This window comes from Flavobacterium sp. N502536 (assembly GCF_025947345.1).
Classification (GTDB): domain Bacteria; phylum Bacteroidota; class Bacteroidia; order Flavobacteriales; family Flavobacteriaceae; genus Flavobacterium.
In genome coordinates, this window is record NZ_CP110011.1 from 2,076,170 (window position 1) to 2,306,855 (window position 230,686).

Sequence of the window (230,686 nt, forward strand, 5' to 3'; positions counted from 1 at the left end):
GGCTTTTGTCGAAAACTATCGAAAACTGGCGATGCTGCCCACTCCGACAAAAAAAATGACACCTATAAATGCTCTTTTTGAAGATTGTCTTCGGGTAATGAGTCCGATTTTAAAAGCGGAAAATGTCGAACTGATAAACGATATCAATAGCCCCAGATCGATTTTAATTGACAAAAGTCAGATGGAACAGGTGATTATTAATTTAATCACAAATAGTATTTATGCGCTGAAAGAAAAGAAGGAGAAGAAGATGTTTTTGTCGGCCCATACCGAAAACAATCGTTTTTTTATTACCATTTCGGATAACGGAAAAGGAATCGATACAGCCATCAGGGATAAAGTTTTTCTGCCGTTTTTTACCACCAGAAAAGATGGTGCCGGAATTGGACTAACGCTTTCCAAAAATATCATCGAAGCGCATGGAGGCTATCTGAGTTATCAAACCGATGAAGACCGAACCAGTTTTGTGATTTGTCTGATTTAGTTAAGATCAAAGAGTAAATAATAAGAAATATACGGTTCACACAATCAAATTATGATTGTCCTCTTTGGGCTTTAAGATGCAGAAGGAAGACGGGTGCAGAGCCGTTTGGGACTAAATTTTGCGTCCCTTGCGCTTTCTTTGCGTTCCTTGCGGTTAAAAAACTTTAAAGTTCGATTTTAGGTTGCCAGAAGTGTTTTTCAAAATCTATAATCTGATTGTCTATCACTTCGATGCCCTCGTTTTCGAGTAGCTGCTGCATTAAATTGGTTCCGTCAAAATGATGTTTACCGGTCAGAAGACCTTTTCGGTTAACCACACGATGTGCCGGAACATCATCTCTGTTATGGCAGGCGTTCATTGCCCAGCCGACCATTCGGGCAGAGCGGGCGGAGCCTAAAGCTTTGGCAATTGCACCATAAGAAGTTACTTTTCCGTGCGGAATTTGTCTGGCAATCTCATAAACTCTTTCAAAAAAATTATCTTCAGCCATAGATTGGTTTTTGCCACAGATTAAAAGGATTAAAGGGATTTTTTGTCCGCTTTATTAGTGCATCGGCATGAAAATTATAGTATTTTCATTAGGATAAAATTAATCATTTTGAAATTTTATAAGCGTAATAAAAAGAAATCTTTTTAATCAGTGCACTATATTTTTCTAACTAAAATAGTAATTCAAAATATTAAAAAGCGTCAGTAGCGCTATTAATCCTGTGATGCTTCCAATAATCGTATTCATATTTCGCATCAGATAATCTGTTTTCTTTTCGATTCTTCCAAAGAAACCGATGTAGCTGTACAAAGCAGCAAATGAGCCTAAAACAGATCCGAATACAAAGGTAAAAATAATGTTGTTTTCGAATACAAAAAGGTGGTAAGAAGCAAGTGTAATACTCACCACTACATAATACGGAATTGGAAAAAAGTTCAGTCCGGAAAGCAGCATTCCTAAAAAGAAACGACTTTTTTTACTGCTCTTTTTAATCTTCGATTTTTTGGCTTTGGGTTCTTTCGCGATAAACAAAAAGTAAATCGTTAAAACAGAGAAAATAGCAAATCCCACTTCGCGTAATAAGGTCACCACATCCGGACGATTGTCGATCACCTGCGCAAATAAAACGGCTATAGAAACCTGAAAAAAGATCACCAGTACAGCCCCGGCAACAAACCATAAGGCATTCTTTTTACCCTCTTTCAAATTTACTTTGGCTGCAGTCATGTTGATCAGACCTGGAGGAATAATCCCAATGAAAGCGGCAAGAAAACCTGAAAGTAATGGGGTGAGTAATGCCATTCAGTTGTTTAATGGGTTTGAAAAACGTTTTTAAAATTAAATTAGTCTTTAATTTTGAAACGAATATACGTAATTGCCTTGTTAATTTCTAAATATTGTTTCTCATAAAAAGTCTGGAATGCAGTAACCTCTTCCGGGCTTCCTTCGTTTTTATAGACATTGTGATTGGCGTATAAAACTTCATGACCTTCACCGTGAAGTAATCCCAGTGTGTAACCGTGCATGAATTCACTGTCGGTTTTTAAGTTTACAACACCGTCTTTTTTGAGGATTTTTTTATACAATTTCAAAAACTCCGAATTGGTCATACGGTGTTTTGTTCTTTTGTATTTGATTTGCGGATCCGGAAAAGTAATCCAGATTTCGTCTACCTCATGGTCTGCAAAAATATGATTGATCAGTTCGATTTGAGTTCGAACAAATGCAACATTGTGCAATCCGTTTTCTACAGCGGTTTTAGCACCTCTCCAAAAACGGGCCCCTTTAATATCAATTCCAATAAAATTTTTGTTTGGATATCTTTCTGCTAATCCAACAGAATATTCTCCTTTTCCACATCCTAATTCTAAAACTAATGGATTGTCATTTTTAAAGAAATCAGAATTCCATTTTCCTTTCAAAGGCATTAAATCACCTACAACTTCTTCTCTGGTTGGTTGAAAAACGTTTTGAAATGTTTCGTTTTCTCTGAATCTTTTTAGTTTATTTTTACTTCCCACTTTTACAAAAATTTTCAGCAAAATTAAGGAATATAAACGAATTGAATACAGGTCGTATGTTTTTAAATTTTTTGTTGCAAATTTTGAGAATTCTTCAAGTTTTAAATTTTTAGAAAGAATCCGTTTTTATCAGCGTTTTTGCGATAGCAAACCCGTATAATCAGCGTCTGATTTTGCGTGACCTTTGTACACGGATCAAGCCGATACACTATCGCGAAGACACAGATTGAGCACGGATTTTTTAAGTTTTAAAATATAAAAAATCTTTTTAATCCATTTATCTGTGGCAAAAGAATTAACCGTAATGGACTTCAGTAATAGCTTTTAATTTAGGGTCAAGGGTTTCATCGTGTTGGGACAAATCCAGTCCGATATGTTCGTTTTCTTCGGAAACACGCAACGGAATAATAAAATTGGTCACTTTGAAGAGGAAATAGGCTCCGAAAAAGGTGAAAATTGAAACTAAAACCAATGCCATCATATGATGTGCAAATACATTCCAGCCACCGTGTAGTAAACTTGCGTCTTCGCCATGAGCAAAAACAGCGGTCAAAATCATTCCCATAATTCCCCCTACACCGTGACAGGCAAAAACGTCAAGTGTATCATCGAATTTTTTCGAGAAACGGCAATTTACAACCGAATTAGAAACCAAAGCTGTTACAAATCCAAAAAACATACTCTCAGGAACCGATACAAATCCGGCAGCGGGTGTTATGGCCACCAAGCCTACAACAGCTCCAATACAGGCACCAAGAGCCGACACTTTTCTGCCGTTCATTCGGTCAAAGAAAACCCAGGTCAGCATGGCTGCTGCCGATGAGGTTGTCGTGGTTGCAAAAGCCATAGCGGCTGTTCCGTTGGCCGCAAGAGCCGAACCGGCGTTGAATCCGAACCACCCAAACCACAACATTCCGGTTCCTAATAATACAAACGGAATGTTGGTGGGGATATGCTGTTTGTTTTTTCTTTTACCCAGAACCAGAACACCAGCCAAAGCGGCAAATCCGGAGCTCATGTGTACTACTGTTCCTCCGGCGAAATCTTTTACGCCAAAATAACTTCCTAAAATACCTGTTGGATACCAAACGGAATGGCACAATGGCGCATAAATAAAAATGGTAAACAAACTGATAAAAAGTAAATACGATATAAAACGAACGCGCTCGGCAAAGGATCCGGTAATAATTGCCGGAGCGATAATCGCAAACTTCATTTGAAACAAAGCAAAAAGCATGAACGGAATTGTGCTGGCCAATTGTTTATGAGGTAAAACCCCCACATAATCCATAAAAGCAAAAGTAGTCGGGTTTCCAAAAAAACTATAAAAATGACCTCCCAGGTTAAGACCTACAGGATCGCCAAAGGCCAGACTAAAGGCAACCACAACCCACAAAAGCGTTACAACCCCCAAGCAGATAAAACTCTGCAGCATGGTCGAAATCACATTTTTCTTGCCCACCATTCCGCCATAAAAAAAGGATAATCCCGGAGTCATGATCAAAACCAGACAACAGGAGGTTAACATCCAGGCAACATCGGCAGGAACGATATGATCGGTTGTGCCAAATTCAGCTAATACATAACTATTTTCAGTTACAGTTGGCCAAAAGGCCCCCGTAATGCACACAATACTTATAATAATAAAGGAAATGATCCAGCGTTTTTCTATTTTCATTTTTCAAATACTTTATTTAGCCCTATTTTTTATAGGGTCAAAGTTATGAAAAAATGAATATTCTTCTTTTTAAGGCTTTAAAAATAAGGGTGTAGTTTTTATTTTAGTCAATTTTGTAAAATCGGATCCATTTTTTTGAGAGTATCTTATTTTGCACTTCCCAAAAACGGGTAAAATTGCCAATTGTATTATAATGAAATCACCACTACATTCTCTAAAGCGCTAGAAAAGTTAGGATTATAAAAAGAAAACCCAAAAATGTTTATTTTTTTTGAAGCTTTGTAATCAAAACGTCTTCAAGTGGAGCCTTAATTTTGATCGCAGCATTCACTTCATCATTAGGAACCGTCATCGATAAAACATAATGTTGTATTTTCCAGTCTTTCCCTACTTTAACCAAAACTCCCGATCCGCGGCAAATTTTCATTTGAGTGTTAAGCAACTCGTCAAACCAGGCAATTTTTCCGGTTTTGTCAAAAAAGATATGACGCTCTAAAGCGGTAAAATTCCAGGCAGTTCCTTTGTCAAAATAAGGTTTTGCCCAAACTTTAAAATCTTTTTTGTTCCAGTTTTCGGTAGCATCAGTGCCAATGAAAATCGCATCGTCGGCCATTAAATCAAAATAAGCATCAAATTTCACCTCACCGGCTGCTTTGTGCCAGGCATCGATAGTTTGGTTCACTTTGTCTTTTTCAGAAGTTTGTGCGTTTGCAAAAACAGTAACAAATAATAATAGTAAGATTGATTTTTTCATAAGAGGTTTGTTTTGGATTTAAAGTTAGCAAAAAATATAGTTTAATCTCGCAAAGACGCAGAGCCGCAACGTTTTTTATTTAAAGAGAAAACTTAAAAAGGATTAAACGCACCGTTTGTCATTTCGACGAAGGAGACCCGAGCGATAGCGAACAGGCGAAGCAAATCTTCGCAAGTAACTCCGCAACGTTTTTACTTTAAAACCTGCACGAAACATTATCTTTGCGAGCCCAATTCACCAGCCAAAACGTAAATTATCGTACATCACTTATATGGTATAAGATGATTTAGTATATTTGATAGCTTTAAAATCGATACATCATGAATCCAAAAATACTCATCACCTCATTAGTCCTCTCCTCAATTTTTTTAACCTCCTGTAAAAAGGAATTAGAGCCTCAGGAAAACACCCCAAATTCTGAATTGGTAAAACTGGGATTGGCAAAAGATACGACAAAAGTAAATTCAGTTGCACAGGCTCCTGCAGCTGCAGCTGCAAATCCAAATACAGTTTTGAGTGCCAATGGCGGAATGAATCCGGCACACGGGCAACCCGGGCATCGCTGTGACATTGCGGTTGGTGCGCCATTAAATTCGGCTCCGACACAAGGACAAACAACAACTGTACAGCCAGCACAAACGGTTCAGGTAAAACCGGGCCAACAAAATATAGTAACTACAACCACTACCACACCGGCAAAAGTGGCCAAAGGTATGAATCCGGCACACGGACAACCCGGACACCGCTGTGATATTCCGGTTGGAGCACCTTTAAACTCTCCTGCGGCTAAGCAACCGGCAGCTGCCAATACAGCTCAAAGTGGAACTACTTCGCAAACCTTTACCGTAACACCGCCTGCAACAGATAATACTGTTCCGGCTTTGTTGAGTACAGAACAAACCGCTGTGGCAGATGGAAAGAATCCGGCACACGGAAAACCGGGACACCGCTGCGATATTGCAGTAGGGGCACCGTTACCAAAATCATAAGAAAGCCGGGATTATCTAAATCATAATCTGGGCGTGCCACCAATATAAAAAGGGGCTGACTATTGCAATCGCTTAGTCGCCCCTTTTTATATTGCTGTCGGGCTTTCGCTGCTACTTCGGTAGCTTAGCTCTATCCCTCACGCGAAACAGTTTTCAGTCTCAGTTTTCACTCTAATTTTGTCATCCTGAACGTAGTCGAAGGGTGACAATATATAAAGATTCTTTTACTCAATTTCAAAAATCGCCTGAATTTCAACAGCCGAATTTATCGGTAACGAAGCCGCTCCAATGGTTGCTCTGGCGTGTTTTCCTTTTTCTCCAAAAACCAAAGCCGTCAGGTTTGAAGCCGAATTCATAAGGGCTGCATGTTGCGTATATTCCGGAGTTGTATTAAAATAACCTGTCAACTGTACGCATTGTTTTACTTTGTTCAAATCGCCACCGCAAGCCTCTTTCAAAACCGCAATTACATTTAGCATCGTTTGGTAGGTAGCTTCTTTTGCCTGATCATCAGTAACCGTTGCGCCAACTTTACCCGGATTCAAAATCTTACCGTCCTTCAACGCCACCTGATTAATGTATACTTTATGATCTGAAATCGTAAACGGAACATAATTTCCAACAGGTTTAGGAGCCTCAGGAAGTACAATGTTATTGTCTTTTAAAGTTTTGTTGATATCGTTTTTAGTTTCAACAGCAGTTGTTTTTACCACTTTACCACTTTCTGTATTTCTCAATCCCGAAGCTACTCTGGCCAACGCTTTCCCTTGTTCTTTAGCCAAATTCAATTCGCTTTGTGACGGACGTGTTCCAACAGATCCTGCCAATGAAGTAGCACCAAACGGGGTATTTCCTTGTGGAACCGTTTTGTCTAACGCAGCCGTTCCCATAATTCCGGTAGGCACGATCACCATTCCGTGAGACGCAAGAATATTCCAAAACGATAAAATAGCAGCTTCTTTTCCTGCTCCCGATCCTGCCGACATAAACACAGTGGCTGGTTTTCCTTCTAAAGCCCTTGAAGTCCAAAGCGGAATACTCTGACTGAAGAAGTGATTCATATCGGCGCTGATATTCGCAAAATGAACAGGGCTTCCAAAAGCGATTCCGTCATAATTTGCAAGTTCTTCGATAGTTGCAATTGGTAATTTCTCTACATCAGCATTCAATTTTTCTTTCGGATTGATCGAAGGAATACGTTTTAAAATTGCTTTTGTATTTGGGTATTCCTGAACTCCTTCGGCAATAGATTTGGCCATTTTATAAGTTCCGCCATTTTGAGAATAAATCAAAACCAGCACATTTGTTTCAGATGATTTTACTTGCGCATTTACGCCAAAGCCTATAAATACTGCGATTAATAATACGAGTAGTTGCTTTTTCATGAGGGTAATTTTTAATAATTTATAGTAAATAATCCCAGTTATGTGCTTGTTTCAAAGCTTCATTTTTGGGATTGCAAAATTACTTCTTACAATATCAAAAAGCGTTATTATTATCTTAATTAAGGTTTTTGGGTATAATTTATTTTAAATCCCATCCCGACGAATATATTTATAAAAAAAATCGAAACTATATATTTAGAGCTCCAGCGGGGCGATAAATTTATAGGAAATTAAAAAACACACATTAACAGAACCCCATCGGGGTGACATATCGAATAGTACTAAAAATTATATGTCGCTCCGCCGGAGCTGGATTATAATAGCGCATACTAAAATTAGCTATAGATCTATCACTCCGCTGGAGTCTTAGATTAAAAAAGATTAAAAAAATTTGCTCAATCTGCGAGAAAAAAACACACACATTTCTCTCACATAGCTATGTGTTATTTAGACAAATAAAATGCCTTTTCTGAGTCTATAAAATCTATGTTTCTATGTGTTTAAAAAATTAAAGACATAGAGAAAAAATCTGCTCAATCTGCTCAATCTGCGAGAAAAAAAGTAATCATTCTAATCTGTGAAATCTGTGGAAAAAAAAATTAACTTCGAGCAAACAAATCGCCTTACTTATGAAAAAAGCAATTCTGTACGGAGCAAGCGGGCTAGTTGGCTCTTATATTCTCGAAAATTTGTTGAACAACAATAACTACGAACAAATAATAATTGTAGTAAGGAAAGACTTAAACATCCAGCATCCAAAACTAAAAACAATCATAGCTGATTTTAACTCCCTATCAAAAGTGGTCAAGGACATTCAGGCCGATGATGTTTTTATCGCTCTCGGCACCACACAAAAGAAAACGCCTGATAAAAAGTTATACTATCAAATAGATCACGATTACCCGATTCTGGCAGCAGAACTGGCGAAAAAAAACGGAGCAAAAGCTGTTTTTCTGGTTTCGGCACTTGGTGCAAATGCAAAATCATCGATATTTTATACCAAATTAAAAGGAGAAACCGAACGGGGTATCATAAATCTGAATTTAGAACATACTTATATCTTTCGTCCTTCAATGATTTTAGGAGACCGAAAAGAAAGCCGACCGATGGAAAAAGTATTCATTGGAATATTCAAATTGATCAACCCATTGTTTGTGGGAAGCTTAAGTAAATACAAAGGAATAGAGGCCGAAGATATCGCCAAAGCAATGGTAAAAAGTACAGCGCAATTAGATCAGAAAGTAAAAATATTGCATTGGGCAGAAATGACGGCTTTGCTAAAATAAAAAATGGCCTTATCCGGATTAGAGATAAGGCCATTTTTATGGATGGGATATAAATTAATACGCTTTCATTTTTTCGAAAGTAGTCGTAAGAGATTTTTTTGCCTTCGCCAATGCACCACTAAAAGCTCTTTCGAGTGTATCGGCATGTTCTGTAACGGTTACTGGTTGTAATTTTGCAGTACGAACTTCAATCACACATTTTTTATCGTTTAGGCTAAATTTCTCTCCGTTTTCATCGCCGAAATGTACTTCGACGCGGGTTATTTTTTCCTCAAAACGCGCTAAACCTTTTTCTAATTCGCCAGAGAAATAAGCTTCTAATCTTTCGTGTCCTTCGATGTTCTTGTCGGTATTGATCTGAATTTTCATATGGGTTTATATTTAATGATTGTTTCTCAAAGCTATCTTTTTTTTAATAAAAACACAAGTAGGTTAATAAAACATTAAGAAATTAATTAGGCTTTTTTTGCGCCTAGTTTGCCATTCCAAGGAACGAGGAATCACACCCGAAACTCCGCAAAGTTTGTCCTTTCAGAAAATGAATAATCTCATCAACATTGTCAACTGGGCGAAGCCAAACAAAAACAAAAATCGTTAATAACACATTGTCAGACTGAGCGAAGTCGAAGTCCCCGCACAAACACCCTTCCCAAAGAAACTGAATTATGGTTAACTGATTTTTTTCAGCAATTCGATTGATCCCGAAACGATGGCAAAAACCATTCGACAGGTAAACTATGCGCTTCCTTTAAGTGTAATTTGGGAACACGAATCCTTATAATCCGAAAAAACAAACCTCCAAAATGGGTTTTACTGACTGAATCAATTAGCCGAAATTTTAAACCCTTATCTGGATGTTGAATAAACTTGAAAGAGGCTGTTCTAGATCTCAAAAAACAAAAAGAGGAAATCTATCTCATGGGAGTGAAACTTCCTATTTTTATTTTGTTTAGGAATTACTATAAAGTTTAATGGTTCATTTTAACTTTTAATTAGTGAGGTATAAAGAAAGTATTTTATTATAAATGTTCGCATTTGATTGTTTGTAAGATATTTATTTAGGTTTAAATGTATTTCTAGTCATATTCCTCCTGGCTTTCAAGCAACTCTTTTTCTCTTTCCATTTTAATCCGGAATTTTCTTAAATAATTATAAGTTACTTGAAACGCAACGTCCTTGATATCTTTTAAGGGTTTTATGATATTAAAATGGTCTTTGTTTGCAATTGTATGAACATGGTCGTCATGCTCATTAAAGCGAGCGCTATTGTTTCTAACAACCCAATCTTGCATCCCTACTACCCTAATAAAATCGATTTTATCTTCAACTCTTAAGTCGCTCCAATCTTTATTTAAGTTTTTTATAAATGAGCTATTCTTAGAAAGTTCAAAAACTTGAATGAGTTTCGAAATAAAGAGAAACTTTAAGGGGCGGTATAGTATTATTGAAAAGAGATTTCCTATAAATGAGCCGTGATGCGGTGTTGCATATGTGATTAGGCATTTTATTTTTCCAAGATGTTTATCTTTTTTTAATTTTTCGACTAGAAACTTTCGGGCTATAAGGCCACCCATACTGTGACAAACTATTATTATATTGTCATATTCTGAACAATTTTGAGTTATTACAGATTTTAAATGTTCAGATAGCATAGTAATATTTTTTCCATTAAAAATATTGACCATTATCATGATTTGTGATATTATAGGGATTGAGGTATATCTTTTGTAATATTCATCGTACTCTAAGGAAAATGAATCTTTCTCATTCCAAGCTTCGTTTAGATGTGTTGCGAAATTTAACCACGTATAACAATTGCCTCCTAGTCCATGTATGAAAAGGACAGCAGTATCTGAATCTTCAGTTCCAATAAATGTAGGAAGAGGATTTTTTTTGTTCTTTAAATTTAATACCATTAAAACTATATATTAATTTTGTTTTTAATATCTGTAAGTTTAATGTCAATATTCTCTATTGTCTTTTTTACTTCTTCCAAGGTTGTATTTTCAATTGTCTCACAATCAATTTGGCCTAGACTATTAAGAACTCTCTTTAGAATTTTTAATGGATTGTAGGTCTCAATAATATCTTTTAAATTACCTTCATTAAAAGATAAATTGTCTAATAGTTTTTCTTCTAATTTTTCTTTCCAGTTATTGTCTAACCGTCTAATTAAGTCTTCATTACTTTTGTCTGATTCTTGCTTCTTTAATTCAGTAAAAGATTCTTCTGTATAGGTTTGCTTAATGTTTTCATGCTCGATAACAAAGTCATCCCAAATAGTTTTTTGACAAAAAAAGCTACTACTTGAGGTTGGTTTTGCTAATATTCTAGCTCTTTGAACAGGAATTCCAATTCTTATGTAATCAAAATATATGTTTTGTAGCTTTGTAACATCTTCGGGGTTGTATATCCAGTTAACAGAATTGTTTTGTTTCGTTTTATATGATTTTAAATATCCATTTAAATCAACAAAATGACCTTCTCGTTTTTCTAATCTTGTATATACTTCTGGAGAACCGAGGTAGATTAAATAATCTTCCATACGAGAAAGTATGTTTAACCATTCTACTATTCTTAATTCGGTTTCAGCCATAATATTAGCAATTTCTAAGTTGCTTAAGCCATGTTTTACAGATAGTTCTTTACATCTAATATATTTCTCAATTGGATTGTAATCAACTTTGCTATCAACTCCCATTTGGTAGCTTGTTTCTAGTAACGTTATTTCCTTTTCATTATCTGCTAATTCATCAGGAAGAACGACTGCTTTAAAAAAATCTTTACTATTATCATCATTATAAATAATATTTAAGAGCATTGCTCTCCTATTGCCATCTATAATGACTCCATCTTTAGTGATAATTCCAATTTCTTGCTGGCCATTATCTCTTAAACTGTCTTTTGTTTTTTCATTTTTGCCAATTGCTGAATCATAAAGAAATTGTTCAATAATTAACTTGTCTTCGGGCTTTTCAGGATTTAATAATCTATTATTAGATGACTCAAAAGATTTGGTAGAGCTTCTAATTCTTCCGTTGTAGGGATTGTATATTAGTGCATTCAATTTAATTTCTTTAACGGGCAGTTTTAAAGTGTCTCCTTTGTAATTAATTGATTTAATCTCACCTGTTGTTCTAGAAGAATCAATTTCGGTTATTCTTTCAGCTTTAGTCATTTGGATTATAATTTATTAGCAGTTGTAGATATTTTGTTTATCGCGTATAATGCGAAAAGTTGTTTGGTTGGAACTGTTTTTTTTAGAAATACTGTGGCGTCAATTTGAATAAATTCAGGCTCATCAATTGCTATTTTTTCAATAATATTTCTTACTTCCTCAACAAGTCGAGTTGGTTCTAAAAGAATTCCACTAGACCTTTGATTTTCAAACATTACTTGAAGCTTTTTAGCATCTCCAATTTTTTCAGAGAATCCATTGTTAATTGTTTTTATAAAATTTTCTCCATCTTTAAATTTTGAAATAATAGATTCAATTTTTTTATAATAACCATCTTCAATATGTTGTATTGGAAATCCTTTTCCAGTTCCGTATTGGATAGATGTTCTCCATTTACCGTCTGTTTTGTTGTTTTTTTCAATATTGTAATTTGAAAGTGTGACAGTCAAATTTCCATCCTTAATGGGTTGCCACCTACATCTAGCATCCTTGTTTTTTATAGGAGGATTGTCAAATATCTTTTGCTTATAATTATTTAAGTTTATCACCCCCTCTAAATTTGGAATAGAATTGACGATTAATTCTTTTTTTTGTTTTATTCCTAACGAATTTAAAACGATTGCTGCAAATGCACTACTTACAGAAGCACAAACAGCATTTCCTACTAAACGCCATTTTGCGCCTTCAGAACCGATAAATTGATATGTTATAGGGAAGCCCATAATTATTGCGGCTTCTCTTACTGTGGGTAATCTATATTCTCCATCCCCCTTTCTATTTACCTCTGATTTATAAATTACGGATTCTCTTGAATTCGCTATTTTTGTAGCGGTAATTGTTCTACTTGGATTATTTTCATTTTCTGGGAATGACATTTTTCCCATGAAAGGATGGTTAGTTTTCCAATGTCTTGAAAATCTCCATTCTGATTCATAAACACCAGTGTCATAAAAATGATCTGTTATTTTGTTTTGTTCAATTTCAATAGGATAAAGAATATCGTTAATTAATTTATTGCTCTTTTTTTCAAATGGAGAAGGGAAATTTTTCTTGATTAAGCCTATTGATTTATAAAGGGGTAAGTTAAGTTCTGTGTCCTTTTTTTGATGTGTTGGTGTAGGGACAATTAATTTTTTCTTTTTTATAATTTCACCAGAAATAAGCCTTTTTCTTGATTGGATTGAGCCATAGTCTGCTGAATTTATAATAGTTGTATTGTCGTATAAGTCTATAGCGGTATTTAAAGGGCCAATTCTATGTTTTTTTGCCCAATCTTCAAGACCTAAATCTTTAAACGTATAAGATGTTTGTAGGTATCTTTTTGAGTTTACAACATTTTCCATAAACCAAGCTTTCAAAATAGAATTTGGTTTATGCTTTTTTACTGCAACAATTCTTAAAAATGTTTCGGTCAATGAAACCCCAAGTGACTTGTCAGCATTTCCTGATTTATTTGAACTTGAGAAACTTACACAAGGAGGACTTCCAATGATAACATCTGTGTCAGGAACAGCTTCAATTTCTTCAATTGAATTTTTAAAATCTAGTATATTTTTAACTTCACAATTTAAATTAAAATTATGATTATAGGTGTCGATTGCTGGTTTCCAGTGGTCATAACCATGCTTGATGTCAAACCCTTTTTGTCTGAAACCTTCAGAAAATCCTCCCGCGCCACAGAAAAAATCGACAACGGTTAATTTATTCTCCATAATTAAATAATTCTTGAATGTTTACTTCGAGTGCTTTTGCAAGTTTCCAATGATTAGCATTAAAGATTTCTCTTTATTTTAAATAACATTCGCCGCATTTGTAATATTAATAAAAATTTTCTTTCAAATTTACATCGTGTACAATTTATAACAAATATAGCTTATTAACTAATTAAATTTTATGGAAAACAATAATATATTAAAAAATTCTATTGGCAAGTGTATTAATAAATAAAAAGTTATAATAGCGTATTTATACGTGTTTTTAGGATGCGATGAAAAAAACTACTTCTCCCTCTTCCCCCATTTAATTTTCATTTTTCCTTCCTCGTCGAGTGCGATTAGATGCAGGACGATTCCGCGTTCGCGGACGGCATCGCGTTCGGCTTTGGTGGCGAGTTTGATGTCGTTTTTGGAGTTTCGGAGAGGGATGGTGAGAGCAAGATTGGTGCCTCGGCCAAAAGAATAAACGCCTTCGGCATCAAGGTTTAAAACACTCGAACTAATGGTGAAATTATTCACATCGACCTGCTCTCCGCGCAATTTAAGTGTACCGGATAAATCGCTAAACGTAATGTTCTTGACATCGCGGAACGGAAAAGCAAACTTGCCGATCTTCACAATAGGCTCAAAGTTTAACAAAGCACCCTGATTGACGTTGAAAGTCAGATTGCCGTGCATCGAATTCGTGATCAATTCGCCGTTGCCGTTGATGAACCCGGTTACATTGGCCTGGCTGCTTAGCTTCCCTTTGATATTAGCAGGGCTAAAAGACTGAATCCCGAAGTTGTTGAACGACTTTAAAAAACTGGCAATATCAACCCGATTTACGTTGGCGTTTGAGCTAAAAGCAAAGTTCTTCCCGCTTGGTTTTACTTCACTGTTAAAGGTGATACTTCCGCCCGAAGTTTGCAGTGAACCGTTTTTAATGACCAATCTCGAATCGATCATTTGTACCGTGGCAGTTGTATTGGTTGCGGTTAATTTGTTGTAATTGATTTTATCGGCTTTGATGTCGATGACCACCACACATCTGTCGATTACGGTTCGTAGATGGTTTGAAATAGTTGGCTTTTTGGTGGTTTTGGCCGTGGCTTTTACTTTTTGAGAAGTCGCTAAAACTCCCAGAAATTGTTTCAAATCAATATTCGGGCAATAGATCTTCCAGTTTACGATCATTTTCTCGGGAGCATCATAATAGAGGTTGAGGAAATTGTCAATTTTTCCTTCTACGAAAATCGTATTCTTATTGTGTTTGTAGGCAATTTGCTTGATCAGTAAAGCTTTCTCGGTAAAGTCAAGATGAATGTTGGTCTTAACGGCATGAACATTCTTTGGAATATAATGAAAGGAAGCGTCGTCGACATCTATTTTACCGATAAAACGAGGTTTGGTAATATACAAATCGACAATGTCAAACTGAAATTTTAAGTTGGCTTTGGCGTGGCCTGCCGTAAACTGAATCCATTTATCGTTGCTTATTTCGTTGAGCCTTTCGATATCAAAGTCAGAACTAACGTTTCCGGTAGCCAGTGGTTTTTCGAGATTATTGATAGACAATTGCGGAATGGTGAGCGGAATATTTTCGTATTCGCCCACAAAATTCGTTAAAATAATGGCTGAATTAGCATCGTTATAACCGGCTGTAGGTTTGAAATTATTGGTAAAAATCCCTTTGAAGTGGCAGTTTTTGATCAATCCGTCCGGAATGCTTAATTCGTTGTTTTTGATAATGGCCTGAACAACAATTCTGGGATCCCCCTCGGCATTAAAATCCCCCTTGATATCACAATTAACATCGATTGGTTTTTGTAAATTAAATCGGTTAAGCTTAGAACTGATGTTTGCCGATAATAAATTGGATGCATTTTGCCATAAAATAGTAGTCCCAATATTGATTCCGAAAAGTGCATTTCCTTTGGCAAGATTAAAAAAAGCGGTAATGTCAAAAGCGTCTGATCCAATTTTCAGGCCTTTGGTAACAACGTCAATTTTTTCATTTGAAGCAGAGTAGGAAACGGCAAAAGTACCTTTGAGTTCTTTTTGTTTTGCAAAACTTCCGTGTACGGTATTAAAGGCCAGGCTTTTAATTTGCGTGTCTAAAAAAACATCGGTTTGCCAGTTGTCCCCATCAAAATTTACTTTTGACTGTAAGCGGTCCAGATCAAAATCAAACAATTTATGCCCCAGTAGATTGTTTAACGTAAAGTGGACTCCGTTTAGTTCAATCTGGTCGATTGTAGTCTCGGTATCCGATTTGTTTTCAGGTGTTTTTTTCTTTTTCGGCTTAAAAATATTGGCATTCGAATAGCCGTTTTGTGCCTTATACACGTAGATTGCTGCGTCGTTGATGAGGATTTTGTGAATGTTGATTTCGTCATGTACCAAACTCCAAATGTTCAGGCGCACCTCAATTTCTTTAGCTTTTAATAAAGTATGCTGGTGCGTTGCCCATTGATTGTCTTTGACTTCAACCTCCTTTAGGGCCAAAGTAAAGTTAGGGAAACCGGTTAGAAATTTATAATGAAAATCGCCAATATGGAATTTCCCGTTGATGTTTTCATTGATTTTGGTGTTGATCCTGGCGATGATTTCGGTTTTGTTCCGATTAAAATATATAGACAATCCGCCACAAGCGATAAGCAGTAAAGCAATAAGTCCCAGAACGAAAAAGCAAAAACGCCTGGCATATTTTTTAAAATGAATCGATTGAAAAAAGTTTTTTATGTAGAGTAAAGTAGCTTTCATCTGGAAGAATTTTCAAGAACTTTAAAGATAACGTAAAAAACTGACGTTTCTCTAAAAAGATAAAATCCACAGCTGCGTAGGTTAAAACTTATGATTTTACGTTTTCGGATTAATATAATTAATGACAATACATTTATAATGAAAACTAATTTGGTTATGGTGTTTCATTTGCATTTAATTTTTAAATTTGTGGTCTAGTTTGAAACGAAACAATTCAGACGATAATTTTAAAAGATAAGAAATTATGGCATTAGCAATAACAGATGCTACTTTTGATGAAGTAGTTTTGAAATCAGACAAACCAGTAATGGTAGATTTTTGGGCAGCATGGTGTGGTCCTTGTAGAATGGTTGGTCCAATCATTGACCAATTAAGCGATGAATACGCAGGTAAAGTAGTTGTTGGTAAAGTAGATGTAGATGCTAACCAGGAATTTGCTGCAAAATATGGTGTGCGTAACATACCTACCGTTTTGGTTTTTCATAACGGTGAAGTAGTAGGAAAACAAGTTGGAGTAGCTCCAAAACAAACCTACGCAGATAGTTTAGACGCTTTGTTGTAATCGTAAAGATTATGATTTATATAAAAAAGGTTCGACGAAAGTCGGACCTTTTTTATGTTTAAAGGTTTTTGCCGCAGATTAAAAAAATCATTCTTACTGTGTAATCTGTGGCAAAAAGAATTTTAATTCGTGCCAATTCGTAAAATTGCTGGCAAACTTTTTTTATTTTTAACGAATCTTATATTTCTTTAAAAATGAAAATTCTCTATAGCTCTCTTTGTATTCTTGCATGTACTACAATTGGTTTTTCTCAATCGAAACAAAAAGAAATTTATCTTTTAGATAAAGGCGTTTCGAAAGAGTTAGCAACTTACCGAAAACAAGAAATTTCCAATGTAAAATATGCGCTCTCATTTGAAATTCCAGGTCAGAGAGAAAAGGAAATTAAATCCAATCTTGTTTTAGAATTGACCTTATTAGATCATCCTTATCGAAGTGTGTATTTGGATTTTAAAGAGAAATCAGAAAATATAAAAGCAATTGAGGTTAATGGTAAACCGGTTTCAATTGTTCATGAAAATGGGCATATTGTTATTCCTACAGAAGCTTTAAACTCAGGAAAAAATACAATTGGTATTTCTTTTATAGCTGGAAATCTATCTTTAAACCGAAATGATGATTTCTTGTATACCTTACTGGTTCCGGATCGGGCGAGTACCTTATTTCCGTGTTTTGACCAACCGGATATCAAAGCAACTTATAAGTTAAGTTTGACTGTTCCTAAAGACTGGTCGGTTTTGGCTGGTGCCGATGTGAAAGAGAAAACGGAGAAAGGAGACTTTACCGCTTATACCTTTGGAGAATCGGATAAAATGAGTACCTATTTGTTCTCTTTTGTAGCCGGAAAATTCAAAAGTGTGACGAAGAAACCAGGTAATCGGGAAATGACGATGCTGTATCGCGAAAACAATGCAGAAAAATTAAGAAGCAGCACCGATACGATCTTTAATTTGCACCAGCAATCGTTAGATTTTCTGGAAAAATATACCCGTTATAAATTTCCGTTTCAGAAGCTGGATTTTGCTTCAATTCCGGTTTTTCAGTATGGCGGAATGGAGCATGTAGGAGCTATTCAGTACAAAGAATCTACTTTGTTTTTGGATAATAGTGCTACAGACAGTGAGAAATTAGACCGTGCCAAATTGATTGCACACGAAACTTCACACATGTGGTTTGGTGATTTGGTGACCATGAAATGGTTTGATGATGTCTGGATGAAGGAAGTGTTTGCTAATTTTATGGCAGACAAAATTATGAATCCGATTTTCCCGAAAGTAAATCATAATCTACAATTTTTAACGGCTCATTATCCAAGTGCTTATGGCGAAGATCGTTCGCTGGGGACACATCCGATCAAGCAAAATTTAGCCAATCTAAAAAATGCGGGTTCATTATACGGAGCGATCATTTACAACAAAGCACCCATAATGATGCGTCAGTTAGAAGCTTCGATGGGGAAAGAAGCCTTTCAGAAAGGAATCGAAAAATACATTAAAAAATATGCCAACGACAACGCCGACTGGAACAATCTGGTCGAAATTCTCGACGCCGAAACACCGCTCGATATGCAAAAATGGAGCACGGTTTGGGTCAATAAATCGGGAAGGGCGATTTTTAAAGATCAAATCAAATACGATGCTCAAAACCGAATTGCGATTTTTGAAATTACACAACAGGCAGAAGATCAATCTGCAAATGTGTGGCCTCAGACTTTTGAAATTGGCCTGGTTTATCCTAATAGTGTAAAAGTGATCAATGCTACTATAAAAGATAAAAGTCTGTTGCTAAAAGAAGCCGTTGGACTTGAGAAACCATTGGCTGTTATTTACAACTATAATGGTTTTGGATACGGTGTTTTTCCGCTTGACGGGAATAATTTAGAGTCTGTTTTAACATTGAAAGATGAGGTGGCAAGGGCTTCAACTTATATTAACATTTACGAAAATACGTTAACGGGGAATATTGCTCCTGCAAAAGCTTTTGCTTGTTTTTTAAAAGGAATTCAGCAGGAACAAAACGAATTGGTTTTGAAAATTATCACCAATCAAACTAGTGCCGTTTTCTGGAAGTTTCTGACGGAAAAGCAGCAAAATATTGGACAAAAAGAACTTTCGGCTATTGTATATACGCGTTTGCAGGCCAGTTTGCCAAGCAATATCAAGAAGACTTTGTTTAATTTATTTAGTTCAGTTGCTTATTCGGCTACTGATAAGGAACAATTGTATAAAATTTGGAACAAAGAAACTGTGATTCCGGGCTTAAAACTAAATGAAGACGATTATACCAATATGGCTATGAATTTGGCTATATTTAAACATGAAAAAGCAGATGAAATTTTAAACAAAACCAGAACTACGATTGCGAATCCCGACAAGCAAAAGCGATTTGAATTCCTGCTTCCGTCTTTGTCAAAAGACGAATCGGTTCGTGATGCTTTTGTGCAGTCTTTAAAAGATGATGCGAACAGAGAAAAGGAATCCTGGGTTGCTGTAGGTTTAGCGAATATCAATCACCCGTTGCGTCAGGAAAGTGCTCAAAAGTACATTAGATTTTCGTTAGATTTGGTGGAAGAAATTCAGCGTACCGGAGATATCTTTTTCCCAAAAGACTGGCTGAATAACACGGTTGGGAAATATTCGTCGAAATATGCTTTTGATGAAGTGCAGCGATTCCTGAAAGAGAATCCGGAGTTTAGTCCCATTTTGAAAAGAAAATTATTGCAGGCAACCGATGGTTTGTATCGTGCGCAAAATATTAAAAAAGAAACCGAATGAAAATTGAATCGGAAATAGAGAAAGTCTCCAGTTTCCAGCATCTCGAAATGTTGGCGAATCAGGTGGTAGAAGGGTTTATCTCGGGAATGCACAAGAGTCCGTTTCATGGATTTTCGGCTGAATTTGCCGAGCATAAAGTCTACAATGCCGGAGAAAGCACCAAACACATCGATTGGAAATTATTTGCCAAAACAGATCGTTTGTACACGAAACGTTTTGAGGAAGAAACCAATTTGCGATGTCATTTAATTGTCGATAACTCATCGTCGATGCATTATCCGGAGCTCAGGCCAAATCAGCCTTTTTATGAGAAGAAGATTGGTTTTGCTGTTTTGGCGTCGGCTGTTTTAATGAATATCCTTAAGAAGCAGCGTGATGCTGTAGGGTTGAGTGTTTTCTCCGACAGCTACGAATATTATGCTCCCGAAAAAGGAAGTGATCGTCACCATCGAATGTTGCTCAATAAACTGGAAGAGTTGCTGCAGCAGCCAAAAGTCAAAAAAAGCACTGATACCATTACCTATCTGCATCAAATCGCTGAGAAGATTCACCGTCGCTCGATGATTATTTTATTTACCGATATGTTTCAGTCAGAAGACGATGAGAAGCTTTTTAACGCTTTACAGCATTTAAAACACAACAAACACAAAGTGGTTTTGTTTCATGTAGTGGATGATAGAACAGAGCTTAAATTTGACTTTGATAACACGCCGCGCAAGTTTATCGACTTAGAATCAGGCGAAGAGGTATCGCTTTTTGCGGATAATGTAAAAGCAGAATACGAAAAAAGGGCAGAGGAGTATTTCAAGAAACTGTCTTTAACCTGTGCTAAGAATCAAATTAAGTATGTTTCGGTGAATGTAGGGGATGATTTTGAAAAAATATTGACGACATATTTGGTTGAAAAACAAAACTTTGGCTAAAACTTTGAAAAAATATTTAATTTTTTTTCAAAAAACACTTGCAGAAACGAAATTCTGTACTATCTTTGCAACCGCAATAACGCAGAGGTTTGGTAGTTCAGTTGGTTAGAATACATGCCTGTCACGCATGGGGTCGCGGGTTCGAGTCCCGTCCAGACCGCAATATTGGGAAAAGCCTTTCTTAACGGAAAGGCTTTTTTGCCCAAATACGGTATCTAAGATTAGTTGTGTTGTTTTGCTACGACTTTGTAACTCGTAGCTGGTTTAGTAGTTAGACCAATGAAAAGCTTTCCACTTTTGTGGATGGCTTTTTTGATTTAGGACACTTTTGGTTTTTGTTTTTAAATGCAAAGAGCGCTAAGATTTAAGTAAAGTCCGCAAAGTTTTTTATAAGCTTTGCGGATTTTTTGGTTTTTGGTTTAGCCGCAAGGGGTGCTAAGGTTTGCGCGAAGTTCGCAAGGTTTTTTATGGGCTTTGCGGATTTTTTGGTTTTGCTTGTTTGGTTTAGCCGTAAAGTGCGCTAAGGTTTACGCGAAGTTTTTTAAGTTTTGCGGAGTTGGCGCTTTCCGTTTTGGGTTCTTTGAAGTCAAAAAGAAAGAAAGTTCTTCTTTTTTGATTTGACAGGCGAATTTTAAAATATTGGAATCTAATCAATTAAAAATTTCTTAAAATTTATTCGCAAAAAAAGCTTGTAGAATCAAAGATCTGTTGTATTTTTGCACTCGCAATAACGCAGTTGGTTTGGTAGTTCAGTTGGTTAGAATACATGCCTGTCACGCATGGGGTCGCGGGTTCGAGTCCCGTCCAGACCGCAATATTGGGAGAAGCCTTTCTTAATGGAAAGGCTTTTTTGTTTTAGAAAACTTTCTAGAATAAATTGTAAACTCCAAAGTTCCAAATTCCAATAAAACATATAGTCGTGTTGGAGTTTGGAATTTTTTATTTGGAATTTAAATTCTATTTCTTCTTATCTTTAATATCGCAAGAGACATCGTATCAAGCTTCAATGGAATATTCCGGTCAGAAATTAGATAAATATTACATCAAAAAAGTAGATGCCGATAAAAAGAGCATTTACTGCCACCACGATTTGATGGGCGAATTGTTTGTGCCTACACATAAACACGACAAAGCACAATTGTTGTATGCTGAAGGTGATGTGGTTTTTGTAACTACAGAAACGAAAACCTACTTTTTACCGGCAAGACATTTTATCTGGATTCCGAGCGGGGTGGAGCACAGTATTGAGCCAAAGTCGGAAAGTGTTACGATGCGTAATTTGTATTTTCCTGTCGAAAAAGACGAAGATGTTTTTTATAAGAGTGAAGGAATTTATCCGGTCAATAATTTATTGTTGCAAATGATGCTTTTTACCAATCGATGGAATGGGGATCTTAAGAAAGGAAGCCCGAATTTTGCCATTGCCAAAGCGATTAAAGCAATATTGCCTCAAATTTGTCTGACCAACTTACCTTTAGAATTACCGCAACCAAAAGATCCTCGCTTGGGTAAAATTCTGCGTTATATTGAAAATAATCTGGGGGAAACTATTCTATTTGCAGCTGTTGCGCATGAGTTTGGGTATAGTGAACGGTCTTTGTATCGCTTGTTTCAAAGAGATCTCAATATGTCCTTTATTCAATATTATACGATTCGAAGAATTCTAAAAGCTATAGAGCTTCTACTGGATCGAAAACTTTCAGTTAAAGAAGTCGCTCAGGAAGTAGGATATAGTAGTGTGCCAACATTTAGTAATACATTCTTTAAAATCCTCGGGCAACGCCCGTCCGATTACTTAAACGGAGAGGATATTTTAAAAAGCAGATAGATTATTTTTCTCTTGTAGATTAAGTATATAGGGGAATAAATCTGCTTAATCTGCTTAATCTGCGGGAGTTTTTTTTAAATAACTAAAAAGTAAATCTTATTCGTAACGGTTTGTTTGTCATTGTTTTAGTGTGGAGTTGTTGAAAAATAATATTTTAACATTTGTCTGAAATGAATATGTTATTGACTTTTTAGAATTATCAGTCACCAAAAAAATGCAGGAACTTTGCATCATAAATTATTTATGTATTCATGTTCCTTAAAAAACAGATTTCCGCACTACAGTGTTTCCTGAAAAATAGAGCTTATGTCTTATTTATGCTCGGATTCACCACACTACATGCGCAAGAAGTAAAATCGATTTCATTAAATGAGGCGATTAAAATTGCGAAAGAGAATAACCGAAACATTCTCAAATCTAAACTCGAAGTAACACTTTCTGAAGAAAACATCAAAGAAAATAAAGAGTTACGACTGCCGGAAATTGAGATGAACGGCGCTTATTCGAGAATAACCAATATTACCGAATTTAAAGGCGGCTTCTTAAAAGGCAAAGAAGTTACCAGGACCATCCCTGAGATTTACGAGGTTGGAACAACATTTAAAATGCCATTGTATGTTGGAAATAAAATCAATAATGCGATTAAAATTGCCAATCAGGAAAATCAAATCGCTCAAATCAAAAAGGAGAAGACCGAAAATGATATCGAGTTAGAAGTGATTGGGACCTATTTGGGAATTTATAAAATGATGGAGCTTCAGCAAATCATTGCTGAGAATATCAAAGAAGAGCAAAATCGGTTAAGAGAAGTTCAATCCCTGAAAAAACACGGAACGGTAACCAAAAATGAGGTATTGCGTGCAGAATTACAGCTTTCGGACCGAGAGTTGAATGCTTTGACGAATTCTAAAAACATCAAAATTGCGCTGCACGATTTAAAAACATTGCTTCAGTTGCCCGAACAAGAGGAAATAACAATCGACACAACGGCAAATATTGAAATGCAAGGCCTTGATCCTTATGAAGTGTATATGAATCATGCTTTGCAGAACGAAGAAATGCGAATCTCAAGTCAGGAAATAGCGATCAAAAAAACGGAGTTGAAATTGGCAAAAGGGAATTATTATCCAAGTATTAATTTCTTTGGGAACTATAGTTTCAATTATCCCAACTACAAATTTTTTCCTCCAAACCCGTATTTGTACACCTTAGGACAAGTGGGAGTTGAAGCCAGTTTTGATATTTCGGGTTTATATAAAAATAAAACTAAGGTTCAGATGGCGACGACCAGAATTCAATGGCAGGAAATGCAGTCTGAGATTGTGAAAGATAAAATTCAGGACGAGTTGTTCAGGAATCATACGCAATATAAGGAAATCGTTGAGAAGTTTAAAGTTGTCGATAAAGCCGAAGAATTGGCTAATGAAAATTACCGAATCGTAAAACTAAAATACCTGAATCAACTGGTTCTGATAACCGAAATGGTGGATGCAGACAATGCGTTGTTACAGGCAAAATACAACAAAATTTCAACCCGAATTGACGCTGTGATGAAACATTACGAACTGCTGCGTACCGCCGGGATGTTGCCGGGAGAGATTTAAGATCGAGGAGAAAATAGAAGTAAGAAGAAAGAAGCAAGAGAATAGAAAAAGATATAGAATTTATGGTAAAGATTAAAAATGAAACCAGAGCAAACCAATCGTTTCATATCATTATAACAATAATTGCCTGCCTGTTGGTGGTAAGCGGAGTCATTTTAGGAATTTGGTTTTATGTGTTCAGTCAAAATCATGAAGAAACCAATGATGCTCAGGTAGAGCAATACGTTACGCCAATTATGTCCCGAATTACAGGGTATGTTCAGGAGGTTCGTTTTGAGGAAAATCAGTTTGTACACAAGGGAGATACTTTGGTGGTGATTGATAACAGAGAGTACAAATCGAAACTGAATGTGGCTTTGGCTGATGTTCAAAGTGCGAAACAAAGCAGTGTAGTGGCCCAGAAAAATGTGGCGACAACAGCAAGTTCAACAGCAATTGGAGAATCGCAATTGGCGGTGGCGAAAACGAATCTTTGGAAAACAAAATTAGAGTACGACCGATACAAGGCTCTTGTGAAGGAGGAGGCAGCGACTTCTCAGCAATTAGAAAAAGTAAAAGCCGATTACGAGTCGGCGCAGGCACATTTTCAGGAAATGCGAGAGAGGATTCAGTCTTCCAATTTGAGTACTTCTCAGGCGCAGGCAAATGTTCCTACCATGCAAACGGTTGTCGAGTCTAAGCAAGCTGTTGCTGATAATGCGGCATTGTTTCTTTCGTACACCATAATCACGGCGCCTTATGACGGCTGGGTTGGAAAAAGAATTTTACAGCCGGGACAAATGGTTAAAGAAGGGCAATCATTGCTTTCGATTGTGAGTAAAGAGAAATGGATTACTGCAAATTTTAAAGAAACACAGTTACAATATTTAACCGTAGGTCAGGAAGTTCAAATTAAGGCTGATGCTCTAAAGGATAAAGAGTTTACGGGAATTGTTAAGTCATTGTCACCTGCCAGTGGTGCTCGATTTTCGTTATTGCCTCCAGATAATGCCACAGGAAACTTTGTGAAAATAGAACAGAGGATTCCGGTTCGAATTCAATTAAAAGAAGCCGACAAACAAGTCGATTTTTTAAGAGCCGGAATGAATATTACGGTTATTGCCGAACACCAATAAAATGGAAGATAAAAGTATTTTTAAGTCCTGGGTTCCTAATTGGGCGATCATTATTATCTTGTTTGTGTGCTTGCTGCATTCTATGATTTTATTGGGGGTTTACAGTTCAAACGTAACTTATGCTGCAAGTTTTCTGGATATCGAAGCCGAGGATTTGCAGTTTGCTATGTGTGTAACCTACGGAACTTTATTGGCGACGATCCTTATCGAGAGTAGGTTTTCGAATTATTTTCCAGCCAAAACCTACCTAATGATGTTGTATGTTTTGATTGCTGTAACGATAATTGCATCAGGATATGTGGCCAATTTTGCTGTTTTTATCATGTTAAGAGTTCTTGAAGGAATCTTAATGGCTTTGCCGGTAATGATTTTGAGGCAGTTGCTGGTAGAACGTTTTAATTCTAAAAACGCCATTGTCATTGGGTTTTCGTTTTACTACGGATCGCTTTTACTGGCGACGCCCTTTATTATGAACATCGCGGTTTGGTTCCTTGATCATTACGATTGGAAATATATGCTGTATGTTTCGGGAATGCTTCAAATTATTAATGTCTTTTTGATTCTGGTAACCTTTAACAGCCACCGAATCACTAAAAAGATCCCGTTGTATCAAATTGATTTTCTGAGTTTTGTTCTGGTTTTGACATCGATAATAACCGGAGCTTACTTTTTTGTGTATGCCGAAAGAAAATATTGGTTCGAATCGTCTCAATTGATTCTTTCCTTAATAATATGTCTCATTACGGGAGGTTTGTTTGTTTTCAGACAATTACTGGTAAAGCGACCAAGTTTTAATTTTGAAGTTTTCAGATATGCGAATCTGCGAATCGGGTTTCTGTTGTTTTTTCTGTTCTACATTGCCAGAGCGACTTTGAGTTTGTGTCATAGTGTAATGTTTACGATTTGGAATTGGGACCCGTCGCGTGTTGCGGGAGTGCAATATATAAACGGATTAGGAAATGTAATTGGGTTGATTTTAGCGGCTGTTTTTCTGATGCGATCTATGGCGACTAAATACATTTTTATGATAGGTTTTGCGCTTTTGGCGGTATATCATTTTTGGTTTACGTTTTTGTTTGTGTCCGATGTTTCACTGTCGGATATTTTGATTCCGTATATTTTGCAGGGGATCGCGGTTGGGGTTTTGTTTGTGCCATTAGTTTTGTTTACGGTTACGGCAGTTCCGGGAAAATTGATGACATCCTCCGGGATTATTGGAGTCTCAGGACGTTTTTGGGGAAGTACTATCGGGTTTTGTATCATGCAGAATGCTCAAGTGTTCCTGAATAAAAAACACTTCCTGAAACTAAGCCAATTTGTAACAGGCGAGAATCCCGAAGCACAGCAAACCATTGCTGCAACAACACAGAGTTTTATAGCAAAAGGATATTCGGTCGATAATGCCAATACATTGGCCTTGAAAAAGGTTTTTACTACCGTTGCCAAACAAGCTACCTTATTATCGGATATGGAAATTTATACTGTTGTGGGGTATGGTTTGGTGGTTTTGGTGGTTTTGATTGGCTTGAACCAACATTTAAGACACACAGCAAACCTGTTTAAAAAGAAAATTTGGATCAGTTAAGGAATTTGTTTGAAGATTTAATCTCGCAAAGACGCGAAGGTGCAAAGTTTTTACTTGCTATAAACGCTTAACGGGGCTGTTTGTCATTTCGAGCGAAGGGAGAAATCACACAAGAAGCTCCGTTCCAAGTGTCGTCAATCTTTGTTGAATTGCGAGTGTGTAAAAAGAAGGTTTGGATCTGCCAGAATGCTTTTAAAATAACCCCATAGTCAGGGAGTGATGATCCTGACTTTTTTTTCGATTGATGATGATGAAAGCCCGTGCTGATTACACGGGCTTTTTCTATACGAAAAAATAAAATAGAGATGGACTCATATATGCGTCTAAATGAAAATAAAATCTGCGGATTTTTGTGCTATTCTTAAAATTTAGAAATCATGACGACAGAAAACTTCTCAAAAGAAACCGAAACCAGATTAATGGATTTTTTTAATAATGCGATTGATCCTAAAGATATGGCAAAGAGTATTCGTCAAATAAATCATGTGCTTTCTTTGTGTGTAATGAGGGAATGTGAAATGGTTCAGTCTGAATTATCAAATATTGATGACAATTTTTACTGGCTGAACAAATTGGCAGAAGTTTTGGATCCTTATTTGGATGTGAGGTGAAGAAAGGTTTTTTCGTCTGGTTTGTCATTTCGAGGAACGAGAAATCACACAAGTAATTCGACAACAGTTTGTATTCTAAACCCGACAGGTTTTAAAAAACTGTCGGGTTTAATGGAAAACAAAAAAGCTTCTGATTTCTCAGAAGCTTTTTTTCGGTGCGGATAATAGGACTCGAACCTACACGCCTTGCGGCACCAGATCCTAAGTCTGGCATGTCTACCAATTTCACCATATCCGCGGCAATTGTGGGTGCAAAGATAGACATAACTTCGAATATTCAAAGAAAAAAAACGAAAAAATTGAAAAAAAATATTAATTCTCTTTTTTGTACTTTTGGATTTCTATAAAAATAATTTAAATGGAAAATATAAAGTCTTACGTTCAAGAACATAAGGATCGCTTTATCAACGAGTTGATCGAATTATTAAAGATTCCGTCGGTTAGTGCCGACACTGCATACTCGCAAGATGTTATCGATACTGCCGAAGCAGTAAAGGAAAGTTTATCAAAAGCAGGTTGCGATTTTGTCGAAATTTGCGACACTCCGGGTTACCCAATCATATATGGAGAGAAAATAATCGACCCAAATTTACCAACTGTTCTTGTTTACGGACATTATGATGTTCAGCCACCAGATCCGTTAGAGTTATGGACTTCGCCTCCATTCGAACCTGTAATTAAAACAACAGATATTCACCCGGAAGGAGCAATCTTCGCTCGTGGTGCTTGTGACGACAAAGGTCAGATGTACATGCACGTAAAAGCGTTGGAGTACATGGTTCAGAACAATGTTTTGCCATGTAACGTAAAATTCATGATCGAAGGAGAAGAAGAAGTAGGTTCGGCAAGTTTAGCGTGGTTCGTAGAACGCAATCAGGAAAAACTAAAAAACGATGTCATCTTAATTTCAGATACCGGAATGATTTCTAACCAACAGCCGTCGATTACGACAGGTTTAAGAGGTCTGAGTTATGTTGAGGTAGAAGTTACAGGTCCAAACCGCGATTTACATTCTGGTTTATACGGAGGAGCAGTGGCGAACCCAATAAATATTCTGGCAAAAATGATCGCTTCGCTTCATGACGAAGACAATCATATTACGATTCCGGGGTTCTACGATAAAGTACAGGAATTGTCTCTTGAAGAAAGAGCCGAAATGGCAAAAGCGCCTTTTAGCTTAGAAAAATATAAAAAAGCCTTAGACTTAAATGATGTTTATGGTGAAAAAGGATATGTAACTAACGAGCGTAATTCTATTCGTCCAACTTTAGATGTAAACGGAATCTGGGGAGGATATACCGGAGAGGGTGCAAAAACGGTTATTGCAAGTAAAGCATTTGCTAAAATTTCGATGCGTTTGGTACCTAATCAGGATTGGGAAGAGATCACAGAACTTTTTGCAAAACATTTCACAAGTATTGCTCCGGCAGGAGTTACAGTAAAAGTAACGCCACACCACGGAGGTCAGGGTTATGTAACGCCAATTGACAGTATTGGATATCAGGCGGCAAACAAAGCGTATACAGAAACTTTTGGAGTTCCGGCAATTCCGGTTCGTTCAGGAGGAAGTATTCCGATTGTAGCTTTGTTTGAAAAAGAATTAAAAAGTAAAACGATCTTAATGGGCTTCGGTTTAGACAGTGATGCAATTCACTCGCCAAACGAGCATTTTGGAATCTTCAATTACTTAAAAGGAATCGAAACTATTCCGTTGTTTTATAAGTATTTTGTAGAGCTTTCGAAGTAGTTTTCTAAAAAGAAAGATTTAAAATAAATAAGGAATCCGTTCAGAAATGAGCGGATTTTTTTATGGGCGTTTCCGCCGCGGCGGTCGGGCTTTCGGCTATATTCCCAATTAACAAAAACTACGGCTAAAAAGCCTTGTTTTTCTAAATCGGGAGATACCGCCTCTATCCCTAACGCTTAAGAGAGGTTCAAAGGGGCAGAGGTTCAAAGGTACAGAGGAACGGGAAAATTGAAATTTTTGTTGAATAGCCTACAGCTTCAGCTGTAGGTAGGTTTAAAGGAATTAGATAATTGGCTTTAGCCGAATAAATTCCAGATTTAAATTTTGAAAATCTCTGCATGAAATTAGGCTAAAGCCAATAAATGCCTTTATTTCTCCAGCCTCCAGCTGAAGCTGGAGACAATTCAGATATTGTTTCTCTTCACCTTTGCACCTCTGCGCCTTTGCCACTCTGAACCTCAAAAAAAGAAACCCTCAGAACCTTAGTGTCTTAGAGTCTCAGCACCTTTCAAAAAAAAATCTTGCATATTAAAAAAATAATTCTACATTTGTAGAGCAACATCTATAATTGTAGAATTAAAATAGTCAAATGAGACAGCTGGTAATCTTATTATTTTGTGGATTAGTTCTTTTAGGATGCAAAAGCAAACCGATCAATCAGATTGTGGATAAGAAACGGGAAGGTGTCTGGATTGACAATTACAAACAAGACAGCACGGTTTACAAATCGTTTGAGTATTACAAACACGGCGAACCCATAAAAAAGTGGAAATCGTATATAGACGGGAAAATCTATAAAACAGAGAAATATAAAAAGGGAATCTGCCTTGTAAAATATTATTACGAAAACGGAAAAGTACAATCGAAGGGAAAAACAAAGATCGAAGTCAATTCGATAGAAACACACTGGTTTTATTTTGGTGATTGGGAGTTTTATTCGGATAAAGGGAAATTAATCGAAGTTAAGAAATACGATAACGGTGAGTTGATTTCGGAACGAATAGTGGAGTAGGCCGGAGGGTGTAGAAGAAAGAATAAAGAGAATAGAAAGAGTAAAGATTATAGAATATAGAATTAGTGTAGCATACAGAAGAAATCATAAAAATCATTTTAATCTGTGGCAAAGAAAAACTCAGCAACTTAGAATCTTAGTAGCTCAGAACCTTAAAAAGAAAAAAAATGCAATTATCAAACTCAGAAGAACAATTAATGGAGCATCTCTGGAAGCTTGAAAAAGCTTTTATGAAAGATTTGCTTGAAGCGTATCCGGAGCCAAAACCGGCAACAACAACCGTTGCGACGCTTTTGAAACGAATGATCGATAAAAAATTCGTTGCTTACAATGAATTTGGGAATTCAAGAGAATATTACCCTTTGGTCAAAAAAACAGCCTATTTCTCTAAACATGTTAATGGGTTAATTAGTAGTTTTTTTAATAATTCGGCATCACAATTCGCTTCTTTTTTTACGACCGAAACGAATTTAAGTACGACCGAACTGGAAGAACTCAGAAAAATAATCGATTCAGAAATTCAAAAGAAGAAAAAATGATAAACTATCTTTTAAAATCAGGAATACTGCTTTTTGTTTTTTATGCAGTATACAAATTGCTGTTGGAAAACGAAAAAATGTTTCGTTTTAATCGCGCTTATTTGCTGGCGAGTTTGGTTTTTAGTTTTGTAATTCCGCTACAACTTATCTCGTTTGGATCGTTTGTGTCTGCTAAAATTGGGTTGGTTCAATTGAATGAAATAGTACTTCAGAAAAGCAGTGAGCAGCTCAATACCATTTCGGTAAATGACTTTTTGTTGGTTTTGATTGTTGCAGCTTACAGCGCCGTAGTTTTAGTGTTGACATTCAGGTTTGTTCTGGGGCTTAATTCGTTTTATAAAAGGATACAGCGCAGTGAAATTCGTTTTGAAAATGGACAAAAAATAGTGTTGCTTCAGGAGTCTGGTTTGCCATACTCTTTTTGGACATCTATTTTTATGAATAAAACAGAATTTGAAAATGGCAAAATTCCATCAGAATTAATAGCCCACGAGAAAGCACATTTGAAACAGAGGCATACTTTGGATATTCTTTTTGTTGAGGTGCTGCAGATTGTTTTCTGGTTCAATCCGTTGCTTCTTCTTTATAAAAAATCCATTAAACTCAATCATGAATTTTTGGCCGATGAAGCCGTAAATATGCAGTTTGGTGAAATTAGAAGTTATCAGCATTTATTGCTTGATTTTGCCTCCAATAAAAATACGGTTGCTCTGGCGAGTAATATCAATTATTTAATAACTAAAAAACGTTTACTTATGATGACTAAAAAAGAATCTCCGATTAAAATTGTATTGAAAGTATTTACAGTGGGTAGTCTTTATGCCTTGCTTTTGTTTGTTTTTAGTACTCAAGCAATTGCTCAAAAACCGCCCACTAAAGCAGCAATGAAAGACAAAGACCTTTATGTATTGGAAGAGGTCGAGAAATTGCCTGAATATCCTGGTGGCATGACAGCGTTTTATAAATTTATTGGGAAGAATTTCAAAATGCCGGCAGCAGTTGGGAAAAATAAAATTGAAGGAAAAACATACATGCAATTCACCATTGAAAAAGATGGAAGTTTATCCGATATTAAAACAATTAAAGACTCCGGTTATGGAATAGGGAATGAGGTTATCCGTGTCCTGAAACTTTCTCCAAAATGGACCGCTGCAACGCAACAGGGGAAATCGGTTAGAGTAATTTACAGTTTGCCAATTACGGTTCAGCCTGAGAAATAGGTTTTTTTTTAAGGTACAGAGGTGCAAAGGTGCAAAGGGGTTAAAGATTTCCTTTTAAATAGCCTCCAGCTTTAGCTGGAGGTTTAAAATGATAAGGTGAGTGGCTTTAGCCAAATCAGCTCAGGATTCAAATTTTGGTTTTCTGTACCTCGCATCTTTTCAAAAAAAATCCGCTTCCAGAACCTGGAAGCGGATTAAATAAAAAACTAAAAAAAAATTCTAAAAAACAACAACCCGGATCTTAGAACAAATCCGGATTATATCCAAAATAAGGCATTTTTTGCTCGTTAAAAATAACCCCATATTCTTCTAGCTCCTTTAAAATAGGCAGGTACACTTCTTTTTTTATCGGAAGCTGTACGCCTGGAGTTGTGATTTTTCCATTTAAAATTAACAGCGTCGCCATTGCAACCGGTAGTCCAACGGTTTTTGCCATTGCAGTATAGGTTTGGTCGTCTCCAATACAAACCATTTTGGAGTCAATTTGTTTTTTCTCTCCATTGAGTTCATAGCCAAACTTATGGTACATGACAATCATGTCTTTGTCATCCGGTTCCAGAGACCAGCTGTCGGTTAATATTTTTTCTAAGATCTGCGCAGGAGTGGCATTGGGCAGATTTATTTTCTTGTTGGGATTAAACAAATCCAGTTCCAGAAGCTTGTCCCACATAATATCGTCCTGATCAATTTTTAAGATCAGTCGGGTTTTGATTTCTACAGAATCGGTTGGGTGGTACGGTAAAAAGGAATTCACAAATTGACGGTAGCTCATGTTTTCAGAGTCTTCCATGATATAGCTGTCGTCTGTCATACCCAGTTGTACAAACATATTCCATGCCTTCGAGAAACCTACTCTTCTGATGGTTCCTCTGTACAGCGTTAGCACATTGTCTAAACCGTAAACCGATTTGTATTTAAGGGAATCGCGATTGGAATAAGCCTCAAATTTCCCGTAACCTTCTACTTCCAGAAATTCGGTACGGCGAAATAAAGCGCTGTACGGAATGTATTTATAAGTACCTTCCTGAATAAATTTTGCTGCGCCTCCTTGTCCCGCCAGAACGACATTTCGAGGAGCCCAGGTAAATTTGTAATTCCATAAATTATTATCGGATTCGGGAGCAACTAAGCCACCGCAAAAGGATTCAAAAAGCAGCATTTTGCCACCTTTGGCTCTGATTTCATCAATCACTTTCATGGCGCTCATGTGATCGATTCCGGGATCAAGACCAATCTCGTTCATGAAAACCAAATTGTTTTTTCGGGCTTCCTCGTCCAGTGCCTGCATGGCATCACTGATATAGGAAGCTGTAACCAGATGTTTTTTAAACTGTAGACAGTCTTTGGCGATTTCGATATGTAAATGGGCAGGCAGCATCGAGATTACGATAGACGCTTTTTCGATTGCTGCTTTTCTTTCTTCGGTATCAAAAATATTTAAAGCAATTGGAGTCGCATTAGGATGTTTTTGTGTCTTTTTTTCGGCTAAGGCCAAAGAAAGGTCGGCCACAACAAGATGTAGGTTTTCGCTTTCTGATTTTGCTAGTAAATAACGTATTAAGGACGATGCAGATCTACCGGCTCCAATGATTAAAATGCTTCTCATATTTTATATTTATAACACAAATATATTAAATTGTTAAATATATAACAATTTTAATTTCGGAAAAATGTTGGATATTTTTTTTTAATGCCAAAAAAAGGGGAATTCTTTTTTCTGAAAAATATTTTTCAAAAGTAAAATGCTTTTTAAGTACGATTGAAGTATTTTTGTGTGAGAATCGAAAGTATAGAAAATATGAAAAGAAGAATTGTTTTGGCAGGAACTTTTATGGGAATGTTAGCGATCATTTTGGGCGCTTTTGGTGCGCATTTACTGAAGAAATACTTATCAGTAGAAGAATTAAATACTTTTGAAGTAGGAGTTCGTTACCAAATGTATCATGCTTTATTTTTACTTTTTCTTTCGACCAGAAAAGATATTGCCGAAAAAACCGTTAAAGCAATCTATAATTTGGTGGTTGCCGGGGTACTTCTTTTTAGCGGATCTATCTATTTGTTAGCGACAAAAAGCATGACTGTTTTTGATTTTAAAATTATCGTATTCGCAACTCCTTTGGGTGGTTTTTTATTAATTATTGCCTGGGCGCTGTTATTTGTTACGATTTTGAGGAGAAAATCATAAAATACCGAATAAAAAAAATTATCTAAAAATTAATCTTTAATTTTGTCACATAAATAACATATGATCTTGATTATGTGAGTTTCTATTGCTTTTTACTTTAATGTAAAAATATTATAACAAATTCATTTATAGGGTTATAGAAAAATGAATTAGAGGCATTTATTTTTTTGTTTTATTCATTTCAGAAGGTTAAATTTTACTTAATTAATATAAATAAAAGTGAAATTTAAATTTTTTTAAAGGTTTAATAATAAATTATATAATTTTGCTTTCTCTTAAACATCACACACAACTAAAAATTTATGGACAGTCACACAGTTTTCACGCAATCGATTTCGCTGAAAGAATTAGGAATTGAAAATGCAAAAGTTCGCTATCAACTATCTGCAGATGAATTGCATGCGATCACTTTGCAATCAGGTCAAGGTGTTGAGAACTCCACGGGAGCATTAGCAATTAATACGGGCGAATTTACAGGACGTTCTCCTCAGGATCGTTACATCGTAAAAGATGGTATTACCGGAGATCAGGTTTGGTGGGGAAATGTAAACATTTCTTTTGAACCGGATGCTTTTGAAAGATTATACAACAAGGTAACGCAGTTTTTATCGAATAAAGAAGTTTTTGTTCGTGATTCTTACGTTTGCTCTGATGCTAATTATAGACTAAATGTTCGTGTTGTTACTGAAACAGCATGGTCGAATTTGTTTTGCTACAACATGTTTTTAAGACCAGAGGAGTCAGAATTAGCTAATTTTACTCCAGAATGGACTGTAGTTTGTGCTCCAAGTTTTATGGCAGATCCTGCTGTAGACGGAACGCGTCAGTCTAATTTTGCTATTTTAGATTTTACTAAAAAGATCGCACTTATTGGAGGAACAGGTTATACTGGAGAAATGAAAAAGGGAATTTTCTCTGCTTTAAACTTCATTCTTCCGGTTTTCAAAAATACATTACCAATGCACTGTAGTGCGAATGTTGGTGAAGCAGGAGATACTGCAATTTTCTTCGGATTATCAGGAACAGGAAAAACAACTTTATCAGCAGATCCGCAACGTAAGTTAATTGGAGACGATGAACACGGATGGACTGCAGAAAATACTGTTTTCAACTTTGAAGGTGGTTGCTATGCAAAAGTAATTAACCTTACAGAAGAAAACGAACCGGACATTTTTAGAGCAATCAAAAAAGGAGCGCTTTTAGAAAATGTGGTTTTCAAATCGGGAACAAACGAAGTAGATTATGATGATGTTTCCATCACTCAAAATACTCGTGTAAGTTACCCAATCACTCATATCGACAACATTCAGCCAGGTTCTATTGGACATAATCCTAAGAATATCTTTTTCTTAACTGCTGATTCTTTCGGAATTTTGCCTCCAATCTCAAAATTAACTCCGGGACAGGCTGCTTACTATTTTATCTCAGGATATACAGCTAAAGTTGCAGGAACTGAAGCAGGAGTTACAGAACCACAACCTAATTTCTCAGCTTGTTTTGGTGCACCATTTATGCCATTACATCCAACACGTTACGCAGAAATGCTAACTAAAAAAATGGAAGAAGCTGATGTAAAAGTTTGGTTGATCAATACAGGTTGGACAGGAGGTCCTTACGGAACAGGAAGCCGTATGAAATTAAAATACACACGTGCCATGATTACCGCTGCCTTAAACGGAGAATTGGATAACGTTGCGTTTAAAAATCATAAAGTATTTGGAATTGCACAACCTGAAACTTGTCCAAACGTTCCAAATGAAATCTTAGATCCGAGAAATACTTGGGAAGATCCTGAGTTGTACGATAAAAAAGCAGTTGAATTGGCTCAGAAATTTAAAGCTAATTTTGCCAAATTTGAAGAATTTGCCAATGCCGAAATTTTGGCTGGTGCACCGATCATAGAATAAGGAAGATTACTAATTCAAACTAAAAAAAGCTGTTCGTTATGAACAGCTTTTTTGTTTGGTATTCTTTCTCAGTCTCAGTCTCAGTCTCAGTCTTCAGTCTCAGTCTTCAGTCTCAGTCACAGTTTTCAGTCACAGTTTTCAGGCATAGTTAAGAAACTGCCAACTGCGCCTGCGACTGTAAACTGCGACTGCCAACTTATTTCCTGTCATCAATACGTTTCTGGATCAAATCCCAGGCGTAGTAGTGAAAAGTCATTCCGTTGCTCATGGCTACAAACAGCCCGTTTTTAAAAGCTCCGCCTAAATTTATGCTGGTCACATCGGCACCATCACATTCTATAGTTGATGTTGGGATTTCTGCTAATAGAGGATAGTTATTTGGGTTTCCATTTGCTCCTTCTCTCGGATAGACCATGAAAGTATTCGCTTGCTGGTTTGAAACCAGGATGTATCCGGTAGAATCTGTTTTTTTGTAAATCGCGATTCCTTCATTATCCGCTTTAAAACCTGTTTTTCCAAAAATGGTGAGTTCTTTGTTGTCTTTTAAAGCAGGATCGGCTTTGTATTTTCTGATTCCGAATTGTTCGTCACAATACAAAACAGTTCCTAATTCATTGTCAACCGCAATAGCTTCGATCTCTTTCTTTCCGCTGTAAGCGCCAAACTTTCGAACGACTTTTGCTGTAGCCGATTTTCCATTTCCGGAAAGTTCATATTGCCATAAGTAACTTCCTGAAGGTCCTGATTTTCTGCCTACGATAGCAAAAATTTTATCGTCGCTTTTTCGGGTATACAATGCAACTCCCATCGGATCGCGTAAAGCCTCGCCTTCAAAAACAGAAATTCCTCCGTTATCAATTGCTTTTAAATCGGGTAGACTAAAGATTCTTATTTTGTTTGATTCTCTTTCTGTAGTGACTGCAATATCAACTTTTTTCCCATCGATGCTTAAGCCATAAGCGATATCAACATTGTTCGGGCGTTTTAAAATTTCAGATTTTGCAATGATTTTTCCCTTTAAATCAAAAGCATACAAAGCACCGTCAGTATCCTTATCGGTTCCTACAATGATGCTTTTAGAAGCGTCGGTTGGATGAATCCAGATCGAAGGATCGTCCGTGTCGTGAGGTAAGGCTTCGGTAACAACGGTTGGTTTTACAGCATTTGCAGCAACGGGAGCCAGTTTATCCTCTTTACAGGCGATAAATAAAGTGCTTAAAAGCAAAAAGGCTAGTATCGTTTTATTTTTCATTAGATATTTATTTTAATAAAATTAGACAGAACCGTTAAGTTCTGTCCAATGTAAGGATTTTTAAATAACGTATTACAAGTCAAGCTTCAAACCAAAATTGTATCGGGCCTGATAGTACTCAACCTGTTTAGTATGCGCTTCAACACCCTGATAGTAGCGCAATGGCTGATTTGTTAAATTATTTGCTTCAGCAAAAAGGCGAAGTTTTGGGGTAATTTTGAAAGAAGCATTGGCATCCAGGAAAAATTGTTTGTCGTAGTAACTGTCTTTGTAAGATTCTGAACCCAACTCATCTAAATAATCAGAAGTGAAATTGGTCGATACTCTCGCAGAAAAACGTTTGTTTTCCCAGGATAAAGAACCGTTAAACATGTGCGGAGTGGTTCCCGGAAGACTGATGTTGTTTCTTTCGTTTCCATCTTCATCCGCAATTCCTTTTGCTTTAGATTTGGTATAAGTGTAATTCAGATAGATACCAAATCCTTTAAGAAATTTGCCAGGAAGGAAATCTAACTGACGTTGAAAAGCAACTTCAAAACCATAAACATCAACAGTTTCTCCGTTTCTGGATTGTAAAAATGACCAGTTTTCGCCCGTCGGAATTGGATTTACCTGATTTGGGAAATCAGCAGCAAATTTTGCAGCAGTGTATTGGTTGTCGCTGTAATTGTAAATAAAGTTTTCTAATTTTTTATAGAAAACACCTCCCGAAATTAATCCAACCGACTTGAAATAGTTTTCGGCCATAAAATCATAATTGTAGGAGTAAGTGGCGTCAAGATCCGGATTTCCGGCCATAATTTCTTTTTCGGCAGCAATGTTGTTTACGTAAGGAGCAAGTGCGTAATAGTTTGGTCTTGCCAAAGCAGTTGTAGCAGCCGCTCTTAAAACCAGATCTTTGGTCGCGTTGTATTGCAAAGAGAGGCTTGGTAATAAATTAGTATAAGAGTTGGTCGTGTTGATCTGACTCTCTAATTTTTCTTCATCCAGTACGCGGTTTCCGGTATAATCAATACGAGTGTTTTCTACACGAAAACCTAAAACCATAGATAACTTATCGTTAAAATCCTGATCCCATCTTACATAAGCCGCATAAATGTTTTCTTTGGCATTATAATTTACCGCCAGAAATTCTGCAGGATCTGCTTTTTTGTTAAATAATGTAGCATTGTTTAAATCTAAACTTCCTAAAAAGTTAGCCGAAGCAAAACTTCCCGGTACATATTTGCTTCCCGGATTAAAGTTTTGACCGTCGTAATTGCTATTTGAAATTTGCGACAATAAAGCCATATCGGTGTTGATAGGCGTATAAGCAAAGAAATTGTTGTTTCTCTCTTTTTCTTTCAATCGAAGCCTAACTCCTGTTCTCAATCTTCCTTTTTCAGACGGAATAATCGTAAAAGGAAAACGGATATTAATTTTTGCCCCAAATTCACTTTCGCTGGTTTCATCTGTATTTTCAGTAGCCGTTTGAAATTTGAATTTGTTTAGAGCCTCTCCGGTTGTGGTGAGTAATGGAAATCGAATGTCTGATAAATCCTGAGTCATATCCAAACCTTTCTGACGGTATTCGATATAACGCTCTTCCGGACGGTATTCTCTGGCTTTTGCATAATTGGCAGACCAGTCTAAATCAAGTTTAGAATTGATTAAATGTTCTCCGCGAATCGAATAATTCTGAACACGCTGATCTTCTAATCTTCTGTTTTTGTTGCGATCATTGTCTATTCCACCTTTTGTCTGACGTTTTACACGCCCTTTAAATGCTGTAATTTGCTGACCGTTATAAATGGGTTCGATATCATCGTAAGTGGTTCTGAAACGGTTTTCTCTATCTTCTCTCCAGTTGTAAATAGCGTTGGCAAAAATGGTGTTGTTTTCATCAAATTTATAATCCAATGCTACAGATCCGCTGCGGCGAATACGCTGTACATCGTACTTTCTAACTTCTGATGCCTGTAAATATTCATTCCCGAATTTATCTTTTACCCATTCGTTTTCAATATTATCAGATCCATAATCGACATTGTTATATGATCCGCTAAAAACAGCTCCTAATTTATTGTCGAAAAAACGATTTCCATAAACAAGTCCCGCAGTATAGGAAGCGTGTTCGCGAATTGGTAAATAACCTCCGGCCAGAGTTGCCGAGATTCGCTCTCCATTTGGCGTAGCTCTTGTAATTAGATTTACAGAACCTCCAATGGCATCTGCATCCATATCCGGAGTCAGGGTTTTGTTGACTTCAATTGTTGAGATCATATCTGATGGAATCAAATCCATTTGTACATTTCTGTTGTCTCCTTCTGCTGATGGGATTCGGTCTCCATTCAAAGTAACCGAGTTCAATGATGGAGCAAGACCACGGATGATGATGTTACGGGCTTCACCCTGATCGTTTTGCATGGTGATTCCCGGAACACGCTTTAAAGCATCTCCAACGTTAGCATCCGGAAAACGACCCATTTGATCAGATGAGATTACGTTTCCGATGTTTTTATTGTTTTTCTGCTGGTTTAGCGCTTTTGCCTGGCCTTTTAAAATGTCTCCGACCACTACTTCGTTCAATTCAGTTCCGGATGTTTTAAGTGCAAAATCAACTACGTTATTTTTACCCTGTTCCACCGTAATTTCTTTTGTAATGGCAGTGTATCCAATATATTTTACCTGTAGCTGATAGGTTCCTGCATTTATATTAAGCAATTCAAAACGACCATTGTAATCTGAAACGGTATATTTGTTTTCGCCTACAATCTGAATCATTGCTCCCGGTAAAGGAAGTTTATCGTCAGTATCCATCACTTTTCCTGAGATTATAGCCTTTTGGGCATAACCTGAAAAGGCTAAAAGCAGGAATGTTACCAGTAAATAAAATTTTTTCATTTGTGTTTTAGTTTGATTTGCTGCGAAACTAGAACGTAAATGTTATTAAAGGACTTCAAAAAAATTAACATAGTGTTATGATTCCCATTCAACATTAAAAATAGATTAATGTTAAAACAACATTTATTATTGAAATGTTTTTTACGAAGCCAACTTAGAACAAATGAACTATTTAACTTAGAATTTGAATTTTTGGCGCTAAATTTGCCCTATCATATGAGCCCGAAAGGCGAGTTGATAAAATAATCATCAATCAAAAATCATCAATCATGTTAAAACAATTTTTTATTCTCTGCTCGGGAGCCGATCGTGATCTGCTCGAGGGCTGTTCAAATGGCGAGCAAACCAAATACGTTGGTATTGGTGCCACCGTATTTTTTACTGCAGTTATGGCTTTTCTGGCCAGTGCTTATGCGCTTTTTACCGTTTTTGATTCTATTTATCCGGCTTTAATTTTTGGATTTGTTTGGAGTTTGCTCATTTTTAATCTGGATCGATTTATCGTTTCGACGATTAAAAAAAGAGATCGTTTTATGGATGAATTTATTCAGGCGACTCCTCGAATCATACTCGCAATTATTATTGCAATCGTAATTTCGAAACCTTTGGAGATTAAAATTTTCGAAAAAGAAATCAATACGGTTTTATTGAAGGAAAAAAACGAAATGGAATTGGCAAACAAAAAGCAGGTGGGCAATTATTTCAAATCGGATTTAGATAAGAATAAGGCTGAGATTGCAGCTTTGAAAAATGATGTTCTGAAAAAAGAAAAAGAGGTAAATGATTTGTATTCGACTTATATCACAGAAGCCGAAGGAACTTCAGGAACCAAAAAACTTGGTAAAGGACCGGTTTATAAAGAAAAACGAGAGAAACATGACGCAGCTCTAAAAGACTTAGCAGCATTAAAGAGCACTAATGAAGCCAAGATTGCCGAGAAAGAAAAAACGGGAAAACAATTGCAGGCCGATTTAGATAAAAAAGTTACGCAAACACAACCCATCATTGAAGGTTTTGACGGTTTAATGGCACGTATTAATGCTTTGAATAAATTGCCCTGGCTACCGTCTTTTTTTATAATGTTGCTGTTTTTAGCCATTGAAACTTCTCCGATTATAGCCAAATTATTAGCTCCTAAAGGCGAGTTTGATTTTAAACAGGAAGAAGCCGAAACGGCAATGAAAGCCACTTTGGAACAAAACAAATACCAGCGCGAATTATTGGTTAAAACAAGTGCAGAAATGCACGATAAAGTTTATGCCGATATTGCCGGAGACAGAGGACTCTATGATTTGCAACGCAAAAATGCAAAGGAATTACTTGAATTGCAATCGAATAGTTTTGTAGAGAAGCAGAAAGCAACATTGTGAGATGTGAAATGTTATTTGTAAAATGTAGCTTGTGAAAAGTGAAATGATCTTTAAAACGAGATCGATCAAATAAAAAAAGTCTTAAGTTCAATTAGAGCTTAAGACTTTTATATTTTTAGTGAGATGTTAAATGTTAGATGTAAGATGTAGTCTGTAAGAAGTCATTTCACCAATCACATTTTACATTTTACAAGCTACATATAGCTTAAAATCTCTTTTTTATAGGTATCATATTCTCCCTGCATAATTAAACCATTGTCAAGCAATTTTTTATAATTCTGCAGCTTGTCAAAAAGTTCCTCTTTGGTTAAGTCGCTCAATTTACGTTCTCCGGCAGGAGTTTGAGTCGGTTGTATAGGCTCAAAAGTTTCATAAGGAGTTGTTGCAGGTAAAATTTCGGCAAAACTGGTAACTTCTTCCGTTTCAACTTCTTCAACTTCTTCAAAATCATCTTCAACGATTGGTGCTGGTTCTGCTGCAGGAGCTTCTGTAACAACAGGGTTTTTCAACAAATCCAATTGTTCTTTAGCATAAGTATAAATTTTTCTTGCCTGAGTTTTCGGGATATAATCGATCGAAATGGCCAAATCCGTTTTGGTACCAAATGAAAATTCAGAACCTAAAATATTCTCTTTTACAAAAGTACTGGCAATATCATCCCAGGTATAATCTGTAAAATCCATTGAAAGACCTAAGTTTTTAGGTTTGCAAATAATGATACGTTTATTGGTTAAGATTATGCTATCCGGAAAAACAGTAATTGCTGGTTTTTTTTGAACCGCGATGTACCCGACTTCTTCGTTTTTCATCAATAAATCATTGAGTTTCGAAGTGATTTTTTCAATCGCTTTAGGGTCTTGTTCTTCGTTCAGAAATTTTTTAAATTGTTCTTTCATGATTGATAAGTTGCTAAGTTACACTGTAACTGAGTTGCTAAGTTTTTTGTCTTATGTTGCAAATGTAATGCCTAATTTTCTAATTCGATAATTTCATTCTGAATTTTCTTTGTCAAACTTTTGAAAACCAATTCATACGAGTGATCAATCAATTCTTTGACGAAAGAGGTCGGTAAATTTCCGTTGAGGGCAATCGTATTCCAGTGTACTTTGCTCATGTGAAATCCGGGTTTGATCTCGTCATACTCGGCTCTTAGTTCCTGAGCGCGTTCCGGGTCACATTTTAAATTAACCGAAGGCTCATTTTTTTCCCATTGCGATAAGGAGGATAATGCAAACATTTTTCCGCCAACTTTAAAAACCAAAGTGTCTTCATCAAAAGGAAAATGCTCGCTAACACCCTTTTTCGAAAGACAATATTCGTAGTACGTTTCCAGATTCATATTATTTTTTATTTACCGATTTCACCTAAATGTGTATACTTAAAACCTTTTTGATATTTTAACCCATAATCGAAGAAACGATCCATTGCAGCATGCGAGAATAGCATAATTCCGATAAGCTGAAGGGGTTCCGTTTTGAAATAACAACCCACTATATAAACTAAGATCGCGAGCCCTTTATGATGGAATACATTGTACAAAAAAGCACCAATTTTAGAATTAAATGCATAACCCGTCATCGAAAGGTCCGGAGCCAAAATGAAGACTAAAAACCACCACCATTGATAGTTTAAAAGGCTAAATAAATAGATTCCGAGAAGCAACATTCCTAATTCTTCAAGTTTAATTATTGTTTTCATGTTATTTTCTTTTCCATCATTTTTTCGGGATGCTGTAAGGCTGTAAAACCAAATTTTTCATATAAAAAATGAGCATCAGTAGTCGCCAATCTCCATATTTGAATGTTTTTTAGAACAGGTTCATTCATCATTGCTTCTATTAAAACAGACGAATATCCTTTACCACGCTGCTCTTCGGTAATAAAAACATCCATTACATATCCAAAAACGGCGTAGTCTGTAATAACCCTCGCAAAGCCGATTTGTTTGTCATTGAGGTAAATTCCAAAACAAACGGAAGCATCAATTGTGGTCTGAACTTCTTCAATAGTTCTTCCCGCAGCCCAGTAAATATCCTTCAGGAAATTTTGTATAAACGGAACATCAAGTTTAGTTTTATCGGTCGAAACGGTTATCATTTTAGAGTATTGGTTTTAGATTTTAGACTTTAGATGGTAAGATTTGAAATCAACAACCTGAAATCTCAAATAACAATGGTTTACTTGGACTTGCATCGTTTTCAAACGAAGCAATCTGAAGATTTAGTATATAGTCGCCATCTTTGATTTCATCCGAAACAAAAATCATTTCGGTAATCGTTGCGTTTAATCTCGCATCAGCGTTTAAATGAAGCGTATCTTTTACGTTCCAAAAAGCTTTGTGAGCCAGTAATTTTCCCTCGTCATGTTCTTTGTCCACACTTGGCAAGTCAATTAACAAATGCTGAATTTTGCTTTCACGAATGTAAATAGCGGCTTCTTCAGATAAATACGGTGGATTTGTATTCGAGTATTTCCTTGACTTTTTATCTTTTTGGTTGGGAAGTGTTCTGATAATTAGCGCTTCAATTGTTTTGGTGGGCGAAGACGAATCATTTGTCCCATTGAGCGAAGTCGAAATGTGATCTTTTGTAATCACCAGATCATCACCAATTTTTTCAGGTTCAACCGTAATGAGTTGAGCCAAAAAGAAAAACTGTTTTAAACACTCATTGATACTATAAAAGTCATTTGTGATATGTCCCAAACATTCCGAGTGCGTTCCATGCCCATGCGGATTGAAGAAAATATTATTAAAATTGGTAGATGATTTTCCTTCCGAAACTTTCCCGATCCAATCGCCAAAAACGACCGGTTCAATAACGGGTTTTTCGATGTACCAGGCAATCGGGTTTTCGTCTGTATTGGTTAACGGAATTGAAATATCAATGGGTTTTGATAGGTCGATTTGATATTTGTTGTCAATAAGTGCTAGCATAATGGAACACGGATTTTGCAGATATTCTAACGCGGATTTTTACGGATTTTTATCAGCGTTGCCTGCATCCGTTTTATCAGCGTTCGATTTTTATTCTTCCAAATTTAAGTAAAAGAGATCACTTGCAATTCCATCCGTTAAAAATTTTCCTTTTGCCGTTGGTTTTAGAATGTTGTTTTCGATAAAAAGTAAATCATCGTCCAGGAATTTCTGAGATTGTTTTTGGAGATAATCCAGATAATCTGAGCCAAATTCAGCTTCAATCCGATCTAAGGAAACGCCCCAAATGGTTCTTAAACCCGTCATAATATATTCGTTATAACGATCCGATTTAGACAGAATTTCAGTTTCTATTGGAAGTTCGTCATTCTGAATTGATTTGATGTAAAGGGAATTATTCGCCACATTCCAGCCTCTTTTTTCACCATCATAGCTGTGTGCCGAAGGGCCAATTCCGATGTATTTTTTACCAAGCCAGTAAGCCGAATTGTTTTTGGAGAAATAATTCTCCTTTCCGAAATTGGATAATTCGTAATGAATAAACCCATTTTTTTCAAGGGTATAAACCAGAATCATAAAATGATTGGAAGCTGCTTCGTCTTGTGGTTCTGCAATTTTACCGGTGTCGATCAGTTTTTTTAAAGCCGTTTTGGGTTCTACCGTCAGAGCATAACTCGAAATGTGCGGAATACCAAAGGACAGAGCTGTTTCAATATTCTTTTTCCACATTTCGTCAGTCAGACCGGGAATTCCGTAGATCAAATCGAGTGAAATATTGTCGAAATATCTGGTCGCTTCTTTTAAACAATTTATCGCCTCTGCCGCATTATGAGCGCGGTTCATCATTTTTAAATCCGCTTCATAGAACGACTGAATCCCAATGCTTAAACGGTTGATAGGGCTTTTTGATAATTCCAGGATACGTTCCGGAGACAAATCATCGGGATTTGCTTCGAGTGTTATTTCCGGATTTTCTGCTACCTTATAATTCTTGTAAACAGTATCGATTAAAAAGTTTATCTCGTCATTATTCAAAACCGAGGGAGTCCCACCGCCAAAATAAATAGTTTCAATCTGGTTGTCATTTTGAGCAGAGTCGAGAAGCTTAAACTCATCCTTTCGCATGACGATTTCTTTGGCTAATGCCAAAACCATCTCGTCTTTCTTTTTCATTGAAGTCGAAAAATGAAAGTCGCAATAGTGACAAGCCTGCTTGCAAAAAGGGATATGGATGTAAATACCGCTCATGATTTTAGTCTCAGTTTTCAGTCTCGGTTTTCAGTCTCAGTATTTTTTAGTTGTAAACTGTGACTGCGACTGAAAACTATTTTTTAATTCGTTCTTCATTTTGTTTCACAAAAGCATCCCAGCCCGAATAACTTTTACCGGCAACCACCTTTCCGGAATTGAAAAAGTGACAAACAGCAGCTGCTAAACCATCTGTTGAATCGAGGTTTTTAGGTAATTCTTTCAGGCCTAAAAGTTGTTGCAGCATTTTGGCGACTTGTTCTTTACTGGCGTTTCCGTTTCCGGTAATGGCCATTTTAATCTTTTTGGGTTCGTATTCCGTGATCGGAATGTCTCTCGAAAGTCCCGCTGCCATTGCGACACCCTGTGCACGACCTAGCTTTAACATCGACTGAACGTTTTTGCCAAAGAATGGAGCTTCAATCGCAATTTCGTCGGGATGGTGCGTTTCTATTAATTCGATCGTACGTTCAAATATGATTTTTAATTTTTGGTAATGATTGTCGTATTTGGAAAGTTGCAATTCGTTAAGCTGCAGAAATTCCATTTTTTTATTAATGACTTTAATTAATCCGAAACCCATAATTGTGGTTCCGGGGTCAATACCTAATATGATGCGTTCTTTTGTCAATTTTTTTGTTTCAGGTTTGCTGTTTCAAGTTCCAGGTTTTTGAAAATTAAGACAATTCATTTACTCATTTTCAAATTGCCACATTTTCAAATTGATTACTTTTGCAACATGATTTCAATTCCTCACAAAGCTAAGCAATTACTTGTTCTTCTAATCAAACTTTTGATTGTAGGTGGTGCATTTTACTTTATTTATAATCAGTTGGCGCACAATGATAAACTCGATTGGCAAAAATTTATCGTGCTGTTTCGTAAAAATCAGTCGGTAGTAGGAATTGGTTTTATCTTGCTTTTGAGTGTTTTGAATCGTTATTTTGAAATTCTGAAATGGCAGAATCTGGCAAAGGTAATTCATGAGATTTCTTTGGGAGAAGCGACTAAACAAGTGCTGGCAGCTTTAACAGCAGGAATTTTTACGCCAAACGGAGTAGGAGAGTATGCAGGAAAAGCGTTGTATTATTCGAAATCAGAGGCTAAAAAAGTAATTTTCTTAAACCTGATCTGCAACGGAATCCAGATGATTTTAACGGTGATTTTCGGGATTTTTGGGTTGTTGTATTTTAATGCCAAGCATGAGATCATTACAACTCAAACGGTGGCCGTTTTGTTTGGAATTTTTGTATTGCTTTTTGTTGTTTTGTTTTCGCTGAAGAAAATAAAAATTAAAGGATATTCGATTGAGAAATTAGTACATAAGATCAATGAAATTCCAAAACCAATTCACCGCAAAAATATTCTTTTAGGGGTTTTGCGTTATTTGGTTTTTTCGCATCAGTACTACTTTTTGTTTTTGGCTTTTGATGTCGATTTGCCGTATTTCACCTTAATTGCAACCATTGCTGTGGTTTACTTTTTGGCTTCGTCACTGCCTACTTTTCAATTTCTGGATTTTGCGGTAAAAGGAAGTGTTGCTATTTATTTCTTTGGAATTTTAGGTGTAAACGAATGGATTGTAGTTTTTATCAGCACTCTGATGTGGTTTCTTAACGTGGTTTTACCTGTTGTTATTGGGGCTTATTATGTGTTGAATTTTAAAACCAGAACCGCAGAATGATTTTGGGATTGTATGCCGTATTAGGCATTTACATGTTTGCTATTGGTTGGCTTGTTTATGGTTTTGCTAAAGTAAAAAAGTATCAAAGTACAGATTTAAAACCTCAAACGAGTTTTACCATTATAGTTCCGTTTCGGAATGAAGAGGAGAATTTACCTAAGCTTTTAGCGAGTTTTTCAAAACTGAATTACCCGAATGATTTGTTTGAAGTTATTTTGGTAGATGATAATTCTAAGGAGAAATTTCAAATTTCAAATTTCAAATTTCCCATTTCCCAAATTGACAATATTCGGGTTTCAAATTCTCCCAAAAAAGATGCTATTTCGACGGCCATGCAACAGGTAAAAACCCAATGGGTCATTACTACTGATGCCGATTGTCTGGTGCACCAGAACTGGTTGTTAACCTTCGATAATTACATTCAGCAAAATAAGGTTTCGATGCTGGCAGGAGCGGTGACTTATGTAGGTGGAAACTCCTTTTTACATCATTTTCAGCAACTGGATCTGACAAGTTTACAAGGAGCAACAATTGGAAGCTTTGGACTTCAAAAAGCCTTTATGTGCAACGGCGCTAATTTTGCCTACACTAAATCAGTATTCGAAAATTTAAACGGATTTGAGGGGAACAATAAAATTGCCAGTGGGGATGATGTTTTTCTATTGCAAAAAGCGGTTTCAAAATTTCCTGATGAAGTTCACTATTTAAAAGCAACAGAAGCAATTGTTACGACAAAACCAACGGAAGACTGGAAGACTTTATTTTATCAGAGAGTGCGTTGGGCGGCCAAAACAAGCTCGTATCAAAGTAGCTTTGGAAAGATTTTAGGGGTAATTGTTTTCTTGGGAAACCTGAGTTTTGTAACAGGTTTTTTTGGGGTACTCTTTTCAATCTGGCCCTATTATTTTTTCGTTTGCTTTGCCTTTTTTAAATTTACAATCGATTTTATTTTACTCCGTTGTACCAATCAATTTTTGACAAATGACCGTATAAAAAGTTTGTTTTTAAGCAGCTTGTTGTATCCTTTTTTTAGCTCTGCTGTGGCGTTGTACAGTTTGTTTGGCTCTTATGAATGGAAGGGGAGAAAGTTTACCAAATAAACTATTTTTTTTCCTTTGCCTTAAGAATAACTGGCAGGATAAACTGAGTTTTTACCGGAATTCCGCGTTTAAGTGCCGGATTTATTTTAGGAAAATCGACCAAACGGGCATGTAGAATACTATCGATTTTAATTGTATCGTAGGCAACGGAATCTTTGGGAAATTGTGGTTCGAATTTCATTGTTGCATTAGGAAAAACCGTCACTTTCACTTCGATAGTATCCAGTTCAGGATACAGTATAGAAAGGGTGTCAATGTCCAGTTTCTCTTGGATAAGCTGTGCCATTACTTCAAAAAAACATTGCTGACGTTGCTTTTTATCGGCGATTTTTTCGCAATTGGCTACAGATGGAAATTCATCAACCTCTTTCCAGTTAATTGACTTTAATTCTTTTTGAAGTAATTCTTTTTCAGACGGAACCTGCTTCTCAAAATATTGACAAGAATTGAAAAATAAAACAAGTACTAAAATGAAAGGCTGCTTCAAGATTTTGATGTTGGATTGAATGAACAAATTAGAATATAAAAATACGATTATTTTTTTTGGGAAGCTTTGAATTGCAAATAATCTTCATAGTTTTCTGAAAACCATTTTTCTTTGTTTTGTGCTGCAACTTCTTTTTGTTCAGGATATAAAGAAGCAAGCCGGTCAGAAAAAGCAGCTATCTGGACGGTGTAATTGTAGAACTCCGTTTTACTTAGTACAATATTTGGATTATTTTTGCGATTGAAATATTCGAAGAACAGCGCATCAAAATCTTTCATCGAAAAGTTGAGTACTTTTTTCTTATTACTTTTATAAATACTGTCCTGCAACAGCTGATCGTCAACTGATAGTTTTTTAGTTTGGGCACACAAATTGCAGTTGATGGCAAGGATCAGAAAACTACAGGAGATAAATTGCAAAAATTGACGCATTAATTTGTTCCTTTAGAAAGTTTGTACCTCAAATTTACAAAAAAAGATATGGATTTACTATTGTTATTATTTGGTTTTGTATGCATGATTGTTGGGATTTTTGGTAGTTTTTTACCTGTGTTACCCGGATTGTCATCTTGTTGGGTGGGGCTCTTATTGCTGTATTTAACAAAAGCTGTTGAAAATAATTATTGGGTTTTAGGAATTACACTAGTGTTTACCATTGCAATCACAATTCTCGATTATGTGATTCCGGCAAAAGGGACAAAGAAGTTTGGCGGGAGTTCGTATGGAGTCTGGGGAACGAACATTGGTTTAATCGTTGGTATTATTGCTCCTATTCCTTTCGGAGTGATTATCGGGCCTTTTATCGGGGCTCTTGTTGGAGAATTGATCTATGATTCGACCAATCATCAGCGCGCATTAAAAGCAGCGACAGGTTCTGTTTTGGGTTTTCTGGCCTCCAGTTTTGTGAATTTTTTATGCTGCATTATCTACCTGGGTATTTTTATTAGCATTGTTTGGCAAAATCGCCTATTACTGTTTTAAATCGGGTATTTATCCTTAAGCTTTTTCTTATTTTTTCATTTTTTATTAAAAAAACCAGTATTTTTTTCTAAGCAATTTTTATTTGTTTTGATTACGAATGGGTTATGTTTACTGGAACTTCGGGATTTTTAGGTTTAACAATTGTTAAAGCCACAATTCACTATTTAACTTATTTTTTGGAAATGTTAGAATATTTTATATTTTTATCCTGATAAACGATAAAAAGCCTCACTTTGTCGATTATTTTTAATGGATTTAAATAATTTTAAACAAGTTAAGTATGACTCCAAACCTACAAATCGAACTTAGACGTTTTATTTCTTCTAATGTTGTTTCAAAGTTAAACAAGTTTTATTTTGAAAATGATGCGCTTTTAATTAAGGGAATCGATGTTTCGATAGGTACAGTTTTAATGGGTTTGTACAACAGGGCCGAGGAGTCAGATTTTTACAAGGGTATAACTTCATTACTAAAGGACGATTCGACCTTTTACCAGGAAGTTGATTTTGCATCGGGTCGTATTTTATCCGTTGATGATTGTTACCGATTAGAAGGAAATGGTTTGCTGAAAGAAATTTTTACCAATAAAAAAGGCAGGATTTCTGAAATGATTTCTAACGAAGTCGGAATCAAAAGTGAGACAGCCAGAGAGATTCTTAACTTTTCAGCCTTATTAGTCGTCTCTTATCTTAAGAATAATATCCAAATAGTAGAGAGTTTAAAACTACTCTTAGAAGATCAAAAGAGAGATATTTTAAACAGTATTCCGCCCGGAATCAAAATTATCCTTGGATTTTCATGTTACGAATCGGTAGAAGAAAAAAACCAATCTATAGGAAGATCTATTTTTACATTATTCGGTCATAACTTTTTTAGCTTCTAAATAAAAAATCCCGTCTTACAAAAGTAAAACAGGATCTATATCTTCGCCAATTTGATTGGTTTCCTTAAACGTTTTTCAAGTTGATGATTTCCTGGTCAGTTAAAAAACGCCAGTTACCTCTTGGTAAATTCTTCTTGGTTAAACCTGCAAATGATACACGGTCTATACGCAACACATCATAATCAAAGTTCTCGAAAATAGCACGTACTACTTTTACATTCGAAGAACGTAATTTAAGACCTACTTCACTTTTCGCTTCTTTTTCAATATAACTGATTTCTTCAACAAAAACGCGGTGTCCGTCAAGAACCAAGCCTTTGCTTATTTTTTCTAAATCCTCAAATTTTAGGTTTTTATCTAAAGAAACCTGGTAGATTTTAGATGATTTCTGATTTGGTAAAGTAAATTTACGAATCATGTCAGTATCGTTCGTAAACAACAATAAACCAGTTGTATTTTTGTCCATTCTTCCAATCGGAGCAATTTTTGACGTTGTAGAACCACGAACTAATTCTAAAACATTACGGTATTCCTGACCTTCGTCAAGAGCAGTTGTAAAGTTTTTAGGTTTGTTTAATAAAATGTATTCTTTCTTTTCAGGAGTTAAAGTAACACCATCAAAATTTACAACATCATTTAATTTTACTAAATAACCCATTTCAGTTACCGGAACGCCATTTACTTTAACATTTCCGGACTGAATGTATATATCGGCATCACGACGTGAACAAACACCTGAATTAGAGATGTATTTGTTCAAACGAATTTCGTCTGCAGCTTTTTGTCTTTTTGGAGCCTGATTCTGTTTTTTAACTTTTTCCGCCTTTGCTTCTTCGGCAGCTTTCACAGCAGGGTTCACTTTTTTCGGCCCTTGAGCACGTTTCGCCATAGGAGGTTTTGGCTTGTTAGAGTTTGGCCTAGAGCTATTTGGTCTCGATCCGCCTCTTTTATTATTGCCTTCCTTATTGTTCATAAATTCTGTAATTTGTGCAAAGATAGTTTATTCTTGCTAAATAATCCTAAGTTCATTGTTCTTAGATTAATAGCTGTTGTTTTTTAGGGTTGCCGAAGGGTAACAATCGGCTTCTTTTAAGTATTTTGAGACAAGTTGTGTTTTGAAAAGTATCTATAGCACAAAGTAAAAAAAGAGCTGCGGAAACCTTTTAAAATCAGCCTTATCGGTGTACATATGGTCTTTTAGGACTTCAGCAGTAAATTTTTCCCATGCCATAAAACACTAGGATTAATAAGTACAATGCAAAAAACACCCGAAACGATCAAAAATTTAAGGACATTGTGAAGTAATAAAAATTGCTCTTTAGAATTTGATTTCCATAAATAAATCAGGAAAAAAAGCAATACGGCAAAACAGATATAAAAGTAAATGTCCATATAACCCACATCATAAATGTTGATTAGGATGTAAACCGGAACCACGGTTAGGAGCGTCAGGATGGTAATGATTTGTTTCGAAACTTTTTCATTGTAAAGGATCGGGATGGTTCTGTAATTGTTTGCCAAATCACCTTTCAGATTCTCTAAATCTTTTATCATTTCCCGAATCAGTAATAATAAAAACAGGAAAACGGCATGAGAGGAGATGACCATAAAATGACTCATATGGTCTTCGATTTCTTCAAATGAAATCTTGTTGTAGAAATACAAAAGAATGGCAAAAAACGGAACTACTGCCAAAAAAGCCGCAGTAAGATTGCCTACAATGGGGTACTTTTTTATTTTATGAGAATAAAACCAGATTAGGAAAATATAAACCGAAAAGAACAGGAAAGCACGCCCGGAAACAATAAGAGCCATTAAAGCGGCAATGAAATTGAGCGTGAAGTAAACCGATAGTTTTGTTTTTTGACTGACTAATCGGTCCAGCATTGATTTATTAGGTCTGTTGATTAGATCTTTTTGGCTGTCGTAAAAATTGTTAATGATATACCCCGAAGCAATAGTAATCGCAGAGGCAAAAACGATTAGAAACAAATTAAAATCCAGTAAAATGTCGAGCGCTCTTTTTTCAGGTGCCAGTATAAAAATGGCTGATAAGTATTGCGCCAAAACAATAATCGGAATGTTATAGCCTCTCACTACGGAGAACAAACTAACAATTTTCATGACTAAAAGTTTGTGCTGTCTGCTTAACATTTTTTGATTTTGGTTTCGGATTTTAATTCTAGACTTGTTTATAGGTTCTCGTTCTGCAAAACATAGAAGCGCTCCTTGTGAATTTGGAGCTTCAGGAGTCGAAAACGAAAAGTTTTGATCCGGTTGCAGAGCAGATAAAGACAGCAATCTCTTCAGTAACCAGTCCTGAAAACTTTACTTTTGTGGATTGAATAGTACTACTAAAGTTTTTTTCTAAAAGTACCAATAACGAGATTAAAGAGACTAAAAATAGAATAGTTCCTAAAAAAGTCACTTTGATAATCTTTAAAATACTATTCATACGTAATAACTTTTAAGGTTCTTTTAAAGACTATCCAAATAAGACCGGTTTTTAGAGGTTGGCTTTAAAACTGGTAAACTACCTCTAACTTATAATCTTTTAAAGATGCTTTGGCGCGTTCAAGATCCTCAGTAAAACCCAGAATATAACCACCTCCGCCTGAACCGCAAAGTTTTAAATAATAGTCATTTGTATCAATTCCGTTCTGCCAGATGCCATGAAATTGTTCCGGAATCATTGGCTTGAAGTTGTTTAAAACGACTTTTGATAGCTTTTTAGTATTGGTAAACAACGATTTCATGTCACCATGTAAAAAGTTTTCTACACAAGCATCGGTATATTTTACAAATTGGTTTTTAAGCATGGTACGGAAACCTTTGTCTTTCAGGCTTTCCATAAAAATGTTGACCATTGGAGCGGTTTCACCTACAATTCCTGAATCTAATAAAAATACAGCACCTTTTCCGTCAAAACTCTGAGTCGGAATTCCGGTTGCTTCAATGTTATCTTTAGAGTTGATTAAAATTGGAATGCTTAAATAACTGTTTAAAGGATCTAAACCAGAGCTTTTTCCGTGGAAGAAACTCTCCATTTGAGCAAATATGTTTTTTAACTGCAACAGTTTTTCACGAGTCAGATTCTCTAAAACGGTTATTTTATCAGTAGCGTATTTATCGTAAATAGCGGCAACAAGTGCACCACTGCTTCCAACTCCGTATCCTTGCGGAATACTGGAATCAAAATACATTCCGGTTTCAACATCATTTTTTAAAGTAGCCAAATCAAAAGCAACCAGGTCCGGTTGTTCGGTTTGTAACGTTTCAAGGTAAGATGCAAAACGCTTTAAACTTGCATTGGAAGCCATTGCTTCTGCCGAAGGATCTTCGGTTTTCTTTAAAGCTCCGTTGTAAAAATTATAAGGAATAGAAAGTCCTTTAGAGTCACGGATGATTCCGTATTCTCCAAAGAGTAATATTTTTGAGTAAAATAAGGGTCCTTTCATGTTTATTTTATGTCTTTTTTTATTTTATTTGGGTCTTGTCTGGTGTCGAAAAAAGCAATTATCTCAATTCTTTTATTGTTGAATTTATAGAATAATGTGGATTGTTTTGTAATCACACATTTATGTACTTTTTTATTGTGCTCAGATTTTGGGAATGCTTCAGGGTTAACTTGAAGAATTTTTACCGTTTGATATAGTTTAATTGCAAATTTTTTCCGGATTCTCTCTGACCATTTCACTTCTAAATATTCTAGAAGATTTTCAATAGCTGATTGAGCGAGGTCTGAAATTATAATTTGCCTCATTCTTTCAAATGTGTTTCTTCATCATCGTTTCAAAATCGGAAAATTCACCTTTTTCAATTTGTTCTTCTCCTAATTTAATAGTTGCTTTTTGAGCATCTGTCAAATCATCCCACCAATCTTTTTTCTTTTTGGTCAACAATTCGATGACCGCCTTAATGATTGAAGGATCATTTGTTTCTTGAAGCATATTGATTGCTTCGCGTTTTTCTAATTGAATGTCCATAATCAAAATTTTAATTAAAGGTACGCAAAATTATAATGCAATCGCGCCCGCTCCAATTTTGTCGCAAATGTACTGACCATTCTGACAAAATACAACTAATTCGTCCTGAATAAATTGTAGCACTTTGTCGGTAACATTTTCGGGATATAAAACGTGAACATTCGCTCCGGCATCAAGTGTAAAGCAAACCGGTATTTGTGTTTCGTTTCTGAACTTCCAGATGGCATTGATGATTTGCAGCGTGTTAGGTTTCATTAAAATGAAATAAGGCATTGATGTCATCATCATCGCGTGCAAAGTCAGTGCTTCGCTCTCAACAACTTTAATGAATTCATTTAAATTACCACTTTCAAAAATAGCAATTAACTGATCCAGATTTTCATGTGCCTGAGCAAAACGTCTTTCGGCGTAGGGATGGTCGTGCATCAAATCGTGTCCAACGGTACTCGAAACTTGTTTTTCGCCTTTATCAACCAGTAAAATAGTATCCTGATAGTTGTTGAAATTCTCATGTAAAGTATATGGGAATTCTACGCCAAACAAATCCGAACTTCCTTCAATGTTGGCCTGGTTTCCCCAAACGACTACGTTACCTTTTACACTTCGGCAGGCACTTCCAGATCCCAAACGGGCTAAAAAAGAAGCCTTTTGATAAAAGTATTCCTCGCTCATTTGAGGATTTAATACTTTTTCTAAACTCATAAAATTCATCGCCAAAGCAGCCATTCCTGATGCCGACGAAGCAATTCCGGAGCTGTGCGGAAATGTATTCTGAGTATCAATTGTGAAATGATAGTCTTTCAGGAAAGGTAAATAAATGTGGACTCGTTCTAAAAACTTTTGAATTTTAGGTTTAAAATCTTCTTTTGGTTTTCCTTCAAAAAGTAAATCAAAAGAAAATGAATCCTGATTTTCTTTCTTTGCGAATCCTAATTTCGTAATCGTTTTGCAATTGTTTAAAGTAAAACTCACCGATGGATTTGCCGGAATTTGATTGTCTTTTTTGCCCCAGTATTTTACTAATGCAATATTGCTGGGTGCGCTCCACTCAAAATTTCCGTTTTCGATGGATGAAGTATAGGTTTTAGGAATAAAATCAGTTGCTGTAAACATGAAATATAAAATTTTGGCAAAGATAGTTTTTTCGCCATAATAGATAATTTTTTATCCCTATAAGTTATGTAAGATATTAGAAGTTGACTTTGCTAAAATGAACTGATATAACTTTTATGGTTTGAATTTTCTTTTGACTATTTTTGGATTCAAAATTTGATAAAATGAACAAGATAGTCAAAATCGCAATTGCATTAGTTATTTGTTTAATGGTGGGGTATTCTGCAAGTGTGGTAACAAGGCCAAGTGTTGAAACGTGGTATCCGACTCTTATAAAGCCTGTTTTTAATCCGCCCAATTGGATATTTATGCCGGTTTGGACTCTGCTTTATATTTTAATGGCGGTGGCAGCCGGATTGGTTTGGGATAAAATAAAAGAACAAAAGGAGACAGTGAAAATTGCCTTAGGTTTCTTTTTGATTCAGTTAACCTTAAACGCGATCTGGTCGTATTTGTTTTTTGAATTGAAGAACCCGATGCTGGCCCTAATCGAAATTGTACTATTATGGCTGATGATTTATGAAACGTACTTAAAGTTTATAAAAATTAATAAAATTGCCGGATATTTATTGATTCCGTATATGGTATGGGTAGCGTTTGCCGGAGTTTTAAATGCCAGTATCTGGTGGTTGAATAAGTAGTTTTTTTGTTTCAGGTTTCAAGTTTTTTTGTTTCAAGTTAATTCTGTTATAAATCTTGAATAAACTTAATTCTTACTCTCCGTTTTTAGTTTTTTGAACATCTCATTTTTGGCATACATAAAATCCATGGTAGTGAGAATGTTGCTGTTTTCCAGAAGTTTTTTAGAGTTGGGATCAGCATCACAAAATTCAATAAATAGATTTTTCTCTTCCGGTTTTAGTTTTAAATTTTTGGTAAAAAAATCATCTGAAATTGATGTTGCGACCAGTTTTTTGAAATTAGTTTCGGGAGTTTTAGGTTTGACAGCTTTATCGTCATCTGATTGAAATAAACGAGCTAAACCTGTTCCAAGTCTAACAAAATTGATACCGTTTGGAATGGTTCCGTCGTAAACACCAGTATATTTTTGTAAAGAGTTTGCATCTTTGGTTAGTTTTGTAGCGTCTATATCTTGTTGAGAGATTTTTACCGGATCAAATTTGATAGTAGTAACAAGTACTTCCTTTAATTCTTCAGGTTTTACAATCATTTTTACGATGATGTTGTTTTGGTCTATGTTTTCGGGAGTTATTTTTAGTCTCGTGAAAAAATAATCTTTGGAAAAAAATAATAAGCTGTCCCGACTTTTGACTAAAATAGAAAACTCCCCCAAATTATTAGTACGTGTACTTGTTTTGGCTGTTTTGTTTATGACTTCAACTTTAGTAAGCGGATTGTTATTGGACATCACTTTTCCGTGAAGTAATTTTTCGGTTTGAGAGATAGATATTTGATAGGTAAAAAAAGAAATAGTGATAAGTAATTTTACTTTCATTTGTAGAAATTTATTAAGTCTTTTTTTAGTTTTTAGATTCTATTTTCAGTTTCTGGAATTCGATATTTTTGGTATATAAAAAATCCATTATGGTCAGTATATTTGGATCTTGTAAAAGTGTCTTAGATTGCGGATCAACATCGCAGAATTTAATAAAAATCTCTTTTTCTTCAGGTTTTAGCTTTAAATCGTTGGTAAAAAATCCGGGAGGACAGGAAGCAGCGACTAGTTTTTTAAAACGCTCGTCATTTTCAATCTTTTTCTTTTTCCTGGTTGGAAGAGCTATATTGTAGTTAAGTGCATTTTTGATTCTTCCGTCATTAATATTTAGGTAGCGTTGAATTAAGTCATTGGCCTGTTTGTCGTTTTTGACTTGGTTTGCAGCTTCTGTATTATAAGTGATTTTGGGAAGTTTGTTGTTTATGATAACGATGTTGTCTAATTCTTCGGTTATTGGGATCATGTCGATAATGATCATGTTACTTCCTATATCTTTGGAGGTAAGCTTGACTCTTTTGAACAAAAAATTTTTAGAGAAAAAGATAAGGCTGTCCTGGGCTTTTGCAAGTATGGAAAACTCTCCTAAATGATTTGTTGTTGTACTGGTTTGCGCAGTTTTATTGATTACTTCTATATTTTTAAGTAAGATTGTTTCGGATTGTACCTTTCCTTTAAGAAGTTTTTCGGTTTGAGAAATAGAAAGTTGATAAGTGAAAAAAGAAATTGTGGTAAGTAGTTTTACTTTCATCTAATGGTATTTAGCTGAAAGTAAAATTATTAGAATAGTCTTAACGAAAACTTAGTAAATCTGTAAATTCTTGTTAATTGATAAATCGCAGTTTTTAGTCTCGGATTAACTGTGACTGAAAACTGCGACTGTATTCTATATTAAATGGAGTTCGCCAAAATAAACCCGCTTGTCCAGGCATTTTGAAAATTAAAACCTCCCGTGATGGCATCAATATTGACAATTTCGCCTGCAAAATAAAGGTTTTTATGCAACTTGCTTTCCATGGTTTTGAAGTTGATTTCTTTTAAATCGATTCCGCCCGCAGTAACAAATTCTTCCTTAAAAGTACTTTTTCCATTGACTTGAAAGGTTGCTTTTGTAAGTTGAGAAACAAGCTGTTGTAATTGATTTTTAGACAAATCGGCCCATTTAGTTTCGGTGTCAATGCCCGAAGCCAGAACTAAACTTTCCCACAAACGATTCGGAAAGTCGAAAGGCGATTTTTTCGAAACGGCTTTCTTCGCATGCTCCTGTTTTAGTTCTTTTAGCTTTTTTTCAGCATCTTCTGCGTCAACATCATTTAACCAATTGACGAAAATAGTAAATTGATAATTTTTATCGAACAGGGTACGAGCTCCCCAGGCCGAAAGTTTCAGAATGGCCGGGCCGCTCATTCCCCAATGTGTGATTAACAAAGGTCCGGTCGATTCAAGTTTGGTATCCTTTACATTAACGGTAACTTGTGCTGCAACACCGGGTAATTCTTTTATTCGAGGATCTTTAATATTAAAAGTAAAAAGGGAAGGAACAGGACTTATAACTGCGTGTCCTTGATTTTGCAGCATTTCCCAGATTTTTGGATTGCTTCCGGTGGCCATTACTAATTTTTCGGCAGCAAAATTTTCACTTTGAGTATCAATTTTCCAGCAATCTTCCTTTTTAAAAATCGATTGTACACTTTGTCCTGTCAGTACTTTTATGCCTAGTTTTTCAGTAGCGTTTAAAAAACAATCTATAATGGTTTGTGAGGAATTGGAAACGGGAAACATTCTGCCATCTTCTTCGATTTTAAGTTCAACGCCATGTTTTTCGAACCATTCGATGGTATCTCCGGAACAGAATTGATGAAAAGGACCACGAAGCTCTTTTTCGCCACGCGGATAAAATTTGACCAGTTCATTTGGTTCAAAACAGGCGTGGGTTACATTGCATCTTCCACCTCCTGAAACGCGAACTTTAGAAAGTACTTCCTTTCCTCTTTCTAAAATGGCAATTTTCAGTTTGGGATTTTTCTCTGCAATATTAATCGCGGTAAAAAAACCTGCGGCGCCTCCGCCAACAATGATTATGTCGAAATTTTTGATCATATTATTTTGAGTTGCCACGAATTACACGAATTGGCACTAATTTTTTCTGCCACAGATTATAAGAATTAAAAGAATTTTAGAATCTGTGTAAATCCTTTAATCTGTGGCTAAAATTTTAAACTTATATTTTATCTGGATTGTCAGAAATAATTCCGTTTACGTTATAACTTTTTATTTTTTGTAGGTCTTCTTCTGAATTTACTGTCCAGGGCAAAACCAAGAATCCTTTTTCCTGAATCTCTTTTACATTCTTTGTATTCAATAATTGAAAATCAGGATGAATTGCTTTGGCTTTTATCGTTTCGGCAAAAGTTAAAGCGGTATTAAGATTTTCTTCTGTTAAGACTCCAATCGGAATTTTTGGATTTAAATTGGATATTTCCTGTAGCATATTCCAATCGAAACTGGAAACGATAAAATGATCGTAATTCCAGTTTTTTTCTGAGATATAGTGTTCAATTAACGCGACAACTTTACCGGGAGTTCCTAAACCTTTTAATTCGATATTGATCAGACACTTTTTGTCAACCAAATCAAAAACCTCGTTTAAAGTAGGGATTTGGTATTCCCCATTAATCAGAAACGATTTTAAACCAGCTAAAGAAAAAGTATTTACGAAACCTTTTCCGTTAGTTGTTCGGTCTATCGTTTCGTCGTGAATTACTATAATATGATCGTCAGCGCTCAAGTGAACGTCAAGTTCGATTCCGTCAGCATTTAGATCTAACGCCTTCTGAAAAGCTTGTAATGTATTTTCGGGTTCGTAAGCTTTTGCGCCTCTGTGTGCTATTTTTAGCATTTTGTTCATTTTATGAAGGATCAGAGGTGCAAAGGTACAAAGGTGCAAAGGAAAAATAACAGCCACAGATTAAAGGATTATAGCAGATTTTTAAAAATCATTCTAATCCTTTAATCTGTGGCTAAAAAACTCTGTGAATCTACGTGTTTCTCAGTGGAAAAATTGCTATTCTTTTTCCAATAAAACAATATCGAAATCACTATCAATAGTTACTTTTCCATCAATTACTTCGGTATTTTGATTGGAGTAGGTGTCTTTTAATTTTGTTCCGTTGGGGAAGATAGCACCAACTGGAAGTTCTTTTTTGCCTTTGGGTAAATCCAAGCCAATTACAACTTTATCGGTATAGGCATCTTTTGTGAAAGTTCTTGAAAAAACATAAGGTTGTGCGTTGATCTGCGAATGAATTCCGGCACCAACCGCAGGATGATTTCGTCGAAACTGACCTAATTTTTGCCAGTGCAATAGTGTTTTTTGTGTTTCGGGATTGTTTTGAATCTCGTCCCAATTCATATTCGAGCGCAGCGTTGCATCACCTTGTGTGCCTTCAATGACTAAAGGCCGCGCCGATTCATCACCATAATATACCTGTGACATTCCAGGTGAAAGCAATAATTTAGTTCCGCTCTCTATGCTTTTGGTTCGGTTGGGATCAAAAGGCTGACCATCGTCATGCGATGACATATAGTTTAAAACCGAATATCCTTTTAGTTCATTAGTAAAGTGATTGGAATATTTTGAAAACAAACCTTCATAGTCGTTTTGAGCGGCATTCCACTTGAATTCAAAATTAATCATGCTGTTGAAACCGTTTTGGAAATAATTTACTTTTCGATCTCCAAAATCATAGTCCAGTCCGCCGCTTATTCCGTATCCGTAAACTTCGGCAATCGTATAAAAGGGGTTTTGATCTAAGACTTCCAGAGGATGCTGTTTTTTCCAGACTTCGAAAGCATAGTCGCATTCTTTTTTAAAATCGGCCCAGACACTTTCTTCGGTATGTTTTACGGTATCGCCTCGATAACCGTCAATTCCGAATGCTGTAATATAATCGGTGAGCCATTTTATGATATAATATTTTGGACTTCTTGGATATCCTGTTCTTTTGAAGAATTCATCGAGTGAAGCGATTTCTTTTTCATAACGGCCTTCTTTCTTCCATTTTTCGATTAAAAGAAGGGGTAATTCGACATCTTGTGTACTTTCTGTTTTTACATCCGGAAGGTTGTCCACTAAGGTGCACATGGTTGTGTTTTCAAATGATTTGTAATCACAAACCACTCCTGTTCGCACCCAGTCTGAAGGCCAAACGGGATCTTCCGGAGTTACCGGACCTGTGTGGTTGATAACACCGTCCAGAATAATTCGGATGCCTTTTGCATGTGCTTTTTTGACTAAATTGGCCAAGTCTTCCTTAGTTCCGAAATTTGGATCCAGTGCCGTCCAGTCTTTTGCCCAATAACCATGAAAACCATAGCTAAGACCTGTTCCTTCGTCAACGCCACCATGTATTTGCTCGACAACGGGAGTTAGCCAGATCGCATTGATTCCTAATTGAGTAAAATAACCGGATTCGATTTTTTTGGTGATTCCAATAATATCGCCACCTTCAAAACCACGTAATTTTCCCGGAGTTTTGGTTCGATTGAAATTGAGGTCGTTAGAAGGATCTCCATTGTAAAAGCGATCGGTAAGTAAAAAATAAACATTGGCTCCTTCCCAAACGAAAGGTATTTTTGAAGTATCGTTATTCATTGTAACTGATTTTGAGCCAGAACAACTCATGATTAAGGATACTAAAGGTAAAAAAAGGAAAATGTATTTTTTCATTATTTAGGATTTTTTTAGACATGGATTATGTTGAAAAAAATAGCCACAGATTAAAAGAATAAAAATGATTTTTTTAAATCTGTAATAATCTTTTAATCTGTGGCAAAAAAATATTGCGAACTTTGCGGTTAAGTTTTATTCCAATTCTAAAACCAAAGCTGATTTTGATTCTAAAGTAATTTCAGAAGACAAATCGAATGTTTTTCCGGTGATGGCATCTTTACCTTTTTTAAAGTTTTTGAGGTTCTCTTTAAAACGGTTTGTTTTTACAATTTGCTCCTTCGCATTGTTATTGAAAACAACCATGACGGTTTTAGCGTCCGTATATCTGAAATAAACATAAGTGTTGTTTTCCGGAATGTAATGTGTCATCTTCCCGAAATGAACGGCTTCGTTTGATTTTCTCCAGTTGAATAATTTAGAGGTAAAATCAAAGTAAGCAGCCTGCTCAGCGGTTCTGCCTTCTTTGGTGAAAGCATTGTTTTTGTCGCCAGCCCAGCCACCCGGGAAATCTTGACGAATGTCGGCATCTCCTTTGCTTTTGTCACCGCCCATTCCAATTTCTGAACCGTAATACACTTGTGGAATTCCACGAATTGTAGCCAGTAAAGTCATTGTTAGCTTGTATTTTGCCAAATCATATTTAAAATTATGATTGATACGGTCTGTGTCGTGATTTTCCGCAAAAACTAAAATGTTATTGGTGTTTGGATACAAATAATCCATTGCAAAATTGTTGTAGAATTTAATCAATCCATTATCCCAGCTTGGTTCATTTTCGTTGAAAGCTGAACTAATCTGACTTTGAAGCGTAAAATCCATCACACTTGGTAAGTTGGAATTGTAATTTTCGATCGCTCCAATTTTACTGTCTTTTTGCCAATAGGCTAAATTCGCCTGATTGTGCATCCATATTTCTCCAACGATATTGAAATTAGGGTATTCGTTCGTCACAGCTTTTGCCCAATTGGCCATTGCAGTTTGATCAGAGTAATTGTAAGTGTCAACTCTGAATCCGTCAAGATTGGCATATTCAATCCACCAGATCGCATTTTGAGTCAGGTATTTGGCAACAAGAGGATTTCTTAAGTTCAAGTCGGGCATTGTAGGCACAAACCAGCCGTCAACACAAACTTCCTGATCTATCTTTGAAGCGTGAATATCGGTAATTACTTCACGTCTGTGGTGTGTTTGTGTAAAAGTTTCAAATTGATTGAACCATGTTTTGGTTGGAATATCTTTCATCATCCAATGGGTAATTCCCCAGTGATTGGTGACATAATCCATAACCAGTTTCATGTTTTTTTTATGCATTTCTGCAGACAGACGAACATAATCTTCATTCGTTCCGTAACGCGGATCTATTTTGTACACGTCAGATTGTGCATAAGTATGGTAGGAGTGCTGTTTGTCGTTGTCTTCACAAAGGGGCGTATTCCAAATAGTGGTTGCACCAAGAGACGAGATATAATCGAGGTTTTTAATGATTCCCTCGATGTCTCCGCCATGACGGCCACTTGGATCCTGACGGTTCCCTTTTTCGGTTAAAGCGGCATTGCTGTCGTTTTTCGGATTTCCGTTTGCAAAACGATCCGGCATGATGAGGTACATTACATCTGATGCATCGTAGCTTTTTCGGTCTGCCGAATTGGCTCTTCTTTCTTTAAGTGTATATTTTTGAGTAAAAGCGACTTTGTTTTTGGTTTTGAAGGAGAAAACCAATTCGGAAGCTTTTAGGTTTTGTGTATCGATGGTAACAAAAAGGTAGTTTGGATTTTCTGTTTTTTCAACGCTTTTAATCACCACATTATTTGAAACAGAAGCCTCGTATTGTGAAATGTCTTTTCCGTAGAACATAATCTGCAATTCCGGGTTTTTCATACCGGCATACCAAAATGGCGGTTCTGTTTTTTGGATTTGCGCTTTCGCGGAAGCGGAAAATAAGAAAACTATTAAGATTAGTTTATAGATAGCTGATGTTTTGTGGCTTGTCATAGTTATTATAATTATTCTCATTGTCAGTTCGAGTGATTTTTATTGTCGGTTCGAGCGGAGTCGAGAACCTTTTCGGCATCTCGACTCCGCTCGATGTGACAATTTGTTTGATGTGACAATTCGTTCGATGTGACAAAAAAGAGGTTAATTCTAAAAAAAAGACAAGTAATCTTGGGGTGAATTACTTGTCTTTGAAAAAATTACTTCGTTTCGATTATACTAATCGCATAACCTCCGCCAGGAGCAGATAACTGTGATAATTTTGATTTATTGGTTACAGCAATTTTTTTGATGGTGTAAGCTTGCGGATTGGTTTTGTAATGCGCGTCTTTTGCATCAGCATAAATTGTTGCGGTGTATTTTTTTCCTTTTTCAAGGAAACTGAAATCGATGTTTGATGTACGTGAAGTTTCTCCATTTACATTTCCAACGAACCAGTTGTTTGTTCCTTTTGCTTTACGGGCAACCGTGATAAAATCACCTGGCTCAGCTTCAATATATTTGCTTTCAGACCAGTCTACCGCTACATCTTTAATAAATTGGAAGGCATCCGGAAAACGGTTGTAGTTTTCAGGAGTATCAGCCGCCATTTGCAATGGGCTGTACATGGTAACGTATAATGCCAGTTGGTTTGCCAATGTACTGTTTACATGAGATTTGTTATCCGGATTCATTTTGCTGATATCCATTTCGAAGATTCCCGGAGTGTAATCCATTGGACCTCCAATCAAACGGGTGAAAGGTAAAACGGTTACGTGGTTTGGTTTAGAACCTCCAAAAGCCTGGTATTCTGTTCCTCTCGCTGCTTCATTTCCAATTAAGTTCGGGTAAGTTCTGCAAATTCCTGTTGGACGAACTGCTTCGTGAGCGTTCACCATAATCTTATAATCCGCTGCTTTTTCAATGGCATATTGATAGTGGTTTACAATCCACTGATCGTAATGGTTTTCACCACGAGGAAGGATGTCTCCAACGTATCCGCTTTTTACAGCATCGTAGCCATTGTCTTTCATGAATTGGTAGGCCTTGTCCATATGGCGCTCGTAGTTGCGAACAGAACCTGAAGTTTCATGGTGCATGATGATTTTCACTCCTTTTGATTTTGCATAGGCGTGCAAACCTTTTACGTCAAAATCCGGGTAAGGGGTTACAAAATCAAAAACATAATCTTTAGAGTGTCCAAACCAGTCTTCCCAGCCTTCGTTCCATCCTTCTACTAAAACGGCATCGAAACCATTTGCAGCAGCAAAATCAATGTATTTTTTTACGTTGGCATTATTTGCTCCGTGCGTTCCGTTTGGTTTGGCTTTTGAGAAATCAGAAACACCCAATTGTACGGTTGGAAAATCGTTGGTATAAGACCATGAGCTTTTTCCGGTAATCATTTCCCACCAAACACCAATGTATTTTACAGGTTTAATCCATGAAGTATCGTCAATTTTAGACGGATCATTTAAGTTTAAAGTCATTTTTGAAGCTAAGATTTCTCTCGCATCATCGCTCACCATAATAGTTCTCCATGGCGAGTGGCTTGGCGCCTGCATGTATCCTTTGTCTCCTTTTGCATCCGGTGTCAACCACGATTGGAAAATCATGTTTTTATCATCTAAATTCAGGTGCATGCAAGAATAGTTAATCAAAGCAGCTTCGTGTAAGTTGATGTAGATACCGTCGTTTGTTTTTAACATCAAAGAAGTCTGAACTCCTGTTGGAGAGAAAGATTTTTGTGAAACATTTGCCGTATACGCTTTTTCAGAAAGACCTCTGATTTCAGATAATTTCGATTTGGTGTAATCGTATTCCTGAGTGTCATAATCTCCCGGAATCCAGAATGCAGTGTGGTCGCCCGCCATTGCAAATTGGGTTCTTTCTTCTTTAATTACAAAATAGGTAAGGTTCTTTTGAGTCGGGAATTCATATCGGAATCCTAAACCGTCATCAAACAAACGGAAACGGATCACGATTTGTCTTTCTGTTCCTTTTTGATTTAAAGTAACAGCCAGTTCATTGTAATGGTTTCTGATGTTGTCAACTTCGCCCCAAACCGGTTTCCAGCTCTCATCAAAAGTGGTTGTTTTGGTATCGACAACCGTAAAATCATTCAATAAAGATTTTTTATCGTCTTTAAGCTCAAGGCCTAATTTACTGGTTTTTACAACCTCTTTATTTTTGTATTTTAAATTGTAAGTTGGAGTTCCGTCGTTTTGAAGCGAAAATTCCATTACGAACTTTCCTTCGGGTGATTTTAATTGTTGTGCTTTTGCTATCGAGCTAAAAGCAAACAGGATTAAACTTGCGAAAAATAAGTTTTTCATGTTTTTGAGTGTTTAAGTGTGTTGTGTTAATTGGTTTGAAACAATTTATCAGCAGTTACCGGATTTCCATTGACTACAATAGTCAAATCCTGATCGCCGTCTACCGTAAAAGTTGTTTCGTTATGATTTACAGCTACTTTTAAAATTTGATTTCTGAAATTAATTTTAAAAGAATAACCTTTCCATTCTTTTGGGATTTTTGGAGCAAAATGAAGCTGATCGTTTTTCACACGCATTCCGCCAAAACCTTCTACGATACTCATCCATGTTCCGGCCATTGAGGTAATGTGACAGCCTTCTTCCACTTCTTTGTTATAGTCATCAAGATCCAAACGGGAGGTTCTTAAGTAAAAAGTATAAGCCATATCCATTTTGTCTAAAACGGCCGCCTGAATCGAGTGTACGCATGGCGATAATGAACTTTCATGAACCGTAAAAGATTCGTAAAACTCAAAATTACGTTTTAATTCTTCTTTAGAAAAATGATCTTCAAAGAAATAGAAACATTGTAAAACGTCGGCTTGTTTGATATAAGGCGAACGTAAAACACGATCCCACGACCATTTTTGATTGATAGGACGCTGCGAGCGGTCTAAGTCTTTTACCGGAACTAAATCTTTGTCTAAGAAACCGTCCTGTTGCAGGTAAATGCCCAATTCTTCAGAAGTTGGGAAATACATATTACCGGCTACTTTTTTCCATTCCGCAATTTCAGCTGCCGAAAGCGTTACTTTTTCGATGATTCGTTTGTGGTCTGATGGATACTCAGCAGCGACTTTTTTAATTTGTTCTTCAGCATAATCAATACACCATTTTGCAATATAATTGGTATAGAAATTATTGTTGATATTGTTTTCGTATTCATTTGGCCCTGTAACGCCCAGAATAACGTATTGATTTTTTTCTTTAGAGAAAGAAGCTCTCTGATGCCAGAAACGCGCAATCCCGATCAGTACTTCTAAACCTTTTTCAGGAATATATGAGTAGTCTCCGGTGAAACGATGGTAGTTGTAAATCGCAAAGGCAATCGCTCCATTTCTGTGAATTTCTTCGTGAGTGATTTCCCATTCGTTGTGGCATTCTTCGCCATTCATGGTCACCATTGGGTACAAAGCAGCACCGTTTTTGAAACCTAAATTGTCTTTGGCGTTTTCAATTGCTTTATCCAGTTGATTGAAACGGTAAGTCAGTAAGTTACGGGCCACCTGCTGATCTTTAGTTGCCATGTAAAACGGAATGCAGTAAGCCTCAGTATCCCAGTAAGTAGATCCGCCGTATTTTTCTCCGGTGAAACCTTTAGGGCCAATGTTTAAACGGCTGTCTTTTCCTAAATAGGTTTGATTTAACTGGAAGATGTTAAAGCGAATTCCCTGTTGTGCTTTTACATCACCATCAATGGTAATGTCTGACATTTCCCAGATTTTACTCCAGGCCCCGATTTGATTTTGAAGTAAAGTATCATAACCCAGCGCTACAGCAGTTTTAATGCATTTTTCGGCTGCCGTTAACGTATTTTCGTGGTTTAAAGAAACGGTATAACCACCAATTTTTTGGATCGATGAGGTTTGACCTTTTGCGATTATGGTTCCGTAGGTAAACTGAATTTTATCGGCAGTTGAATCGATTGTTGAAGGCGAAATGTTTACGTTTTCTCCGTTTGCAAAAATCGTATTGTGCATAAAAGTGGTTACTTTAAAATGCGTTTTAAACGTTTGTGCAGTGACAAAAGCTTCATTTGCTCCCTTTTTAACTTCAAGAGGTTCCCAGAACTTCTCGTCCCAGTTGGCATCTTCATTGGTTACACCTGCATCAATATAAGGTTTGTAAACAATTTTAGCATCTTTGTTTAAAGGGGTGATTTCGTACTTGATAATTCCTGTTTCGTCCAGATCTAAAGAGAGAAAACGACGAATGTTTACGGCAATTTCAGTTCCGTTTTTTAAGGTCGCTTCAAAAGAACGATTGTACCAGCCTTCTTTCATATTCAATTCTCTGCGGAAATTTTTCACGGCAGTGCACTGGTTCAGGTCTAAGTTTTCTTCGTTGATCTGAATGTCAATTCCAATCCAGTTTGGAGCGTTTAGTACTTTGGCAAAATATTTAGGATATCCGTTTTTCCACCAGCCTACTTTTGTTTTGTCCGGATAATAAATTCCGGCGATGTAACTTCCCTGAAAAGTTTCACCTGAATAGGTTTCTTCAAAATTGGCACGTTGTCCCATAGCGCCGTTTCCGATGCTAAAAAGACTTTCTGACGATTTTACTCTTTCAGAATCAAAGCCTTCTTCGATGATGGACCAATTGTCTGGTTTAATGTAATCTTGATTCATTTTGTGATTGATTGATCTTATTTGCTAATTAATGATTCGATAAAAGGGGTATCTATTAAGGTGAAGTCCTCAAAGATATACTGTGCTTCGTGCAGGATTGTTTTTGAACCAATTCCGATACTGGTCATTTTTCCAATATTAGCGGCCTGAACTCCGGCAACTGAATCTTCAAAAACAATAGCATCTTCGGGGCTAATCTGCAGCAATTGCGCTGCTTTTAAGAAAACTTCGGGATCTGGTTTGGCGTTGGTAACGTCGTTTCCGTCAACAATAACATCGAAGTACGAAAGAATTCCGGTTTTTTCCAGAATTGGACGGGCGTTTTTACTGGCAGAACCCAGGGCAATTCCCTGATTTTTTTCTTTTAATAGTTGCAGAATTTTAAAAACTCCGGGAAGAATTTCACTTTCATTCATGTCAACCAAGTAAGATAAGTAATCTTCGTTTTTTTGAATGAGCCATTTGTCTTTGTCTTCCTGCGAAGCCTGAACATTTCCAAGCTCGAGAATTATGTCTAACGAACGCACGCGGCTTACTCCTTTCAGTAGTTCGTTGTGTTCGTGTGTAAAATTTATGTTTAGGGCCTTTGCAATTTTCTGCCAGGCTAAAAAGTGGTATTTAGCGGTATCAACGATCACTCCATCAAGATCGAAGATGAATGCTTTTTTATTATTCATGAATTTCAATTTTAGTTCTGCTATTTACTCTAAGGGTAAGTAATCCGGCAAATATCATAGATACTCCTCCGATAATTAAGGCGTATATGGGTTCGTTGTGAAAGAATTGTTTGATAACAAATCCTAAGATGGTGGCGGCTACAATTTGCGGTATCACAACAAAGAAGTTGAAAACTCCCATGTAATACCCCATTTTTGCTGCCGGTAAAGCTCCGGATAACATGGCATAAGGCATCGACAGTATACTTGCCCAGGCAATACCAACGCCTAACATTGGAAGGATCAGCATTTGTTTGTCGCCAATAAAATAAATAGAGATTAAACCAACACCTCCGGCACATAAAGCCAATAAATGTGTTGCTCTAACGCCTACTTTTTTGGCAATGACCGGCAATAAAAAAGCAACTGCAGCGGCAATTCCGTTGTAAACGGTAAACAAAACCGAAACCCAGTCGGCGGCATCATTGTATACTTTAGAAGTAGTGTCTGTTGTGCCAAAAATATGCTGTGTAACCGCTTGTGTAGTATAAATCCACATGGAGAATAAGGCAAACCAGGAGAAGAACTGAACCCAGGCCAGTTTTTTCATCGTGGCTGGCATGTTCAATAAATCGGTCATGATTATCGTAAAACCATTATGAACTTTAGAAGTTCGTAATTGGGAAGCGATCATGAATAAAACTCCCATGAAAACCAAACCGATAAAAAGAATGTAAAGTTCCTTCGCCAGACTGTTTTCGAAAATTAAAAAGGAAACCAATGCCCCAATTACGGTCAATAATACTCCTAAAAACAATTGTCGTTTGATGTTGCTTTCAGAGTCTGTTTCGGGATTGAGAATAAGATCTTCCTTGTCTTTTTTGCTTTGAACTTCGAAAGCATGTAGTTCTTCAGGTGTATATTCGGTTGTTTTAAAAACAGTCCATAAAACAGAAAGCAGGAAAACAATTCCACCAATATAAAAGGACCATTTAACAGAGTCCGGGATAATTCCTTCCGCGGCAGTATTACTTACGCCAAAAACATTGGTAAAAAGATAAGGCAAAACAGAACCTACCACTGCACCGGTTCCGATAAAGAAACTTTGCATGGCAAAACCTAAAGTACGTTGTTTTTCGGGTAAATTGTCGCCAACAAAAGCGCGAAAAGGTTCCATCGAAACATTAATCGAGGCATCCATGATCCATAAAGTACCTGCAGCTATCCATAAAGTTGGAGAGTTGGGCATGATGAATAGGGCAATAGAAGACAAGATAGCTCCAATTAAAAAATAGGGGCGGCGTCGGCCTAAACGAGTCCAGGTTCTATCGCTAAAATAACCAATTACGGGTTGGATGATTAATCCTGAAACCGGAGCTGCAATCCATAAAATTGGAATTTCGTCAATTTTAGCACCCAGAGTTTCAAAAATTCTTGAAGTATTTGCGTTTTGCAGTGCAAAACCAAACTGTATTCCCAAGAAACCGAAACTCATGTTCCAAATTTCCCAGAAACTTAATTTACGCTTTTCCATTATCGTAATTAAAAAATTAATTAGACGATAAGCGCTTTGCTTATCAAAACTTACTTATTATTTCGAAGTAAAAGTAAAAGCTTTGAGCAGGCGTAAAAGTATTAATTATTTTTTTAAATACGCTAACAAAAAAGTCATAAATGTTATTTAAGACTTTAGAAAATGTTGATTTTTAGGTTTTTAGTCAGTAGATTCTCGTTTTATAAGATGTGTTTCAATGACTTCTGTGGTGTAATTTTCGTTTTCTTCTTCGTCATCATCGTGTTCGGCTTCGAGTCTTTCGATCAGCATTTTAGCGGCTTTATTCCCCATTTTTTCACCGCTCTGGCTTACGGTTGTAATAGTCGGAGTGGAGTATTTGGAAATAATTCCGTCAGTAAAGGCAATTACGGCAAGATCTTCAGGAACTTTTAGTCCCATTTTACTGGCTGTTTTGATAATGGTTACGGCAAAAAGCTCATTTACAGCAAAAACGGCATCAAAGGCACGGTCGTGTAAAAGCTGGCTGATGGTGATTTCGCAAGTGTCTACATCTTCAATTTTGATGATTAAATCCTCATTAAAAGGCAATCCGTTGTCGAGGAGCGCTTTTTCGTAACCGTCGGTTCTGAGTTTTCCCACGCTTACATAATCTACGGTAGTGACCAGAGCGATCTTTCTGCGGCCATTGTCGATCAAACTTTGTACAGCTTCATAGGCAGCAGCTTTATCATCAATAATTACTTTATCGCACAGGATGTCATTGGTGACACGATCGAACATGACCACTGGCATTCCCTGATTGATGACTTCGGTAATGTGGTGAAAGTCACCTTTGTATTGCGTTTCTTTAGAGAGCGACATGATAAAACCATCGATACTTCCGTTGGCCAGCATCTCCATATTTAGTACTTCTTTATCGAAGGAATCATCAGACAAACAGATGACAACACTATAGCCATTTTCGTTAGCTACCTGTTCGATTCCATTGATCACGGTAGAGAAAAAATGATGTACAATTTCCGGAATGATAATACCAATACTTTTGGTTTTTCGATTTTTTAAACTAAGGGCAATATTGTTGGGCTTGTAGTTGTAAAACTTTGCAAATGCCTGCACTTTTGCACGGGTTTCTTCTCCTATTTCGAGACTGTCTCTGAGTGATTTTGAGACAGTTGAGATAGAGACGTCAAGTTCCTTTGCGATCTGCTTTAGGGTTATTTTACGTTTCATAGTTGTTATTTGAAAAAAATCTAATTGTTAATAAAGGTATCTTATATTTTTATAATCAACAATTTTTGACTTAAAAGATTACAAAAAATAGAAAGTTTTCAACACTACCACGTTTTCGTAAACCTATAAAAAAGGCAACTGGTTGAGCATGTTAATTAATTCCTAATTTTGAAATTCGAAGTAAAATTAAAAACTTAACTAACAATCAAAAACTCAAACTAATTTAAACAAAAAGTATGAAAACAATTTACAAAAAGTTGTTATTTTTATTCCTCTTGTTGCCGTTTACGGTGCTAGCTCAAAGCACTTTAACCGGAACAGTTGCCGACCTGGCAACGGGACAACCAATCCCGGGAGTAAATGTAAATGTACAGGGTGCTCCGGGTGGAACATCAACAGATTTTGACGGTAAATTTCAGTTATCTAACGTAAAAAATGGGGACAAAATTTTGGTTTCATTTATTGGATATAAAACGTCAACTGTGATTTATAATGGTCAAAAAACACTAAACGTTTCTCTGGAAGAAGATACGAACCAGCTTAAAGAAGTTGTGGTACAAGTAGGTTATGGTACTGTTAAGAAAAAGGATGCTACAGGTTCTGTATCCCAAATTGCAGCAAAAGACTTTAACAAAGGAATTAACGTTACTCCGGAGAGTTTAATTAGCGGTCGTATCTCAGGTGTGAATGTAACAGGAGGTGGAGCACCGGGAGCTAAAGCGGATATCAGAATTCGTGGAGGATCTTCTTTAAATGCTTCAAATGAGCCGTTAATTGTTTTAGACGGACTTCCGTTAAGCAATGCGGTACCAAGCGGTTCTACCAGTATTTTATCTACCATTGATCCTAATGATATTGAATCTTTTACAGTACTTAAAGATGCATCTGCTGCTGCAATCTACGGATCAAGAGCTGCAAATGGTGTAATCGTAATTACAACTAAAAAAGGAGCAAAAGGTGGTGTAAAAGTGAACTTCAGTTCTCAGGTTGGTATTAATACAGTAGCCAATACAGTTGATGTAATGAGTGCTGATCAATACAGAGAATTGGTAAAAACCAAAGGTACTCCTGCACAACAGGCTTTACTAGGGAATGCAAATACAAACTGGCAGGATGAAATTTTTCATACAGCCTTGACAACCAACAATAATATCTCTGTAAGCGGTTCTTTATTTGATAAATTACCGGTACGTTTATCTGTTGGTAATGTTGATAATCCTGGAATCTTAAGAAACACTTCTTTTGAAAGAACTACGACATCGATATCGTTAAATCCGGTATTGTTTGACAATCATTTAAAAATCGATATTAGCGGAAATTTAGCTTTCGGTAAAAATCAATTTCAGGATGAAGGTGGAGTTATCGGAAGCGCGATCGGATTTGATCCTACGCAACCGGTTTATAAGACAGGTTCTCGTTATGGAGGATACTTTGAATGGTTGGAGCCAAACGGAAATTTACCGTTGTTACCAGCAAGAAACCCTGTAGCAAGATTAAATCAGGACAACAGAAGAGCAACTTCAACCAGAAAATGGGGGAATGTTAGAGTAGATTATAAACTTCACTTCTTTGAAGATTTAAGAGTTGTTGCTGAAGCAGGTATCGATAGATTTGACAGCAGCGGATTTACCGAAGTAAGTACACAAAGTATTTTAGGATTTCAGCCAAAAGCATTTAGCGATCCGGGTTATGTAAATCTTGGAAACTATTCGAGATATACAGATGCGCTTCAAAATAAAAACTTAAATGCTTATTTTAATTACACTAAAGATTTAGGAAAAATTAAAATTGATGCAACTGCAGGTTATAACTACCAATTGTTTCAAAAAGAAAAATATTCATCTGGAGAAACAAGACAGCCAAATCCTAATGAGGACGTAGCTACAGATCCGGATGTAAACTTACAATCGTTCTTCGGACGTTTGAATTTAGGGTATGACAGCAGATATTTACTGACTTTAAATTACAGAAGAGACGGAACTTCCCGTTTTTCTAAAGACAACAGATGGGGGAATTTCGCAGGAGGTGCTTTTGCATGGAATGTTGCTGAAGAAGCTTTCTTAAAAGGGAATTCAACCGTTTCCAGTTTAAAATTAAGAGTGGGTTACGGAACAACAGGGCAACAGGATATCTCTGCTCAGTATGATTATTTACAAAGGGTAACTTTGGGAACAATTAACTCACAATACATTTTTGGTAATACCATCTATCCAACTGCAAGACCAGAAGGATATAACGAAAATATCAAATGGGAAGAATTGGCAGAATCTAACATCGGTATTGATTACGGATTCTTCAATGACAGAATTACAGGATCTATCAACTATTTTGATAAAAAATCATCTGATTTATTAGCAGATATCGCCGTTCCTGATGGTGCTAATATTAGAAATCAAGGTTTCTTTAATATTGGAAGTGTAAGAACAAAAGGGGTTGAATTTAGTATTGCCTCTGATATTATTAAAAACGATAATCTGACTTGGAATGTAGCTTTTAATACGACTTATATTGATCAGAATATTTCGGAATTAGGAATTACAGTTCCTGGTTTTCAGGGGTACTTAACGGGAGATAACATCGCCGGAGGAAACGGAAATAAAATCCTGATTAACTCAGTAGGTTATGCGCCAAATTCATTTTTTGTATACGAGCAATTATATGATGCAAATAAAAGACCAATTGCAGGGGCTTATGTAGACAGAAACGGAGACGGAAAAATTGATACGGCTGACCGTTACAGAGCTGGAAAAGCAGCGCCTGATTATACTTTTGGTTTGTTTTCTACCATAAACTACAAAAAGTTTGATTTTACAATGAACTGGAGAGCTAGTGTAGGCAATAAGATTTTTGATAACGTAAGTTCTAATTTAGGTTATTCTGACGCGGGATTAAGAAGACAAACAGATTTGTCTAACGTAAGTTCAGATTACTACAATACTGGTTTCACTTTTGAAGACAATGGTACATCACGTTACTTGTCTGACTATTTTGTGAAAGATGCTTCTTTTATCAAATTAGACAACGTTACACTTGGATATACTTTTGATAAAACGATCATTAAAGGTGCTTCTTTACGATTTACAGCTGGAGTTCAGAATGTTTTCATTCTAACAAAATACAATGGTTTAGATCCTGAGAAATTCAACGGAATTGATAATAACGTTTATCCAAGAGCAAGAACATTCTTGTTTGGTGTAAATGCGAATTTCTAATAGTAGACTGAAAATCAAAAATTTAAAAACAAACAAAATGAAAATATCATTTAAATATATATCTTATTTTTTCCTATTCGTTTTAGGATTAAGTATGACGCTTACTTCGTGTACGGACGACTTAAACGTGACGCCAAAGGATGATGATGAATTTTTATCAGAAACCTTTTTTAAAGATCCGGCATCGTACAAACAAGTTTTAGCTAAATTATACGCAGGTTTGTATGTTGGAGGTAATGATGGTGATGGTGATGCGGCTATACCTGGAAAGAGCCCTGATATCGCTGGACTTGGTGGTGACTTTAGCAGTTACTTAAGATTACTTTTTGTAACACAGGAATTTACCACAGATGAAGCCATTATTGCCTGGGCTGATGGTACTTTACCAACTTTGAATGCACAGACATGGTCTCCTGCAAATGAGTTTTTGGAAGGAACTTTCTCAAGAGCGTTTTACCACATCAGTGTTGCAAATGAGTTTTTAAGACAAACAACAGAAGAGAAATTAGCGTCAAGAAATGTTGATGCCAAGCTGAAAGCTGATATCGCTAACTTTAGAGCTGAGGCTCGTTTCTTAAGAGCTTTCTCTTATTACAACTTAATGGATTTGTTCGGGAATGTGCCAATTACAACAGAAAAAGACCCTGTTGGATTCTTTTACCCGGAACAAAAAACAAGAGCAGAAGTTTTTGCTTTTGTTGAATCTGAATTGAAGGATTTAGACAATAGCTTAGTAGCTTCAAAAGCAAATGAATATGGAAGAGTGGATAAAACGGCTGCTAAATTTTTATTGGCGCAGGTTTATTTGAACGCAAAAGTATACATTGGTGTAGACAAGAACAATGAAGCGGCAACATTGTGTAATGAAATTATTACAGGTTCAAATTATACTTTCGCAAATGTTCCGTACCGATACTTATTCTCTGCAGATAATAACAGAAATGGCGCTCAGTCTGAAGTTATTTTTCCAATTGTTAGTGATGGTAATGCCATTAGAGCAACTGGTGGAGGAATGAGTTTTATCATGCACGCTTCTATTGGAGGTAGCATGGATGCAGCATCCAGAGGAATGGATGGTGGATGGCAAGGGATTAGAACTCGTAAAGAGTTTGTAGCTCTTTTTCCTGATGCAACGGCAACAGGAGATAAAAGAGGTACATTCTATACGGACGGACAATCGTTAGACATTAACAATGTATCGACCTTTACGGATGGTTATGCAGTAACAAAATACATCAATAAAAATGCGGATGGTTCTGCAGCACAAAGAAACGATATTCCGGATATTGATTTCCCAATGTTCAGATTAACAGATGCTTATTTAATGTATGCTGAGGCTACTCTTAGAGGAGCTACCAGCGGTAATCTTAATACAGCTTTAGGATATGTAAACCAAATTAGAGGCAGAGCGGGTGCACCGGCAATTACACTTCCACAGTTAACACTTGATTTTATCTTAGATGAAAGAGGAAGAGAATTGTTTTGGGAATGTCACAGAAGAACCGATTTGATTCGTTTTGGTAAATTTAGCGGAGGATCTAAAATCTGGCAATGGAAAGGCGGAATTATGGCGGGAGCAGCAACTGCATCTTTCAGAGATTTAATGCCAATTCCTGCAAGAAATATCCAAGCAAATCCAACATTGAAACAAAATCCTGGGTATTAACTTTATAAAACATTAAAATGAAAAATATATATAAAATTTTAATCGCATTTATTGGTGTTTTAGCTGTTTCATGTAATGCCGATGATGTAGAGAACAGACAAATTGTTGATGCTGTTGCAACACCTGAAATTACGGCACCTGCAACAGGAAAAGCATTTGTTTTAGATGTGGATAAACCTTCACAGGAAGTGGCCAAATTTACATGGTCTAAAGCAACCTATTCTGCTCCTGTAGTAGTAAGTTATACGTTGTTGATTGATAAAAAAGGAGGTGATTTTTCGAAAGCAGTTACGCTTGAAAGAACCACAAATATAGCCGAGGTTTCCGTGCTTGCAAAAGATTTAAACCAGGCAGCGATTGATCTTGGAGCTCCAACAGAAGTAGCCTCTTTATTTGATGTAAAAATAGCTTCAAGTGTTTCAGGCGGAGTTCCACAGGTTTCTAAAACGATAATCACAATTAGTGTAACGCCTTATACCGGAAAAGTAGATTACAAATTTACAGAATGGTACTTAGTTGGTGATGCAACAGTTTCAGGATGGGATAATAATAAAGGAAACCAAATTTTATTCAGAAATCCAAAAAATCCTAACGAATATACTTTTACAGGATTCTTTAAAGCAGGTGCTTTTAAAACAATCAGTACTTTAGGCAGCTGGGCTCCAATGTATGGTGGTGCAGGTGATGTTTTAGTGTACAGAGGAAAAGAATCTGACGCTGATCCGGCTAGTTTTGTAATTGCAACTCAGGGGTATTACACCTTTAAAATCGATGTGCAAAAACTAACCTACAAACTAACTCCGTATGATGCGTCTGCTGCTAAAACTTATGGAACAGTTGGTATCATTGGCGACAGTACACCAGGAGGCTGGAATACATCGACAGCTATGAAAAAATCTACGTTCAACGATCATATCTGGACTTTGGGAGTAACGGCATTGAAAGATGGTGGACTTAAATTCAGAGCAGATGATAAATGGGACGTTTCATGGGGAGGAAATACTCCATTCTCAGGGGGAGGTTCCGGTGACAACATACCAGTAGCAAAATCTAAATATGTTATTTATTTTAATGACTTAGACGGAAGCTATTTAATGATTCCAAATCAGGAATAATTTTTTACTGAAATCAAAAGGGCTATCTGTTAGAAGATAGCCCTTTTTTTAGTCAGACTAACTAACCAACCAATCAACCACATTATGAAAAAAACTTTACTATGGATCACATTTCTGTGGTCTGTGGCTACTTTTGCCCAATCGCAAACCATAAGCCACTCCGTAAGTCCGTCAACTTTTGAAGAGACTACACCTATTACCATCACCATTAACGGTACAAGCGTTGATGAAGATAGCTGGGGAATTACCGACCATTCCCTGTATATGTGGGCTTGGGCTTTTGATACCAACGACACTTCTCAAAAAGGAACTCCGGATAATGGTTCCTGGGATGCCTCAAGCGAGGCAAGCAAGTTTACCTACAATTCGGGTACAGATACCTATACTAAAACCATTACGCCAACAGTTTATTACAATACCACAGGCATTGGAAGAATTGGTTTTTTGGTAAAAGCCAAAAACGGAACAGGTGATAAAAAATCGCAGGATATTTTAGTAGAAGTGGGCAGCTTTCAGGTCACTCTGACTTCACCAATAGAAAACAGTGCATCAATTATAGCATCGGGAGCTAATTTTGATATTGCAGCTACCAATACAAATGGAGCGGCAAGTTATTCCTTAAAGGCAAACGGAGCAGTTATCCATACCAATTCAAGTACAGCAAGCTATTCATATTCCCATGTTGGTTTGACCAGCAATCAGAGTTACGAATTGAGTATCACTCAGGCGGGGACTACGATTGTCAAAAAGTTTTCGGTTGTCATAAACCCAAATACCGTTTCGCAGGTTATGCCGGCGGGATTGGTCGATGGAATTAATTACAATTCGGCTGATGCTACAAAAGCGACTTTGGTCCTTGATGCTCCCTTAAAAGATTTTGTTTACGTTGCGGGAAGCTTCAATAACTGGCAGCCCACTTTGGCTTATACCATGAAAAAAGATCCTGCTTCGGGAAAATTCTGGCTGGAATTAACCGGATTGGTTTCGGGAGTTACTTACACCTATCAATATTGGGTGGTCGATACTACGCCGCTGGCTAACTCCCCGGCTTTAGTAAAAACGGCCGATCCGTATTCCACTTTAGTATTATCGCCTTACGATGATCCTTCTATTCCTGCAGCTTCTTATCCTAATATGCCCGTTTATCCGGCAGGGCAGCAATTTGAAGTGACCGTTTTGAAAACCGGACAAACGCCGTACAATTGGCAGGTAACCAATTTTGTAAAACCACAAAAAGAAAAATTAGTCGTTTATGAGGTTTTGGTTCGCGATTTTGATGCGGCCAGAAATTATCAAAGTTTAATAGACCGTATCGATTACTTTAAAAACCTTAAGATAAATGCGATCGAATTAATGCCCGTAATGGAGTTCGAAGGCAATGAAAGCTGGGGCTACAACAGCTCGTTTCATATGGCACTGGATAAATTTTACGGTACTTCAGACAAGTTGAAGGAATTTATTGATTTGTGTCACCAAAACGGAATTGCTGTGATCCTGGATGTCGCTTTAAACCATGCTTTCGGAAGAAATCCGATGGTGAGAATGTGGATGAACGATCCTGACGGAGACGGTTTTGGTTCGCCAACTGCCGAGAATCCTTATTTTAATACAGTTGCCAAACATGCCTACAACGTGGGGGAAGATTTTAACCATCAGGCCTTGAAAACACAAAATTATGTCGAGCGTGTGGTTAAACAATGGATCGAAGAATATAAAATTGACGGTTTCCGTTGGGATTTGACCAAAGGTTTTACACAAAATTGTACCGCTTCTGATGGAGCATGTACTGATGCGTACCAGCAAGACAGAGTAGATGTATTAAAGAAATATGCTGATTATTCGTGGAGTCTTGATCCTACACATTACACTATTTTTGAGCACCTGGGGTCTGATACCGAGGAGAAGGAATGGGCCAATTACAGAATTGCCGAAACACCGTCTAAAGGAGTAATGATGTGGGGAAAAATGACAGGGGCATACAATCAGTTGTCAATGGGGTATGCAAATGAAAGTAATATTTCGAGAATGGCCAGCAGCAACCACGGTTTTACAGCCAACCGATTAATGGGATATGCCGAAAGCCATGATGAAGAACGTTTGATGTATAAAAACATACAATACGGAAATTCTGGTGGAGGATACAATGTAAAAACACTGGATACAGCATTGTCCAGAATGTCGGCAATTGGAGCCGTTTCGCTATTGGTTCCGGGACCAAAAATGATTTGGCATTTTGGAGAATTAGGATGGGAGAACTCTATTTTTACCTGTAACGATAATTCAGTCAACACCGATTTCGATGGCGTTGCGGGCGATTGTAAATTAGATACAAAACCACAGCCGCAATGGGCAAACAATTGGTTGGGCAATTCAGGTCGAAATAAAATCTACAACGATTGGGCAAAGATGATTGCGCTAAAAACAAAAGAGCCTGTGTTTTTGGGAGATCCTGTAATTGCAAACGCTAATTCACTGTCTGTAAACATAAAAATTACCAATAGTGCTTTATCGTCAACCGAGTTAAAAGATGTTTTGATTGTTGCTAATTTTGATGTTACGGCCCAAAATGTTCCAACCGGTTTTCAATATGCCGGTGCCTGGTACAATTTAATGGACAACTCTACTATTACTGTTACCGATGTCAATGCGCCCTTAAATCTTCCGGCGGGAGAATTCAGAATTTATGGCAACAAACCCGCAAGTTTAGCCATAGCCGATTTCGAAAAAGAAAACTCGGTACGATTGTATCCAAATCCGGTTTCGAATTATTTTACCTTAAATGTGTCAACCTCAAAAGTTCAGATTTATGCAATTTCAGGGCAATTGGTGAAAAGTTTTACTACCAATGGAAATCCGGATTTTCAGTTTGGCGTAAGCGATCTGAAAACAGGTTTATACCTTGTAAAAGCGGTTGACCAGAAGGGATCAACTCAGGTAATGAAACTGATTAAGAAATAATTTTATCAATATAAACGAAGAACATACCTGACAAGTAAAAGATTTTGGTTTTGTTAGTGGTGCGAAAGGGCTGTCTGTTTTTAGGCAGCCCTTTCCTTTTTCACCCCTTATTTTCCTTTATTGTACTCTCCGATTACGGAGAAGTAGCCAAAAGTTCCCAGTCCTAAAACAATTAACGGGGTGAGGATAAAAAGAATGATGGTCCCAAAGACCAAGTCATCCTGTTTGTCCGAAAGCAGCTTGGGTAATCCAAATTCAAAAATGCAAAAATAGGCCGCTGCAATAGCAAGGATAATCCATAAAACACCTAAAATTTGTTTGATCGTATTCATAGTTATAATATTAAAGGTGATTCGTTTTGTTTTTATTATCGATGTAAATCATTCCAATGACAAAGCAGACAGAGGCAATGATAATAGGATACCAGAGTCCGTCAAGATAAAAATCCGGTTTACCGGCCTCCTTAGCGTGTGTGACAAAATAAGTTGAAATGGCAGGCAGTAAGCCCCCAAAAATTCCATTTCCTACGTGATAAGGCAGCGACATCGAAGTATATCTGATTTTAGTGGGAAACATTTCTACCAAAAAGGCTGCAATTGGGCCATACACCATTGTAACAAATAAAACCTGGATGAAAACGAGAAAAATTAAAGTCCATTTGTCATCAGAATTAATGGTAACCGTGGTGTTGATTTGAGCTTCTTTTTTGTTGGTAAAATGAGACTTCTTTTCCAGCGAGGTAGTACCGTCGCTATATTCTTTAGAAGTCGTGTAAATCGAGTCTTTACTTTTTGTTATTTCAATCGATTGCGTGGTTTTGGAAATGAGTTCGGTTTTGTGGCTCAGATCAGTAGTACTGTACATCGTTTTATAGATCGGTCTGTAAAATAAAATGGCAAGCAGCATTCCGCCCATCATAATATGTTTTCTTCCAATTTTATCGCTCAGCCATCCGAAAAATATAAAAAACGGAGTTCCAAGTAATAAGGCAATTCCCAATAACTCATCAACCTGAGAAGAGTCAACGTTCATTACCGTTTTCATAAAGCTCATCGCATAAAACTGTCCGGTATACCAAACGACTCCCTGTCCCATGGTAGCGCCAAACAAAGCGAGTAAAACAAACTTCAGATTGTATCGGTTTCCAAAACTTTCTTTCAACGGATTGGTGCTTGTTGTTCCTTCTTTTTTGGCTTTGGCAAACACAGGAGATTCGTCCATATTTTTACGAATCAAATACGAAATTCCTACCATTACAATAGAAACCCAAAACGGAACACGCCATCCCCACGAATCAAAATCTTCGGGCGAAAGAATGTTTTTTGTAGCTAATATTACCATTAATGAAATAAACAAACCAACGGTCGCTGTCGTTTGAATCCAGGAAGTCCAATATCCTTTTTGATTAGCAGGAGCGTGTTCTGCAACATAAGTAGCCGCTCCGCCATATTCTCCTCCAAGAGCGAGGCCTTGCAGTAAACGAAGGATTAAAACCAACAGAGGAGCCAGAAAGCCAATAGTATCATAATCCGGAATACAGCCTATTAAAAAAGTAGAACCACCCATTAATAACAAAGTAGCCATAAAAGTATATTTACGCCCAATGATGTCGCCAAGTCTTCCAAAAAACAAGGCCCCAAAAGGACGTACAACAAATCCGGCTGCAAAAGTGGCCAAAGTCGACAGAAATGCAGCAGTAGGATTGTCACCAGGAAAAAACTTGGTTGAAATTACGACTGCTAAACTTCCGAAAATATAGAAATCATACCATTCGATCATGGTTCCCATTGACGATGCCGAAATCACTTTCCAGATACCCCTTGTAGAAGTGTTGCTCATAAACAGACTTTAATAGAATTTGTGTACTTGATAAAGAATAAAACTTTAAATTATAGTTTTGCGAATATAGAAGATATTTTTTTATTTATTTAATACTTTTTTAACGAAAAATAAGCAGGAAGATAATTACGGTTTTTTAATCCTACTAATTGCGTTAAAATTAAAAAAGAAAGAAGCGTAAAATCTCTGAATCGGCTGTAAAATTGGGAGGTTTAGCAAAAGATAGTGTAACCGGGAAAAAAAATATTAGCAGCGATTGCAGCTGTTAAAAGCGACAGATTGTTAAAACAGTTTGTGCTTTGCAATAAGGTTCCAGAAAATTGGGGAGTGGGTACCGATCTAAATCAGCAAGAAAAGGATTAAAAACAGAAAACCCGAATATTGCTATTCGGGTTGTTGTGGTACCTCCAGGGATCGAACCAGGGACACATGGATTTTCAGTCCATTGCTCTACCATCTGAGCTAAGGTACCGTGCTGTGCACATTGCGGGTGCAAAGATAGAATCATTTTTCGTTTATCCAAAATATTTTTTTAAAAAAATCAATTCGTATCTTCGCAGGGCTAAAAAAACAAAAATGATTTTAACGGTTGACGTCGGAAATACCAGAATTAAAGCTGCTGTATTTGAGGGAGGTAGTGTTCTTGAAAATTTTATTTTTGAGAAAAATGAGCTTGAAAAAAAAATTAAAAAAATTTTAGAAAAATATCAAAAATGCTCTGATTTGGTTGTGGCATCGGTCGGAAATATCGAAAAACAATCTTTTTTGACTTTCGAAAAACAGTTAAACGTTCATTTTTTAACTCATGAGGATGTTTTTCCCTTCACCAATAAATATGCGACTCCAAAAACATTAGGAATAGACCGCATGGTTTTGGCTGCCGGGGCTACTTTAAAGTTTCCCGGACAAAACAGATTGGTCATTGATGCCGGAACCTGTATTACCTACGATTTTATCGACGAAAAGGATAATTATTTGGGAGGAGCGATTTCTCCGGGGCTGAGATTACGGTACGAATCTTTGCACAACTATACGGCCAGACTGCCTTTGCTCACTTTGGAGTCGCCGGATTCGATTATCGGAGATTCCACAAAGCAGGCGATTCATTCCGGAGTAGTCAATGGTTTCGTCTATGAGATTGATGGTTTTATCGATGAATATCGCGCAAACTTTTCAAATTTTATAATAATTTTAACGGGAGGTGATGCAGATTTTTTGGCTAAACGATTAAAAAATACCATATTTGCCAATTCAAATTTCCTTTTGGAGAGTTTGAACCAAACATTTCAATATAAAATCGACAATGATTAAAAAAATTATAGTAAGCGCTTGTTTGCTTATCTCGTTCGTTTCATTCGCTCAACAAGGTACTGCGTCGCCTTATTCCTTTTTCGGAATTGGTGATGTAAGATTTAAAGGAACTCTTGAAAACAGATCTATGTCCGGAGTTGCAGTGGAACAGGATAGTATTCACCTGAATATTGAAAATCCTGCAAGTTATGCGAGTTTAAAGTTTACAACTTTTACAGTTGGAGGATCTTTCGGTACGTCAAATTTGAAAACCAGTGAAAAATCTGAAAAAGCACAAAGAGCTACTTTTGATTATTTGGCATTGGGAATCCCGATGGGAAAATTTGGTGCGGCCTTCGGTTTAGTCCCGGTAACTTCTGTTGGATATAAAATTCAAAACGACCTTACGGGTACTGAAGGAGCAACAAGTAATCAGCTTGAAGGAAAAGGTGGTGTTAATAAAGTATTCCTTGGTTTAGGATATAAAATCAGAAAGAACTGGAATATTGGAGCTGATGCACAATACAATTTTGGAAAAATTACAACTACAAGTTTAGAACTGGTAACTGGTGTTCAAAATGCTACCAGAGAAACAAATGCTTCTGAGTTGTCTGGTATTAGTTTTAATATTGGTACCATGTATCAAACAAAGATTGATAAAAAACTAAGCTTGTTCACCAGTTTGAACTATACTTTTGGGAGTACTTTAAATTCAAGCAGCACAAGAGTCATTCAGGTAGATGGTGATCCGGATCCTGTTACCGTTCCTGCACATGAAGACAAGTTGAAACTGCCAAGTAAAATAACCTTTGGGGCAGGTATCGGAGAAGCCAGAAAATGGTTGGTAGGTACAACCGTTTCTTTTCAGGGTGACGGACAACTGGCAAATTATTACAACACCAGAGACAATGTGCGTTATGAGAAATATCAAAAATATGCAATTGGGGGGTACTATATTCCTAACTACGCATCTTTTACAAGCTATTTAAGCAGAATGACGTATAGAGCCGGATTGAAATACGAAAAAATTGGTTTGGTGGTAAACAATCAGGAAATCAATGATTTGGGTATGACTTTGGGAGCTGGAATTCCGCTTAATAACGGATCTTTTTCGAATGTTAACATTGGTGTTGAGTTCGGGAAAAGAGGAACAGTATCCTCAGGGTTGGTTCAGGAGAATTATATCAACTTTAGCGTGAGTTTCTCTTTTAATGACAAATGGTTCGTGAAAAGTAAATTCAATTAAGCATAAGCTCTGATATTTTTTTAAGCTCATTACAATTTACTACATTTGGCAAATGAATTTATCAAAGAGATATATAATAGCGGCTGTCACAGTTTTTACTGTGACACTGTTTTTTGGGTGCGAAAGTAATTTTAAAGAAGTTCAGAAAATTAACTTCTCAGAGTTCGTTCCCGGAAGTGATGCCGATAGCGTTGACATAAAATATACAGATTCCGGACGTATTACAGGAGTTTTGAAAAGTCGTAAAATGTTGGACTATTCCAATCTTGACTTTCCGTTTACCGAATTTCCAAAAGGAATCGATGTTACCTTATACGATAAAAATCAAAAACGTACCTTTATCAGATCTAATTATGCGGTTTCGTACAAGCCTACCGGTATAATTGATTTGCAGGGAAAAGTAAGAATCACTTCCGAAGAAGGGCAGATGCTGGAAACAGAACAGCTGTACTTCGATCAGACTAACGAGTGGTTTTATACCGAAAGAAAATTTAAACTTACCGATGCAAAAGGAGCCTCAAACGGGCAGGGGATCGATTTTAGTAAGGACTTTAAAGTGATTAATTCGCAACGTGTTAGCGGCGAAATAGAATCAAACGAATAAAAATACAAATTATGGGTTATTTAAAATATACACAATACGTTTACATCCTGTTTGCCATTTATTTTATCTATGATGGTTTTACAAAGTTAAACGAAGCAAACGATACTGCCGCTTTGAGTTTTATAATTGCAGGTATGGCAGTCTTTATGTTTTTCTTCAGAAGGAAATTTGTCAAGAAATTTGACGATCGCAATAAAAAACAGTAAAAAATGGAAATTGGTATTATAATACTATGTTTAATACTGTCAGCCTTTTTTTCAGGAATGGAAATAGCTTTTATTTCCTCGAATAAGATTTATCTTGAGATCGAAAAAAAACAAGATAATTTTGCTTCACAAATTCTAACGAAACTTACCGAAAATCCTTCAAAGTTTATCGCTGCAATGCTTATTGGTAACAATGTGGCTTTGGTTGTCTATGGATTTTACATGGGAGATTTGATTCTGAAGTTTATCATTACCGGAGGATTTCATTTTTCAAATTTGACGAGTCTGTTGGTTCAGACGGTTGCTTCGACTTTTATTGTTTTGATAACGGCAGAATTTTTTCCGAAAGTATTTTTTCAGATATATGCCAATTCCTTAATCAAGATTTTTGCCATTCCGGCCTATTTGTTTTACCGACTGTTTTATTATTTTTCTACTTTTTTCATCTGGATTTCAGACTTTGTGTTGCGAAAGTTTTTCAAAACAGAAGGAGATCAGATACAGTTGTATTTTAGTAAAATTGAACTGGGGAATTATATTGCAGAACAGATGAATTCTGTTGAAGATGATGCCGAAGTAGATTCGGAAATTCAGATTTTTCAAAATGCATTGGAATTTTCAGGGGTGAAAGCCCGTGATATCATGACACCGCGTACAGAAATTGTCGATATTGATTTGTTTGACAGTGTTGCAGATCTTAAAGCATTGTTTATAGAAACAGGGTATTCCAAAATCGTAGTCAGTCAAAACTCGCTGGATGATATCGTCGGTTATGTACACTCGTTTGATTTGTTTAAAAAGCCGAAAACTATAAAATCGGTTTTAATGACCGTTGAATTTGTTCCTGAAACCATTTTAATCAAAGATGCGCTGGATTTATTGATCAAAAAGCGAAAAAATGTAGCCGTTGTTTTGGATGAATATGGCGGAACTTCAGGGATTATCACCATAGAAGATATCGTCGAAGAGCTTTTTGGTGAGATCGAAGACGAGCACGATTTAGACGAGGAACTGATTGAACAGGAATTGGGGGAAGGTAAGTATTTGTTTTCGACAAGATTAGATGTAGAATATCTCAATGAAACCTATAAACTAACGATTCCTGAGGAGGATTCTTACGGAACTTTGGGTGGGTTTATTGTCAATTCGACCAAAGAAATCCCTCAAAAAGGAGAGGAAATCGTGATTGGGAACTATCATTTTGTGATCGAAGAAGCTACAAATAAGAAAATTGAATTGGTCAAATTGACAATAAAAGAGTGATTTTTTAAATTAATAAAAAAAATTGTGTAAAATAAAACGCTAGTTGTATTGTTATTAACTAGATAATTGTATTTTCGCAAACTGAATATAAAATTAACGATAATAAAAATGGCAGTTTTAGCAAAAATTAGACAGCGTTCCGCTTTATTGATAGGAGTTATTGCACTTGCATTATTTGCATTTATAATACAAGATCTATTCACAAGAGGAACATTTGGTCAAAGTTCAAAAGATGTGGGAAGCATCGATGGAAAAGATATTTCATTTGAAGACTTTAGAGTTAAAGTTAGTAATGTTGAAAAAAGTGGTCAAGGAATTACTTCCACTGAAGCTGCAAACAGAGTTTGGGACCAAGAGGTTTCAATCGCATTATTATCAGCACAGTTTGATAAATTAGGATTAAGAGTAGGTGAAAAACACTTACTTGAAGTTTTAAAAGCAGATCCGAATATTGGTAAAAACCCAATGTTTTTAAATGCAGCTGGTATTTTTGATGTAGCTAAATTTAAAGAATACTTTAAAACAAATCCTGAAGCAGCACAATTCATTTCTCAAAAAGAAAAAGATGCTGAACTAAATGCTAAATTCCAAATCTACAATACATTAGTAAAAGCAGGACTTTACACTACAGTTAGCGAAGGAAAATTAAAGTATGAAATGGAAGCAAACAAAGTGAACTTTGCTTACGCTGCTGCTTTATATTCTTCAATTAAAGATAGTGAAGTAAAAATTTCTGATTCAGAAATCGTAGACTATATGAAGAAAAACGAGAAGAAATTCAAAGCGGATGCGACTCGTGAAATTCAATACGTTTTAGTAGAAGATAAAGCTTCAAAAGAAGACGAAGCTGAAATTAAAGCTAAAATCACTGCGTTATTAAACGGAAGAGTAGAGTACAATGCTAAAACAGGTAAAAACGATACTTTGCCAGGTTTTAAAAATGCTACTAACATTGCTGAATTTGTAAACTCAAACTCTGATGTTCCTTACGATTCAACTTATGTACCTAAAAATGCTTTACCAGCAGTAGATGCTGATAAATTATTCAGCTTACCAGCTGGAGCAATTTACGGACCATATGTTTTCGGAAGATACTATGCTATTTCTAAATCTTTAGGATTTAAAGCAGGAGTAAATGCAAAAGCAAGCCATATCTTAATCGGATACGAAGGATCTCAAACTCCAAACGCAAAAGAAAAAAGAACAAAAGAAGAGGCTAAAGCTAAAGCAGAAGAAATTCTTGCTCAGGTTCAGGCAAACCCTGATAGTTTCATGATGTTGGCTTTCACAAGTTCAGATGATTCATCTGCACAACAAGGTGGAGACTTAGGATATTTTGGTCCAAACCAAATGGTGAAACCATTCAATGATTTTGTATTCAGTAACGGAATTGGTAAAGTTGGTTTAGTAGAAACTCCTTTCGGATTTCACATTATCAAAATTACAGACAAACAAGACGGAATTCGTTTAGCTACTATCGCTCAAAAAATTGAGCCATCTGAAGCTACTTCTGATAAAGTATTTACATTGGCAACTAAATTTGAAATGGATGCTGCCGATAAAGATTTCAATGCTACAGCAAAACAATTAGGATTAAAAGTTGCTGCTCCTGTAACAGCTAAAGCTATGGATGAAGCGTTTGGTCCGTTAGGAAACCAACGTAACATCATCAGATGGGCATTTGACAAAGAAACGAATACTGGAGATGTTAAGCGTTTTGAATTGGCTAATATCGGTCACGTAATTGCACAATACAAAAGCGAAAACAAATCAGGTTTAGTATCTGTAACATTGGCAAGACCTTATGTTGAGTCAATCTTGAAAAACAAGAAAAAAGCAGAACTTTTAAAAGCTAAAATGACAGGTTCATCACTAGAAGCAGTTGCTAAAAGTGCTGGTGTAGCTGTTCAGCAAGCGGCTAATGTTACTATGGACAATCCGGTATTACCTGGAGGAGTAGGACAAGAGCCAAAAGTAGTGGGTAATGCATTCGCATTAGCTGCAAACAAAATTTCAGCTCCAATTGAAGGTAACACAGGTGTATATGTAGTGAAAAACATCAGTACAGTTAAAGCTCCTGCAGCGGCTAACCATGCAGAGTATGTTGCTAAAGTGAAAGCACAAAGCGCATCTGATGCAAGCAGAATTTTACCAGCGTTGAAAAACAATGCTAAAATTGAAGACAATAGATTACAGTTTAACTACTAGGTTTTAGAAGTAGTTAAAGTTTTAAATATAAAAAACCGAAACGTTCTGATACAGAATGTTTCGGTTTTTTTTGTGGTTTATCGAAACGGCTCAGATCGTTTTGGCGGTGCGTTTTTAAGATTTTTGTACGGATTTTTGGTTAAAAATTTGTGACATTCAGAATATTATAGTTAATTTGTTGAAATTCTGTTTTAAATTAAGAGTTACAAAAGAACCATGAGCAAATACCGTAATAATCTAGCATTCAAATTTTATGTTTAAGCTGTTGAGAAGAAAGCCAAGAGTGTATTCTAAAATAGAGAATCATATTTTTGGAATAATAACAGAGCTTTTAAAATTGAGCAGCACCGAAATCAATGGTGATGAATTAGGAGGGAAGTATTACTTAAGTAACGAAGAACAGCATTTTAAAGTAACCATATTGGGCAACGACTATGTAATCAGGCTTACCAATACCCGGGATTCTGTTGCTGAAAAATACGATAAAGCTTTTGTGGAGGATGTTTTGAAAGCTGTAAAAGAAGAAAAACACCGCCGAATGGAAGAAGTCTATGATTCTATAACCAATAATATAGAAAAAATGGCAGAACGTTTGCACAACACACTCAGGGAATCTAATGAACTCGAGACTCAAAAGGTTCGAAGACTCGAAACGAACGATCTGGAAAGTAAAAAGGTAAACTAGCGTCTCGTTTCTGTTGTTTGAGACCGGTTGACGCTTAAGCCTTATTTTTGTAAAATCATTTCGTCATAACTCAGGATCGTTTCGTACCCTTTTGAAGCAAAATACGATCGCGGTTCTTCTTTTGATATCACCATCACAAAGTCACCGCCCCAGGCTCCAAGACTCTTTACAACACCATCGAAATCAGGAAAAGCAATCTCTTTAATGGTTTGCATTTCGAGAATATCGCTCAGGTGAATCTCATGTTTTTCGACGGCAAAAGCAAACTCTTTTACCGTTTTAGCATTCAGAATTGCAGCCGTAATTTTGTTGTTTTCGGTGATATTTTGCGCTAAGTTTTGATTTTTATTGTTGTAATAAGCTTGTATTGCTGCTTTACTATTTTGTTTTTTATTCAGATAAACAAAATGAATATTTTGGGTAAAATCCGGATGAAAAGAGACTGGTTTTACCGTGTTATTTTCAATTTGGTAAACGATTGGCGTGTCATTTTGCGCACAGGCAATGTCATAACCGCTGCCTCCGAAACTGTTTTTTAACAAAGTAAACGCATTAACTTTAGTCCATTGTGCCACATTGTTAAGCAAGGTTGACGAAGTACCTAATCCCCAGTTTTTAGGGAAGCTAAGATGGGTGCTGATGTTGTAACCGTTAGTATTTTCGAGAAAATCCGGATTTAAACGGTAGGCTTCGTGCAGAATTTGAATCAAGGTCGTTTTTACAGTTTCGGGTTCTGATGTAGGATTGTCGATAATTTCCGAAAATGTGAGCGTATCTTCAAACCAAAGCTGTCCGTCAAAATCATAACTTTTCCAATTGATTTCGCGGTTTGAACCATTTTCAACCACCAGATCCTGGCCAAATTTGGTTGGCAAGGCAAAAGCATCGGCGCCATCTAAAACAAGATATTCTCCGGAAATAAGCAACTTTCCGTTACTGTAAAAGGTTGTTTTCATTCTTCAATTATAAATTAAATTCCAACTTTCAAATTCCAAATTCCAAAATCCCAGGTTAATTGGAATTTGGAATTTGAAATTTGGAATTTTTACTTTGTTCTTAGGTTTTCAATAAATTCCACCACAGCACTGTGCGAAACGGCATTTTTCTTAAAATGAGATTTAATAAGATGACGTTCTTCTTCAGTCGCTTCAAATTGATTGATAATGTTATTCAGGTGCATTTTCATATGTCCTTCCTGAATTCCTGTAGTGGTAAGCGAACGTAAGGCAGCAAAGTTTTGGGCAAGACCAGCAACGGCTACAACCTCCATTAATTCTTTTGCAGAAGGCTTTTCGAGTATGTCAAAACATAGTTTTACCAGTGGGTGCAAAGAGGTTAATCCACCTACAGTTCCCAGAGCTAAAGGAATTTCAAGCCAGAAAGTAAAAATTCCGTCTTCGATTTTAGCGTGAGATAAACTTGAATATTGACCGTTTTTGGAAGCATAAGCATGGACTCCCGCTTCAACTGCTCTGAAGTCATTTCCGGTGGCAAGAATTACGGCGTCAATTCCGTTCATAATTCCTTTATTGTGTGTTACAGCCCTAAAAGGCTCTACTTCGGCAATCTGAACCGCTTGTACAAAACGCTCGGCAAACTCCTGCGGATTTGAGATGTGCTTTTCTGTTAAATCGGCAACAGGACAGGAAACTTCTGCCTTAACAATGCAATTTGGTACATAATTAGACAAAATGCTCATCACTACTTTTAAAGTTTCCTCTTCTGAAAACAAATCAGACTGGTGAAATTCGTCTTTTAAGGTAGTGGCAAACTGCTCCAGACATGAATTGATAAAATTGGCTCCCATGCTGTCTTTGGTTTCAAAAGTAGCATGAAGCTGAAAGTAATTTTCAAGAAGACTTCTTTTGTCTTTTAGTTTTATATCTAAAATTCCGCCACCGCGTTGCTGCATATTTTTGGTAATGCTTTGAGTGTCGGAAAATAATTTAGGTTTAATCTGGTTAAAAAACGATTCCAGTTTTTCAGCATCTCCGTTAAAGATAAAGTGTACCTGCCCGATTTTTTCTGTAGCGATTACAGTTGCTTTAAAGCCGCCTCTTGTCGACCAGTATTTGGCTGCTTTTGATGCCGCGGCAACGACTGAACTTTCCTCAATTGCCATCGGAATCGTTTTGTATTTTCCGTTGATCAGGAAGTTAGGCGCGACTCCAAGCGGGATGTAGAGATTGGTAATCGTATTTTCAATGAATTCATCGTGCAATTGTTGTAGCTTTTCGTCTGAATTCCAGTAATTTCTTATAATCGTCAGGGCCTCTTCAGGGCTTGAAAAATAGGTATTGGCAATCCAGTTTATTTTTTCTTTTTTGGATAATTTCGAAAATCCGGCAACAGCGTTGTTCATTCTCAGTATTTTAAAGGGTAAAGATGCCGCAAAGATACTATTTTAAGACTTTTGTTTGCAATGTATTTGAAAATTGAAAAATACGCAATCGTTATTTTTTTTAACATTTAACAATTATAATGGGTATTATGTTCATTTTTTTTACTAAAATTGGGCTCTTTTTTATATTTAAAATAATTCTAATGAATACAGGTAAAATTACTGTTATATTTTTATTTTTAGTTGCTACTGTTTTCGGTCAACAAAAAATTACTGTCGAGAATATTTATACGGGAGCATTTCGGGCAAAAGGAATGGATGAACTGCAATCGTTAAAAAATACAGAGCAATATACGGTCTTAAATGTAGATCAGGCTAGCAGAAGCATGCAGATCGATTTGTATGACTTTGCGACACTAAAAAAAGTGGACAATTTAATTGATACCAAAAACCACGCAGCACTTGCTGAAGGAATTGACAGTTATACTTTTGATGCCTCGGAAAAAAAGATTTTAATTGCGTGTAATACCAAACAAATCTTCCGCCACTCGTTTACAGCAGATTATTTTTTATATGATATCAATACAAAATCGTTAACGAAATTGTTCGATTTTCAGATTCAGGAGCCTACTTTTTCTCCCGACGGAACTAAAATCGCCTATGCAAAAGAGAATAACTTGTATGTATACGATCTGGCTTCTAAAAAAACAACAGCAGTTACAACCGATGGAAAGAAAAATGCCATCATCAATGGTATTACCGACTGGGTTTATGAAGAAGAGTTTTCATTTGTAAGAGCCTTCGACTGGAGCAAAGACAGTAAAAAACTAGCTTATATCCGTTTTGACGAAAGTGCTGTTCCGGAGTTTTCGATGTCCATCTTTCAAAAAGATTTGTATCCAACCATTGAAACGTTTAAATATCCTAAAGCAGGAGAAAAAAACTCAGTAGTATCTTTACATATCTATGATGCGGTGAGTAATACAGGTAAAAAAGTGGATTTAGGAAACTACAACGACTTTTATATTGCAAGATTACAATGGACAAATGACAACAATGTATTGTCGGCTCAGGTGTTAAACCGTCACCAGGATAATTTGGATTTGTTGTTTGTGGATGGAACTACTGCTGCGGCAAAAGTGGTTTTAAATGAAAAAGACAAAGCTTATGTCGATGTTACCGACAATTTAACCTTCTTAAAAGACAATAGCTTTATTTGGACAAGTGAAAAAGACGGGTTTAATCATATTTATGTATACGATAAAAACGGAAAACTTAAGAATCAGGTAACAAAAGGAAACTGGGAAGTAACTTCATACTACGGTTTCGACGAAAAAAATAAAACGGTTTTCTACCAATCTACAGAAAACGGTTCGATCAACAGAGATATTTACCGCATTGCTTTAGACGGAAAGAACAAAGTTCGTTTGTCTAAAAATACAGGAACCAGTTCGGCAACTTTCAGCCCTAACTTCCAGTTCTTTATCAATACGTTTTCAAGCAATCTACAGCCAACTACTTATACGTTAAACGAGGCGAAGACAGGAAAAGAAATTCAGGTTATCGAAAACAACAAGGAGCTTTCTACTAAATTAGCTGCTTATAACTTACCTGCAAAAGAATTTTTTGTTTTAAAAACAGCAAAAGGAAACGAACTTAATGCATGGATTTTAAAACCAAAAGACTTTGATCCTTCTAAAAAATATCCGGTTTTCATGTACCAGTATTCTGGTCCGGGTTCTCAACAGGTAAACAACGACTGGAACAATTCAGACGACTACTGGTTTGTATCTCTTACACAGCAAGGTTATATTGTAGCTTGTGTTGATGGTAGAGGAACAGGATTTAAAGGTGCTGATTTCAAAAAAGTAACTCAAAAAGAATTAGGGAAATACGAAGTAGAAGATCAGATTGATGCTGCAAAAGTAATCGGAGCTTATCCGTATGTGGATGCTGCAAGAATTGGAATCTTCGGCTGGAGCTATGGTGGATTTATGGCTTCAAACTGTATTTTTCAGGGGAATGATGTTTTCAAAATGGCAATCGCAGTGGCTCCGGTAACAAACTGGCGTTTTTATGACAGCGTTTACACCGAAAGATACATGCAGACTCCACAGGAAAATGCAAGCGGTTACGATCAGAACTCTCCAATCAATCACGTTGATAAATTAAAAGGGAAATTTTTATTGATTCACGGATCAGCGGATGACAACGTGCATGTACAAAATTCAATGCAGATGATGGAAGCTTTAATTCAGGCGAATAAACAATTCGATTCTCAAATTTATCCGGATAAAAATCACGGGATATATGGTGGAAAGACCAGAATTCAGCTGTATAACAAGATGACTAACTTTATCAAAGAAAACTTATAACATAAAACTAAACCTTAAATAAATAATAAAGAATATGGGAGAAACTCAAGTAAAAACAGCGCATCCAAAAGGACTATGGGTATTATTTGGAACGGAGATGTGGGAGCGGTTCAACTTTTATGGAATGCGAGCTTTATTAACTTTATTTCTTGTGAATTCATTATTGATGAAGGAAGAAGAGGCATCTTTAATTTATGGAGGTTTCCTCGGACTTTGTTATTTAACGCCAATGTTGGGAGGTTTTGTTGCCGATCGTTTTTTAGGTAACAGAAATTGTATTATGCTGGGCGGGTTGCTTATGGCGATTGGACAATTGTTGTTGTTTACCAGTGGTAGTGTTTTTGAAGCGAACTTAGGTTTGGCAAAAACAATTATGTATTCTGCTTTAGGAGTTATCGTATTTGGTAACGGATTCTTTAAGCCAAACATTTCCAGTATGGTGGGAAGTTTGTATCCTAAACAGGAAAAAACAAAACTAGATAGTGCTTTTACTATTTTCTATATGGGAATCAACATCGGAGCCTTTTTAGGTCAGTCTATTTGTCCGTTGTTAGGAGATGTAAAAGATGCAGGTGGAATTAGAGACATTCATGCTTTCAGATGGGGATTCATGGCGGCTTCTGCTGCAATGTTCATCGGAACCATTCTTTTCTACTTCCTGAAAAATAAATATGTGGTTTCTCCTGAAGGAAAGCCATTAGGAGGATTGCCTTCTAAAAATGATGCTTCTGATTTTGAAGAAGGAGAAGCACAAAAAGCAAATTTCTCCAATAAAGCGTTAACAATTGCCGGACTTGCATTTGTGGCTTTAGGATTCTTTTTTCATTATGTGGTAGGTCAGAATTTAATCTATACTTTGATTTACTCTAGTGGTCTATCATTAGCCGGATTAATTATTTCGGATACTTCTTTAACTAAAGTAGAAAGAGACAGGATTATCGTTATTTATATCGTTTCCTTTTTCATCATTTTCTTCTGGGCTGCTTTCGAACAAGCCGGTTCATCGTTAACTTTTATCGCCGACAATCAAACGGATAGAAATTTCTTTGGATGGCAAATGCCTCCGTCAATGGTTCAGATTTTTAACGGACTATTTGTAGTTTTACTTGCAGTACCTTTCAGTATTTTATGGGATACCTTAAGAGCTAAAGGGAAAGAGCCAATTTCACCGGTAAAATTAGCCGTTGGTTTAGTCGTGATCTCTGTTAGTTTCTTTATGATCGCTACTCAGGTTTCTTATATCGGAACTTCAGGTTTGTTATTAGTAAAATGGTTGATCTTATTGTATTTCCTAAATACATGTGCTGAATTGTGCTTGTCTCCAATCGGATTATCATTAGTTGGTAAATTATCACCAAAGCGTTTTGCTTCATTATTATACGGAGTATTCTTCTTGTCAAATGCTTCCGGATATGCTTTAGGAGGAACTTTAGGTTCAATCTTACCTGCAACAGGAGATAAATTTGCAAAAGCAAAAGAGCTTGGAATCGATCTTCAGGCAGTTTTAGACAACAAAATTACACCAACAGCTGAACAGTTGGCTTTATTAGAAAAGCATCAGATTAGTTCACATAACCACTTCTTTGCTGGATTTGAAATCCATAACTTATACGAATTCTTTATGGTATTCGTAGTACTTACAGGACTTGCTGCAATTATATTATTTGCGTTAACTCCATTCTTGAAAAAGATGATGCATGGCGTTCGATAAATAATAATAATCCTATATCAAAATTACCTACAGGTTTAGGCTTGTAGGTAATTTTAATTTTAAAGACTGTATACTTATGTGGAAAAAACACCCCAAAGCATTGCCTTATTTGTTCTTGTCTGAAATGTGGGAACGTTTCGGATATTATTTAATGATTGGAATCTTTACTTTGTATCTGAAAGATGTAAAAGCGGGTTTCTCCATGACCGAAAAAGAAGCTTCGGATCTTTACGGAACTTTTATCGCATTGGTTTTTTTAACTCCTTTTATCGGCGGACTAGTTGCTGATCGCTATTTAGGCTATAAAAAATCTATTGTTTTAGGTGGTATTTTAATGGGTATTGGTTACTTCCTGATGGGAGTTCATGATATAACAGTGCTTTATATTGCAATGACTTTGGTCATTGTAGGGAATGGCTTTTTTAAACCCAATATTTCTACCTTATTAGGAAGTTTTTATTCTAATGAAGAATACAAAGATAAAAAAGACGAAGGCTACAATATTTTCTATATGGGAATTAATGTTGGAGGTTTTATTTGTAATTTCTTTGGTGCTGTACTGCAAATTCTATTAGGTTGGCATTGGGCCTTTATGGCTGCGGGTGTAGGTATGTTTATTGGTGTTATTGTGTTTTTATTAGGTACAAAACATTATGTAGGCCACGATCAGAAAAAAGGAGTGCAGGAAGGCGATATGCCGTTTTACAAAATCATCCTGTTTATTTTATTACCATCGTTTATTTTTGGAGCCATTGGCTGGTTGATAAAAGGAGTAACGTCAGAAACGAATGTAGACAGTTATATTTTTGGTTCAGACAGTACAGATGCCTTTATATTTGCCTGTATTCCGATCATTTTCTTTTACGGATCGCTTTATTTTAAAGCAAAAGCAGAAGATAAACGACCAATAGGGGCCTTGTTGGCTATTTTTGGTGTTGTCATTTTATTTTGGGCGGTTTTTAAACTTAATGGCTCGGCACTTACCACTTGGGCAGATCGTTATACCGACAGAGAAGTTACCGGAACTACAGGGCAGCTTGTTGGAAAATTAAAACTAGCCAAAGAAGTCGAATACAAAAAAGAATCCTTAGAACTTTACGATGATCAGTTTCGTTTGCAAAAAGTAAACGGAGAAGTTCAGAAAGAAGTAAATTATCCACTATACTTTCGAAACGTTGCGCCTGAGAAACTTCCGGCAGAAGGCGGCAAAGTACATCTGTGGGCAACCAATTTAAGTCAATCGATAAACCCGGCCTGGGTTATTATATTAACCCCTTTGATCGTTGCTTTTTTCTCTTTTTTACGAGCAAGAAAAAAAGAACCTTCGACACCTACTAAAATTGCTTTTGGCTTATTAATTTCGGCCCTGTCAGTTTTAGTCATGATCGCTGCGGTTCAAATTGGTCATAATGGAGCCGAGAAAGTGAGTGTCTGGTGGCTGGTGGCCAATTACGGCATCATAACCATAGGAGAATTGTTTTTAAGCCCGATGGGATTATCAGTAGTCTCTAAACTAAGTCCGGTAAACATTACCTCTTTAATGATGGGAGGCTGGTTTTTATCCACCTCAATAGGGAATAAATTAAGCGGAGTTTTGGCAAGTATGTGGGACACCTACGACAATAAAGCTAACTTTTTTTGGGTTAATTTCGCCTTGTTAATGTTTGCAACAGTACTTATGTTTGGTTTGGTAAAACAGCTTAACAAAGTGATGAAAGAAAAAGGAATTAATTAATTATTTATAAATAAATGGAGCAGAAGATCACTTTAGAGGAGATTCAAAATTTTAAAGGCAATTACCCAAAACAACTGTGGTACTTGTTTTTTGTTGAAATGTGGGAGCGTTTTTGTTTTTATGGAATGCGAGGTGTTCTTGTTATTTTTATGGTAGATCAGCTTTTTTTGAAAGAAGATCATGCCAGTGAGCAATACGGAGCCATTCAGGCTTTTGTGTATGCCTTTACTTTTATAGGCGGAATTTTTGCAGATAAAGTGCTGGGATTCAAAAAATCATTGTTTTTTGGTGGAATCGTTATGATTCTCGGGAACCTTTTGATTGCTATTGCGCCTCATGATTTCTTTTATTACGGAATTGCCTTCTCGATTATCGGGACTGGTTTTTTTAAGCCGAATGTTTCTTCAATGGTAGGAGAATTGTACCATGAAGAAGATGGCCGTAGAGACGCGGGTTACGGAATGTTTTATGCCGGAATAAATGTGGGCGGACTTTTTGGTGGTGCTTTGTGTGTTTATTTAGGGAAGTTTTATTCTTGGCAATTGTGCTTTTTATCCGCTGCAATTGTAATGTTTTTAGGTTTGATCACCTTCTTATTTACTAAAAAACATTTAGGACCTATTGGTGATTCGCCGTTATTGAATTTAACACCGCAAAAGAGACGAATTCGCGAGATAGCCGTATATGCTGTCTCTATTTTGAGTTTGCCTTTTATTTTTATAATGGTTAAGAATACGAAGTATACGGATTATTTCATGTATACTATTGGTACAGTTGCCGTTTTGTATTTTGCTTATGAATTGTTTAAACTGGGAGATTCTAAACTGCAAAAGAAGCTTTTTGCTGCTTTTCTGTTTGTATTTTTCTACTTCCTGTTCAATTCTATTTACGAACAAAGTGGTGGATCATTATCGCTTTTTGCAAAAGACAATCTGAATAATAAATTGTTGTTTTTTACAATTGATCCCAATGTTGTGAACAACAGCTCGAATACTTTCTTTGTAGTCGTTTTAAGTCCGCTTATTGGTTTGTTATGGATATGGTTAGGGAAGCGCAAAATTGAACCGAATACTTTGATTAAATTCGGAATTGGGTTTTTATTCCTGGCTGCTTCTTTCTACATCTTCTATTTGACCAAATTCTTTGCTGATGCTAACGGAATTGCTTCATTAAATGTCTTTACGTTTGCGTATCTGATAACCACTATAGGAGAGCTTTGTCTGGGGCCAATCGGAATGTCGATTATTACCAAATTGTCTCCAAAAAGATTATTCGGAATGATGATGGGATTGTGGTTCCTTGCAAGTGCTTTTGGACAGTTGGCTGCGGGTAAACTGGGAGCCGAGATTTCCAGATCAAATACCGGAGACACCTTGATTTCTAAATTGCAATCGTATACAGAAGGTTACTATCAACTCGCTATTTATTCGCTTGTTGCGGGCTTGATATTATTGGCAATTTCGCCAATTATTAGAAAATTAATGCAAGAAGTAAAATAGACGACATTTTGCGATTCTTTTTTTGTTTAAATTTGTGAAAAATAAAAGGGATATGAAAAAAATATTTTTAATAACACTGTTTTTAACCGGGGCATTTGTAACACAAGCACAAGAGCTAAAATGGTATACAGATGTCAAAGAAGCTATCACAATAAGTAATAAGGAAAAAAAACCTTTGTTGATGTTTTTTACCGGAAGTGACTGGTGTGGATGGTGTATTCGTTTACAGAATGAGGTTTTAAAAACAGCTGAATTCAAAAAATGGGCAACCGAAAATGTGGTTTTAGTTGAACTTGATTATCCAAGAAGAACACCACAGACGCCGGAGCTTAAAAATCAGAATAATGAATTGCAGCAAGCATTCGGAATTCAGGGATTCCCTACTATTTATTTTACAAGCGCTGAATCCAAAGACGGCAAAGTCAATTTTAAAGGACTGGGTCAGACAGGATATGTGGCGGGAGGTCCGACTGCCTGGTTAACAGTTGCGGAAGGAATTGTACATCCGAAAAAGTCTTAAACTAAATACCCCGTTACAATTATAGTTCAGAAAACTCCTTGCCATTTGGTAAGGAGTTTTTTTGTTTAGTAGGAAAAAGGAATTACCGATTTTACACTTATTAAGCATTTGATATTTAATTTTAGTTAAAAAAGTATATAATGTATTTTTTGTATTAATAAAAATTGGAAAATTAAAATATTATGTTAATTTCGTTTCGATAATCTAACCAAAAACCAATTTAATATGACCAAAAAAATACTTATCCTACTATTTTTTTTCGGTTCAATTTTTATGCAGGCACAGAACTTAGTTTGGAAAACGAACATGACGGATGCAATTGCACTTAGTAATGAACAGAAAAAACCAATGCTAATTTTATTCACTGCCTCAGGTGTACCGGAAAATCTTCAAAACGAAATTTTCAAAACTCCCGATTTTGCGGTTTGGTCACGCGACAACGTTATTCTTGTAAAGCTTGATTTGTCTGACAGTACTGCCGATGAAAGTGATAAAGAGCAAAAACTCAAACTAAAAGCTGCTTTTGGAGTAGAGGACTTACCCGAAGTATGTTTCGCAAGCGCCTCGATCAGAAAAAATAAAACCACATTTAGCGCCTTAGGAAAAATTTCGTATAAACCGGGTGGTGCAAAAGCCTGGATTGCCGAATCAAATGCAATACTACATTCAAGCGAATGATAAAATTTAAATTAAGTTTCTTAGTTTAATTTGTAGATTCCCTTTTTGCTCTCGGGTGAGAAGGGATTTTTTTTTGAAACAGTTAGTACTGTTAATCAGTGATTTTGTCATTTAAAAGCGAATATTTTTTAGTTTTCTTAAAAATTTATGACTTTATTAATGAATTTGAATTTTTGTTATTTTTTTTATCGCTTTTGTTTAAATATATCTTGTTTGGTAAAGATATTATGTTAATTTCGTTGCATTAACCTACTTAAAAACCAATTTAATATGACCCGAAAACTACTTATCTTATTGTTCTTTTTAGGTGCGTTTGGTCTGCATTCACAAAACCTAATTTGGAAGACAGATATGAATGATGCCATCATGGCAAGTGACTCACAAAAACGGCCTTTGTTGATTTTTTTTACCACTGCGGGGGCTCCACAGAGAATGCAGAGTGAAGTTTTTGTTACGCCTGATTTTGCAGTATGGTCGCGTGATAATGTTATTTTAGTAAAACTGGATCTGTCTGATACTTCCGTGTCTGATCTTGTAAAAGAGCAAAATCTGAAACTAAAAAATGCTTTAGGCATTGCAGAACTCCCACAAGTATGTCTTTTGATGGCTTCCGTCAGAAAAGGCAAAACCACCTTTAACAATCTAGGTCTGGTTCCTTATAGACAGGGAGGTGCAAAAACGTGGATAGCAGATGCAAATCTAATTTTGAATCCATAAGCTTTTTTGCTTGCAGAAAGTAAAGGTTGTAAAAGTATTCCGCTCTTGTGAACAGGCCTGTTGGTCTTTTCAGGAGCTGTTAACCAACTTATTCAGTTAAAGAATAGAATCCCTTTTCGGCTGTAGCATGAAAAGGGATCTTTTTTTTAGTACAGCTGCCTTTCCAGATTTTCTGGATAACGTAAGTATTCGATCCGTCTGCGATTATAATTTTCGGATGTACCATTTCTAAAACGCGATCTAAGTTTATTTTCGGAGATTGGACCAATAGCAGTATGTCCGGTTGAATTTTACTTTCATAAACTCCGGAACTATCGATGACTAAGATTTTTTTGCCGTTAAAAAACAGCATGTTTTTCATCTTGTCGGTAGTGTTTAGTTTGCCGAAGTTTCCCACCAAATAAGAGTTCAGAAGGGTTACTTCTGACTTTTGAAGCAGTACAGTATCATTTGAATACACCTTGATAGCGCTGCCTTTTCTTTCCGAAATTAGAGAGCTTTTCTTGAGGTGGTAGACAATCATCTCTTGTTGGGTCTCTGTTTCTCTTTTGGTATAAAGTAAAGAAATTTGAAACGTGATAATAGAAATCAGTACAGCAAACGTCGTAGTATAATTGATTTTCCTACCCAAAATAGTGGCTGCAACAACGACAAAATAAGAAGAAATCAAAAGGTAGAAGTTAAAGCTAATATCGCGTACAACAAACCATTCAAGTGAAGCAATGTGATGAATCGTAAGGTTTAAAAGGAAAATACTTTTTTCGAATATCTCAATTAAAAATAAAGGAGGAGGGAGAAAAATGGCAAGAAAGAGGAGGATAATTCCGGCGATCATGATAAAAGACAAAATTGGAATTACAACAATATTGGTCACAAAAAACAAACCCGGAAACTGATGAAAGTAATACAAACAGAGCGGTAAGGTACCTATCTGAGCAGCAAAGGAAACGGTTAGCGCATTCCAGAGGAATTTTGAAATTTGGAGTTTTGGAGACCACATACTTTTTAACAAAGGCTGCAGCCAAAAAATAAAAAACAAGGCGAGATAACTGAGCTGAAAACCAACATCAAACAAAAAATACGGTTCGAAAAGCAGAATTAAAAGCAAAGAAACCATTAAAGTGTGGTAAACACTGCCCGCTCTTCTAAGATGGTTAGCCACAGCAAGAAAGGAAAACATAACAACCGAGCGCAATACCGACGGAGACAACCCCGAGAGTACCGCAAAAAGAGAAAGTGCCAGCAGGATCGAAACTAATTTTAATAAAGAACCTTTTCGGGTATTGGGAACCGGTTTTAGAATAAAATGGATAAACAGCATGATAAAACCAACATGCAGCCCGGAAACAGACAAAATGTGCGTGGCTCCTGAGAATTGATAATCCTGAATAAGATCGTTTGAAATTTCTTGCCGTTGCCCCAAAATAAGCGCAAGTGCCACATTCATTTCCGTTTGATTAAAACCAGCCTTTTTCAGATTGTTATAAATTCTGGAATGCAGGCGGCCCGAATAGTACCAAATGTCCTTTTGAAGTTTTTGGCTCACCGAAATTTCTGCTGTATGAAGATATACCTGAGCATAAGTCTGTTTGTCCGTAAGGTACTTTTTATAGTCAAACTGATTTGGGTTTTTATTTGAGTTATTGCGTTGTAAAATGGTTTTCGCTTTTAGGATTTGTCCAATAATAATGGGCTTTGTCGTGCTGTCCTTTTGAATGTTTACGAGAATTTTTCCAGAGAAATTCCTGTTGTTGATGGTTTTAACTAGGGCAGTATAGCGATCGTTGTAGGCATTGCTTTTTAGTTTTTCGCGTATGACAAAAGTAATAGTCTGAGGTGCGGTAAAAGCTTCCCTGTTGTGCGTATAATTGGATTTTTGCAGCCATTCGGTGTGGAATAAAAGTGTTGCAGCACCCATAAAAAATGAAACCCAATAAGTGCTTATCCCGAAGAGTATCGACAGCTTTTTATGTTTTATAATAGAAAAATAAACCAGTAAAAAAAGACTAAAACCAATGAGAAAGCCTGAGACCACCACCTGGAATGTTGGTACACCGTAATACGAAACCAAAATACCGCAAATAAACCAGAGGGTAATTTTAGTCAAAGGAAAATCTAATACTTTCATAAGTTAAAAGTATTAAATTATTTGTAAGAAAAAGAATGTGATTTTATTATTCGATTACCCTGTTGATTTGAGTAAATGAATTTTGATAATAAGCTTCCTTGGTTGATGAAATGATCACTCCTTTTGACGTGGAAGAATGAACAAATTTAATTTCGTCCGACTTTACTTCTACAATCAGTCCAACATGATTAATTTGTTTACTTCTGTTGGTTTTAAAGAAAATTAAATCGCCTTTCCGGGCATCGTTAAACTTAATTACCCTGCCCACTTTGGCCTGTTCAAAAGAATTTCGGGGTAGTTTTATATTTTCTGATTCAAAGGTGGTAAATACCAATCCCGAGCAGTCATAACCACTTTTTGTGGTACCGCCCGCTTTGTACCGTACCCCGATATTGTCAGTTGCGTGCTCAATTAAATGAGTAACAGTATACTTGTTCTCACGCTTCGTTTCCTTATTGCTCACCGCTGTTGAAGCCGATTTACAAGAAGCAAGAAGGACGATGACGAGTAGTAAAAGAGCTGCTTTTTTCAAATCAAAAAGGGATTAAACGTTTTTTAAATCAGCAACAATAAGTTTTGCCGTTTTTTTACTGGCGCCTATTCCGCCTAGTTTTTGCTCCAGGATGTCGTAATTTTTCAGCAATTTTTCACGATAATCAGGAGTTAGCAATTTCTGCAGTTCTTCTTTAATTCGTTTGGTATTGCATTCATCCTGAATTAATTCTGTAACCACTTCTTTATCCATGATTAAATTAACAAGCGAAATGTATTTTAGCGTAATGATGCGTTTTGCAATCTGATAGGAAATAGCGCTTCCTTTGTAACAAACAACTTCAGGAACTTTAAAAAGAGCCGTTTCCAGAGTAGCCGTTCCGGAGGTTACCAGAGCTGCCGTTGAAGAACGCAACAAATCGTAAGTTTTGTTCGAAATAAATTTGATGTTTTTATTGCTGATGAATTGCTGATAAAACTCAAAATCCTGACTTGGAGCGCCTGCAATTACAAATTCATAGTCCTGAAAATCATCAACGACACTAAGCATAACACTCAGCATTTTTGTAATTTCCTGTTGACGGCTTCCGGGCAGCACTGCGATAATTGGTTTTTCTCCCAATTGGTTGTCTTTTCTGAAGGTTGTTTCGTCAAATGAAGGCTGATTCTGAATCGCATCAATTAGAGGATGTCCCACAAAATCAACCGGAAAATGATGCTTGTCTTCGTAAAAACTTTTTTCGAAAGGCAAGATCACAAACATCTTGTCGATATCCTGTTTGATTGCCTTAATACGGTTTTCTTTCCACGCCCAGATTTGTGGCGAAATATAATAATGCGTCTTGTAATGCAAAGCTTTGGCCCATTTGGCAATGCGCATATTAAAACCCGGATAGTCTATAAAGATCAGAACATCAGGCTGGAAAGCGGTAATGTCTTTTTTGCAAATTTTAATATTGTTTAAAATCGTTTTCAAATTGAAAAGAACTTCAACAAACCCCATGAAAGCCAGTTCGCGGTAATGTTTGACCAGAGTTCCACCGGCTTTTTGCATTAAATCACCACCCCAAAATCTAATTTCTGCCTGAGGATCTTCCTCGTATAAGGCTTTCATTAAATTAGAACCATGTAAATCTCCTGACGCTTCACCAGCTATTATGTAGTATTTCATATTGATTTTTTTGAAAGTGTGTTTCCAACTTTACACACAAAAGAATTTTTGCAGCACAAAGATAAGATTTAAATAAACAAAGTTGAAATCGCCGGAACAATGACTGTCAAAACAATACCTCTAGCCCTAAATTCGCGGTTTTTTTTATTCGTTTAATTTCCACGTATTGAGCTGTTGCATAGTATGATGTGCAGTTAAATCAAATTGCACCGGAACAACCGAAATATATCCGTTTTCTAAGGCCCATTCATCGGTATCCTCGCCCTGATCTTCGTTGGTGAATTTTCCGGTAAGCCAGTAATAATCTTTCCCGAATGGAGTTTGTCTTTTGTCAAACTTCTGTGCGTAGTAGGCTTTCGCCTGACGACAAATTTTTATTCCTTTAATTTCTTCTTCTTTTAATTTTGGAAAATTTACATTTAAAACCACGCCCGGCGGCAGCTTGTTTTCCAGTGTTTCCAAAGTAATCTTTCTAACGAACGACTTGATCGGTTCAAAATCGGCATTCCAGTCAAAATCCAGTAAAGAAAAACCAATTGCCTGAATGCCTTCTATTCCGGCCTCTACAGCAGCGCTCATCGTACCTGAATAAATGACATTAATAGACGAATTCGATCCGTGATTAATTCCCGAAACACACAAGTCCGGTTTTCTTTTTAAAATTTCATTTACCGCCAGTTTGACACAGTCTACAGGGGTTCCGGAGCAGCTGTATTCGGTTACCACGTCTTCTTCTTTAGAAATTTTGTCAAGAAACAGCGTATTGTTTATCGTGATGGCATGGCCCATGGCACTCTGGGGTTTGTCCGGTGCCACCACCACTACTTCGCCAATCGTTTCCATTACACTTATTAAAGCTCTGATTCCGGGAGCTAAAATGCCATCATCGTTGGTAACTAATATTAGGGGTTTCTCATTTTTCATGCTAAAATCGTAAGGTTATATAAGGGTATTAAGCAAATGTAGTGACAGATTTTGGTAGAATACGAACAAATAAACCAAAATTTGTCAACTAATTTGAAGAACATTTTTGCGCATCAAACATTTTTATATCTTTAACAAAAAATTATAGCGGGCTTGGCTTTATTGGCACAGTTTTTACCGTAACTTAGATTAAAAAATTTGATGAATGCTATTATTAAGTTTATGAAAAGAAATTATAAAATACTTATAGCCGTATTATGCTTGTCATTGACTTTGTTTGCTTTTAAGATAAATGCAGACAAATCAGTAGATCCGGACCCGAATAGAGATAAAACACTTTTGGAATTATTAGCATTTGTTATTGAAAAAGGACACTACAGTCCGGCAGAAATAAATGACGAGTTTTCTAAAGGAATTTTTAAAGATTATATCGAAGCATTAGACCCTTCAAAAAGATTCTTTTTGCAATCTGATATTGATGAATTCAAACAATATGAGTTGCAATTAGACGATCAGTTTTTGAATAAAGATTTAACGTTTTTCAATCTTACTTATACAAGATTGATGAAACGAATGGAAGAAAGCAAAAAACGTTATAAGACTATTTTAGCACAGCCTTTCAACTACGATGTGGATGAAACTTTTAATGCGGATTATGATAAACTGCCGTATGCAAAAAATACAGCAGAGATTAACGAAAGATGGAGAAAACAAATTAAATTGTCTACCCTTTCTTCATTGGTAACCAAACAAAAATTAGAAGAAGATAAAAAGAAAACAGATCCTAATTATAAGGAGAAAACTTTTGAAACTTTAGAAAAAGAAACTCGTGAAAGTTCATTAAAATCTTTAGACGACAACTTTAGTTTGATTAAAGATCTGAACAAAGAAGATTGGTTTTCAGTATATGTAAACTCAATCATGACGCGTTTTGATCCGCACACCAGTTATTTTGCACCGGAAGATAAAGACCGTTTTGATGTTAACATCAGTGGAAAATTAGAAGGTATTGGAGCAAGACTGACCAAGAAAAATGATTTCACTCAAATCGATGAGTTAATTTCAGGAGGTCCGGCATGGAAAGGAAAACAGCTTGAAGCCGGAGATTTAATTTTGAAAGTTGCACAAGGAAACGAAGAGCCTGTAGATGTCGTAGGAATGCGTTTGGATGATGTTGTGAAAAAAATTAAAGGACACAAAGGAACTGAGGTTAAACTTACGGTTAAAAAAGTAGACGGTACGATTAAGATCATTTCTATCATCAGAGATGTAGTTGAAATTGAAGAAACTTACGCTAAATCGAGTATTGTAGAAAGAAACGGTTTGAAATACGGAGTAATCTATTTACCTAAATTTTATATCGATTTTGAAAATAAAGACGGTCGTGATGCCGGGAAAGACATTGCTCTTGAAGTAGAAAGACTTAAAAAAGAAGATATAAACGGTATCGTGCTTGATGTGCGTGACGATGGAGGTGGATCTTTATCAACTGTAGTGGATATTGCCGGATTGTTTATTGAAGAAGGACCAATCGTTCAGGTAAAATCGGCAGGAAAAAAGAAAGAAGTACTATACGACAAAGATAAAAAAGTAGAGTGGGACGGTCCGTTAGTAATCATGGTAAACAGCTTCTCGGCTTCGGCTTCAGAAATTTTAGCTGCTGCAATTCAGGATTACAAACGTGGAGTGATCATCGGTAGTAAACAAACCTACGGAAAAGGAACAGTTCAAAATGTATTGGATCTAAATCAGTTTGTGCGTAACGCAAATTATGGAGATCTGGGTGCTTTGAAAATTACAGGACAAAAGTTTTACAGAATCAATGGAGGTTCAACTCAGTTAGAAGGAGTTCATAGTGATGTGGTAATGCCGGATCGTTATGCTTACTTAAAAATGGGAGAGCGCGATATTGACAATGCAATGCCTTGGGATAAAATAGATCCTGCTGATTACAGTACATGGCATTCAAATGGAAATTTCAACAAAGCAATTGAAAGCAGTAGAAACAGAATTGCTCAAAATGCGCAATTTAAATTAATTGAAGACAATGCAAAATGGATTGATGTTAAGAATAAAGAGAATACGTATAGCTTAAACATCAAAAGTTTCAAAGCGACTCAGGAGCAGGTAGAAAATGAAGGTAAAAAATACAAACCAATTTCTGATTATAAAAACAGTCTGGTTTTTAAATCATTGCCTTACGAAGAGCTTGAAATGAAAAGCGATGCTACATTAAAAGAAAAAAGAGATGCCTGGCATCAGGCATTGTCTAAAGATGTTTATGTTGAAGAAGCATTGAATGTTTTAGATGATTTACAAGTTAAAAGTGTGGTAAAAAATACCAACACTACTAAAATCAAAAGAGATAAATTAGTAAAATCTTAGTTCTTTAGAAGATTAATTTGTTAAGAAAACGCTCCAAAAAGTATATTTTTTGGAGCGTTTTTTTGTAATTTAACATACTTCTTAGGAACTAAATACTGAAAAAAAATGAAAAACTATATCGTTTGGGGTGTATTGGGATTGGTATTGTTTTCGTGTAAAAAAGAAAGCAGCGAAAGTGAAAAATTGCCTCAGCAGCAGCAGGCTCCGTTTGTTGCAAATCAAAGTAGTACAGACTCTACATTCACAGTCGCGTATTTGCCAACTTCTACCACCAAACAAATCGTAAAGCACAAATACTACACCTTGTCTTACAATGAAAAATTTGAACAGGCAGAGTGGGTTGCTTATGAATTAAAGAAAGAATATTTAAAAAATGCCGACTATAAACGTCCTTATTTCATCGAAGATCCAAAAGTAACAACGGGTTCTGCCGATTGGAGGAATTATAAAAAATCGGGTTATGATAAAGGACATCTTTGTCCGGCCGGAGATATGGAGTTTAATGAGAGTGCTTACAACGATACATTTTACACCTCAAACATTTCACCTCAGGATCACGATTTCAATAGCGGAATCTGGAACAGATTAGAACAAAAAACACGTTACTGGGCTGAAAAGTACAAGGATGTTTATGTAGTGACAGGAGGGATTTTGAAAGATTCAGATAAAAAAATAGGAACAGAGAAAGTCGCTGTTCCTAAATATTTTTATAAAATCATTTTGGCTAAAACCGGAAAAGAGCATAAAGCAATCGCTTTTTTGGTTCCGAATGAGGATAGCGATAAGTCACTTTATGATTTTGTAGTTCCGATCGAAACTCTTGAGAAAATGAGCGGAATTGATTTCTTTCCGAACGTCAAGAATTTAAAAACTAGTCAAAGCTTTTAATTCAGCAATAGTCTGTGTTGGATTTTCGGCTTTAAATACAAAGCTTCCGGCAACCAAAACATCAGCGCCAGCCTCTACTAATTGTTTTGCATTTTTACTGGTAACACCACCGTCAATTTCAATAATTGTCGAAGCATTTTTACGCGTGATTAAGGCTTTTAACTTCTCTACTTTAGCATAAGTGTTTTCGATGAACGACTGACCTCCAAAACCTGGATTTACACTCATAATACATACTAAGTCAATATCGTTGATTACATCTTCTAATAAATCAATATTAGTATGAGGGTTAATCGCTACTCCTGCCTTCATTCCTTCGGCTTTAATGGCCTGAAGTGTTCTGTGTAAATGGGTACAGGCTTCATAATGTACGCTTAAGATATTGGCACCCAAATCGGCAAAAGTTTTGATGTATCGATCCGGATCAACAATCATCAAATGTACATCTATCGTTTTTTTAGCATGTCTTGAAATCGCTTCTAAAACCGGCATTCCGAAAGAAATATTCGGAACAAAAACTCCGTCCATAATATCAATATGAAACCAGTCGGCCTCGCTGTTATTTATCATTTCGATGTCGCGTTGTAAGTTAGCGAAATCAGCTGCAAGAACAGAAGGAGCAATAAGTGTATTCTTCATTGTGTAGTTGTGTGTTGTGTTATTTTTTGCAAAGATAATTTTTTTAATTGCAAAGTTCACAAGGATTAACGCAAAGTTCTTTTGCAATGCTCATTAACTGCAGAAACAACAAAGAACAGGAGGATTAAGTGAGGTGAGAATTAAAATAAGGTACTCGTTTTATGGATAAACGACATCCTTCGAAATAGGGCAATAAAAAACTCCGGTAATCAGCCGGAGTTTCAATCATCAATCAAAAAACGAACAGTCAATCAAACTGTTGTTTGCTTTGGGGTCCAATATAGGCAGTTTTGCAATAAATTCCAAATTCCAACAAAATTATCGGAATTTGGAATTGCTATAATTGGAACTATGGATGTTATCCAAGATAAGTTTTTAAGATTTTACTTCTGGAAGTATGTTTTAATCTACGGATTGCTTTTTCTTTAATCTGACGAACACGTTCACGAGTTAAGTCGAAAGTTTCTCCAATTTCTTCTAAAGTCATTGGGTGCTGATCGCCAAGACCAAAATACAAACGAACTACATCAGCCTCTCTTGGAGTTAATGTTTCTAATGAACGCTCGATTTCAGTACGTAATGATTCGTGAATTAGTTCTCTGTCAGGGTTTGGAGATTCTCCTGAACGTAAAACGTCGTAAAGGTTAGAATCTTCTCCTTCAACAAGAGGTGCATCCATTGATAGGTGACGACCAGAGTTTTTCATAGACTCTTTTACGTCATTTACAGTCATGTCAAGTTCTTTTGCAATTTCTTCAGCAGAAGGTGGACGCTCGTTAGATTGCTCTAATAAAGCATACATTTTGTTGATTTTATTGATAGAACCAATTTTGTTTAATGGTAAACGAACAATACGGGATTGTTCTGCCAAAGCCTGAAGGATCGATTGACGAATCCACCATACAGCGTAAGAGATGAATTTGAAACCACGAGTTTCATCAAAACGTTGAGCCGCTTTAATTAAACCTAAGTTTCCTTCATTTATTAAGTCAGGAAGAGTTAATCCTTGATTTTGATATTGTTTAGCAACCGATACAACGAAACGTAGGTTAGCTTTTGTTAATTTTTCTAATGCTCTTTGATCACCGGCTTTTATTCTTTGTGCTAATTCTACCTCTTCATCAGCGGTAATTAGGTCAACTTTTCCAATTTCTTGTAGGTATTTGTCTAATGATGCAGTTTCACGATTGGTTACCTGCTTGGTGATTTTAAGTTGTCTCATGTTTTTTGTCTCCTCAATTTTTAAGTGTACAAGTAGTTATACGTAAGAAGTTGAAAAAAGGTTACAATTACTTTAAATTATTTTTAAAATTAATTGGTTTATCTTTTTTAACTTGCTGAGCTCTAATTTGAAACGTCTTCTTTTACGGTTATAATTTCTTTAATAAAAACAGGTTTTCCTGCTGCGGAAAATCCTTCCAGCGTTATTTCAAATTTGCCGGATACATCTGAGGTGTAAAATTGTATTTTTGAATTAGCATCATTTAAATTAACGTTAGGGATCCATAGAAGCTGGTGCCTGAAATCAGGAATCCTTTCATTTTTAGTGGTGGTATAATCGGGTTTAAAGTATTCTTTTTTAGGCTGTGGTCTTAAAAGTTCAGGTCGTATAATAAAGCTGCCTTTAAGTTTGGTTTCATAATCACCGTTTTTAGTGGTAAAGGAAACCACACCGTTAAAAGATTTGGCGCCATAGTAGTAAATTCCTTTTACCACATTGACTTTGTATATGTTTTTAGGGCTATACTGAAAAAGCTCGCTCAGGTCTTCTATAATCAGTCCGTCTACTACTATTAAAGCGGGTAAGGCAGATTCGTAGTTGGGATCATAGTCGTAAACGTGGATGGCATAGTTGTTTTTTTCTTTTGAGAAATAGACACCGTTTACCACTTCGGTTATGGTTTCTTCCATGGTTGGAAATCGTGTAAAGGCATCCAGTTTATACTCTTTTGATAATTTGTTGTAAAAAGGAATAGTATCGGTAGAAGCTAAGGTGCTGTCTTTTTTAATGTTATAATAGGCATTTTCTATTTGGGTGGAAATCAATCTTTCGGAAATGTTTTGTTTGAATTCGGAGTTGAACTGAAATTCCGGAAAGCTTAAATTTGAAAGATTGCTATTTTTAGGTTTGTCCATTTCAATCGTATAATCCTGTTTGTTGTCCTCAAGAATTTGAACGATGACATTTGAACTTGGATTTGGTTTTTCGAGATTGAAAACAAAATTCCCTTCATTGTCTGTTTTGGCAAGCTTTAAAACATAATTTTTGCCTACTATCGAAAGGGCAACTTTTTTGTTTTTAGTTTCTGCACTATTGGATTTTATTTTCCCTGAAATGATTTCACCTCGTAATTCCGGTAATAGAAAATTAGGATTTTTTATTGGTGTTTCCGTATTGTTAGAGGTATTGTTTGCAGCAAGTTCCGCAAAATTTGTTTTCTTCTGAGCAACAAACCCATCTGCTTTTCGTACGGAAAGTAGATAATTGCCCTTTGCAAATTCATCAGAACCAGTGTTGATTTGCAGTTCTGCCAAATCTCTGTTTTTATAGGTTTTATTTTTTAAATTAAACGAGATGTTTGTATTGGTTACGCTTTCAGTTGGAGCTGTTTCTTTTTGAGAAATAGTATTTAGGGGTTTGTCTTTATAGGGGTTTAAGATGTAAATGTCAATGTTGCAGTATTCGGAAGCCTCTTTGTTTAACATCCAGTTGGTGTACCCTATTAGCTTGTAGTTTCCGGTTTCGAGAGTTGTTGGAATGAAAAAAGCACTGCTGGCAGTTCCATTTTCAAGAAATAATTTATGGGTAAGAATTGTTGTTTTGTTTTTATCGATCAGTTGTAAGTAAGCAACTTTACTATATTTTGATGTTTCGTTTGTTGCTTTATTGATGCAAAAAAGCTGGTAGAACAAAGATTCTCCGGTTACATACGAATTGGAGTTGGTACTGATGTAAACAGACTCGTTTAGTTTCTTGTCTATTTCGTTCAGTTCAGTTGTGGCAGTGTTTTTCTGAGCAAACGAAATTTGCTGAAAACTCATTGCTACGGCTATGATGGCGATGTATTTTAGTCTATCCAAAATGATGGTTTTGCGTTTGATGAAAATGAAGTGCAGTCTCCGCATTCTACGGGATACAATAAGTACTTTGGGGTTTCGTTAGGGAAATAAACTTTAATTCCTGATTTGATTAGGTCTAGAATATCATCACCCTGACACTCGGTTGAAGAATCGAAACAATAATTAAAGTAAAATTGGTCTATTTCATTTTCAGGAATTGGAGAGGGACAATCATATTGGTATTTGGGCATTGGTTCTTTAGGAAAAAGATCGGTAAAACTAAAAAAGATTCTTTTTTCGGAATAAGAAGACACATTAAAAAAGCCAATTACTTTTTCACCGGGATTGTCAACCGGTTTTATGTTTCCGTAAAAAAATCCGGGCTGGGTTTGCGATAGAATACTTCCTATGTCGGATATATCTTTTAAGGTTTCATAAAAAGTATGGGCAGCAAGATTCTGAACATATTGTTTGACTAATATGCTGTATCTGCTTCTGATAATTGGGTCTTTACTGCTAATAAACTTAATTGGAAAATCAGTTACTTTATCCTCGCTTAGCTGGTTAGTGTTGGTTAGAATTAATTCATTCGATTTTTTATCTGAATAGCAAATTCTGACTTCTGTCTTCCTGTCTTCAAATACAATTTGTCCTTTTGGATTGGAGCCTGGAGCAAAAAAAACAGCGACGGCTTTTTTAGAATACGCTTTAGGCGCAATTATTTTATAGGTTTCATCGTACTCGTACCTGTAATAGCGGGATTTGTTTGTTGGATCGTTACTGCTTACGGTAATTTCAGCCCCTAGTACCCCTTTTTTGGTCACCGCTTTTGCTTCGAGTTTTTCGATCTGAGTCTGTTGTGGCAGTTTCTCTTCATTCGAGACATAACTTCTTCCGTTTTTAGTAAGGATGTGCAATTGATAGGCCCTGTCAGGACTGGCCTGAAACGGATTCAGGGAAATATAAGTTTCATTTTTTTCCTGAAAATCGTATTTATTGCCCAGATCATCTGTTACATATACCACCGCTTTACTTTCAAAGATTGGTTTCTTGCTTTCAAGTTTATAGGTTCTGGACAATTTAATCTGCTGACTTTTTAATTCGTTTGTAATGGTTGCTTCTATCACAAGAGCATCCTCAAATCCATTGGTCTGATAGGAGTAGGGTGTTGTACATCCGAATGTCATCGAGAGGAATATCGTTATAAGAAATCCAAAGAGTAAGGTCTTTTTCATCACTTTTAAAATTTAAAATTATAAGTAATTGTTGGTATCGGAACAGAAAAAATAGAGGTTTGATAGGCTTTTACCTGCCCTTCTTTTGTTACGAAAAAGATAGAATAAGGATTGTTTCGTCCCAAAACATTGTAAATCGAAATGTTCCAGAAACTATGCGCTAATTTTTTTATTTTATGGTTGCCTTCAATATTTATTCCGATGTCTAATCTGTAATAGTCCGGTATTCTGTATTTGTTTCGATCGCTGTACAGCGTATATTCTGCGCCATTATAATTGTACTTTCCAATAGGATAGGTTATAGGTCTTCCGGTTTGATACACAAAATTCGAAGAAAAGCTATAACGGTGTGTAAATTTGTAATTCAGTACAATGCTTAAGTCATGCGGTTTATCAAAGTTCGTTGGAAAGTACGCTCCGTTGTTTACCTTTTCATCGTTAAATTGACTGTCCAGTTTTATAAAAGTTCTGGAATAGGTGTAGCCAAGCCAGCCGTTAAGCCTTCCTACTGATTTTTTTAGTAAAAATTCGACACCATAAGCTTTTCCATTGCCTTGAAGTAATTCGGTTTCAAGATCTTTGTTTAAGAGCAGGTTTGCTCCAACTTTGTAATCCAGTATGTTTTTAGAAGTTTTGTAGTATCCTTCAAGGCTTAACTCGATATCTTTATAATCCAGTTTCTTAAAAATACCCAAAGAGTACTGTAATCCGCTTTGAGGTTTAACATTCAAATCCGACAATTTCCAGGTATCGGTAGGCGATTGTGTTGTGTTATTGGTTAACAAATGGATGTATTGATAGTTTTTATCAAAACCGGCTTTTACAAATAGACTTTCATCAAAGATATAGCGTAAGGCAACTCTAGGTTCAAAACCTCCATAAGTTGTGATTACTTTGTTATTGCCATACGTTTTTTCTTCTACAACGGTCGAAGGAGTCATAGGCACACCCTCCTGGTAAATTTTCTGAGTAGAGGCCCCTAAAGCGGCATATAAAGAATATCGGGCTCCAACATCTAACAACAGCTTCTCGGTGATTTTAAATTTATCCGATAAAAACAAAGCCGACTCCAGTCCCTTTTCATCATCAACTTTTATGGGATTTACGATTGAAGATTCTCCATTTGGATTGAGCTCACCCGGACTAACTTTGTATAATTTGCTCGTTATTCCGTACGTGAATTTGTGTTTACTGCTAAGTTCGCTATTGAATTTAAGGCTTGCCTGAGTTTCGTTTATTTTATATTTGAAAATAAAAGATTCAGGATTAACAGATTCATAGTCGATACTGAATTTGTATTCGCTATTGGACACATTAAACTCGCTATTGTTTTTTTCGTTAAAAGCGTGTTTCCATTTCAAAGAAATAAGGCGGTTGCTGTATTGGTATAGCGAGTCAGGGGTGATGCTGTACTTGTCTTTGCTGTAGTAGGCAGTACCTTCAACGGAATTGTTTTTGTTTATTTTGTGACTGTATTTTGCGAATAAATCATAGAAAGAAGCCTGGCTGTCTTTTAGGTTTTCATCGTCTAAGGTTTTTAGGATCCAGTCAGAATATGTGGCTCTTCCGCCTACTAATAAACTTGCTTTGCCTTTTACAACCGGGATTGAAGCGGTAAGGTTACTCGTAACCGGGCCAATACCTCCCTCTCCCGAAAACTTTTCGGTGTTTCCGTTTTTAGAGGTAATATCAAAAACCGACGATAATCTGCCACCGAATTCGGATGGGATACCTCCTTTGTAAATGTCAATTTTATTGATCGTATAAGGGTTAAGCGAGGAGAAAAAACCAAAAAGGTGAGAAGGATTGTATATCGTTCCGTTGTCCAGTAACATCAGGTTTTGATCTTCTTTTCCTCCTCGGACATTAAATCCTGATGAGCCTTCTCCGGCAGTTTTTATACCGGGAATGGTGAGCGCAATTTTCAATACGTCTCTTTCTCCAAAAATCAACGGGACTGTTTTTACGCCTTCGGCTTCAATGGTCGTAACTCCTGTGATGGCGGTTCTTATGTTTTGGCTGTTTTTTCCCTTTACAACGACCTCTTTCAATTGATTTACTTTTTCAATTATCGAGAAATCCAACGTACCATCGCTGTAGATCATTATTTTTCGCGCTGTGTTATTGTACAAGATCGACTCGATCTCGATTGTTGCCAATCCAACAGGTAGTTTTAGGCTATAGAATCCTTCGGCATTTGTAACGGTTGTTGCTGTCGAATTTTTTGCTTTTACCGTTATATCGGCCAAAGGTTTTTCGTTTTTTAGATCGGTGATACGGCCCGAAATGGTGTAGAAATCGGTATCAGAGTCGATGGTTTCTTTTCCAATTAACGCAATAGGAGCGGCCTGATCGGTTTTGTTTTTTGTAACGGAATCGTACTGTTGAAAAAAGATAGGGGCATTAACGGTTCGACCTTTATCATTCTGAAATTTGTCGTAGATGATACTGTTTTTCGTTAAAATAACTTTGTTTTTGGTGATAAAGAAATTAAGATCAGTGTCTTCAAAAACTTTGTTTAATACCTCTTGTACTGTTTTATTGGAGTACTCTCCCGATATTAAGACGTTAGTATCGATCCATTCGTTTTGAAAATAGAATTTATAAGTTGTAGAAGCTTCTATTTTTTTTAAAACTTCAACCCGATTGATGTTGCTGTAATTGAGGTTAATTTTTTGATCTTGTGAATAAATGAATTGGTTAAAACCGAAAAATAATAAAAGAAGGGTAAGTATTCTCATTTGGATAATTGCTACGGATTTTAGTTATTTATGTACTTCAGGAGGTTTTTCATAAATAGTGCAGCATCTTCCTTCTTTAAATTTCTATACATAAGATAAAAATCATTTATTTTCCTTTTGTTATCCTGAAACAGTGTTGTGATTTCCTTTTTATCATTTATAGGATAAAATGTATTTTGTTTTAAAAGAATAAATTCACGTTTGGGTACATAACCTATTAAATCGACTTCGGCTTTGTTGATTTTTTTCTTTTCTTTAGAGTGCTTTATGTAAAGAATAATGTTGTTTCCTACCGGAACTTCTTCATAATATCCCTTTCTGAAACTGTCTGAATAAGGGACGTTCAGATTTACAAATTTTTCATTGCCTATTGTAAAAGAGCTAATGTTTTCGGTAAAAAGATTAACCTTAGTAGTGTTTTGCTCCCCGTACGGTTTTATAACCAGTTCATCAGTATACGTATCGTAGTTTAATAATAAATCAGCATAATTTTGATTATTATACTGCATACTTCCTTTTTTAAAATCTTCGGAAATATAATAACGATTTTGATTGTTGACGGTTTTGTCGAAGTTTAAATGAGCCGGGCCGTTTTCAAATTCTAAGGATTCTACACCCAGGTTTTTGTCAAACCAGTTGTATACTGAGATTTCATTGCTTGTTTGTCCGTAAATGGTGTATGCATTTAAGAATAAGACAAATAAAATTAGGTAGTGGTTTTTTATTTGATTTTTCTTCAAAGGAGTGGTTGTTTAGGATATTTTGGTTTATAGCTTCTCAAAAATATCGAAAAAATGTTAATAAGCGCGGTGTTTTTGTTAAATAATAAAGATGTTGATGTTTTTTGACTTAAAAAAGAAGTAATTTATGCAATGTCGATGAAATTTAAGAGGTGTTTTTGTCTAAAAATAAAAAAAACACCCTGACTTAAAAGATTAAGCAGTAGTGTTTCATTAAAAAAGGGGCAAAAAATATTTTTTAGTCCGAAAAATCGTCTGAGGTATCTAAGATGTCGTCAAAGATTTTCTTAAGTGATTTTATATAGACTGGGAATGCAATGGCTAGCAAGAGATATTCTATTCTGAAAACCGTGATGTCGTCAAGAATTTTATATAAACAAGGAATGATAAATAGAAGAGAGACAGTTACGCCAACCCAGGGGTTGTTTTTTATTTTTTTTAATATTGATAAAAGCTTCATGTCTGATGGTCTGTTTAATTCAATTCTCATTTACGTTTTATAATTTGGGTTTCTTGGGGTAAAAGTAATTTTGATTTTTGGGAAGGAAATTAAAAATGTCACGAAAGCTGAATTTGTTGTCATGAAATCTTTAGGAGCCTTTGTGGTTGGGAGTATTTCTTTCAAAACAAAAAAAATCCTCCCGGATGGAGAGGATTTGCGGAGGTGTTATTTTTTGAGCTCTTGCTGTTACGACAAAATGTTCATTTTTTTTATAAAATCTTTATAGGTGTCGCTCAGATTTATTTTGTGATCGCCTTTTAAAATAATGAGATTATCGGCCAGGATAATTTCTTCTATTTTATTGGTGTTTACAATCGTATTTCGATGTGTTTTGATGAACCTGTTCTTGTCTAACAAATTGCTGATTTTTGTCAATGAAATCAGAATTACAAATTTTTCCTTCTCGGTAATGATGTTGCAATAGCGTTCTTCGACATCAATGTAGAGGATATCGTTGAGTGCTACCTTCTTTAAAGAGTTTTTCTTCTTTATAAACAAGTAGTCATTACTAATCACGGTATCTTGTTCTTCATTTTGAAAAACATTGGTTTGGGCATAAAACTTTTCGACAGCCATTTCTATGGCATATAGTATTTCCAGCTCGTTAAAAGGTTTCAGCAAAAAACTGAAAGGTTTTGTAAGTTTAGCTCTTTCAAAGATCTGACGGTCTTGTGAACTGGTTAAAAAGACAAATGGTTTGGAGGCGTTTGGAATAATGTTGATCGATTCGGCAAACGTAATTCCTTCCGGTTTTCCGTCTAAAAAAACATCAATAATAATGATGTCTATCGTATTCTCGTAAAAAAGTTTCAGTGCATCGGTAAAATTGGTTGCAACTCCTACAATATTATAATTGTTTTGCCGCAGTACCTTACATAGCGCTTCGCTTTGTTCCGGGGTATCTTCTATAATTAAAACATGAATGTTATCCATCGGTGGTTGTTTTTGGGAAAGTCAAAATCATTTTAGTTCCTATATTGAGCTCGCTTTCTATGGCTAGTGTTCCGCCATTTTTTTTGATCATTTGTTTGCACAGCTGCAAACCTAAACCGGTACCTATAATTTCAGAATTATTTTTTTTGGCGAGTAAAGAAGTATTGTCGGTAAGTAATTCTTTAATGGTTTCCGGGCTCATTCCGATTCCGTTGTCCTCAAGGATCAGATCGCAAAAATCAGGATTGGTTTCCCGGGTGTAAAAGCTTATTTTACCATTTTCATTCGAAAATTTAATCGCATTGTCCAATAAATTACGAAGTACAATTTTTAACGAATCGAGGTCTACGAAGATAAAACTATTTTTTGAAACTAAATTCTCAAAAGTAATGGTTTTGTCCAGTAGCAAAGGTTTGTAATTGTATTCGATTTGCTGCACGATAGAATACAAGTGAACGGATTCTTGGTGAAAGTACAATTGTTTGGTTTGTAACATGGCCCAATGCAGTAAATTATCCAATAAGCTATAGGCACCGCTTGCAATAGTACTGTTTTGAATAATGAGTTGATTCAATTCATCATAATTCTTGGTTTCCAATGTTGCCGATAACTTCGCGTTACTTGTTTTGAGCGCATTTACCGACGAGCGCAGATCATGGCTTACAATAGAGAACAGTTGATCTTTGGTCGTATTTAATTGATCGAGTTTGTTTTTTTGAAGTAATATGGTTTTGCCATTTTTTACTTTTTGGGCGTAGAGATACACTCCTGCTGTTAAGATTAGCAATAGACCAACGGCTGCAAAAAAGAAACCGTTACGTTGGGTATTTTTAAGTTTGTTTTCTACTTCAAGTACTTTTATTTGTTTTTGCTTTTGGGCTACAGCGAATTTTTTCTCAAAGTCGGCAACGGCCCAAATTTTATTTTGATTGTTGAGGGAGTCTTTCCATTGCTCTGATTCTTTCCTGTATTCTAAGGCTTTTTTAAAATTACCTTTGTTTTCTTCAACAACAGCCATGTTTTTTGAAGCGACTCTTTTAGTGTCAAAATCTTTTATTTTTGTTGAGAGTTTATAAGCTTTTGTAAAGTAAGGAATGGCTTGGTCGTCTTTGTATTGTGAATAATATAAATTGGCAATATTCATATACAATCCAATTAAAGAAATTAAGTCATTTTCTGTTTCTTTTAGTTTCAGACTTTTGAAAAAGTAGTTTTCAGCTTTAAGAAAATCATTAAGATGTAGATAACAAATGCCTAAGTTTTCATATATAATACTTAATTTGTAATCTTGATTATTGGAAAGAGGTTTCTTTTCAGCTTTTTCGAAATGATAAATAGCTTTTTTAAAATCTCTTAGTTCTAAAGAAATTTGCCCAAGGTTTTTATTTATAAAAGGGTAAAGTTTGAAGCTGTTAGATACCAAAAGCATTTCTCTTTGGGCTTCTTTGAATAATCTTTTTTCTCTAAAGCTATATCCTCTGAAAAAGTGGCAATAATCAATTATTTTTTTGTTTTTTGCCACTGCTAAAGCACTAATAGAATAGGTTAGAGTGGAATCCCAATTCTTCTTTATAAAAGATGCTTTTGCTTGTTCGAAATTAATTTCTTTTTCAAATTCTTTACTTTCATCTTCGACTACTTTATTTAATGTCATAATAATTGGTTTTACTTGACAGAAAAGTAAACACGGGAGACTAAGCAGAATTATAGTGATGAAAATATTAATTCTTAGCATGTTGTAAGTTAGCTATATGTGAAATTAAGAAAGAAAAACATCGCTTGATTTGTGACGATCTAAGCGATGTGTGTTCATTTTTTAGTTGCCTACCTTAGTTTCTGTACCTCTAGAGGTTTCAGGGTCTAAATTTCTTAAGTAAGATGTAACGCTCTTAATATTGTTAACTGTATCGGAAATATAATCGATTTCAACATACCAAACATCGTAAGTATCTGGTGTGCTTTCATCCCAGTCATAATCAAAATAAACTTCGATATTGGTATCATTTTCGATTAGGGTTCCAACCACCGGGCTTTGCGAATCTTTAGAGTTGATGTATACCGTAGCACAGATTTTTAAGGTAAGTACACCTTGATTTCTGTAAAGTTGTGCTGAGGCTAGAGGCGGGATTGGAAAAGTAAGACCGCTTTGGTCTGAAAAGACAAAATCTTGCTCGTTAATTTTTGTGATTTGGGTAATGTTAAAGTACATAATTGTGTTTTAAGGATTACTAATTTGTTTTTTTGGCGTGTTAAAGATATTTTATTTTCCTGTATAAATGTAAGGTTTGTCGTGTTTTTTTGTGATTATTCGGGTATTTGAGGAGATATTTAGTGAAAAATTGCAATAAAAACGAAAAACCCCAATTCAAATACATGAATTGGGGTTTTCTATGAATAAACCTTTAGTAAACTAAGATCTGATTACTCTTTTTTCTCCTCACGTGGAGGTCTTTGTAAAAGTGCTTTTCTTGACACTTTTTCTTTTTTAGTTTTAGGATCTACACCTAAGTATTTCACTTGGAATACATCACCCATGTTTACAACATCAGTAACATTTTCAGTGCGTTCCCATGCTAATTCAGAAACGTGTAATAAAACTTCGTTTCCTGGTGCAGCAGTATATTCTACTACAGCTCCAAAATCTAACATTTTAATTACTTTTACTTCGTAAGCTTCTCCCATTTGTGGTTTGAAAGTGATTGACTTAATTTTTGCCAATACTGCTTCAATTCCGGCAGGATCTGTACCTAAGATTTCGATTACACCTTGTTCGTCAACTTCGTTGATTACAATAGTCGTTCCTGTAGCTTTTTGTAATTCCTGAATTACTTTTCCACCAGGTCCGATTAATGCTCCAATAAAGTTTCCAGGAATAGTTCTGGTAATGATTTTTGGTGCATGTGCTTTCACGTCAGCTCTTGGCGCAGCAATTGTTTCAGTCAGTTTACCTAAAATGTGCAAACGTCCTTCTCTTGCTTGTCCTAAAGCTTGTTCCATAATGTCATAACGTAAACCATCAATTTTGATGTCCATTTGACAAGCGGTAATACCGTCAGCAGTTCCGGTTACTTTAAAGTCCATATCTCCTAAGTGATCTTCATCACCTAAAATATCTGACAATACAGCAAATTTCTCACCGTCAGTAATTAATCCCATAGCGATTCCTGAAACCGGTTTTGTCATTTGAACTCCGGCATCCATTAAAGCCATTGTTCCTGCACAAACAGTTGCCATAGAAGAAGAACCATTAGATTCTAAAACTTCAGAAACAATACGGATAGTGTAAGGACAATCAGCAGGAATCATATTTTTCAAAGCTCTTTGAGCTAAGTTACCGTGACCAACCTCTCTTCTTGAAGTTCCTCTTAGAGGTTTTGCTTCACCAGTTGAGAAAGGAGGGAAGTTGTAGTGTAAATAGAATTTCTCTTCACCTTGCTCAGATGGAGAATCAATTTGGTTTGCTTCTCTTGAAGTTCCAAGAGTTACAGTTGCCAATGCCTGAGTTTCTCCACGTGTAAACAATGAAGATCCGTGAACTCTTGGTAAGTAATCAGTTTCACACCAGATTGGTCTGATATCTGTTGTTTTTCTTCCGTCTAAACGAACACCTAATTCTAATACTACGTTACGAACAGCTTCTTTGTTTGTTTTGTAAAAATATTTAGAAACTAAATCTCCATCAGCAGCTAATTCTTCTTCTGTAAATAAAGCTTTTACTTCTTCTTTTACTTCAGCAAATGCAGCACCTCTTTCGTGTTTAGCCGAACCAACTTTTGCAATAGCATAGATTTTATCATATGCTGCAGCTTTTACTTTTTTGTAAATTTCTTCGTTTTCTTTCTCACCTTCGTAAGTACGAATTTCTTTTTTACCAAAAGCAGCTTGCAAACGCAATTGCGCCTGGATTTGTATTTTAATAGCTTCGTGAGCAAACTTAATGGCTTCCACCATTTCAGCTTCTGAAATTTCTTTCATCTCACCTTCAACCATCGCAACAGAATCCAAAGAAGCTCCAATCATCATATCGATGTCAGATTTTTCTAATTCTACTCTGCTTGGGTTGATTACGAATTTTCCATCGATACGTGCAACACGTACTTCAGAAATTAAGTTATAAAATGGAATGTCTGAAACTGCTAATGCTGCAGATGCCGCTAGACCAGCCAAAGCGTCCGGCATAACCTCTTCGTCATGAGACATCAATTGAATCATAACCTGAGTTTCAGCATGGTAATCGTCTGGGAAAAGCGGACGTAAAACACGGTCAACTAATCTCATTGTCAATACTTCGCTATCACTTGGACGAGCTTCTCTCTTGAAGAAACCACCCGGAAAACGACCTGCTGCTGCAAATTTTTCGCGATAATCTACTGTTAATGGTAAAAAATCAACGCCTGGGTTAGAAGTGCGAGCTGAAACTGCTGTCGCAAGAATCATCGTGTCGCCCATTCTTACTACTACAGAACCGTCCGCTTGTTTCGCTAAACGCCCTGTCTCGATTGTGATGCTTCTGCCATCACCTAAATCGATCTTTTCTACAAATAATTGTGGAATCATAATTTTTCCTTATTGGTTATACAATGGGTTTTAGTTGTGTTGTAGTTGTTGTTGTGTGTAGTTATTGTTCTAAAACCCAATGAAAAACCAAACTTTTTTTCTTATAAAATGCTTGTAATGTAAAAACAAAAAGAGGCACTCTCGCACCTCTTTTCTATATTGATTATTTTCTGATATTCAATACTTTGATAATCTCACGATATCTGTTGATCTCTTTCTTTTTCAAGTAGTCCAACAAAGCTCTTCTTTTACCTACTAATAGTACAAGTGAACGCTCAGTGTTGTAATCGTGACGATTTTTTTTCAAGTGTTCAGTTAAGTGTGAAATTCTGTAAGTGAACAATGCGATTTGACCTTCTGCGCTTCCAGTGTTTGTTGCAGCACCGTGTTGTGCGAAAATCTCTTCTTTCTTTTCTTTAGTTAAATACATTCCAATATTATTTAATGATTTTTATGTATGTCGTACAACTTTTGTAAGACGGTGCAAAATTAGAACTTTTTTCTGAAAAAATAAATTTAAATATTGAAAAAATTAAACATTTGGTAATTTAACACCATATTTAACTTTTTAAAATGAGATCCTGATTAAAATAATTTGGCAACTTCCTGATTTACGAACTCTAAAAACCTTTCATCGGCTTCTGTAAACGGATCAATAACATGACTGTCAATGTCGATTTGACCAATATTTATACCGTTAACAAATAAAGGAACTACTATTTCAGATTTTACAGTAAAACTGCAGGCAATATAATTGTCCTGAGCGGCAACATCCGGCACTACAAAATTGGCATTACTTTCGGCTACCTGACCGCAAATCCCTTTTCCGAAAGGAATAACAGTATGGTCTGTTTCTGCTCCAACATACGGCCCCAAATGCAGAGTTTTGTTCTCGTGATTGGCAAAATAAAAACCAACCCAGTTGTAGTATTCAATATTTTCGTTCAATAACTGACAGATTGCTAATAATTTTTCGTCTCTAACTAATACTGAATCAGAAACAATAGCGCTTATTTTTGGTTGTAATTCTTGAAATGTCATGATGTTAAAATTTTATACAAAAGTATTTAAAGCTAAACTCAAAAAATACATAAATTTGAAAAAAAATTCCGTTGAAAAAATATTTAGTACAGTTTAAGCCCTTCCTGATTTTTATAAGCACTTTTTTTGCGGCCTATATTGTACTAACCTTGGTGTATAAGTTCTATTTGAACGGTTTCGGACCCAATGAAGTAGATGGAATAACCAATGTTGTGGGGCGAAATGTAGAACAACTCATGCAATTGTTTCATTGTGATATCAAAGTTCATAAAAGCCTCACTGATTCGTGGTTAGAAGTTTGGTACAATAAACATTATTCGGTTCGAATCGTTGAAGGTTGCAATGCTGTAAGCGTTATGATTCTGTTTGTTGCGTTTGTACTGGCATTTTCCGGAAAGTTTAAAGCTACTTTGTTGTTTATCCTATTTGGAATCTTTTCTATTTATGTTTTAAATGTGGCCAGAATTGCACTATTGGTGGTTTTGCTGTTTCGTTTTCACGAACACAATCATTTTTTACACGGAACTTTGTTTCCTTTAATGATTTACGGTTTCGTTTTTCTTTTGTGGATTGTTTGGGTAAACAAATTTTCGAAGTATGCTAAATAAAATCCTCGAACACAAATTCAAATTAATAATTGCAACAGCAATTGTACTGTGTTTTGCCGTTATCAGAGCTTTTGAAAATCAGCTGTTTTATGATCCTTTTCTGAGTTATTTTGACGGGAATTTTAAAAATTTGCCTTTTCCGGAAGTAGAGACTTTTGCTCTTTTTTGGAATCTGTTACTTCGATACGTCCTGAATACGATTCTGTCTCTTGTATTGATCTATACCTTGTTTCAGGATCGGGATATGTTTCAATTCAGCCTGTTTTTATATGCGTTTTTTGCTGTGCTGCTTCTGGTAATGTTTTTTGTTATTCTCGAATGTTTTCCACAGTGGAACTGGCTTCTTTTTTATGTACGACGATTCATTATTCAGCCCATATTTGTGCTGTTATTTATTCCTGCATTTTATTATCAGCAACAAAATTTAAAAAAATAACACTTTATGCGGTCATTTTTGGTGTCTTTTAAATAATTTTGCAGTATGAAACTAAAAAAGTGCACCGGATTATTTTTAGCCTTCCTGTTGTTGGTCTCCAACATTGGGTTTGCTTTTGATGTGCACTATTGCGGTGGTGAGATTGCTTCGGTTTCGTTAAACACCACAGTTGCCGCTGCGGAAAAGAATTGTTGTGGGGCATCCGAAAAAAAATCATCCTGCTGTAAAGACAAAGTCGTTCATTTTGAGAAGAAATCAGACGATGCTACTTTAAAATTTTTCTTCTTTCAGCTTGCTTTTCCTCCGGTAATTCAGGAGTATCAGCCAATTGCTTTTCTTGGAATTTCAAATTTCAAAAGCAATCAGGTCATTTCGTATTATTCTGATGCGAATGCGCCTCCTTTATTCAAATTATACCATCAGTATATTTTTTATTCCTGATTTTAATGTTTAGATCCGGGCCATTTTGGCTTGTGCTATGCTGTTTGTTTATTTCTCCTTTGGAAGAAATAACATCAGAGCGGCCTTCTATTTAACATTAAAGTCAATTTTTTATGCAAAAAAATATAATGCTTTTTGTGGCGTTTTTGCTGTCAGTAGCTGTGTTTTCACAGGAAGATTTACAGGAAGTAAAAATTACAAAAAAGCAAAAAGGAATAAAAAAATCCTATACGCTTACCGCCAACACATCTGTTATTACAAGCAAAGAACTGCTAAAAGCGGCCTGCTGTAATCTGGCCGAGAGTTTTGAAACAAACCCTTCAATAGATGTAAATTTTTCCGACGCTTTAACCGGAACCAAACAAATTAAAATGCTTGGTCTGACAAGCCCTTATTTATTAATTACCGAAGAGAATCTTCCTTCTGTACGAGGGGCTTCACAAGCTTACGGATTATCGTTTACTCCGGGAACATGGATAGAAAGTGTTCAGATTACTAAAGGGGCGGGCAGTGTTATCAATGGGTACGAGAGTATTTCAGGACAAATTAATACTGAACTTTTAAAACCATTAAGCGATATCCCATTTTTCTTAAACGCCTATGGTTCTACCGATGCCCGTTTTGAGTTGAATACCCATTTCAACAAAAAATTATCGGATAAATGGGCAACGAGTTTATTTGTTCATGGTAATGCCCGTGTAGCGAAAAACGACATGAACGATGACGGATTTTTAGACAATCCGCTGGGGAAACAAATTAACGTTTTAAACCGTTACCAATATTATAATCCGGATAGTGGTTTGGTGAGTTTTATCAATTTCAGGTATATGAATGATAAAAAACAAACCGGAGAAGTAGATTTCGATAAAGATACCGATCGTGGAACAAAGAATCGTTGGGGGTCCGAGATCAATACAGAACGTTTTGATGTTTCTACTAAGATAGGCTATGTGTTTAAAGACATGCCGTATCAAAGTATTGGTTTTCAGAATGCCTTTAACACCCACAATCAGAACTCTTATTTTGGTTTGAGTCTTTATGATATCAGGCAAAATAGCTATTATTCAAATTTAATTTTCAATTCGATTATTAACAATACAAAGCATAAATTCTCTACGGGTTTAAATTTTGCTTACGATCAGTATCAGGAGTTTGTAAATGCAAATGACTACAGCCGAATTGATAATTCTGTTGGTGCATTTTTTGAGTATACTTATGACAATACCGATAATTTTAGTTTGATTTTAGGGGGTAGGGTAGACAATCACAATCGATTGGGGTTATTTGTTACGCCGCGTCTGCACATGCGATACAATCCCTGGAAGTTTGGGGTGCTTCGTTTTTCTGCCGGAAGAGGAAAGCGTTCGGCTAATATTTTCGCCGAAAATCAGCAGCTTTTTGCGAGTTCCAGAACGTTTTCGATTTTAGATCAAAGTGGAAAAATTTACGGATTGAATCCGGAAATCGCATGGAATTACGGGGTGAGTTTTTCTCAGAAATTCCGTGTTTTTAATAAAAATGCTGAAGTTGGATTTGATTTCTATCGTACCGATTTTCAAAATCAGGCCGTTGTCGACTTGATGCAAAGTCCGCAGGATGTTTTGTTTTATAATTTGAAAGGAAGCTCGTTTGCCAATAGCTTTCAGTTCGAATTTAATTTCGAATTTATCCATAACCTGAATTTAAGAACGGCTTACAAGTATTACGACATTCAAACGGATTATTTGCGTGGTACTTTTCAGCGTCCTTTACAGGCAAAACACCGCTTTTTGGGGAATCTGGAATATGAAACCAAGCTGAACAATGATAAACAATGGAAATTTGATTATACTTTTAACTGGTCCGGAAAACAACAATTGCCTTATACAGCCTCAAACCCGACTGCAGATCAGTTTCCTGATTTTTCGCCTTCGTATGCGGTGATGAATGTTCAGGTAACGAGAATTTTTTCTTCTGTTTTTGAAGTATATGTAGGAGGAGAGAATATTGGAAATTACAAACAGCAAAAAGCCATTTTGGGAGCTTCAGACCCATTTGGTCCTAATTTTGATGCTTCTGTTGCGTATGCTCCTATTTTTGGACAGATGTATTATGCAGGATTGCGGTTTAAGATAAAGTAATTGTAAAATGTGAGCTGTAAAATGTGAAAATTTATTCAACCATCTAACATATAACATCTCACACATAAGATAAGAATAATAACACTAAACAATAAATAAGATGAATAGAATAATTTTAATCGCGCTGATTACTTTTTTAGGATTTTCGGCTCAGGCACAAACTAAGAAAAACAAGAATTTAAAGTACACAACCGAGGTAAATGGTAACTGCGAGCAATGCAAAAAACGTATTGAAAAGGCAGCCTTTAGTGTTCCGGGGGTAAAATCGGCAACCTGGGACATTAGTACTCATCAGCTTGCGGTGATTTTAAACGAAGAAAAATCATCTCCTGCAGATTTGAATGCTGCTGTAGCTAAAGTCGGACATGATACTAAGGAGGTTAAAGCTACGGATGCCGATTATGACAATTTGCATTCTTGCTGCAAGTATGTAAGAGAATAAAAAAACTGCAGAGCCCGGGTTTATACTCGGGCTTTTAATAGTTAATTTATCTTTAAAATATGGCTTTTAATTGTGGTTGAAGCAAATTATTGCTAATTTCACAAACTTATAAATATAACCAAACGCATTTATGAATAATTTTGATTGGACACAATTAATCAACCCTGAATTTTATATAACATTAAGCATTGGAGGGGTTCAAATTGGTTTATTTATTGTTCTCTTTATAGTTTTTGCAGAAACAGGTCTTTTTGCGGGATTTTTTCTTCCGGGAGACAGTTTACTTTTTTTAGCAGGTATTTACAGCCGTGATTTAATGCAAAATGTTGTCGATATTCCGGCAGATTTTCTTAATGTCTTTATACTTTCAACCCTTGTTGCCATAATGGGAGTCTTGGGGAATATGACCGGATATTGGTTTGGAGCCAAAAGCGGTTACTATTTGTTCAAAAAAGAAGATTCTTTCTGGTTCAAGAAAAAATACTTATTACAGTCAAAAGACTTCTTTGAGAAGTACGGCGGAAAAGCAATTATCTATGCGCGTTTTCTTCCGATTTTCAGAACTTTCGCTCCTATTGTGGCAGGGATCGTTTCTATGGATAAACAAAAATTTATGTTCTATAATGTATTGAGTTCTTTCCTTTGGTCGTTTATACTGATCTTCGCAGGACACTATTTATATGGCGTGTTCCTAAAAGAAGGAATAGATTTAAAACATCACATCGAATACATCATTATTATAATTGTAATCATATCTACATTTCCGGTATTGGTAAAGCTTTTTAAAAAGAGACCAAGCGAAAAGATATAATTAAACAAAGGTATAAAAAAGTCCGAAACAGTTGAGTTTCGGACTTTTTTTATGGGATATATTTTCTCTTGTGAGATGTGAAATGTGAGATGTAAAATGTGAGTTGTGAAATGCAACCTCTCTAAATATCAACTTCTGAATCATTGCACCTCTGAATAAAAAACTTAGCATCTTAGTGCCTCAGAACCTTAGCGCCTTAAAAAAAAACTACCATTCATTCACTTTGTTGGCATCCATTTTTAAGAAGATAAACAACAAAATTGTGAATCCCCAGAGTCCGGAGCCTCCATAAGAAAAGAAGGGCAGAGGAACTCCAATTGTTGGGAAAATTCCAATAACCATGGCAATATTAACAAAGAAGTGCGTAAATAAAATTCCTGCAACACAATAGCCATAGACCCTGCTGAATTTTGTTTTTTGTCTTTCGGCCAGGTAAATGACTCTTAGAAATAGCCCTACGAAAAGTGCGATTACTACTAAAGATCCTGCAAAACCCCATTCTTCACCAACGGTTGTAAAAATGTAATCGGTGTGCTGTTCCGGAACGAATCCTCCTTTGGTTTGTGTTCCTTCAAGGAAACCTTTTCCAATCCATCCTCCTGATCCAATAGCAATTTCGGACTGATTGGTGTTGTATCCAATACCTTTCATGTCCACACTTTTTCCTAATAAGATATTAAAACGGTCACGGTGGTGCTGTTTGAAAACGTTATCAAAAACGTAATCTACAGAGAAAACAAAACCTGAGATAACAAGCAAAAGAATACCGCTTAAGATAATGTTTCGGTCAACCACTCTTCCTTTGAAATGTATGATCGTTAAAACTCCCAAGGAAATTAGAACAACAACATAAGGTTCCAGAACAAGTGTTAATACAAACAATAGAATGGTGATAAAACCAGTCCATACGTACCAGGATGGTAAACCTTCTCTGTACAATACAACAATAAAAATACTATAGATTAGGGCACTTCCCGGATCGGGTTGAGGTAAGATCAATAATACCGGTAAAAATACAATGGCGAGGGCCTGAATTTGTCTGTTGGTATCTTTCAGGTTGATTTGTGTATCACTTAAATATTTGGCTAATGCCAATGATGTAGCAGCTTTAGCAAACTCAGACGGCTGTAAAGTAAAGCTTCCGATCGCGTACCAACAACGCTGTCCGGCAATCGTTTTTCCAAAGAGAAACAAACCGGCTAAGGATAATAAGGAAACTCCAAAAATAATACTGGCGTATTTTTCATAGAACTTTCCATCCACAAAAAGTACCACAAAAATCAAAGGGACGGTACATCCAATAAAGATTAATTGTTTTTGATAAGTTCCTTCTGTTGATAATAATGATGAGGAATAGATATTTAGCCACCCTAATATCACCAACGAAATGTAGATAAAAACGCTTATCCAGTCAATGTTATTTTTTACACTTTGATTTTTCATTTGAAATAATCTTTGTTAGTTCTTTTTAGTGGTGTCTGATACTGTTTTTTTAACTTCTGCTTTAGGTGTTACCGGTTTAGGAGTAACAATTTTAGCTTTTAAAAGGGAATCTTTTGGCGTAGATTCAATTGCGCTGGCTTCGTTCATACCGCCAAGTTTCGCATATTCACTGGCCAAACTTTTGTTTAAAACCCTGGTTTCCAAATCGGTTCTTGTGATTTTATGTCTCAGGTATTTTTCAATCATTAAACTGGCAATCGGACCCGCTACTGTAGCTCCAAATCCTCCATTTTCAATCATAATTGCAATTGCAATTTTAGGATTGTCTTTAGGGGCAAAAGCAACAAATATAGAGTGGTCTTTAAGCTGTGTTCTTTTTCCGTTAATCTTTGCAAAATTTTCTGCTGTACCCGTTTTACCGCAAATATCAATACCCTCTACGCGAAGCGCATAAGCTGTTCCTTTGTTGTAAACGTCAAACAAACCGCTGATGACCGGTGGGAAATATTTTTGGTCAATTGAGGTAACGTGTTTGGTGGTAAATTTAGCATCAATTTTTCTTCCTTCAATTTTTTTAATGATATGAGGCGTGTAATAGTAACCCTGATTGGCTACAGTTGCCATCATATTTGCCAATTGAATAGGGGTCATTAAAACCTCTCCCTGGCCAATAGAATTCGATACGATAGTGGTGCTTCTCCATCCTCCGTTAGGATAAATTCGTTTATAGGTTTTGGATGTCGGAATGTTTCCTTTTTTACCTGTTGGCAAATCATAGCCCATAAACTGTCCTAGTCCAAAACTTTTTACGTGATCACTCCAAACATCTACCGCCTTAGCCGGATTGTTGTATTTGTTTATGGTCAACATATAAGATTGTGCGAAATAGGTGTTACAGGAATTGTAAATTCCGTTATGCAACTGATGAGGTCCAAAACCGTGACATTTCATAAAACGCCCTCTACCATAGCTAAATCCATGGTGGCACATAAAGGTGGTTTGTTCGTTGATAACGCCTTCCTGCAAAGCAACCAGACCTGTCAGGATTTTAAATGGAGAACCCGGAGGATACTCGGCCAAAAGTCCTCTGTCGTACAGTGGTTTTGCGATCGAATCGTGATACAAAAGGGTATAGTTTTTAGAACGCTGTCTTCCAACTAAAATTCCGGGATCATAAGAAGGCGCGGTTACTAATGCCAGAATCTCACCGCTTTTAGGTTCGATAGCAACAATACCACCTCTTTTATTGATCATTAATTCTTCTCCGTATTTCTGAAGTTCGGCATCGATTGTGAGGTTGATGTCTTCTCCGGCTACGGCGATAGTATCGTATTTACCCTCTTTGTAAGAGCCAATTTCTCTGTTGTATTTGTCTTTCTGAATGTATTTTACACCTTTAATACCGCGTAAAATATCTTCATAGCTTTCTTCAACACCTTGTTTTCCAATTAAATCTCCACTATTGTAATATGGATTTTTGGCAATTTGTCGTTCGTTTACCTGTGTGATGAAGCCAAAGATGTTTGCGCCGTAGTCTACGTCATAGTCACGAAGCGAACGTTTTTGAAAATAGAACCCTTCGTATTTTCGAATTTTCTCCTGAAAAGCGGCAAACTCATTTTTGTTCAGCTGTGCTAAAAATACCGAAGGAAGCCTTGGGCTGTATACCTTGGCTTTGGCAATTCGTTTGTCGTAATCTTCTCGTGTAATGTTTAATAAAGCACAGAATTCAGGAATATTAAGGTCTTCCTTGATTTCTCTCGGAATTACCATGATATCATAAGAGGCCTGATTGGCAACTAATAATTTCCCGTGTCGGTCATAAATATAACCTCTTTCAGGATAGTCGTATTTTTTCTTTATTGCGTTATTTTCGGATTTTAACTTAAAGGTATCATCAATAATTTGCAAATAAAAGATCCTGATCACTAGCAAAGATGCTGCAATAATAATTAAAGAGGGCAGCAGGACTTTTCTCATCGTTTATTAGGCTTAATAAGGTAAATTATGATAATGGAGGTGATTATTGTAAAGATAGAGCTAAATAAAGTTCGGAGTAAAACATCCAGAATAAATTTAAACTGAAAAGCTTCTAATACAAACAATACGATATGATGCAATACGACAGAAACGAGAATAAAAGAAAACCTTTCCGGGGTTAAGGAATCATTCAGTTTAATGGTTTGATATTCGTAGCTAAGTCCAAACGAGAATTTAAAAATGTACGGCCTGTAATACGCAAGTACAAGACAGGCTGTTGCGTGAATTCCGCCCGAATTGCAAAACATGTCCATGATAATTCCAAGCAAAAAGCTCGATACAATCAAGCCGGTTCTGTTGCTGTTAACCGGATACAAAATAATGTACAAGATGTATGGGAAGGGACTTATGTACCCTAAAAAATTCATATTATTGAAAATAACAACCTGAATTGCTAGTAACATAATAAATCGAAAAATATTGAGTAACAAAGCGCTATTCATTTTTTCCCTTGTTTTCTAAATTAATAAGTTCTTCTCTGTCCTTACTCTTGATGATGTATACGTGTCCAAGATTGGTCATATCGTTAAATAGCTTAACTTTTATGACATAAAAACTTGAATTTTCTTTTTTGTATATATTTTCTACAGTACCGATATTAATTCCTTCCGGGAAAATTACAGATTGCCCACCGGTTACGATCGTATCTCCTTTTCTAACAGAAGCTAGTCTCGGAACATCTTCCAGCTGCACAAATCCCGTGCTTTTTCCATCCCAGGTTAAAGAACCAAAGTGATTTGTCTTTTTTAGTTTAGCGTTGATCTGTGATTTCATATTCAAAATACTCACTACAGTTGCATATCTTGGTGAAGTATTGTCTACCACTCCAATAATTCCTAAGCTATTAATAACTCCCATGTCTGGTTTTACACCATCATTTGATCCCGAGTTAAGCGTGATAAAATTTTCGTGAGTGTTGTAGGAGTTGTGAATTACTTTTGAAACAATAATATCCGCAGGTTTAACTCCTTTTACGCTGTCTGCTAAAGGTAGTTTTGTGGTGTCTTGTTTGTTGAATAATAGACTTTTTAATCTTGCGTTTTCAAGTACAAGTTCGTCATTTTCAGTTCTTAAGTTCAAGTATTCGTTTACGTGATTGATTTTCTCATAAACACCTCCGGTTAAAAAATTAGCCGAACTGATTATTTTACTTCTGTGATAAGAATGTGATTGAACTGAGAGCGCTAACGAAATACCTAAAAGCAGCAAAAACAGCAATCGATTACTGTTTCTTATAATGAAATTAAAAATTTGCTGCATTTCTTGTTTGGTTATTTTGTTTCAGGATATGCTTTTGGTTTCAAAATTTATTAGAGTTGAACGTTTGAATTCAACTCTAATAAAAATATATTGATTGTTATTTTGAATCTTATTTGATTAAGATACTTTTAAATTTCGCAATGTTTTTAAGCGCCATTCCGGTTCCGCGAACAACTGCTCTTAACGGGTCTTCAGCAATATAAACAGGTAAATCTGTTTTTTGTGAAATACGTTTGTCAAGACCTCTTAACATCGATCCACCACCCGCTAAATAAATACCAGTATTGTAAATATCGGCTGCTAATTCAGGTGGAGTCTGAGATAATGTTTCCATTACCGCATCTTCGATACGTTGAATTGATTTGTCAAGTGCTTTCGCGATCTCACGGTAAGAAACGTCTACTTGTTTTGGTTTACCGGTAAGTAAATCTCTACCCTGAACTGACATATCTTCTGGTGGTCCGTCTAAATCTTCGATGGCGGCACCAATTTGAATTTTTATTTTTTCAGCAGTACTCTCTCCAACAAAAAGGTTGTGTTGTGTACGCATATAATAAACGATATCGTTTGTGAAAACGTCACCTGCAATTTTTACAGATTTGTCACATACAATTCCACCTAATGCAATAACTGCAATTTCAGTAGTACCTCCTCCAATATCAACAATCATGTTTCCTTTTGGTTGCATGATATCGATACCAATACCAATTGCTGCTGCCATTGGCTCGTGAATTAAGTAAACTTCTTTTCCGTTTACTCTTTCACAAGATTCTTTTACCGCTCTCATCTCCACTTCGGTAATACCGGAAGGAATACAAACCACCATTCTTAAAGCTGGAGTAAACATTCTTTTCTTCAATGCCGGTATACTTTTGATGAACATGTTGATCATCTTTTCTGAAGCATCAAAATCTGCAATTACACCATCCTTCAAAGGCCTTATGGTCTTGATGTTTTCATGCGTTTTACCTTGCATCATATTGGCTTCCTTACCAACAGCAATGATTTTGCCTGATATTCTATCACGTGCAACGATCGACGGACTATCAATAACAACTTTATCATTATGTATGATTAAAGTGTTTGCGGTACCAAGGTCTATCGCAATATCCTCGGTCATGAAATCAAAAAATCCCATAAGTTTTTTAGGGGTTTAAAATGTTATAAATTATTTTGAACAAAGTTAAACAAATTAATGTTTAAAATGACGTGTTCCCGTAAATACCATTGCAAGATTGTTTTCATTGCAATAATTTATGCTTAATTCGTCTTTTATTGAGCCTCCTGGCTGAATAACAGCAGTTATTCCTGCTTTTTTGGCTAATTCTACACAATCCGGAAACGGAAAAAATGCATCACTTGCCATTGAAGCACCGGTTAAATCAAATCCAAAAGCTTTTGCTTTGTCAACTGCCTGAACTAAAGCATCTACTCTTGAGGTCTGACCTGTTCCTGACGAAATTAATGTTCCGTTTTTAGCAAATACGATTGTATTTGATTTGGTGTTTTTACAAATTTTTGAAGCAAATATTAAATCTTCTATCTCTTCAGCTGTAGGCTCTGTAATAGTAACGGTTTTTAAATGCTCTTTAGTATCTGTAATATTATTTCTGTCCTGAATTAACAAACCATTAAGACATGTTCTTACTTGTCTTGAAGGTAATTCAACTTCATTTTGAATTAAAATGATTCTGTTTTTCTTTTCTTGTAAAACAGCAATTGCTTCTTCATCATAAGCTGGGGCAATTACCACTTCGCAGAATAACTTGTTGATTTCCTGTGCGGTATCAAGGTCGATTTTAGTATTTGCAATCAAAACACCTCCAAAAGCTGATGTAGGATCACAAGCCAAAGCCGCTAAATAAGCCTCGCTAATTGTTTTTCTGGAAGCTAAACCACAAGCATTGTTGTGTTTTAAAATCGCAAATGTTGGTCCGTCAGTTTTAAACTCATTGATTAAGTTTACTGCGGCATCAACATCTAATAAGTTGTTGTAGGATAATTCTTTTCCGTGAACTTTGTTGAACATAGCGTCAAAATCACCAAAGAAAAATCCTTTTTGATGAGGGTTTTCCCCGTATCTTAAAATCTGACCATCTGCAATACTTTCTTTGTAAATGGTTTCGTCAGTATTGAAATAGTTAAAAATAGCACCGTCGTAGTGAGAAGAAACGTGGAAAGCTTTTGTAGCAAGCAATCTTCTGTTTTCAAGAGTCGTGGCTCCATTTTGTGTCGTAATCAAATCTAAAAGCAGGCTGTACTCGTTTACCGAAGCTACAATTACCGTGTCTTTGAAGTTTTTTGCACCGGCACGGATTAATGAAATTCCACCAATGTCAATTTTTTCAATAATATCCTGCTCGCTTGCACCTGAGGCAACTGTTTTTTCAAACGGATACAAATCAACAATTACCAAATCGATTTGCGGAATATCAAATTCCTTCATTTGCTGAACGTCACTTTCGTTATCCTGACGGTTTAAAATTCCACCAAAGATTTTCGGGTGTAATGTTTTTACTCTTCCTCCAAGAATTTCAGGGAAAGAAGTAATATCTTCAACAGGAACTACAGGAATACCAAGATTTTTTATAAAGTCTTCGGTTCCTCCGGTCGAGTAAAGTGTTACATTTTGTTCGTGTAATTTTCTAACGATTGGCTCTAAACCGTCTTTTGAAAAAACAGATATTAATGCCGATTGTATTGTTTTAGTTGTGCTCATCGTGTAGTTATGATTTTTGAGACTGCAAAAGTAGTTTTTTTAAACATTATTTTAAAGAAAATTAATGTAACATTATGCTAAAAAAATCTACTGATGAGTAAGTTAACTTTTATTAGGTTTTTGATTTTAAATTATTGAATTTTACTTTATTGAAAAATACGACTATATGCTGGTTTATCTTAGATTATTAAAAGAAAGTTTGAGCTTTGCTGTTAATGCTTTGCGAAATAATAAACTGCGAACTTTATTGTCTTTGTTAGGAGTAACAATTGGGATTTTTTCAATTATCGCTGTTTTGGCGGCAGTTGATTCTTTAGATCGTAAAATTTCTAAGGATTTGAGCAGCTTGGATAAAAATACAATTTATTTAATGAAGTTTAGTTTTGGGCCTTCCGAAATTCCACAATGGAAAAGAGATCAGTTCCCAAATGTAAAATACGATGAATATGTAGGGTTGAAGAACTCGTTAACAAATACCGATCAGGTAGCGTATCAGCTTTTTGTAAAACACGAGAGTTTAAAATACGATTCAAAAACCGTTAGTGATGTCAATATTATTCCTTCGTCAAGCGAAATTGTAGATATTGAAGGATTGAGCTTTGAAACAGGAAGGTTTTATAATGAATCAGAGTCCAACTCCGGTAAAGCCGTTATTGTTTTGGGTTACGAAATTGCCGAGGGACTTTTCGGCACAAGTGATCCGATTGGAAAAGATATTCGTTTGTACGGACAGCGTTTTACGGTTATTGGTGTAATTGCAAAACAGGGGGCGGGTTTCTTTGGAGACAGTAATGATACATCGGTTTATCTGCCGGTCAATTTTTTACGCCGAATGTATGGTGACAGCGATGCTATGACTCCCGTAATTGTTGTGAAACCGGAAAAAGGGGTAGACATGGATGCTTATAAAGCGCAGGTTGCACAAAAAATAAGAGCTATTCGCGGTATGAAAGCCGGCGAAATAGATAATTTCTTTATTAATGTACTTTCCGGATTTACCGATTTTATAGACGGAATTTTGGGACAAATGAATGTTGTGGGATGGATTATCAGCGGATTTTCTCTTTTGGTTGGCGGGTTCGGAATTGCCAATATTATGTTTGTATCCGTAAAAGAACGAACTCATTTAATTGGAATTCAGAAATCCCTGGGAGCTAAAAATCGATTTATTTTGTTTCAGTTTTTATTCGAAGCGGTTATTCTTTCTGTTATTGGCGGTATAATTGGCTTGCTGATGGTTTGGGGTATTGCGTTTGTTTTGACAAAAGTACTTGACTTCGAATTTGTTTTAAGTGCCGGAAATATCATTTTAGGAACCGGACTGGCGGCGCTTATCGGATTAATTTCGGGGATACTGCCGGCGATTTCTGCTGCAAATCTAGATCCGGTGGAAGCGATTCGAACCGGAATGTAATCCCATTACAGAAAAAATCATTTCCGAAGCACTTTAATTTTGGCTTTGCTGTTGAATTTTATCGTAATTTTAATACCCTAATTTAAAAAGCGATAATATGATACCAGTAAAAGCTTATGCAGCCTATGATGCTGTAAATCCGTTAAAACCTTATACGTTTGAAAGAAAAGAAGTTGGTGCTCATCAGGTTCAGATCGAAATTTTATACAGTGGCGTTTGCCATTCTGATATTCATACTGCAAAAGGCGACTGGGGGCCTGTTGACTATCCCTTAGTCCCAGGTCACGAAATTGTGGGCCGAATTGTAGCTGTTGGAAGTGAAGTCTCTAAGTTTAAAGTTGGAGAACTGGCAGGGGTAGGTTGTTTTGTAGATTCCTGCAGAGTTTGTCCGAGCTGTCAGTCGGGTGAAGAACAGTTTTGCGATGAAGGAATGACAGGAACTTATAACAGTGTTGAAAGAGGAACCAATATTCCAACACGCGGCGGATATTCAAACAGTATTATTGTGGATGAAAGCTATACCCTTCACGTTTCTGAAAAGCTCGACATAAGAGGAGTTGCCCCGTTACTGTGTGCCGGGATTACTACTTACTCTCCATTACGCTATTTAAAAGTAGGCAAAGGACATAAAGTTGGAGTTTTGGGACTTGGCGGTTTAGGACATATGGCGGTGAAATTTGCAGTCTCTTTTGGTGCCGAAGTTACTATGTTGAGTCACTCTCCTTCAAAAGAAGCAGATGCGAAGAAATTAGGAGCGCATAAATTTGCGTTAACCTCAAATCCTGAGACAATGGAGTCGTTAGCGAATAGCTTCGATTTTATCCTCAATACCGTTTCAGCAAAACATGACCATAATGCCTATCTGAATTTGTTAACGACTAACGGAACCATGATTGTTGTTGGAGCTCCTCCCGCACCTGCCGAAATTCCTGTTTTTACTTTGATTATGAAAAGAAGAAGTATCATTGGAAGTTTAATAGGAGGGATAAAAGAAACGCAGGAAATGTTAGATTACTGTGCTGAACATAATATTACTTCTGATGTTGAAATTATCGATATGGCCTACATTAATGAAGCTTACGATCGTATGAATAAAAGTGATGTGAAGTATCGTTTTGTAATTGATATGGCTTCTTTGAAGTAGCTAAGGTTGTGAGGTGCTAAGATTTTGAGTTTTTTGTTATAAATAGTATATTCCTTCGAAGCTTAATCACATAAAAAAAGTCCGTAAAGTTTGTCTTGGAGCTTTGCGGACTTTTTATCTTTATTAGGTGTGTGACTTATTATGAGGTTTTTTGACGTATTAGTTGTCTACCTTTTTGTATTCTAAAGTTCCAAGCTGATCCTGGGTAACTACACGTTTTTGACTATCGAAGTATTCAATTTGAAATTTCACAGGCATTAAATCAACCGTAACAGTTAAAATAGCGTTGTCTTTGGAGAGTTTCCATTTGCCGTTGATGCTTTTTTCTCCTACAATTCCTGTAAATTTTCCATCTTCGTTGAAGACCTGAAAAACCTGATCGCTATTGAATTTCTCTTTGATGTCTTTTTCTTTTCCGTTTTTAGTAAGTTTTACCAGTTGCCATTTTCCTATAAGTTCTTTTGACGTTTGTGCCTGGATGGAGAGTGATGCTAGCATAATTAAGGCCAGATAAACAATCTTTTTCATAAGGTTACGATTTTAAAGTTAGATTTTGAGGGATTAACAAGTATTGATAAAAATACAATTTTTCAGACAAATATTATTTAATCATTACGATTACAAGTTAAGAAAAATTCCGAAGGAATGAAATGTGGGTAGTAATGGAAATTATTCCGTTGAGAGATGAAACGCCATATTTAAAGTTCCGTAGGAACGAAATATTTTGTAGCAACGGAATTTATTCCGTTGAATATGATGAATTGCGCATTCATGAGTTCCGTAGGAACGGCACATATTATTCCGCATAAACAAAAAAAATCCCAAGAAAATTTCCTTGGGATTTTGTGTATTTAGAAGTTTAAAAACTATCTAATATCATTATTCTGAATCAAATCGATATACAAATTGATTTTGTCTTTCAATTCTTTTCTTGGCGTGATAAAGTCAAGGAAACCGTGCTCTAATAAGAACTCGGCAGTTTGAAAACCTTCCGGTAAATCTTTACCAGTTGTGTCACGAACTACACGTGGACCAGCGAAACCAATCAAAGCACCTGGCTCAGAGATGTTGATGTCTCCTAACATAGCGTATGATGCGGTTGTTCCTCCGGTAGTTGGATCTGTACAAAGTGAGATGTATGGTAATTTAGCTTCTGCTAATTGCGCTAATTTCACAGATGTTTTAGCCAGCTGCATTAACGAATAAGCGGCTTCCATCATACGTGCACCACCTGATTTTGAAATCATTACAAAAGGCAATTTGTTTTTGATCGCGTGATCAATACCTCTGGCGATTTTTTCTCCCACAACAGCTCCCATAGATCCACCAATAAAGGCAAAATCCATACAGCAAATTACAAGTTCTTTTCCTTTAGATTTTCCCACTCCGGTACGCACTGCGTCCTTTAAGTGTGTTTTCTCCATTACGTCTTTCAATCGTTCTGCGTATTTTTTTGTATCCACAAAATGCAGAGGATCTTTAGAAGTCATGTTTTTATCTAATTCAACAAACTCATTATTGTCGAATAAAATTTCAAAATAGGTTGCGCTTCCAATTCGAACATGAAAATCATCTTCCGGGCTTACAAATAAGTTTCGGGCTAATTCGTCAGCGTCAATAATTTTTCCTGTAGGAGATTTGTACCACAATCCTTTCGGAACGTCCATCTTATCTTCAGTAGCAGTTGTAATCCCTTTTTCCTGTCTTTTAAACCAAGCCATATTGAATGTTTTTTTTGTTTCAGGCTTCAAGTTTCAAGTTGCGAAACCTGAAACTTGAAACCTGAAACTTTCAACTTTTTTATTATAATGTATTTACGTTATTCAAGTCTGCAAAAGCTTGCTCAAGTCTCGTGTTGAACGTTACTTCGCTTTCACGTACCCATTTTCTTGGGTCATAATATTTTTTGTTCGGAACATCAGCACCTTCCGGGTTACCAATTTGAGTTTTTAAATAGTCAATATTTTTAACCATATAATCACGAATTCCTTCTGTGTATGCAAATTGTAAATCGGTATCGATATTCATTTTGATTACTCCGTATCCAATTGCTTCTCTGATTTCTTCAAGTGTAGAACCTGAACCTCCGTGGAAAACAAAATCTACCGGGTTATGACCAGTGTTGAATTTGTTTTGAACGAAATCCTGAGAATTTTTTAAGATTTTCGGAGTCAATTTTACGTTTCCTGGTTTGTAAACACCGTGAACGTTTCCAAAAGCAGCAGCAATTGTAAACTTAGGGCTTATTTTAGATAATTCTTCATAAGCATAAGCTACTTCTTCTGGCTGAGTGTATAATTTTGAACTGTCAACATCAGAGTTGTCAACGCCATCTTCTTCACCACCTGTAATACCAAGTTCGATTTCTAATGTCATTCCCATTTTGCTCATTCTTGCCAGGTACTCTTTACAGATTTCGATGTTTTCTTCGATTGGCTCTTCAGACAAATCGATCATATGTGAACTGTATAATGGTTTTCCTGTTTCTGCAAAATGTTTTTCAGAAGCATCTAATAAACCATCAATCCAAGGTAATAATTTTTTTGCACAGTGGTCAGTATGAAGAATTACAGTTGCTCCGTAAGCTTCTGCCAAAGTATGAATGTGTTTTGCTCCGGCGATTCCACCAGCGATTGCTGCTTTCTCTCCTGCATTAGATAATCCTTTTCCAGCGTTAAATTGTGCTCCTCCGTTAGAGAATTGAATAATAACCGGTGCATTTAATTTTGCAGCAGTTTCAAGAACTCCATTGATTGTACTTGAACCAGTAACGTTTACTGCAGGTAAAGCAAATCCTTTTTCTTTCGCATAGTTAAAAATCTCCTGAACCTGATCTCCTGTAGCTACCCCTGGTTTAATATTGTGTGCCATTGTAATTTTTTTTAGTTGTTTTTAGTTTTTAGGTTGCAAAAATAAGAATTAATTAGCATTAGAATGGATAATTTATTCCAAAATTTAAAACCGAGTGACCAAAATTGTATTCTTTAAACCAGCGATCTCCCTTCTCATGTGCTGGGTTATAGGTCTTAAAGCCCATATCCAAACGAATAACAAAAAAGCTCAAATCGTAGCGTAAACCAAATCCTGTACCCAACGCAATTTCAGCTAAATCGTTTACGCCAGAGAATTTTGCCTTCTCGTCAACCACATTATCGAGCACATTCCAGATATTTCCGGCGTCTGCGAAGATGGCTCCTTTAACAGCACCAAAAATTTTAAAACGAAGTTCAGCACTCATTGCAATTTTCATATTGGCCTCATTAAAATCGTTTACGGCATCGGTACTTCCCGGACCCAAAGCATAGGGCTGCCATGCACGGTTGTCATTTGAACCTCCTGCATAATAACTTCGTGAGAACGGAATGTAGTTTGAGTTTCCAAATGGAATCGCAATTCCGAAAAAGCTTCGTACAGCCAGTACTTTTTCTTTTCCAAAATCCCAGTGTTTGATATAGTCAAATTCGGTTTTGATGTATTCTGAATACTCCAGATTGAAAATTTCATAATTACCGTTTCCGTTTTTCTGAAAGTTCCCAACACGCGAAATAGCAGATAACAAACTACCAGCCGATTCTATTTTGGTTTTAAACTGATAAAAAGTATTATCGGCAAGATCTTTTTTAGTGGTTTTGGTAAAACTATAGCTGGTGGCTAAAATAAAGTCATTTTCAGTCAGACGAATCCTTCTTTCTTCTATGCTTTCTACATCTCTATAGTTTGGATCTGAAGGAGTCAGGGTTGTTTTTCGGGATAATACATCACTAGTAAATCCGGCAGTTCCTTCAGGAATAGTAAGATTTTTGTCGGTAGTGTTGTCGAAATAGGAGTCGTTTATATTGTAGTTTTTACCGATATTGTTAAGTTCTCTATAGGAAGAAGTATATACGTTAAAGTAGTTATTCGGATTTAAATTGCGTACGAATTGTGCATTAAGCAATTCAAATTTTGCTGTATTCCCTCGTTTAGGAGACCAGTTGTAAGCAATTCCTCCGGTGAAATTTTCTTTGTCCAGACCAATGTTTCTTTGTTTGGAAAAACCTCCGGCAATACTGGTGGAAGGAATCATTCTTTTTGGAATAATTTTTTCAGTTCCAAAAGGCAATAAGATTCTTGGGAAATTTAGTTTTAAATCAACACCATACTCCGAAACGTTGAAGAAATTGTTGTTCGGATTCGCCATATCGCGCGATGAACCTAAATTCAAACGGGTCGAAATTTCTAAAGTTTCAGCTCTGTTAAAAACGTTTCGGATTGTTTCGGAAATACTGGCTCCGATACCAAAATCTTGAATATTAGAGTGTGTAACGTCAAAAGTAGCTCCAAAGCTGTATTTCTTTCTTGGCGTAAGGTAAACATTCGCAATTAAGGACTGTGCGGTCGAGTCGCGTTTGTCCACTTCATATTGAATAGACGGGTAATTGAAAATTTTCAAGTTGTTCAGCGATCTTGAAGAAAGGGTCGTTCTGGTATCCGAAAAAGTACTTCCCTTATTGATAAAAACCGCATCGGTAATGGCGCGTGGTTTGTATTTCAGTTTTTTATAACTGTATAGGTTGAAGTTGTTGTAAGTAGTGCTGTCTGTAATTTTGTTTTTGGCATTTGCAGCAGAATAATCGGTGTAGATGTTTACATCGCTAATTTTGTACAATTTAAAAGGCTCTGTTCTGCTGGAATCTCTTTCCTGAATGTTGTTGTTGTTTACAATCAGCATTACATTGGCTTTGTCCTTTTTGCCAATAGTATCGATGTCAAAAGTCACATAGGTAGGCTGAAAATAATAGGCTCCGTGGTTTCTGAAATAGGTTGTAAGACGGTTTTTTTCTTCTTCAAAATCACTGGTTTTGTATTGTTTTCCTGATTTTATAGCCGAAGGGTCATTATTAATCCGATACAATGAGTCTAACGCAGGAGTCATTATTTTGGTTTTAATCGTGTCTAAAGTGTAGGCAGGGCCAGTTGCAATATTGTAATTTATTTTGGCTTTCTTTCTTCCGACACTGTCAATGCTATAATCTGTTGCTACCTTAAAATAACCATTGTTAAAATAATAGTATTTTAGACGCAGAAGTGTTTTCTTTGTTTTGGCAGTGTCAATAATTACGGGTGCTTCACCGGTGCTTTTTAGGAATTCATGAATACCTTTGTACAGGAAAGATTGTCCAAGACGATCGACTTGTTTGGCCGATAAAAGTTTGGACTGGCGTTCGTACAACCCCGGATTGTTTTTGAATTTAGCCTTGTAGGTAGAATCCGGATTTAAATTGGCTAAGTTGTATAAGTTTAAACGAAGACGATATCCTAATAGGGTACCGTTTGGTTTTTGATACATTTGATTGAAGGCCGTTTCGTCGTTAGTTGACTTGCCATTTACAAGAATAGTATTTTTAACAAGAAGATTTTTTCCATCAGGAACTCTTTTTACAGCATCACAAGCGCAAATAAATATTGCTATTAGGATAAATGCTATTATTTTTGTGGAATTCTTTTTCAAGTGTTCTTAAATATTTAATTCAAAAGTACATTATTTTATGGTTAGTAAAAACCAAATAAAACTTATCTCAGGTTTACATCAAAAAAAGCAACGTTTTGCAAATCAATTGTTTTTCGCCGAAGGAGTAAAAGTAATTCAAGAATTGTTGCAATCCAATTTTGAATTAGAGCATTTATACACGACTCTAAATGATTTTGAAGAAGTTCATTCTTCAAAGCGAACGCTGATTTATGAGCAGGAACTTAAAAAAATAAGTGCTTTGTCTACCCCAAATTCCTGTTTGGCGGTTTTCAAAATTCCTGCCGAAAAGGAAATAATCGATTCGGGTTTGATTTTAGCATTAGACGATATTCGCGATCCCGGAAATTTAGGTACCATTTTGCGTCTTTGTGACTGGTTTGGTATCAAACAAATTGTTTGTTCTAAAGAAACCGTTGATATTTACAATCCAAAAGTGGTGCAGGCCACAATGGGATCTATTACCAGAGTAAATGTTAGTTATGTCGATCTCGAAACTTTTATAGCTCAAACCAAATTAGCTGTATTTGGAACTTTTATGGATGGCGAAAACATATATAAATCCAATTTGCCTCAGGATGGAATCATTATTATGGGTAATGAAGCCAATGGTATTTCGGCAGAAATTGAAAAAAGGGTCACAAACCGAATCACAATTCCAAGATTTGGAGAGCTTCAAAAAACTGAAAGTTTAAATGTAGCTACCGCAACAGCAATTATTCTTAGTGAATTTAAACGAAATAGTTAAGTATTTGTTTTAATGGAAAGTAAAATTTATTAAAATAGCTCTTGATTTCATCGAATCGATATTGTCCGTCCATGGGCTAGGTCCGTTTGCCGGATTATCACGAATTAGTTCATCGCTGATCCCAAACATTCCTCGTATAGAAGGAGAGAAGATGAAATATTCAGAGAAAATGTCAATTCCAAAACCCAGTTCGTAAGCAGCAGTCCATTGTTTTACTCTGAATTTCCCTTCAAAGTTGTCGTCTTTTGATTTGGCATTGCTCGATAAATTCAGTGTCGAAGACATTCCGCCAACTAAATAAGGACGTATGTTTCCGGTACGCAAAGCAGAGAATTTCAGAAGCAAAGGAAAATGAATGTACGTACTGTTTACTTCTCTAAGATAGTCTTTTTGTAAAGGTAAATTTGGATAGTGCAAGTCACGTTTTGTATAGTACAATCCCGGTTCAAAACGAAGATTGATGTATTCTTGCAGTCTTAAATCGGCTACAACACCAACATTAAATCCGGTTGTTTTTTTTACCTGAATATCCGGACCGGGAGCTTTGTAGTCAAACTTAAAATCGAAACTGTTAAATCCAAGATAATAACCAAAATACAGGCGTTGTTTTTGCCAGTTTTCGAGATTGATAATAGGATCTTTGCTAAACATACTCTTAGCAAATTGCGAATATCCTTGTGTCGATAAGACTAATAGAAGTAAGACTACAGTTTTTTTCATACTATTTTTTAGATGCAGAATAAATGGTTGCAACGCCAAAAGTTTGAGGCATTGCCACAACATCTATAAACCCAATTTTTCTTAAAATATTGTTCAAAGCTTCTCCGTAAGGAAAAACTGCAGCAGACTCAGACAAATAGCCATAGGCTGAATTGTCTTTAGAAAACAGTTTTCCAATAATTGGAAGGATGTTTTTGCTGTAAAATTTATAGCCTTGTTTGTAAGGTGTTTTGTCCGGAACTGAAGTTTCCAGAATTACAAAAACGCCATTTGGCTTTAAAACTCTTAGGATTTCTGCAAAACCTTTCTCCAGGTTTTCAAAATTTCGAACTCCAAATCCAACCGTTATGGCATCAAAGTAATTGTCGTCAAAAGGAATTTTTTCAGAATCTCCTAAAACCAAATCGATAGTGTTGGATAATCCTTTTGCCTGAACTTTTTTCTTTCCTACTTCCAGCATTCCGGCTGAAATGTCTAAACCGATGATTTTTTCAGCGTTGGTTTGTGACATTAATATCGCCAAATCACCTGTTCCGGTTGCGATGTCAAGAATAATTTTTGGTTGGGTATCCGAAACGATTTTAAGTACTTTTTTTCGCCATTTGGTATCAATTCCAAATGAGATCACACGATTTAGATTGTCATAGTTACCGGAGATGTTGTCAAACATTTGGGCAACCTGCTCTTTTTTACCTAAAGAAGAGTCTTTATATGGGGTTATTTTTTCAGACATTTTTTTTATTTACGCAAATATAATACAATCTGTCTTAACTGTAATTGGGTTTTTTATTTTGTGCTTTAATTGTTTTAAAAGTAGCCTTTTAATTGGTGTGGGAGATTTCATTTTCTGGCATCACCAAAAATGGTTATTTTGAAAAAATCACCAAAAGTGGGTATTGTGGGACGATGCATTTATGTGCACTTTTGTCTTAGTAATAATAATGAAGTTTTAAAGATTGATCTTTAAAAAATGGCTCAAACAATTGAGTATTACTTTACACTTGTACTTAATTTGTTCAGGAAAGAGGTTGAAAAAAAGTATTGTTCTTGGGGGTCAATACTCTATTCTTTTTTTTAAAGTGTGAAATACGTTCTTAGGATTAAATTTGTTTTTGGAAATTTGTCTTTAATATCTTAGTGGTATTTGTTATTAAAGACGGCCCGTGAGATAAAATCTCAACAAACAGTGTTATTCAATTATTTCAGATGCTATTCTGGCATTTGTTATTCTATTTAAACTTATTTCCTGAGTGAGTCCATTATCAAGGTTAATTACATTTAAAAACATCCTCCTAAAAGAGGATGTTTTTTTTATTTCTTGATATAGGTCTCGTAAGTATAATCGTAAAGATGTTTCTCGTCTTTAAAGTTTTCTTCTGCTTCTACAAGCTGCCACTCATTTTCGTTAATTTTAGGAAAAAAAGCATCTGCGTCAAAAGTGTGGTGTACTTTGGTAATTTCAATGATATCCGTGTAAGGCAGCCCGAGGTTGTAAATTTCACCGCCTCCAATAATATAGGAGTCCTCGTTTTCAGGACAAATTGCGATTGCTTTTTCAATAGAATCTACCACAATACAGCCTTCCGGTTGATAATCATTCTGGCGCGTTATCACAACATGAACCCTGTTGGGTAAAGGTTTTGGGAAACTTTCGAAAGTTTTTCTCCCCATAATGATGTGATGATTGGTCGTAAGAGATTTAAATCTTTTAAAATCATTTGGTAAATGCCAAACTAATTCATTGTTTTTTCCAAGTGCGTTATTTTCGGCAACAGCCGCTATCATTATAATCATGGCATTCTAAACTAAATTTTATTTTCAGAATCTTCATTTACTTTCGACTCTAACTGAGTAATTCTTTTCTGTTGCAAAGCAACAAGCCGGTCAATTTGTTCTCTTTCCCATTTTTTGTTCATAAAACGGTCTGTAATGTACACTTTGATGAAATGTAAAATAAAGATAAAGAACCAGATTGTGATGACCCAAATACACCAGTTTTGCCCAGTGGTGGCTCCTAAACCGAAAAATCTATTGGCGATAAACAAAAATAAACTTCCTAAAAGAAAAAGTACAAAATGAAAATAAAGGATCTTCTTTTGTCTGATTCTTCTTCTGGCATATTCGTATTGTTCGTGTGCTTCCTTTTCCATAAGATATAAATGAGGTCATAAAGTTAAAATTTATTTTGTAATGACCCTATTTAGTTTCGGGAATATTTCTTTTAAAGCGACTTAGCACTTTGAAATCCAAAATTTTATGCGGATTTATTTATTGATATGGTTAAAAAAATAATGTGTTTTTGATATTATCACAAATCGATTACAGGAGTGTCCGGAGTTCAGGTGAATTTATGTAATTTAGTCTATGAATCTAAAAATTAAACAGTTATGTCTTTAAAGAAACAATTTGTGAAAACAAAACCGGTATGTAAAGTCACCTTTACAATAGAAGCAAAAGAGGCAAATTCGGCAGCGGTTGTTGGTGATTTTAACAATTGGAATCCCGAAGAAGGAACTTTAAGTAAGTTGAAAAATGGAACTTTTAAAGCAACTTATGACTTGGTGAAAGATGCTATTTACGAATTCAAATATGTAATTGACGGCGTTTATGCGAACGATCCTGAGGCAGATTCGTATAAGTGGAATGATTATGCCGGAAGTGAAAATAGCGTTCTGGTAGTATAAAAAAATCCGCTTAAATCTTAAGCGGATTTTTTTTATGTTTTATACAGCAACACTTCCTTTTATGCCGGCATGCGGCTCGTAATCTAAAAGCGTGAAGTCATTATAATCAAAATCGAAAATGTTTTTAATCTCCGGATTTAAAACCATTTTTGGTAAAGGTTTTGGCTCGCGTGTTAGTTGCAGCTCCAATTGCTCAAAATGATTGTTGTAAATGTGCGCGTCTCCAAAAGTGTGAATAAACTCCCCCGGATCCAGATCGCAAACCTGTGCAATCATTAAGGTAAGCAAAGCATAAGAAGCGATGTTAAACGGAACTCCTAAAAATATATCGGCACTTCGTTGGTACAATTGGCAAGAAAGTTTTCCTTTTGTTTCTCCTTTTTCAGTGTCAGGACTTGTAACATAAAATTGAAAAAAGGCATGACAGGGAGGTAAGGCTGCTTTGTTGTTGGCAACGTTTTCTTCGAATGATTTTTTGGTATCCGGCAATACCGAAGGATTCCATGCTGAAACCAGCATTCTTCGGCTATTCGGGTTTGTTTTTAGCTCTGTAATTAATTCAGAGATCTGATCAATTTCTTCGCTGTTCCAATTGCGCCATTGATGTCCGTAAACAGGACCTAAATCGCCATTAGAATCTGCCCAGGCATCCCAGATTTTTACTCCGTTTTCCTGAAGGTATTTTACATTTGTATCTCCTTTTAAGAACCACAGCAGTTCGTAAATGATCGATTTTAAATGCAGTTTTTTGGTAGTAACCATTGGGAAACCTTCACTTAAATCAAATCGCATTTGGTAACCAAAAACACTTTTGGTTCCTGTTCCTGTTCTATCTCCTTTTTGACAGCCGTTATCTAAAACATGCTGTACTAAATCTAAGTATTGCTTCATGGTGCTTTAAGCTTTGGGCTTTAAGCTTTAGGCTTTATCCTAAATGCTTATAGCTTGTTTTTTATGTTTCGCGCTTTAAGCTTACGGCCTAATGCCTGTGGCTTATCGGCTTAAATTATCTTTTCGAAATTTCGTCCCTAATTTTAGCTGCTTTTTCATAATCTTCCTGAGAAACGGCCTGATCTAAAAGCTCGTTAAGTTCCTGTAGGCTATGTTTGGCGTAAACATCTCCGGATTGGTTGCTTTCTTCTTCGCGGCCAAAGGTTTCCGGATTCGAAAGCACATCATCAATTTCCTGAGAACCCTGATCGGTTTCTGCGGTATTTGATTTTAAATAAATTCCGGCTTTGTCCAGAATATTTTTGTAAGTGAAAATCGGTGCATTAAAACGCAAAGCCAAGGCAATAGCATCAGAAGTTCGGGCATCGATAATTTCCTCGATTTTATCTCTTTCGCAGATTAAACTCGAATAAAAAACACCATCAACAAGTTTGTGAATAATCACTTGTTTCACCACAATGTCAAATCTTTCAGCGAAGTTTTTGAACAGATCGTGTGTTAACGGACGAGGAGGTTTAATTTCTTTTTCCAGGGCGATAGCAATAGATTGTGCTTCAAAAGCACCAATAACTATTGGCAATTTTCTTTCGCCATCAACTTCATTCAAAATTAAGGCATAAGCGCCATTTTGAGTTTGACTGTATGAAATTCCTTTTATAGATAATTTTACTAGACTCATATATGTGGGAAAAAAAGGGCAATTATTGCCTCATTTTAATACTTTTTTTGATTGAAAAATAAAGGTGCAATTTTAATCAAAAAATATGGAACAAAAAAGCTACCTAAAACAAAGATACGATTTATCTTGTTTTTAGGTAGCTATATTTTTAGAGAGAATTTTTAAACTAAGAATGTTGTGCTTTAAAAGCTTTTAGTTTCTCAATTAATTGCGGAACAATTTCGAAAGCATCACCAACTACTCCGTAATCAGCTACTTTAAAGAAAGGAGCCTCAGGATCATTGTTGATTACAACTTTTACTTTTGAAGAGTTGATACCTGCAATGTGCTGAATTGCACCGGAAATTCCTATTGCAATGTATAAGTTAGTGGCAACCGGTTTTCCCGTTTGTCCAACGTGTTCACTGTGAGGTCTCCATCCTAAGTCAGAAACCGGTTTAGAACATGCTGTTGCAGCACCTAATACTGCAGCAAGATCTTCAACTAATCCCCAGTTTTCCGGACCTTTTAATCCACGTCCTCCAGAAACTACAACGTCAGCATCAGCGATAGATACTTTTCCGGTTACTTTTTCTACAGATTCTACTTTTACTCCAAAATCATTGTCACCAATGGTTGGGTTAAAATCTTCTTCAGTAGCAGATCCTGCACTTTCAAAAATTCCGTAAGAGTTTTTAGCCAGACCAAGAACTTTTACGTCTGTAGCGATTTCAGTAATGTTGAAAGCCTTGTTAGAGAAAGCATTTCTTTTTACCTGAAAAGGGGAAGTACTTACCGGTAATCCAACAACATTTGAAGCGAAACCAGCATTTAAAGCTACTGCAACTAATGAAGAAAGATAAATACTGTCTGTTGTAGAAGAAAGTAAAACTACTTTTGTAGCTTCTTTTTCAGCGGCTTGTTTGATAACGTCAGCATAAGCTTTGGCAGTAAAACCAGCTAATTTATCGTTATTTACTTTTAATACTTTATCAACTCCGTATTTTGATAATTCGCTTACATCGCTAATGTTTACAGTTAAAGCGGTAACTGTTGTTCCTAAAGTTTCGGCTACTTTTTTAGCGTAAGAAGCCAATTCGAAAGCAACTTTTTTAAATTTTCCTTCTGCAGATTCTGCATATATTAATATTGACATAATTTTTTGTTTAGAAGTTTAAAGTTTCAGGTTTCAGAGCTGAAAACTGATACTGAATACTGATTACTAGATTACTTTCGCTTCGTTGTGTAATAAATTGATTAACTCATCTAAATTATCAGGAGAAACTAATTTTACTGCTGATTTAGGAGCTGGTTTTTCAAATTTCACCGCTTTTGTATTTACAGGAGCATCAACTGGTTCAAGAATGGTTAAAGCTTTTGTTCTTGCTGTCATAATTCCTCTCATGTTTGGAATACGAAGGTCTTTTTCTTCAACAAGACCTTTTTGACCACCAATGATTAAAGGTAAAGTAGTGCTTATTGTTTCTTTTCCACCATCGATTTCACGAACTGCTTTTACATTGTTGCCTTCAACTGTGATAGCGGTACAAGAGTTTAAAAAGTTAGACCCTAAGATTCCGGCGATCATTCCAGGAACCATTCCTCCGTTGTAATCTAAAGATTCTTTTCCGGCAATTACTAAATCATAACCACCATTTTTAATTACTTCTGCCAATTGTTTTGCAACAAAAAAACCATCAGTTGGGTTAGCATTTACACGAATCGCTTCGTTTGCACCAATTGCCAAAGCTTTACGTAAAGTAGGCTCAGTATCAGGTCCTCCAACATTTACAACAGTTACAGTTGCACCTTGTTGCTCCTGAAACCAGATTGCACGGGTAAGACCAAACTCGTCATTAGGATTAATTACATATTGAACACCATTGGTATCGAATTCTGAGTCACCATTGGAGAAGTTAATTTTTGAAGTAGTATCAGGCACATGGCTGATGCAAACTAATATTTTCATAAGTATATATTTTGATAAATTATAAAATGCTTCTACAAATTTAGAAATTAAAATTGAAATAATATACTATGCATGCATAATATTTTTTTAAAACTATTACGTTTTCGCAGATTCTGAAATTATGAAAGCCTTTTAGGGGCATCAAATAGTGATAATGTAGTGATGTTTGCTGATTCTTAGGGATTTTTCAAAATGGGGGAGCTGGAGAACTGTTAAAATTCACCTCAATTTATACTATAATTTGAGATGCTGCGTTAGAGAGGAAGAATTTTGCTGAATCAGAATCCAACAAAAAAAGTTGAGTTTGTCTGAAAAAAGTTTTTTGGGTGATAAAGTAGTTATTATATCGATTTCGTAAATGTCATAATAAAATTTAAAAAGTTAAAAGCGGATGACAGAAGGAAGTTCGTGTGATTTTAAATTTAATTTATGCTTTTAAGTTATTTAAAATATTTATTTTTGCTCTTCAGAAAATTCAACATACAATATAAATATGAGAACAATACAATTTAGAGAGGCCATTTGTGAAGCGATGAGCGAAGAAATGCGTCACGATGAATCCATATATTTAATGGGCGAAGAAGTTGCAGAATACAACGGAGCTTACAAAGCTTCAAAAGGAATGCTTGCTGAGTTTGGCGAAAAAAGAGTAATCGATACTCCAATTGCTGAGCTTGGTTTTACAGGGATTGCAGTAGGATCAGCTATGAACGGATGTCGTCCTATTGTAGAGTACATGACTTTCAACTTCTGTTTAGTAGGTATTGATCAAATTATAAATAACGCTGCTAAAATGCGTCAAATGACAGGTGGACAATTTAATGTGCCTATCGTTTTTCGTGGACCAACTGCTTCTGCAGGTCAATTAGGAGCGACTCACTCACAAGCTTTAGAAAACTGGTTTGCTAACACTCCGGGACTTAAAGTTGTGGTACCTTCAACTCCTTATGATGCAAAAGGACTTTTAAAATCGGCTATTCGTGATAATGATCCTGTAATTTTTATGGAATCTGAGCAAATGTATGGTGACAAAGGAGAGGTGCCGGACGGAGAATATACAATTCCATTAGGAGTTGCCGATATTAAACGCGAAGGAAAAGATGTTACAATTGTTTCTTTTGGTAAAATCATCAAAGAAGCTTTTATTGCAGCTGATGAATTAGCTAAAGAAGGGATCTCTTGCGAAATTATCGATTTAAGAACAGTTCGTCCAATGGATAAAGAGACTATTCTTACTTCTGTTAAAAAAACAAACCGTTTGGTAATTTTAGAAGAAGCATGGCCGTTTGCAAGTGTTTCATCTGAAATCACTTATATCGTTCAGGAACAGGCTTTCGATTTTCTTGATGCGCCAATTCAACGTATAACAACAGCAGATACACCTGCGCCTTACTCTCCTGTTTTACTAAAAGACTGGTTGCCAAATGCAGCTGATGTAGTAAAAGCAGTAAAGAAAGTAATGTACAAATAGTAAATTAAACGATACTTATAAAACTTCATCAGTCATACCTATTATTGATGAAGTTTTTTTTTGCCAGATTATGAAAAAAATAATTTTACTCAGCTTGTTTTTTGTACTCGCAATGGCGGGTAGCGTTATTGCACAAACCAAAGTGAGTGGAATTGTTTTGGACAAATCTAATCAGCCAATTCCGTTTGCTAATGTTGTTTTTAAAGGATCCAATACGGGGATCGTTTCTAACGAAGATGGACGTTTCTATCTCGAATCGCCTAATACTTACACCACCTTATTAGTAAGTTCGGCAGGATTTTCAGATCGGGAAGTTACGCTGGAAAAAGCCGTAAACTATGACTTTAAGATTGTTTTAAGCGAAGCTGAAGCACTGAATGAAGTCGTGATTTTTACCGGAAAGACCTCTAAGAAAAATAATCCGGCATTGGACATTCTGAGAAAAATATGGGAGCGTAAACGCAAAAACGGACTGTACCAATTCAATCAGTATCAGATGCAAAAGTACGAGAAAGTCGAGTTTGATATGAACACGATCGACAGTGCTTTTATGAAAAATAAACTCTTCAAGGGAATGGAATTTGTATTCAAACACGTTGATACATCTGAAGTTACCGGAAAAACATATCTGCCGATTTTTATTAGCGAGTCGCTGTATGATGTGTATGGAGATAATAAATTAAAGAAAACAAAAGAGAACCTGACCGGAAATAAAACTTCTGGTTTTAATGGCAATCAGCAGATTTTATCTTTCGTGAAGGATCTGTACTCCGATTATAATATTTACGACAATCACCTGAAATTCTTCGACAAGAGCTTTACAAGTCCACTTTCCCGAACAGGAATTGATGTGTATAATTATGTTTTAAAAGACAGTGCTTATGTCGATAAAAAATGGTGTTACAATATCGTTTTTTATCCAAGACGTAAAAATGAGCTGACTTTTAAAGGAGATTTTTGGGTAAACGATACCACTTTTGCGATCAAAAAAATTAATATGGCCGTTACTAAAAGCGCCAATATTAACTGGGTAAAAGATATTTATATCGAACAGGAATTTGAGGTTGAGAATGATTCGGTATTTCTCTTAACCCGTGATTATATGATGTCTGATTTTGCTTTGAACAAAAAAGAAAAATCAAAAGGAGTTTACGGGAAACGTACAACTTTGTATAAAGGCCATAAATTCAATCTTCAAAAACCGGAGAGTTTTTACAAGCAGGAAGTCAATTTTATTGATAATGCTGTTTACAACAAATCGAATGAATTTTGGGATGAAAATCGTTTTGAAAAACTCAACAAGGACGAGCAGGGTATTTACAAAATGCTCGATACGCTGCAAACAGTCAAAAGATTCAAGCAGCTCTATAGTTTAGTTTCTATTTTGGGTAGTGGTTACGTCGAGTTTAAGAATTTTGATTTTGGACCTATCTTCTCCACTTTCGGGTATAACGAAGTTGAAGGCTTACGATTGCGAGCAGGAGGAAGGACTTATTTTGGACCTAATGATCCTTGGCGCATACAAGCTTATACTGCATATGGTTTTGACGATAATAAATTCAAATACGGAGTTTCCGGAAAATGGATGGTGGATAAGAAAAACCGAATCATTATCTCCGGAGGAAACAGACGTGACATCGAACAAATTGGCGCCAGCTTAACGACTACAAATGATATTTTAGGACGAAGTTTTGCTTCTTCTGCACTATTTACCACGGGAAGTAATGGAAAATTGACCAACATTAATCTGAGTAACATTTCGCTTGAAATGGAGCCTATGAAGAATTTTGTTGTTCAGGCCGGAGTTTCATACAGAACTTTAGAATCGGCTTCTCCAATTTTTAGTTTAGACTATTATACTACTTTGCCAACAGCAGCAAATCCGGCTGGTGTAATAGCAAACAAGGTAACACAGTCGGAAGCGAATATTCAGTTTGAGTTTATGCCTAATCGTAAGACAATCGGTTTTGGAGTAGAACGAAATATTGTTGACAGCCCGTTCAGTCATTTCTTTGTAAACTTTAGTTATGGTTTGAAAGGGGTTTTAAACAGCGATTTTGCGTACCAAAAAGTACAGCTGTTTTACAAGCAGCCTATTATTATCGGACCATTAGGAAGATCGAATATTATTCTTGAAACCGGAAAAACCTTTGGTACCATTCCATTAGGATTGATGAGTGTAATTCCCGGAAATCAGACTTATTTTACCATTGAAAATACCTTCAGTAACTTAAATTTCTACGAGTTTATAACGGACCAGTATACCACTTTACAATGGAATCATGACTTTGGAGGAAGGCTGTTTGCCAGAATTCCGTTCATGAGAAAATTAAACTGGAGAGAATTTGTAGGAGTAAGAGCGGTACACGGAACTATTTCTAATGCTAACCGTGCCATTAATGCTTCAGGATTGCCTTATAATGCGCCGGAAAATGTGTATTGGGAATACAATGCTGGAATAGGAAATATCTTCAAAGTATTCCGTCTTGATTTCTCATGGAGAGGAAATTATATGAATATGCCGGACGCTACTAAGTTTGCAATAAAAGGATCGTTTGGTTTTTATTTTTAGATAAATTGTCAGATTTTTTCTTAATTTAGTTGCTATGAGTATAGCTATCGAAAGTAAGAATTTAAATTGGACAAATAATCTTAGAGTTTTAGCCACTGTCAGTGTAATTGTTGTACACGTAGCCTGTGATATTCTGTATCAGTATGGTACGATATCCAATTTTACCTGGTGGACTGGTAATGTTTATGACGGCCTGGTACGTTTTTGCGTTCCGGTTTTCCTGATGCTTACCGGAGCATTAATGCTCAATAAAAAATACGAACTGAGTGATTTTTTGAAAAGAAAATTTTCAAGAATAATTCTGCCCTTCCTTTTCTGGAGTTTCTTCTATATACTGTTAACTGTCAGAAGTGAATTTTTGGTGCAATCTGAAAAAGCTGTCGATATTTTTAATCGGGCCTTCACGCTTCTTATGGGAGGGAGTTCCTTTCATTTATGGTACATTTATATGATCATCGGGATCTATCTTTTTATTCCGATTATAAGCAAGTGGATTCAGAATGCTACTGAAAAAGAGATCTTGTACTTTTTAGGCATTTGGATTTTTGCTTTAATGCTCAATCAGCCCATTTTTGCTGCCTTTCGAATCAATGTTGATCTGACCTACTTTACAGGTTTTTTAGGATACCTGGTTTTGGGATATTATTTGTCGGTTAAGTCCTTTCAATACGATGCCCGAAGGCTGAAACAGATTTCGGTGTTGTTACTTTTTTTAGGTGCTCTTATTACCATTCTCGGAACTTATTTCCTGTCGACAGCAGAAGACTGTTTTAATGAATATTTCTATGGCTACCTGACTTTTAATGTCATGCTGGTTTCTATTGGATTGTTTGTGTTCTTTAAAAATTCGAAAATTTCAAATCCAACTCTCGTTCGGGTGATTGGTTTTATCAACAAATACAGCTATGGTATTTATCTGGTTCATATTCTGGTTCTCCGGTTTCTGGTCTCTTCAGGAATCGATTATGATTTTATAAATCCGGTTTTGGCTATTCCCATTACAACGCTATTGTGTTTGCTGTTATCTGCTGTTATTATCTACGCTGTCAATAAACTTCCTTACGGGGAATATATTTCAGGATAATTATTGCTGTAATTTTATTTAATTTTGAATCCACTTAAAATAAGGTTATGCAAGAAGCCATCGATTTTCTATCTGCCAAAAATCCGGTTTTTCTGGAAATTATCGAAAAATATGGACTGCCGCCAATTCCAAAACGTCCACAAGGTTTCGAAACCCTGGTATTGTTGATTCTGGAGCAACAAGTTTCGATCGATTCGGCGAAAGCTACATTCCTAAAAATAAAAGCCTATACCACCTGTAATCCTGAAACCATGGCGGTTTTATCGGATGAAGAATTCCGCGCATTGGGTGTAAGCCGTCAAAAAACAAAATATATTAAGATACTGGCCGAAGCAGTCCTGAGTAAAGAACTGGACATTGAAAGTCTGGCCACAAAATCGGCAAAAGAAGTGCGGGAAGAGCTTATACAGTTGAAAGGAATCGGAAACTGGACGATTGATATTTATCTGATGTTTTGCCTTCAGGAACCCGATTTGATTCCATTAGGAGATATTGCAGTTGTCAACACCATCAAAGAATTACTGAATATTCACGACAGGCGGGAAATGGAAATTCATGCCGAACAATGGAGTCCGTATAGGTCCTATGCGACCTATTTGCTTTGGCATTATTATCTAAACAAAAGAAATCGAAAGATTACCTATTAACTCCCTGTTTTTTAAAAGAAAAGTACATAGATAAATGCAGTTTTTTATTGTAAAAAGGGATTCTTTAGTTACTTTTGCAGTCGAAATTATAGAAACAATAAAAAACGAAAATGACCGCAGACAAACTAACAACTTTCGATGTGTTAATCGAAATACCAAGAGGAAGCAGAAACAAATACGAATACGATTTTGAAATTAAAAGAATGCGTTTCGACAGAATGTTATTCTCTTCAATGATGTACCCGGCTGATTACGGATTTATTCCAGAAACTTTAGCTCTTGATGGTGACCCTCTTGATGTATTGGTTTTAGTAAACGAACCAACTTTCCCAGGATGTGTTATGGAAGTGAAGCCAATTGGGGTTTTCCACATGGCAGATGATAAAGGACCAGACGAAAAAATTATTTGTGTACCAGTTTCTGATCCAATCTGGAATTCATTAAATGATCTTTCTGATATCAACGGACACTTATTAAAAGAAATCGAGCACTTTTTCCAGGTATACAAAGATCTTGAAAACAAACAAGTAGATGTAGAAGGATGGGGAGACGTAAACGAAGCATTTGCAATTATCGCTGAGTGTACCAAACGTTTTGATGATATTGAAAACAAACCGGAGGGATTATTTAGCATTAAATAATTTTTAGCCCGCACCATTATAAAAAAAGCAATACTACCGTCAGGAGTATTGCTTTTTTGTTTAAATTCGTTCGAGTTAGTTTATTGACTTTTAACTATTAACCAAAAAACCATTACTATATTATGAATGCATTTATGATTTATTTGCCAATCGTTATGGCAATTTTAGGATTACTTTTCATGGGAATAAAAAGGGCTTGGGTTTTAAAACAAGATGCGGGCGACGGAAAAATGAAAGAGATTTCAGAACACATTTACGAGGGAGCCCTCGCCTTTTTAAAAGCAGAATATAAATTATTGACCATTTTTGTAATTATTGCCAGTATTGCTTTAGCCGGAATTACTTTTATCCCGGGAGTTAAAACGCATTTATTAATAGTAGTAGCTTTTATATTTGGAGCCTTATTTTCAGCTTATGCCGGTAATATCGGGATGAAAATAGCCACTAAAACTAATGTTAGGACTACACAGGCAGCCCGAACAAGTTTACCGCAGGCTTTAAAAGTTTCGTTTAGCGGAGGTACCGTAATGGGACTTGGTGTTGCAGGTTTAGCTGTTTTAGGACTTACCGGTTTTTTTATCATTTTCTTTAATCTTTTATCAGGAGGGGTGTGGAAAGACACCGAAACAATGACGGTTGTTCTCGAAACATTAGCCGGGTTCTCGCTTGGTGCTGAATCCATTGCTTTGTTTGCAAGAGTAGGAGGTGGAATTTATACCAAGGCTGCCGATGTTGGTGCCGATTTAGTAGGTAAAGTGGAAGCTGGAATTCCGGAAGACGATCCTCGTAATCCGGCTACAATTGCTGATAACGTAGGAGATAACGTAGGAGACGTTGCCGGTATGGGAGCCGATTTATTTGGTTCGTATGTAGCGACAGTTCTGGCTGCAATGGTTTTAGGAAACTATGTGATTAAAGATATGGGAGGCAACATTCAGGATGCTTTTGGAGGAATCGGACCCATTTTACTTCCAATGGCAATTGCCGGTTTCGGAATTCTATTTTCGATTATCGGAACGACACTGGTAAAAATATCCGATGATAATGCCAAAGAAGCACAGGTACAAAAAGCTTTAAATATAGGAAACTGGGTTTCAATTGTTTTAACCGCAATTGCCTGTTTCTTTTTAGTACAGCATATGCTGCCTGAAACTATGCAAATGAGTTTCTTCGGAGAAGGATCCAAAGACATCTCATCCATGCGTGTTTTTTATGCCACATTGGTCGGATTAGTGGTGGGTGGAGCTATTTCATCAGTAACCGAATATTATACCGGATTGGGAACAAAACCGGTGATGGCGATTGTACAAAAATCGTCAACTGGAGCAGGAACAAATGTAATTGCAGGTCTGGCAACCGGAATGATTTCGACCTTTCCAACCGTTTTATTATTTGCTGCTGCCATCTGGATTTCTTATGCCCTAGCAGGATTTTACGGAGTGGCTTTAGCGGCTTCTGCAATGATGGCTACTACGGCCATGCAATTGGCAATTGATGCTTTCGGACCAATTTCAGACAACGCCGGAGGAATTGCCGAAATGAGTGAATTACCAAAAGAAGTGCGTACCAGAACAGATATTTTGGACTCAGTTGGTAATACGACCGCCGCAACCGGAAAAGGATTTGCGATTGCCTCAGCGGCTTTAACGTCTTTGGCATTGTTTGCAGCTTATGTGACTTTTACCGGAATTGACGGAATCAATATTTTTAAAGCACCGGTTTTGGCCATGTTGTTTGTGGGAGGAATGATTCCTGTCGTTTTCTCGGCATTGGCGATGAACTCTGTTGGAAAAGCAGCGATGGATATGGTATATGAAGTACGTAGACAGTTTAAGGAAATTCCGGGTATTATGGAAGGAACCGGAAAACCTGAGTACGGTAAATGTGTCGAGATTTCAACAAAAGCAGCTTTGCGCGAAATGATGCTTCCAGGAATTCTAACCATTGGTTTTCCAATTGCAATTGTATTATTAGGTAAATTAGTTTATGCAGACAACAATCAGTTAATAGCTGAAATGTTAGGAGGATATATGGCCGGAGTAACGGTATCCGGAGTACTTTGGGCAGTTTTTCAAAACAATGCCGGTGGTGCCTGGGACAATGCTAAAAAATCATTTGAAGCCGGAGTTTTAATCAATGGTGAAATGACTTATAAAGGTTCTGATGCACACAAAGCAGCAGTAACAGGAGATACAGTTGGAGATCCGTTTAAAGATACATCAGGGCCTTCTATGAACATTTTAATCAAACTGACTTGTTTGATCGGTTTAGTAATTGCACCTATTTTAGGAGAAGGGCATTCGTCTTCAGGAACGACCGAAAAAGGGACTTGTTGCAAAATGGAAATGCATGCAGCTGGTGTTTCAAAATGTGGTGATTTCTCTGCAATGAGCAAAGAAGAATGTATTAAAATGTGCAAAGAAAAAGGCTGTTCAGCCGAGGAAACCGCAAAATGCCTGTCACATTATGATGCCAACGGAAAATATATTCACCAAAAAACAGATTGTTTTGATACTACAAAATACAGTAAAAAAAGAGTAGAAGTTAACTTATCAACTGCTAACGGTGTCACAGTAGGAACGGTAACCAAAACCGAAAACGGTAAAACCACTACAGAAGTTTTTGAAGGAACAGAAGCCGAAGTAAAAGCAAAAATCGAAGCAGTAAAATAATATACTTATCCTAACAGGTTTTTAAAACCTGTTAGGATAATTGGGTTTTGGAATCGGATAATGTATTTCTTCGTATTTTTCGATGAGCATTCCCAAAAAAAAAGAGCCATCGGCTCGGCCTAATTTTGTAGAACCGGATTTTAATCCGGTTTCGAAAAACACACGCAAAACAAAGAACCGTAGGTTCGAAACATATAAAAAACAAAAAAGCCTCTAAATTAATTTTAGAGGCTTTTTTTATGGATTTAAAGCATATTCTTTAATTAAGGTTGAAGCAGGAATATGAAGAGCTTCTGTCAAAATTCTAATTTGGTTTAAGGTTAAGGCTCTCTTTCGTTTAAAAATTTCGGATACTCTTGAGCGGCTGTTTAAAATAACCCCTAAATCGGCATCAGTAAGTCCATTTTGTTCCATCATAAATTTAATGGCTTCAATTGGGTCAGGTTCGGGAATAGGATAATTTATTTGCTCATATTTTTCAATGAGTGTAACCAAAATATCTAATTCATCACCTTCATCCGTATTAGGTTTCGCATCAAAAATAGCATTTACACGCTCTAAAGCAAGATCGTAATCGTGTTCCGTTTTAATAGGTCGTATTTCCATATTACTTATAAGTTTTTAATGTCGTCAAGTTTGTCATAATCACGGTGGGTACCCACAAATAAAATATAGACAATTTGAGTTTCATAATTAATTTTTACAATTAACCGATAATGATTGCCACAAATATTAAAAACGACTTTATTATGACCGATAAAATCTGCAGAACCAAATATTGATTTTATTGCATTCGAATTATCAAAATTATTTTTATCAAAGATTTGATACCATGATAATAACTGTTGTTTTGCATTTGGGAAACGTTCCCAAAAATTTTGCAAGGTTCTTTTGGCTATTATTCTCATAATTGATTTGGCAAAGATAAAGTTTTTTTCCCAATTTGGGAAATGATTAAAAGATAAAATAAAAGTAAGTAATTATTTACAATAAAGAAATCAAAAAAGCCCCCTCTTTTATTATTTCCGAAAAAAAGAGCCTTCGGCTCGGCCTATTTTGTAAAACCGGATTTTAATCCGGTTTCGAAACATATAAAAAACAAAAAATGCCTCTAAACATTTAGAGGCATTTTTATTGGTGTAAATTTGTGAAATTCGTGTTTCTAGAACAGTCCGTTCAGCTCGGCATCAATTCTATTAATGATGTTTCCTAAGTCTTCAGGATTGTCTACGAAATTAATATTGTCAACGTCAATAATTAATAATTTTCCTTTGGTATAGGTTTGTACCCATGCTTCGTATCTTTCATTCAAACGGCTTAAATAGTCGATTGAAATAGAATTTTCGTAATCACGTCCGCGTTTGTGAATCTGACCCACTAAGTTTGGAATTGAACTTCTTAAATAAATTAATAAATCAGGAGCTTTTACTAAGGATTCCATTAATTCAAACAGAGAAGTGTAATTTTCAAAGTCACGGCTTGTCATCAATCCCATCGAATACAGGTTGGGAGCAAAAATATAAGCATCTTCATAAATGGTTCTGTCCTGAATGATTTTCTTCCCGCTTTCGCGAATTTGCAATACCTGACGGAAACGACTGTTTAAGAAATAAATCTGAAGATTAAACGACCAACGCTCCATCTGATGGTAAAAATCATCTAAATACGGATTATCAACTACATCTTCGTAATGGGGTTCCCATTTGAAATGTTTAGCCAATAATTTAGTTAAAGTAGTTTTTCCAGCTCCTATATTTCCTGCTATTGCTATGTGCATTACGGTGTTACGATTTTATAATTTGTGATTTCTTTAGTTGTAAAAATAGATAAAATTTGGTCTTTGTAGCAGAATTTGTCAAACGATTTTTCTAAAACTTCAATTTCAGAAAATGCATTTGGATCTGCGATAGTAATGTCTTTAAAATACAGCAAATTAGCTTTGCTGAAAATATACTGGTGATTGTTCACAATTTCGATAGCATCAAAATCGGGTACTTTCCCCAAAGCGGTGGTTTTTCCAAAAATAGTACACGAAAACCAATTGTTTTTTTTGTCGATCCAATAAAAAGTATTGAAATCGGTCAGGTAGTATTTTATCGATTCTGTTAAGGGTGTCGAAACGGTTTTGTATTCGTTATTCAGATAATCAAAAAGACCAATTTGCTGATTTAAACTATTGTAAATCCACAATCGATTTTGTGTTGACATTCCAATGGCAGAAGCAATAATAGGGGTATTGTTCAGCGAGAAATTAATCTCTGTAATTTTATTGAGCTGATTGTCCAGTAAAATAACGGTGTTGAAGTCTTCATAAAACAAAACTATTTTAAGCGGATTTTGTAAATCGACTTTCGTGATTGTTCCGAGTGAGACATTTTTATATTCAAAGACTTCTTTTTCTTTGATTTTGCTGAAGACATTATTTTTAATCTGATAGTAGTACCCAAAAGAATCATAACCCAGAAACTGATCGGCAGTATTGGTTAAATGAGAAAGAGGTACCGTCTTTATTTTTTGACTTTGTGAAAAAACAGCGGAGAACGAACAGATCACAAAAAGAAAGGATAAAAGAAATGGATGTGCCGCTCTGTTCATGATGTTTACGTTTCTAAGAGCCAAATTACAAAAAACTATAGTAGAAATTGCGTAAAAGTATGGTAGAAATTGCGTAAAACACCGAGATTTAGACTTTGGTACTTCAGAAATCGTAATAGTCTAGCCAATAGGCGATTTTGTCTATGGCATAGGGGAGTTGATATATTTAACTTTCGGTATTTTAAAATAAACAATACATTTGAATATAAGTTTGTTAGACCCTCTCACCTTTTAAAGAAAACAAAATGAAAAAAGTAATCTATTATATGTCAATGCTGCTTGTCGTTACACAGCTGCAGGCTCAGAAAGAATTTCAGGGAATGGCAGTTTACGAATCAAAAACACAGGCTCCGAAAATGGGAGAAATGCGTGGCAATCGTGATATTACGCCCGAAATGCAAAAGAACATTGAAGAGCGAATGAAGAAAATGCTTGAAAAAACATTCATTCTGAATTTTGACAAATCGGCTTCTATTTATAAAGAAGAAGAAAAGCTTGATGCTCCGGGACAGCAGGCAGGAGGAATGCGTGTGATGGTAAATTCGTTTATGGGGGGTGGCGGTACCTTTTACAAAGATGTAAAAAGCAAAACCTACACGGTAGATAAGGAGTTTATGGGAAAAGAATTCCTCGTAATAGATTCTCTGCCGAAGCTGAACTGGAAAATGGAAGCTGAAACGAAACAGATAGGAGGATATACCTGCTACAAAGCAACGGCGATTAAAGAGCCCAGCAAAACCGATTTTAGGAATTTGAGACCTAAAGAAAAGGAGGATAAAAAACCGGAGGCGAAAAAGGACGATGTCGGAAAAACTTCGGGAGAAACCAAAACGAACTTCGCTGACAATTTTGAAATGCCCAAAGAGATTATTATAACGGCCTGGTATTCGCCGGAAATTCCGGTAAATCAGGGGCCTGAGAATTATTGGGGATTACCGGGATTAATTCTGGAAGTAAACGACGGAAGAACTACCATTTTATGTTCAAAAATAGTATTGAACGCCAAAGATAAAGCAGAAATCAAACCTTCTAAAAAAGGGAAAGTAATTTCTCAAAAGGACTACGATGAAACGGTCATAAAAAAAATGGAGGAATTTAGAGAAATGAACCGTGGCCGTGAAGGCGGTCCTGGCGGTGGCCCTGTATTAATAAGACGTTAATTTGTAGTGCATCACCTTTAGCTTTTTCCGATGAAAAATATACTTCTCTTCGTCATTTTTTTAATGACCTCTCTTTGTGTTGCCCAAACGGTTCGTTTTGATGGTTTTATTCAGGATGAAAAAAAGAATCCGCTGGAAATGGCCAATATTATGGCTGTTAACACTGCTTCAAAAGCTATGGACTCTTATGGGATTACCAACGACAAAGGAAAGTTCCAATTGACCTTGAAACCAAATACTTCTTATTCGATTAAAATCAGTTACCTCGGTATGAAATCGAAAGAAATTGCGATTACAACACAAAGCACCAATATCGTTCAGAATATTGTGATGGATGATGCCGGTATTGAGTTGGAAGGCGTTGAGATCGTTCGTGAAATGCCCGTTTCGATCAAAGGTGATACCATCGTTTACAATGCCGATTCGTTTAAATCCGGAACCGAAAAAAAACTGGAAGATGTACTGAAAAAACTGCCCGGTGTTGAGGTAAATGCCGATGGAGAAATTGAAGTTGAAGGTAAAAAAGTCAGTAAACTAATGGTCGAAGGAAAGGACTTTTTTGACGGAGATACCAAACTTGGCGTTAAAAACATTCCGGCCGATGCTATTGACAAAATTCAGGTTCTTAGAAACTACAATGAAGTTTCGGCACTAAAAGGCTTAGAGAACGATCAGGACAATGTGGCCATGAATATTAAGCTGAAGGAAGGGAAAAAGAACTTTTGGTTTGGCGATGTAACAGCCGGAACAGGAGTTGGGGAAGTCGATAGCCGTTACATTATCAACCCTAAATTGTTTTATTACAGCCCGCAATACAGCATTAACTTAATTACCAATTTTAACAATATTGGCGAATTACCCCTTACCGCGCAGGATTATTTTAAGTTCACCGGAGGCTTTAAAAACATGATGAAAAAGGGCGGGAGTAACTTTAATGTATCGTCCAACGACCTGGGAATTTCGATTCTGAGAAACAATCGGGCTAAAGAAATTGAAACAAAATTCGGGGCCACAAACTTTGCCTACTCCATTACAAAAAAATGGAATATTAGCGGTTTCGGAATACTATCGGCTTCAAAAACAGATCTGGAAACCAAATCGCAAACCACTATTTTAGATTCAGGAAACGAGCAAAAAAGAGACGAATTGACCCATCAGAAAAATAATTTGGGATTGTTTAAACTCAGTTCGACTTATAAACCCAACGACAAATTTCAGTTTGACTATGATATCCTGACAAAATTATCCAAGCAAAATGAAGACACCAATCTGCTGCGCGAATCGGTTGTAAACAATGTTTCGGCCCTGGAGACTATATTAACCAATAAAAAGCAGGATCCAACCTCGATCAATCAGGATTTGAGTTTGTATTACACGCAGAGCGACAAGAATATTTTTGCTTTTGAAATGCAGCATTTGTATCAGGATGAAAACCCGTTTTACAACGCCAATTTGCGCACGCAGCCTTTTGATCTGGCGGGTTATACTTCGGGACAGGCTAGAAACGATCTGAATCAGAATCGATTTGTGAAAACCAATAAAGTAGATGCCAAACTGGATTATTACTATATGGTAACGCCAAAAAGCAACATCAATATTACCCTTGGAAATACATTTTCGTATCAGGATTTTAACTCTCACATTTTTCAGATTTTAGACAATGGTACTAAAAATGACCTGAACGATCCGGGAAATAACAACCAGGTAAAGTACAATTTTAACGATGCCTTTCTGGGGGTTCATTACAAGATACTGGCAGGGAAATTTACCCTGACACCGGGGGTGAGTGTGCATACTTACAACATGAAAAACACCCAATCCGGTACAGATTATTCGCAGAACTTCATCAAAGTACTGCCTGATTTTTTTGCCCTGTATCAAATCAAAAAATCAGAAACGCTGACCTATAATTTTGCTTTGTCGAACGATTTTACCGATATCAATCAGTTGGCTTCGGGTTATGTTTTGTCTGATTACAGCAGTTTGTTCCGAGGGAATCGTTATCTGGAGAATGCAACCTCACAGGTACATTCGCTGCGTTATTTCAAATACAATATGTTTAATTTTGAGAACATTTTTGCCAACGCAACTTACACTAAAAAAGTCGATGCGATTAAAACGAAAGCAAATTTTGAAGGAATTAATCAGTCCTCGTCGCCGTATAATTCCAATCTGGCCGATGAAACTTTTACCGGAATGGGGAATTACGGACGTTCTTTCCTGAAAAACTATAAAGCTTCGGTAAATGCCAGCTTCAATTGGTCAAAATTCAATAACATTCAGAACAACGTACTGGCCACTACCGAAAGTTTTAGTCAAAGTTATACCGTAAGAGCTTCAACAAACTATAAAAACTTTCCGAACATCGAATTTGGATATAACGCACTAATTAACAAATACAGCGGCTCAACCTTTTATACAGATAAGCCTTTTGCAAGATTGGATTATTACTTTCTGGACAGCTTTTCGTTTGTTTCAGAATATGAGTTTTACCACTACTACAATGGCAATAAAACGGTGGACAACGAATATGATTTTTTGAGTGCCAGTTTAATTTATCAAAAAAAGGACAGCAAATGGGAGTATAAAATCGCGGCTACTAACCTTTTAAATACAAAATACCTCAATGATGACAGCTTCTCACAGTTTTCTACAAGGGTTTCTCAATATACGGTACAGCCCCGTTACATCATCTTTTCGATGAAATATAATTTATAGTATTTTAAGTACAAAGTATGGACTTTCAGTACTCATTTTAATTAGAATACGGTATCTTTGCGCGCGATATTAACAACCAAAATTTTGAACATGCGCAATTTTACATGGAGTTTTTTAATGTTTTTTTGTTTCATTTTTACTTCTTTTTCTCAAACAAAAATGGTTGAAAAAGGAACTTATCTTTCCGCCAATAAAGGTCAGAACATCAAACTGAATTTGTTAGAGAATAACAAATACGAATTGGTTTTTTACTCCGGCGATTATAAGATAAAGGGAGATTCGGTATTATTTACTCCAATTGACAAGTTTGAAAGTGGTTTTGATCTTGCTTTTAAAAATGATAAAAAGGCCAAAAAAGTTAAAATTAAATTTATTAATCCTTCCTTTTATTCCTTTTTTATTGGTTCGCAAAACGGATCGAATGAGGTTAAGTACCAACGATTATCAGATATTTGGAGCCAGGAAAATACAGACAGTGCCAGCCCTGACGCTGAATTTGAAATTGACCGTGCAGATTACCTGTATCTGGTTTGCGAAGATTACAAGGGAGAAAGTAAAATTTCGAAATTTGCTTTGCCAAAAGAAGTTTCAGAAGTGACTATCAACTACCAACCCGATCTTTTTGCGGATTTGAATATTGTCGGTTTCTTTAATAAAAATACCAATGAACTTATGGTTTCGGAGAGGCCCGGAAAGGATCCGTTAGTTTTTGTTAACGAAAAAGATGCCCTGCCTGAAAGAATGTCAAAAGTAGTTCCGCTGGAAATTAAGAGTATAGTAAATTGGACTTATCCGGGGAAAGAGATTGCAGAGAGTGAAGTGTATGCCGTAGTCGATTCTGCTGCTACAGCGGCTGATTCTTCTTTTGTTCTTGAAAAATATGATTTTAAACTTAAAGTCGAGAACAATCTTAAAAGCGCCCTTTCGGCAACTAAAGAAAGTAAAACTAAATTTCAGGTCGTTGTAATTGACAGCAAAAATGCTTCAGCAAAAACTGATTTTGAAGCGGCTGTAAAAGATCAGGAAACGCAGCTTGCCTATACGATGTATGATTCCTATCATCCGGAATATGATTTGTACAACTATTATTTGACTACAGCCGAAGATAAAAAATGGCTGAAAACAAACAAAATTACAGATACACCGGTTATTGTTGTTTTGGATTCCAACGGTGAAGTTTTAGCCTCTGCAAAAGCTAGTTTAAAGGAAAAACAATATCACTTTAACTATTATGATGATTTTTATAAAAAACTGCAAAGAACCTCAGGGTTATTGGCCTTTAATAAAACCGTGAAAAATAAAAAGTCAAATGATACTGATTTTATTCAGGCTTTTAATAAATTGGCAGTTCTGGAAACACCATACGATTATGATGTGGAATCCGCAGCTGATGAAAATCCTGCTGAATTTAAGTTCGTGAGTACTGTTTTAGATAAAAAAGAAGTGGCTCAAATCTGGAAAAAACTAATTGAAACCCATCAAAAAGATACAAAACCGAACATGTATCTGGTAGAAACTATTTTGAAAGAAATCAAAAATCAGGGATTCTCTAAGCAATTTTTTAGCGAGGATAGGGTTTTAAATGATGCAGATTTTCTTTCGATAGACTATTTAATCAAACATTATGATGCTATTGATACCGAGCGTCTGACTTTCAATGTTAAAGAAGGAGAAACACATTTAATTGGCAGTTTGAATACTGAAATTGCGCTTGCATTGCAGCAAAATCAATATGTTTATGAAAATGATGCATTGGCAGAAAAAAAGAATGACAAAACGATTGCGGTCTATAAAAAGCTAATAAATGCAGGAAAAGGAAACTTTGAGTGTTATCAAAATTACTTTACCTATTTAGCTGAGGTAGTAGATACAGATGGTTCCAATACCAATTATTTGAAAGAATTCACTACCTATTTCAAGACAAATTTAGCAACAGATAAAGGAAGTGCGATTGAAAAATTAGACGAAATGTTTGCATCGATTGATCCTAATTCTCAATATTCTTATAACGGATGGAATTCATTTAAAGAATACCATTCGAACTTATGTAATTCGGCGGCATGGACAGTGGTTTCAAAGCCAGGAAATACCGGTTTTATGAAATCAGCAATTGGCTGGTCTGAATACAGTTTGGCAGTGACTAAAAACAATCCGTACTATTTGGATACTTTGGCGCAGTTGTACTATAAAGACGGGCAAAAAGAAAAAGCAATACAGACTCAGCTTTTAGCCACTAAATATTTAAATAGTGATGTCGCAGAAGAAACAGCGAGCGAAATCAGAGAGACCTTAACAAAAATGCAAAACGGAACTTATTAAAATCGAAGTCTTTCGAAAAGCAATACCCCCGACAGTTTCCAGGAACTGTCGGGGGTATTTTTTTATTTTTTAATTTGTACCAGTACGTTTATCATATAGCGATTTACGGTTTTCTTGTTGTCTTTAATTTTGCCATTGGCGCTGAGGTACGTAATCAGAATTTTGTATTTTGAAGTTTGCACCTCCTGCGTTATTTTTTTGTCATACACCTGATTTCGTTTGAAGTCAGGAGTTGCATTAATAAAATCAACAATTTTTAACGGAATGTTTTCTTTGTTAATCTCTAAGTTTAATCCGTAATCTTCTACCGTAGATTTAAGAGAATAGCTTTTATTCTCAATTTTTACGCAATCATGACATTCATAAGGGTTGTCACTAGAGAGGTCAACAGAAAAGTCATATTCATGAATATTGATCACTTTGTCTTGCTGGTAATAAAAGTAAAACGAATCATTGATTTGTTCTTCTCTGGCATATTCTGACTGATATTCATAACCTAAAGCTTCCATGATTTCATAATCGCTTGGGTCTTTCTCTTTTTTAAGGAGGGCATCCAGCTTGGTTTTGGCATAGGGAACCATGATTTCAACACCATAATTGCGCTCTAAAAAAGAAACAATACTGCTTAGATCCTGTTGTTGTTCGAAATTCAGTTTTTTAGCGGTCTTGTTTTGCATATAACTTTCAAAGCGGGCCAGCTGACTGTATTTCGAAATCGAATTGGCGCTTTGTGGTCCGGCTATAGAAAACAAGCCTGCGAGGCATAAACTTATCGGAATGAACTTTATTTTAGGATGCTTTTGAATGAGGAAATACCCCACAACAACGGATAACCATACCGACATTAACAGTACATAATAGCGTTCATGTGTAAAACCATACAGATTGATTCGGTACAAAATGGCCCAAAAAAGCAATATTAATAACGGAATTAATAAAAAATAAAACCATCGGTTAAAAGTTCGCATCCAGAGATTAGCTGTTTCGGTTGCAATGGGATGAACCAATAAAAAAGATAAGATCCCGAAAATAGCAAATACCAAAACAAGATAGGAAACCCAGCCCACAGGCAAGGAAAAGGTGAGCAGAATTTTTGCTTCATAACAAATTAAAATCACCAGATAAAGACTAATCAGGGGCAACAATACAAATTGAGTGAAGTTTTTTAGTCCTTTAGGGTAATTCAAAACCAGAGGAGCCGCGCTGTTGTTGGTTTCCGGAACTCCGCTTAAAAAGAACGTGGTATTGAAAATACCGGCGATCACAAAAAAGACATGCATATAAATACGATCGTAAAAATCAATATTGAAGAGCTTGTCAACCGCTAAAATCGCCAATGCCAAACCCGAATAAAGTACTACGCTATACAAACCGGCGGTTAGAATTCTAAGAAAAAGCTGTTTGTTGAATTCCCAAAACTCATCCTGATTGTAAGCTCTTGGTAGGAAACCGGCGAACGAAACCAACAAATGAAACACAATATTCAGAACCATAAACTGCTGTATTTCGACATCTGTGGTGTACTTGTGAAAAGTATTGACAAATAGAAAAACAAGGCTTCCAAGAGCAATACTAAGGGCAAAACGCAGGAAATTATTTTTTTTAGCAGCCAGAAAAAACAGGCTAATAGAAAGAAACAAAACCAGACCTAAAGAGCAGCTCATTAAAACTTTTTCATAGAGTTCTTTGTTGGGATTGTTGTAATTTCCTTCGCTAAGAATTATGGCAAAGACAGTTCCTAAAATGGCGGTTAATATTTCTAAAGGAAATCGAAGAATTGTTTTCAGCGTTGCGTTCAGAACGTTTTGTAACGATGGGAGTTTACTCATTTTTTTATCAGTTATTTTGTACTAAGGAAAGTAAATTGTAAGAGATAAACAAATAAAAATCGCAATGCTGAAAAAATGAGGAGGGCATTTTACCGATTTTGCATTTCAGTAATGTTTAAGAGGCTGAGCCGCTTTTTATTCTCTATAAATCACTAAGTTTGGAATACTAAATTTAAAACGTATGAAAAATAAAATGATCCTCGTTTTGATTGCTTACGGAGGAGTAGTTTTTTCGCAGGCGATTAAAAAACCTTTAGTTTCAGCAATTACAGATAAAGACCTAAAAACCGATATGTACCAAATGGCCGGTGATCACTTTAACGGTCGTGAAGCAGGAACTTTAGACGAATTAAAAGTATCCATGTGGCTGGCCAATAAGGCCAAAGAAGCAGGAATGGCTCCGGCAGGTGATGACGGAACTTATTTTCAGTTTTTTGATTTGTACAGGCATCAGGTGACGCCCAATACAAAATTTAAAATTGGACAAAAAGAATACAAATTGTGGAAAGATGTTTTAGTAGCCGAAACCACGAACATTAAAGTAGAAGCGCCATTGCTTTATTTAGGCGCAGCCACTAAAGGAGAAATTGAAAAAGCCGATATCAAAGGAAAAGCAGTTGTATTACTGGCTTCCAAAGAAGGTATTGCCGACGATATTTCGCTTTTTGACAGACGTTATCCGGGTCTGGTTCGAAACAAATACTACGATCTTGTAGTCAAAAAAGGAGCAACAGCCCTGATTATGGTTGCTGATGAGCTGGCAGAACAAAGCTGGTCTCAGGTGGAACCGCAAATGACAAGAGGAATCTATGGAATTGAAGGTTTCCGTGATAAAATTGGTGCGACTATGCCTGTTTTCTGGGTGCACAACGATCAATTGGAATATCTGAAAAGTACCAAAGATCTTTTGTCGACAGAAGTAATTTCAGAAACCTATAAATACCCTTCGGTGAATGTTGTGGGTAAAATTGAAGGAACTGATCCAAAATTAAAAAATGAATATGTTCTTTTTAGCGGACATCAGGATCACGACGGGGTAAGACAAAAGTACGGACAGGATTCTATTTACAATGGAGCTGATGATAATGCGAGTACCTGCGTTGCCATGCTGGCCATTGCAAGAGCCTATAAAAAGCAACCTGGAAAAAGAACTTCCTTGTTTGTTTTCCACGGTTCAGAAGAGCGCGGTTTGTTAGGGTCAAGATGGTATGCCTCGCATCCAACAGTTCCTGAAAAAGACATTGTAGCGGTATTAAACGGAGATATGATTGGAAGAAACAACGTCAATCAGGCGGCTCTTTTAGGGTCAAGTTCTCCCCATGAAAACTCTTCCGATTTAGTGGCTATTGCCAAAAAAGCAAACGATGAAGGACCTAAATTTGACTTAGATAAACTTTGGGACAGACCGGAACATCCGGAGTATTTTTATTTCCGTTCTGATCATTTGCCTTACGCCAGAAAAGGAATTCCATCTGTTTTTTACACCAGTGTTTTACACAGTCAGTATCATACTCCTATGGACGAGTCTGAAAACATCGACTTCGTGAAATTGCACAAAATGACCGAATGGATCTACCGTACAGGCTGGATTTTATCGAATGATGCAGGTCGTCCTAAGACCTTGCCAAACGTACAATTAGAGCGTTAGGGAATAGTGGTTTGCGTTGAGTTTTAGACACGGATGACGCAGATTCGCTATCGCGAAAACGCGGATAAAAACGGATTTTTTCTTGATTTTTTAACTAGAAAAGAACTCAAAAAAGGCTTTCTAAAATTTAAGAAAGCCTTTCGTATTTTTAGCTAATTCAATAGTTTTTAAATAGTAAATCAGTTTTTATCAGCGTTTTTATGAAGTAAATCCGCGTCATCTGCGTTAAAATATAAAGTTGCTTTTGTCGAATAATATAGGTTAAAATAAAAAAACCGATTTCTAAAAATAGAAACCGGTTTTTTTTATGCTTAAGATAAATAGTTGTCTAAAAATCTAAGTTAGTCTGATAAGCTAGGATTTATAATCCGAAAGCAGCTTTTACCTGATCAACGAAATCAAGTTTTTCCCAGGTAAACAATTCAACAGTAACTGTTTTTTCGTTTCCACCCGGAGCAGAGAAAGTTTTAGTTACCGTTTCTGGTTTACGTCCCATGTGTCCGTAAGCTGCAGTTTCGCTGTAAATAGGGTTTCTCAATTTCAAACGTTGCTCGATAAAGTAAGGACGCATATCAAAAATAGCCTCTACTTTTTTAGCGATTTCACCGTTGGTTAAGTTTATTTTAGAAGTTCCGTAAGTATCAATAAAGATACCCATTGGTTCAGCAACTCCAATTGCGTACGAAACCTGTACTAAAATCTCGTCAGCAACACCTGCTGCTACTAAGTTTTTAGCGATATGACGTGTTGCATAAGCAGCACTTCTGTCTACTTTACTTGGATCTTTTCCAGAGAATGCACCACCACCGTGAGCACCTTTTCCACCGTAAGTATCCACAATGATTTTTCTTCCTGTTAAACCAGTATCTCCGTGAGGTCCTCCAATAACGAATTTCCCTGTTGGATTGATATGGTAGTTGATTTTATCATTGAATAAATGCGCGTGAGCTGGATTTTTAGCAATGATTCTTGGAATCAAAATTTCGATAATATCTTTTTTGATTTTAGCCAGCATTGTAGCTTCTTCGTCAAAATCATCGTGTTGAGTTGAGATTACAATCGCATCAATACGAGTTGGTTTATTGTCGTCGCTATATTCTAAAGTTACCTGTGATTTAGCATCAGGGCGTAAATAAGTGATTTCCTTATTTTCACGTCTCAGGATAGCTAACTCCTGTAATAATTTATGAGACAAATCAAGTGCCAATGGCATGAAGTTTTCGGTTTCGTTTGTAGCGTAACCAAACATCATTCCCTGGTCTCCAGCACCTTGCTCTTCCGGCTTAGCTCTGTCAACTCCTTGATTAATATCTGCTGATTGCTCATGAATTGCCGAAAGAATTCCACAAGAATTAGCCTCAAACATATATTCGCTTTTCGTATATCCAATTTTACGGATTACTTCGCGAGCAATTTGCTGCACATCAAGATAAGTATTCGATTTTACTTCACCAGCTAAAATTACCTGACCTGTAGTAACCAGAGTTTCACAAGCTACTTTTGAGTCAGCATCAAATGCCAAAAAGTTATCAATTAATGCATCCGAAATTTGATCTGCAACTTTGTCTGGATGCCCTTCACTAACAGATTCTGACGTAAATAAATAAGCCATAATAATTTATTAAATTAAAATTAAGCGAGAAAAAATAATTGCTAAAAAGGGCTAAAGGAGAATTTCTGCTTTAGCATTTTTTACTACCGAAATCAATGTTTCAGTACCCATAACGAACCGTTTCATTATGAAGAGGTTGCAATCAGTTCAAATTTTTCCTCTGTATTCGCGTGCAAAGGTATAAAACCATTTTGATTTGCAAATTAAACTTTTGATTTTTTTGATTTTATAAGCAGAAATTTAACATAACATACTATTTTGATAGGGTAATAGAAATTATTTCTGTTTTTGTTTGGCTGATTGAAAAATAGTTCGCAAATTTGCCCCATCAAAACAAAACAAGAAATGAAATTAACAATTTGCAATATGTCATGTATGATGCCGGAGCCTTCCGCAGAGACGCTGTTGTAGTTTTTTTTTAAAATATACATATAGAACCTCTGCCATTCGCAGGGGTTTTTTTGTTTCAAAAAGAAACCAAATTGTAAATCACTTTTTAAGTCAGAAAACAATATAAACCAGAAGAAAGTAATGAAAAAAAATGTAGTATTAGCTTTAGGTCTTTTGACATTCTCGGGTATTTATGCACAGGAAAATAAAAAAGAGCAGGACAGTTTAAAGAATAATGAACTGACCGAGGTGACCATTGTAGGATCACGCAGTAAAAACAGAGTAAAAACAGATGTACCAGTTCCGGTTGATGTTTTTAATATTTCCGAAATAACTAAAGGAGCACCGCAAACCAGCGTGACCCAAATTTTAAATTATGTTGCACCTTCTTTTACCAGTAATGCAACTTCTACGGCTGATGCTACAGATCACGTTGACCCTGCACAGTTAAGAGGTTTAGGGCCAGATCAGGTTTTAATTCTGGTAAACGGAAAACGAAGACACACCAGTGCATTAGTAAACATTAACGGTTCGCCGGGAAGAGGATCGGTAGGAACAGATTTAAATGCGATACCTTCCTTTGCTATCGAGAGAATCGAAGTTTTGCGCGATGGTGCAGCGGCTCAGTACGGTTCAGATGCTATTGCGGGAGTTATTAATATAGTGCTGAAAAAGAATGCCAACTATCTTTCAGGAGACATACAGTATGGTACGAACTTATCTTCGGGATCAAATAACTTTAAAGGAGGAGCCGACGGTCAAAATCTGCAAGTTGATTTAAATTACGGAACTTCCCTGGGTAAAGCAGGTAGTTATTTAAATGTTACCGGTAGCGCTGTGACCAGACAGGCAACGAGTCGTGCGGGAATTAGAAGCAATGCAATTTTTAATGCTTATAACGCTGTCGAAAACAGAGCGGCTCAGGATGGAGTGCATATTAATTCCTTCTTTAGCAATATTAACAACACGACCAATTCGGCACAAATTCTGAATTCGTTGAAACAGTATGCGCCAAAAGTTGGTTATTTTACACCGGCACAGCAAAGTGCCATTGCGTCGGCTGGGACTATTGCGCAAATGCAAACTGCTTTGAATTTTGATACAACGAACAATGAATTGGCGTACAGAGGTCAGGAAAGAAGCGACTATAACATGAGTGTGGGACAGTCTGAATTGGCATCGGGGCAATTGTATTACAATACAAAATATCCATTGACCGAAACGACATCATTGTACTCTTTTGGAGGGCTTTCCTATAGAAATGGTAAATCGTATGCTTTTAACAGGCTTCCAAACGGTTCCGGAACCTTCACGCAGGTGTACCAGAACGGATTTTTACCGGAAATAGAATCTTCGATTTTAGACGCTTCTGCGGCGGTTGGAGCTACGACAGAATTATTTGGTTTTGATACAGATATCAGTACAAACCTTGGAACAAACTCTTTTAAATATGATGTGAACAATACTATTAATGCTACTTTGGGAACCAATTCGGCTTCCAATTTTTATGCCGGTAAAGTTTCGTTTTTGCAAAGTACAACCAACTTGGATTTAAGTAAAAAGTACGATGTTTTAAATGGACTGAACGTTGCCTTTGGTGGAGAATTCAGATATGAAAATTATAAGATTCAACAAGGAGAAGAAGCTTCTTATGGATTGTATGACACCAACGGAAATTTGGTTCCCGGAATTTTACCAAGCAATTCACCTTTAATAGTAACCGACTTTTTTGGAAACAAACGAGGAGCAGGAGCACAAGGATTTTCAGGATTTCAGCCTTCAGATGCTAAAGTTAAAGATAGAAAAAGTGGTGCAGCTTATGTTGATTTAGAGCTAAATGCAACCGAAAACTGGCTTATAAACGGAGCAGCGCGTTACGAGAACTATTCTGATTTTGGAAGTACGGTTACCTTTAAACTGGCCTCTCTTTTAAAATTGACTGACAATATCAACTGGAGAGTTTCAGGACAAACAGGTTTTAGAGCTCCTTCTTTACAGCAAAAGTATTTTGAAAGCAGTTCAACTCAGTTCATAAACGGTTCGCCTTATCAGGTGGGTTATTTCACAAACGATTCGCAAGCGGCCAAAAGTATTGGAGTTGAAAACTTAAAAGCGGAGAAATCAAAAAGCATCAGTACAGGATTTACATTTAAAATTCCTGAAGCAAACATTACCATTGCAACAGATGCTTATTTTACCAGAATCGACGACAGAGTGGTGCTTACAGGACAGTATGCCAGACCAACAGATGCGCAGATAAGTGGAGCAACATCGCCGGAACAAAAAGATGCTTTGACCTTATTTCAACAAGCATTTGACTTAAAAGGAGTTGAAAGAGCTTCCTTCTGGACCAATGGAATCAACTCGGAGACTAAAGGTATTGATGTTGTAATTTCACATAAATACAATGTTATTCCCGATTTCACCATCAGAAACGATTTTGCATTGAGCTACAATACCACCAAAAGAGTAGGAGAGTTAAATGTTCCGCAATCGATCATTAATGCAGGTGGAGAGCCTTTTAAATATTCGTTCTTTCCGGAGTCAAGCCGAATTTATTTAGAAGAAGCTATTCCGAAACTAAAAGCCAATTTAATGACGACCTTCAGCATTAAAAAACTGGACATTTATTTAAGAAACAGTTATTTCGGAGCCGTTACAGATCCGGGAGCAACAGATGTAAATTTAGACGGATCATCTTCTGTTTACGAACATCCGGAATACAGCGCAAAACTGGTGACCGATTTGTCTTTTGGATATCAGATTAACGAGAAATTCAGATTCACAGTTGGTTTTAATAATATAGGTGATGTGTATCCGGACCGAAATAATCCTGCAACACCGGCTTTTACTAATACAACACCAACCTTATCGCCAGCGCCAAGTACAGATTTAAGCAATGCCAATCAGTTTGCTTATTCCAGAGCAGTATCCCAATTTGGATTGAACGGAAGATTTGGTTTTGCACGTTTAAGTTTTAAATTCTAAAATATAAGAATTAAGATTGGCCACAGATTGTACAGATTAAACAGATTTGTTTTATTCTTTGATTTGTGGCTAATTTTTTAAAGAGATACGAATGATTTTATAGTGCGTAGCTTCGGTATTAAGCTGAACAGGGAAATAAAAACCTGTGTTAATTTGTTTAATCTGTGATTATTTTTCTAGCGTAAGACCAGCATTCACAATGGGTAATAAAAATTTTACATTAAATATCACTATTTAATTTGGTAGTTCAGAAAATACTTATTACATTTACTCTATAGAATTAGTCGAATTAAAAAAAGCATTAATTTTAAATCAAATAAAAATGAAAACAATAGCAAATAGTATGATGATGTGTTGTGAGATGATGCAAATGTGCATCCCAAATTGCTATTGCCAAAAGTGAAAGAGTGAATCTTTGTTATAGTTAGAACTATAAGCCCTTTTGGTCGCCATCCGAAAGGGCTTTTTTTAATGCTGAAACTAAAACGAAGATCATGAAAACACTACATATTATATTAAGAGAGATTGTATACCGATTGAAAACAGATTTTAAACGATTTGCAGGGATACTTAAAAACAAAAAAGCAAATGCAGTTAAAATAAAAGGAGAGTTGTATTCGAGTGAGTCAAACTCCCTGCTCTTTCAAATGTATTTACACGAAGAAGAAGATCTTTTTATATGAGATAAAAAACGACTTAAGAAATCAATAATAAACCAAAAGCTATTCACAATATCTAAAACTAAGAAATCATGAGCACACAAAAATTTGCCACAAACGCACTACACGCAGGACACGATGTTACTAAAAATGCAGGAACCAGAGCAGTTCCAATTTACCAGACCTCCTCGTATGTTTTTAACAATTCAGATCACGCAGCCAATTTGTTTGGTCTTGCTGAAGCCGGATTCATTTACACCCGATTGAACAATCCGACAAACGATGTTTTAGAACAACGTCTTGCAGCGCTTGAAGGCGGAATTGGGGCAGTAGTTACAGCCTCAGGAGCCTCGGCAATTTCGACTGCTTTACTGACTTTGCTAAAAGCAGGAGATCACATTGTGGCTTCGAACAGTTTATATGGAGGGACTTATAATTTACTGAGCGTAACTTTACCTCGTTTAGGGATTACAACCACCTTTGTAGACCCTTCAAAACCTGAGAACTTTACCAAAGCAGCCAAAGAAAATACACGTGCTTTTTTTGTAGAATCTTTAGGAAATCCAAAATTAGATGTACTAGACCTGAAAGGGATTTCAGCAGAAGCTAAAAACTTTAAAGTTCCTTTTATTGTTGACAATACAGTGGCAACACCTTATTTGTTAAACCCAATCGAATACGGAGCTAATATTGTCATTCACTCCCTAACCAAATATATTTCAGGAAACGGAACTTCATTAGGAGGCGCCATTATCGATGCCGGAACTTTTGACTGGGCCAACGGTAAATTTCCTGAATTTACAGAACCTTCCCCAGGATACCATGGCTTGGTGTATCACGAAGCTTTAGGAAATGCAGCTTTCATAGCAAAAGCCAGAATCGAAGGTTTACGTGATTTTGGCGCGGCTCTGAGTCCGTTTAATGCTTTTCAAATCATACAGGGCTTAGAAACCTTACCAATCCGAATTCAGAAACACAGTGAAAATGCGCTGGCATTGGCTTCGTGGTTAGAAGAACAGGAAGAAGTAGCCTGGGTAAATTATCCGGGATTAAAAACCAATAAGTATTACGACTTGTCACGACAGTACTTACCAAAAGGACAAAGTGGGGTAGTTACTTTTGGATTAAAAGGCGGTTTCGAAGCAGCCAAAAAAGTAGTAGACGAAACAAAACTCTTCTCGCTTTTGGCCAACATTGGTGATACAAAATCATTAATCATTCATCCCGCAAGTACAACGCACCAGCAATTGTCGGATGCGGAACAATTAGAAACGGGAGTTTCAAAAGATCTGGTGCGACTTTCTGTCGGACTGGAAGATATCGAGGATTTAATAGCTGATCTGCAAACTGTTTTTGCAAGCGTGACCCAGTCACAATACAGCATTAATAAAAACTAGGTTTTTTTGTTTTTTGTTTGAAAAATTGCCTTTAGCAGCGTGAGTTCTGCTAGAGGTGATTTTTTATAAAAAGTAAATCAGTATAAAAATTTTTAAATCCTATTAAGTAATACAGATCAACTTGAGGAAAACCGGAGCGTAACGCAAGGCTTTACAGTTACATGTATCACTTATAGGATTTGAAAAATTAAAAATTAAAAATTATGTCAAAGCTTAAAATAAATATCATCCTTTTTGGAATTGGAAATATCGGAAGTACTTTGATCAATCAAATTATCGAAAGTCAGGAGTTTTTTCTCGAAAGTAAAAACATCGATTTTCATTTTCCGATTATCACAAATTCAACAGTAGCTTTTTTCGAGAAAGAAGGCGTAGGATATGCCTGGGAAACCAATTTTCTGGAACTGGCAGTGCCTTTTAAAGTGCAGGATATTATTGAATTTGCTAAAGAAAATGAATTTGAGAACTTAATTGCCGTAGATGCTACTGCTAGTGATGAATTAATACATCATTACAATACCTTGATCGAAAACGGATTTAATATAGTAGCGGTAAATAAAAAAGCCAATACATTGCCGATTGATTTGTATAAAGAGATCAGAGCAAACCTTAAAAAGTACGACAAAGAGTTTTTGTATGAAACATCAGTGGATACCGGTTTCCCGGTTTTACAAACCTTAAGAGATTTGTATTATTCGGGTGAAAAAATCACCAAGATCCGGGGTGTTTTTTCAGATAACCTGAGTTATGTATTCAATCGGTTTGCCAACGAAGACACCTCTTTCTCTTCTTTGTTGAAAGATGCAAGTTTGCTTGGATTGATGCGTTCAACGTTTAAAGAAGACCTGTCCGGAAATGACACCGCCAGAAAATTACTGATTCTCACGAGGGAAATCGGAAAAGATTTTGAGCTCTCGGATATAAAAATCAATTCGCTTATACAAGAAGAACATCTGGAGCAAAATGGTATTCTGAATAAAGAAGCGGTCGACAGATCGTTTAAAATTGCTAAAATTAGCCAGGCTGATAATAATGTTCTGCGTTATGTAGGTGAATTTGATGTGGTAAAAAACACCTTAGAAGTGAAACTGGTTTCAGAGCCCGTTTCGTCAGCAATAGGTCAACTGAAAGGATCAGACACCATTTTTGAAATTTATACGCAATCGTACGCAGCTGTTCCAATCGTAATTCAAAGTGCTTCGGCATGTAAACAAGCCATTTCGAGAGGAGTAATTACAGACATTTTGAAAGTAGCTGAAAAAATCAAAAACAAAGAAGCAGTCTGGCTGTAAGTGGTTCCAAAATAATAGTAAGTTGTTCTTTGATATAATGAAACAGGAAAGTTTTTTGTGTTATTTTTTGTAAGATTTATCTTTTAAATTTGACAATGTTAATTTTGTAAGATGTTTTTTAACGGAAAAAAGCCGTTTTTTAACGTTTTTTGGGATTAAATTGTTGATCCCCACTTGTATAATTGAGAAAATATTCGCAAATTTGTAAGACTTCAAAACTAAAGAAAGAATAAATTTAGTATACTGAGTAAAAGTGATGCCGATTGAAACAAAAATGGAATAGATTTTGTTTTTGGCTGATCTAAAAAAGAGAGTAAATTAAAAATATTTTGAGAGTTTAAGGAAGTTTATTAAAATAGAAAAAATGCAAGAATTTTTTAAAATAGCAATCACGTCCCAGATGAATAAGTCCCTACAGATGAATAAGATGTTTAACGTCGCACGTATTTGTGTACGCGTCTGTTGATACTAAAAGTATATATAAGTTATAAAAACTTAAACCCTTTTGGTATTCAAACCCAAAAGGGTTTTTTTATTCCATTTGGTTACGATAACAAAGAGATAAACATAAAATAAAGATAATAATACGCAAACTAACATAAACTTAAATATCATGAGCACACTAAACTACTTAACAAAGACTTTTTCAACATTGAAAAACATTAGAGCTAGAAGAAACAATCCGCCACCACCAACAAATGAATTGGTACATCCGAGATTCGGAATGACTGAGACAGATAAAAAAGTGGAGAAAAAAAATCCGGACTCATTATTGTTTTTGATGTATTCAAAAGAGAATGAAACGCTTTTTATCTAAATCGGGAAGCATCATAAAATAGGGGGAAACCTGCTTAATTTTACTGGGCAAATTGTTCGGTAATTTTTTGCGTACACTAGTTTTTGTTTGAATTATGTTTAAGAAATTGAGGAATCAGTTTCGATAAAATTTGTTTGTTTGAGAAATTAGTAGTTAATTTGCACCTTTAAGTTCAAAAACGTATTGAAATGTTATAAAGAAAGGACGAGGGATTAGACCCGATGAATCCTTAGCAACCCTTCGTTAATTCGAAGAAGGTGCTGCATTCTACCACGCCCAAACGTGGAAAGATAACAACAAGAAATTTTCTGGTTTCACTCTAGACTTTCTTTCTAATATTTCCACATACAAATCAAAAATAAAAAGATTTGAAATTGGAAAATATACCAAGTCCCATTATAATTCAGGAATTCATCACCGAAAGTGGTGTGTCCTATCCATCATTACCCTTAAGTTTTACACTTTCCGGTTTACCATTATTTAGCGCGCCTATAGTTTTGGTCAATCATGCTTTAACAGGAAATGCTGAGGTCACCGGTGCAAATGGCTGGTGGAATGACCTCATTGGTGAAGACAAAACCATCGATACCCATAAATTTACCGTACTGGCTTTTAATGTACCCGGAAACGGAAATGATTCGTTTATCATCGAAAACTATCAGGATTTCACCACCAGAGATATTGCCCGCATTTTTATTAAAGGTTTAGAACTTTTAAATATTCACCAATTGCACACCATCATTGGAGGTTCGGTTGGCGGAGGCATCGCCTGGGAAATACTTGCATTAGAACCTAACATTACTCAAAACCTAATTCCCATTGCAACAGATTGGAAGTCGACCGACTGGATGATCGCCAATTGCTATTTACAAGAACAAATTTTGAATAATTCTTCAAAACCTATTGAGGATGCCAGAATTCATGCAATGTTGTGTTACAGGTCCCCTGAATCATTCAAAGAGAAATTTCAACGTACCATTAATGCCAATCGCCCGGTTTTTAATATTGAAAGCTGGCTGGCACATCACGGCGAAAAACTACAAAAAAGATACCAATTGGCTTCGTACAAACTCATGAACCAATTGCTAAAAACCATAGACATCACCAGAAACAGAGAAGATTTCGAGACTTTGTTATCCAAAACAGACGCCGCGATTCACATTGTCGGAATCAATTCGGATTTGTTTTTTATACCCAAAGAAAATCGGGAGACTTATCAGGAATTAAAAAAGTTCAAAGACAATGTTTTTTACAGCGAAATAGATTCTGTTCACGGACATGATGCTTTTTTAATCGAGTACAAACAATTAGATCATTTACTTGCCGATATTTTTAAGGCAGAAACAATAGAAAAATAAAATGAAAATATTAAAATTTGGCGGTAAATCGTTATCAAACGGAGAAGGACTTAATAAAGTAGTTTCAATTATTACAGATAAAGTACAGCAAAACGAAAAAATTGCAGTAGTAGTTTCGGCTCGCGGAGATGCTACAGATGAGCTGGAATACATTTTAAAAATTGCGGCTAAAAACGGCAACTATAAACCCTTATTTGAGAATTTTAAAACGTACCAGGTTTCAGATTACCCTGAGGTAGATTTGTCCGAAGAATTTAATGTACTGGAGAAACTTTTCGAAGGAGTAAGTCTGATAGGAGATTACAGCAATAAAATCAAAGATCAGATTTTATCAAAAGGCGAGCTGCTTTCGGCTAAATTACTGACAGCTATTTTAATTGGAAAAGGGGTTCCTGCTAACTTTGTCGATTCAAGAGAATTGTTGAAAACCGATTCTAAATTTGGAGATGCACAGCCTTTGGAGCAGCTTTCTAAGAAAAATGTCATCAATTATTTCAAAGAACACAACGGCACAACAGTTAACATCGTAACCGGTTTTATCGGGTCTAACAATAACAACGATACGACCACTTTAGGAAGAAACGGCAGTAACTATACCGCATCGCTAATTGCGAATTATCTAAATGCCGAAGAGTTGCAAAACTTTACGCATGTTGACGGAATTTACACAGCAAATCCTGATTTGGTTGCCGATGCTAAAAAGATCGAATACCTGTCGTTTAATGAAGCCAACGAATTAGCCAATTTTGGAGCTACCATTTTACATGCTAAAACCATCATTCCATTGTTGGAAAAAAACATTCCGCTTCGTATTTTAAATACCTTTAATCATGAAAATCGCGGAACTTTGATTACCTCTGATTCTGCTAAAGAAGGAATTAAAACACTTTCTGTTTTAGAGAACGTTTCTTTGGTTAATCTTGAAGGTCGCGGATTATTGGGGAAATCGGGTGTAGATGCCCGAATTTTTAAAGTAATGGGCGATCATAACATCAGTGTGAGTATCATTTCACAAGGTTCTTCAGAGCGAGGCATTGGTCTTGTTGTAGCAACTGAGAAAGCTACTCTGGCCATGGTCGAACTGGAAAAAGAATTCGAAAATGATTTTTATTCCAAAGATGTAAATCAGATTACAGTAACCGATAATGTTTCAGTAATTTCGATTATCGGACAGGATTTGAGTACTTTCCATAAACCCTACACAGCATTAATCAAAAATAAAATTGTTCCGATTTTATTTAACAACACCGTTACGGGTAAAAACGTGAGTTTGGTGGTTAAAAAAACAGAACTGCATAAAGCTTTAAATGTAATTCACGGTGAGATTTTCGGAGTTTCCAAAAAAATCAACATTGCCATTATCGGTCACGGACTAGTGGGAGGAACTCTAATCAATCAGATTTTAGAATCGACTGCCGCTATCGAAAAACGAAAAGACGTGAGACTGAATGTTTTTGCAATTGCCAATTCAAAAAAGGTACTTTTAAACAAAAACGGAGTAAGTTCAAACTGGAAAACAGCTATTGATAAAGAAGGACTTGCGTATACCATTCAGGATATTATTGCTTATGCCAACCAACATCATCTAGAAAACTTAATCGCTATCGATAATACAGCGAGCGCTTCTTTTGTTGAGAATTATATTCCGTTGGTTGAGAGCAGTTTCGATCTGATCTCTTCTAATAAAGTGGCCAATACCCTGAGTTATGGATTTTATAAAGAATTGAGAAAAGCTTTAGCCGAAAATCAGAAGAATTATTTATACGAAACCAATGTTGGTGCGGGATTGCCATTGATTGATACCATTAAATTATTGCATCTTTCGGGAGAAAATATCACAAAAATAAAAGGAGTATTCTCCGGAACATTGAGTTATTTATTCAATAATTTTTCTGCAAAAGACGTTCCGTTTAGTGAAATTTTGCAGGAGGCCATTGATAACGGATATACAGAACCGGACCCTCGTGAGGATTTATGCGGAAATGATGTAGGAAGAAAATTATTGATTTTAGCGAGAGAACTGGACTTGCAGAATGAGTTTGAAGAAATTTCCATTCAGAACTTAATTCCGGAGCATTTGCGTGAAGGAAACGTTGGAGACTTCTTAACGAAATTGAAAGAGTTCGACCCGATTTATGAAAAAATAAAAGCCGATCAAAAGCCAAATCACGTATTAAGATACATTGGTGAATTGTCAGGAGATTTGCAAAACGATAAAGGAATTTTGGAAGTAAAATTAGTTTCAGTGCCTTCTGATACTGCCTTGGGCGGATTAAAAGGATCTGATTCTTTCTTCGAAATTTATACAGAATCTTACGGAGACCGTCCAATCGTAATTCAGGGAGCTGGTGCAGGCTCTGCTGTAACGGCGAGAGGAGTATTTGGTGACATTTTGAGATTATCAGATAAAGGGTAAGGATTTTAGAATTTAGATTGCAGATTTTAGAGTTTAGATTTCTGATTTGTAAGCCCACTTTGTCATTTCGACCGAAGGGAGAAATCACACAAGGAATTCCGCAACGAAGAATTCTAATCTTTGTCGACAATTTAATGTGATTTACTTCGTCTGTTCGCTATCGCTCGAGTCTCCTTACGTCGAAATGACAAAGATTGCAAAGAATAAAAAATAAAAAAAATAACAACACAATGAAAGTAACTTTGAACAGAGTAAACGACGCGTTTCATTTTAAACTTAAAAATGAACGTGGTCATGTAGTGGATGTTGACAGCAGAGCCGAATTTGGCGGAAGCGATTTAGGAGCAAGTCCAATGGAATTAGTATTAATGGGAGTTGCGGGATGCAGTGCTATTGATATGATTTCGATCTTAAAAAAGCAACGTCAGGAAATCACTTCTTTTAATGCTGAGGTAGAGGGAGAGCGTGTACAGGTTGGTGAAGCCAAACCTTTTAAAGAAATCAATGTGGTTTTTTATTTAGAAGGAGATGTTAACCCTGAAAAAGCACAGCGGGCTGCCCAGCTTTCTTTTGAGAAATATTGCTCGGTTTCTAAAACAATTGAGCCTACCGCTACAGTAAAATATAAAGTGGTACTGAACAACGAAGAATTAAAGTAATTTGATAATTAGTCAATTAGATAATTAGATAATTCTTTGATTTTTAATCACACAATGAAAATTCACATTAAACTTTAGTTGATGCACTGCGTTTTGCTTTGTGAATCTTTGTGAAATTTTATAAAAAAGCGAATTTGTGCTAATTAGTGGAATTCGTGTTAAACAAAAACAAAAAAATGAACACAGAAGAATTTGGTTTTGAAACCCAAGCCATCAGAACACAATTAGAAAGAAGCCAGTATTTAGAGCATTCGGTGCCATTATACTTATCGTCAAGTTTTGTATTTGAGGATGCCGAAGACATGAGAGCTTCTTTCACAGAAGAAAAAGAAAGAAATATTTACAGCCGTTTCAGCAATCCGAATACAACAGAATTTGTTGATAAAATTTGTAAAATGGAAGGAGCAGAAGCGGGTTATGCTTTTGCAACCGGAATGGCAGCCGTATATTCTACTTTTGCAGCCTTATTAAATTCAGGTGATCATATCGTGTCGGCGAGCAGTGTTTTTGGTTCGACACACGCTCTATTTATGACTTATTTTCCAAAATGGAACATCGAAACCTCTTATTTTGATATAACGAAGCCGGAAACAATCGAAGGATTCATTAAACCGAATACAAAAATTTTATACGCAGAGTCGCCTACAAATCCGGGTGTTGACGTGATCGATTTGCAGTTGCTGGGAGATCTTGCTAAAAAACACAATCTGATTTTAATTATTGACAACTGTTTTGCGACGCCTTATCTGCAGCAGCCTATAAAATTTGGAGCGCATTTGGTCGTACATTCAGCAACTAAACTGATTGATGGTCAGGGTAGAGTTTTAGGAGGAGTTACGGTTGGAAGTGAAGATTTGATCAGACAAATTTACCTGTTCTCCAGAAACACAGGTCCTGCTTTGTCTCCGTTTAATGCGTGGGTTTTGTCAAAAAGCTTAGAAACTTTGGCAATTCGTGTTGAAAAACACTGTGAAAACGCTTTAAAAGTAGCGGAGTTTTTAGAAGCGCACCCAAATGTACAAAGCATCAAATACCCATTCCTGAAATCACATCCTCAATACGAAATTGCCAAAAAGCAAATGAAATTGGGGGGGAATATTATTGCCTTTGAAATTAAAGGCGGAATTGAAGCCGGAAGAAAATTTTTAGATAAAATAAAATTGTGCTCCCTGTCGGCAAATATTGGCGATACGAGATCGATTGTGACGCATCCTGCTTCAACCACGCATAGTAAATTGTCTGAAGAAGATCAGCTGGCGGTTGGAATAACTCAGGGATTAGTACGTGTTTCTGTAGGTTTGGAAACGGTAGAAGATGTAATTGCCGATTTAAAACAGGCGCTAAGTTAAATTTTAGATTGATGATTTTAGATATTAGATTTCTGAAAACTGATATCTAAAATCATATCTTTTATATATGACTAAACCAAGACTAATCATTTTATCAGATTTATTTGGAGGTAAAGCCTCGGACTGGGTAAAAATCTATGCTGATTTATTAAAATCTGAATTTGAGATTCAGTATTATGATGTGCTTGAATTAGCCGGCATTAATGCTGATAACCTTGTCGAAAGCGATGTTCATGGTCAGCTTCTTAGCGGAGGAATGGATAGGGTAGTTGAGACTTTATTGAAATTAGAAAATGATAAAGTAACGGTTTTAGGATTTAGTATTGGAGGAACAATCGCCTGGAAAGCTTCTTTACAAGGATTGAACATTGTTCGTCTATTTGCTGTTTCTTCAACAAGATTGAGATACGAAACTGAAGCCCCAAATTGCAGTATAAAATTATATTTTGGAGAAGAAGATTCAAACAGACCGGACTCACAATGGTTTTTGGACTTGAATGTGGTCCATAAAATGATAAAAAAAGAGAATCATCAGCTATACAGAACGGAAAATAATGCGTTCTTGGTTTGCAATGATATTTTGAAAACTTTATTAAGATGACGGCCTTTAACTGAAAAAAAACAGTTAAAGGCCGTTTTTTATTGGGCTTCATTTAAACTATACTAATTTAGTAGAATTTAAATTTTCGTTCTATTACTATTCTCATTTAAAAAGTTTATTTTTGTGGCAGAAAAACAAGACGATTGTTGTTTTAGATCAAGACTAAAATTAGCAATCCGCAATTAAAATAGATATAACGTGCTTTCAAAGAAAACAAAATACGGAATTAAAGCTTTAACTTATCTGGCCAGACGTGAAAACAATGAGCCTGTACAAATTGCTGAAATTGCGAAAAGTGAACATATTTCAATTAAGTTTTTAGAAAGTATTTTGCTGCTGCTTAGGAACTCAGGTTTTCTGGGAGCTAAAAAAGGAAAAGGCGGCGGTTATTATCTGATCAAAGACCCCAAAGATATTAGTATGGCTAAGGTATATCGTATTCTCGAGGGACCTATTGCATTGCTTCCCTGTGCAAGTCATAATTTTTATGAAAGATGTGACGACTGCGACGATGAAGCAAGCTGTGCTGCACGACGATTAATGACTGAGGTTAGGGATAATACCCTTAAAATTCTTGAAAGTAACTCGTTGGCGGATATCGCATTTTAATTCGATTTCCCCTTCAGAATTCCTATAAAAAAAGACCATTTCAATATTTTTAATGAAATGGTCTTTTCTTTTTGGGTTCAGATTTTATTTTGAAAGCCTGTAATTAATTTAAAAAATCAATTTATAACCGGCCAGAAAAAGCATTACGGCAATCGCATTTCTAAGAAATAAATCGGGTACTTTTCCGCTTAACATACTTCCGATAAAAATTCCGGGGAGTGATCCTAATAACAATTGCCCCAATAAAAGAAGGTCTAAATTTCCCATTGAGGCATGTCCGATTCCGGCGACCAGCGTCAGAGGTACAGCGTGTGCGATTTCGGTTCCTACCAAACGTGGAGTAGGCAAGAGCGGATATAAGAAAAACAAAGTAACGGTGCCCAGAGCTCCGGCTCCGATCGAAGTAAGGGTTACGGTTGCGCCCAGTAAAACTCCAATTCCAACCGTCAGCATATTTTGTGTGTGACTTTCGCTGTGAAATTTGTCTCCCGCATGTTTCTGCGAAAACACCAATAGTCTTTTCTTGAATAGTATGGCAATCGAAGTAAACAGTAGCGCCCATCCCAAACTGTATTTGATCACCGCATTTATAGTCGTAATATCCGTTTTGATACTGTTTAGTATCCATAAAGTCAGTAATGCGGCAGGAACGCTGCCCAAAGTGAGCCAGCCTGTAATAGACCAATTGATGTTGCCTTTTTTATGATGTACAAAAACGCCTCCCATTTTAGTAAAAGCAGCATATAGTAAATCGGTACCAACTGCTGTCGTTGGAGGGATGCCAAACCATAATAAAATGGGAGTCATCAAAGAGCCGCCTCCAACACCCGTCAGACCTACTACAAAACCTACAACTAAACCCGCAATTACAAGACCTATTTGAAAATCCATGAATAAAAATTTGAGGTAAAAATAGCAACAATTTTATAATTATCCTATAGATCTGGTAGACTTTAAAAAAGGTATTCTAAGAATACGAAAAGTTTAAGAGCTATAGTGTTGAAATACAATATAATGAGTTTTTTTACTTGTGAGAATGATTTGTTGATACCTTTGTGTGGGGCACTCCATTAGCCTTATATCAGATAGCCACGTAAAAATATCAAATATTGTTTTGATATTTAGAAATAAGTAGTAATTTTGCCATTCAATCTACTAACCCGATAGGGTAATAGATTTTTAAAATAAAACGAACCATTAGAATGGAAAAAGAGCTAAAAATAAATACCGTAGCAGTTAAGTCTGATACAGCAATAAAAGAAAGATTGTGGGTTTTAGTACCGGCTGTTTTACTAATCGGTTTGTTGACAACGTTGATCTACAATCACCATGCTGAATTTTCGTGGGATGCGTTTATTGATGGTTTTAATCAGGAGTTTTTAGTGTTTTTTGCCATTGGAGTTTTTGCACAATTGGTCGACGGGACTTTAGGAATGGGTTATGGGGCAACTTCCACATCCTTTTTATTGGCCTACGGAGTTCCGCCAGTAATTAGCAGTACTGCGGTTCACGTGTCAGAAATGTTTACTACGGGAGCATCGGCACTTTCTCATCACCGATTTGGAAATATCAATAAAAAGCTGGTCAAACATTTATTGATTCCGGGTGTTTTAGGTTCAATAATTGGAGCATATTTATTATCGGATGTTATTAACGGTGATATTATAAAGCCTTTTATTGCAGTTTATATGATTGTTTTGGCGCTTATAATTATTCGAAAAGCTTTAGTTAAAAAGATCGTCAAAAAGAAGACTAAAAAATTAGGATTTCTGGCTGTTTTTGGAGGTTTTATGGATTCAGTTGGAGGCGGAGGCTGGGGGCCGATAGTGACTTCAACCTTATTAGGAAGAGGAAGAAACCCAAGATATACCATAGGTTCTGTAAATGCTGCTGAGTTCGCAATTTCGTTTGCAAGTGGTTTAACCTTCATGCTTTTTGGCGGAATCCACGGTTGGCAGGTTATTATAGGTTTGATTTTAGGAGGTGTAATTGCTGCACCATTAGGAGCTTATCTTTTAAATAAAATCAAAAGAAAACCAATGATGATTGCAGTTGGAGTTTTAATTATACTATTGAGTTTAAAAACATTATCTAAATTATTGTAATATTTTTTAGAAGGAAAGAAAGAGGATATGAGTGCGACTATTATACAATCATTATTAGATAAAACGAAAGACTTTTCACTTGATGAAACCTTAGCTTTCTTAGCAGCTGAATATCCGGGGAAAGTAATTTTTTCAACATCTTTTGGACAGGAAGATCAGGTTATCACTGATTTTATTGCAAAAAGCAATCAGGATATTTCCATTTTCACATTAGATACCGGAAGGTTATTTCAGGAAACGTATGACGTTTTTCATAAGACATTAAAAAAATACAAAAAACCGATTGAGGTTTATTTTCCGGAAGCAACAGCTGTAGAAAATTTACTAAAACATAAAGGCCCAAACAGTTTTTATGATTCAGTTGAGAACAGAAAAGAATGCTGCTTTATTCGAAAAGTAGTTCCGTTACGAAAAGCGTTAGCAGGAAATTCTATTTGGATCACAGGTTTAAGAGCAGAGCAGTCGGAGAATAGAAATGATTTGCAATTGTTTGAATACGACGGAGGTTTTGAAATTATAAAGTTCAACCCATTACTAAAATGGACTTTAGAAGAGGTTGAGGTTTATTTATCAGAAAACAATGTTCCTCAAAATGCTTTACACAAGCAAGGTTTTGTAAGCATTGGTTGTGCGCCTTGTACCAGAGCAATTTTCCCGGTGAAGATATCAGAGCCGGAAGATGGTGGTGGGAATCAAGCCATAAAGAATGTGGTTTGCATAGCGCTAAAAAAGAGTAAGTAGAAGAAAGAAGCTAGAGAATATAGATTTTGAGTTCCGAAGGAACGACCGATATTGTAGCGTCGGGTTTCAACCCGATGAAGACGAAGGAACGATCCATATTATAGCGTCGGGTTTCAACCCGATGGGAATGGGAAAAGGATTTATAATGTAGCAACGGATTGTAACCCGTTGAAGAGAGGATAATAACAGAATAAATAGAGGAAGGTTTTAGGGCAACTCACAAAATTTAAGATCTAAAACCTGAGGCTAAAAAATATCAAACAAAAAAACAAAATGAGTTCAGTATTAAAAACAAACGCTTTAGAGAGCGAAGCAATATACATTTTCAGAGAAGTAATTTCACAGTTCGATAAACCGGTTTTGCTTTTTTCTGGAGGAAAAGATTCGATAACATTGGTGCGTTTGGCACAAAAAGCATTTTTCCCGGCAAAAATTCCGTTTCCTCTTTTGCACGTTGATACGGGACATAATTTCCCTGAGACTATCGCTTTCAGAGATAAATTGGTAGAAGAACTAGGATTGGAATTAATCGTACGTAATGTTCAGGATGCTATTGATGAAGGAAAAGTGGTTGAAGAAACGGGTAAATATTCCAGTAGAAACAGCCTGCAGACTACAACACTTTTAGATGCCATTGAAGAATTTAAGTTTGATGCCTGTATTGGTGGAGCGCGTCGTGATGAGGAAAAGGCAAGAGCAAAAGAGCGTATTTTCTCCGTTCGTGACGATTTTGGTCAGTGGGATGAGAAAAATCAGCGTCCGGAATTGTTTGATATTCTGAATGGAAAAATCGAGAACGGTCAAAACGTTCGTGTTTTCCCAATTTCAAACTGGACAGAATTAGATGTATGGAGTTATATCGAGAAAGAGCACATCGAGATTCCGTCTATTTATTTTTCGCATAAAAGAAAAGTTTTTTTGAGAGACGGTTTGATCTGGTCACATTCTCCTTTTGTGTACCAGGAAGAAGACGAACAAATCGAAGAAAGAATTGTTCGCTTCAGAACCGTTGGAGATATGAGCTGTACGGCAGCTGTTGAATCTTATGCAGCAACCATTGAGGAAGTAGTTGGAGAAATCAGAACTTCGACTATCTCAGAAAGAGGAGCCAGAATTGATGACAAGCGTTCTGAAGCTGCAATGGAAAAGAGAAAACAACAAGGGTATTTTTAATAATTATTAATTGTGAATTATAAATTATTAATTAAAAAGTAAGAATCAAAAAAACATACAGCTTGAAATTTTAGTTCAAAGGAAATCAACTTGAAACCTGAAACTAAACTTGAAACCTGAAACAAAAAATACAGAATGGAAGTTTTAAAAATAGCAACAGCAGGAAGTGTAGATGACGGAAAAAGTACTTTGATTGGAAGATTATTGTACGATACCAAATCATTGACAACAGATAAGATTGAAGCGATTGAGAAAAGCAGTAAGCAAAAAGGATACGATTACCTTGATTTTTCATTGGCAACAGATGGATTAGTAGCGGAAAGAGAGCAGGGAATCACGATTGACGTGGCGCATATTTATTTTTCGACTGCAAAGAAAAGTTACATCATTGCCGATACTCCGGGTCACGTAGAATATACCAGAAACATGGTAACGGGAGCTTCAACTTCACAAGTATCGATCATCTTAATTGATGCGAGAAAAGGAGTAATTGAGCAAACGTACCGTCACTTTTTTATCAATAATTTATTGAGAGTAAAAGAGGTAATCGTTGCGATCAATAAAATGGACTTAGTGGATTATTCGGAGGAAGTTTTCAATAAAATCAAAGCCGATTTCCAGGCCTTAAATGCTAAGAGTACTTTCAAAGAACAAAATGTAAGCTACATTCCGCTTAGTGCAATCAACGGAGGAAACGTAGTGGATAAATCGGAGAACATGAAGTGGTACGACGGGCAAACTGTTCTCGAGCATTTGGAAGGACTGCATTCTTCAGATGTTTTTGAAGCAGGAAAAGCACGTTTCCCGGTTCAGACTGTGATTCGTCCTAAAACAGAAGAATACCACGACTTTAGAGGTTATGCCGGTAAATTATACGGAAACTCAATAAAAGTAGGGGATGCGGTTACCGTATTGCCTTCTTTAACAGAATCAAAAGTAACTAAAATTCATTTTTTCGATAAGCAATTTGATGAGGCTGTTGCAGGTTCTTCGATTACCATCGAACTAGAAAATGATATCAATGTGACAAGAGGTGATATGATTGTAAAATCGTCAGAGCTTCCGAAAATTGAAAAAGAAATCAACACAACGGTATGCTGGATGGACAGTAAAAAACTGGTTCCGGGTACAAAATATATCGTTCAACACAACACCAATTCGGTTTTGGCAAAAGTTGAAAGTATCAAAAATACGATCTCAACGGATTATTCCGGAACAAAAGAAGCTTCACAATTAGCAATCAACGAAATTGGAGAAGTAAGTATCAAATTAAGCAAGCCTTTATATTTTGATGCCTACAACGACAATAAATCAAACGGGGCATTTATCTTAATTGATACTGCAACCAATACAACGGCAGGAGTAGGATTCATCAGATAGTTTTACTGCTGTAAGCTATAAGCAATAGGCTTTAAGCTAAAAACACAAAGTTAAAAAAGCCTAAAGCATACAGCTTAAAGCCTAAAGCAAGAGAAAGAAAATGGAAAGTTTTAGAACAGAAATAGAAAATCCGGTAGTTCAGAAAGAGATTATCGATTTAGAAAAAAAGATTCATTTGTTCCGTGGAGGAAAAATTGATGATGAACGTTTTCGTAGTCTTCGTTTAGCGCGCGGAATTTACGGGCAGCGTCAGGAAGGTGTTCAAATGATTCGTATTAAATTGCCTTATGGTAAAGTAACGAGCGAACAATTGATTCGTATTACAAAAGTTTCTGATGAATATTCTACAGGACGTTTGCACATTACGACACGTCAGGACATTCAGATTCACTATGTAAGTCTGGACCGAACTCCGGAGCTTTGGGCAAATTTGGCTAAAGACGATGTTACCTTACGTGAAGCTTGCGGGAATACCGTTAGAAACATTACCGGAAGCGAGTTAGCAGGTGTAGACGTAAACGAACCGTTTGACGTTTCGCCTTATGCGCACGCCTTATTTCAATATCTGTTAAGAAATCCAATCTGTCAGGAAATGGGACGTAAATTCAAAATTTCGTTCTCATCTTCAGACGAAGATACTGCTTTGAGTTATTTGCATGATTTAGGATTTATTCCAAAAATTGTCAATGGCGAACGTGGTTTTAAAATCATGTTTGGCGGAGGATTAGGTTCTCAGCCGGCTCATGCCGAATTGCTTTCAGAGTTTGTACCGGCGAATCAGATTATTCCAACAGCAGAAGGGATCATTCGTATTTTTGACCGATACGGTGAGCGTGCAAAAAGAATGAAAGCCCGTATGAAATTCTTAATCAAAGAAATGGGAAGAGATGTTTTCCTTGATTTGGTTGAAAAAGAGAAAAAAGCAATCGCTTTTGAAACGTACGAAATTGATACAACTGCTTTTGACGGACCAATTCCGGAGCCGTTATTAGAAGTTCCGCAAGTTACAATTGAAGATACAGCAGCTTATGAAGCCTGGAAAAAATCAAATGTAATCGCTCAGAAACAAGCAGGTTATTATGCTATAGGAATCAAAGTTTTATTAGGGGATTTTTACACCGATAAAGCCAGATTATTAGCTGATTTAATTAAAAACTATGCTGCAAATGAACTTCGTTTTTCATTGCGTCAAAATATTGTAATACGTCATGTGAAAGAAGCAAACTTACCATTCTTCTATCAGGAATTAGCCAAGCTGAACTTTGTTCATTTGGGGTATAATTCAACAGCAGATATTACAGCATGTCCGGGTACAGATACTTGCAATTTGGGGATTGCAAGTAGTACCGGAATTGCAGAAGAATTAGAGAAAGTATTAAGTGCTGAATATCCTCAGTATTTAAACAACCGCGAAATTGAAATCAAAATCAGTGGTTGTATGAATGCTTGCGGGCAGCACAACATGTCGGCAATTGGTTTTCAGGGAATGTCAATCAACTCCGGAAAACTGGTAGCTCCTGCTTTACAGGTTTTGTTAGGCGGAGGAAGATTAGGAAATGGAGCTGGACGTTTTGCTGATAAAGTAATCAAAATTCCAAGCCGAAGAGGACCGGATGCTTTGCGTACCATTTTAAATGATTTTAATGCAAATGCAAACGGACAAAAATTCCTGAATTACTATGATGAAAAAGGAGAAAAATATTTCTATGAAATCTTAAAACCTTTGTCAGATGTAACGAATTTAACCGAAGCTGATTTTGTAGATTGGGGAAATGCCGACAATTACGTAAAAGCAGTTGGAGTTGGAGAATGTGCCGGAGTGGTAATTGATTTGGTGGCTACTTTATTGCTGGAAGCCAAAGACAAACTGACTTTTGCTCAGGAATCTTTTGATGAAAACAAATGGTCGGATGCTATTTATCATGCTTATGCCGGATTTGTAAACGGTGCAAAAGCGTTACTGCTTTCTGAAAACGAAAAAACAAACAATCACGCAGGAATCGTTGATTTATTTGATACCGTTTTCATTACAACCGGTAAAATTGAACTGGCAACGTCATTCAGAGAATTAGTGTATCAAATTAATACAACACAGCCTTCAGAAGCTTTTGCAAAACAATACATTCAGGAAGGAATTGCATTTTTTGATACCATAGAAAAATATAGAGCTCAAGAATTAGAAAATGCTTAATATCAAACCAAAAGTAACTTTAGTTGGTGCGGGTCCCGGCGATCCGGATTTGCTTACGCTCAAAGCTGTAAAAGCACTTGCTGAAGCGAATGTGGTTTTGTACGATGCATTGGCCAATGAAGAAATATTAGCACACGCTCCTAAAAATGCAATCCGTATTTTTGTAGGGAAAAAAATAGGGAATCATGCTTACACGCAGGATCAGATCAATCAATTGATTGTGGATAATGCGTTGACCTATGGTAATGTTGTGCGTTTAAAAGGGGGTGACCCGTTTATTTTTGGACGTGGAAGTGAAGAAATTGAATTTATAGAAAGTTTCGGAATAGAGACATTTGTAGTTCCCGGAATATCTTCGGTAGTGGCCGTTCCTGCAAGTCAGGGAATATCGATTACCAAAAGAGGTGTTTCTGAAAGCTTCTGGGCCATAACCGGTACAACTTCTGACAGGAAATTGTCTTCGGATGTTGCTTTGGCGGCACAATCATCTGCAACAGTCGTAATTTTGATGGGAATGCACAAACTGCCTCAGATTATTGATTTGTTTCAGAAAGAAAGCAAAGGAAATTTACCCGTAGCGATTATTCAAAACGGAACCTTGGCCGATGAAAAAGTAGGTGTAGGGACGGTAGATTCGATTTTAGAAATTGTAAAAGAGAAAAAACTGAGTTCGCCTGCCATTATTGTTCTTGGAGAGGTTGTTCGCGAAAGCAATAAACTGAAAGGATTTTATGAAGAATTTCTCTCGAAAGAAATGATTCGTTAGTAATTGTCTCGTCAGGAACAACCAATTTTGCAGCTTTAGGTCTTAACCCGATGTTTGCATGATAAATTGTTCTGGGCGAACTTTGCACCGGTAATAAAAATTAAAATGGAACAAAACGAATTATATCCTGTATTCCTGAAACTTCACAATCTGAATGTTCTGATTGTTGGCGGAGGAAATGTTGGATTAGAAAAGCTCTCTTTTTTATTAAAGTCGAGCCCGAATGCAAATGTTGAGGTGGTAGCACCAAATTTTCATTTAGAAATAAAGGTTTTGGCCGAGAAACATCCTTCGATTACATTGACAAAATCGAAGTTCAAAAAGAAAATGCTCAAAAAACGCCATATGGTAATTGCCTGTACCGACGATTTAAAAGTCAATAAAAAGGTATACGAATTATCCCGAAAGCGTTATTTGATTTGTAATATAGCCGATACACCGGATTTGTGTGATTATTATCTGGGAGGAATTGTAACGAAAGGGAATGTAAAAATCGCCATTTCGACCAACGGAAAATCACCAACAACAGCCAAAAGGCTAAGGGAGTTTTTTGAAGAGGTAATTCCTGAAGATATCAATACAATGGTTGAAAACCTTAATGAATATCGAAAGACATTAAAAGGTAATTTTGAAGAAAAGGTTAAAAGAATGAACGAAATCACAGCGTCATTAAAAAATAAGGAATAGTAATAGTTCCGAAAGAACGGTTCCTATTGTAGCGTCGGGTTTTAACCCGATGGATGAACGAGATAACCGCTTCATTAAAAAATAAAGAGTAAAAATTTCCGCAAAGAAATCAATGACAAAAATCATTGAAAATAGAATAAATTATTCGTTCCTTTGCATTATTAAGAATGATTATAAACAACAACATAATGATTAAAACAGATATACTTATAATTGGAGCAGGCCCAACAGGTTTATTTGCCGTTTTCGAGGCAGGATTATTAAAATTAAAATGTCATATTTTAGATGCTTTGCCACAAGCGGGAGGGCAACTTTCAGAATTGTATCCAAAAAAGCCTATTTATGATATTCCTGGATTCCCGGAAGTATTAGCAGGAGATTTGATTGACGGACTGCAAGAGCAAATCAAACAATTTGAGCCTGGTTTTACTTTAGGAGAGCGTGCAGAAACGATTGACAAACAAGAAGACGGAAGTTTCATTGTAACCTCAAATAAAGGGACTAAATTTCACGCACCGGTTATTGCTATCGCCGGAGGTCTTGGAAGTTTTGAACCACGTAAGCCACTTATCGAAGATATTGAGTTTTATGAAGATAAAGGAGTAAAATACTTCATCAAAAATCCGGAGAAATTCAGAGACAAAAGAGTGGTAATCGCCGGAGGAGGAGACTCAGCATTAGACTGGAGTATCTTTTTGGCGAATGTAGCTTCAGAAGTTACTTTGATTCACCGTAGAAACGAATTCAGAGGAGCTTTAGACTCTGTAGAAAAAGTACAGGAATTAAAAACTGCTGGAAAAATTAAACTAATTACACCGGCAGAAGTAATCGGAATCAATGGTGCTGAGCATATTGAATCACTAGATATCGAAGAAAACGGAGCACACCGTAAAATCGAAACGGATTATTTTATTCCGCTTTTCGGACTTACACCAAAGTTAGGACCAATCGGAGACTGGGGATTAGAAATCGAAAAAAATGCGATTAAAGTAAATAATGCATTAGATTATCAAACCAATATTCCGGGAATCTTCGCTATTGGAGACGTAAACACTTATCCAGGGAAATTAAAACTGATTCTTTGTGGATTCCACGAAGCAACTTTAATGTGTCAGGCAGCGTACCAGATCATCAATCCGGGTAAAAAATACGTTTTAAAATATACCACTGTTTCGGGTGTAGACGGTTTTGACGGAACTCGTAAAGAAGCTCCGAAAGCAGTTGTTAAAGCGATCATTTAATCTTTAAGTTGCTAAGGTTCTAAGGGACTAAGGCGCTAAGATTTTTAATATAGTAAAGCTCAAACTTTTAGTTTGAGCTTTTTTTTAATCCCTTAGGGATGACATATTTGTAGTAGTAGAATAGGATTAAAGGTATTTGTGAAAAAAGCCCCGGAGGGGCGATAGATAAATCAGCAAGAGAAAGGCAATGTCGCTCGGCTGGAGCTCATTTGTTTGTATAATTGTTTTTCTATAAGTATTACGCTCCTTAGGAGCTAAATTTTTTTTAATCCCGTAGGGATTACATATTTGTAGAATAGGATTAAAGGTATTTGTAAAAAAGCCCCGGAGGAGTGATACGTAAATCAGCAAGAGAAAGGCAATGTCGCTCTGCTGGAGCTCAACGATAGAGGTGAGAACAGTATCAAAAAACATAGTGAAAACTTTAAACTTAGTCCCTCAGAACCTTAGCCCCTCAGAAACTTAAAAAAAACTTGCAATTGTTAAGCTTATGTCTTTACTTTGCACTGTTCTTAAAATTATTGACAGTTATCACGAAAGGCGGAGGGAAAGACCCAATGAAACCTTAGCAACCCTTTATCATAAAGAAGGTGCTACATTCTACTTAATACAAATTCATTGTATTTAAGATAGATAACACAAATACATTACACGTATTTCTCAAAACTTTTCCAGAAAACATACAATATTTACTAAAGCAATTTAGTAACAGGAGCGAATCATTGGCGCATTTTTGCAGTCAACAGTTCCCGCTTTCGCCTATATCTATTCGTTTTACTACGAGGATGTTGGCGCATCGGGTTTAAAACCGGAAATAGAATTAAATAAACTTAGCAGCTCAGCGCCTTAGTGTCTTAGCAGCTAAAAGAGGAAACAATATGTCAATAACAATTCAGGAAGCAATAAAAAAAAATATCCTAATCCTTGACGGGGCAATGGGAACGATGTTGCAGCGCTATAATTTCTCGGAAGAAGATTTTAGAGGAGAGCGTTTCAAAGATTTCCCTCATCCCTTAAAAGGAAACAACGATTTACTATCCATAACACAACCACAAGCAATTCGCGATGTTCACGCTGCTTATTATGAAGCAGGTGCAGACATTGTAGAAACCAATACTTTTTCAGGAACTACGATCGGTATGGCCGACTATTTCCTGGAAGATTTGGTTTATGAATTGAACTACGAATCGGCTAAAATTGCCCGTGAAGTAGCAGATGAATTTACCGCTAAAAATCCGGACAAACCACGTTTTGTTGCAGGTTCAATCGGACCAACAAACAGAACGGCAAGTATGTCTCCGGACGTAAACGATCCGGGATACAGAGCAGTAACGTTCGATGATTTGCGAATTGCCTACAAGCAACAGGCAGAAGCCTTAATGGATGGAGGCTGTGATTTACTTTTGGTAGAAACCATCTTTGATACGCTAAATGCCAAAGCGGCACTTTTTGCGATCGAAGAAGTAAAAGAAGAGCGTAATCTGGATATTCCAATCATGGTTTCAGGAACCATCACGGATGCTTCGGGAAGAACACTTTCGGGGCAAACGGTGGAGGCATTTCTGATCTCGGTATCTCATATTCCGTTATTGAGTGTAGGTTTTAATTGCGCTTTAGGAGCCGATTTGTTGAAACCTTACCTAAAAACCTTATCGCAGCATACACAATTTAATGTTTCGGCACATCCAAATGCAGGTTTGCCAAACGCTTTCGGGCAATATGACGAAACCCCGGAGCAGACACAAGCCTTAATCAAAGAATATTTAGACGATAATTTAATCAATATTATTGGAGGCTGTTGCGGAACCACTCCGGATCATATTCGATTAATTGCTGAGGTGGCAAAAGATTATAAGCCAAGAGTAGCACCGATTTTTGCGTAATACAATTTTATTGATTACGCGGATGGATTAAATTCCATCCCTACAAAATAGCCCTGAGTTCCGTAGGAACGATACATTTTGTAGCAACGGAATTTATTCCGTTGAAGAAAAGGATTCATCAACAAGAGTTCCGCAGGAACAAGACATTGGTAAAATTTAAAAACGGTAATTGAAATCGTGAAGAATGTAAAATTATTTTGAAACCGATTTTGCGTGAGGGATAGCAGTGAAAAGCCCACAGACCAATGCAGTGATAACGGAATTGGTCGAGGACTTGTAGCGAATAGCCCGATTCGCCGCGGCGAAACACGCCCAAATTAATAAACATAAATGCCTGTAAGGTTTTAGAAGCCCTATAGGAAAGAAAATAGAATAAAAAACTCAGAACCTAAGAACCTTAGGAACTTAGTACCTTAAGAAAAATGGCAGAAAACAGAAGAGACCTTGTATTATCAGGATTAGAACCGTTAATTATTACACCCACCAGCGTTTTTGTAAACATTGGAGAGCGTACGAATGTCACGGGTTCAAGAAAATTCCTTCGCTTAATCAAGGAAGAGAAATATGATGAGGCACTTGATATTGCAAGACAACAAGTAGAGGGAGGAGCACAGATCATCGATATCAATATGGATGAAGGAATGCTGGATGGTGTTCAGGCAATGACTAAATTTTTGAATTTAATTGCATCAGAACCGGACATTTCGAGAGTACCTATTATGATCGACAGTTCGAAATGGGAAATCATAGAAGCGGGTCTTAAAGTAGTACAGGGAAAAAGTGTTGTAAACTCGATTTCGTTAAAAGAAGGAGAAGAAGCCTTTATTCATCATGCTAAATTAATCAAGCGCTACGGAGCGGCAGCCATAATCATGGCTTTTGACGAAGTAGGTCAGGCTGATAACTTCGAGCGAAGAGTTGAAATTTGTCAGCGTTCGTATGATATTTTGGTAAACAAAGTTGATTTTCCTCCACAGGATATCATTTTTGATTTGAATATTTTCCCGGTTGCGACCGGAATGGAAGAGCATCGCTTGAATGCGATTGACTTTTTTAGAGGAACAAAATGGGTTCGTGATAACTTACCACACGCGCATATTAGCGGGGGAGTAAGTAACGTTTCGTTTTCTTTCAGAGGAAATGACACCGTTCGTGAAGCGATGCACTCGGTATTTTTATATCATGCGATCAAGAACGGAATGACTATGGGAATCGTAAATCCGGAAATGCTTTCGATTTACGATGATATTCCAAAAGATTTACTGGAGCACGTTGAAGATGTAATTCTGGACCGACGTGATGATGCAACCGAACGACTTTTAGATTTTGCCGAGAACGTAAAAGGAGAAGTAAAATCAGATGAAAAAGCGATTCAGGAATGGCGTTTAGGAACTGTTCAGGAACGTATTACGCACTCGCTGGTAAAGGGAGTGGATGCTTTTATTGAAGAAGATGTAGAAGAAGCGCGTTTGGCTGCTACAAAACCAATTGAAGTTATCGAAATCAATTTGATGACCGGAATGAACGTCGTGGGAGATTTGTTCGGAAGCGGAAAAATGTTCCTGCCACAGGTTGTAAAATCGGCACGTGTGATGAAAAAAGCCGTAGCTTATTTATTGCCTTATATTGAAGCCAGCAAGCAGGCCGGAGACAAACAAGGAAACGGAAAAATTCTGATGGCTACTGTAAAAGGAGACGTTCACGACATTGGTAAAAACATTGTTTCGGTGGTTTTGGCCTGTAACAATTACGAGATTGTAGATCTTGGGGTTATGGTGCCTCCGGAAAAAATTATTGCAGCTGCCATAGAGCACAATGTAGACATTATTGGATTAAGCGGATTGATTACGCCTTCGCTTGACGAAATGGTGTATCTGGCCAAAGAACTAGACAAACAAGGAATTAAAATTCCGATTATGATAGGTGGAGCAACCACTTCGCGTGCGCATACCGCCGTGAAAATTGCGCCTCAATATAGAGAAACTGTAATTCACGTAAACGATGCTTCGAGAGCTGTTACTGTTGCAGGGAATTTATTAGATCACAATCGTAAGATATATGCAAGCGATATTCGTGCAGAGTATGATTCTTTTAGAGAAACATTCCTGAACCGTTCAAGAGATAAAAATTTCCTGAACATTGAAGACGCCCGTAAGAATAAATTGCAATTGGATTGGGAAAATTTTAATCCAGTGAAGCCTAATATAATTGGAGAGCAGATTGTTGAAGTCGACCTGGACGTTTTGGTTCCGTATATCGACTGGACACCGTTTTTCAGAACCTGGGAATTGTTTGGTAAATATCCGGCAATTTTAACAGATGAGGTTGTGGGGAAAGAAGCGACTTCTGTTTTTGAAGATGCTCAGGCAATGCTGAAAGTAATTTTAGAAGAGAAAAAACTATCTGCAAAAGGGATCTACGGAATATTTCCGGCCAATCAGATCAACGATGATGATATTGAGTTGACCGACGAAAACGGAAAACCATTGCAGACATTTTTGACTTTACGTCAGCAATCACAAAAAACAAAAGGGGCACCCAATATTGCATTGGCTGATTTTATCGCTCCAAAAGAAAGTGGGAAAGTCGATTATATGGGCGCATTCTGTGTAACAACCGGTTTTGGTGTTGACGAATGGGCAGCTGAATTTGAAAAGGATTTGGACGATTATAATTCGATTATGGTAAAAGCATTGGCTGATCGTTTTGCGGAGGCTTTCGCCGAATATCTTCATGAGAAAGTGCGTAAGGAAATTTGGGGTATTCATCAGATGAAAACTTAAGCACCGAAGAAATGATTTCTGAAGATTACAAAGGAATTCGTCCTGCTCCGGGTTATCCGGCCTGTCCTGACCATTTGGAGAAACCAACAATCTGGAAGCTTTTAAATGTAGAAAAAGAAATAGGCGTAACCCTGACCGAAAGCATGGCGATGTGGCCGGCTTCATCAGTTTCGGGCTACTATTTTGGAAACCCGGAAAGTAAGTATTTCGGACTGGGGAAAATAAAAGAAGATCAGGTGGTTGATTATGCCAAACGACGTAATGTTCCAACCGATTACGCAATGAAATGGTTAAACCCTAATATAGCAGATTAAAACAAGGTTTCAAGTTTTAAGTTTCAGGTTTTTCGGAACAACCTGAAACTTGAAACCTGAAACAAAAAGAATATTTGATTTATGTTTTTGATTCAGATTTTTTACACAATTTTTCAAAACACATAATTCATAACACATAATTTAAAAAATGAAAGTAACAGAACATATAGAAAACGCGAAAGGAAATACATTATTCTCGTTTGAACTTATTCCGCCTCAAAAAGGAAAAAGCATTCAGGAATTATATGACAACATCGATCCTTTGATGGAATTTAAACCGCCATTTATCGATGTAACCACTTCGCGCGAAGAATATATCTATATTGATAAAGGCAACGGGCTTTTAGACAAAAAGCTAACGCGTATGCGTCCGGGAACACTTGGAATTTGTGCTTCTATAAAACATAAATATAATGTAGATACCGTACCACACTTGCTTTGTGGCGGTTTTACACAGGAAGAAACCGAATACATGCTGGTAGACTGTCAGTATTTAGGAATCAATAACGTAATGGCACTTCGTGGTGATGCTATGAAAGACGAACAGTCTTTTGTACCAAAAGCCGGTGGAAATAGTTTTGCAATCGATCTGGTTCGTCAGATCAACAACTTAAACAGTGGAAAATACCTGCATGAGGTGATGGATGCTGATAATAAAGCCGATTTTTGTATTGGTGTTGCCGGTTATCCTGAAAAACATTTAGAATCGCCATCTTTACAATCGGATCTGAAAAGATTGAAAGAGAAGGTTGATGCGGGTGCGGATTATGTGGTGACACAAATGTTTTTTGACAATGCGAAATATTTTGCTTTTGTTGAAAAGGCAAGAGAGATTGGTATCACAATTCCAATTATTCCCGGAATCAAGCCAATTGCGGTTCAAAGACATTTACAGATTTTACCGCAGATTTTTAGAATCGACCTGCCAGAGGATTTGATTGATGCAGTGGATAAATGTAAAAACAATGCCGAAATCAAGCAAGTTGGAATCGAGTGGGCCATTCAGCAATCATTAGAGTTAAAAGCTGCCGGAGTTCCTGTATTGCATTATTACTCAATGGGGAAATCAGAGAATATCCGCCAGATAGCGAGTCGTATTTTTTAAGAATTTAAGTCTAACGTTTGTCATTTCGACCGAAGGGAGACTCGAGCGATAGCGAACAGACGGAGTAAATCACACCAGTAGTTCGACAAAGATTGAAAACTGTCTATACAGAGTTCCTTTTGTCCTCTGTCGAAATGATAAAAACAGCTTGGAATTTGGCTCCGAAGCTTCGTGATAAATTAAAATTTAAAGGTAACGAGGATGAAAAAAGAAGAATTACAGGCAATAGCGTCACAGCTAAAGCATCCTTCAGGAGAAAAAGGAATAGAAATGGCCAATATGATGCATGAAACCAACATCAATATGACACGCCATTCGGTTCAAAATCTGCAATTAACAGCTGGAGATACAATTTTAGAATTGGGTCATGGAAATGCCGGACACTTAGAATATATAGTGGACCAGGCTCAGGATCTAACCTATTACGGACTTGAGATGTCGACGTTAATGTGTCAGGAAGCCCAGCAAATCAATGCTGCGGCCGTGGCTAAAAAGCAGGCTCATTTTTCTCTTTATGACGGAACTGATATTCCATTCGAAGAGGCCTTTTTTGATAAAATATTTACGGTAAACACCATTTACTTTTGGCAGGAACCGGAGAAGCTACTCTCAGAAATTTACAGAGTTTTACAGCCAAAGGGTGCTTTTTGCATCACCTTTGCCGAAGAAAGTTTCATGAAACAGCTGCCATTTACTCAGTTTGAATTTGAACTTTACAGTACTGAAAAAGCAGAAAAACTGATTAGGAAAACTGCTTTTCAAATCGTACACAAAGAAACGCTGACTGAAAAAGTAAAAAGTAAAACAGGCGAGTTGGTAGATCGGGATTTTACAACTCTCGTTTTAAGAAAACGCTAGTTTTTCCATCTTCAGCAGCAGTTTTTTGCGGCCTATTGTTAAAGATTTCAAGAGCGTTATGCTTATTTGCTGCTTTGCAATTAAAAAAGGATACAGTCCGTTTTAATACTCTTTTTTTGAGTAATTTCATTGATTTTTATTTTGAGTTTCTATTTCTGAATGTAATCCGTTAAAATTATGGAGGTTAAAAAGATCAATTTTCTAAAAAGTTACAGCAGTATTTTATTGCTTCTGGGAGGAATCCTGCTCGGAAGTATTTTGGGATTAGTTTTCGGAGAGAAAGTAGAAGTCATAAAACCGCTTGGAGATATTTTTTTGAATCTGCTCTTTACGGCAATCATTCCTTTAATCTTCTTTACTATTGCATCTTCGATTGCCAGTTTAGAAAAAACAGAAAAGCTGGGGAAGCTGTTTGTCATAATGGTTGCTGTTTTTTTAGGGACTATTTTGATCTCGGCAATCGTAATGATTGTCGCCGTTTATCTTTTTCCGATTCATCAGAATATTGTATTGTCTAAAGTTCCGTTAGAAAACATTCAATCCGGAAGCGTTGGCGAGCAAATAGCACAACTGGTTACCGTAAATGATTTCTTCGAATTGCTGTCCAGAAAAAGCATGCTGGCGCTTATCATTTTTTCTTTTTTAATTGGTTTTTCAAGTCTGCACTCCGGTGAAAAAGGAAGTGCATTCAGAAGCTTTTTAGATTCCGGTAACGAAGTCATGAAGCAGCTTTTGAACCTCATTATGAAATTGGCTCCAATTGGTTTGGGGGCTTATTTTGCCTATCAGGTTGGTGTTTTTGGACCACAATTGTTTGGGGTTTATGCCAAGCCATTAGGCGTTTATTATGCCGCCTGTACCTTTTATTTCTTTGTGTTTTTTAGTTTGTATGCGCTGGTAGCCGGAGGCAAGAGAGGTTTTGTCGTATTCTGGAGCAATAACATCACACCTGCTTTAACCGCTGTTGGAACCTGCAGCAGTATTGCCACCATTCCTGCAAATTTGGAAGGAGCCGAGAAGATGAATATCCCAAAGCACGTCAGAAACTTGGTTATTCCGCTCGGAGCACCACTGCACAAAGACGGTTCAAGCATGTCGTCTATTCTGAAAATTACCGTTCTTTTCGCCATGTTTGGTAAAGATTTCACCGCGCCTTCAACTATACTTTTGGCGTTGGGCATTACGGTAATCGTTTCTATTGTCGAAGGTGGAATCCCAAATGGAGGTTATATTGGCGAGGTCCTGGCAATTACAGTTTACGGACTGCCAATGGAGCAGGCTTTGCCGGTTGCCATGATTTTAGGAACCTTAGTCGACCCAATTGCTACCCTATTAAATGCAAACGGTGACCTCATTTGTTCGATGATGGTCTCGCGGTTTTCCGAAAAAACAAAGTGGTAGCGGGCATCCTTCAAAACAAATAAATCTAACGTAATCTGTTGGTTGTAATTAGCCAAAAAGGAACGTAGATTTTGTGAGATGTGAAATGTGAAAAGAATATCTAAAAGAAACATGTTTTTCTCGCATAGTGTTCTGTGTTTTATTAAAAGTGAAATGCCTTAATTCCACGCAGAAACCTATGTCACTATGTGTTAAAATAAATCACACCCAATAAATTAACTTAAATATTAAAATCAGCGTTAATCTGCTTAAGCTGTAAAATTCGTGTGCCAATTTTTGGCAGTACGGAAACACAGCTAGGCGTTAAAAAGTAGTTTACAATGAATTCAATACTTCAAAATGATCTGAACGATCTTGAAAACATCCTTGAAAAAACAAAACAGCACGGAATAGCGTTTCTGGACAATCTTGAAAACGTTCCCACTTCCAGTACAAAAACAATTGACCCCACCCGTAAACTAAACGATACCGGTTTAGGATCGTTGGGCGCTTTGGAAGAATTTAATGAAAGGCTGGCGCCTCTTATGGTCGCTTCGCCTGGTCCGAGATATTTAGGTTTTGTAACGGGAGGATCAACGCCGGCCTCTATTGTGGGCGACTGGCTGTCTACCGTATACGATCAGAATACGCAGGCAGTAAAGGGCCAGGGAGGGACTTCGGCTTTAATAGAGTTCGAGACCATTCATTTGTTGCGACAGTTATTGGAGCTGCCGGAATCCTTTTTAGGAGGATTTGTGACGGGAGCGACCATGTCAAATTTTACCTGTCTGGGTGTGGCAAGACAATGGCTGGGAGCGCAGTTGGGAAAAGACTTTGCTAAAAACGGAATTTCAGAACCTGTAAATATCTTAACTGCAACACCTCATTCTTCTTCGGTAAAAAGCTTATCAATGCTGGGGATTGGCAGCAGCAATTACACTGTACTTAAAACCGCAGAAGGCAACCGCGAGGCAATTGATATTGATGATCTGCAAAAGAAGATTGAGCAATTAAATGGAAAGCCATTCCTCCTGATTTCAAGTGCAGGAACCGTTAATACTGCCGATTTTGATGATTTTACAGCCATTGCAAAACTTAGAGAGAAATACAATTTCTGGTGGCATATTGATGCCGCTTTTGGCGGATTTGCTGCGGTTTCTGAAAAATTCAAGCATCTTGTAGAAGGATGGGAAGGAGCAGACAGTATTACAATTGATTGCCATAAATGGTTAAACGTGCCTTACGAAAGTGCTTTTTATTTGATTAAAAAAGAGCATATTGGACTGCAAATAGAAACGTTTCAGAATTCTAATGCCCCTTATTTAGGGAACCCGTTGGAGAATTTTAACTACCTGAACGTGTTGCCTGAAAATTCACGCCGATTAAGAGCATTACCGGTTTGGTTTTCGTTACTGGCGTACGGAAAGGAAGGGTTTCAGGACATTGTAGAAAAAAGTGCTTCATTGGCGCTGCACTTTGCAAACGCATTGATTGAAAACGATAATTTTGAACTTTTAGCCCCAATCCGCTTGAATAATGTTTGTTTTACGCTAAGAGGAGACAACAATCAGGAGCATGTAAGTAAATTTTTGACGCATTTAAATGATAGTGGGAAAGTATTTATGACGCCCACTGTGTATCAAAACCGTAAAGGAATCAGAGCGTCATTTGTCAATTGGCGTACCACCGAAAATGACATCAGAATCATTATGGAAGAAATAAAAAATACCATTTCTGAACTGGATCTTTAATCCGGTTAAACGAATTTTTGAGAGCCCGATCGCATTGTGATCGGGCTTTTTTGTGCTCTTTTTCGAGATTTTAAGGAGACGGACTCCGGAAATTTTAGCTTTTATGCCAGAAAATCTTAATGAAAGTTTAAGCTAAATTTAATTATTCTTTAAGAATTAGTCTGTTCGTTATTTATTCTTAGGTTTAAAAGTTAATTATTATTCTTATTTAGAATAATTAAAAATAGTTAGGAAAAACCCTTTTGAGAGCCTAATTTTGTTGCTAATTTAATTTTCAAACCAAAATTTAACGGATGCAAATAAGTAGATTAATGCTCTTGATCGCCATTTTTTTGACTTCACTTCAGGGGCACTCGCAAAAGAACAAAGTAAATTTAACCGGAGTTATTGTTACCCATTTAGGGAAAACAGCCGAAGGAGTTTCGGTAGCTTTAAAAGGAACAGCCTATACGACCCTAACCAACAGTAAAGGAGAATATACAATTAGTGCCGAACCGGGAGATTATACTTTGCTTGTTACTCATATTGGGTATAAAACAACCGAAGCGGCAGTTTTTTTGAAGCAGGGTGGAAAACCAACTCAAAATATTACGATGGAAGAAGATATGGCGGCTTTAAACGAAGTTGCGGTAACCGGAAAGTCCAAAGTACAAAGAGCACGCGAGCAGGCTTACAACATTACTGCCATAGATTTAAAGAAAACCTACAACACATCGGCTGATTTGAATCAGGTTTTGAATAAAACGACCGGAGTCCGCATTCGTGAATATGGAGGATTGGGATCCACGTTTAACTTTTCGCTGAATGGTTTTTCCGGGAATCAGGTTAAATTCTTTTTGGACGGAATACCTATGGACAGCTATGGTTCAGCACTTACGCTCAACAACATTCCGGTAAACATGGCCGAACGAATCGATGTTTACAAAGGAGTTGTTCCTATAGAACTGGGAGCAGATGCGTTGGGTGGTGCTGTAAATATTGTTACCAACAAAAATGTAAACCGCTACATTGATGCTTCTTACAGTTACGGTTCGTTTAACACGCACAGGGCCGCAATAAATACCAGATTCTCAGGCAGAGATGGTTTTATCGCCAACATTAACGCTTTTGCAAATTATGCCGACAACGATTATAAAGTAGATGTAAGTGTGGTGGATAAGAATACTTCGAAGTTCTTACCGGAACAAAAATACAAGCATTTTCATGATGCATATAAATCGGGAACCATAATGGCCGAAGCCGGGTTTAAAAACAAAGGTTTTGCCGATTATCTGCTTGTTGGTTTTGCGGTAGCCGGTAACAAAAAGGAAATTCAGCAGGGAAGAACAATGCAAAAAGTCGTAGGGCAGGCCTTTACAGATAGTCAAAGTTTTATTACTTCGCTGAAATTCAAAAAAAGTGATCTTTTTACCAAGGGATTGTCTTTGAGTGTTAACTCCACTTATGCTTTAGTAAATAACCGTTCTGTAGATACTTCGTCAAGAGTGTACGACTGGACAGGGAATTATGTGTACCGACAATTTGCCGGAGCCAATGATAAGGGGGAACTAGGAAATAAAACCCTGTACGTTTATGATGAGACCAATTCGCAGGTCATAACCAATCTAAAATATCAGCTAAATGAACAGCATTCATTGGCGGTTAACTACTCTTATTTAGGATACAAACGTAAAGAAACCAATGAATACTTAAGAGTTGTTGAGCTGGGCGAACCAACTATTGATAAAAATATATTGGGACTGAGCTACAATTTTAGTGGTCTCGATAACCGATTGGCAATTTCGGGTTTTGGAAAAATGTTTGATTTGGCCACTCAAATGATTGTCAACAATGTAACACAATCATTATCGTCGACAAATTATGGTTATGGTGCAACTTCAGCCTACCATTTGTCCGAACAATTTCAAATTAAAGGGTCTTATGAGCATGCTTATCGTTTGCCATCGGCTACAGAAATGCTGGGTGACGGGTTGACCATAAACAGCAACATCGGATTAAAACCGGAAAGTAGTGACAATGCCAATCTGGGACTGGCTTTTAATACACAGAACAGCAAAAACCACTTTAATGCAGAAACGAGTTTGATTTACAGAGAAGCAAAAGATTTTATCAGAGAAAGGCAAGAGGGTGACAAAACCGTTTATGAAAACCTTCAAAACGTACAAATAACAGGTGTTGACGGTGTTTTGAGATACGGGTATAAAGACTTCGTAAATTTTGAGGTGAACGGAACCTATCAAAAAAGCCTCAATAAAAACAAATTCAAAACGGGAACAACCAGCCCCGACGCCTTGTATAACGCACAATTGCCCAACGTTCCAATCTTCTACGGAAATGCTGACCTGACGTTTAATTTTAAAAACATCAGATATCAGGACGATAAACTTTCTTTAAATGTAAGTGCCAATTATATCGATGCTTTTTATCTGACATGGCCGGTATTGGGAAGTCTGGAAACCAAAAAAGCAATCCCGGAGCAATTTACACAAAATGCCATGGTGGCCTATTCTTTCCTGCACGGCAAATACAATCTGGCTTTCGAATGTCGAAATATTACGGATGTAAAGGTGTACGACTACTTTAAAGTTCAAAAACCCGGACGTGCTTTTTCAGTGAAATTCAGATACTTTCTGCAGTAATTCAATTTTAATAATAACCCCTTAAATAATTATAATCATGTTTGTAAACAAATTCGCAAAATGCTTTGCATTGGCTTTTCTGTCATTATCTACCTTTTCATGCAGTAGTGATGATTCGTCTAAAGAGGAAACGCCAGCTGTAAATGGAACTAAATATGTTGCATCGTACTGGTTGGCCGATTATACGCAGTATATATTGGATTTTAATTCTACAGATCAGTTAATGACCGGAGAAATTAGTGCAAAAGGAGTTGGAATCGAGCAGGAAGGAAGCTGTTTTCCGGTGAATAATACCTTTTTTGCCCTAAGTACCGGAGACGAAGGATCGGTATCTTTTCGTTTGAACAATACCGGAAAGTTGGCAGCAGGAGATAAGCTTTCTTTCGAGTCTTCTTATGCTGTAGGATATACCGACGATAAAAAAATGATCAATATTGGGGCAACCTGGGATGGTAGTTCATCCGATTATGAATTGATGATTTACAATCCGACTACAGTTTCTATCGATGGCCGTAAGTTTAACGATTTTAGTGTTAATCCGGCAAACAAAAAAATATTATACTGGCCAACAGGAGCAGCAGTTTCTGGAGACAAACTTTTTGTTCCGGTTTACACCAAAGATGTTAGTGACGGAACGAATAAAGTATTATCATCGGATGCTACGGTAAGAGTTTACAAATACCCTTCTTTAGAATATGTAAGCACCATAAAAGATGCAAGAACAACCGCCATTGGACTTTATTATACCAATACCGGAATTGTTCAGACAGAATCAGGAGATGTTTATACATTCTCGTCTAATGCCCGTGCAGGAGGTTATCCGGTTACAGGAGTTTCTTCCGGAGTTTTACGTATTAGAAAAGGCGATGCCAAGTTTGATCCGGGTTACTTTTTCGATCTTCAGTCAAGTACCTTAAAAGGAAAAGTTCTTGCTGCATATCCTTTAGGAGGAGAAAAAGTTTTTATCTCTTATATTCCTAACGAGGTTGATGCTGTCAATTCCGTTTATAGTTTTCTTGGTACCAAGCCTATTTTCAAGTCGGCCATATTGGATTTATCTGCCAAAACCATTTTAGCCGTTACAGGATTGCCGGATCATGGAGGAGATGAATTCTTCGGATTGGGAAGTATGTTTGTAGAAAACGGAAAAGCGTACAAAAGTTTTGTAACAGGAGAACAAGCCCGCGTGTACCAAATTGATATTGCAACCGGAACTGCAAAAGCCGGAGCGCTTATCAAAGAAGGTCTTTACTTGCCTTCAATTGGTAAACTTACCTACTAAAGTAATGCAATTTTAAACGGTTTGAGGATCACGAAACAATCCTCAAACCGTTTTGTCTATAAATACCGTCTTAGCTCCTAATTATTATTGCAATGAATATTTTTAAAAGCCGTACCGGCAAGCCGCCCAATAAAGGAAAATCACGTTTTAGTAAAATCAATGCCTGGCTGCATTTATGGCTGGGACTTGCTTCGGGAATAATTGTATTTATCATGGCAATTACCGGCTGCATATTGGTTTTTGAGCATGAAATCAAACAGCTTACCTCGCCCTGGCTCAATGTCGAGGCTCAAAGTCCAGAGCGATTGCTGCCTCCTTCTCAAATTTATGCCGCGGTACAAAAAGTACTGCCCAACAAAGAAATTCATGGGGTCTGGTATAATGGTTTAGACAAATCAGTTAAAGTCGATATCGAATCGGATTCGTTGATTTATGTAAATCCCTATACGGCTAAAATTACCGGAATGGTAGATCATGAAGATTTCTTTCATATTATCGACGAAGGACATCGAAATCTTTGGCTGGAACGGGATATTGGAGCACAGATCACAGCCTGGGCAACCTTTATTTTTTTCTTTTTACTGATAAGCGGACTGATATTATGGTTTCCGAAAAAATGGAACAAAACAACCATTAACAGCAGTTTTAAAGTAAAGTGGGATGCTAAATTCAAACGTCTCAACTATGATTTGCACAATGTAATGGGGTTTTATGTACTTATACTGGCGCTATTAATTTCGTTTACCGGATTGTTAATGAGTTTTCATTGGTTAAGAGAAAGTACGTACTGGATTAGTGGCGGATGGGAAGAAGTAAAAGAACAAACGGTTTCGGTCGCAAAGCCTCTGTCTAAGCCCCAACTGGACAAGCTGACCGCTGCCGATTTGATCTGGAAAAAGGTTCGGACAGAAATTGCCCAGGAAAATAAAGAAGCGGTCATCATTCATTTTCCAGATGATCCAAAAGATGATTTTTATGCCTGTACAGATATGCACAAAGGCATTTGGAGAGATTTGTATTTTGACTCCAAAACGCTTGAATTACTTCCGAAATCAGAAAAATATATTGGGAACGAACGTTTTTCGGATTGGTTGATGCGATCGAATTACAGTCTTCATATTGGTGCAATAGGAGGATTGTCGACCAAGATCATTTATTTCACCGCCAGTTTACTCTGTGCGAGTTTACCTATTACCGGATTTTATATCTGGTGGGGAAGAAAGAAAAAACTAAAATCAAAAGGGTAAATTCATCTGATTTTAGTTGTTTAGTGTTAGTTAGTTTCCTTAAAGTCTTTTGTGTGAAGTAAGATTCCTCAAAAGACTTTTTTTTGCTTGGTAAGGAATGAAAAGCAGCTAGGTCTGTTCAATTTGTCAGACGAATAGAAGTGGAAATTATGTATGTCGAATTACTTTGGGGGGACTTCGACTTCGCTCAGTCTGACAAAGGTCTCAATATCATTTTCAAGGTTTTTATTTGTGGTAGTGTGTTACAGGATAAATAATCCCAGCAAGATGTTAAGCGCCAGAAGATTAAACTTTGCGTCTCTGGGGCTTTGCGAGCAAAAATACTATGCTTTACGGTTAACCCCACAAACAAAAAGAGCCTGCTAACTACAAACAGGCTCTTTCATTCAAAAAAAAAACAAAAACAAGGAAACTAAAGATCCAAAATATTAAATTCTGTATGTAAAGGCTATAGTGGCAATACGATTGTCAAGATCGTATCTTTTATTGATGCTCGTTTGCGCTATAACCGAATTGATGTGAAAATTATTAGTATTAAAAATGTCTGTAATATTAAGTTTGATATTTCCTTTTTTAGCCAGCACCTGTTTTGAAATACCAATACTAAAATCAAAAAAAGCATCTCTTTCATAAATCCCAAGATTAGATTTTGATTGGTACTGTGCATTGGCTTCGGCTTTCCAGCTTTCGGTGATCGTAAAGGAATTCTGAACACTTAGATTTAAAGTAACAATTGGGTCAATTTTATCCGTATTCACTACATTCCCCATAAACCTGTTTTCGAAAATATTGAAAAGGGTATTCACCGACCACCATTTGTAAATTTCGGCTGTATTGGTAATGTTTGCGCCATAATTGTATGATTTGGCCACATTAATTTGAGAGGTCACCGTAGTGTTATTGGCAGGATTGTAATCGTAAACCTCTGTAAAAACATCTTTGGTTTTGCTGAAATACAACGAAGCCATAAAAGCACTTTTCCAGGCATATCCAATTTCTGTTGAATGTGTAATCTCAGGAACCAGATTCGGATTTCCCTGTGAATAGTTGAACGAATCGTCATAAAAACGAAACGGATTTAAATCAAACTGACTTGGTCTGTTGATTCTTTTACTATAGGAGGCATGCAAAGAATGATCGTTGCTTAACTCATATTTCAAAGAAACACTGGGAAACCATTTTAAATAATCGTCTTTGTGTTCTTCATTTAAAGTCTTCTGTAAAATATTTATGGCCGTATATTCGGTTCTTAGACCTCCCTGAATATTGAAATTCTCCAGTTGGTATTTATAATTGGCGTAAGCGGCATAAATTTGCTCTTTGTATTCAAAATGATTGGTTGAATTAGCATCAACGATCCATTGATTGTTGTCGTAATACTCATAAACCGATGGATTGTCATTGTTTTTCACACTGGCTTTAACTCCCCATTCGATAGATTGTTTTTCTTTTAACGGATTGACGAAATCAATTTTTCCGGTAAAAACACTCAACTGCGACGGAATAAAACCTCTGCGGTCGTTAACTGCTACAGCTGCAGGATTGGTGTTTTTGGCACTCTGAAACTGATTTGATCTGAACTTTGATGTTTCATATTCAAAATCAAAAGACATGTTTTTTCCTTCGGTATTAAACTTGTGAACGCCGGAGAAACCATAGGTATAATCGTTCCATTTTTCTTTGCTGTCATTGTAGGTAAAGGCATCAAATTGTACCTGATCTAAGGCATTCAGCAAGGTATTTTTACCATTGGCAATGTTTTCATAACGGCCCAGTTTTGCATCCACATACACTTCTAAATTGGTTTTGGGTGAAACCTCATAAGTGGTACCAATCTTAAAATTATTAGAAGTCAGTGGTTCATCGGTAACCGAAGTCTGATGGTTTTTTGTCGAAATAGTTTGACGGGTATTGTCTGTATATTGAATCTGATCGAATTCTTTGCGTTCTTCTTCCCCTCTGAAAGTGTAACTGTAATTTCCGTAAACGCCAAACTTATCTTTGTTGTAACTCAGGTTTACGCCCGAATTTGTTCGGTTTTTACGGCCTCTTCCATAGTTGGTAAACACCGTTCCTTTAAGTCCGCCTGCATTGGGTTTTTTTAGAACAATATTAATAATTCCGGCTTTTCCGGTAGCGTCGTATTTTGAAGAAGGATTGGTAATCACTTCAATTTGTTTGATATTGGATGAGGTGGTTGACTTTAGGTAATTGGCCAGTTCTTTTTGCGAAAGCTGCGTTAGTTTGCCATTAATCATTACCCCGACACCCTGTTGTCCGCGAATCGATAATTCTCCGTCCTGAGACACTACAACGCCAGGAGCGCGTGATAAAACGTCTAAAGCAGTACCGCCTTCAGAAACAATGCTGTTTTCGACATTAAAAACCAATCGATCTGATTTTTGAGTATATAAAACTTTCTTTTTTGTGATTACAATTTCATCTAATGCATTGATCGAGGTTTCGACGATGCTGTCTCTTCCTTTTTCTGTCTGCGAGTATCCGTAGACTGAAAATGCGAGTACAATAGATGTTATAATATGCTTCATGATGTTTGTAATATTTTATGCGATAGGGGATTTAAAGTAATTTGTTTATCTGGCGTATAAGCAGAAAGTTGCTATTCTCTGGCAGCTGTGCTCTATTGTAGAACGAGCTGTTCGAGTTTGTCAGAAAGCATATCTTGAAGAAGTGACAAACGGTTTGATAACTTGAAAACGGTCGTTTTTATAGGGAGGAGTATGGAAAACATGGGATGTTATTTGAAGTTTCAGTTGTCAAATATAACACTATTTATAATAAGTCTAAATAAATATAGTTAAAATTTGTGACAAATATTTTAACTCCTTGATTTTTAAGGGTTTTTATTTTTGCAAAAAAGTGGAAAATTGAAAATAAGGAGGTGAAATCGATGCTGAAACCAGTAAAAACAAGGCTTCATGGATTTTGAAAAAAAAGGAAGAAGCGAGGCGGAGTAAAAAAAAGAAAACCAATTTATCCCGAGGCGGAATAAATTGGTTTTAGCTTTAAAAAGAAGCGGAGTTCCGAGGGTTTATTTTGTAATTTCCCTAAAAACGGCTTCGAGGTTTTTATTTTTCTGATTCAGCTGTAGTGTCTTTAATCCATTTGCATTGGCAAAATCAAAAATAGCCGGACGCATATCTTTGTCAGCCACAAAAGTAAGCTCCCAGGTCATATCATGTGTGTTTTTATAAGCCGTAATGTTTTCCAGTTTTGCCAAAAGCTGTTCTTCGATCTGATAATCAAATTCAACCTCAATTACTTGTGCTTTATCTTCAGAAACCAGGTGGTCTAATTTTTTGTCGGCCACAATTTGCCCTCTGTCAATAATAATGACACGGTCGCAAATGGCTTCAACTTCCTGCATAATATGTGTAGACAGAAAAACGGTTTTATTTTTCCCTACATTTTTGATTACGTTTCGAATTTCCATCAACTGATTGGGATCCAGTCCAGTAGTAGGTTCATCCAGAATCAGAACCTCCGGATCGTGCAGTAAAGCATTGGCAAGTCCCACACGCTGGCGGTATCCTTTAGACAATTGTCCTATTTTTTTATGGCTTTCACCTGACAGTCCTGTCAGTTGAATGACTTCTTCGATTCTTGATTTTGGAACCTGATAAACATCGGCATTAAAAGCCAAATACTCACGAACATACAAATCCAAATACAACGGATTGTGTTCGGGTAAATAGCCAATAGAACGTTGAACTGCTTTCGCGTCCGTCATGACATCATGACCGTTTACAAGGGCTGAGCCGTTATCTGACAACAAATAGGTGGTCAAAATTTTCATTAATGTAGATTTTCCTGCTCCGTTTGGACCAAGAAATCCGACGATTTCTCCTTTTTCAATAGAGAATGAAATTTCGTTTAGCGCTTTTTGAGTTCCGTAACTTTTTGATATGTTGTTTACTGCTATCGACATGACTTTTTATTTGCTACAAAAGTAAACAGAAATACGCTCGATTGCTACATTTTTATCTTTTAAAGAAATCATAAAAAAAATATAAAAGCCAGTCGTTGCGGCATCGTTCTTGTTAAATGGAAATCAAATTTAAAATAATTTATAATGAAAAAAATGTTGGTGGTTCTTGCATTAGCTATGGTTAGCTTTGCAAACGCACAAAAAGGAACAATCTTAGTTGGTGGTGGTATTGGTTACACTTCTCAAACCAGAACTTTAGGAAACAATGAGGTTAAAACGAATGAATTTGATTTTTCTCCAAAAGTAGGTTACCAATTTCACGACAACTGGACTGTAGGGGGTGAGGCTTCTTTTGGTTCAAGTAAAGAAGATCGTGGAGTAAACGAAATTAAAAACAACACTACTAAATTAGGTGCATTTTTACGTTACACTATTCCTTTGAATCCAACTTTCTCTTTCTTCGCTGAATTAGGAACTGGTTTTCAAAGTGCAAAAGATAAAACGTACACTGGACCAATTACTTCAACTGCAAAAGCAGATGGTATGTACATTGGTGTAACACCAGCTCTTTTTATCGACATGAAAAAAGGTTTTGGTTTAAACTTTAACATTGGTGGTTTAGGGTACAACACTTTAAACTATGATAACAATGGACCAGAAGTTAAAAACTTCAACTTTAATTTTGGTAGAACATTTAACATTGGAGTTTCTAAAAACTTCTAGTCTTAAATGATATTCAATTTCAGAAAAGCATCCGCCGCGGCGGATGCTTTTTTTGTTTCAATGAAAAGCAGATTCTAAAGGGTGTGTTTTTTTAGTGGTTTAAAATACTGAAAGTTAGGTGTTTGTGTTTTTAGTTTAGAATGGTTAAAAATAACGGCATTGTTGTTGTGAAATATGATTAAATTTTAAACAATAACAACTATGAAAAAAATGTTACTTATTCTTGCACTAACGATGTTTAGTTTTGCAAATGCTCAAAAAGGCTCTGTTTTGGTTATGGGAAGTGTTGAATACAATCATCAGACAAATTCTTATCCCGATGGAGATAATAAACAAAGTCAATTTTCTTTTTCTCCAAAAGTAGGTTATCAGTTTCATCAAAATTGGACAGCAGGTATTGAATCGGCTGTAGGAATTTATCAAAGTAAAAATGAAGATTTTTTAGTGGGAAAAACAAAAAATTTTTCTCTGGGAGGATTTGTTCGCTACACTAAACCATTAAATCAGACTTTTTCATTTTATACCGACTTGGGAGTAGGTTTTCAAAATCGTAAAGATAGTTTCCAGAGACAGGCAAATATTATTACCACCGAAAAAGGAGATGGCGTTTATGCGACTGTAACTCCGGCTCTGTTTATTAATGTTCATAATGGTTTTGGTCTGAACTTTAATATTGGGGGATTAGGATATAACAGTCTGAATTATAGTAATGGAGAAAGAGATTTTAAAAACTTTAATTTCAGTTTAGGAAAAGCTTTTTCTATAGGGATCTCAAAGAATTTCTAATCTTACAATGATATTCTATTTAAGAAAAGCATCCGCCGCAGCGGATGCTTTTTTTTATTGCCTATCTTATGAAAAGTAAAATTTGTCGTTTAGCCCCGATAGAAGTGCTATCCTTTTGTGGCGTGGTTCGCCATAAAAGATATAACGGATAGCGGGACTGAAGGTCTTTTGAAAAAAAATCTTCTGCTGCTAAAAAAAAAATGCCAACAGTAGCGAAGTCGAAAAAAATCATAACTACAAGAGTTTCGACTCCGCCGGTTGGCAGTAAAAAAACAAAATATATTCAAATAAAATTAAAAAGTAGCGGTGTTTTCAACGGCTGCTCTCATTTCCTGGGCTGCAGCAACCATCTCGATTAAAGCCTTTTTGGTTTCATCCCAATGACGGGTTTTTAAACCGCAATCCGGGTTTACCCACAATTGATCTGTTGGAATAACCGCAGCTGCTTTTTCTAACAAACGAACCATTTCGGTACTTGAAGGCACACGTGGGGAGTGAATGTCATAAACTCCGGGGCCAATTTCGTTTGGATATTTAAAGTTGGCAAAAGCATCTAAAAGTTCCATTTGAGAGCGCGAGCATTCGATCGTAATCACATCGGCATCCATATCGGCGATATTCTGAATAATGTCATTGAACTCGCTGTAGCACATGTGGGTGTGAATTTGTGTATCGTCGTTAACACCACTTGCAGAAATACGGAATGCTTTTACGGCCCAATCCAGATAGTTGGCCCATTCTTCTTTTCGCAAAGGCAAACCTTCACGAATGGCAGGCTCGTCAATCTGAATGATTTTGATTCCGGCTTTTTCCAGATCGACTACTTCATCGCGAATCGCTAAAGCAATTTGTGTGCAGGTTACCGAACGCGGCTGATCGTTACGTACAAAAGACCATTGTAAAATAGTAACCGGCCCGGTAAGCATTCCTTTAACCCATTTCGGAGTCAGGGATTGTGCATATTTAGACCATTTTACCGTCATAGGATTTGGTCTTGAAACATCGCCGTAAATAACCGGAGGTTTCACACAACGGCTTCCGTAACTTTGCACCCAGCCATTTTTAGTAAAAGTAAAACCGGACAATTGTTCTCCAAAATATTCCACCATATCATTACGTTCGAATTCTCCGTGAACCAGAACGTCAATTCCTGTTTCTTCCTGAAAATGAATTGTAGCTTCGGTCTCTTTTTCGATTAAATCATTGTATTGTTCGGTCGTTAACTCCCCTTTTTTAAATTTCGCTCTCCAGCTTCTCACTTCAGCGGTTTGAGGAAAAGATCCAATCGTTGTGGTTGGAAATAAAGGCAGGTTTAAAGCTTCGATCTGACTTTTTCTGCGGGTTGCAAAAGTGCTTTTACGCTTGTCATCTGAAGCTGTAATTCCGGCAACACGTGTTTTAACTTCGTTATTGTGAATTAATGTTGACGTTTTGCGATTGTTATTGGCGATCACATTTTGTTCATAATCTGCTGAGTTTTTAATGTCAGTTTCATTAGAAGCAAATTGTTTCAATATCACAATTTCGTTGATTTTTTGTTTGGCAAAAGCAAGCCATTGTTTGATTTCAGGAGTCAGCGTTGCATCATTTGTTTCTAAATCTAAATCGCAGGGACTGTGAATTAAAGAGCAGGATGGCGCAATCAGAATTCGGTTTGCACCCAATGCATCAGTGGCTTTTTTTATCAGTTGTAAAGAGTTACTGAAATCGTTTTTCCAGATGTTTCTTCCGTCAACTACACCTAAAGAAAGATTGGTGTTGGAAGCCAGCTGACCTGATTCTAAAATATCGTCTAATTGAGAAGGACAACGCACTAAATCTAAATGAAAGGTATCCACCGGCAAAGCCAAAGCGGTGCTTAGGTTTTCTCCAAAACAATCAAAATAGTTGGCCAGAACGATTTTAATTTGAGGGAAATTTTGATGGATTTCGTTGTACACTTTTGTGAAGGTGCTTCTTTCTTTATCGGTTAAGTTTAACGCCAGGAAAGGTTCATCAAGTTGAATGTATTCGACATTTTCTTCTTGCAGTTTTTTGAAAATTTCGAAATACACAGGAAGCAGTTTGTCAATCAGGTCAATACGGTGAAAACCTTCTTCTTTTTCTTTTCCTAAAAGCAAGTAAGAGATAGGTCCTATCAAAACAGGTTTAGTAGCAATTTTTAAAGCATTAGCTTCTTTGAATTCAGTAATGATCTTTTCAGAAAACAATTCGAATTTTTGATTCTTCGTAAATTCAGGAACAATATAATGGTAGTTGGTATCGAACCATTTTGTCATTTCCATAGCCACAACATCCTGACCGTCTTTTTGTGCCCCTCTTGCCATAGCAAAATACAGGTCGATAGAACTGTTTGTTTTTGCCAGTTCGTGGTAGCGTTCCGGAATTGCACCAACCGTTAAAGTCAGATCCAGAACCTGATCATAAAACGAAAAGTCATTAGACGGAATCAAATCTACTCCGGCTTCCGATTGTAAATACCAGTTTTTGCGACGAATGTCTCTTCCGGTTTCGATTAACTCGTCTGCCGAGATTTTCCCTGCCCAGTACAATTCACAGGCTTTTTTTAATTCTCTGTTGCTACCAATTCTTGGGTATCCTAAATTATTTGTTTTCATTTTTGATTCAGTATTTTTTACTGTGCAAATTTATTGTATTGGATTTTATAACTTATATTTGAGCTGTATTTAAGTAAAATGTCTTTTAAAATCTGTTTTTAAAAGATTATATTACTGATAAAATCTTGTAAGAAGAACTTTAGCCGTAAAAAATACTATGGAAAACTTAGACAAAACCGATTTATTGATTCTGAAATACCTTCAGGAAAACTCCAATATCAATACAAAAGATCTTGCCAGCAAATTATTTCTAACCGTAACGCCCGTTTATGAGCGTATAAAAAGGCTGGAGCGTGACGGATATATTACCAAATATGTGGCCTTGCTGGACAAGAAGAAAATGAATCGCGGGATGATTGTTTTTTGCAATGTGCGTTTAAAAGAGCATGCTAAAAATGTAGGAAGTAATTTTGTGAAAGATATCGTGGCTCTTCCTGAAATTATAGAGTGTTATAATATTGCCGGCGATTACGATTTTATGCTCAAAATTCTGGTTCAGGACATGGCCAGTTATCAGGATTTTGTAATGAACAAACTATCGACAATCGAAAACATCGGAAATACCAACAGTATTTTTGTGATGGGAGAAATCAAACACAGTACAGCATTGGAGTTTTGATGCTAGTGGCTTAGTTTTGCCACAGATTACACAGATTATAATGATTTTTTTACAATTGATTCTTGGATTTTTTGCCACGAATTCCACGAATTATCACAAAGTATTGCGGTTAGATTCATTCGTGAATTCGTGGCGAACAAAAGCATTTAATCTTTTCAATTAAATTATTCTGTGGCCTATTTTTCTTCAATATTATCCTAAAATAAAACGTATTTTTGACGTTTAGATCCAAAAGTCTAAAATCAACAATCTGAAATCTAAAATTGAAAATGAACTGGGAACAACTTTTATCACTCAAGCGCCAAGGCGACACTAGCAAGAGATTACGTGTAGAACAAGACGATACGCGACTGGGGTTTGAGGTTGATTACGACCGAATTATTTTTTCGGCAGCTTTTCGCTCTTTACAGGATAAAACTCAGGTAATTCCGCTTTCAAAAACAGATTTCGTGCACACCAGGTTAACACATAGTTTGGAAGTTTCGGTGGTAGGACGCTCTCTTGGACGTTTGGTTGGAAAAAAAATCATTGAAAAATATCCTCATTTAAAAGAAGTTCACGGCTACCATATGAACGATTTTGGGGCCATTGTGGCAGCAGCTTCTCTGGCGCATGATATTGGGAATCCCCCTTTTGGACATTCGGGAGAAAAAGCAATTGGCGAATATTTTTCGATAGGAAAAGGATTGAAATACAAAGAGCAGTTGACGGCAAAACAATGGCAGGATTTAATTGATTTTGAAGGGAATGCCAACGGTTTTTCGGTTCTTACGGCAAGTCGCCCAGGAATCGAGGGCGGACTTCGTATTTCGTATGCTACACTGGGTGCGTTTATGAAATATCCGAAAGAAAGTTTGCCTAAAAAACCAACGCAGAATATCGCCGATAAAAAATACGGTTTCTTTCAGACCGACAAATCATTTTTTGAAGAAGTAGCCAATGATATGGGCATGATTGTCAACAAATCCGGAGACGATATTGGTTTTGAGAGACATCCTTTGGCCTATTTGGTCGAAGCGGCTGACGACATTTGTTATACCATTATCGATTTTGAAGATGGAATAAATCTGGGATTAGTTTCGGAGGATTATGCGCTGGAATATTTAATCAAACTGGTAAAAGACAATATCGGAGTAGCCAAATACAAGACTTTAACAACAAAAGAAGACCGAATTAGTTATTTACGTGCCTTGGCTATCGGAACCCTGATTAATGATGCTGTGAATGTTTTTGTTGAAAATGAAGAGGCTATTCTGCAGGGTAAATTTCCTTTTGCCTTAACGGATAAAAGTAAATACAAAGCACAAATGGATGATATTATCAAACTAAGTGTCGATAAAATCTACCAAAGCCGCGAAGTGGTTGAAAAAGAAATTGTAGGCTATCAGATTATCCAGACCTTACTGGACAAGTTTATAACCGCTTTTAACAATAAATACGAAGGAACAGCTTCAAACTATGACAAACTGCTTTTGAAAATGCTGCCTGAAAAACACCATTTAGAGAAAACCAATTTATACGAACGTTTGCTGCATATTTGCCACTACGTTTCTTTGTTAACCGACGGGAATGCCCTTGAATTGTTTGAAACAATCAACGGAAGAAAAAATAAATAATATGCTATTGAAAAGCATAAACCAGACCCACGCCTAAGACTTGTCTTAGCTGGGCTCTTGGTCCGTTGTTCACCTGTGAGGTTGTTCCGGTAGCAGGATCCCAAACGTCTATTTTGGTTTTGATATCGTCGTCATAAACCAGGTGTACACCAATATTGGCTTTTACATAAGCATTTACCACAAGGTCCAGACGGGTATCATAATCGATGTCGACATTTCCAAATTTGTTCAGATAATCGGTGTACAAACTCAGCCTGTTTTCGTAAAAAATATTTTTGTAAATCTCGGTTTTCATGTATCCGGTAAGCAGAATACCAAACTCGGCTTTAACCTTCTGTCCGTTTTCTAGTAAAATCTTAGAATTTGGATCCATAGGGTCTACCATATAAGTCGCTTTTCGAACCCCAAAGGCTCCCTGATTGGCTAAGGCCTGATCCAGAACCAAAGTAGTTTTTAAGGTTATTGGAGAGAAGTAAAGCGTTCTGTTTTTCTTTTTATTAGAGTTTTCAGCTCCGGCTCCAAGAAAGACATAAGCAGGTGCGAAAGGTCTGGAGATCGCAACATCCTTATTTGGGTAATTGTATCCGTCGGTAAATTGCGTATTGAAGTTGAATTTTGCCGAATAATACCAATTGGAGATGGTATCTTTTCTAAAACCGTAAGTCGAGTTGAATAAAATAGCATCATCGGTTTTTCGGAGTTCGGTACCGTCTTGCTGGTTTAAACCGTATTTTATAATAAGTTCATTCGCCCATTTGTGGTTTCCTCTAACGTAAGTTCGGTTAAATTCGCCTTTAAAAAGTCCTGAAATCGAACTTGTTCCCCCTGCACTCCAGTTTACAAAAGCAATCTCAGAAATGTCAAAACCCAATTGATTTTTTTTTGTCCAGTTTGACGGTGGAGCAGGTAATTCACCCGGGTCTAAAGTCGTTTGGATGATTTGGGCAAAGTTATTTGAAGTACACAAAAGCAACAAAAGCAAAAGGGTAGAACGCAATAATTTCATTGTGATTTTTATTTTTTGACAGCGCAAAATAATTATTTTGTGTCGTTTGAAAAAAGATTTACCAAACTTTTAACGTCAATTTTACACAATTGTTGTAACTGATTTACTGTTCCGTGCTCGATAAACTTGTCGGGAACACCTAAAACTTCGATAGTATTTTTGAAATTGTTTGAGGCTGCAAACTCTAAAATGGCACTTCCAAAACCACCATTTATAGCACCATCTTCGATCGTAATGATCCTCTCAAAACTTGAAAAAACATCATTTAAAATATTGATATTTAATGGTTTAATGAAAGGAAAGTCGTAGTGGGCGATGGTGTCGGAATTGGAACATTCGCTTAGTGCTGCGGTTACATTATTTCCAATTGTTCCGGTGGATAAAACGGCTGTTTTTGTTCCTGTTTTTAAGCAGGTCGCTGCACCAATTTCAATTTTTTTGTAATGTCCGAAATTTTCTACTTCCCAATTTGGTAAAACGCCACGGCCTCTTGGATATCGAATGGCAATGGGATGATTTAATCCTAACTGAGCGGTGTATAAAATATTTTGTAAAGCAATTTCATTGAGAGGAGCATAAATAATAATGTTCGGAATAGCGCGTAAATAGGCAATGTCAAAAACACCGTGATGTGTCGCACCATCTTCGCCTACCAAGCCTGCTCGGTCCAGACAAAAAATAACAGGGAGGTTTTGCAGTGCAACATCGTGAATGACCTGATCGTAAGCGCGCTGTAAAAAAGTCGAATAAATATTGCAATACACAATCATACCCTGTGTAACCATTCCTGCCGCAAGTGTTACGGCATGTTGTTCGGCTATTCCCACATCAAAAGCACGTTCCGGAATCTCGTCCATCATAAATTTAAGCGAACTTCCGGAGGGCATTGCAGGAGTGATTCCGATAATCTTTTCGTTCTTTCTGGCTAAATCTAAAATAGTCAGACCAAAAACATCCTGATATTTGGGGGCTAAGTTTTCTTCTGATTTTGAATAAAGCTCTCCGGTCGAAGCATCAAACTTTCCGGGTGCATGGTACTTTACCTGATTTTCTTCGGCTTGCTGTAAACCTTTTCCTTTTGTGGTAACAATGTGCAGGAACTTTGGGCCCTTTATTTTTTTTAAGCGATGGAGTTCTTTGATTAATGCCGGAAGATCATGACCGTCAATCGGACCCGAATAATCAAAGTTTAACGATTTGATGATGTTATTCTGCTTTGGATTTTTCCCGTTTTTAACGGCTGTTAAATATTTTTTCAAAGCACCCACACTCGGATCAATTCCGATAGCATTATCATTTAAAATCACCAAAAGATTAGCATCTGTAACCCCGGCATGATTTAAACCTTCAAAAGCCATCCCCGAAGCAATTGACGCATCGCCAATTACAGCAACATGCTGTTTGTCGAAATCGCCCTTTAGTTTTGAGGCAATGGCCATTCCAAGTGCCGCCGAGATAGAAGTAGAGGAGTGCCCTACACCAAAAGTATCGTAAATACTCTCGCTCCTTTTTGGAAAACCGGAAATACCTTCCAGTTGCCTGTTGGTATGAAAAATGGCTCTTCTCTCTGTCAAAATTTTATGACCGTAAGCCTGATGGCCAACATCCCAAACCAATAAATCGTCGGGCGTATTAAACACATAATGCAGCGCGATAGTCAATTCGATTACACCCAGACTGGATCCTAAATGCCCTTCTTTGACCGAAACAACATCAATAATAAAATCGCGTAATTCTTGTGCGACCTGAGTAAGTTGCGCTTCGGGTAACAAGCGTAAATCGGCGGGATTGTGTATGTTGGAGAGTAAGTTGCTTTTCATTGTAAGGTAAAAAGCAAATTTACGGTTTTAAATTTAATTATTGTTTTTTGAATGTTTAACGCGAACCTTAAATAGATGGTTTTTATAGAAATGAGGCAATTAAAAGCGTTAATTGCCTCAAAAAATCGCTATATTTGAGGCGATTAATTTTATTTATTGCCTCATGAGCTACAATTGGCAGTTACCGGACTGGGAAAAATTCGCATATGATGATACTGTAATAGATTCATTATGTGTTGAATTTGCATTTGAAACAGGAGAGGTAAAAGGACTTGTCGATTCCTTGTCAACGATAATTCAGCAGGAAACTATTTTACAATTTATGATTTCAGAAGCGATCAAAACTTCTGAAATAGAAGGTGAATTTTTTAGCAGGGAAGATATAATGTCTTCTATTAAGAAAAATTTAGGGATAACCGGTGTTTTTGATTCTATTCGAAATAAAAATGCACAGGCAATTGGAAAGCTGATGGTCACAATAAGGAATGCCTATTCAGATAAACTAACGGAATTTTCGATAAAGCAATGGCATGGCATTTTGATGGAATATTCAAAACATATTAGTCCTGGAAATTACAGATCCGGAGAAGAACCGATGCAAATTATTTCGGGTAGTTATGGTAGAGAAACGGTTCATTTTGAGGCGCCTCCATCCAAACAGGTTCCTGATGAAATGAAAAAATTCATTCAATGGTACAATGCTTTTGAAGTCAAAGCCACGGATTTTAAAAAAGCACTAATTAAAACAGCTATTGCACATTTGTATTTTGAAAGCATTCATCCGTTTGAAGATGGAAATGGAAGAATTGGAAGGGCTATTGCTGAAAAATGTCTTTCGGAATCTTTAAATCGACCTGTTTTAATGAGTATTTCAAGTGCGATTGAGAAAAATAAAAAAAAGTACTACCAATCTTTAAAAGAAGCTCAAAGCACTATGGAGATTACAGATTGGATTTTTTATTTCTCTAATTTGATTTTAGACGCTCAAAAAAATGCGAAACAAATTATACTTTTTACATTAAGTAAAAGCAAATTTATGGACGAGTTTAAGGATAAAATGAATGAGAGACAGACAAAAGTTGTTTTGAAAATGTTCGAAAAAGGAACTTCCGGTTTTGT

185 protein-coding genes, 4 tRNA genes, 2 pseudogenes and 2 riboswitches (2 of these 193 cut by a window edge) are annotated in these 230,686 nt (G+C 36.4%); of the genes and pseudogenes, 98 read left to right on the forward strand and 93 right to left on the reverse strand.

Features of this window, described 5'->3' with window-relative positions; all coding sequences use genetic code 11:
• A protein-coding gene (locus tag OLM61_RS09180; protein ID WP_264526055.1) for a sensor histidine kinase crosses the window boundary here: on the forward strand, positions 1-484 show its 3' portion. It extends 842 nt beyond the left edge of the window; only the last 484 of its 1,326 coding nucleotides appear in the window; its start codon lies beyond the left edge, outside the window; its stop codon occupies positions 482-484.
• 163 nt (positions 485-647) lie between these two features.
• Here OLM61_RS09180 and OLM61_RS09185 read toward each other — a convergent pair whose 3' ends face one another.
• The 5 genes from OLM61_RS09185 to OLM61_RS09205 form a co-directional block, all read right to left on the reverse strand.
• Positions 648-974: an MGMT family protein gene (locus OLM61_RS09185; protein ID WP_264526056.1), complete on the reverse strand. Its 327-nt coding sequence runs from the start codon at positions 972-974 to the stop codon at positions 648-650.
• A gap of 165 nt (positions 975-1,139) precedes the next feature.
• Complete coding sequence (locus OLM61_RS09190; protein ID WP_264526057.1) at positions 1,140-1,775, reverse strand: LysE family transporter; 636 nt, start codon at positions 1,773-1,775, stop codon at positions 1,140-1,142.
• Positions 1,776-1,816: 41 nt separating this feature from the next.
• Positions 1,817-2,494: a tRNA (guanosine(46)-N7)-methyltransferase TrmB gene (gene trmB / locus OLM61_RS09195; protein WP_173964829.1), complete on the reverse strand. Its 678-nt coding sequence runs from the start codon at positions 2,492-2,494 to the stop codon at positions 1,817-1,819.
• Between the two features lie 295 nt (positions 2,495-2,789).
• Positions 2,790-4,172: an ammonium transporter gene (locus OLM61_RS09200; protein ID WP_264526058.1), complete on the reverse strand. Its 1,383-nt coding sequence runs from the start codon at positions 4,170-4,172 to the stop codon at positions 2,790-2,792.
• A gap of 262 nt (positions 4,173-4,434) precedes the next feature.
• Complete coding sequence (locus tag OLM61_RS09205; protein WP_264526059.1) at positions 4,435-4,926, reverse strand: nuclear transport factor 2 family protein; 492 nt, start codon at positions 4,924-4,926, stop codon at positions 4,435-4,437.
• A 320-nt stretch (positions 4,927-5,246) separates the two neighbouring features.
• On the opposite strand from OLM61_RS09205, the gene OLM61_RS09210 reads away from it, so the two are divergent.
• Positions 5,247-5,915: a hypothetical protein gene (locus OLM61_RS09210; protein ID WP_264526060.1), complete on the forward strand. Its 669-nt coding sequence runs from the start codon at positions 5,247-5,249 to the stop codon at positions 5,913-5,915.
• Positions 5,916-6,139: 224 nt separating this feature from the next.
• Here the strand turns inward: OLM61_RS09210 and wrbA are convergent, their stop codons facing one another.
• The gene (gene wrbA, locus OLM61_RS09215; RefSeq protein WP_264526061.1) at positions 6,140-7,300 is read right to left on the reverse strand and encodes an NAD(P)H:quinone oxidoreductase; all 1,161 of its coding nucleotides are present in this window, start codon (positions 7,298-7,300) and stop codon (positions 6,140-6,142) included.
• A gap of 629 nt (positions 7,301-7,929) precedes the next feature.
• On the opposite strand from wrbA, the gene OLM61_RS09220 reads away from it, so the two are divergent.
• Entirely contained in the window at positions 7,930-8,586 is a 657-nt protein-coding gene (locus OLM61_RS09220) for an NAD(P)H-binding protein (protein WP_264526062.1), read from the forward strand.
• 54 nt (positions 8,587-8,640) lie between these two features.
• On the opposite strand, the gene OLM61_RS09225 is transcribed toward OLM61_RS09220, so the two are convergent.
• From OLM61_RS09225 to OLM61_RS09250, 5 genes are all read right to left on the reverse strand, one after another.
• Entirely contained in the window at positions 8,641-8,955 is a 315-nt protein-coding gene (locus OLM61_RS09225; RefSeq protein WP_264526063.1) for an HPF/RaiA family ribosome-associated protein, read from the reverse strand.
• A 707-nt stretch (positions 8,956-9,662) separates the two neighbouring features.
• Complete coding sequence (locus OLM61_RS09235) at positions 9,663-10,502, reverse strand: esterase/lipase family protein (protein ID WP_264526064.1); 840 nt, start codon at positions 10,500-10,502, stop codon at positions 9,663-9,665.
• Positions 10,503-10,507: 5 nt separating this feature from the next.
• A complete protein-coding gene (locus tag OLM61_RS09240; RefSeq protein ID WP_264526065.1) occupies positions 10,508-11,764 on the reverse strand; it encodes a hypothetical protein in 1,257 nt (418 codons plus the stop codon).
• A 5-nt stretch (positions 11,765-11,769) separates the two neighbouring features.
• Entirely contained in the window at positions 11,770-13,476 is a 1,707-nt protein-coding gene (locus tag OLM61_RS09245) for a DNA cytosine methyltransferase (protein ID WP_264526066.1), read from the reverse strand.
• A gap of 285 nt (positions 13,477-13,761) precedes the next feature.
• Entirely contained in the window at positions 13,762-16,224 is a 2,463-nt protein-coding gene (locus tag OLM61_RS09250) for an AsmA family protein (RefSeq protein ID WP_264526067.1), read from the reverse strand.
• A 244-nt stretch (positions 16,225-16,468) separates the two neighbouring features.
• Between OLM61_RS09250 and trxA the strand changes: the two genes are divergently transcribed.
• The 10 genes from trxA (at position 16,469) to OLM61_RS09300 (ending at position 27,226) form a co-directional block, all read left to right on the forward strand.
• The gene (trxA, locus tag OLM61_RS09255; protein WP_012023423.1) at positions 16,469-16,786 is read left to right on the forward strand and encodes a thioredoxin; all 318 of its coding nucleotides are present in this window, start codon (positions 16,469-16,471) and stop codon (positions 16,784-16,786) included.
• Between the two features lie 194 nt (positions 16,787-16,980).
• Complete coding sequence (locus OLM61_RS09260; RefSeq protein WP_264526068.1) at positions 16,981-19,560, forward strand: M1 family metallopeptidase; 2,580 nt, start codon at positions 16,981-16,983, stop codon at positions 19,558-19,560.
• Complete coding sequence (locus OLM61_RS09265) at positions 19,557-20,483, forward strand: DUF58 domain-containing protein (RefSeq protein WP_264526069.1); 927 nt, start codon at positions 19,557-19,559, stop codon at positions 20,481-20,483. The genes OLM61_RS09260 and OLM61_RS09265 overlap by 4 nt, the downstream gene beginning before the upstream one ends.
• Before the next feature lie 86 nt (positions 20,484-20,569).
• Positions 20,570-20,643, forward strand: a tRNA-Asp gene (locus tag OLM61_RS09270).
• A 578-nt stretch (positions 20,644-21,221) separates the two neighbouring features.
• Positions 21,222-21,295, forward strand: a tRNA-Asp gene (locus OLM61_RS09275).
• A 131-nt stretch (positions 21,296-21,426) separates the two neighbouring features.
• Positions 21,427-22,311, forward strand: coding sequence for an AraC family transcriptional regulator (locus OLM61_RS09280; protein ID WP_264526070.1), 885 nt, complete (start codon positions 21,427-21,429; stop codon positions 22,309-22,311).
• Between the two features lie 317 nt (positions 22,312-22,628).
• Complete coding sequence (locus tag OLM61_RS09285) at positions 22,629-23,915, forward strand: TolC family protein (RefSeq protein WP_264526071.1); 1,287 nt, start codon at positions 22,629-22,631, stop codon at positions 23,913-23,915.
• Between the two features lie 62 nt (positions 23,916-23,977).
• A complete protein-coding gene (locus OLM61_RS09290; RefSeq protein ID WP_264526072.1) occupies positions 23,978-25,030 on the forward strand; it encodes an HlyD family secretion protein in 1,053 nt (350 codons plus the stop codon).
• A 1-nt stretch (position 25,031) separates the two neighbouring features.
• Complete coding sequence (locus OLM61_RS09295) at positions 25,032-26,615, forward strand: MFS transporter (protein WP_264526073.1); 1,584 nt, start codon at positions 25,032-25,034, stop codon at positions 26,613-26,615.
• Between the two features lie 377 nt (positions 26,616-26,992).
• On the forward strand, positions 26,993-27,226 hold the full coding sequence (locus OLM61_RS09300) for a hypothetical protein (RefSeq protein WP_264526074.1): 234 nt from the start codon (positions 26,993-26,995) through the stop codon (positions 27,224-27,226).
• 156 nt (positions 27,227-27,382) lie between these two features.
• Here OLM61_RS09300 and OLM61_RS09305 read toward each other — a convergent pair.
• A tRNA-Leu gene (locus OLM61_RS09305) sits at positions 27,383-27,464 on the reverse strand.
• A gap of 120 nt (positions 27,465-27,584) precedes the next feature.
• Between OLM61_RS09305 and OLM61_RS09310 the strand changes: the two genes are divergently transcribed.
• The 4 genes from OLM61_RS09310 (at position 27,585) to OLM61_RS09325 (ending at position 31,744) form a co-directional block, all read left to right on the forward strand.
• Positions 27,585-28,973: a dipeptidase gene (locus OLM61_RS09310; RefSeq protein WP_264526075.1), complete on the forward strand. Its 1,389-nt coding sequence runs from the start codon at positions 27,585-27,587 to the stop codon at positions 28,971-28,973.
• 589 nt (positions 28,974-29,562) lie between these two features.
• Entirely contained in the window at positions 29,563-29,985 is a 423-nt protein-coding gene (locus tag OLM61_RS09315) for a hypothetical protein (protein WP_264526076.1), read from the forward strand.
• A gap of 167 nt (positions 29,986-30,152) precedes the next feature.
• The gene (locus OLM61_RS09320; protein WP_264526077.1) at positions 30,153-30,524 is read left to right on the forward strand and encodes a BlaI/MecI/CopY family transcriptional regulator; all 372 of its coding nucleotides are present in this window, start codon (positions 30,153-30,155) and stop codon (positions 30,522-30,524) included.
• Positions 30,521-31,744 carry a M56 family metallopeptidase gene (locus OLM61_RS09325; protein WP_264526078.1) on the forward strand — a complete coding sequence of 408 codons (1,224 nt, stop codon included), beginning with the start codon at positions 30,521-30,523 and terminating at the stop codon, positions 31,742-31,744. Before OLM61_RS09320 ends, OLM61_RS09325 begins: the two co-directional genes overlap by 4 nt.
• Positions 31,745-31,985: 241 nt before the next feature.
• On the opposite strand, the gene OLM61_RS09330 is transcribed toward OLM61_RS09325, so the two are convergent.
• Positions 31,986-33,350: a saccharopine dehydrogenase family protein gene (locus tag OLM61_RS09330; protein ID WP_264526079.1), complete on the reverse strand. Its 1,365-nt coding sequence runs from the start codon at positions 33,348-33,350 to the stop codon at positions 31,986-31,988.
• Positions 33,351-33,542: 192 nt separating this feature from the next.
• Between OLM61_RS09330 and OLM61_RS09335 the strand changes: the two genes are divergently transcribed.
• Together OLM61_RS09335 and pckA are read left to right on the forward strand one after the other, a co-directional pair.
• The gene (locus OLM61_RS09335; RefSeq protein WP_264526080.1) at positions 33,543-33,929 is read left to right on the forward strand and encodes a DUF423 domain-containing protein; all 387 of its coding nucleotides are present in this window, start codon (positions 33,543-33,545) and stop codon (positions 33,927-33,929) included.
• 302 nt (positions 33,930-34,231) lie between these two features.
• On the forward strand, positions 34,232-35,836 hold the full coding sequence (pckA, locus tag OLM61_RS09340) for a phosphoenolpyruvate carboxykinase (ATP) (protein WP_264526081.1): 1,605 nt from the start codon (positions 34,232-34,234) through the stop codon (positions 35,834-35,836).
• Between the two features lie 196 nt (positions 35,837-36,032).
• On the opposite strand, the gene OLM61_RS09345 is transcribed toward pckA, so the two are convergent.
• Positions 36,033-37,088: a phytase gene (locus OLM61_RS09345; RefSeq protein ID WP_264526082.1), complete on the reverse strand. Its 1,056-nt coding sequence runs from the start codon at positions 37,086-37,088 to the stop codon at positions 36,033-36,035.
• A gap of 72 nt (positions 37,089-37,160) precedes the next feature.
• Complete coding sequence (locus tag OLM61_RS09350; RefSeq protein WP_264526083.1) at positions 37,161-39,971, reverse strand: TonB-dependent receptor; 2,811 nt, start codon at positions 39,969-39,971, stop codon at positions 37,161-37,163.
• A 269-nt stretch (positions 39,972-40,240) separates the two neighbouring features.
• Between OLM61_RS09350 and OLM61_RS09355 the strand changes: the two genes are divergently transcribed.
• Positions 40,241-41,341 carry a DUF4407 domain-containing protein gene (locus OLM61_RS09355; protein ID WP_264526084.1) on the forward strand — a complete coding sequence of 367 codons (1,101 nt, stop codon included), beginning with the start codon at positions 40,241-40,243 and terminating at the stop codon, positions 41,339-41,341.
• Between the two features lie 194 nt (positions 41,342-41,535).
• Here OLM61_RS09355 and OLM61_RS09360 read toward each other — a convergent pair whose 3' ends face one another.
• The 7 genes from OLM61_RS09360 to ruvC form a co-directional block, all read right to left on the reverse strand.
• Entirely contained in the window at positions 41,536-42,237 is a 702-nt protein-coding gene (locus OLM61_RS09360; RefSeq protein WP_264526085.1) for a PH domain-containing protein, read from the reverse strand.
• Positions 42,238-42,308: 71 nt separating this feature from the next.
• Positions 42,309-42,680: an MmcQ/YjbR family DNA-binding protein gene (locus OLM61_RS09365; protein WP_264526086.1), complete on the reverse strand. Its 372-nt coding sequence runs from the start codon at positions 42,678-42,680 to the stop codon at positions 42,309-42,311.
• A gap of 8 nt (positions 42,681-42,688) precedes the next feature.
• Complete coding sequence (locus OLM61_RS09370) at positions 42,689-43,039, reverse strand: DUF4260 domain-containing protein (RefSeq protein WP_264526087.1); 351 nt, start codon at positions 43,037-43,039, stop codon at positions 42,689-42,691.
• The gene (locus OLM61_RS09375; protein ID WP_264526088.1) at positions 43,036-43,437 is read right to left on the reverse strand and encodes a GNAT family N-acetyltransferase; all 402 of its coding nucleotides are present in this window, start codon (positions 43,435-43,437) and stop codon (positions 43,036-43,038) included. Before OLM61_RS09375 ends, OLM61_RS09370 begins: the two co-directional genes overlap by 4 nt.
• A 49-nt stretch (positions 43,438-43,486) precedes the next feature.
• Positions 43,487-44,275, reverse strand: a complete 789-nt coding sequence (locus OLM61_RS09380; protein ID WP_264526089.1) for a cyclase family protein — start codon at positions 44,273-44,275, stop codon at positions 43,487-43,489.
• Between the two features lie 90 nt (positions 44,276-44,365).
• Positions 44,366-45,523, reverse strand: a complete 1,158-nt coding sequence (hemW, locus tag OLM61_RS09385) for a radical SAM family heme chaperone HemW (RefSeq protein WP_264526090.1) — start codon at positions 45,521-45,523, stop codon at positions 44,366-44,368.
• Positions 45,524-45,599: 76 nt separating this feature from the next.
• A complete protein-coding gene (ruvC, locus tag OLM61_RS09390) occupies positions 45,600-46,154 on the reverse strand; it encodes a crossover junction endodeoxyribonuclease RuvC (protein ID WP_264526091.1) in 555 nt (184 codons plus the stop codon).
• Positions 46,155-46,262: 108 nt separating this feature from the next.
• On the opposite strand from ruvC, the gene OLM61_RS09395 reads away from it, so the two are divergent.
• Complete coding sequence (locus OLM61_RS09395) at positions 46,263-47,207, forward strand: flippase-like domain-containing protein (RefSeq protein WP_264526092.1); 945 nt, start codon at positions 46,263-46,265, stop codon at positions 47,205-47,207.
• Positions 47,204-48,307 carry a glycosyltransferase family 2 protein gene (locus OLM61_RS09400; RefSeq protein WP_264526093.1) on the forward strand — a complete coding sequence of 368 codons (1,104 nt, stop codon included), beginning with the start codon at positions 47,204-47,206 and terminating at the stop codon, positions 48,305-48,307. Before OLM61_RS09395 ends, OLM61_RS09400 begins: the two co-directional genes overlap by 4 nt.
• Before the next feature lies 1 nt (position 48,308).
• On the opposite strand, the gene OLM61_RS09405 is transcribed toward OLM61_RS09400, so the two are convergent.
• Both OLM61_RS09405 and OLM61_RS09410 read right to left on the reverse strand, forming a co-directional pair.
• Entirely contained in the window at positions 48,309-48,794 is a 486-nt protein-coding gene (locus OLM61_RS09405) for a hypothetical protein (protein WP_264526094.1), read from the reverse strand.
• A 47-nt stretch (positions 48,795-48,841) separates the two neighbouring features.
• Positions 48,842-49,225: a hypothetical protein gene (locus OLM61_RS09410; protein ID WP_264526095.1), complete on the reverse strand. Its 384-nt coding sequence runs from the start codon at positions 49,223-49,225 to the stop codon at positions 48,842-48,844.
• 48 nt (positions 49,226-49,273) lie between these two features.
• On the opposite strand from OLM61_RS09410, the gene OLM61_RS09415 reads away from it, so the two are divergent.
• Entirely contained in the window at positions 49,274-49,774 is a 501-nt protein-coding gene (locus OLM61_RS09415) for a DUF456 domain-containing protein (protein WP_264526096.1), read from the forward strand.
• A 280-nt stretch (positions 49,775-50,054) separates the two neighbouring features.
• Positions 50,055-50,657: a DUF937 domain-containing protein gene (locus tag OLM61_RS09420; protein ID WP_264526097.1), complete on the forward strand. Its 603-nt coding sequence runs from the start codon at positions 50,055-50,057 to the stop codon at positions 50,655-50,657.
• 64 nt (positions 50,658-50,721) lie between these two features.
• Here the strand turns inward: OLM61_RS09420 and OLM61_RS09425 are convergent, their stop codons facing one another.
• The 7 genes from OLM61_RS09425 to OLM61_RS09455 all read right to left on the reverse strand — a co-directional run bounded on the left by OLM61_RS09425 (position 50,722) and on the right by OLM61_RS09455 (position 55,756).
• Positions 50,722-51,630 carry a pseudouridine synthase gene (locus OLM61_RS09425; protein ID WP_264526098.1) on the reverse strand — a complete coding sequence of 303 codons (909 nt, stop codon included), beginning with the start codon at positions 51,628-51,630 and terminating at the stop codon, positions 50,722-50,724.
• A 224-nt stretch (positions 51,631-51,854) separates the two neighbouring features.
• On the reverse strand, positions 51,855-52,811 hold the full coding sequence (locus OLM61_RS09430) for a geranylgeranylglycerol-phosphate geranylgeranyltransferase (protein ID WP_264526099.1): 957 nt from the start codon (positions 52,809-52,811) through the stop codon (positions 51,855-51,857).
• 91 nt (positions 52,812-52,902) lie between these two features.
• Positions 52,903-53,112, reverse strand: coding sequence for a hypothetical protein (locus OLM61_RS09435; protein WP_264526100.1), 210 nt, complete (start codon positions 53,110-53,112; stop codon positions 52,903-52,905).
• Positions 53,113-53,176: 64 nt separating this feature from the next.
• The gene (locus tag OLM61_RS09440) at positions 53,177-54,115 is read right to left on the reverse strand and encodes a mevalonate kinase (protein WP_173967145.1); all 939 of its coding nucleotides are present in this window, start codon (positions 54,113-54,115) and stop codon (positions 53,177-53,179) included.
• 2 nt (positions 54,116-54,117) lie between these two features.
• Positions 54,118-54,420: a type II toxin-antitoxin system RelE/ParE family toxin gene (locus tag OLM61_RS09445; protein WP_264526101.1), complete on the reverse strand. Its 303-nt coding sequence runs from the start codon at positions 54,418-54,420 to the stop codon at positions 54,118-54,120.
• Between the two features lie 4 nt (positions 54,421-54,424).
• On the reverse strand, positions 54,425-54,643 hold the full coding sequence (locus OLM61_RS09450) for a hypothetical protein (protein ID WP_264526102.1): 219 nt from the start codon (positions 54,641-54,643) through the stop codon (positions 54,425-54,427).
• A 30-nt stretch (positions 54,644-54,673) separates the two neighbouring features.
• Positions 54,674-55,756: a diphosphomevalonate/mevalonate 3,5-bisphosphate decarboxylase family protein gene (locus tag OLM61_RS09455; RefSeq protein ID WP_264526103.1), complete on the reverse strand. Its 1,083-nt coding sequence runs from the start codon at positions 55,754-55,756 to the stop codon at positions 54,674-54,676.
• A gap of 164 nt (positions 55,757-55,920) precedes the next feature.
• On the opposite strand from OLM61_RS09455, the gene OLM61_RS09460 reads away from it, so the two are divergent.
• Positions 55,921-56,397 (forward strand): TspO/MBR family protein, encoded by a 477-nt coding sequence (locus tag OLM61_RS09460; protein ID WP_264526104.1) that lies wholly within the window; start codon positions 55,921-55,923, stop codon positions 56,395-56,397.
• Between the two features lie 65 nt (positions 56,398-56,462).
• On the opposite strand, the gene OLM61_RS09465 is transcribed toward OLM61_RS09460, so the two are convergent.
• The 11 genes from OLM61_RS09465 to OLM61_RS09515 all read right to left on the reverse strand — a co-directional run bounded on the left by OLM61_RS09465 (position 56,463) and on the right by OLM61_RS09515 (position 71,980).
• A complete protein-coding gene (locus OLM61_RS09465) occupies positions 56,463-57,212 on the reverse strand; it encodes a hypothetical protein (RefSeq protein WP_264526105.1) in 750 nt (249 codons plus the stop codon).
• A 25-nt stretch (positions 57,213-57,237) separates the two neighbouring features.
• Positions 57,238-57,960: a hypothetical protein gene (locus tag OLM61_RS09470; RefSeq protein ID WP_264526106.1), complete on the reverse strand. Its 723-nt coding sequence runs from the start codon at positions 57,958-57,960 to the stop codon at positions 57,238-57,240.
• A 140-nt stretch (positions 57,961-58,100) separates the two neighbouring features.
• Positions 58,101-59,309 carry an NAD(P)/FAD-dependent oxidoreductase gene (locus tag OLM61_RS09475; protein ID WP_264526107.1) on the reverse strand — a complete coding sequence of 403 codons (1,209 nt, stop codon included), beginning with the start codon at positions 59,307-59,309 and terminating at the stop codon, positions 58,101-58,103.
• A 121-nt stretch (positions 59,310-59,430) separates the two neighbouring features.
• Positions 59,431-60,117: a glycerophosphodiester phosphodiesterase gene (locus tag OLM61_RS09480; protein WP_264526108.1), complete on the reverse strand. Its 687-nt coding sequence runs from the start codon at positions 60,115-60,117 to the stop codon at positions 59,431-59,433.
• A 156-nt stretch (positions 60,118-60,273) separates the two neighbouring features.
• The gene (locus OLM61_RS09485) at positions 60,274-61,938 is read right to left on the reverse strand and encodes an alpha-amylase family glycosyl hydrolase (protein ID WP_264526109.1); all 1,665 of its coding nucleotides are present in this window, start codon (positions 61,936-61,938) and stop codon (positions 60,274-60,276) included.
• Between the two features lie 135 nt (positions 61,939-62,073).
• Positions 62,074-63,933: a glycoside hydrolase family 13 protein gene (locus OLM61_RS09490; protein WP_264526110.1), complete on the reverse strand. Its 1,860-nt coding sequence runs from the start codon at positions 63,931-63,933 to the stop codon at positions 62,074-62,076.
• A gap of 200 nt (positions 63,934-64,133) precedes the next feature.
• Positions 64,134-66,248, reverse strand: coding sequence for a glycoside hydrolase family 97 protein (locus tag OLM61_RS09495; protein ID WP_264526111.1), 2,115 nt, complete (start codon positions 66,246-66,248; stop codon positions 64,134-64,136).
• A gap of 26 nt (positions 66,249-66,274) precedes the next feature.
• Positions 66,275-68,578 carry a glycoside hydrolase family 65 protein gene (locus tag OLM61_RS09500; RefSeq protein ID WP_264526112.1) on the reverse strand — a complete coding sequence of 768 codons (2,304 nt, stop codon included), beginning with the start codon at positions 68,576-68,578 and terminating at the stop codon, positions 66,275-66,277.
• 17 nt (positions 68,579-68,595) lie between these two features.
• Complete coding sequence (gene pgmB / locus OLM61_RS09505; RefSeq protein WP_264526113.1) at positions 68,596-69,255, reverse strand: beta-phosphoglucomutase; 660 nt, start codon at positions 69,253-69,255, stop codon at positions 68,596-68,598.
• Positions 69,248-70,768 (reverse strand): MFS transporter, encoded by a 1,521-nt coding sequence (locus OLM61_RS09510; RefSeq protein ID WP_264526114.1) that lies wholly within the window; start codon positions 70,766-70,768, stop codon positions 69,248-69,250. The genes pgmB and OLM61_RS09510 overlap by 8 nt, the downstream gene beginning before the upstream one ends.
• Positions 70,769-70,948: 180 nt before the next feature.
• A complete protein-coding gene (locus OLM61_RS09515; protein WP_264526115.1) occupies positions 70,949-71,980 on the reverse strand; it encodes a LacI family DNA-binding transcriptional regulator in 1,032 nt (343 codons plus the stop codon).
• Positions 71,981-72,216: 236 nt separating this feature from the next.
• On the opposite strand from OLM61_RS09515, the gene OLM61_RS09520 reads away from it, so the two are divergent.
• The 4 genes from OLM61_RS09520 (at position 72,217) to OLM61_RS09535 (ending at position 80,931) form a co-directional block, all read left to right on the forward strand.
• Positions 72,217-75,192, forward strand: a complete 2,976-nt coding sequence (locus OLM61_RS09520) for a SusC/RagA family TonB-linked outer membrane protein (protein ID WP_264526116.1) — start codon at positions 72,217-72,219, stop codon at positions 75,190-75,192.
• 37 nt (positions 75,193-75,229) lie between these two features.
• A complete protein-coding gene (locus OLM61_RS09525; RefSeq protein WP_264526117.1) occupies positions 75,230-76,858 on the forward strand; it encodes a RagB/SusD family nutrient uptake outer membrane protein in 1,629 nt (542 codons plus the stop codon).
• Positions 76,859-76,875: 17 nt separating this feature from the next.
• Positions 76,876-77,973 (forward strand): SusE domain-containing protein, encoded by a 1,098-nt coding sequence (locus OLM61_RS09530; protein ID WP_264526118.1) that lies wholly within the window; start codon positions 76,876-76,878, stop codon positions 77,971-77,973.
• Positions 77,974-78,057: 84 nt separating this feature from the next.
• Entirely contained in the window at positions 78,058-80,931 is a 2,874-nt protein-coding gene (locus OLM61_RS09535) for an alpha-amylase family glycosyl hydrolase (protein ID WP_264526119.1), read from the forward strand.
• 107 nt (positions 80,932-81,038) lie between these two features.
• On the opposite strand, the gene OLM61_RS09540 is transcribed toward OLM61_RS09535, so the two are convergent.
• From OLM61_RS09540 to OLM61_RS09550, 3 genes are all read right to left on the reverse strand, one after another.
• Entirely contained in the window at positions 81,039-81,263 is a 225-nt protein-coding gene (locus tag OLM61_RS09540) for a DUF6814 family protein (protein WP_173967121.1), read from the reverse strand.
• Between the two features lie 10 nt (positions 81,264-81,273).
• A complete protein-coding gene (locus tag OLM61_RS09545; protein WP_264526120.1) occupies positions 81,274-82,770 on the reverse strand; it encodes an MFS transporter in 1,497 nt (498 codons plus the stop codon).
• 399 nt (positions 82,771-83,169) lie between these two features.
• A tRNA-Phe gene (locus OLM61_RS09550) sits at positions 83,170-83,242 on the reverse strand.
• 104 nt (positions 83,243-83,346) lie between these two features.
• Here OLM61_RS09550 and OLM61_RS09555 point away from each other — a divergent pair.
• From OLM61_RS09555 to OLM61_RS09585, 7 genes are all read left to right on the forward strand, one after another.
• Positions 83,347-84,081 (forward strand): type III pantothenate kinase, encoded by a 735-nt coding sequence (locus tag OLM61_RS09555; protein ID WP_264526121.1) that lies wholly within the window; start codon positions 83,347-83,349, stop codon positions 84,079-84,081.
• Positions 84,074-85,306, forward strand: coding sequence for a hypothetical protein (locus tag OLM61_RS09560; RefSeq protein WP_264526122.1), 1,233 nt, complete (start codon positions 84,074-84,076; stop codon positions 85,304-85,306). The genes OLM61_RS09555 and OLM61_RS09560 overlap by 8 nt, the downstream gene beginning before the upstream one ends.
• A 52-nt stretch (positions 85,307-85,358) precedes the next feature.
• Positions 85,359-85,910 (forward strand): LPS export ABC transporter periplasmic protein LptC, encoded by a 552-nt coding sequence (gene lptC, locus OLM61_RS09565; protein ID WP_264526123.1) that lies wholly within the window; start codon positions 85,359-85,361, stop codon positions 85,908-85,910.
• Positions 85,911-85,921: 11 nt separating this feature from the next.
• Complete coding sequence (locus OLM61_RS09570; protein ID WP_264526124.1) at positions 85,922-86,116, forward strand: hypothetical protein; 195 nt, start codon at positions 85,922-85,924, stop codon at positions 86,114-86,116.
• A 3-nt stretch (positions 86,117-86,119) separates the two neighbouring features.
• On the forward strand, positions 86,120-87,379 hold the full coding sequence (locus tag OLM61_RS09575; RefSeq protein WP_264526125.1) for a hemolysin family protein: 1,260 nt from the start codon (positions 86,120-86,122) through the stop codon (positions 87,377-87,379).
• A 108-nt stretch (positions 87,380-87,487) separates the two neighbouring features.
• Positions 87,488-89,587 carry a peptidylprolyl isomerase gene (locus OLM61_RS09580; protein WP_264526126.1) on the forward strand — a complete coding sequence of 700 codons (2,100 nt, stop codon included), beginning with the start codon at positions 87,488-87,490 and terminating at the stop codon, positions 89,585-89,587.
• Positions 89,588-89,840: 253 nt separating this feature from the next.
• Positions 89,841-90,272 carry a hypothetical protein gene (locus OLM61_RS09585; protein WP_264526127.1) on the forward strand — a complete coding sequence of 144 codons (432 nt, stop codon included), beginning with the start codon at positions 89,841-89,843 and terminating at the stop codon, positions 90,270-90,272.
• A 41-nt stretch (positions 90,273-90,313) separates the two neighbouring features.
• On the opposite strand, the gene OLM61_RS09590 is transcribed toward OLM61_RS09585, so the two are convergent.
• Positions 90,314-91,228 carry a GYDIA family GHMP kinase gene (locus tag OLM61_RS09590; protein ID WP_264526128.1) on the reverse strand — a complete coding sequence of 305 codons (915 nt, stop codon included), beginning with the start codon at positions 91,226-91,228 and terminating at the stop codon, positions 90,314-90,316.
• Positions 91,229-91,317: 89 nt separating this feature from the next.
• On the reverse strand, positions 91,318-92,634 hold the full coding sequence (locus OLM61_RS09595) for a hydroxymethylglutaryl-CoA reductase, degradative (protein ID WP_264526129.1): 1,317 nt from the start codon (positions 92,632-92,634) through the stop codon (positions 91,318-91,320).
• Positions 92,635-92,816: 182 nt separating this feature from the next.
• Here OLM61_RS09595 and OLM61_RS09600 point away from each other — a divergent pair, with 182 nt between their 5' ends.
• The 7 genes from OLM61_RS09600 to OLM61_RS09630 all read left to right on the forward strand — a co-directional run bounded on the left by OLM61_RS09600 (position 92,817) and on the right by OLM61_RS09630 (position 101,848).
• Positions 92,817-94,988, forward strand: a complete 2,172-nt coding sequence (locus OLM61_RS09600; RefSeq protein ID WP_264526130.1) for a S9 family peptidase — start codon at positions 92,817-92,819, stop codon at positions 94,986-94,988.
• 34 nt (positions 94,989-95,022) lie between these two features.
• The gene (locus OLM61_RS09605; protein ID WP_264526131.1) at positions 95,023-96,699 is read left to right on the forward strand and encodes a peptide MFS transporter; all 1,677 of its coding nucleotides are present in this window, start codon (positions 95,023-95,025) and stop codon (positions 96,697-96,699) included.
• A 76-nt stretch (positions 96,700-96,775) separates the two neighbouring features.
• Positions 96,776-98,434, forward strand: a complete 1,659-nt coding sequence (locus tag OLM61_RS09610) for a peptide MFS transporter (RefSeq protein ID WP_264526132.1) — start codon at positions 96,776-96,778, stop codon at positions 98,432-98,434.
• Between the two features lie 14 nt (positions 98,435-98,448).
• Entirely contained in the window at positions 98,449-99,933 is a 1,485-nt protein-coding gene (locus OLM61_RS09615) for a peptide MFS transporter (RefSeq protein ID WP_264526133.1), read from the forward strand.
• 52 nt (positions 99,934-99,985) lie between these two features.
• On the forward strand, positions 99,986-100,453 hold the full coding sequence (locus OLM61_RS09620; protein ID WP_264526134.1) for a thioredoxin family protein: 468 nt from the start codon (positions 99,986-99,988) through the stop codon (positions 100,451-100,453).
• Positions 100,454-100,678: 225 nt separating this feature from the next.
• Complete coding sequence (locus OLM61_RS09625) at positions 100,679-101,131, forward strand: thioredoxin family protein (RefSeq protein WP_264526135.1); 453 nt, start codon at positions 100,679-100,681, stop codon at positions 101,129-101,131.
• Between the two features lie 270 nt (positions 101,132-101,401).
• Positions 101,402-101,848, forward strand: a complete 447-nt coding sequence (locus tag OLM61_RS09630; RefSeq protein ID WP_264526136.1) for a thioredoxin family protein — start codon at positions 101,402-101,404, stop codon at positions 101,846-101,848.
• An 88-nt stretch (positions 101,849-101,936) separates the two neighbouring features.
• On the opposite strand, the gene OLM61_RS09635 is transcribed toward OLM61_RS09630, so the two are convergent.
• The 4 genes from OLM61_RS09635 to surE all read right to left on the reverse strand — a co-directional run bounded on the left by OLM61_RS09635 (position 101,937) and on the right by surE (position 106,563).
• Positions 101,937-103,976, reverse strand: coding sequence for a ComEC/Rec2 family competence protein (locus OLM61_RS09635; RefSeq protein WP_264526137.1), 2,040 nt, complete (start codon positions 103,974-103,976; stop codon positions 101,937-101,939).
• A gap of 46 nt (positions 103,977-104,022) precedes the next feature.
• On the reverse strand, positions 104,023-104,508 hold the full coding sequence (locus tag OLM61_RS09640; RefSeq protein ID WP_264526138.1) for a C40 family peptidase: 486 nt from the start codon (positions 104,506-104,508) through the stop codon (positions 104,023-104,025).
• A 12-nt stretch (positions 104,509-104,520) separates the two neighbouring features.
• Positions 104,521-105,639, reverse strand: coding sequence for a lipid-A-disaccharide synthase (lpxB, locus tag OLM61_RS09645; RefSeq protein WP_264526139.1), 1,119 nt, complete (start codon positions 105,637-105,639; stop codon positions 104,521-104,523).
• Positions 105,640-105,783: 144 nt separating this feature from the next.
• Positions 105,784-106,563, reverse strand: coding sequence for a 5'/3'-nucleotidase SurE (surE, locus tag OLM61_RS09650; protein ID WP_264526140.1), 780 nt, complete (start codon positions 106,561-106,563; stop codon positions 105,784-105,786).
• Positions 106,564-106,764: 201 nt separating this feature from the next.
• Between surE and OLM61_RS09655 the strand changes: the two genes are divergently transcribed.
• Positions 106,765-108,948, forward strand: coding sequence for a carboxy terminal-processing peptidase (locus tag OLM61_RS09655; RefSeq protein WP_264526141.1), 2,184 nt, complete (start codon positions 106,765-106,767; stop codon positions 108,946-108,948).
• A gap of 105 nt (positions 108,949-109,053) precedes the next feature.
• Positions 109,054-109,836 carry a DNA/RNA non-specific endonuclease gene (locus OLM61_RS09660; protein ID WP_264526142.1) on the forward strand — a complete coding sequence of 261 codons (783 nt, stop codon included), beginning with the start codon at positions 109,054-109,056 and terminating at the stop codon, positions 109,834-109,836.
• On the opposite strand, the gene rpe is transcribed toward OLM61_RS09660, so the two are convergent.
• The 12 genes from rpe to OLM61_RS09720 form a co-directional block, all read right to left on the reverse strand.
• Positions 109,813-110,475 carry a ribulose-phosphate 3-epimerase gene (gene rpe, locus OLM61_RS09665; protein WP_264526143.1) on the reverse strand — a complete coding sequence of 221 codons (663 nt, stop codon included), beginning with the start codon at positions 110,473-110,475 and terminating at the stop codon, positions 109,813-109,815. The genes OLM61_RS09660 and rpe overlap by 24 nt on opposite strands.
• A 358-nt stretch (positions 110,476-110,833) precedes the next feature.
• Entirely contained in the window at positions 110,834-111,697 is an 864-nt protein-coding gene (locus tag OLM61_RS09670; RefSeq protein ID WP_007804760.1) for an RNA polymerase sigma factor RpoD/SigA, read from the reverse strand.
• A gap of 122 nt (positions 111,698-111,819) precedes the next feature.
• Positions 111,820-113,556 (reverse strand): hypothetical protein, encoded by a 1,737-nt coding sequence (locus OLM61_RS09675; protein WP_264526144.1) that lies wholly within the window; start codon positions 113,554-113,556, stop codon positions 111,820-111,822.
• Positions 113,544-114,770: a DUF4249 domain-containing protein gene (locus OLM61_RS09680; RefSeq protein WP_264526145.1), complete on the reverse strand. Its 1,227-nt coding sequence runs from the start codon at positions 114,768-114,770 to the stop codon at positions 113,544-113,546. The genes OLM61_RS09675 and OLM61_RS09680 overlap by 13 nt, the downstream gene beginning before the upstream one ends.
• Before the next feature lie 5 nt (positions 114,771-114,775).
• Complete coding sequence (locus OLM61_RS09685) at positions 114,776-117,511, reverse strand: TonB-dependent receptor (protein ID WP_264526146.1); 2,736 nt, start codon at positions 117,509-117,511, stop codon at positions 114,776-114,778.
• 20 nt (positions 117,512-117,531) lie between these two features.
• Positions 117,532-118,251, reverse strand: a complete 720-nt coding sequence (locus OLM61_RS09690; protein WP_264526147.1) for a hypothetical protein — start codon at positions 118,249-118,251, stop codon at positions 117,532-117,534.
• A 688-nt stretch (positions 118,252-118,939) separates the two neighbouring features.
• Positions 118,940-119,686 carry a LytR/AlgR family response regulator transcription factor gene (locus OLM61_RS09695; protein ID WP_264526148.1) on the reverse strand — a complete coding sequence of 249 codons (747 nt, stop codon included), beginning with the start codon at positions 119,684-119,686 and terminating at the stop codon, positions 118,940-118,942.
• Positions 119,679-121,340, reverse strand: a complete 1,662-nt coding sequence (locus OLM61_RS09700) for an ATP-binding protein (RefSeq protein ID WP_264526149.1) — start codon at positions 121,338-121,340, stop codon at positions 119,679-119,681. The genes OLM61_RS09695 and OLM61_RS09700 overlap by 8 nt, the downstream gene beginning before the upstream one ends.
• 162 nt (positions 121,341-121,502) lie before the next feature.
• On the reverse strand, positions 121,503-121,895 hold the full coding sequence (locus OLM61_RS09705; protein ID WP_264526150.1) for a hypothetical protein: 393 nt from the start codon (positions 121,893-121,895) through the stop codon (positions 121,503-121,505).
• 212 nt (positions 121,896-122,107) lie between these two features.
• Positions 122,108-124,243, reverse strand: a complete 2,136-nt coding sequence (locus tag OLM61_RS09710; RefSeq protein ID WP_264526151.1) for a polyribonucleotide nucleotidyltransferase — start codon at positions 124,241-124,243, stop codon at positions 122,108-122,110.
• 163 nt (positions 124,244-124,406) lie between these two features.
• A complete protein-coding gene (rpsO, locus tag OLM61_RS09715) occupies positions 124,407-124,673 on the reverse strand; it encodes a 30S ribosomal protein S15 (protein ID WP_026983900.1) in 267 nt (88 codons plus the stop codon).
• A 155-nt stretch (positions 124,674-124,828) separates the two neighbouring features.
• Positions 124,829-125,284 carry a GAF domain-containing protein gene (locus tag OLM61_RS09720; protein ID WP_264526152.1) on the reverse strand — a complete coding sequence of 152 codons (456 nt, stop codon included), beginning with the start codon at positions 125,282-125,284 and terminating at the stop codon, positions 124,829-124,831.
• Positions 125,285-125,355: 71 nt separating this feature from the next.
• On the opposite strand from OLM61_RS09720, the gene xrtF reads away from it, so the two are divergent.
• From xrtF to OLM61_RS09750, 6 genes are all read left to right on the forward strand, one after another.
• Positions 125,356-125,892 (forward strand): exosortase family protein XrtF, encoded by a 537-nt coding sequence (gene xrtF / locus OLM61_RS09725; RefSeq protein ID WP_264526153.1) that lies wholly within the window; start codon positions 125,356-125,358, stop codon positions 125,890-125,892.
• Entirely contained in the window at positions 125,882-126,328 is a 447-nt protein-coding gene (locus tag OLM61_RS09730; RefSeq protein WP_264526154.1) for an exosortase F system-associated membrane protein, read from the forward strand. The genes xrtF and OLM61_RS09730 overlap by 11 nt, the downstream gene beginning before the upstream one ends.
• 45 nt (positions 126,329-126,373) lie before the next feature.
• Positions 126,374-126,769 carry an HYC_CC_PP family protein gene (locus OLM61_RS09735; protein ID WP_264526155.1) on the forward strand — a complete coding sequence of 132 codons (396 nt, stop codon included), beginning with the start codon at positions 126,374-126,376 and terminating at the stop codon, positions 126,767-126,769.
• A 113-nt stretch (positions 126,770-126,882) separates the two neighbouring features.
• Complete coding sequence (locus OLM61_RS09740; protein WP_264526156.1) at positions 126,883-128,889, forward strand: TonB-dependent receptor plug domain-containing protein; 2,007 nt, start codon at positions 126,883-126,885, stop codon at positions 128,887-128,889.
• Between the two features lie 100 nt (positions 128,890-128,989).
• On the forward strand, positions 128,990-129,331 hold the full coding sequence (locus OLM61_RS09745; protein WP_264526157.1) for a heavy-metal-associated domain-containing protein: 342 nt from the start codon (positions 128,990-128,992) through the stop codon (positions 129,329-129,331).
• Positions 129,332-129,461: 130 nt separating this feature from the next.
• Positions 129,462-130,142 carry a DedA family protein gene (locus OLM61_RS09750; protein WP_173966575.1) on the forward strand — a complete coding sequence of 227 codons (681 nt, stop codon included), beginning with the start codon at positions 129,462-129,464 and terminating at the stop codon, positions 130,140-130,142.
• Between the two features lie 207 nt (positions 130,143-130,349).
• Here the strand turns inward: OLM61_RS09750 and rodA are convergent, their stop codons facing one another.
• The 6 genes from rodA to purH all read right to left on the reverse strand — a co-directional run bounded on the left by rodA (position 130,350) and on the right by purH (position 137,604).
• Positions 130,350-131,585 carry a rod shape-determining protein RodA gene (gene rodA / locus OLM61_RS09755; protein ID WP_264526158.1) on the reverse strand — a complete coding sequence of 412 codons (1,236 nt, stop codon included), beginning with the start codon at positions 131,583-131,585 and terminating at the stop codon, positions 130,350-130,352.
• 15 nt (positions 131,586-131,600) lie between these two features.
• Positions 131,601-133,565 (reverse strand): penicillin-binding protein 2, encoded by a 1,965-nt coding sequence (gene mrdA, locus OLM61_RS09760; RefSeq protein ID WP_264526159.1) that lies wholly within the window; start codon positions 133,563-133,565, stop codon positions 131,601-131,603.
• Positions 133,562-134,068, reverse strand: coding sequence for a rod shape-determining protein MreD (locus OLM61_RS09765; protein ID WP_264526160.1), 507 nt, complete (start codon positions 134,066-134,068; stop codon positions 133,562-133,564). The genes mrdA and OLM61_RS09765 overlap by 4 nt, the downstream gene beginning before the upstream one ends.
• On the reverse strand, positions 134,061-134,885 hold the full coding sequence (gene mreC / locus OLM61_RS09770; RefSeq protein ID WP_264526161.1) for a rod shape-determining protein MreC: 825 nt from the start codon (positions 134,883-134,885) through the stop codon (positions 134,061-134,063). Before mreC ends, OLM61_RS09765 begins: the two co-directional genes overlap by 8 nt.
• Before the next feature lie 109 nt (positions 134,886-134,994).
• Positions 134,995-136,023 carry a rod shape-determining protein gene (locus tag OLM61_RS09775; protein ID WP_007804822.1) on the reverse strand — a complete coding sequence of 343 codons (1,029 nt, stop codon included), beginning with the start codon at positions 136,021-136,023 and terminating at the stop codon, positions 134,995-134,997.
• 54 nt (positions 136,024-136,077) lie between these two features.
• Positions 136,078-137,604 carry a bifunctional phosphoribosylaminoimidazolecarboxamide formyltransferase/IMP cyclohydrolase gene (gene purH, locus OLM61_RS09780; RefSeq protein WP_264526162.1) on the reverse strand — a complete coding sequence of 509 codons (1,527 nt, stop codon included), beginning with the start codon at positions 137,602-137,604 and terminating at the stop codon, positions 136,078-136,080.
• A 166-nt stretch (positions 137,605-137,770) separates the two neighbouring features.
• Here purH and OLM61_RS09785 point away from each other — a divergent pair, with 166 nt between their 5' ends.
• Both OLM61_RS09785 and OLM61_RS09790 read left to right on the forward strand, forming a co-directional pair.
• Positions 137,771-139,018, forward strand: coding sequence for an ABC transporter permease (locus OLM61_RS09785; RefSeq protein WP_264526163.1), 1,248 nt, complete (start codon positions 137,771-137,773; stop codon positions 139,016-139,018).
• Between the two features lie 97 nt (positions 139,019-139,115).
• On the forward strand, positions 139,116-140,162 hold the full coding sequence (locus tag OLM61_RS09790) for an NAD(P)-dependent alcohol dehydrogenase (RefSeq protein WP_264526164.1): 1,047 nt from the start codon (positions 139,116-139,118) through the stop codon (positions 140,160-140,162).
• Positions 140,163-140,321: 159 nt separating this feature from the next.
• Here OLM61_RS09790 and OLM61_RS09795 read toward each other — a convergent pair whose 3' ends face one another.
• From OLM61_RS09795 to OLM61_RS09810, 4 genes are all read right to left on the reverse strand, one after another.
• Entirely contained in the window at positions 140,322-140,690 is a 369-nt protein-coding gene (locus tag OLM61_RS09795) for a DUF5004 domain-containing protein (protein ID WP_264526165.1), read from the reverse strand.
• A 338-nt stretch (positions 140,691-141,028) separates the two neighbouring features.
• Positions 141,029-141,883 (reverse strand): acetyl-CoA carboxylase, carboxyltransferase subunit beta, encoded by an 855-nt coding sequence (accD, locus tag OLM61_RS09800; RefSeq protein ID WP_017498373.1) that lies wholly within the window; start codon positions 141,881-141,883, stop codon positions 141,029-141,031.
• Between the two features lie 82 nt (positions 141,884-141,965).
• Complete coding sequence (fbaA, locus tag OLM61_RS09805; protein WP_017498372.1) at positions 141,966-143,033, reverse strand: class II fructose-bisphosphate aldolase; 1,068 nt, start codon at positions 143,031-143,033, stop codon at positions 141,966-141,968.
• Between the two features lie 58 nt (positions 143,034-143,091).
• Positions 143,092-145,653 carry an outer membrane protein assembly factor gene (locus tag OLM61_RS09810; RefSeq protein WP_264526166.1) on the reverse strand — a complete coding sequence of 854 codons (2,562 nt, stop codon included), beginning with the start codon at positions 145,651-145,653 and terminating at the stop codon, positions 143,092-143,094.
• A gap of 37 nt (positions 145,654-145,690) precedes the next feature.
• On the opposite strand from OLM61_RS09810, the gene OLM61_RS09815 reads away from it, so the two are divergent.
• Positions 145,691-146,419: a TrmH family RNA methyltransferase gene (locus tag OLM61_RS09815; RefSeq protein ID WP_264526167.1), complete on the forward strand. Its 729-nt coding sequence runs from the start codon at positions 145,691-145,693 to the stop codon at positions 146,417-146,419.
• Positions 146,420-146,428: 9 nt separating this feature from the next.
• Here OLM61_RS09815 and OLM61_RS09820 read toward each other — a convergent pair whose 3' ends face one another.
• The 4 genes from OLM61_RS09820 to OLM61_RS09835 all read right to left on the reverse strand — a co-directional run bounded on the left by OLM61_RS09820 (position 146,429) and on the right by OLM61_RS09835 (position 149,289).
• Positions 146,429-147,139 carry a porin family protein gene (locus OLM61_RS09820; RefSeq protein ID WP_173966564.1) on the reverse strand — a complete coding sequence of 237 codons (711 nt, stop codon included), beginning with the start codon at positions 147,137-147,139 and terminating at the stop codon, positions 146,429-146,431.
• A 1-nt stretch (position 147,140) separates the two neighbouring features.
• Entirely contained in the window at positions 147,141-147,872 is a 732-nt protein-coding gene (gene ubiE, locus OLM61_RS09825) for a bifunctional demethylmenaquinone methyltransferase/2-methoxy-6-polyprenyl-1,4-benzoquinol methylase UbiE (protein ID WP_264526168.1), read from the reverse strand.
• A 578-nt stretch (positions 147,873-148,450) separates the two neighbouring features.
• The gene (locus tag OLM61_RS09830) at positions 148,451-148,933 is read right to left on the reverse strand and encodes a dihydrofolate reductase (protein ID WP_264526169.1); all 483 of its coding nucleotides are present in this window, start codon (positions 148,931-148,933) and stop codon (positions 148,451-148,453) included.
• A gap of 11 nt (positions 148,934-148,944) precedes the next feature.
• On the reverse strand, positions 148,945-149,289 hold the full coding sequence (locus OLM61_RS09835) for a 2TM domain-containing protein (RefSeq protein ID WP_264526170.1): 345 nt from the start codon (positions 149,287-149,289) through the stop codon (positions 148,945-148,947).
• Between the two features lie 237 nt (positions 149,290-149,526).
• Here OLM61_RS09835 and OLM61_RS09840 point away from each other — a divergent pair, with 237 nt between their 5' ends.
• Positions 149,527-149,823, forward strand: coding sequence for an isoamylase early set domain-containing protein (locus tag OLM61_RS09840; protein WP_264526171.1), 297 nt, complete (start codon positions 149,527-149,529; stop codon positions 149,821-149,823).
• 39 nt (positions 149,824-149,862) lie between these two features.
• On the opposite strand, the gene OLM61_RS09845 is transcribed toward OLM61_RS09840, so the two are convergent.
• The 4 genes from OLM61_RS09845 to OLM61_RS09860 form a co-directional block, all read right to left on the reverse strand.
• Positions 149,863-150,714 (reverse strand): thymidylate synthase, encoded by an 852-nt coding sequence (locus OLM61_RS09845; protein ID WP_264526172.1) that lies wholly within the window; start codon positions 150,712-150,714, stop codon positions 149,863-149,865.
• Between the two features lie 115 nt (positions 150,715-150,829).
• Positions 150,830-151,453 carry a bifunctional nuclease family protein gene (locus OLM61_RS09850; protein ID WP_173966558.1) on the reverse strand — a complete coding sequence of 208 codons (624 nt, stop codon included), beginning with the start codon at positions 151,451-151,453 and terminating at the stop codon, positions 150,830-150,832.
• 166 nt (positions 151,454-151,619) lie between these two features.
• Positions 151,620-152,588 carry an electron transfer flavoprotein subunit alpha/FixB family protein gene (locus OLM61_RS09855; protein WP_264526173.1) on the reverse strand — a complete coding sequence of 323 codons (969 nt, stop codon included), beginning with the start codon at positions 152,586-152,588 and terminating at the stop codon, positions 151,620-151,622.
• 66 nt (positions 152,589-152,654) lie between these two features.
• Positions 152,655-153,401, reverse strand: coding sequence for an electron transfer flavoprotein subunit beta/FixA family protein (locus tag OLM61_RS09860; RefSeq protein WP_264526174.1), 747 nt, complete (start codon positions 153,399-153,401; stop codon positions 152,655-152,657).
• 493 nt (positions 153,402-153,894) lie between these two features.
• Here OLM61_RS09860 and OLM61_RS09865 point away from each other — a divergent pair, with 493 nt between their 5' ends.
• The 6 genes from OLM61_RS09865 to OLM61_RS09890 all read left to right on the forward strand — a co-directional run bounded on the left by OLM61_RS09865 (position 153,895) and on the right by OLM61_RS09890 (position 162,488).
• Entirely contained in the window at positions 153,895-154,872 is a 978-nt protein-coding gene (locus tag OLM61_RS09865) for a pyruvate dehydrogenase complex E1 component subunit beta (protein WP_264526175.1), read from the forward strand.
• Between the two features lie 70 nt (positions 154,873-154,942).
• Positions 154,943-157,444 (forward strand): DUF5686 and carboxypeptidase-like regulatory domain-containing protein, encoded by a 2,502-nt coding sequence (locus OLM61_RS09870; RefSeq protein ID WP_264526176.1) that lies wholly within the window; start codon positions 154,943-154,945, stop codon positions 157,442-157,444.
• Between the two features lie 34 nt (positions 157,445-157,478).
• Positions 157,479-158,528, forward strand: a complete 1,050-nt coding sequence (locus OLM61_RS09875; protein WP_264526177.1) for an acyltransferase — start codon at positions 157,479-157,481, stop codon at positions 158,526-158,528.
• 47 nt (positions 158,529-158,575) lie between these two features.
• Positions 158,576-159,175 (forward strand): DNA-3-methyladenine glycosylase family protein, encoded by a 600-nt coding sequence (locus tag OLM61_RS09880; RefSeq protein ID WP_264526178.1) that lies wholly within the window; start codon positions 158,576-158,578, stop codon positions 159,173-159,175.
• A gap of 110 nt (positions 159,176-159,285) precedes the next feature.
• A complete protein-coding gene (locus tag OLM61_RS09885; protein WP_173966547.1) occupies positions 159,286-159,816 on the forward strand; it encodes an inorganic diphosphatase in 531 nt (176 codons plus the stop codon).
• A gap of 122 nt (positions 159,817-159,938) precedes the next feature.
• Positions 159,939-162,488, forward strand: a complete 2,550-nt coding sequence (locus OLM61_RS09890; protein WP_264526179.1) for a sodium-translocating pyrophosphatase — start codon at positions 159,939-159,941, stop codon at positions 162,486-162,488.
• Between the two features lie 237 nt (positions 162,489-162,725).
• Here the strand turns inward: OLM61_RS09890 and OLM61_RS09895 are convergent, their stop codons facing one another.
• The 4 genes from OLM61_RS09895 to OLM61_RS09910 form a co-directional block, all read right to left on the reverse strand.
• Positions 162,726-163,094, reverse strand: a complete 369-nt coding sequence (locus OLM61_RS09895) for a helix-turn-helix domain-containing protein (protein WP_264526180.1) — start codon at positions 163,092-163,094, stop codon at positions 162,726-162,728.
• Positions 163,095-163,099: 5 nt separating this feature from the next.
• Positions 163,100-163,396 carry a type II toxin-antitoxin system HigB family toxin gene (locus OLM61_RS09900; protein ID WP_264526181.1) on the reverse strand — a complete coding sequence of 99 codons (297 nt, stop codon included), beginning with the start codon at positions 163,394-163,396 and terminating at the stop codon, positions 163,100-163,102.
• Positions 163,397-163,650: 254 nt separating this feature from the next.
• On the reverse strand, positions 163,651-164,265 hold the full coding sequence (locus tag OLM61_RS09905) for a deoxynucleoside kinase (protein WP_041516522.1): 615 nt from the start codon (positions 164,263-164,265) through the stop codon (positions 163,651-163,653).
• Entirely contained in the window at positions 164,265-165,083 is an 819-nt protein-coding gene (locus tag OLM61_RS09910) for a hypothetical protein (protein WP_264526182.1), read from the reverse strand. Before OLM61_RS09910 ends, OLM61_RS09905 begins: the two co-directional genes overlap by 1 nt.
• A 245-nt stretch (positions 165,084-165,328) precedes the next feature.
• On the opposite strand from OLM61_RS09910, the gene OLM61_RS09915 reads away from it, so the two are divergent.
• The 3 genes from OLM61_RS09915 (at position 165,329) to OLM61_RS09925 (ending at position 171,280) form a co-directional block, all read left to right on the forward strand.
• A complete protein-coding gene (locus tag OLM61_RS09915; RefSeq protein ID WP_264526183.1) occupies positions 165,329-166,243 on the forward strand; it encodes a GLPGLI family protein in 915 nt (304 codons plus the stop codon).
• Between the two features lie 30 nt (positions 166,244-166,273).
• Positions 166,274-168,961: a carboxypeptidase-like regulatory domain-containing protein gene (locus OLM61_RS09920; RefSeq protein ID WP_264526184.1), complete on the forward strand. Its 2,688-nt coding sequence runs from the start codon at positions 166,274-166,276 to the stop codon at positions 168,959-168,961.
• Positions 168,962-169,120: 159 nt separating this feature from the next.
• Positions 169,121-171,280, forward strand: coding sequence for a hypothetical protein (locus OLM61_RS09925; RefSeq protein WP_264526185.1), 2,160 nt, complete (start codon positions 169,121-169,123; stop codon positions 171,278-171,280).
• A gap of 62 nt (positions 171,281-171,342) precedes the next feature.
• Here OLM61_RS09925 and OLM61_RS09930 read toward each other — a convergent pair whose 3' ends face one another.
• Positions 171,343-173,109, reverse strand: coding sequence for a DUF4153 domain-containing protein (locus OLM61_RS09930; RefSeq protein ID WP_264526186.1), 1,767 nt, complete (start codon positions 173,107-173,109; stop codon positions 171,343-171,345).
• 181 nt (positions 173,110-173,290) lie between these two features.
• On the opposite strand from OLM61_RS09930, the gene OLM61_RS09935 reads away from it, so the two are divergent.
• Positions 173,291-174,757, forward strand: a complete 1,467-nt coding sequence (locus OLM61_RS09935; RefSeq protein WP_264526187.1) for a M28 family metallopeptidase — start codon at positions 173,291-173,293, stop codon at positions 174,755-174,757.
• A gap of 361 nt (positions 174,758-175,118) precedes the next feature.
• Here OLM61_RS09935 and metK read toward each other — a convergent pair whose 3' ends face one another.
• Positions 175,119-176,369 (reverse strand): methionine adenosyltransferase, encoded by a 1,251-nt coding sequence (gene metK, locus OLM61_RS09940; RefSeq protein WP_264526188.1) that lies wholly within the window; start codon positions 176,367-176,369, stop codon positions 175,119-175,121.
• Between the two features lie 531 nt (positions 176,370-176,900).
• On the opposite strand from metK, the gene OLM61_RS09945 reads away from it, so the two are divergent.
• The 11 genes from OLM61_RS09945 to OLM61_RS09995 all read left to right on the forward strand — a co-directional run bounded on the left by OLM61_RS09945 (position 176,901) and on the right by OLM61_RS09995 (position 190,904).
• Positions 176,901-179,747, forward strand: a complete 2,847-nt coding sequence (locus OLM61_RS09945; protein ID WP_264526189.1) for a TonB-dependent receptor plug domain-containing protein — start codon at positions 176,901-176,903, stop codon at positions 179,745-179,747.
• A 494-nt stretch (positions 179,748-180,241) separates the two neighbouring features.
• Positions 180,242-180,430, forward strand: coding sequence for a hypothetical protein (locus OLM61_RS09950; protein WP_264526190.1), 189 nt, complete (start codon positions 180,242-180,244; stop codon positions 180,428-180,430).
• Positions 180,431-180,498: 68 nt separating this feature from the next.
• On the forward strand, positions 180,499-181,803 hold the full coding sequence (locus OLM61_RS09955) for an O-acetylhomoserine aminocarboxypropyltransferase/cysteine synthase family protein (protein WP_264526191.1): 1,305 nt from the start codon (positions 180,499-180,501) through the stop codon (positions 181,801-181,803).
• Between the two features lie 203 nt (positions 181,804-182,006).
• The gene (locus tag OLM61_RS09960) at positions 182,007-183,095 is read left to right on the forward strand and encodes an aspartate kinase (RefSeq protein ID WP_264526192.1); all 1,089 of its coding nucleotides are present in this window, start codon (positions 182,007-182,009) and stop codon (positions 183,093-183,095) included.
• A 613-nt stretch (positions 183,096-183,708) separates the two neighbouring features.
• A complete protein-coding gene (locus OLM61_RS09965; RefSeq protein ID WP_264526193.1) occupies positions 183,709-183,912 on the forward strand; it encodes a hypothetical protein in 204 nt (67 codons plus the stop codon).
• 188 nt (positions 183,913-184,100) lie between these two features.
• Positions 184,101-184,209: riboswitch (SAM riboswitch) on the forward strand.
• Positions 184,210-184,280: 71 nt separating this feature from the next.
• Positions 184,281-185,270, forward strand: a complete 990-nt coding sequence (locus OLM61_RS09970; RefSeq protein WP_264526194.1) for an alpha/beta fold hydrolase — start codon at positions 184,281-184,283, stop codon at positions 185,268-185,270.
• Position 185,271: 1 nt separating this feature from the next.
• The gene (gene thrA, locus OLM61_RS09975) at positions 185,272-187,686 is read left to right on the forward strand and encodes a bifunctional aspartate kinase/homoserine dehydrogenase I (protein WP_264526195.1); all 2,415 of its coding nucleotides are present in this window, start codon (positions 185,272-185,274) and stop codon (positions 187,684-187,686) included.
• Positions 187,687-187,916: 230 nt separating this feature from the next.
• On the forward strand, positions 187,917-188,345 hold the full coding sequence (locus OLM61_RS09980; RefSeq protein ID WP_173966530.1) for an OsmC family protein: 429 nt from the start codon (positions 187,917-187,919) through the stop codon (positions 188,343-188,345).
• A 176-nt stretch (positions 188,346-188,521) separates the two neighbouring features.
• Complete coding sequence (locus OLM61_RS09985; RefSeq protein WP_264526196.1) at positions 188,522-189,694, forward strand: trans-sulfuration enzyme family protein; 1,173 nt, start codon at positions 188,522-188,524, stop codon at positions 189,692-189,694.
• Positions 189,695-189,761: 67 nt separating this feature from the next.
• Positions 189,762-190,295, forward strand: coding sequence for an alpha/beta hydrolase (locus OLM61_RS09990; protein ID WP_264526197.1), 534 nt, complete (start codon positions 189,762-189,764; stop codon positions 190,293-190,295).
• Between the two features lie 198 nt (positions 190,296-190,493).
• A complete protein-coding gene (locus OLM61_RS09995) occupies positions 190,494-190,904 on the forward strand; it encodes an RrF2 family transcriptional regulator (RefSeq protein WP_179003218.1) in 411 nt (136 codons plus the stop codon).
• Between the two features lie 108 nt (positions 190,905-191,012).
• Here OLM61_RS09995 and OLM61_RS10000 read toward each other — a convergent pair whose 3' ends face one another.
• On the reverse strand, positions 191,013-191,795 hold the full coding sequence (locus OLM61_RS10000; protein ID WP_264526198.1) for a sulfite exporter TauE/SafE family protein: 783 nt from the start codon (positions 191,793-191,795) through the stop codon (positions 191,013-191,015).
• A 311-nt stretch (positions 191,796-192,106) separates the two neighbouring features.
• Between OLM61_RS10000 and OLM61_RS10005 the strand changes: the two genes are divergently transcribed.
• The 17 genes and pseudogenes from OLM61_RS10005 to OLM61_RS10085 all read left to right on the forward strand — a co-directional run bounded on the left by OLM61_RS10005 (position 192,107) and on the right by OLM61_RS10085 (position 216,430).
• Positions 192,107-193,009, forward strand: coding sequence for a sulfite exporter TauE/SafE family protein (locus tag OLM61_RS10005; RefSeq protein WP_264526199.1), 903 nt, complete (start codon positions 192,107-192,109; stop codon positions 193,007-193,009).
• A gap of 27 nt (positions 193,010-193,036) precedes the next feature.
• A pseudogene (locus tag OLM61_RS10010) lies at positions 193,037-193,746 on the forward strand (phosphoadenylyl-sulfate reductase).
• 277 nt (positions 193,747-194,023) lie between these two features.
• The gene (gene cysD, locus OLM61_RS10015; protein ID WP_264526200.1) at positions 194,024-194,923 is read left to right on the forward strand and encodes a sulfate adenylyltransferase subunit CysD; all 900 of its coding nucleotides are present in this window, start codon (positions 194,024-194,026) and stop codon (positions 194,921-194,923) included.
• 135 nt (positions 194,924-195,058) lie between these two features.
• Entirely contained in the window at positions 195,059-196,303 is a 1,245-nt protein-coding gene (locus tag OLM61_RS10020) for a sulfate adenylyltransferase subunit 1 (RefSeq protein WP_264526201.1), read from the forward strand.
• A gap of 100 nt (positions 196,304-196,403) precedes the next feature.
• The gene (locus OLM61_RS10025; protein ID WP_264526202.1) at positions 196,404-198,494 is read left to right on the forward strand and encodes a nitrite reductase; all 2,091 of its coding nucleotides are present in this window, start codon (positions 196,404-196,406) and stop codon (positions 198,492-198,494) included.
• Positions 198,487-199,260, forward strand: coding sequence for a uroporphyrinogen-III C-methyltransferase (cobA, locus tag OLM61_RS10030; protein ID WP_264526203.1), 774 nt, complete (start codon positions 198,487-198,489; stop codon positions 199,258-199,260). Before OLM61_RS10025 ends, cobA begins: the two co-directional genes overlap by 8 nt.
• 105 nt (positions 199,261-199,365) lie before the next feature.
• Positions 199,366-199,947: a bifunctional precorrin-2 dehydrogenase/sirohydrochlorin ferrochelatase gene (locus tag OLM61_RS10035; RefSeq protein ID WP_264526204.1), complete on the forward strand. Its 582-nt coding sequence runs from the start codon at positions 199,366-199,368 to the stop codon at positions 199,945-199,947.
• A 188-nt stretch (positions 199,948-200,135) separates the two neighbouring features.
• The gene (locus OLM61_RS10040; RefSeq protein ID WP_264526205.1) at positions 200,136-201,188 is read left to right on the forward strand and encodes an NAD(P)/FAD-dependent oxidoreductase; all 1,053 of its coding nucleotides are present in this window, start codon (positions 200,136-200,138) and stop codon (positions 201,186-201,188) included.
• A 525-nt stretch (positions 201,189-201,713) separates the two neighbouring features.
• A riboswitch (SAM riboswitch) is annotated at positions 201,714-201,828 on the forward strand.
• 238 nt (positions 201,829-202,066) lie between these two features.
• Positions 202,067-203,071, forward strand: a complete 1,005-nt coding sequence (locus OLM61_RS10045) for a homocysteine S-methyltransferase family protein (protein WP_264526206.1) — start codon at positions 202,067-202,069, stop codon at positions 203,069-203,071.
• A gap of 422 nt (positions 203,072-203,493) precedes the next feature.
• Positions 203,494-206,168 (forward strand): annotated as a pseudogene (metH, locus tag OLM61_RS10050) (methionine synthase).
• Between the two features lie 148 nt (positions 206,169-206,316).
• Positions 206,317-207,273, forward strand: coding sequence for a methylenetetrahydrofolate reductase [NAD(P)H] (metF, locus tag OLM61_RS10055; protein WP_264526207.1), 957 nt, complete (start codon positions 206,317-206,319; stop codon positions 207,271-207,273).
• A 201-nt stretch (positions 207,274-207,474) separates the two neighbouring features.
• Positions 207,475-208,131: a class I SAM-dependent methyltransferase gene (locus tag OLM61_RS10060; protein WP_264526208.1), complete on the forward strand. Its 657-nt coding sequence runs from the start codon at positions 207,475-207,477 to the stop codon at positions 208,129-208,131.
• Between the two features lie 177 nt (positions 208,132-208,308).
• Positions 208,309-209,532 carry a dicarboxylate/amino acid:cation symporter gene (locus OLM61_RS10065; protein ID WP_264526209.1) on the forward strand — a complete coding sequence of 408 codons (1,224 nt, stop codon included), beginning with the start codon at positions 208,309-208,311 and terminating at the stop codon, positions 209,530-209,532.
• A 320-nt stretch (positions 209,533-209,852) separates the two neighbouring features.
• A complete protein-coding gene (locus OLM61_RS10070; RefSeq protein WP_264526210.1) occupies positions 209,853-211,262 on the forward strand; it encodes a pyridoxal phosphate-dependent decarboxylase family protein in 1,410 nt (469 codons plus the stop codon).
• Positions 211,263-211,555: 293 nt separating this feature from the next.
• Positions 211,556-213,901 carry a TonB-dependent receptor gene (locus tag OLM61_RS10075; RefSeq protein WP_264526211.1) on the forward strand — a complete coding sequence of 782 codons (2,346 nt, stop codon included), beginning with the start codon at positions 211,556-211,558 and terminating at the stop codon, positions 213,899-213,901.
• 37 nt (positions 213,902-213,938) lie between these two features.
• A complete protein-coding gene (locus OLM61_RS10080; protein ID WP_264526212.1) occupies positions 213,939-215,183 on the forward strand; it encodes a DUF4374 domain-containing protein in 1,245 nt (414 codons plus the stop codon).
• Positions 215,184-215,275: 92 nt separating this feature from the next.
• Entirely contained in the window at positions 215,276-216,430 is a 1,155-nt protein-coding gene (locus OLM61_RS10085; protein WP_264526213.1) for a PepSY-associated TM helix domain-containing protein, read from the forward strand.
• Positions 216,431-216,858: 428 nt separating this feature from the next.
• Here OLM61_RS10085 and OLM61_RS10090 read toward each other — a convergent pair whose 3' ends face one another.
• Positions 216,859-218,979 (reverse strand): outer membrane beta-barrel family protein, encoded by a 2,121-nt coding sequence (locus OLM61_RS10090; protein ID WP_264526214.1) that lies wholly within the window; start codon positions 218,977-218,979, stop codon positions 216,859-216,861.
• A gap of 503 nt (positions 218,980-219,482) precedes the next feature.
• The gene (gene gldA, locus OLM61_RS10095) at positions 219,483-220,379 is read right to left on the reverse strand and encodes a gliding motility-associated ABC transporter ATP-binding subunit GldA (RefSeq protein WP_264526215.1); all 897 of its coding nucleotides are present in this window, start codon (positions 220,377-220,379) and stop codon (positions 219,483-219,485) included.
• A 144-nt stretch (positions 220,380-220,523) separates the two neighbouring features.
• Here gldA and OLM61_RS10100 point away from each other — a divergent pair, with 144 nt between their 5' ends.
• Positions 220,524-221,102: a porin family protein gene (locus OLM61_RS10100; protein ID WP_264526216.1), complete on the forward strand. Its 579-nt coding sequence runs from the start codon at positions 220,524-220,526 to the stop codon at positions 221,100-221,102.
• A gap of 201 nt (positions 221,103-221,303) precedes the next feature.
• Positions 221,304-221,888 carry a porin family protein gene (locus tag OLM61_RS10105; RefSeq protein ID WP_264526217.1) on the forward strand — a complete coding sequence of 195 codons (585 nt, stop codon included), beginning with the start codon at positions 221,304-221,306 and terminating at the stop codon, positions 221,886-221,888.
• Between the two features lie 293 nt (positions 221,889-222,181).
• Here the strand turns inward: OLM61_RS10105 and metE are convergent, their stop codons facing one another.
• On the reverse strand, positions 222,182-224,506 hold the full coding sequence (gene metE, locus OLM61_RS10110) for a 5-methyltetrahydropteroyltriglutamate--homocysteine S-methyltransferase (RefSeq protein ID WP_264526218.1): 2,325 nt from the start codon (positions 224,504-224,506) through the stop codon (positions 222,182-222,184).
• A gap of 157 nt (positions 224,507-224,663) precedes the next feature.
• Between metE and OLM61_RS10115 the strand changes: the two genes are divergently transcribed.
• Both OLM61_RS10115 and OLM61_RS10120 read left to right on the forward strand, forming a co-directional pair.
• Entirely contained in the window at positions 224,664-225,125 is a 462-nt protein-coding gene (locus OLM61_RS10115; RefSeq protein ID WP_089477889.1) for an Lrp/AsnC family transcriptional regulator, read from the forward strand.
• A gap of 269 nt (positions 225,126-225,394) precedes the next feature.
• Positions 225,395-226,741: a deoxyguanosinetriphosphate triphosphohydrolase gene (locus OLM61_RS10120; RefSeq protein WP_264526219.1), complete on the forward strand. Its 1,347-nt coding sequence runs from the start codon at positions 225,395-225,397 to the stop codon at positions 226,739-226,741.
• A gap of 4 nt (positions 226,742-226,745) precedes the next feature.
• Here OLM61_RS10120 and OLM61_RS10125 read toward each other — a convergent pair whose 3' ends face one another.
• Both OLM61_RS10125 and OLM61_RS10130 read right to left on the reverse strand, forming a co-directional pair.
• Complete coding sequence (locus OLM61_RS10125) at positions 226,746-227,747, reverse strand: DUF3078 domain-containing protein (protein ID WP_264526220.1); 1,002 nt, start codon at positions 227,745-227,747, stop codon at positions 226,746-226,748.
• A 32-nt stretch (positions 227,748-227,779) separates the two neighbouring features.
• Complete coding sequence (locus tag OLM61_RS10130; RefSeq protein ID WP_264526221.1) at positions 227,780-229,567, reverse strand: 1-deoxy-D-xylulose-5-phosphate synthase; 1,788 nt, start codon at positions 229,565-229,567, stop codon at positions 227,780-227,782.
• Positions 229,568-229,730: 163 nt separating this feature from the next.
• Here OLM61_RS10130 and OLM61_RS10135 point away from each other — a divergent pair, with 163 nt between their 5' ends.
• On the forward strand, positions 229,731-230,686 hold the 5' portion of the coding sequence (locus tag OLM61_RS10135) for a Fic family protein (protein ID WP_264526222.1). Its footprint extends 157 nt past the window's final position; 956 of the gene's 1,113 nt are visible here — the first part of the coding sequence; the start codon lies at positions 229,731-229,733; its stop codon lies off the right edge, out of view.

Coding starts and splice junctions, on each gene's coding strand:
- OLM61_RS09185 (WP_264526056.1), bottom strand. CDS start 974: ATGGCTGAAGATAATTTTTTTGAAAGAGTTTATGAGATTGCCAGACAA.
- OLM61_RS09190 (WP_264526057.1), bottom strand. CDS start 1,775: ATGGCATTACTCACCCCATTACTTTCAGGTTTTCTTGCCGCTTTCATT.
- OLM61_RS09200 (WP_264526058.1), bottom strand. CDS start 4,172: ATGAAAATAGAAAAACGCTGGATCATTTCCTTTATTATTATAAGTATT.
- OLM61_RS09205 (WP_264526059.1), bottom strand. CDS start 4,926: ATGAAAAAATCAATCTTACTATTATTATTTGTTACTGTTTTTGCAAAC.
- OLM61_RS09210 (WP_264526060.1), top strand. CDS start 5,247: ATGAATCCAAAAATACTCATCACCTCATTAGTCCTCTCCTCAATTTTT.
- wrbA (WP_264526061.1), bottom strand. CDS start 7,300: ATGAAAAAGCAACTACTCGTATTATTAATCGCAGTATTTATAGGCTTT.
- OLM61_RS09220 (WP_264526062.1), top strand. CDS start 7,930: ATGAAAAAAGCAATTCTGTACGGAGCAAGCGGGCTAGTTGGCTCTTAT.
- OLM61_RS09225 (WP_264526063.1), bottom strand. CDS start 8,955: ATGAAAATTCAGATCAATACCGACAAGAACATCGAAGGACACGAAAGA.
- OLM61_RS09235 (WP_264526064.1), bottom strand. CDS start 10,502: ATGGTATTAAATTTAAAGAACAAAAAAAATCCTCTTCCTACATTTATT.
- OLM61_RS09240 (WP_264526065.1), bottom strand. CDS start 11,764: ATGACTAAAGCTGAAAGAATAACCGAAATTGATTCTTCTAGAACAACA.
- OLM61_RS09245 (WP_264526066.1), bottom strand. CDS start 13,476: ATGGAGAATAAATTAACCGTTGTCGATTTTTTCTGTGGCGCGGGAGGA.
- OLM61_RS09250 (WP_264526067.1), bottom strand. CDS start 16,224: ATGAAAGCTACTTTACTCTACATAAAAAACTTTTTTCAATCGATTCAT.
- trxA (WP_012023423.1), top strand. CDS start 16,469: ATGGCATTAGCAATAACAGATGCTACTTTTGATGAAGTAGTTTTGAAA.
- OLM61_RS09260 (WP_264526068.1), top strand. CDS start 16,981: ATGAAAATTCTCTATAGCTCTCTTTGTATTCTTGCATGTACTACAATT.
- OLM61_RS09265 (WP_264526069.1), top strand. CDS start 19,557: ATGAAAATTGAATCGGAAATAGAGAAAGTCTCCAGTTTCCAGCATCTC.
- OLM61_RS09285 (WP_264526071.1), top strand. CDS start 22,629: ATGCTCGGATTCACCACACTACATGCGCAAGAAGTAAAATCGATTTCA.
- OLM61_RS09290 (WP_264526072.1), top strand. CDS start 23,978: ATGGTAAAGATTAAAAATGAAACCAGAGCAAACCAATCGTTTCATATC.
- OLM61_RS09295 (WP_264526073.1), top strand. CDS start 25,032: ATGGAAGATAAAAGTATTTTTAAGTCCTGGGTTCCTAATTGGGCGATC.
- OLM61_RS09300 (WP_264526074.1), top strand. CDS start 26,993: ATGACGACAGAAAACTTCTCAAAAGAAACCGAAACCAGATTAATGGAT.
- OLM61_RS09310 (WP_264526075.1), top strand. CDS start 27,585: ATGGAAAATATAAAGTCTTACGTTCAAGAACATAAGGATCGCTTTATC.
- OLM61_RS09315 (WP_264526076.1), top strand. CDS start 29,563: ATGAGACAGCTGGTAATCTTATTATTTTGTGGATTAGTTCTTTTAGGA.
- OLM61_RS09320 (WP_264526077.1), top strand. CDS start 30,153: ATGCAATTATCAAACTCAGAAGAACAATTAATGGAGCATCTCTGGAAG.
- OLM61_RS09325 (WP_264526078.1), top strand. CDS start 30,521: ATGATAAACTATCTTTTAAAATCAGGAATACTGCTTTTTGTTTTTTAT.
- OLM61_RS09330 (WP_264526079.1), bottom strand. CDS start 33,350: ATGAGAAGCATTTTAATCATTGGAGCCGGTAGATCTGCATCGTCCTTA.
- OLM61_RS09335 (WP_264526080.1), top strand. CDS start 33,543: ATGAAAAGAAGAATTGTTTTGGCAGGAACTTTTATGGGAATGTTAGCG.
- pckA (WP_264526081.1), top strand. CDS start 34,232: ATGGACAGTCACACAGTTTTCACGCAATCGATTTCGCTGAAAGAATTA.
- OLM61_RS09345 (WP_264526082.1), bottom strand. CDS start 37,088: ATGAAAAATAAAACGATACTAGCCTTTTTGCTTTTAAGCACTTTATTT.
- OLM61_RS09350 (WP_264526083.1), bottom strand. CDS start 39,971: ATGAAAAAATTTTATTTACTGGTAACATTCCTGCTTTTAGCCTTTTCA.
- OLM61_RS09355 (WP_264526084.1), top strand. CDS start 40,241: ATGTTAAAACAATTTTTTATTCTCTGCTCGGGAGCCGATCGTGATCTG.
- OLM61_RS09360 (WP_264526085.1), bottom strand. CDS start 42,237: ATGAAAGAACAATTTAAAAAATTTCTGAACGAAGAACAAGACCCTAAA.
- OLM61_RS09365 (WP_264526086.1), bottom strand. CDS start 42,680: ATGAATCTGGAAACGTACTACGAATATTGTCTTTCGAAAAAGGGTGTT.
- OLM61_RS09370 (WP_264526087.1), bottom strand. CDS start 43,039: ATGAAAACAATAATTAAACTTGAAGAATTAGGAATGTTGCTTCTCGGA.
- OLM61_RS09375 (WP_264526088.1), bottom strand. CDS start 43,437: ATGATAACCGTTTCGACCGATAAAACTAAACTTGATGTTCCGTTTATA.
- OLM61_RS09380 (WP_264526089.1), bottom strand. CDS start 44,275: ATGCTAGCACTTATTGACAACAAATATCAAATCGACCTATCAAAACCC.
- hemW (WP_264526090.1), bottom strand. CDS start 45,523: ATGAGCGGTATTTACATCCATATCCCTTTTTGCAAGCAGGCTTGTCAC.
- OLM61_RS09395 (WP_264526092.1), top strand. CDS start 46,263: ATGATTTCAATTCCTCACAAAGCTAAGCAATTACTTGTTCTTCTAATC.
- OLM61_RS09400 (WP_264526093.1), top strand. CDS start 47,204: ATGATTTTGGGATTGTATGCCGTATTAGGCATTTACATGTTTGCTATT.
- OLM61_RS09410 (WP_264526095.1), bottom strand. CDS start 49,225: ATGCGTCAATTTTTGCAATTTATCTCCTGTAGTTTTCTGATCCTTGCC.
- OLM61_RS09415 (WP_264526096.1), top strand. CDS start 49,274: ATGGATTTACTATTGTTATTATTTGGTTTTGTATGCATGATTGTTGGG.
- OLM61_RS09420 (WP_264526097.1), top strand. CDS start 50,055: ATGACTCCAAACCTACAAATCGAACTTAGACGTTTTATTTCTTCTAAT.
- OLM61_RS09425 (WP_264526098.1), bottom strand. CDS start 51,630: ATGAACAATAAGGAAGGCAATAATAAAAGAGGCGGATCGAGACCAAAT.
- OLM61_RS09430 (WP_264526099.1), bottom strand. CDS start 52,811: ATGTTAAGCAGACAGCACAAACTTTTAGTCATGAAAATTGTTAGTTTG.
- OLM61_RS09435 (WP_264526100.1), bottom strand. CDS start 53,112: ATGAATAGTATTTTAAAGATTATCAAAGTGACTTTTTTAGGAACTATT.
- OLM61_RS09440 (WP_173967145.1), bottom strand. CDS start 54,115: ATGAAAGGACCCTTATTTTACTCAAAAATATTACTCTTTGGAGAATAC.
- OLM61_RS09445 (WP_264526101.1), bottom strand. CDS start 54,420: ATGAGGCAAATTATAATTTCAGACCTCGCTCAATCAGCTATTGAAAAT.
- OLM61_RS09450 (WP_264526102.1), bottom strand. CDS start 54,643: ATGGACATTCAATTAGAAAAACGCGAAGCAATCAATATGCTTCAAGAA.
- OLM61_RS09455 (WP_264526103.1), bottom strand. CDS start 55,756: ATGTTTACAGCAACTGATTTTATTCCTAAAACCTATACTTCATCCATC.
- OLM61_RS09460 (WP_264526104.1), top strand. CDS start 55,921: ATGAACAAGATAGTCAAAATCGCAATTGCATTAGTTATTTGTTTAATG.
- OLM61_RS09465 (WP_264526105.1), bottom strand. CDS start 57,212: ATGAAAGTAAAATTACTTATCACTATTTCTTTTTTTACCTATCAAATA.
- OLM61_RS09470 (WP_264526106.1), bottom strand. CDS start 57,960: ATGAAAGTAAAACTACTTACCACAATTTCTTTTTTCACTTATCAACTT.
- OLM61_RS09475 (WP_264526107.1), bottom strand. CDS start 59,309: ATGATCAAAAATTTCGACATAATCATTGTTGGCGGAGGCGCCGCAGGT.
- OLM61_RS09480 (WP_264526108.1), bottom strand. CDS start 60,117: ATGAACAAAATGCTAAAAATAGCACACAGAGGCGCAAAAGCTTACGAA.
- OLM61_RS09485 (WP_264526109.1), bottom strand. CDS start 61,938: ATGAAAAAATACATTTTCCTTTTTTTACCTTTAGTATCCTTAATCATG.
- OLM61_RS09490 (WP_264526110.1), bottom strand. CDS start 63,933: ATGACAAGCCACAAAACATCAGCTATCTATAAACTAATCTTAATAGTT.
- OLM61_RS09495 (WP_264526111.1), bottom strand. CDS start 66,248: ATGAAAAACTTATTTTTCGCAAGTTTAATCCTGTTTGCTTTTAGCTCG.
- OLM61_RS09500 (WP_264526112.1), bottom strand. CDS start 68,578: ATGAATCAAGATTACATTAAACCAGACAATTGGTCCATCATCGAAGAA.
- pgmB (WP_264526113.1), bottom strand. CDS start 69,255: ATGAATAATAAAAAAGCATTCATCTTCGATCTTGATGGAGTGATCGTT.
- OLM61_RS09510 (WP_264526114.1), bottom strand. CDS start 70,768: ATGGAAAAGCGTAAATTAAGTTTCTGGGAAATTTGGAACATGAGTTTC.
- OLM61_RS09515 (WP_264526115.1), bottom strand. CDS start 71,980: ATGAAACGTAAAATAACCCTAAAGCAGATCGCAAAGGAACTTGACGTC.
- OLM61_RS09520 (WP_264526116.1), top strand. CDS start 72,217: ATGAAAACAATTTACAAAAAGTTGTTATTTTTATTCCTCTTGTTGCCG.
- OLM61_RS09525 (WP_264526117.1), top strand. CDS start 75,230: ATGAAAATATCATTTAAATATATATCTTATTTTTTCCTATTCGTTTTA.
- OLM61_RS09530 (WP_264526118.1), top strand. CDS start 76,876: ATGAAAAATATATATAAAATTTTAATCGCATTTATTGGTGTTTTAGCT.
- OLM61_RS09535 (WP_264526119.1), top strand. CDS start 78,058: ATGAAAAAAACTTTACTATGGATCACATTTCTGTGGTCTGTGGCTACT.
- OLM61_RS09540 (WP_173967121.1), bottom strand. CDS start 81,263: ATGAATACGATCAAACAAATTTTAGGTGTTTTATGGATTATCCTTGCT.
- OLM61_RS09545 (WP_264526120.1), bottom strand. CDS start 82,770: ATGAGCAACACTTCTACAAGGGGTATCTGGAAAGTGATTTCGGCATCG.
- OLM61_RS09555 (WP_264526121.1), top strand. CDS start 83,347: ATGATTTTAACGGTTGACGTCGGAAATACCAGAATTAAAGCTGCTGTA.
- OLM61_RS09560 (WP_264526122.1), top strand. CDS start 84,074: ATGATTAAAAAAATTATAGTAAGCGCTTGTTTGCTTATCTCGTTCGTT.
- lptC (WP_264526123.1), top strand. CDS start 85,359: ATGAATTTATCAAAGAGATATATAATAGCGGCTGTCACAGTTTTTACT.
- OLM61_RS09570 (WP_264526124.1), top strand. CDS start 85,922: ATGGGTTATTTAAAATATACACAATACGTTTACATCCTGTTTGCCATT.
- OLM61_RS09575 (WP_264526125.1), top strand. CDS start 86,120: ATGGAAATTGGTATTATAATACTATGTTTAATACTGTCAGCCTTTTTT.
- OLM61_RS09580 (WP_264526126.1), top strand. CDS start 87,488: ATGGCAGTTTTAGCAAAAATTAGACAGCGTTCCGCTTTATTGATAGGA.
- OLM61_RS09585 (WP_264526127.1), top strand. CDS start 89,841: ATGTTTAAGCTGTTGAGAAGAAAGCCAAGAGTGTATTCTAAAATAGAG.
- OLM61_RS09590 (WP_264526128.1), bottom strand. CDS start 91,228: ATGAAAACAACCTTTTACAGTAACGGAAAGTTGCTTATTTCCGGAGAA.
- OLM61_RS09595 (WP_264526129.1), bottom strand. CDS start 92,634: ATGAACAACGCTGTTGCCGGATTTTCGAAATTATCCAAAAAAGAAAAA.
- OLM61_RS09600 (WP_264526130.1), top strand. CDS start 92,817: ATGAATACAGGTAAAATTACTGTTATATTTTTATTTTTAGTTGCTACT.
- OLM61_RS09605 (WP_264526131.1), top strand. CDS start 95,023: ATGGGAGAAACTCAAGTAAAAACAGCGCATCCAAAAGGACTATGGGTA.
- OLM61_RS09610 (WP_264526132.1), top strand. CDS start 96,776: ATGTGGAAAAAACACCCCAAAGCATTGCCTTATTTGTTCTTGTCTGAA.
- OLM61_RS09615 (WP_264526133.1), top strand. CDS start 98,449: ATGGAGCAGAAGATCACTTTAGAGGAGATTCAAAATTTTAAAGGCAAT.
- OLM61_RS09620 (WP_264526134.1), top strand. CDS start 99,986: ATGAAAAAAATATTTTTAATAACACTGTTTTTAACCGGGGCATTTGTA.
- OLM61_RS09625 (WP_264526135.1), top strand. CDS start 100,679: ATGACCAAAAAAATACTTATCCTACTATTTTTTTTCGGTTCAATTTTT.
- OLM61_RS09630 (WP_264526136.1), top strand. CDS start 101,402: ATGACCCGAAAACTACTTATCTTATTGTTCTTTTTAGGTGCGTTTGGT.
- OLM61_RS09635 (WP_264526137.1), bottom strand. CDS start 103,976: ATGAAAGTATTAGATTTTCCTTTGACTAAAATTACCCTCTGGTTTATT.
- lpxB (WP_264526139.1), bottom strand. CDS start 105,639: ATGAAATACTACATAATAGCTGGTGAAGCGTCAGGAGATTTACATGGT.
- surE (WP_264526140.1), bottom strand. CDS start 106,563: ATGAAAAATGAGAAACCCCTAATATTAGTTACCAACGATGATGGCATT.
- OLM61_RS09655 (WP_264526141.1), top strand. CDS start 106,765: ATGAATGCTATTATTAAGTTTATGAAAAGAAATTATAAAATACTTATA.
- OLM61_RS09660 (WP_264526142.1), top strand. CDS start 109,054: ATGAAAAACTATATCGTTTGGGGTGTATTGGGATTGGTATTGTTTTCG.
- rpe (WP_264526143.1), bottom strand. CDS start 110,475: ATGAAGAATACACTTATTGCTCCTTCTGTTCTTGCAGCTGATTTCGCT.
- OLM61_RS09670 (WP_007804760.1), bottom strand. CDS start 111,697: ATGAGACAACTTAAAATCACCAAGCAGGTAACCAATCGTGAAACTGCA.
- OLM61_RS09680 (WP_264526145.1), bottom strand. CDS start 114,770: ATGAAAAAGACCTTACTCTTTGGATTTCTTATAACGATATTCCTCTCG.
- OLM61_RS09685 (WP_264526146.1), bottom strand. CDS start 117,511: ATGAGAATACTTACCCTTCTTTTATTATTTTTCGGTTTTAACCAATTC.
- OLM61_RS09695 (WP_264526148.1), bottom strand. CDS start 119,686: ATGGATAACATTCATGTTTTAATTATAGAAGATACCCCGGAACAAAGC.
- OLM61_RS09700 (WP_264526149.1), bottom strand. CDS start 121,340: ATGACATTAAATAAAGTAGTCGAAGATGAAAGTAAAGAATTTGAAAAA.
- OLM61_RS09705 (WP_264526150.1), bottom strand. CDS start 121,895: ATGTACTTTAACATTACCCAAATCACAAAAATTAACGAGCAAGATTTT.
- OLM61_RS09710 (WP_264526151.1), bottom strand. CDS start 124,243: ATGATTCCACAATTATTTGTAGAAAAGATCGATTTAGGTGATGGCAGA.
- rpsO (WP_026983900.1), bottom strand. CDS start 124,673: ATGTATTTAACTAAAGAAAAGAAAGAAGAGATTTTCGCACAACACGGT.
- OLM61_RS09720 (WP_264526152.1), bottom strand. CDS start 125,284: ATGACATTTCAAGAATTACAACCAAAAATAAGCGCTATTGTTTCTGAT.
- OLM61_RS09730 (WP_264526154.1), top strand. CDS start 125,882: ATGCTAAATAAAATCCTCGAACACAAATTCAAATTAATAATTGCAACA.
- OLM61_RS09735 (WP_264526155.1), top strand. CDS start 126,374: ATGAAACTAAAAAAGTGCACCGGATTATTTTTAGCCTTCCTGTTGTTG.
- OLM61_RS09740 (WP_264526156.1), top strand. CDS start 126,883: ATGCAAAAAAATATAATGCTTTTTGTGGCGTTTTTGCTGTCAGTAGCT.
- OLM61_RS09745 (WP_264526157.1), top strand. CDS start 128,990: ATGAATAGAATAATTTTAATCGCGCTGATTACTTTTTTAGGATTTTCG.
- OLM61_RS09750 (WP_173966575.1), top strand. CDS start 129,462: ATGAATAATTTTGATTGGACACAATTAATCAACCCTGAATTTTATATA.
- rodA (WP_264526158.1), bottom strand. CDS start 131,585: ATGAAAAATCAAAGTGTAAAAAATAACATTGACTGGATAAGCGTTTTT.
- mrdA (WP_264526159.1), bottom strand. CDS start 133,565: ATGAGAAAAGTCCTGCTGCCCTCTTTAATTATTATTGCAGCATCTTTG.
- OLM61_RS09765 (WP_264526160.1), bottom strand. CDS start 134,068: ATGAATAGCGCTTTGTTACTCAATATTTTTCGATTTATTATGTTACTA.
- mreC (WP_264526161.1), bottom strand. CDS start 134,885: ATGCAGCAAATTTTTAATTTCATTATAAGAAACAGTAATCGATTGCTG.
- OLM61_RS09775 (WP_007804822.1), bottom strand. CDS start 136,023: ATGGGATTTTTTGATTTCATGACCGAGGATATTGCGATAGACCTTGGT.
- purH (WP_264526162.1), bottom strand. CDS start 137,604: ATGAGCACAACTAAAACAATACAATCGGCATTAATATCTGTTTTTTCA.
- OLM61_RS09785 (WP_264526163.1), top strand. CDS start 137,771: ATGCTGGTTTATCTTAGATTATTAAAAGAAAGTTTGAGCTTTGCTGTT.
- OLM61_RS09790 (WP_264526164.1), top strand. CDS start 139,116: ATGATACCAGTAAAAGCTTATGCAGCCTATGATGCTGTAAATCCGTTA.
- OLM61_RS09795 (WP_264526165.1), bottom strand. CDS start 140,690: ATGAAAAAGATTGTTTATCTGGCCTTAATTATGCTAGCATCACTCTCC.
- accD (WP_017498373.1), bottom strand. CDS start 141,883: ATGGCTTGGTTTAAAAGACAGGAAAAAGGGATTACAACTGCTACTGAA.
- fbaA (WP_017498372.1), bottom strand. CDS start 143,033: ATGGCACACAATATTAAACCAGGGGTAGCTACAGGAGATCAGGTTCAG.
- OLM61_RS09815 (WP_264526167.1), top strand. CDS start 145,691: ATGGTTAGTAAAAACCAAATAAAACTTATCTCAGGTTTACATCAAAAA.
- OLM61_RS09820 (WP_173966564.1), bottom strand. CDS start 147,139: ATGAAAAAAACTGTAGTCTTACTTCTATTAGTCTTATCGACACAAGGA.
- ubiE (WP_264526168.1), bottom strand. CDS start 147,872: ATGTCTGAAAAAATAACCCCATATAAAGACTCTTCTTTAGGTAAAAAA.
- OLM61_RS09830 (WP_264526169.1), bottom strand. CDS start 148,933: ATGATTATAATGATAGCGGCTGTTGCCGAAAATAACGCACTTGGAAAA.
- OLM61_RS09835 (WP_264526170.1), bottom strand. CDS start 149,289: ATGGAAAAGGAAGCACACGAACAATACGAATATGCCAGAAGAAGAATC.
- OLM61_RS09840 (WP_264526171.1), top strand. CDS start 149,527: ATGTCTTTAAAGAAACAATTTGTGAAAACAAAACCGGTATGTAAAGTC.
- OLM61_RS09845 (WP_264526172.1), bottom strand. CDS start 150,714: ATGAAGCAATACTTAGATTTAGTACAGCATGTTTTAGATAACGGCTGT.
- OLM61_RS09850 (WP_173966558.1), bottom strand. CDS start 151,453: ATGAGTCTAGTAAAATTATCTATAAAAGGAATTTCATACAGTCAAACT.
- OLM61_RS09855 (WP_264526173.1), bottom strand. CDS start 152,588: ATGTCAATATTAATATATGCAGAATCTGCAGAAGGAAAATTTAAAAAA.
- OLM61_RS09860 (WP_264526174.1), bottom strand. CDS start 153,401: ATGAAAATATTAGTTTGCATCAGCCATGTGCCTGATACTACTTCAAAA.
- OLM61_RS09865 (WP_264526175.1), top strand. CDS start 153,895: ATGAGAACAATACAATTTAGAGAGGCCATTTGTGAAGCGATGAGCGAA.
- OLM61_RS09870 (WP_264526176.1), top strand. CDS start 154,943: ATGAAAAAAATAATTTTACTCAGCTTGTTTTTTGTACTCGCAATGGCG.
- OLM61_RS09875 (WP_264526177.1), top strand. CDS start 157,479: ATGAGTATAGCTATCGAAAGTAAGAATTTAAATTGGACAAATAATCTT.
- OLM61_RS09880 (WP_264526178.1), top strand. CDS start 158,576: ATGCAAGAAGCCATCGATTTTCTATCTGCCAAAAATCCGGTTTTTCTG.
- OLM61_RS09885 (WP_173966547.1), top strand. CDS start 159,286: ATGACCGCAGACAAACTAACAACTTTCGATGTGTTAATCGAAATACCA.
- OLM61_RS09890 (WP_264526179.1), top strand. CDS start 159,939: ATGAATGCATTTATGATTTATTTGCCAATCGTTATGGCAATTTTAGGA.
- OLM61_RS09895 (WP_264526180.1), bottom strand. CDS start 163,094: ATGGAAATACGACCTATTAAAACGGAACACGATTACGATCTTGCTTTA.
- OLM61_RS09900 (WP_264526181.1), bottom strand. CDS start 163,396: ATGAGAATAATAGCCAAAAGAACCTTGCAAAATTTTTGGGAACGTTTC.
- OLM61_RS09905 (WP_041516522.1), bottom strand. CDS start 164,265: ATGCACATAGCAATAGCAGGAAATATAGGAGCTGGAAAAACTACTTTA.
- OLM61_RS09910 (WP_264526182.1), bottom strand. CDS start 165,083: ATGAACAGAGCGGCACATCCATTTCTTTTATCCTTTCTTTTTGTGATC.
- OLM61_RS09915 (WP_264526183.1), top strand. CDS start 165,329: ATGAAAAAAGTAATCTATTATATGTCAATGCTGCTTGTCGTTACACAG.
- OLM61_RS09920 (WP_264526184.1), top strand. CDS start 166,274: ATGAAAAATATACTTCTCTTCGTCATTTTTTTAATGACCTCTCTTTGT.
- OLM61_RS09925 (WP_264526185.1), top strand. CDS start 169,121: ATGGTTGAAAAAGGAACTTATCTTTCCGCCAATAAAGGTCAGAACATC.
- OLM61_RS09930 (WP_264526186.1), bottom strand. CDS start 173,109: ATGAGTAAACTCCCATCGTTACAAAACGTTCTGAACGCAACGCTGAAA.
- OLM61_RS09935 (WP_264526187.1), top strand. CDS start 173,291: ATGAAAAATAAAATGATCCTCGTTTTGATTGCTTACGGAGGAGTAGTT.
- metK (WP_264526188.1), bottom strand. CDS start 176,369: ATGGCTTATTTATTTACGTCAGAATCTGTTAGTGAAGGGCATCCAGAC.
- OLM61_RS09945 (WP_264526189.1), top strand. CDS start 176,901: ATGAAAAAAAATGTAGTATTAGCTTTAGGTCTTTTGACATTCTCGGGT.
- OLM61_RS09950 (WP_264526190.1), top strand. CDS start 180,242: ATGAAAACACTACATATTATATTAAGAGAGATTGTATACCGATTGAAA.
- OLM61_RS09955 (WP_264526191.1), top strand. CDS start 180,499: ATGAGCACACAAAAATTTGCCACAAACGCACTACACGCAGGACACGAT.
- OLM61_RS09960 (WP_264526192.1), top strand. CDS start 182,007: ATGTCAAAGCTTAAAATAAATATCATCCTTTTTGGAATTGGAAATATC.
- OLM61_RS09965 (WP_264526193.1), top strand. CDS start 183,709: ATGAGCACACTAAACTACTTAACAAAGACTTTTTCAACATTGAAAAAC.
- thrA (WP_264526195.1), top strand. CDS start 185,272: ATGAAAATATTAAAATTTGGCGGTAAATCGTTATCAAACGGAGAAGGA.
- OLM61_RS09980 (WP_173966530.1), top strand. CDS start 187,917: ATGAAAGTAACTTTGAACAGAGTAAACGACGCGTTTCATTTTAAACTT.
- OLM61_RS09985 (WP_264526196.1), top strand. CDS start 188,522: ATGAACACAGAAGAATTTGGTTTTGAAACCCAAGCCATCAGAACACAA.
- OLM61_RS09990 (WP_264526197.1), top strand. CDS start 189,762: ATGACTAAACCAAGACTAATCATTTTATCAGATTTATTTGGAGGTAAA.
- OLM61_RS10000 (WP_264526198.1), bottom strand. CDS start 191,795: ATGGATTTTCAAATAGGTCTTGTAATTGCGGGTTTAGTTGTAGGTTTT.
- OLM61_RS10005 (WP_264526199.1), top strand. CDS start 192,107: ATGGAAAAAGAGCTAAAAATAAATACCGTAGCAGTTAAGTCTGATACA.
- cysD (WP_264526200.1), top strand. CDS start 194,024: ATGAGTTCAGTATTAAAAACAAACGCTTTAGAGAGCGAAGCAATATAC.
- OLM61_RS10020 (WP_264526201.1), top strand. CDS start 195,059: ATGGAAGTTTTAAAAATAGCAACAGCAGGAAGTGTAGATGACGGAAAA.
- OLM61_RS10025 (WP_264526202.1), top strand. CDS start 196,404: ATGGAAAGTTTTAGAACAGAAATAGAAAATCCGGTAGTTCAGAAAGAG.
- cobA (WP_264526203.1), top strand. CDS start 198,487: ATGCTTAATATCAAACCAAAAGTAACTTTAGTTGGTGCGGGTCCCGGC.
- OLM61_RS10035 (WP_264526204.1), top strand. CDS start 199,366: ATGGAACAAAACGAATTATATCCTGTATTCCTGAAACTTCACAATCTG.
- OLM61_RS10040 (WP_264526205.1), top strand. CDS start 200,136: ATGATTAAAACAGATATACTTATAATTGGAGCAGGCCCAACAGGTTTA.
- OLM61_RS10045 (WP_264526206.1), top strand. CDS start 202,067: ATGTCAATAACAATTCAGGAAGCAATAAAAAAAAATATCCTAATCCTT.
- metF (WP_264526207.1), top strand. CDS start 206,317: ATGAAAGTAACAGAACATATAGAAAACGCGAAAGGAAATACATTATTC.
- OLM61_RS10060 (WP_264526208.1), top strand. CDS start 207,475: ATGAAAAAAGAAGAATTACAGGCAATAGCGTCACAGCTAAAGCATCCT.
- OLM61_RS10065 (WP_264526209.1), top strand. CDS start 208,309: ATGGAGGTTAAAAAGATCAATTTTCTAAAAAGTTACAGCAGTATTTTA.
- OLM61_RS10070 (WP_264526210.1), top strand. CDS start 209,853: ATGAATTCAATACTTCAAAATGATCTGAACGATCTTGAAAACATCCTT.
- OLM61_RS10075 (WP_264526211.1), top strand. CDS start 211,556: ATGCAAATAAGTAGATTAATGCTCTTGATCGCCATTTTTTTGACTTCA.
- OLM61_RS10080 (WP_264526212.1), top strand. CDS start 213,939: ATGTTTGTAAACAAATTCGCAAAATGCTTTGCATTGGCTTTTCTGTCA.
- OLM61_RS10085 (WP_264526213.1), top strand. CDS start 215,276: ATGAATATTTTTAAAAGCCGTACCGGCAAGCCGCCCAATAAAGGAAAA.
- OLM61_RS10090 (WP_264526214.1), bottom strand. CDS start 218,979: ATGAAGCATATTATAACATCTATTGTACTCGCATTTTCAGTCTACGGA.
- gldA (WP_264526215.1), bottom strand. CDS start 220,379: ATGTCGATAGCAGTAAACAACATATCAAAAAGTTACGGAACTCAAAAA.
- OLM61_RS10100 (WP_264526216.1), top strand. CDS start 220,524: ATGAAAAAAATGTTGGTGGTTCTTGCATTAGCTATGGTTAGCTTTGCA.
- OLM61_RS10105 (WP_264526217.1), top strand. CDS start 221,304: ATGAAAAAAATGTTACTTATTCTTGCACTAACGATGTTTAGTTTTGCA.
- metE (WP_264526218.1), bottom strand. CDS start 224,506: ATGAAAACAAATAATTTAGGATACCCAAGAATTGGTAGCAACAGAGAA.
- OLM61_RS10115 (WP_089477889.1), top strand. CDS start 224,664: ATGGAAAACTTAGACAAAACCGATTTATTGATTCTGAAATACCTTCAG.
- OLM61_RS10120 (WP_264526219.1), top strand. CDS start 225,395: ATGAACTGGGAACAACTTTTATCACTCAAGCGCCAAGGCGACACTAGC.
- OLM61_RS10125 (WP_264526220.1), bottom strand. CDS start 227,747: ATGAAATTATTGCGTTCTACCCTTTTGCTTTTGTTGCTTTTGTGTACT.
- OLM61_RS10130 (WP_264526221.1), bottom strand. CDS start 229,567: ATGAAAAGCAACTTACTCTCCAACATACACAATCCCGCCGATTTACGC.